Annotated in this window: 269 protein-coding genes, 7 tRNA genes and 13 pseudogenes (1 of these 289 only partly in view); 146 read left to right on the top strand and 143 right to left on the bottom strand. The window is 42.5% G+C overall.

What is annotated here, in order from left to right; translation table 11 throughout:
- Positions 1–324 carry the beginning of a BatD family protein gene (locus C9889_RS09505; RefSeq protein ID WP_129599125.1) on the bottom strand. It extends 1,287 nt beyond the left edge of the window, so 324 of the gene's 1,611 nt are visible here — the first part of the coding sequence; the start codon lies at positions 322–324; its stop codon lies beyond the left edge, outside the window.
- Positions 325–503: 179 nt separating this feature from the next.
- Between C9889_RS09505 and C9889_RS09500 the strand changes: the two genes are divergently transcribed.
- The 8 genes from C9889_RS09500 (at position 504) to C9889_RS09465 (ending at position 10,120) form a co-directional block, all read left to right on the top strand.
- Positions 504–3,251 carry a UPF0182 family membrane protein gene (locus C9889_RS09500; protein WP_129599122.1) on the top strand — a complete coding sequence of 916 codons (2,748 nt, stop codon included), beginning with the start codon at positions 504–506 and terminating at the stop codon, positions 3,249–3,251.
- Positions 3,252–3,439: 188 nt separating this feature from the next.
- Positions 3,440–4,045: an FmdE family protein gene (locus C9889_RS09495; RefSeq protein ID WP_129599121.1), complete on the top strand. Its 606-nt coding sequence runs from the start codon at positions 3,440–3,442 to the stop codon at positions 4,043–4,045.
- Between the two features lie 79 nt (positions 4,046–4,124).
- Positions 4,125–5,066 (top strand): 4Fe-4S binding protein, encoded by a 942-nt coding sequence (locus C9889_RS09490; RefSeq protein ID WP_129599118.1) that lies wholly within the window; start codon positions 4,125–4,127, stop codon positions 5,064–5,066.
- Between the two features lies 1 nt (position 5,067).
- Positions 5,068–6,825: a formylmethanofuran dehydrogenase subunit A gene (locus C9889_RS09485; RefSeq protein ID WP_129599115.1), complete on the top strand. Its 1,758-nt coding sequence runs from the start codon at positions 5,068–5,070 to the stop codon at positions 6,823–6,825.
- Between the two features lie 4 nt (positions 6,826–6,829).
- Positions 6,830–7,639, top strand: coding sequence for a formylmethanofuran dehydrogenase subunit C (locus C9889_RS09480; RefSeq protein ID WP_129599112.1), 810 nt, complete (start codon positions 6,830–6,832; stop codon positions 7,637–7,639).
- A 9-nt stretch (positions 7,640–7,648) separates the two neighbouring features.
- Entirely contained in the window at positions 7,649–8,038 is a 390-nt protein-coding gene (locus tag C9889_RS09475) for a molybdopterin dinucleotide binding domain-containing protein (protein WP_129599110.1), read from the top strand.
- 1 nt (position 8,039) lies between these two features.
- Complete coding sequence (locus C9889_RS09470; protein WP_129599107.1) at positions 8,040–9,347, top strand: formylmethanofuran dehydrogenase subunit B; 1,308 nt, start codon at positions 8,040–8,042, stop codon at positions 9,345–9,347.
- 2 nt (positions 9,348–9,349) lie between these two features.
- On the top strand, positions 9,350–10,120 hold the full coding sequence (locus tag C9889_RS09465; protein WP_129599104.1) for a formate dehydrogenase accessory sulfurtransferase FdhD: 771 nt from the start codon (positions 9,350–9,352) through the stop codon (positions 10,118–10,120).
- A 3-nt stretch (positions 10,121–10,123) separates the two neighbouring features.
- Here the strand turns inward: C9889_RS09465 and C9889_RS09460 are convergent, their stop codons facing one another.
- Positions 10,124–10,897 carry a DUF364 domain-containing protein gene (locus C9889_RS09460; RefSeq protein WP_129599101.1) on the bottom strand — a complete coding sequence of 258 codons (774 nt, stop codon included), beginning with the start codon at positions 10,895–10,897 and terminating at the stop codon, positions 10,124–10,126.
- 9 nt (positions 10,898–10,906) lie between these two features.
- Positions 10,907–11,698 (bottom strand): beta/alpha barrel domain-containing protein, encoded by a 792-nt coding sequence (locus C9889_RS09455; RefSeq protein ID WP_129599098.1) that lies wholly within the window; start codon positions 11,696–11,698, stop codon positions 10,907–10,909.
- A gap of 302 nt (positions 11,699–12,000) precedes the next feature.
- On the opposite strand from C9889_RS09455, the gene C9889_RS09450 reads away from it, so the two are divergent.
- Positions 12,001–12,741 carry a Nif3-like dinuclear metal center hexameric protein gene (locus C9889_RS09450; protein ID WP_129599096.1) on the top strand — a complete coding sequence of 247 codons (741 nt, stop codon included), beginning with the start codon at positions 12,001–12,003 and terminating at the stop codon, positions 12,739–12,741.
- Positions 12,742–12,901: 160 nt separating this feature from the next.
- Here the strand turns inward: C9889_RS09450 and C9889_RS09445 are convergent, their stop codons facing one another.
- From C9889_RS09445 to C9889_RS09425, 5 genes are all read right to left on the bottom strand, one after another.
- The gene (locus C9889_RS09445) at positions 12,902–13,429 is read right to left on the bottom strand and encodes a tRNA (cytidine(56)-2'-O)-methyltransferase (RefSeq protein ID WP_129599093.1); all 528 of its coding nucleotides are present in this window, start codon (positions 13,427–13,429) and stop codon (positions 12,902–12,904) included.
- 42 nt (positions 13,430–13,471) lie between these two features.
- Positions 13,472–14,992, bottom strand: coding sequence for an AMP phosphorylase (locus C9889_RS09440; RefSeq protein WP_129599090.1), 1,521 nt, complete (start codon positions 14,990–14,992; stop codon positions 13,472–13,474).
- Positions 14,993–15,301: 309 nt separating this feature from the next.
- A complete protein-coding gene (locus C9889_RS09435; RefSeq protein WP_129599087.1) occupies positions 15,302–15,877 on the bottom strand; it encodes a FumA C-terminus/TtdB family hydratase beta subunit in 576 nt (191 codons plus the stop codon).
- Positions 15,862–16,716: a fumarate hydratase gene (locus C9889_RS09430; protein ID WP_129599084.1), complete on the bottom strand. Its 855-nt coding sequence runs from the start codon at positions 16,714–16,716 to the stop codon at positions 15,862–15,864. Before C9889_RS09430 ends, C9889_RS09435 begins: the two co-directional genes overlap by 16 nt.
- 97 nt (positions 16,717–16,813) lie before the next feature.
- Positions 16,814–16,899 (bottom strand) — tRNA-Leu (locus C9889_RS09425).
- A gap of 239 nt (positions 16,900–17,138) precedes the next feature.
- On the opposite strand from C9889_RS09425, the gene C9889_RS11505 reads away from it, so the two are divergent.
- The 9 genes and pseudogenes from C9889_RS11505 to C9889_RS09385 all read left to right on the top strand — a co-directional run bounded on the left by C9889_RS11505 (position 17,139) and on the right by C9889_RS09385 (position 21,771).
- Entirely contained in the window at positions 17,139–17,462 is a 324-nt protein-coding gene (locus tag C9889_RS11505) for a molybdopterin-dependent oxidoreductase (RefSeq protein ID WP_394342239.1), read from the top strand.
- The gene (locus tag C9889_RS09420) at positions 17,447–17,683 is read left to right on the top strand and encodes a molybdopterin-dependent oxidoreductase (RefSeq protein WP_394342238.1); all 237 of its coding nucleotides are present in this window, start codon (positions 17,447–17,449) and stop codon (positions 17,681–17,683) included. The genes C9889_RS11505 and C9889_RS09420 overlap by 16 nt, the downstream gene beginning before the upstream one ends.
- A gap of 390 nt (positions 17,684–18,073) precedes the next feature.
- Positions 18,074–18,517 (top strand): ester cyclase, encoded by a 444-nt coding sequence (locus C9889_RS09415; RefSeq protein ID WP_129599081.1) that lies wholly within the window; start codon positions 18,074–18,076, stop codon positions 18,515–18,517.
- A gap of 107 nt (positions 18,518–18,624) precedes the next feature.
- Positions 18,625–20,298 (top strand): site-2 protease family protein, encoded by a 1,674-nt coding sequence (locus tag C9889_RS09410; RefSeq protein WP_129599078.1) that lies wholly within the window; start codon positions 18,625–18,627, stop codon positions 20,296–20,298.
- Between the two features lie 17 nt (positions 20,299–20,315).
- Positions 20,316–20,570 carry a hypothetical protein gene (locus C9889_RS09405; RefSeq protein WP_129599076.1) on the top strand — a complete coding sequence of 85 codons (255 nt, stop codon included), beginning with the start codon at positions 20,316–20,318 and terminating at the stop codon, positions 20,568–20,570.
- Between the two features lie 112 nt (positions 20,571–20,682).
- The gene (locus tag C9889_RS10595) at positions 20,683–20,841 is read left to right on the top strand and encodes a hypothetical protein (protein ID WP_225420066.1); all 159 of its coding nucleotides are present in this window, start codon (positions 20,683–20,685) and stop codon (positions 20,839–20,841) included.
- Positions 20,769–21,382: pseudogene (locus C9889_RS10590) on the top strand (sulfite exporter TauE/SafE family protein). The gene C9889_RS10595 and the pseudogene C9889_RS10590 overlap by 73 nt, the downstream one beginning before the upstream one ends.
- Positions 21,355–21,639, top strand: coding sequence for a sulfite exporter TauE/SafE family protein (locus tag C9889_RS09390; RefSeq protein ID WP_129599072.1), 285 nt, complete (start codon positions 21,355–21,357; stop codon positions 21,637–21,639). The pseudogene C9889_RS10590 and the gene C9889_RS09390 overlap by 28 nt, the downstream one beginning before the upstream one ends.
- Before the next feature lie 34 nt (positions 21,640–21,673).
- Positions 21,674–21,771: transfer RNA gene (locus C9889_RS09385), tRNA-Arg, on the top strand.
- Between the two features lie 33 nt (positions 21,772–21,804).
- Here C9889_RS09385 and pheT read toward each other — a convergent pair.
- Positions 21,805–23,424 (bottom strand): phenylalanine--tRNA ligase subunit beta, encoded by a 1,620-nt coding sequence (pheT, locus tag C9889_RS09380; protein WP_129599069.1) that lies wholly within the window; start codon positions 23,422–23,424, stop codon positions 21,805–21,807.
- A gap of 193 nt (positions 23,425–23,617) precedes the next feature.
- On the opposite strand from pheT, the gene C9889_RS09375 reads away from it, so the two are divergent.
- The 5 genes from C9889_RS09375 to rnhB are packed head-to-tail and all read left to right on the top strand — an operon-like array spanning position 23,618 to position 28,655.
- A complete protein-coding gene (locus tag C9889_RS09375) occupies positions 23,618–23,818 on the top strand; it encodes a hypothetical protein (protein WP_129599067.1) in 201 nt (66 codons plus the stop codon).
- On the top strand, positions 23,796–25,772 hold the full coding sequence (locus tag C9889_RS09370) for a type II/IV secretion system ATPase subunit (protein ID WP_225420065.1): 1,977 nt from the start codon (positions 23,796–23,798) through the stop codon (positions 25,770–25,772). Before C9889_RS09375 ends, C9889_RS09370 begins: the two co-directional genes overlap by 23 nt.
- Before the next feature lie 17 nt (positions 25,773–25,789).
- Complete coding sequence (locus C9889_RS09365) at positions 25,790–27,541, top strand: type II secretion system F family protein (RefSeq protein WP_225420064.1); 1,752 nt, start codon at positions 25,790–25,792, stop codon at positions 27,539–27,541.
- Between the two features lie 11 nt (positions 27,542–27,552).
- Positions 27,553–27,993 (top strand): type II secretion system F family protein, encoded by a 441-nt coding sequence (locus tag C9889_RS10585; RefSeq protein WP_225420063.1) that lies wholly within the window; start codon positions 27,553–27,555, stop codon positions 27,991–27,993.
- Between the two features lie 14 nt (positions 27,994–28,007).
- Complete coding sequence (gene rnhB / locus C9889_RS09360; RefSeq protein ID WP_129599065.1) at positions 28,008–28,655, top strand: ribonuclease HII; 648 nt, start codon at positions 28,008–28,010, stop codon at positions 28,653–28,655.
- On the opposite strand, the gene purQ is transcribed toward rnhB, so the two are convergent.
- The 5 genes from purQ to C9889_RS09335 all read right to left on the bottom strand — a co-directional run bounded on the left by purQ (position 28,656) and on the right by C9889_RS09335 (position 30,956).
- Complete coding sequence (purQ, locus tag C9889_RS09355) at positions 28,656–29,348, bottom strand: phosphoribosylformylglycinamidine synthase I (protein ID WP_129599063.1); 693 nt, start codon at positions 29,346–29,348, stop codon at positions 28,656–28,658.
- Positions 29,345–29,596, bottom strand: a complete 252-nt coding sequence (gene purS / locus C9889_RS09350; protein ID WP_129599061.1) for a phosphoribosylformylglycinamidine synthase subunit PurS — start codon at positions 29,594–29,596, stop codon at positions 29,345–29,347. Before purS ends, purQ begins: the two co-directional genes overlap by 4 nt.
- 67 nt (positions 29,597–29,663) lie before the next feature.
- Positions 29,664–30,251, bottom strand: coding sequence for a CDP-alcohol phosphatidyltransferase family protein (locus C9889_RS09345; protein WP_191985833.1), 588 nt, complete (start codon positions 30,249–30,251; stop codon positions 29,664–29,666).
- A 6-nt stretch (positions 30,252–30,257) separates the two neighbouring features.
- Positions 30,258–30,647 (bottom strand): tetratricopeptide repeat protein, encoded by a 390-nt coding sequence (locus tag C9889_RS09340; protein WP_129599059.1) that lies wholly within the window; start codon positions 30,645–30,647, stop codon positions 30,258–30,260.
- 36 nt (positions 30,648–30,683) lie between these two features.
- On the bottom strand, positions 30,684–30,956 hold the full coding sequence (locus tag C9889_RS09335; RefSeq protein ID WP_072561693.1) for a tetratricopeptide repeat protein: 273 nt from the start codon (positions 30,954–30,956) through the stop codon (positions 30,684–30,686).
- Between the two features lie 411 nt (positions 30,957–31,367).
- On the opposite strand from C9889_RS09335, the gene C9889_RS09330 reads away from it, so the two are divergent.
- Both C9889_RS09330 and C9889_RS10580 read left to right on the top strand, forming a co-directional pair.
- A complete protein-coding gene (locus tag C9889_RS09330; protein WP_225420062.1) occupies positions 31,368–32,240 on the top strand; it encodes a glycosyltransferase family protein in 873 nt (290 codons plus the stop codon).
- Positions 32,230–32,601, top strand: coding sequence for a hypothetical protein (locus C9889_RS10580; protein ID WP_225420061.1), 372 nt, complete (start codon positions 32,230–32,232; stop codon positions 32,599–32,601). Before C9889_RS09330 ends, C9889_RS10580 begins: the two co-directional genes overlap by 11 nt.
- An 11-nt stretch (positions 32,602–32,612) precedes the next feature.
- Here C9889_RS10580 and C9889_RS09325 read toward each other — a convergent pair whose 3' ends face one another.
- The 3 genes from C9889_RS09325 to C9889_RS09315 are packed head-to-tail and all read right to left on the bottom strand — an operon-like array spanning position 32,613 to position 34,848.
- Positions 32,613–33,014 (bottom strand): sensor histidine kinase, encoded by a 402-nt coding sequence (locus tag C9889_RS09325; protein ID WP_164999328.1) that lies wholly within the window; start codon positions 33,012–33,014, stop codon positions 32,613–32,615.
- Positions 32,987–34,051 (bottom strand): PAS domain-containing protein, encoded by a 1,065-nt coding sequence (locus C9889_RS09320; protein ID WP_164999327.1) that lies wholly within the window; start codon positions 34,049–34,051, stop codon positions 32,987–32,989. The genes C9889_RS09325 and C9889_RS09320 overlap by 28 nt, the downstream gene beginning before the upstream one ends.
- A 2-nt stretch (positions 34,052–34,053) precedes the next feature.
- Positions 34,054–34,848 carry a hypothetical protein gene (locus C9889_RS09315; protein WP_129599053.1) on the bottom strand — a complete coding sequence of 265 codons (795 nt, stop codon included), beginning with the start codon at positions 34,846–34,848 and terminating at the stop codon, positions 34,054–34,056.
- Between the two features lie 152 nt (positions 34,849–35,000).
- Between C9889_RS09315 and C9889_RS09310 the strand changes: the two genes are divergently transcribed.
- A complete protein-coding gene (locus tag C9889_RS09310; protein ID WP_129599051.1) occupies positions 35,001–36,146 on the top strand; it encodes a pyridoxal phosphate-dependent aminotransferase in 1,146 nt (381 codons plus the stop codon).
- Here the strand turns inward: C9889_RS09310 and C9889_RS09305 are convergent.
- On the bottom strand, positions 36,136–38,793 hold the full coding sequence (locus C9889_RS09305; protein WP_129599049.1) for a cation-translocating P-type ATPase: 2,658 nt from the start codon (positions 38,791–38,793) through the stop codon (positions 36,136–36,138). The two genes, C9889_RS09310 and C9889_RS09305, sit on opposite strands and share 11 nt — an antisense overlap.
- Positions 38,794–38,969: 176 nt before the next feature.
- On the opposite strand from C9889_RS09305, the gene C9889_RS09300 reads away from it, so the two are divergent.
- On the top strand, positions 38,970–39,464 hold the full coding sequence (locus tag C9889_RS09300; RefSeq protein ID WP_123135954.1) for an inorganic diphosphatase: 495 nt from the start codon (positions 38,970–38,972) through the stop codon (positions 39,462–39,464).
- 52 nt (positions 39,465–39,516) lie between these two features.
- On the opposite strand, the gene C9889_RS09295 is transcribed toward C9889_RS09300, so the two are convergent.
- The 29 genes and pseudogenes from C9889_RS09295 to rpl3p all read right to left on the bottom strand — a co-directional run bounded on the left by C9889_RS09295 (position 39,517) and on the right by rpl3p (position 55,565).
- Positions 39,517–39,599 (bottom strand) — tRNA-Ser (locus C9889_RS09295).
- Between the two features lie 10 nt (positions 39,600–39,609).
- Positions 39,610–40,638 carry an RNA-guided pseudouridylation complex pseudouridine synthase subunit Cbf5 gene (locus C9889_RS09290; protein WP_129599545.1) on the bottom strand — a complete coding sequence of 343 codons (1,029 nt, stop codon included), beginning with the start codon at positions 40,636–40,638 and terminating at the stop codon, positions 39,610–39,612.
- Positions 40,619–41,157 (bottom strand): annotated as a pseudogene (gene cmk, locus C9889_RS09285) ((d)CMP kinase). The gene C9889_RS09290 and the pseudogene cmk overlap by 20 nt, the downstream one beginning before the upstream one ends.
- Positions 41,158–41,796: a DUF106 domain-containing protein gene (locus C9889_RS09280; RefSeq protein WP_129599047.1), complete on the bottom strand. Its 639-nt coding sequence runs from the start codon at positions 41,794–41,796 to the stop codon at positions 41,158–41,160.
- 12 nt (positions 41,797–41,808) lie between these two features.
- Positions 41,809–42,459, bottom strand: a complete 651-nt coding sequence (locus C9889_RS09275; RefSeq protein WP_129599045.1) for an adenylate kinase — start codon at positions 42,457–42,459, stop codon at positions 41,809–41,811.
- 17 nt (positions 42,460–42,476) lie between these two features.
- A complete protein-coding gene (gene secY / locus C9889_RS09270; RefSeq protein ID WP_129599043.1) occupies positions 42,477–43,955 on the bottom strand; it encodes a preprotein translocase subunit SecY in 1,479 nt (492 codons plus the stop codon).
- Positions 43,956–44,042: 87 nt separating this feature from the next.
- Entirely contained in the window at positions 44,043–44,477 is a 435-nt protein-coding gene (locus C9889_RS09265; RefSeq protein WP_129599040.1) for an uL15m family ribosomal protein, read from the bottom strand.
- A 4-nt stretch (positions 44,478–44,481) separates the two neighbouring features.
- The gene (locus C9889_RS09260; protein ID WP_129599038.1) at positions 44,482–44,943 is read right to left on the bottom strand and encodes a 50S ribosomal protein L30; all 462 of its coding nucleotides are present in this window, start codon (positions 44,941–44,943) and stop codon (positions 44,482–44,484) included.
- A gap of 2 nt (positions 44,944–44,945) precedes the next feature.
- Positions 44,946–45,581: a 30S ribosomal protein S5 gene (locus tag C9889_RS09255; protein WP_129599035.1), complete on the bottom strand. Its 636-nt coding sequence runs from the start codon at positions 45,579–45,581 to the stop codon at positions 44,946–44,948.
- 9 nt (positions 45,582–45,590) lie between these two features.
- On the bottom strand, positions 45,591–46,112 hold the full coding sequence (locus tag C9889_RS09250; protein WP_129599033.1) for a 50S ribosomal protein L18: 522 nt from the start codon (positions 46,110–46,112) through the stop codon (positions 45,591–45,593).
- Between the two features lie 46 nt (positions 46,113–46,158).
- Positions 46,159–46,605 (bottom strand): 50S ribosomal protein L19e, encoded by a 447-nt coding sequence (locus C9889_RS09245; protein ID WP_129599030.1) that lies wholly within the window; start codon positions 46,603–46,605, stop codon positions 46,159–46,161.
- A 1-nt stretch (position 46,606) separates the two neighbouring features.
- Positions 46,607–47,032 carry a 50S ribosomal protein L32e gene (locus tag C9889_RS09240; protein ID WP_129599027.1) on the bottom strand — a complete coding sequence of 142 codons (426 nt, stop codon included), beginning with the start codon at positions 47,030–47,032 and terminating at the stop codon, positions 46,607–46,609.
- A gap of 14 nt (positions 47,033–47,046) precedes the next feature.
- On the bottom strand, positions 47,047–47,577 hold the full coding sequence (locus C9889_RS09235) for a 50S ribosomal protein L6 (RefSeq protein WP_129599024.1): 531 nt from the start codon (positions 47,575–47,577) through the stop codon (positions 47,047–47,049).
- 18 nt (positions 47,578–47,595) lie between these two features.
- A complete protein-coding gene (locus C9889_RS09230; RefSeq protein ID WP_013037792.1) occupies positions 47,596–47,988 on the bottom strand; it encodes a 30S ribosomal protein S8 in 393 nt (130 codons plus the stop codon).
- Between the two features lie 11 nt (positions 47,989–47,999).
- Positions 48,000–48,152, bottom strand: coding sequence for a 30S ribosomal protein S14 (locus C9889_RS09225; RefSeq protein WP_129599021.1), 153 nt, complete (start codon positions 48,150–48,152; stop codon positions 48,000–48,002).
- Positions 48,152–48,649, bottom strand: a complete 498-nt coding sequence (locus tag C9889_RS09220; RefSeq protein ID WP_129599543.1) for a 50S ribosomal protein L5 — start codon at positions 48,647–48,649, stop codon at positions 48,152–48,154. The genes C9889_RS09225 and C9889_RS09220 overlap by 1 nt, the downstream gene beginning before the upstream one ends.
- A 4-nt stretch (positions 48,650–48,653) precedes the next feature.
- Positions 48,654–49,364 (bottom strand): 30S ribosomal protein S4e, encoded by a 711-nt coding sequence (locus C9889_RS09215; protein ID WP_129599018.1) that lies wholly within the window; start codon positions 49,362–49,364, stop codon positions 48,654–48,656.
- A gap of 4 nt (positions 49,365–49,368) precedes the next feature.
- Entirely contained in the window at positions 49,369–49,722 is a 354-nt protein-coding gene (gene rplX / locus C9889_RS09210) for a 50S ribosomal protein L24 (RefSeq protein WP_072359990.1), read from the bottom strand.
- Between the two features lie 10 nt (positions 49,723–49,732).
- On the bottom strand, positions 49,733–50,131 hold the full coding sequence (locus tag C9889_RS09205) for a 50S ribosomal protein L14 (protein ID WP_013037797.1): 399 nt from the start codon (positions 50,129–50,131) through the stop codon (positions 49,733–49,735).
- Positions 50,128–50,457 carry a 30S ribosomal protein S17 gene (locus C9889_RS09200; RefSeq protein WP_072359991.1) on the bottom strand — a complete coding sequence of 110 codons (330 nt, stop codon included), beginning with the start codon at positions 50,455–50,457 and terminating at the stop codon, positions 50,128–50,130. The genes C9889_RS09205 and C9889_RS09200 overlap by 4 nt, the downstream gene beginning before the upstream one ends.
- Positions 50,458–50,462: 5 nt before the next feature.
- Complete coding sequence (rnp1, locus tag C9889_RS09195) at positions 50,463–50,771, bottom strand: ribonuclease P protein component 1 (RefSeq protein ID WP_129599015.1); 309 nt, start codon at positions 50,769–50,771, stop codon at positions 50,463–50,465.
- 1 nt (position 50,772) lies between these two features.
- A complete protein-coding gene (rpmC, locus tag C9889_RS09190) occupies positions 50,773–50,976 on the bottom strand; it encodes a 50S ribosomal protein L29 (protein ID WP_072359995.1) in 204 nt (67 codons plus the stop codon).
- Positions 50,976–51,919, bottom strand: a pseudogene (locus tag C9889_RS09185) (30S ribosomal protein S3). Before C9889_RS09185 ends, rpmC begins: the two are co-directional and overlap by 1 nt.
- Before the next feature lies 1 nt (position 51,920).
- Positions 51,921–52,376: a 50S ribosomal protein L22 gene (locus C9889_RS09180; RefSeq protein ID WP_129599012.1), complete on the bottom strand. Its 456-nt coding sequence runs from the start codon at positions 52,374–52,376 to the stop codon at positions 51,921–51,923.
- Between the two features lie 11 nt (positions 52,377–52,387).
- Positions 52,388–52,801, bottom strand: coding sequence for a 30S ribosomal protein S19 (locus tag C9889_RS09175; RefSeq protein ID WP_072360001.1), 414 nt, complete (start codon positions 52,799–52,801; stop codon positions 52,388–52,390).
- Positions 52,802–52,814: 13 nt separating this feature from the next.
- A complete protein-coding gene (locus C9889_RS09170; protein WP_072360003.1) occupies positions 52,815–53,528 on the bottom strand; it encodes a 50S ribosomal protein L2 in 714 nt (237 codons plus the stop codon).
- Between the two features lie 11 nt (positions 53,529–53,539).
- Positions 53,540–53,788 (bottom strand): 50S ribosomal protein L23, encoded by a 249-nt coding sequence (locus tag C9889_RS09165; protein WP_013037805.1) that lies wholly within the window; start codon positions 53,786–53,788, stop codon positions 53,540–53,542.
- Positions 53,785–54,546, bottom strand: a complete 762-nt coding sequence (gene rpl4p, locus C9889_RS09160; RefSeq protein ID WP_129599009.1) for a 50S ribosomal protein L4 — start codon at positions 54,544–54,546, stop codon at positions 53,785–53,787. Before rpl4p ends, C9889_RS09165 begins: the two co-directional genes overlap by 4 nt.
- Positions 54,547–54,551: 5 nt before the next feature.
- Entirely contained in the window at positions 54,552–55,565 is a 1,014-nt protein-coding gene (gene rpl3p / locus C9889_RS09155) for a 50S ribosomal protein L3 (protein ID WP_129599006.1), read from the bottom strand.
- 405 nt (positions 55,566–55,970) lie between these two features.
- On the opposite strand from rpl3p, the gene C9889_RS10575 reads away from it, so the two are divergent.
- The 3 genes from C9889_RS10575 to C9889_RS10565 are packed head-to-tail and all read left to right on the top strand — an operon-like array spanning position 55,971 to position 56,994.
- Positions 55,971–56,159, top strand: coding sequence for a hypothetical protein (locus C9889_RS10575; RefSeq protein ID WP_225420060.1), 189 nt, complete (start codon positions 55,971–55,973; stop codon positions 56,157–56,159).
- The gene (locus C9889_RS10570; protein ID WP_225420059.1) at positions 56,138–56,674 is read left to right on the top strand and encodes a hypothetical protein; all 537 of its coding nucleotides are present in this window, start codon (positions 56,138–56,140) and stop codon (positions 56,672–56,674) included. The genes C9889_RS10575 and C9889_RS10570 overlap by 22 nt, the downstream gene beginning before the upstream one ends.
- Positions 56,675–56,727: 53 nt before the next feature.
- Positions 56,728–56,994 (top strand): hypothetical protein, encoded by a 267-nt coding sequence (locus C9889_RS10565; protein WP_225420058.1) that lies wholly within the window; start codon positions 56,728–56,730, stop codon positions 56,992–56,994.
- On the opposite strand, the gene C9889_RS09145 is transcribed toward C9889_RS10565, so the two are convergent.
- From C9889_RS09145 to C9889_RS09090, 14 genes are all read right to left on the bottom strand, one after another.
- Entirely contained in the window at positions 56,991–57,362 is a 372-nt protein-coding gene (locus tag C9889_RS09145; RefSeq protein WP_129599003.1) for a response regulator transcription factor, read from the bottom strand. The two genes, C9889_RS10565 and C9889_RS09145, sit on opposite strands and share 4 nt — an antisense overlap.
- Before the next feature lie 34 nt (positions 57,363–57,396).
- Positions 57,397–57,930: an Hsp20/alpha crystallin family protein gene (locus tag C9889_RS09140; RefSeq protein ID WP_129599000.1), complete on the bottom strand. Its 534-nt coding sequence runs from the start codon at positions 57,928–57,930 to the stop codon at positions 57,397–57,399.
- A gap of 74 nt (positions 57,931–58,004) precedes the next feature.
- Positions 58,005–58,220 carry a hypothetical protein gene (locus tag C9889_RS09135; RefSeq protein ID WP_129598997.1) on the bottom strand — a complete coding sequence of 72 codons (216 nt, stop codon included), beginning with the start codon at positions 58,218–58,220 and terminating at the stop codon, positions 58,005–58,007.
- Positions 58,221–58,293: 73 nt separating this feature from the next.
- A complete protein-coding gene (locus tag C9889_RS09130) occupies positions 58,294–59,073 on the bottom strand; it encodes a helix-turn-helix transcriptional regulator (RefSeq protein WP_129598995.1) in 780 nt (259 codons plus the stop codon).
- Positions 59,074–59,097: 24 nt separating this feature from the next.
- Positions 59,098–59,985, bottom strand: coding sequence for an HD domain-containing protein (locus C9889_RS09125; RefSeq protein WP_129598992.1), 888 nt, complete (start codon positions 59,983–59,985; stop codon positions 59,098–59,100).
- Positions 59,986–60,024: 39 nt separating this feature from the next.
- Complete coding sequence (locus C9889_RS10560) at positions 60,025–60,315, bottom strand: hypothetical protein (protein WP_225420057.1); 291 nt, start codon at positions 60,313–60,315, stop codon at positions 60,025–60,027.
- Positions 60,281–61,162 (bottom strand): adenosylcobinamide amidohydrolase, encoded by an 882-nt coding sequence (locus C9889_RS09120; protein ID WP_225420056.1) that lies wholly within the window; start codon positions 61,160–61,162, stop codon positions 60,281–60,283. Before C9889_RS09120 ends, C9889_RS10560 begins: the two co-directional genes overlap by 35 nt.
- Before the next feature lie 113 nt (positions 61,163–61,275).
- The gene (gene pyrF / locus C9889_RS09115) at positions 61,276–61,923 is read right to left on the bottom strand and encodes an orotidine-5'-phosphate decarboxylase (RefSeq protein WP_129598989.1); all 648 of its coding nucleotides are present in this window, start codon (positions 61,921–61,923) and stop codon (positions 61,276–61,278) included.
- A gap of 28 nt (positions 61,924–61,951) precedes the next feature.
- Positions 61,952–63,892, bottom strand: coding sequence for an acetate--CoA ligase (gene acs / locus C9889_RS09110; protein ID WP_129598986.1), 1,941 nt, complete (start codon positions 63,890–63,892; stop codon positions 61,952–61,954).
- A 79-nt stretch (positions 63,893–63,971) separates the two neighbouring features.
- Entirely contained in the window at positions 63,972–64,958 is a 987-nt protein-coding gene (locus C9889_RS09105; RefSeq protein WP_129598983.1) for a radical SAM protein, read from the bottom strand.
- 32 nt (positions 64,959–64,990) lie between these two features.
- On the bottom strand, positions 64,991–65,344 hold the full coding sequence (locus C9889_RS09100; RefSeq protein WP_129598980.1) for a DUF5320 domain-containing protein: 354 nt from the start codon (positions 65,342–65,344) through the stop codon (positions 64,991–64,993).
- Positions 65,345–65,394: 50 nt separating this feature from the next.
- Complete coding sequence (locus tag C9889_RS10555) at positions 65,395–65,610, bottom strand: hypothetical protein (protein ID WP_225420055.1); 216 nt, start codon at positions 65,608–65,610, stop codon at positions 65,395–65,397.
- Between the two features lie 7 nt (positions 65,611–65,617).
- On the bottom strand, positions 65,618–65,890 hold the full coding sequence (locus tag C9889_RS10550) for a DUF134 domain-containing protein (protein ID WP_225420054.1): 273 nt from the start codon (positions 65,888–65,890) through the stop codon (positions 65,618–65,620).
- Positions 65,891–66,000: 110 nt separating this feature from the next.
- Positions 66,001–66,444, bottom strand: coding sequence for a hypothetical protein (locus C9889_RS09090; protein WP_129598977.1), 444 nt, complete (start codon positions 66,442–66,444; stop codon positions 66,001–66,003).
- Between the two features lie 288 nt (positions 66,445–66,732).
- Between C9889_RS09090 and C9889_RS09085 the strand changes: the two are divergent.
- Positions 66,733–68,750 (top strand): annotated as a pseudogene (locus tag C9889_RS09085) (sodium-translocating pyrophosphatase).
- Between the two features lie 223 nt (positions 68,751–68,973).
- Here the strand turns inward: C9889_RS09085 and C9889_RS09080 are convergent.
- Positions 68,974–69,435 (bottom strand): DUF523 domain-containing protein, encoded by a 462-nt coding sequence (locus C9889_RS09080; protein ID WP_129598974.1) that lies wholly within the window; start codon positions 69,433–69,435, stop codon positions 68,974–68,976.
- 115 nt (positions 69,436–69,550) lie between these two features.
- Here C9889_RS09080 and C9889_RS09075 point away from each other — a divergent pair, with 115 nt between their 5' ends.
- On the top strand, positions 69,551–70,459 hold the full coding sequence (locus tag C9889_RS09075; RefSeq protein WP_129598972.1) for a DUF7847 domain-containing protein: 909 nt from the start codon (positions 69,551–69,553) through the stop codon (positions 70,457–70,459).
- Here C9889_RS09075 and C9889_RS09070 read toward each other — a convergent pair whose 3' ends face one another.
- Positions 70,460–71,377, bottom strand: coding sequence for a TIGR00269 family protein (locus C9889_RS09070; protein WP_129598969.1), 918 nt, complete (start codon positions 71,375–71,377; stop codon positions 70,460–70,462). It lies immediately after the preceding gene.
- Positions 71,378–71,507: 130 nt separating this feature from the next.
- Here C9889_RS09070 and C9889_RS09065 point away from each other — a divergent pair, with 130 nt between their 5' ends.
- Positions 71,508–72,824, top strand: coding sequence for a tripartite tricarboxylate transporter permease (locus C9889_RS09065; protein ID WP_191985832.1), 1,317 nt, complete (start codon positions 71,508–71,510; stop codon positions 72,822–72,824).
- Here the strand turns inward: C9889_RS09065 and C9889_RS09060 are convergent.
- Positions 72,821–73,588, bottom strand: coding sequence for an ATP-binding protein (locus C9889_RS09060; protein ID WP_129598962.1), 768 nt, complete (start codon positions 73,586–73,588; stop codon positions 72,821–72,823). The two genes, C9889_RS09065 and C9889_RS09060, sit on opposite strands and share 4 nt — an antisense overlap.
- Positions 73,589–73,680: 92 nt before the next feature.
- On the opposite strand from C9889_RS09060, the gene C9889_RS09055 reads away from it, so the two are divergent.
- From C9889_RS09055 to aroC, 3 genes are all read left to right on the top strand, one after another.
- A complete protein-coding gene (locus C9889_RS09055; RefSeq protein ID WP_318531571.1) occupies positions 73,681–74,358 on the top strand; it encodes a cation diffusion facilitator family transporter in 678 nt (225 codons plus the stop codon).
- An 8-nt stretch (positions 74,359–74,366) separates the two neighbouring features.
- Positions 74,367–74,483: a cation transporter dimerization domain-containing protein gene (locus tag C9889_RS11335; protein WP_318531570.1), complete on the top strand. Its 117-nt coding sequence runs from the start codon at positions 74,367–74,369 to the stop codon at positions 74,481–74,483.
- A gap of 115 nt (positions 74,484–74,598) precedes the next feature.
- The gene (gene aroC / locus C9889_RS09050; RefSeq protein ID WP_129598960.1) at positions 74,599–75,699 is read left to right on the top strand and encodes a chorismate synthase; all 1,101 of its coding nucleotides are present in this window, start codon (positions 74,599–74,601) and stop codon (positions 75,697–75,699) included.
- Positions 75,700–75,720: 21 nt separating this feature from the next.
- On the opposite strand, the gene C9889_RS09045 is transcribed toward aroC, so the two are convergent.
- Entirely contained in the window at positions 75,721–76,878 is a 1,158-nt protein-coding gene (locus C9889_RS09045) for an LL-diaminopimelate aminotransferase (protein WP_129598958.1), read from the bottom strand.
- A gap of 106 nt (positions 76,879–76,984) precedes the next feature.
- On the bottom strand, positions 76,985–77,782 hold the full coding sequence (gene budA / locus C9889_RS09040; RefSeq protein WP_164999326.1) for an acetolactate decarboxylase: 798 nt from the start codon (positions 77,780–77,782) through the stop codon (positions 76,985–76,987).
- 295 nt (positions 77,783–78,077) lie between these two features.
- On the opposite strand from budA, the gene C9889_RS09035 reads away from it, so the two are divergent.
- From C9889_RS09035 to gatD, 6 genes are all read left to right on the top strand, one after another.
- Positions 78,078–78,902: a metal ABC transporter solute-binding protein, Zn/Mn family gene (locus tag C9889_RS09035; RefSeq protein WP_129598952.1), complete on the top strand. Its 825-nt coding sequence runs from the start codon at positions 78,078–78,080 to the stop codon at positions 78,900–78,902.
- A 13-nt stretch (positions 78,903–78,915) separates the two neighbouring features.
- Positions 78,916–79,653 carry a metal ABC transporter ATP-binding protein gene (locus C9889_RS09030; protein ID WP_225420053.1) on the top strand — a complete coding sequence of 246 codons (738 nt, stop codon included), beginning with the start codon at positions 78,916–78,918 and terminating at the stop codon, positions 79,651–79,653.
- An 11-nt stretch (positions 79,654–79,664) separates the two neighbouring features.
- Complete coding sequence (locus C9889_RS09025; protein ID WP_129598946.1) at positions 79,665–80,525, top strand: metal ABC transporter permease; 861 nt, start codon at positions 79,665–79,667, stop codon at positions 80,523–80,525.
- 21 nt (positions 80,526–80,546) lie between these two features.
- A complete protein-coding gene (locus C9889_RS09020; RefSeq protein WP_225420052.1) occupies positions 80,547–83,342 on the top strand; it encodes a PAS domain S-box protein in 2,796 nt (931 codons plus the stop codon).
- A 128-nt stretch (positions 83,343–83,470) separates the two neighbouring features.
- Complete coding sequence (gene argH / locus C9889_RS09015; RefSeq protein ID WP_129598940.1) at positions 83,471–84,949, top strand: argininosuccinate lyase; 1,479 nt, start codon at positions 83,471–83,473, stop codon at positions 84,947–84,949.
- A 27-nt stretch (positions 84,950–84,976) separates the two neighbouring features.
- Positions 84,977–86,221, top strand: a complete 1,245-nt coding sequence (gatD, locus tag C9889_RS09010; protein WP_129598936.1) for a Glu-tRNA(Gln) amidotransferase subunit GatD — start codon at positions 84,977–84,979, stop codon at positions 86,219–86,221.
- Positions 86,222–86,421: 200 nt separating this feature from the next.
- On the opposite strand, the gene C9889_RS09005 is transcribed toward gatD, so the two are convergent.
- The 5 genes from C9889_RS09005 to C9889_RS08980 form a co-directional block, all read right to left on the bottom strand.
- Positions 86,422–86,829, bottom strand: coding sequence for a type IV pilin (locus C9889_RS09005; protein ID WP_129598933.1), 408 nt, complete (start codon positions 86,827–86,829; stop codon positions 86,422–86,424).
- Positions 86,830–86,843: 14 nt separating this feature from the next.
- Positions 86,844–87,044, bottom strand: a complete 201-nt coding sequence (locus tag C9889_RS09000; protein WP_123136011.1) for a DUF5371 family protein — start codon at positions 87,042–87,044, stop codon at positions 86,844–86,846.
- A 434-nt stretch (positions 87,045–87,478) separates the two neighbouring features.
- Positions 87,479–88,636: a formate--phosphoribosylaminoimidazolecarboxamide ligase family protein gene (locus C9889_RS08990; protein ID WP_129598930.1), complete on the bottom strand. Its 1,158-nt coding sequence runs from the start codon at positions 88,634–88,636 to the stop codon at positions 87,479–87,481.
- A 67-nt stretch (positions 88,637–88,703) separates the two neighbouring features.
- Positions 88,704–89,318, bottom strand: coding sequence for a stage II sporulation protein M (locus C9889_RS08985; protein WP_129598927.1), 615 nt, complete (start codon positions 89,316–89,318; stop codon positions 88,704–88,706).
- Position 89,319: 1 nt separating this feature from the next.
- On the bottom strand, positions 89,320–90,171 hold the full coding sequence (locus C9889_RS08980; protein ID WP_129598924.1) for a DUF63 family protein: 852 nt from the start codon (positions 90,169–90,171) through the stop codon (positions 89,320–89,322).
- A gap of 151 nt (positions 90,172–90,322) precedes the next feature.
- Here C9889_RS08980 and C9889_RS08975 point away from each other — a divergent pair.
- The 12 genes and pseudogenes from C9889_RS08975 to C9889_RS08920 all read left to right on the top strand — a co-directional run bounded on the left by C9889_RS08975 (position 90,323) and on the right by C9889_RS08920 (position 100,001).
- A pseudogene (locus tag C9889_RS08975) lies at positions 90,323–91,356 on the top strand (NAD(P)-dependent glycerol-1-phosphate dehydrogenase).
- Positions 91,357–91,381: 25 nt separating this feature from the next.
- Complete coding sequence (locus C9889_RS08970) at positions 91,382–91,825, top strand: UPF0179 family protein (protein WP_129598921.1); 444 nt, start codon at positions 91,382–91,384, stop codon at positions 91,823–91,825.
- Between the two features lie 40 nt (positions 91,826–91,865).
- The gene (locus C9889_RS08965; protein ID WP_129598918.1) at positions 91,866–92,492 is read left to right on the top strand and encodes a DUF2150 family protein; all 627 of its coding nucleotides are present in this window, start codon (positions 91,866–91,868) and stop codon (positions 92,490–92,492) included.
- Between the two features lie 174 nt (positions 92,493–92,666).
- Positions 92,667–93,062: a sirohydrochlorin nickelochelatase gene (gene cfbA, locus C9889_RS08960; protein ID WP_129598915.1), complete on the top strand. Its 396-nt coding sequence runs from the start codon at positions 92,667–92,669 to the stop codon at positions 93,060–93,062.
- An 18-nt stretch (positions 93,063–93,080) separates the two neighbouring features.
- Positions 93,081–93,518, top strand: a complete 438-nt coding sequence (locus C9889_RS08955) for a hypothetical protein (RefSeq protein WP_129598912.1) — start codon at positions 93,081–93,083, stop codon at positions 93,516–93,518.
- Between the two features lie 26 nt (positions 93,519–93,544).
- Positions 93,545–94,018 carry a hypothetical protein gene (locus C9889_RS08950; RefSeq protein WP_129598910.1) on the top strand — a complete coding sequence of 158 codons (474 nt, stop codon included), beginning with the start codon at positions 93,545–93,547 and terminating at the stop codon, positions 94,016–94,018.
- Between the two features lie 26 nt (positions 94,019–94,044).
- On the top strand, positions 94,045–94,413 hold the full coding sequence (locus C9889_RS08945) for a hypothetical protein (RefSeq protein WP_129598908.1): 369 nt from the start codon (positions 94,045–94,047) through the stop codon (positions 94,411–94,413).
- Positions 94,414–94,428: 15 nt separating this feature from the next.
- A complete protein-coding gene (gene cfbD, locus C9889_RS08940; RefSeq protein ID WP_129598905.1) occupies positions 94,429–95,538 on the top strand; it encodes a Ni-sirohydrochlorin a,c-diamide reductive cyclase catalytic subunit in 1,110 nt (369 codons plus the stop codon).
- Between the two features lies 1 nt (position 95,539).
- Positions 95,540–96,337, top strand: a complete 798-nt coding sequence (gene cfbC / locus C9889_RS08935) for a Ni-sirohydrochlorin a,c-diamide reductive cyclase ATP-dependent reductase subunit (RefSeq protein WP_129598903.1) — start codon at positions 95,540–95,542, stop codon at positions 96,335–96,337.
- Between the two features lie 8 nt (positions 96,338–96,345).
- A complete protein-coding gene (cfbB, locus tag C9889_RS08930; RefSeq protein WP_129598900.1) occupies positions 96,346–97,791 on the top strand; it encodes a Ni-sirohydrochlorin a,c-diamide synthase in 1,446 nt (481 codons plus the stop codon).
- A gap of 67 nt (positions 97,792–97,858) precedes the next feature.
- Positions 97,859–98,911 (top strand): tRNA-intron lyase, encoded by a 1,053-nt coding sequence (gene endA / locus C9889_RS08925; protein ID WP_164999325.1) that lies wholly within the window; start codon positions 97,859–97,861, stop codon positions 98,909–98,911.
- Positions 98,912–98,987: 76 nt separating this feature from the next.
- Positions 98,988–100,001: an AI-2E family transporter gene (locus C9889_RS08920; RefSeq protein ID WP_129598898.1), complete on the top strand. Its 1,014-nt coding sequence runs from the start codon at positions 98,988–98,990 to the stop codon at positions 99,999–100,001.
- 3 nt (positions 100,002–100,004) lie between these two features.
- Here C9889_RS08920 and C9889_RS08915 read toward each other — a convergent pair whose 3' ends face one another.
- The 5 genes and pseudogenes from C9889_RS08915 to C9889_RS10910 all read right to left on the bottom strand — a co-directional run bounded on the left by C9889_RS08915 (position 100,005) and on the right by C9889_RS10910 (position 103,643).
- The gene (locus C9889_RS08915) at positions 100,005–100,664 is read right to left on the bottom strand and encodes a PHP domain-containing protein (protein WP_129598895.1); all 660 of its coding nucleotides are present in this window, start codon (positions 100,662–100,664) and stop codon (positions 100,005–100,007) included.
- Positions 100,665–100,720: 56 nt separating this feature from the next.
- Positions 100,721–101,977: a GTPase HflX gene (gene hflX, locus C9889_RS08910; RefSeq protein WP_129598893.1), complete on the bottom strand. Its 1,257-nt coding sequence runs from the start codon at positions 101,975–101,977 to the stop codon at positions 100,721–100,723.
- 31 nt (positions 101,978–102,008) lie between these two features.
- On the bottom strand, positions 102,009–102,416 hold the full coding sequence (locus tag C9889_RS08905; protein ID WP_129598890.1) for a DUF2209 domain-containing protein: 408 nt from the start codon (positions 102,414–102,416) through the stop codon (positions 102,009–102,011).
- 117 nt (positions 102,417–102,533) lie between these two features.
- Positions 102,534–103,211 (bottom strand): annotated as a pseudogene (locus C9889_RS10915) (transposase); the annotation flags it as partial.
- A gap of 33 nt (positions 103,212–103,244) precedes the next feature.
- Positions 103,245–103,643 (bottom strand): hypothetical protein, encoded by a 399-nt coding sequence (locus tag C9889_RS10910; protein WP_263854006.1) that lies wholly within the window; start codon positions 103,641–103,643, stop codon positions 103,245–103,247.
- Between the two features lie 302 nt (positions 103,644–103,945).
- On the opposite strand from C9889_RS10910, the gene C9889_RS08895 reads away from it, so the two are divergent.
- From C9889_RS08895 to C9889_RS08875, 5 genes are all read left to right on the top strand, one after another.
- Positions 103,946–104,275 (top strand): hypothetical protein, encoded by a 330-nt coding sequence (locus C9889_RS08895; RefSeq protein ID WP_129598888.1) that lies wholly within the window; start codon positions 103,946–103,948, stop codon positions 104,273–104,275.
- Positions 104,221–105,072 (top strand): PAS domain S-box protein, encoded by an 852-nt coding sequence (locus C9889_RS08890; protein ID WP_164999324.1) that lies wholly within the window; start codon positions 104,221–104,223, stop codon positions 105,070–105,072. Before C9889_RS08895 ends, C9889_RS08890 begins: the two co-directional genes overlap by 55 nt.
- Complete coding sequence (locus C9889_RS08885; RefSeq protein ID WP_263854005.1) at positions 105,003–105,941, top strand: PAS domain-containing protein; 939 nt, start codon at positions 105,003–105,005, stop codon at positions 105,939–105,941. The genes C9889_RS08890 and C9889_RS08885 overlap by 70 nt, the downstream gene beginning before the upstream one ends.
- Positions 105,929–107,452 (top strand): GAF domain-containing sensor histidine kinase, encoded by a 1,524-nt coding sequence (locus tag C9889_RS08880; protein ID WP_164999323.1) that lies wholly within the window; start codon positions 105,929–105,931, stop codon positions 107,450–107,452. Before C9889_RS08885 ends, C9889_RS08880 begins: the two co-directional genes overlap by 13 nt.
- 440 nt (positions 107,453–107,892) lie before the next feature.
- On the top strand, positions 107,893–108,231 hold the full coding sequence (locus tag C9889_RS08875; RefSeq protein ID WP_129598880.1) for a hypothetical protein: 339 nt from the start codon (positions 107,893–107,895) through the stop codon (positions 108,229–108,231).
- A 1,088-nt stretch (positions 108,232–109,319) separates the two neighbouring features.
- Here the strand turns inward: C9889_RS08875 and C9889_RS08870 are convergent.
- Positions 109,320–109,553: a DUF6677 family protein gene (locus C9889_RS08870; RefSeq protein WP_129598878.1), complete on the bottom strand. Its 234-nt coding sequence runs from the start codon at positions 109,551–109,553 to the stop codon at positions 109,320–109,322.
- Positions 109,554–109,885: 332 nt separating this feature from the next.
- Between C9889_RS08870 and C9889_RS08865 the strand changes: the two genes are divergently transcribed.
- Entirely contained in the window at positions 109,886–111,280 is a 1,395-nt protein-coding gene (locus C9889_RS08865; RefSeq protein WP_129598875.1) for an NAD(P)/FAD-dependent oxidoreductase, read from the top strand.
- 10 nt (positions 111,281–111,290) lie between these two features.
- On the opposite strand, the gene C9889_RS08860 is transcribed toward C9889_RS08865, so the two are convergent.
- A complete protein-coding gene (locus C9889_RS08860) occupies positions 111,291–111,665 on the bottom strand; it encodes a winged helix-turn-helix transcriptional regulator (protein WP_129598873.1) in 375 nt (124 codons plus the stop codon).
- Between the two features lie 117 nt (positions 111,666–111,782).
- Here C9889_RS08860 and hcp point away from each other — a divergent pair, with 117 nt between their 5' ends.
- Positions 111,783–113,471 carry a hydroxylamine reductase gene (gene hcp / locus C9889_RS08855; RefSeq protein WP_129598871.1) on the top strand — a complete coding sequence of 563 codons (1,689 nt, stop codon included), beginning with the start codon at positions 111,783–111,785 and terminating at the stop codon, positions 113,469–113,471.
- A gap of 32 nt (positions 113,472–113,503) precedes the next feature.
- Entirely contained in the window at positions 113,504–113,842 is a 339-nt protein-coding gene (locus C9889_RS08850; RefSeq protein WP_129598868.1) for a cupin domain-containing protein, read from the top strand.
- 8 nt (positions 113,843–113,850) lie between these two features.
- Here the strand turns inward: C9889_RS08850 and C9889_RS08845 are convergent, their stop codons facing one another.
- Positions 113,851–114,207, bottom strand: a complete 357-nt coding sequence (locus tag C9889_RS08845; protein ID WP_129598866.1) for a hypothetical protein — start codon at positions 114,205–114,207, stop codon at positions 113,851–113,853.
- Positions 114,208–114,388: 181 nt separating this feature from the next.
- Between C9889_RS08845 and C9889_RS08840 the strand changes: the two genes are divergently transcribed.
- The 7 genes from C9889_RS08840 (at position 114,389) to C9889_RS08810 (ending at position 119,846) form a co-directional block, all read left to right on the top strand.
- Positions 114,389–115,006 (top strand): glycerophosphodiester phosphodiesterase, encoded by a 618-nt coding sequence (locus C9889_RS08840; protein ID WP_129598863.1) that lies wholly within the window; start codon positions 114,389–114,391, stop codon positions 115,004–115,006.
- Positions 115,007–115,181: 175 nt separating this feature from the next.
- Positions 115,182–115,469, top strand: coding sequence for a DUF7287 family protein (locus C9889_RS10545; RefSeq protein WP_225420051.1), 288 nt, complete (start codon positions 115,182–115,184; stop codon positions 115,467–115,469).
- On the top strand, positions 115,462–116,298 hold the full coding sequence (locus C9889_RS08830) for a DUF7288 family protein (RefSeq protein WP_225420050.1): 837 nt from the start codon (positions 115,462–115,464) through the stop codon (positions 116,296–116,298). Before C9889_RS10545 ends, C9889_RS08830 begins: the two co-directional genes overlap by 8 nt.
- 12 nt (positions 116,299–116,310) lie before the next feature.
- Positions 116,311–117,126, top strand: coding sequence for a hypothetical protein (locus tag C9889_RS08825; protein WP_129598860.1), 816 nt, complete (start codon positions 116,311–116,313; stop codon positions 117,124–117,126).
- Between the two features lie 83 nt (positions 117,127–117,209).
- On the top strand, positions 117,210–117,608 hold the full coding sequence (locus C9889_RS08820; RefSeq protein ID WP_129598857.1) for a hypothetical protein: 399 nt from the start codon (positions 117,210–117,212) through the stop codon (positions 117,606–117,608).
- A 14-nt stretch (positions 117,609–117,622) separates the two neighbouring features.
- Complete coding sequence (locus C9889_RS08815) at positions 117,623–118,411, top strand: DUF7289 family protein (protein WP_129598854.1); 789 nt, start codon at positions 117,623–117,625, stop codon at positions 118,409–118,411.
- Between the two features lie 10 nt (positions 118,412–118,421).
- Entirely contained in the window at positions 118,422–119,846 is a 1,425-nt protein-coding gene (locus C9889_RS08810) for a DUF7289 family protein (protein WP_129598850.1), read from the top strand.
- An 11-nt stretch (positions 119,847–119,857) separates the two neighbouring features.
- Here C9889_RS08810 and C9889_RS08805 read toward each other — a convergent pair whose 3' ends face one another.
- The 17 genes and pseudogenes from C9889_RS08805 to C9889_RS11495 all read right to left on the bottom strand — a co-directional run bounded on the left by C9889_RS08805 (position 119,858) and on the right by C9889_RS11495 (position 134,469).
- A complete protein-coding gene (locus C9889_RS08805; RefSeq protein WP_263854004.1) occupies positions 119,858–120,157 on the bottom strand; it encodes a FlaD/FlaE family flagellar protein in 300 nt (99 codons plus the stop codon).
- Between the two features lie 44 nt (positions 120,158–120,201).
- On the bottom strand, positions 120,202–120,558 hold the full coding sequence (locus tag C9889_RS08800) for a hypothetical protein (protein WP_129598844.1): 357 nt from the start codon (positions 120,556–120,558) through the stop codon (positions 120,202–120,204).
- A 255-nt stretch (positions 120,559–120,813) separates the two neighbouring features.
- Entirely contained in the window at positions 120,814–121,644 is an 831-nt protein-coding gene (gene ablB / locus C9889_RS08795; protein WP_129598841.1) for a putative beta-lysine N-acetyltransferase, read from the bottom strand.
- Entirely contained in the window at positions 121,637–122,950 is a 1,314-nt protein-coding gene (kamA, locus tag C9889_RS08790) for a lysine 2,3-aminomutase (protein WP_129598838.1), read from the bottom strand. Before kamA ends, ablB begins: the two co-directional genes overlap by 8 nt.
- A gap of 408 nt (positions 122,951–123,358) precedes the next feature.
- The gene (locus C9889_RS08785; protein WP_129598836.1) at positions 123,359–123,976 is read right to left on the bottom strand and encodes a V-type ATP synthase subunit D; all 618 of its coding nucleotides are present in this window, start codon (positions 123,974–123,976) and stop codon (positions 123,359–123,361) included.
- A 17-nt stretch (positions 123,977–123,993) separates the two neighbouring features.
- Positions 123,994–125,376: an ATP synthase subunit B gene (locus C9889_RS08780; RefSeq protein ID WP_129598833.1), complete on the bottom strand. Its 1,383-nt coding sequence runs from the start codon at positions 125,374–125,376 to the stop codon at positions 123,994–123,996.
- Between the two features lie 2 nt (positions 125,377–125,378).
- Positions 125,379–127,115 carry an ATP synthase subunit A gene (locus tag C9889_RS08775; protein WP_129598830.1) on the bottom strand — a complete coding sequence of 579 codons (1,737 nt, stop codon included), beginning with the start codon at positions 127,113–127,115 and terminating at the stop codon, positions 125,379–125,381.
- Positions 127,106–127,408, bottom strand: coding sequence for a V-type ATP synthase subunit F (locus C9889_RS08770; RefSeq protein WP_129598827.1), 303 nt, complete (start codon positions 127,406–127,408; stop codon positions 127,106–127,108). Before C9889_RS08770 ends, C9889_RS08775 begins: the two co-directional genes overlap by 10 nt.
- The gene (locus C9889_RS08765) at positions 127,408–128,481 is read right to left on the bottom strand and encodes a V-type ATP synthase subunit C (protein WP_129598825.1); all 1,074 of its coding nucleotides are present in this window, start codon (positions 128,479–128,481) and stop codon (positions 127,408–127,410) included. The genes C9889_RS08770 and C9889_RS08765 overlap by 1 nt, the downstream gene beginning before the upstream one ends.
- A 7-nt stretch (positions 128,482–128,488) precedes the next feature.
- The gene (locus tag C9889_RS08760; RefSeq protein ID WP_129598822.1) at positions 128,489–129,040 is read right to left on the bottom strand and encodes a V-type ATP synthase subunit E; all 552 of its coding nucleotides are present in this window, start codon (positions 129,038–129,040) and stop codon (positions 128,489–128,491) included.
- 55 nt (positions 129,041–129,095) lie between these two features.
- Positions 129,096–129,332 carry a V-type ATP synthase subunit K gene (locus tag C9889_RS08755; protein ID WP_072561592.1) on the bottom strand — a complete coding sequence of 79 codons (237 nt, stop codon included), beginning with the start codon at positions 129,330–129,332 and terminating at the stop codon, positions 129,096–129,098.
- A 4-nt stretch (positions 129,333–129,336) separates the two neighbouring features.
- Positions 129,337–131,271: a V-type ATP synthase subunit I gene (locus C9889_RS08750; protein WP_129598819.1), complete on the bottom strand. Its 1,935-nt coding sequence runs from the start codon at positions 131,269–131,271 to the stop codon at positions 129,337–129,339.
- Entirely contained in the window at positions 131,264–131,590 is a 327-nt protein-coding gene (ahaH, locus tag C9889_RS08745; RefSeq protein ID WP_129598816.1) for an ATP synthase archaeal subunit H, read from the bottom strand. The genes C9889_RS08750 and ahaH overlap by 8 nt, the downstream gene beginning before the upstream one ends.
- Positions 131,591–131,855: 265 nt before the next feature.
- Positions 131,856–133,040, bottom strand: coding sequence for a radical SAM protein (locus C9889_RS08740; protein WP_129598813.1), 1,185 nt, complete (start codon positions 133,038–133,040; stop codon positions 131,856–131,858).
- A gap of 12 nt (positions 133,041–133,052) precedes the next feature.
- A pseudogene (locus tag C9889_RS11500) lies at positions 133,053–133,846 on the bottom strand (polyprenyl synthetase family protein).
- Between the two features lie 112 nt (positions 133,847–133,958).
- On the bottom strand, positions 133,959–134,339 hold the full coding sequence (locus C9889_RS08730; protein WP_129598811.1) for a cytochrome c maturation protein CcmE domain-containing protein: 381 nt from the start codon (positions 134,337–134,339) through the stop codon (positions 133,959–133,961).
- A 10-nt stretch (positions 134,340–134,349) separates the two neighbouring features.
- Positions 134,350–134,469 carry a CcmD family protein gene (locus tag C9889_RS11495; protein ID WP_129598808.1) on the bottom strand — a complete coding sequence of 40 codons (120 nt, stop codon included), beginning with the start codon at positions 134,467–134,469 and terminating at the stop codon, positions 134,350–134,352.
- 140 nt (positions 134,470–134,609) lie between these two features.
- On the opposite strand from C9889_RS11495, the gene ahbD reads away from it, so the two are divergent.
- The 10 genes and pseudogenes from ahbD (at position 134,610) to C9889_RS08675 (ending at position 143,743) form a co-directional block, all read left to right on the top strand.
- Positions 134,610–135,671 (top strand): heme b synthase, encoded by a 1,062-nt coding sequence (ahbD, locus tag C9889_RS08720; protein ID WP_129598806.1) that lies wholly within the window; start codon positions 134,610–134,612, stop codon positions 135,669–135,671.
- Positions 135,672–135,914: 243 nt separating this feature from the next.
- Positions 135,915–136,406, top strand: coding sequence for an AsnC family transcriptional regulator (locus C9889_RS08715; RefSeq protein ID WP_263854001.1), 492 nt, complete (start codon positions 135,915–135,917; stop codon positions 136,404–136,406).
- The gene (ahbB, locus tag C9889_RS08710) at positions 136,361–136,831 is read left to right on the top strand and encodes a siroheme decarboxylase subunit beta (RefSeq protein ID WP_129598803.1); all 471 of its coding nucleotides are present in this window, start codon (positions 136,361–136,363) and stop codon (positions 136,829–136,831) included. The genes C9889_RS08715 and ahbB overlap by 46 nt, the downstream gene beginning before the upstream one ends.
- 23 nt (positions 136,832–136,854) lie before the next feature.
- Complete coding sequence (locus C9889_RS08705) at positions 136,855–137,571, top strand: precorrin-2 dehydrogenase/sirohydrochlorin ferrochelatase family protein (RefSeq protein ID WP_129598800.1); 717 nt, start codon at positions 136,855–136,857, stop codon at positions 137,569–137,571.
- Between the two features lie 2 nt (positions 137,572–137,573).
- Positions 137,574–138,845, top strand: a pseudogene (gene hemA, locus C9889_RS08700) (glutamyl-tRNA reductase).
- A 15-nt stretch (positions 138,846–138,860) separates the two neighbouring features.
- Complete coding sequence (hemB, locus tag C9889_RS08695; protein WP_129598797.1) at positions 138,861–139,838, top strand: porphobilinogen synthase; 978 nt, start codon at positions 138,861–138,863, stop codon at positions 139,836–139,838.
- Positions 139,839–139,857: 19 nt separating this feature from the next.
- Positions 139,858–141,120, top strand: coding sequence for a glutamate-1-semialdehyde 2,1-aminomutase (gene hemL, locus C9889_RS08690; protein WP_129598793.1), 1,263 nt, complete (start codon positions 139,858–139,860; stop codon positions 141,118–141,120).
- A 14-nt stretch (positions 141,121–141,134) separates the two neighbouring features.
- Positions 141,135–142,061, top strand: coding sequence for a hydroxymethylbilane synthase (gene hemC, locus C9889_RS08685; protein WP_129598790.1), 927 nt, complete (start codon positions 141,135–141,137; stop codon positions 142,059–142,061).
- 6 nt (positions 142,062–142,067) lie between these two features.
- Entirely contained in the window at positions 142,068–142,967 is a 900-nt protein-coding gene (locus C9889_RS08680; protein WP_129598787.1) for a dihydroorotate dehydrogenase, read from the top strand.
- A complete protein-coding gene (locus tag C9889_RS08675) occupies positions 142,967–143,743 on the top strand; it encodes a dihydroorotate dehydrogenase electron transfer subunit (RefSeq protein ID WP_129598784.1) in 777 nt (258 codons plus the stop codon). Before C9889_RS08680 ends, C9889_RS08675 begins: the two co-directional genes overlap by 1 nt.
- 46 nt (positions 143,744–143,789) lie before the next feature.
- Here the strand turns inward: C9889_RS08675 and C9889_RS08670 are convergent, their stop codons facing one another.
- Positions 143,790–144,074 (bottom strand): hypothetical protein, encoded by a 285-nt coding sequence (locus C9889_RS08670; protein WP_129598781.1) that lies wholly within the window; start codon positions 144,072–144,074, stop codon positions 143,790–143,792.
- A 181-nt stretch (positions 144,075–144,255) separates the two neighbouring features.
- On the opposite strand from C9889_RS08670, the gene C9889_RS08665 reads away from it, so the two are divergent.
- From C9889_RS08665 to C9889_RS08655, 3 genes are read left to right on the top strand one after another with little or no spacing between them, the layout of a single operon-like run.
- Complete coding sequence (locus C9889_RS08665) at positions 144,256–144,981, top strand: fumarylacetoacetate hydrolase family protein (protein ID WP_129598778.1); 726 nt, start codon at positions 144,256–144,258, stop codon at positions 144,979–144,981.
- Positions 144,981–145,280: a hypothetical protein gene (locus C9889_RS08660; RefSeq protein ID WP_072360179.1), complete on the top strand. Its 300-nt coding sequence runs from the start codon at positions 144,981–144,983 to the stop codon at positions 145,278–145,280. The genes C9889_RS08665 and C9889_RS08660 overlap by 1 nt, the downstream gene beginning before the upstream one ends.
- Positions 145,281–145,321: 41 nt before the next feature.
- Positions 145,322–147,034 (top strand): glutamate--tRNA ligase, encoded by a 1,713-nt coding sequence (locus tag C9889_RS08655; protein ID WP_129598775.1) that lies wholly within the window; start codon positions 145,322–145,324, stop codon positions 147,032–147,034.
- A 26-nt stretch (positions 147,035–147,060) separates the two neighbouring features.
- Here the strand turns inward: C9889_RS08655 and C9889_RS08650 are convergent, their stop codons facing one another.
- From C9889_RS08650 to hisS, 9 genes and pseudogenes are all read right to left on the bottom strand, one after another.
- Positions 147,061–147,663, bottom strand: coding sequence for a 30S ribosomal protein S3ae (locus C9889_RS08650; RefSeq protein ID WP_129598772.1), 603 nt, complete (start codon positions 147,661–147,663; stop codon positions 147,061–147,063).
- 130 nt (positions 147,664–147,793) lie between these two features.
- Positions 147,794–148,738, bottom strand: a complete 945-nt coding sequence (locus tag C9889_RS10895; RefSeq protein ID WP_263854000.1) for an aminoacyl--tRNA ligase-related protein — start codon at positions 148,736–148,738, stop codon at positions 147,794–147,796.
- A 19-nt stretch (positions 148,739–148,757) separates the two neighbouring features.
- Positions 148,758–149,302: pseudogene (locus tag C9889_RS10890) on the bottom strand (hypothetical protein).
- A gap of 123 nt (positions 149,303–149,425) precedes the next feature.
- Complete coding sequence (locus C9889_RS08640) at positions 149,426–149,842, bottom strand: uracil-DNA glycosylase (protein WP_263854025.1); 417 nt, start codon at positions 149,840–149,842, stop codon at positions 149,426–149,428.
- A 111-nt stretch (positions 149,843–149,953) separates the two neighbouring features.
- The gene (locus tag C9889_RS08635; RefSeq protein ID WP_129599534.1) at positions 149,954–150,184 is read right to left on the bottom strand and encodes a KEOPS complex subunit Pcc1; all 231 of its coding nucleotides are present in this window, start codon (positions 150,182–150,184) and stop codon (positions 149,954–149,956) included.
- A gap of 90 nt (positions 150,185–150,274) precedes the next feature.
- Entirely contained in the window at positions 150,275–150,799 is a 525-nt protein-coding gene (locus C9889_RS11330) for a DHHA1 domain-containing protein (protein ID WP_318531569.1), read from the bottom strand.
- A gap of 193 nt (positions 150,800–150,992) precedes the next feature.
- Positions 150,993–151,493, bottom strand: coding sequence for a DHH family phosphoesterase (locus C9889_RS11325; RefSeq protein ID WP_318531568.1), 501 nt, complete (start codon positions 151,491–151,493; stop codon positions 150,993–150,995).
- Positions 151,494–151,702: 209 nt separating this feature from the next.
- Complete coding sequence (locus C9889_RS08625) at positions 151,703–152,161, bottom strand: 30S ribosomal protein S15 (RefSeq protein ID WP_129598769.1); 459 nt, start codon at positions 152,159–152,161, stop codon at positions 151,703–151,705.
- Between the two features lie 163 nt (positions 152,162–152,324).
- A complete protein-coding gene (gene hisS, locus C9889_RS08620) occupies positions 152,325–153,566 on the bottom strand; it encodes a histidine--tRNA ligase (protein ID WP_129598765.1) in 1,242 nt (413 codons plus the stop codon).
- A 136-nt stretch (positions 153,567–153,702) separates the two neighbouring features.
- Between hisS and C9889_RS08615 the strand changes: the two genes are divergently transcribed.
- The 7 genes from C9889_RS08615 (at position 153,703) to C9889_RS08585 (ending at position 158,518) form a co-directional block, all read left to right on the top strand.
- On the top strand, positions 153,703–154,032 hold the full coding sequence (locus tag C9889_RS08615) for a pyrimidine dimer DNA glycosylase/endonuclease V (protein ID WP_129598762.1): 330 nt from the start codon (positions 153,703–153,705) through the stop codon (positions 154,030–154,032).
- Positions 154,033–154,153: 121 nt separating this feature from the next.
- Positions 154,154–155,197 carry an amidohydrolase family protein gene (locus tag C9889_RS08610; protein WP_318531567.1) on the top strand — a complete coding sequence of 348 codons (1,044 nt, stop codon included), beginning with the start codon at positions 154,154–154,156 and terminating at the stop codon, positions 155,195–155,197.
- Positions 155,198–155,224: 27 nt separating this feature from the next.
- Complete coding sequence (locus C9889_RS08605) at positions 155,225–155,674, top strand: universal stress protein (protein WP_129598759.1); 450 nt, start codon at positions 155,225–155,227, stop codon at positions 155,672–155,674.
- Positions 155,675–155,709: 35 nt separating this feature from the next.
- On the top strand, positions 155,710–156,528 hold the full coding sequence (locus C9889_RS08600) for a CBS domain-containing protein (protein WP_394342237.1): 819 nt from the start codon (positions 155,710–155,712) through the stop codon (positions 156,526–156,528).
- A 65-nt stretch (positions 156,529–156,593) separates the two neighbouring features.
- Positions 156,594–157,274: a 2,5-diamino-6-(ribosylamino)-4(3H)-pyrimidinone 5'-phosphate reductase gene (locus tag C9889_RS08595; protein ID WP_129598757.1), complete on the top strand. Its 681-nt coding sequence runs from the start codon at positions 156,594–156,596 to the stop codon at positions 157,272–157,274.
- A gap of 80 nt (positions 157,275–157,354) precedes the next feature.
- Positions 157,355–157,858: a thioredoxin family protein gene (locus C9889_RS08590; RefSeq protein ID WP_129598754.1), complete on the top strand. Its 504-nt coding sequence runs from the start codon at positions 157,355–157,357 to the stop codon at positions 157,856–157,858.
- A gap of 18 nt (positions 157,859–157,876) precedes the next feature.
- Positions 157,877–158,518, top strand: coding sequence for a cytochrome c biogenesis CcdA family protein (locus C9889_RS08585; RefSeq protein ID WP_129598751.1), 642 nt, complete (start codon positions 157,877–157,879; stop codon positions 158,516–158,518).
- Here C9889_RS08585 and C9889_RS08580 read toward each other — a convergent pair whose 3' ends face one another.
- From C9889_RS08580 to cbiT, 7 genes are read right to left on the bottom strand one after another with little or no spacing between them, the layout of a single operon-like run.
- Positions 158,519–159,232: a precorrin-8X methylmutase gene (locus C9889_RS08580; RefSeq protein ID WP_129598748.1), complete on the bottom strand. Its 714-nt coding sequence runs from the start codon at positions 159,230–159,232 to the stop codon at positions 158,519–158,521.
- Positions 159,222–160,019: a precorrin-3B C(17)-methyltransferase gene (gene cobJ, locus C9889_RS08575; RefSeq protein WP_129598745.1), complete on the bottom strand. Its 798-nt coding sequence runs from the start codon at positions 160,017–160,019 to the stop codon at positions 159,222–159,224. The genes C9889_RS08580 and cobJ overlap by 11 nt, the downstream gene beginning before the upstream one ends.
- A complete protein-coding gene (locus C9889_RS08570; protein WP_129598742.1) occupies positions 159,988–160,341 on the bottom strand; it encodes a cobalamin biosynthesis protein in 354 nt (117 codons plus the stop codon). The genes cobJ and C9889_RS08570 overlap by 32 nt, the downstream gene beginning before the upstream one ends.
- A complete protein-coding gene (locus tag C9889_RS08565; protein WP_225420049.1) occupies positions 160,338–160,823 on the bottom strand; it encodes a cobalamin biosynthesis protein CbiG in 486 nt (161 codons plus the stop codon). The genes C9889_RS08570 and C9889_RS08565 overlap by 4 nt, the downstream gene beginning before the upstream one ends.
- Before the next feature lie 23 nt (positions 160,824–160,846).
- On the bottom strand, positions 160,847–161,575 hold the full coding sequence (locus C9889_RS08560) for a cobalt-precorrin-4/precorrin-4 C(11)-methyltransferase (protein WP_129598736.1): 729 nt from the start codon (positions 161,573–161,575) through the stop codon (positions 160,847–160,849).
- A 1-nt stretch (position 161,576) separates the two neighbouring features.
- Complete coding sequence (locus tag C9889_RS08555) at positions 161,577–162,194, bottom strand: cobalt-factor II C(20)-methyltransferase (RefSeq protein ID WP_129598733.1); 618 nt, start codon at positions 162,192–162,194, stop codon at positions 161,577–161,579.
- The gene (cbiT, locus tag C9889_RS08550) at positions 162,188–162,763 is read right to left on the bottom strand and encodes a precorrin-6Y C5,15-methyltransferase (decarboxylating) subunit CbiT (protein ID WP_129598730.1); all 576 of its coding nucleotides are present in this window, start codon (positions 162,761–162,763) and stop codon (positions 162,188–162,190) included. Before cbiT ends, C9889_RS08555 begins: the two co-directional genes overlap by 7 nt.
- A gap of 82 nt (positions 162,764–162,845) precedes the next feature.
- On the opposite strand from cbiT, the gene C9889_RS08545 reads away from it, so the two are divergent.
- Entirely contained in the window at positions 162,846–164,318 is a 1,473-nt protein-coding gene (locus C9889_RS08545; RefSeq protein WP_129598727.1) for a cobyric acid synthase, read from the top strand.
- Between the two features lie 147 nt (positions 164,319–164,465).
- Positions 164,466–165,281, top strand: a complete 816-nt coding sequence (locus tag C9889_RS08540) for a helix-turn-helix transcriptional regulator (protein WP_129598724.1) — start codon at positions 164,466–164,468, stop codon at positions 165,279–165,281.
- Positions 165,282–165,286: 5 nt separating this feature from the next.
- Here C9889_RS08540 and C9889_RS08535 read toward each other — a convergent pair whose 3' ends face one another.
- Positions 165,287–165,709: a response regulator gene (locus tag C9889_RS08535; RefSeq protein ID WP_129598721.1), complete on the bottom strand. Its 423-nt coding sequence runs from the start codon at positions 165,707–165,709 to the stop codon at positions 165,287–165,289.
- Positions 165,710–165,902: 193 nt separating this feature from the next.
- Here C9889_RS08535 and C9889_RS08530 point away from each other — a divergent pair, with 193 nt between their 5' ends.
- The gene (locus tag C9889_RS08530) at positions 165,903–166,817 is read left to right on the top strand and encodes a UbiA family prenyltransferase (RefSeq protein WP_129598718.1); all 915 of its coding nucleotides are present in this window, start codon (positions 165,903–165,905) and stop codon (positions 166,815–166,817) included.
- On the opposite strand, the gene C9889_RS08525 is transcribed toward C9889_RS08530, so the two are convergent.
- The 3 genes from C9889_RS08525 to corA all read right to left on the bottom strand — a co-directional run bounded on the left by C9889_RS08525 (position 166,814) and on the right by corA (position 170,272).
- Complete coding sequence (locus C9889_RS08525) at positions 166,814–168,802, bottom strand: ATP-binding protein (protein WP_394342252.1); 1,989 nt, start codon at positions 168,800–168,802, stop codon at positions 166,814–166,816. The two genes, C9889_RS08530 and C9889_RS08525, sit on opposite strands and share 4 nt — an antisense overlap.
- Before the next feature lie 3 nt (positions 168,803–168,805).
- Complete coding sequence (locus C9889_RS10540; protein WP_225420047.1) at positions 168,806–169,123, bottom strand: hypothetical protein; 318 nt, start codon at positions 169,121–169,123, stop codon at positions 168,806–168,808.
- An 81-nt stretch (positions 169,124–169,204) separates the two neighbouring features.
- Entirely contained in the window at positions 169,205–170,272 is a 1,068-nt protein-coding gene (corA, locus tag C9889_RS08520; RefSeq protein ID WP_129598715.1) for a magnesium/cobalt transporter CorA, read from the bottom strand.
- A gap of 131 nt (positions 170,273–170,403) precedes the next feature.
- On the opposite strand from corA, the gene trpD reads away from it, so the two are divergent.
- The 7 genes and pseudogenes from trpD to C9889_RS11310 all read left to right on the top strand — a co-directional run bounded on the left by trpD (position 170,404) and on the right by C9889_RS11310 (position 174,802).
- Entirely contained in the window at positions 170,404–171,465 is a 1,062-nt protein-coding gene (trpD, locus tag C9889_RS08515) for an anthranilate phosphoribosyltransferase (RefSeq protein WP_129598712.1), read from the top strand.
- Positions 171,416–171,922, top strand: coding sequence for a phosphoribosylanthranilate isomerase (locus C9889_RS08510; RefSeq protein ID WP_164999320.1), 507 nt, complete (start codon positions 171,416–171,418; stop codon positions 171,920–171,922). Before trpD ends, C9889_RS08510 begins: the two co-directional genes overlap by 50 nt.
- A 2-nt stretch (positions 171,923–171,924) precedes the next feature.
- On the top strand, positions 171,925–172,077 hold the full coding sequence (gene trpF, locus C9889_RS10885) for a phosphoribosylanthranilate isomerase (RefSeq protein WP_164999319.1): 153 nt from the start codon (positions 171,925–171,927) through the stop codon (positions 172,075–172,077).
- Positions 172,077–172,730: a hypothetical protein gene (locus tag C9889_RS11320; RefSeq protein WP_318531566.1), complete on the top strand. Its 654-nt coding sequence runs from the start codon at positions 172,077–172,079 to the stop codon at positions 172,728–172,730. The genes trpF and C9889_RS11320 overlap by 1 nt, the downstream gene beginning before the upstream one ends.
- Complete coding sequence (locus tag C9889_RS11315; RefSeq protein ID WP_318531565.1) at positions 172,654–173,643, top strand: anthranilate synthase component I family protein; 990 nt, start codon at positions 172,654–172,656, stop codon at positions 173,641–173,643. The genes C9889_RS11320 and C9889_RS11315 overlap by 77 nt, the downstream gene beginning before the upstream one ends.
- Position 173,644: 1 nt before the next feature.
- A complete protein-coding gene (locus tag C9889_RS08495; protein WP_129598704.1) occupies positions 173,645–174,229 on the top strand; it encodes an aminodeoxychorismate/anthranilate synthase component II in 585 nt (194 codons plus the stop codon).
- 34 nt (positions 174,230–174,263) lie between these two features.
- Positions 174,264–174,802, top strand: a pseudogene (locus tag C9889_RS11310) (adenylate kinase family protein).
- Here the strand turns inward: C9889_RS11310 and C9889_RS08485 are convergent.
- The 4 genes and pseudogenes from C9889_RS08485 to mer form a co-directional block, all read right to left on the bottom strand.
- Entirely contained in the window at positions 174,803–175,003 is a 201-nt protein-coding gene (locus C9889_RS08485) for a hypothetical protein (RefSeq protein WP_129598701.1), read from the bottom strand.
- 77 nt (positions 175,004–175,080) lie between these two features.
- Positions 175,081–175,602 carry a nicotinamide-nucleotide adenylyltransferase gene (locus C9889_RS08480; RefSeq protein WP_129599531.1) on the bottom strand — a complete coding sequence of 174 codons (522 nt, stop codon included), beginning with the start codon at positions 175,600–175,602 and terminating at the stop codon, positions 175,081–175,083.
- Positions 175,603–175,606: 4 nt separating this feature from the next.
- Positions 175,607–176,635, bottom strand: a complete 1,029-nt coding sequence (gene fpoF / locus C9889_RS08475; protein WP_129598698.1) for a F420H2 dehydrogenase subunit FpoF — start codon at positions 176,633–176,635, stop codon at positions 175,607–175,609.
- Positions 176,635–177,620 (bottom strand): annotated as a pseudogene (mer, locus tag C9889_RS08470) (5,10-methylenetetrahydromethanopterin reductase). The gene fpoF and the pseudogene mer overlap by 1 nt, the downstream one beginning before the upstream one ends.
- A gap of 232 nt (positions 177,621–177,852) precedes the next feature.
- Between mer and C9889_RS08465 the strand changes: the two are divergent.
- From C9889_RS08465 to C9889_RS08435, 7 genes and pseudogenes are all read left to right on the top strand, one after another.
- Positions 177,853–177,975 (top strand): desulfoferrodoxin FeS4 iron-binding domain-containing protein, encoded by a 123-nt coding sequence (locus C9889_RS08465; RefSeq protein ID WP_129598695.1) that lies wholly within the window; start codon positions 177,853–177,855, stop codon positions 177,973–177,975.
- Between the two features lie 48 nt (positions 177,976–178,023).
- Positions 178,024–178,260 carry a DUF2180 family protein gene (locus tag C9889_RS08460; protein WP_129598692.1) on the top strand — a complete coding sequence of 79 codons (237 nt, stop codon included), beginning with the start codon at positions 178,024–178,026 and terminating at the stop codon, positions 178,258–178,260.
- Positions 178,261–178,270: 10 nt separating this feature from the next.
- The gene (locus C9889_RS08455; RefSeq protein ID WP_129598690.1) at positions 178,271–178,489 is read left to right on the top strand and encodes a DUF2180 family protein; all 219 of its coding nucleotides are present in this window, start codon (positions 178,271–178,273) and stop codon (positions 178,487–178,489) included.
- A 22-nt stretch (positions 178,490–178,511) separates the two neighbouring features.
- A pseudogene (locus C9889_RS08450) lies at positions 178,512–178,861 on the top strand (carboxymuconolactone decarboxylase family protein).
- Positions 178,862–178,928: 67 nt separating this feature from the next.
- Positions 178,929–180,299, top strand: coding sequence for a multiheme c-type cytochrome (locus tag C9889_RS08445; RefSeq protein ID WP_225420044.1), 1,371 nt, complete (start codon positions 178,929–178,931; stop codon positions 180,297–180,299).
- Positions 180,300–180,310: 11 nt separating this feature from the next.
- Positions 180,311–180,502, top strand: a complete 192-nt coding sequence (locus tag C9889_RS08440) for a 4Fe-4S dicluster domain-containing protein (RefSeq protein ID WP_072360265.1) — start codon at positions 180,311–180,313, stop codon at positions 180,500–180,502.
- 15 nt (positions 180,503–180,517) lie between these two features.
- On the top strand, positions 180,518–181,141 hold the full coding sequence (locus tag C9889_RS08435; protein WP_129598684.1) for a flavodoxin family protein: 624 nt from the start codon (positions 180,518–180,520) through the stop codon (positions 181,139–181,141).
- 67 nt (positions 181,142–181,208) lie between these two features.
- Here the strand turns inward: C9889_RS08435 and C9889_RS10525 are convergent, their stop codons facing one another.
- The 3 genes from C9889_RS10525 to C9889_RS10880 are packed head-to-tail and all read right to left on the bottom strand — an operon-like array spanning position 181,209 to position 182,236.
- Complete coding sequence (locus C9889_RS10525) at positions 181,209–181,826, bottom strand: RNA-guided endonuclease InsQ/TnpB family protein (RefSeq protein WP_225420043.1); 618 nt, start codon at positions 181,824–181,826, stop codon at positions 181,209–181,211.
- Positions 181,802–182,140 (bottom strand): RNA-guided endonuclease InsQ/TnpB family protein, encoded by a 339-nt coding sequence (locus tag C9889_RS10520; protein ID WP_225420042.1) that lies wholly within the window; start codon positions 182,138–182,140, stop codon positions 181,802–181,804. The genes C9889_RS10525 and C9889_RS10520 overlap by 25 nt, the downstream gene beginning before the upstream one ends.
- Before the next feature lie 12 nt (positions 182,141–182,152).
- Positions 182,153–182,236: a helix-turn-helix domain-containing protein gene (locus tag C9889_RS10880; protein WP_263854024.1), complete on the bottom strand. Its 84-nt coding sequence runs from the start codon at positions 182,234–182,236 to the stop codon at positions 182,153–182,155.
- Positions 182,237–182,342: 106 nt separating this feature from the next.
- Here C9889_RS10880 and tnpA point away from each other — a divergent pair, with 106 nt between their 5' ends.
- The 3 genes from tnpA to afpA are packed head-to-tail and all read left to right on the top strand — an operon-like array spanning position 182,343 to position 184,070.
- Positions 182,343–182,786 (top strand): IS200/IS605 family transposase, encoded by a 444-nt coding sequence (tnpA, locus tag C9889_RS08425; RefSeq protein ID WP_129598681.1) that lies wholly within the window; start codon positions 182,343–182,345, stop codon positions 182,784–182,786.
- A 16-nt stretch (positions 182,787–182,802) separates the two neighbouring features.
- A complete protein-coding gene (locus tag C9889_RS08420; RefSeq protein ID WP_129598679.1) occupies positions 182,803–183,501 on the top strand; it encodes a ferredoxin--NADP reductase in 699 nt (232 codons plus the stop codon).
- 17 nt (positions 183,502–183,518) lie between these two features.
- Entirely contained in the window at positions 183,519–184,070 is a 552-nt protein-coding gene (afpA, locus tag C9889_RS08415; RefSeq protein ID WP_129598677.1) for an archaeoflavoprotein AfpA, read from the top strand.
- Here the strand turns inward: afpA and C9889_RS08410 are convergent.
- The 3 genes from C9889_RS08410 to artB form a co-directional block, all read right to left on the bottom strand.
- The gene (locus C9889_RS08410) at positions 184,067–184,870 is read right to left on the bottom strand and encodes a hypothetical protein (protein ID WP_129598675.1); all 804 of its coding nucleotides are present in this window, start codon (positions 184,868–184,870) and stop codon (positions 184,067–184,069) included. The two genes, afpA and C9889_RS08410, sit on opposite strands and share 4 nt — an antisense overlap.
- 8 nt (positions 184,871–184,878) lie before the next feature.
- Positions 184,879–185,982 carry an inositol-3-phosphate synthase gene (locus C9889_RS08405; RefSeq protein ID WP_129598673.1) on the bottom strand — a complete coding sequence of 368 codons (1,104 nt, stop codon included), beginning with the start codon at positions 185,980–185,982 and terminating at the stop codon, positions 184,879–184,881.
- A 545-nt stretch (positions 185,983–186,527) separates the two neighbouring features.
- A complete protein-coding gene (gene artB, locus C9889_RS08395) occupies positions 186,528–186,986 on the bottom strand; it encodes an archaeosortase B (RefSeq protein WP_225420041.1) in 459 nt (152 codons plus the stop codon).
- A gap of 139 nt (positions 186,987–187,125) precedes the next feature.
- Between artB and C9889_RS08390 the strand changes: the two genes are divergently transcribed.
- From C9889_RS08390 to C9889_RS08375, 5 genes are read left to right on the top strand one after another with little or no spacing between them, the layout of a single operon-like run.
- Positions 187,126–187,626, top strand: a complete 501-nt coding sequence (locus C9889_RS08390) for a nitroreductase family protein (protein WP_164999318.1) — start codon at positions 187,126–187,128, stop codon at positions 187,624–187,626.
- Positions 187,627–187,676: 50 nt separating this feature from the next.
- Positions 187,677–187,943: a ferritin family protein gene (locus C9889_RS10510; RefSeq protein ID WP_225420040.1), complete on the top strand. Its 267-nt coding sequence runs from the start codon at positions 187,677–187,679 to the stop codon at positions 187,941–187,943.
- On the top strand, positions 187,838–188,164 hold the full coding sequence (locus C9889_RS08385) for a ferritin family protein (RefSeq protein ID WP_225420117.1): 327 nt from the start codon (positions 187,838–187,840) through the stop codon (positions 188,162–188,164). The genes C9889_RS10510 and C9889_RS08385 overlap by 106 nt, the downstream gene beginning before the upstream one ends.
- A 17-nt stretch (positions 188,165–188,181) precedes the next feature.
- Complete coding sequence (locus C9889_RS08380) at positions 188,182–189,384, top strand: FprA family A-type flavoprotein (RefSeq protein WP_129598666.1); 1,203 nt, start codon at positions 188,182–188,184, stop codon at positions 189,382–189,384.
- A 53-nt stretch (positions 189,385–189,437) separates the two neighbouring features.
- Positions 189,438–189,713 (top strand): ferredoxin-thioredoxin reductase catalytic domain-containing protein, encoded by a 276-nt coding sequence (locus C9889_RS08375; RefSeq protein ID WP_129598663.1) that lies wholly within the window; start codon positions 189,438–189,440, stop codon positions 189,711–189,713.
- A 65-nt stretch (positions 189,714–189,778) separates the two neighbouring features.
- On the opposite strand, the gene C9889_RS08370 is transcribed toward C9889_RS08375, so the two are convergent.
- Complete coding sequence (locus C9889_RS08370) at positions 189,779–190,900, bottom strand: transposase (RefSeq protein WP_129599530.1); 1,122 nt, start codon at positions 190,898–190,900, stop codon at positions 189,779–189,781.
- Between the two features lie 480 nt (positions 190,901–191,380).
- On the opposite strand from C9889_RS08370, the gene serA reads away from it, so the two are divergent.
- The 24 genes from serA to C9889_RS08250 all read left to right on the top strand — a co-directional run bounded on the left by serA (position 191,381) and on the right by C9889_RS08250 (position 208,661).
- Positions 191,381–192,952 carry a phosphoglycerate dehydrogenase gene (gene serA, locus C9889_RS08365; RefSeq protein ID WP_129598661.1) on the top strand — a complete coding sequence of 524 codons (1,572 nt, stop codon included), beginning with the start codon at positions 191,381–191,383 and terminating at the stop codon, positions 192,950–192,952.
- Positions 192,953–193,074: 122 nt separating this feature from the next.
- Positions 193,075–193,458, top strand: coding sequence for a hypothetical protein (locus C9889_RS08360; protein WP_225420039.1), 384 nt, complete (start codon positions 193,075–193,077; stop codon positions 193,456–193,458).
- Entirely contained in the window at positions 193,458–193,922 is a 465-nt protein-coding gene (locus C9889_RS08355) for a DUF2240 family protein (RefSeq protein WP_129598656.1), read from the top strand. Before C9889_RS08360 ends, C9889_RS08355 begins: the two co-directional genes overlap by 1 nt.
- Positions 193,923–194,037: 115 nt before the next feature.
- Entirely contained in the window at positions 194,038–194,418 is a 381-nt protein-coding gene (locus C9889_RS08350) for a 50S ribosomal protein L18e (protein WP_129598653.1), read from the top strand.
- Positions 194,419–194,433: 15 nt separating this feature from the next.
- The gene (locus C9889_RS08345; protein WP_129598651.1) at positions 194,434–194,853 is read left to right on the top strand and encodes a 50S ribosomal protein L13; all 420 of its coding nucleotides are present in this window, start codon (positions 194,434–194,436) and stop codon (positions 194,851–194,853) included.
- A gap of 12 nt (positions 194,854–194,865) precedes the next feature.
- Positions 194,866–195,270, top strand: a complete 405-nt coding sequence (locus tag C9889_RS08340) for a 30S ribosomal protein S9 (RefSeq protein WP_129598648.1) — start codon at positions 194,866–194,868, stop codon at positions 195,268–195,270.
- Positions 195,271–195,278: 8 nt separating this feature from the next.
- The gene (locus C9889_RS08335; RefSeq protein ID WP_072360919.1) at positions 195,279–195,467 is read left to right on the top strand and encodes a DNA-directed RNA polymerase subunit N; all 189 of its coding nucleotides are present in this window, start codon (positions 195,279–195,281) and stop codon (positions 195,465–195,467) included.
- Positions 195,468–195,542: transfer RNA gene (locus tag C9889_RS08330), tRNA-Pro, on the top strand. It abuts the gene before it with no gap.
- 168 nt (positions 195,543–195,710) lie between these two features.
- Entirely contained in the window at positions 195,711–195,893 is a 183-nt protein-coding gene (locus tag C9889_RS08325; RefSeq protein ID WP_129598646.1) for a DNA-directed RNA polymerase subunit K, read from the top strand.
- Positions 195,894–195,903: 10 nt separating this feature from the next.
- Positions 195,904–196,632, top strand: a complete 729-nt coding sequence (rpsB, locus tag C9889_RS08320; protein WP_129598643.1) for a 30S ribosomal protein S2 — start codon at positions 195,904–195,906, stop codon at positions 196,630–196,632.
- An 80-nt stretch (positions 196,633–196,712) separates the two neighbouring features.
- Positions 196,713–197,516, top strand: coding sequence for an MEMO1 family protein (locus tag C9889_RS08315; protein WP_129598640.1), 804 nt, complete (start codon positions 196,713–196,715; stop codon positions 197,514–197,516).
- Positions 197,517–197,541: 25 nt separating this feature from the next.
- A complete protein-coding gene (locus C9889_RS08310) occupies positions 197,542–198,459 on the top strand; it encodes a mevalonate kinase (protein ID WP_129598637.1) in 918 nt (305 codons plus the stop codon).
- Positions 198,452–199,231, top strand: a complete 780-nt coding sequence (locus tag C9889_RS08305; RefSeq protein ID WP_129598635.1) for an isopentenyl phosphate kinase — start codon at positions 198,452–198,454, stop codon at positions 199,229–199,231. Before C9889_RS08310 ends, C9889_RS08305 begins: the two co-directional genes overlap by 8 nt.
- 9 nt (positions 199,232–199,240) lie before the next feature.
- Complete coding sequence (gene fni, locus C9889_RS08300) at positions 199,241–200,338, top strand: type 2 isopentenyl-diphosphate Delta-isomerase (RefSeq protein ID WP_129598632.1); 1,098 nt, start codon at positions 199,241–199,243, stop codon at positions 200,336–200,338.
- 61 nt (positions 200,339–200,399) lie between these two features.
- A complete protein-coding gene (locus C9889_RS08295; protein WP_129598630.1) occupies positions 200,400–201,743 on the top strand; it encodes an RNase J family beta-CASP ribonuclease in 1,344 nt (447 codons plus the stop codon).
- Between the two features lie 28 nt (positions 201,744–201,771).
- The gene (locus tag C9889_RS08290) at positions 201,772–202,737 is read left to right on the top strand and encodes a polyprenyl synthetase family protein (protein ID WP_129599527.1); all 966 of its coding nucleotides are present in this window, start codon (positions 201,772–201,774) and stop codon (positions 202,735–202,737) included.
- Between the two features lie 82 nt (positions 202,738–202,819).
- Positions 202,820–204,466, top strand: coding sequence for a type II/IV secretion system ATPase subunit (locus C9889_RS08285; protein ID WP_129598627.1), 1,647 nt, complete (start codon positions 202,820–202,822; stop codon positions 204,464–204,466).
- 48 nt (positions 204,467–204,514) lie between these two features.
- Positions 204,515–205,993 carry a type II secretion system F family protein gene (locus C9889_RS08280; RefSeq protein ID WP_129598624.1) on the top strand — a complete coding sequence of 493 codons (1,479 nt, stop codon included), beginning with the start codon at positions 204,515–204,517 and terminating at the stop codon, positions 205,991–205,993.
- The gene (locus tag C9889_RS10875) at positions 205,975–206,397 is read left to right on the top strand and encodes a type II secretion system F family protein (protein WP_129598621.1); all 423 of its coding nucleotides are present in this window, start codon (positions 205,975–205,977) and stop codon (positions 206,395–206,397) included. Before C9889_RS08280 ends, C9889_RS10875 begins: the two co-directional genes overlap by 19 nt.
- 37 nt (positions 206,398–206,434) lie before the next feature.
- The gene (locus tag C9889_RS08270; RefSeq protein ID WP_129598619.1) at positions 206,435–206,656 is read left to right on the top strand and encodes a hypothetical protein; all 222 of its coding nucleotides are present in this window, start codon (positions 206,435–206,437) and stop codon (positions 206,654–206,656) included.
- 37 nt (positions 206,657–206,693) lie between these two features.
- A complete protein-coding gene (locus C9889_RS08265) occupies positions 206,694–207,353 on the top strand; it encodes a DUF7289 family protein (RefSeq protein ID WP_225420038.1) in 660 nt (219 codons plus the stop codon).
- 14 nt (positions 207,354–207,367) lie between these two features.
- Positions 207,368–208,396 carry an AmmeMemoRadiSam system radical SAM enzyme gene (gene amrS, locus C9889_RS08260; protein ID WP_129598613.1) on the top strand — a complete coding sequence of 343 codons (1,029 nt, stop codon included), beginning with the start codon at positions 207,368–207,370 and terminating at the stop codon, positions 208,394–208,396.
- A gap of 94 nt (positions 208,397–208,490) precedes the next feature.
- A tRNA-Asn gene (locus tag C9889_RS08255) sits at positions 208,491–208,563 on the top strand.
- 20 nt (positions 208,564–208,583) lie between these two features.
- Positions 208,584–208,661, top strand: a tRNA-Ile gene (locus tag C9889_RS08250).
- Between the two features lie 234 nt (positions 208,662–208,895).
- Here the strand turns inward: C9889_RS08250 and C9889_RS10155 are convergent.
- Positions 208,896–209,102 carry a hypothetical protein gene (locus tag C9889_RS10155; RefSeq protein WP_191985831.1) on the bottom strand — a complete coding sequence of 69 codons (207 nt, stop codon included), beginning with the start codon at positions 209,100–209,102 and terminating at the stop codon, positions 208,896–208,898.
- 526 nt (positions 209,103–209,628) lie between these two features.
- Positions 209,629–212,253 carry a PAS domain-containing sensor histidine kinase gene (locus tag C9889_RS08240; RefSeq protein WP_129598611.1) on the bottom strand — a complete coding sequence of 875 codons (2,625 nt, stop codon included), beginning with the start codon at positions 212,251–212,253 and terminating at the stop codon, positions 209,629–209,631.
- A gap of 505 nt (positions 212,254–212,758) precedes the next feature.
- On the opposite strand from C9889_RS08240, the gene C9889_RS08235 reads away from it, so the two are divergent.
- Entirely contained in the window at positions 212,759–213,136 is a 378-nt protein-coding gene (locus C9889_RS08235; protein WP_129598608.1) for a transcriptional regulator, read from the top strand.
- 399 nt (positions 213,137–213,535) lie between these two features.
- Here the strand turns inward: C9889_RS08235 and C9889_RS08230 are convergent, their stop codons facing one another.
- A complete protein-coding gene (locus C9889_RS08230) occupies positions 213,536–213,922 on the bottom strand; it encodes a hypothetical protein (protein WP_129598605.1) in 387 nt (128 codons plus the stop codon).
- On the opposite strand from C9889_RS08230, the gene C9889_RS08225 reads away from it, so the two are divergent.
- Both C9889_RS08225 and C9889_RS08220 read left to right on the top strand, forming a co-directional pair.
- The gene (locus C9889_RS08225; protein WP_225420116.1) at positions 213,884–214,153 is read left to right on the top strand and encodes a S16 family serine protease; all 270 of its coding nucleotides are present in this window, start codon (positions 213,884–213,886) and stop codon (positions 214,151–214,153) included. The genes C9889_RS08230 and C9889_RS08225 overlap by 39 nt on opposite strands.
- 42 nt (positions 214,154–214,195) lie before the next feature.
- A complete protein-coding gene (locus C9889_RS08220; RefSeq protein WP_129598602.1) occupies positions 214,196–214,678 on the top strand; it encodes a ribonuclease HI family protein in 483 nt (160 codons plus the stop codon).
- A gap of 51 nt (positions 214,679–214,729) precedes the next feature.
- On the opposite strand, the pseudogene C9889_RS10870 reads toward C9889_RS08220, so the two are convergent.
- The 5 genes and pseudogenes from C9889_RS10870 to C9889_RS08195 form a co-directional block, all read right to left on the bottom strand.
- Positions 214,730–217,785: pseudogene (locus C9889_RS10870) on the bottom strand (ATP-dependent helicase).
- 491 nt (positions 217,786–218,276) lie between these two features.
- Positions 218,277–218,348: transfer RNA gene (locus tag C9889_RS08210), tRNA-Thr, on the bottom strand.
- A 70-nt stretch (positions 218,349–218,418) separates the two neighbouring features.
- Complete coding sequence (locus C9889_RS08205) at positions 218,419–218,937, bottom strand: chorismate--pyruvate lyase family protein (RefSeq protein WP_129598599.1); 519 nt, start codon at positions 218,935–218,937, stop codon at positions 218,419–218,421.
- 11 nt (positions 218,938–218,948) lie between these two features.
- Complete coding sequence (locus C9889_RS08200) at positions 218,949–219,260, bottom strand: DUF5611 family protein (protein ID WP_129598596.1); 312 nt, start codon at positions 219,258–219,260, stop codon at positions 218,949–218,951.
- Positions 219,261–219,506: 246 nt separating this feature from the next.
- Positions 219,507–220,205, bottom strand: a complete 699-nt coding sequence (locus tag C9889_RS08195) for a radical SAM protein (protein WP_129598593.1) — start codon at positions 220,203–220,205, stop codon at positions 219,507–219,509.
- Between the two features lie 135 nt (positions 220,206–220,340).
- On the opposite strand from C9889_RS08195, the gene C9889_RS08190 reads away from it, so the two are divergent.
- Positions 220,341–220,637, top strand: a complete 297-nt coding sequence (locus C9889_RS08190) for a hypothetical protein (protein WP_129598590.1) — start codon at positions 220,341–220,343, stop codon at positions 220,635–220,637.
- Positions 220,638–220,639: 2 nt separating this feature from the next.
- On the opposite strand, the gene C9889_RS08185 is transcribed toward C9889_RS08190, so the two are convergent.
- The 6 genes from C9889_RS08185 to queC all read right to left on the bottom strand — a co-directional run bounded on the left by C9889_RS08185 (position 220,640) and on the right by queC (position 224,986).
- Positions 220,640–221,617: a methanogenesis marker 2 protein gene (locus tag C9889_RS08185; protein ID WP_129598589.1), complete on the bottom strand. Its 978-nt coding sequence runs from the start codon at positions 221,615–221,617 to the stop codon at positions 220,640–220,642.
- Positions 221,618–221,633: 16 nt separating this feature from the next.
- A complete protein-coding gene (gene nifB, locus C9889_RS08180) occupies positions 221,634–222,599 on the bottom strand; it encodes a nitrogenase cofactor biosynthesis protein NifB (RefSeq protein ID WP_129598587.1) in 966 nt (321 codons plus the stop codon).
- Positions 222,600–222,672: 73 nt separating this feature from the next.
- The gene (queD, locus tag C9889_RS08175; RefSeq protein WP_129598585.1) at positions 222,673–223,023 is read right to left on the bottom strand and encodes a 6-carboxytetrahydropterin synthase QueD; all 351 of its coding nucleotides are present in this window, start codon (positions 223,021–223,023) and stop codon (positions 222,673–222,675) included.
- Positions 223,023–223,742, bottom strand: coding sequence for a 7-carboxy-7-deazaguanine synthase QueE (locus C9889_RS08170; protein ID WP_129598583.1), 720 nt, complete (start codon positions 223,740–223,742; stop codon positions 223,023–223,025). Before C9889_RS08170 ends, queD begins: the two co-directional genes overlap by 1 nt.
- The gene (locus C9889_RS08165; protein WP_129599525.1) at positions 223,743–224,300 is read right to left on the bottom strand and encodes a DUF366 family protein; all 558 of its coding nucleotides are present in this window, start codon (positions 224,298–224,300) and stop codon (positions 223,743–223,745) included.
- A gap of 5 nt (positions 224,301–224,305) precedes the next feature.
- A complete protein-coding gene (queC, locus tag C9889_RS08160; protein WP_129598581.1) occupies positions 224,306–224,986 on the bottom strand; it encodes a 7-cyano-7-deazaguanine synthase QueC in 681 nt (226 codons plus the stop codon).
- 107 nt (positions 224,987–225,093) lie between these two features.
- Here queC and C9889_RS08155 point away from each other — a divergent pair, with 107 nt between their 5' ends.
- A complete protein-coding gene (locus tag C9889_RS08155; RefSeq protein ID WP_225420037.1) occupies positions 225,094–225,585 on the top strand; it encodes a hypothetical protein in 492 nt (163 codons plus the stop codon).
- Positions 225,586–225,613: 28 nt separating this feature from the next.
- Here the strand turns inward: C9889_RS08155 and ala are convergent, their stop codons facing one another.
- Entirely contained in the window at positions 225,614–226,594 is a 981-nt protein-coding gene (gene ala / locus C9889_RS08150) for an alanine dehydrogenase (RefSeq protein WP_129598574.1), read from the bottom strand.
- Between the two features lie 62 nt (positions 226,595–226,656).
- Here ala and C9889_RS08145 point away from each other — a divergent pair, with 62 nt between their 5' ends.
- The 3 genes from C9889_RS08145 to C9889_RS08135 all read left to right on the top strand — a co-directional run bounded on the left by C9889_RS08145 (position 226,657) and on the right by C9889_RS08135 (position 229,332).
- Entirely contained in the window at positions 226,657–227,379 is a 723-nt protein-coding gene (locus C9889_RS08145; protein WP_129598572.1) for a DUF434 domain-containing protein, read from the top strand.
- A gap of 139 nt (positions 227,380–227,518) precedes the next feature.
- Positions 227,519–227,776 (top strand): DUF2769 domain-containing protein, encoded by a 258-nt coding sequence (locus C9889_RS08140; RefSeq protein ID WP_129598570.1) that lies wholly within the window; start codon positions 227,519–227,521, stop codon positions 227,774–227,776.
- Positions 227,777–227,847: 71 nt separating this feature from the next.
- Positions 227,848–229,332 carry a glutamate synthase-related protein gene (locus tag C9889_RS08135; protein ID WP_129598568.1) on the top strand — a complete coding sequence of 495 codons (1,485 nt, stop codon included), beginning with the start codon at positions 227,848–227,850 and terminating at the stop codon, positions 229,330–229,332.
- Positions 229,333–229,635: the final 303 nt, after the last annotated feature.

The following is a 229,635-nucleotide window of genomic DNA, read 5'->3' as shown; positions in this document are numbered from 1 at the left end:
CTCATCAATATTAACCTTAACTTCATTCACATTAACCCGGATATCTTTTCCTTCTTCAGTATCCCTGTATTCAAGATTATCGCCAACAAGCAATGCTCCATGTTTCAAGGTTTGGCCATTTTTTGATATGCTTATATAGACGTGTTCATCCTTTTGAAAATCCTCGGCAGTAATAGTATAACCATTATCCTCCACGGAATCTCCCCAATGAAGGGTTGCGGAATCGATACTTGTGTCCCACTCGACGTCATCAAGTGTGTAAGCAGATGCTGTGGTGGCCATAGCACATATTAACAGGAGGGATAAGAAAAGTCTTGAATACATGGATATACCTCTTTATTGGTGGGGATGTATATAAGACAGATTATATTTACTTTGTGTATTGGTAAATGTACCAACATCCATATAGTTACCCCATTTGTGTGGGAAAAAAGGTTTATTAACATGCAACTTCTTCTCTAAATGAGACTTTTATATGAGTCAGGTTACTCATGGGGTTTATTATGAAAGATATGAAAATTATATTCCTGTTAATTCTGGCATTATTTGTGGGGATAGGTCCCCTGGTAGGAATTTACACGGATTACCTATGGTTTGATATGGTAGGATATACATCCGTATTTACAACAATATTACAATGGAAATTAATTGCAATAATTCCTGGTTTTATAATTGCATTTGTATTCCTTTATATAAATGCAAAATTTGCAAGAGACTCAATTGATAAAATCCTTACAGAAAAGAACATTACATCCGAAAAAGTGGATTCCCAGATAATTCTGGTGTCAATTGTGGCTGTATCATTTATCTTTGGCCTCATATTCAGTGGTAACTGGAAGACTATATTACTTTATTTTAATAGTACATCGTTTGGATTAGAAGACCCCATTCTAATGAATGACATAGGATTTTACGTATTCCAGCTACCATTCCTTCATATGATAAGGGGTGTGTTCCTCGGCCTGACAATCCTTTCTCTGATACTGGTACTGGCTCTTTATTTTTACAGGCTGGAACCTTTATTCAGCTCCGATAGAATTGAAATAGAAGACTCTGAAGAACCTTATTTTTTGAATCAGTCGATTGATTTAAAAGAAATAATGGATAAATTGCCTACAAAAGTTCTTGTCCATATTTCTGCAATACTTGCATTCCTGTTTGCACTAATTGCTTTTGGATTTTTCCTTGAAAGATATGAAATACTATTCTCCCAGCAAGGGCTTGTCGCTGGAGCCGGGTATACCGATGTCAATGTAAGTTTGCCGATTTTCACCATCCTGACTGTATTGTCAGTGCTGACCTCAATTGCTTTATTGGCCAACGTAAAGTTGAAAAACATAAAAATACCTTTTGTGGCTATAGCCCTTATAGCACTATTTATAGTGGCCAGTTCCTTTGTCCCGGGGGTTTATCAGCAATTCAAGGTAGAACCTACTGAAATCCAGCTTGAAGAACCCTATCTGGAATACAATATTGAATATACAAGAGCCGCGTACGGTCTTTCTGATGTTGAAGAAAAGCCATTCGAAGCCAATTTGGATTTGACCTCATCAGAGCTGGAAAACAATTCAGAGATAATTGATAATATAAGGATATGGGACCGGCGTGCTCTGGAGCAGACCTATAAACAGCTTCAGCAGATCCGAACCTATTATACTTTCAACGATGTTGATACAGACCGCTATCATATGGACGACGGCTACAAGCAGTATATGATATCGGCCAGGGAACTGGATACCTCTCGCCTATCCCCTGAAGCCAAGACATGGGTCAATGAAAAATTGGTATATACCCATGGTTACGGGATGGTTATGAATCCGGTCAGTACAAAGACCGAAGATGGCAGACCTGAATTGGTCTTACAGGACATTCCTCCAAGAGGAGAATTTGAAGTTGATAATCCAGGGATATATTACGGGGAAATCAACAGGGACTACAATATAGTAAATACCGGAAAGGATGAATTTGATTATCCAAAACAAGGGCAGAATGTATTTACACAATATGAAGGTAAAAGTGGAATACTACTGGATTCATTTGTAAAGCAGCTGATATTCGCATATACCTTTAGTGAACCGAATTTTGTCCTGAGCCAGTATATCGATGATGAATCCCGCTTGTTGTACCGTCAACAGATCGATGACAGGGCAGAGGAAATAGCACCGTTCCTTGAATATGACAATGACCCGTATCCGGTAATCCATGAAGGCAAGCTCTACTGGATAATGGATGCTTACACGACGGCTAACAAGTATCCTTATTCTGAAACCTATTACGGAGTGCAGTTTAACGGTATTAATTACATCAGTAATTCAGTGAAAGTTGTTGTAGATGCCTATGATGGAACGGTTGATTTCTATATGATAGAGGACGAACCGGTAGTGAATACCTACTCTAAGATATTCCCGGATTTGTTTAAGTCATTTGATGAAATGCCGGAAGGCCTGCAAAAACATATTCGCTATCCCAAGAATTTCTTTAAGGTCCAGATGGATTTATATGAAAATTACCACATGAAATCTGCAGAAGAATTCTACAATAAAGAGGATTCCTGGGAGATACCAAGGGAAGTTTACAGGGGAAGCAGCATTGAAATGGAACCCTATTACATGATTACCAAATTACCCGATAATGGCGGATTGGAATATGTGTTGCTGCAACCATTTACACCCCGTAACAGGGAGAATATGATTGCCTGGATTGCAGCCAGATGCGATAAGCCAAACTATGGACAACTCAAGCATTACGAATTGCCAAAAGGGGAACTTGTCTATGGACCTACCCAAATAGAGTCCAGAATCGATCAGGATCCTGATATTTCTGAGCAACTGACCCTCTGGGGTCAAAGTGGTTCCCGTGTAATCAGGGGAAATCTGCTTGTTATTCCGATCGGTAACTCGATATTGTATTCAGAACCCTTATTCATAAGTGCTGAACAATCTGAAATTCCGGAACTCAGAAGAGTTATTGTTTCTTCAGGACAAAAGGTTGTCATGGGAGAGAATCTGAAGGAATCCCTGCAAATGCTGGTTGAAGGTCGTGTTGACAGGGAAGAAGGAACCGATCAGCCGGAAGTATCCCAGACTTCCCGAGAGCTTGCACAACAGGCATTGGACCATTACAATCAGGCCCAGGAATACCTGAAAGAAGGCAATTGGACCGGTTACGGGGAAGAAATAGATCAGATGGAAGATGTGCTAAACCAGCTTTCACAGAGTCTGGCTGAAGACAATTCCACCACATCAGAATAAAAGGAGGGAGATTAGATCTTCTTTGCAGATAGTTATTGCAGCCTTTATCAAGGCTGCATAACCTCTTTTTTGGTACGTCTGTGGGGTTGATGCACATCGATAATTATATATAATTTTCATCGCTATGTTCTTTAGGCATCCGGAAGCTTATAAGCATCTCACCGGCCTTCTTTATTAGAGGTTTTTATATGGAAACTATGGATGAGATCCAAGAAAAGATAAAAGTGGAAAATCCAGAACTATTTTCACAGGTTGAAAAGGTCGTTCCATTCCACGGTTTTTTGAGCAGTGGTGCTTTAATAGGAATCCACATGCTAAATATTGCAAAAAGGGTACTTGATATTAAGGAAGGGGAAAGGATATACGCCCTAAGTGAAACGTATAATTGTATACCAGACCCTTTTCAGATACTTGAAGGTTCCACTACAGGCAATAAACGTTTGAGAGTTCACGATACAGGAAAAATGGCTGTGACTGTGAACAAACAAGCTCCATCGGGAATTGCTTCTGTTAAAGGAGTAAGGATATATCTCGACCCGGAGAAGACTAAAGATTACCCTAAATTACATGCCTGGTATATGAACACAAAGAAACTTCGCCACGAAGAAGTTGTTCCTGTGCTTCTTGAAGCCGGTGAGAATGTCTACTCCTATGAAATGGTAGATATAGATGTACCGGTAAAAAAGAAAAAGACAATAAAATTATGCCAGAAATGTAATGAAAGTTTTATTCAAAGAAACAATGAAGTTCTTTGTGATGCATGTAACGATAGCCAAACGGAGACTACAATATGAATGAAACAGTGATATCGACAAAGGACAACAAACAGGTGGTATACATTCCTGAGAAGTGTATCGGCTGTGGAACTGTGTCATGGTGTGTCCAAAAGAGACACTGGTCATCGGTTCAGTCGGACCGGTTGCCAGAGGACTCATCGACAAAGAGTTCCTGGAGATCAGACCGAACACATGTATAACATGTGGAATGTGTTCCAAAGTTTGTCCTACAGGCGCTCTTGAAATGAGAGAAGACGGAAAGCCAGTAGAGGAAAAAACCTTCCTCATAAATGCTATTAAACCAACCACTGTCAATGATGATTGTGTACACTGCGGACTTTGTGAACAGGTATGTCCACAGGGTTGCATTGAAGTGGATCAGTGGCTCTCCAACGATAATGAAGCAAAAATCGATGGTACAACAACAATCAACCAGGAATGCTGTGTACACTGTGGATGGTGTGAATCAGTTTGCCCGGTTGATGCCATTGAAGTGGAGAAGCCATTTGAAGGAACCTGGTTCAGGGATGAGGATGTCTGTCAGGCATGCCGTACCTGTGTTGATGTATGCCCCTGCAATGCATTATTCAACCCGGACTGGGAAGCCGGGGAACGTGTTGACAAAGTGACCCAGAGGCCGGATGCATGTATCTACTGTGGAGCATGTGCAGTTTCCTGTCCAGTACAGGCAATTGATGTCAAGAAAACTGCAATTGCAGCTGAAATGGAAAAGAAGAAAGTATTCGAGAAAAAACTCCTCGACAAACCTTCCGTCAAGCCAACACTTACTTCCAAACTTGTCACCGACGAATATGACTGTCTTGGATGCGGAAACTGTGTAATTGTCTGTCCTGTGAATGCTTATGCAAATAAGGAACTTGCTGCAGGGCACCTCAATAACATGGATGAAAAAGCATTGCTGGAAGTCGAGAATGGAGCAGTTAATGTAGTTGATCAGGACGTTTGTGGCTCCTGTGGCGCATGTGCCATGATCTGCCCGACAAACGCTATCTGGCTGGAAAAGAGAGAGGTGGAATAATATGGCAGCTACTATTGCAATAAAAAATGGACATGTTTTTGATCCCCTCAACGAAATCGACGGGGATGTCATGGACATCTATATCAAGGACGGAAAAGTCGTCCCTGAATTATCTGATGCGGAAATGAAAGACGCAAAGGTCGTTGATGCCACCGGTAAAACCGTAATGCCTGGTGGAGTGGATTCCCACACCCATATTGCCGGTGCTAAAGTAAACTCCGGTCGTCTGATGCGGCCAGAGGACAGTTACAAGTGGAATCGTCCAAAGACCTCAATAACCCATGGTGGTACCGGGGAAACAGTACCTTCCGTATATCTTGAAGGGTATGAATATGCACAGATGGGATATACCACAGCTTTTGAAGCTGCAGTCCCGCCCCTGGAAGCACGTCACACCCATGAAGAGATGCATTCCATCCCAATGCTTGACATGGGAGGATACCTTGTTCTTGGTAACAACTGGTTCATGATGCGCTATCTCAAGGAAGGCGACATTGACAAAGCTGCTGCATATGTGGCCTGGATGATGAGGACACACAAGACCTATGGTATAAAATGTGTCAACCCTGCCGGTGTGGAGAACTGGGGATGGGGTAAGAATGTCGAATCCCTGGATGAGACCAACATCCATTTTGAAATTACACCAAGGGAAATCATCGAAGGACTTACCGAAGTTAATGAAATGCTCGGTATTCCTATGCCGGTACACCTGCACGCCAACAACCTGGGTCACCCGGGATGTTATGAAACAACAAAGGAATCCCTTACCATTCCATCAAAAGTCAAACCCAATCAGGATATGGGAGTTGAATGGGCAGAAACCAAGATTGATCCTACAAAGGATAAATCCATCTACCTGACTCACTTGCAATTCAATGCCTTTGGCGGAACATCCTGGAGAGACTTTGAATCCGGTGTGAAGGATATTACAGATTATGTCAACAGTCAGGACCATGTGGTAATTGACAGTGGTAGTGTACCTTTCGGTGAGGCCACATGTATGACCGGAGACGGTCCGTCTATCCATGATGTCGCAGTTCTTACAGGCGGTAAATGGTCTAACTGTGATGTGGAACTTGAATGTGGTTCCGGTGTATGCCCTTTCACATATCTGAAGAGCAACCCCGTACACAGTGTCCAGTGGGCAATGGGACTTGAATCTCTGCTTCTGATCGATGATCCATGGAAGACCATCATGACAACCGATAATCCTAACGGTGGACCATTCACCAAATATCCGAATGTCATGACATGGTTGATGTCAGAGGCTTACAGGAATGAGACATTCAGCGAAGTACACAAGTGGGCAAATGACAGAAGTACACTCGGCGGTGTCAGCCGTGAACTGTCTCTCTATGACATTGCAACCATCACCCGTGCCACTCCTGCAAAGACCAATGGTATGGCACATAGGAAAGGCAGTCTTGCTGTAGGGGCAGATGGTGATGTGACCATCTATGATATCGATCCAACAAAACTGGACGTTACAGCCAACTACAATGACCTGATCACCAAATTCAGGTATGCCGATTATACCATCAAGGGTGGGGAAATCGCAGTCCATAACGGCGAGATAATGTCGATTCCTGAAAGAAGGACCTACTACAGTGACATAAAGGTTGATGCAAACGAGGAAAAGAAGATGCTTGAGGACGTGAAGGATTGGTTCAGGTACTACACCCTTGGTTTCGAGAACTATCCGACACCTGAGAAATACCTCGTCAATCCAACCCCCATCAATGTAAACATGGAGAAGTGATGTCATGACAGAGGTAGTACTTACACCAAACACTGAAATTGATATTAAGATCGAAGCCGATGTAATCAAGCCAGATGAGTTTGCAGGCAAGAGCAAGGAAGAAATTGAGCAGTTGATTGTCTGGCAGGGACCGGACCAACTACCTTTAAAGAACTTCTTTGATGTGAAAGGTCAGGGTGGAAGCTCTGCTGAAGAAACTTTCATTATGATCAAAGGTGATGTAGCCCGTGTGAAAATGATCGGAGCGGAAATGACCGCCGGCAAAATCACTATACAGGGTTCCACCAGCCTGAAAGTCGGAGCGGAAATGAAAGGCGGCGAAATTGTCGTGGAAGGGGATGCAGATTCCTGGGCAGGAACCGAAATGAAAGGTGGTTTGCTCCATATTAAGGGTAACACAATCGATCACCTGGGATGTGCCTACCGCGGCAGCTGGAACGGAATGAGTGGTGGACGCATCGTTGTTGACGGAAATGCCCAGAGCCAGATCGGCGGAGGATTAACAGGCGGTGAGATCATTGTTAATGGTAATGCCGAAAATTTCTGTGGTATACGCCAGTCCGGTGGTCTTATTGTCATCAGAGGAAATGCTATACGTGCAATTGGTGCCGAAATGAGCGGTGGGACCATTGTGGTCGAAGGTCATATTACCAATTTCACTCCCGGTATGCAGTATGAAGACGAGCAATATGATCTCTGTTTCGAAGACATCGAATGTGGCGGAGTATTCAAAAAATTCACAGGTGACTTTGCCATATCCAAAAAACCAAAAGGGGTCCTGTATGCTGGCAAAGAAGCAAACCTGGAGCTCTGAGGTGATATTATGAAAGCATTACTAAATACCGGAAGTACAATTTACGAAGGACAATTCGCCAAAGGTGGCGAAAAATATTCCGAAGGTTATATGAAGGAATGTGCCCTGTGCTGGATCTCCCCCTTGGATTTTGAAGAACTGGGATGTCCTGAAAAGGTGAAAGTAACCAGCATGGATGGTAAGCATACCGTAGCTGTATACACAAGATGCACTGACAGGGTGATGTGCGGTAACATATTCATGCCCCGTGCTATCTGGTCCAACGTGGTAATCGACCCGCACACCTTCTCCACAGGATCACCCCTCTATAAAGGCAGTCCTGTAGATATAGAGCCCACTGACGAGGAGGTTCTCACAGCCGAGGATATCGTATTGAAAGTATATGCAGGAGGTAAGTGAAATGTTCAAGAACATATTCTGTCCCGTCTGTGGTGCTTCATGTGATGATGTACAGGTTGAACTGAAAGATAACAGCATCACTGTCAAGAACGCATGTAAGATGGGGAATGCAAAGTTCCAGGAGGTCGTAAGCGACCACCGTATCAGGAAACCCATGGTAAAAAAGGACGGGGAATTCGTGGAAGTTAGCTGGGAGGAAGCCCTGACAAAGGCCGCAGAAATTCTCACTGCTTCAAGAAAACCCATGCTCTTTATGGGAAGTGAAACCTCCTGTGAAGCACAGGAAGTAGGCCTGCATATCGGTGAATATCTTGGTGGAACAGTAGACTCCAATGCGACAATCTGTCACGGCCCAACTGTAATGGGTATCCAGGAAGCAGGATGTGCCGCTGCTACAGCAGGTACCAAAAAGAACCGCAGTGATGTAAACATCTACTGGGGTACCAACCCGCTGGAATCCATGCCCAGGCATATGTCCAAGTATGGTATTTTCCCCAGAGGTTACTGGACAAAGAGAGGACGTTTCGACAGGAAAGTTATTACTGTGGATCCAAGAAGAACCCCTACAGCCGATGCTTCAGACCTTCATGTCCAGCTCAACCCCAACAGTGATTATGAATTGTTCAATGCTCTTTTGACAATCCTTAACGGGAAAGAGCCTCACCACTCCGTTGAAAAAATTACTGGTGTACCAATCTCCATCATGGAGGAAATGGTGGACATGATCCTCGATGCCAACTTTGCCAGTTTCTCTGTTGGTTTGGGTGTCAGTTCATCATACGGTAAACACCGCAACATCGAAATGGCACTTAACGTGATAAAAGAGCTGAACAACAATCACGGGACGAAAGCCTGTATAGGTGCTCTTCGTGGTCACTGCAATGTTGCAGGATTTAACATGGTTGCATCCTATCTCTACGGTTATCCCTTCGGTCTTGATTTCACACGCGGCTACCCCAGGTACAACCCAGGTGAGACCACCTGTGTGGATATTCTCAGGGAAAAGGACACGGATGCGGCAATGGTTGTAGGTGCCGACCTTATGGCACATACTCCGGCAGACTGTGCATCCTATCTTGCAGAAATTCCAATGGTATGCATAGACATTGCTCCAGGCCCAACACCAACTGCAGCGGATGTAATACTGCCCGGCGTAATTGATGCCATGGAATGTGATGGTACATTCTACAGGCTGGACAATGTGTCCGTTTACTTCAAGCCCTTCACAACCTCTCCTTTTGACTTCACAGAAAGCAATGAGGATACCCTCAAGCAGCTCTTTGCGAAGGTAAAGGAAATGAAGAGCTAAACATGAGTAAAGCAGACTGGCACTTCGATAATAAACCGGATACAGAGATTACGTGGAAAGAGGAGGAGCGGGATACTACCGCTCCTTACATTCCCATCCAGTGTATCGAAGTGAAAGGAGATGCTTCTCCAAAAAAAATCAATGTAGATGTTGTTATTGAGAAAATGTATGAGGTTTTCCTCAATGGCAACTTCATATCTTCTTTTTTGGCAAGCCCCCGACAACTTAAGGAAATGGCTGCCGGCCACCTCCTATGTGAAGGCCACATTGCAAACGTTAACCAGATAACTTCTATTGTAATAGATAAAAATAAGTTGTTCTGCAAAACAAAACCATCATCCTTAGATAAGACCACTCCTAACCCTGAAATGAGGGTTAAAAGCAATACCCTGTTCGATCTTATCGACCATATTTTTGAAAAGGGTAAAATCTGGAGGCGTACTGGCGGGGCACATTCTACTGTGATAGCCACCTCTGAAGGAGAAATCCTCACCTTTTGTGAAGATGTAAGCCGGGCATCAGCAGTTGATAAAGCAATTGGTAAAGCTGCACTGGAGGGTGTGAAACTTGATAACTGCATAATGGCAACTTCTGGCAGGTTATCAGTTACAATGGTAGGAAAAGGCGTTAATGCAAGCATTCCACTGATGGTGAGTAAAGCTGCACCAATGGACCAGGGAATCAGGCTTGCAAGGCAAAATAATATGACACTTGTGGGATTTGCACGCAGGCCCAATCTTTACATCTATTCCAATCCTGAGCGATTGATCTAATATTTACTGTACAAAGGATATCTTTGTGCCACAGTTTTTGTGAATCTGTTTTGTCCCGCCAGCCTGGCTAACTATTCTTAGCATTGTTGGCGTATCATCGATTCTTGTACCCATTACAGCAGTAAATCCCTGCTCAAAGAAAAGGTCCGGGTAAAGGGGCGTAGTAGGACCAAGCAGAATAGAGTTAGATGCCTGGCTTACTGATTCCATCAGAGGATCAAGGGAGTTGTTCAAAAGAGTGGTACCTGTGATTATAGCAACATCTGATGATGCTATTGTTTCTTTCAGCTCTTCCTCAGGTACAATGGTTATCCTTTCATCTTTAATTGGCCTTTTTTCCGCCACATAAAGGGTTGAGGCTTTTTTTAATATACCTGGAATCATGGGGGCAAAATGGCCCACCATTGCTACACTATCATTATTTTTTATAATATCCAATACACTGGTATCTGACGATTCGTAAGAAGAAATCTCATCCCCGGTCTTTTTGATGAAAGCATTGAGTGCACTGGTCGCCACTGTTCTTTTTAGGGAATTGGATGATTTACCCATCTCAAGAACCCGCGGCAAAGGGTTATTATGAATTTTACCTGCGGATGGAAGGGTCTCACAGTGGGTTGATTGAGGAATCTGAGTTGCAGCAACACCGCCGTGGATACCAATTCTGGCACCACTGTAAACCACTCCCAGAGATATTTCATCTACAATGCTTTCAGGAAAAGTATCAGCATTTTCTTTAGCAAGCCTGTCAATCAATCTGGTTAGTATATCATCCATCGGAACACCTTACATTCTTTCAATTCTGGTGGTCAGATCAAGAGGTTGAGCATAATAAGGTGCAGTGGAGACAATAATATCCACATAAGGAGCATATTGTGGAATCTCATCCGATTTAATACCACCCACAGCAATCTCAATTCCTGGATTTATTGTTTTAAGTTTGTTAACAATCATAGCCATCTCTTCGGGAGAATAATGATCAAGTAACAGGACATCGGCAATTTCAGCGTATTTGAGTGCTTCGTCATTATCACGTGGTTCTATTTCTATTTTTTTCACTGCCTTGAGATTCTCAAAAGAATCTGCTACATCCAGATGATTCTGTGTCACAAGAATGGAATCACTCAAAGAATTGCGGTGGTGTGTTCCTCCAGCTACCTTTACTGCCTTTAATTCATATTTTCTGAATCCAGGATGGGTTTTGCGACTTGTGGCAATCATTATATCTGGATTTTCTTTTCTTGCAGCTTCTACGAAATTGTGGGTCCGCGCTGCAATCGCACATACTATTGAAAGGAAAGTCTGGGAGATACGCCAGAGTTTGAACAACGTTCCGAGGTTTCCTTGTGCAGAGAATATTACAGCTCCTCCTTCAAAATATTCACCATTCTCAACTCTGTAGGTCACATCCAGTCCTTTCTTTTTGTAGAATTGTTCCAGATCATCGGCACATGCTCCAATTCCCTCATCCCGTGACAGAATGTTCAGGGTACCTTCACCATTTATCTGAAGCAATTCTGTGGTTTCATCCCCGTAAGGACAGTCCTCCTGCAAGTAATGTTCAAAATACTCTATCATACTAAACCAACCTTTAATTTACGCCAGTATTTCAAATCCTAAGTGTATAAAAATTCCTGGACATTCCTTATTTTGCCAGGCGCATAGAATAACACTTTCCGAATAGACAGAAAGGTTTGGAGACTACCGATAAATGATGCATGTAACGATTTTTAAGAGAAGTAACATCTATTCGGCCAGTGTTTTTTCCGACAGAGACAATCGGCTATTTCCTATGCGTTATGTACATGCTTACATATCAATAAAAAGTTATCGATTTAAAACCCGACAGTTTGATATTGGGACAAATTAATTTCAGAAATATGAACCTTTCAGAAATTGTAAGAAAATTGGAGGTAATTGCACCTCCTGAACTGGCAGAAGAATTTGATGAAGGCAGGATTGGATTGACGATGGACCTGAAAAATGAAGTTAATCGAATAGCTGTGGCTCTGGATCCTACCGAATACACACTTAACCGGGCAGCAGATATCGGAGCAGACCTGCTCATTACACACCATACTTTATTATTCCATTCGATTAATTCAATATCCTGCAACCTGGCAAAACACCTGAAGATCGCGCTGGATAACAATATTTCCCTCTATGCAATGCATACCAACTATGACCGTGCAGAAGGAGGAGTGAATGACATCCTTGCTGAAAAGCTGGGTCTTAAAAATATTGAGAAACTGGACATGGGATGTATAGGAGAAATGGATCCTGTCTCAAGGGATGTTTTCATCAACCATGTGTCCAGATCTCTGGACACCCCTCTACAGTATGTTGGCGAAAAAGAAATGATTGGAAAAGTGATGGTTTTTGGTGGAAGTGGCTTTAAAGGACCTTTCCTTGATATTGCGAATTCAATGGAGGTAGATGCCTATGTATCCTCTGAACTTAAACATGATGTAATACGCAATTTTGCGGATATGCTGCTGGTGGATGCCACCCATTATGCCACCGAAAATCCTGCAATGCAAGCCCTTGCAACCCGTTTGGAAAATGACCTGGGTATCGACACCGAATTTATTGACCACAATCCCCTGATACGCACTTGCTGAGGTGAGAATATAGATTCAGATGAAATATCGGATGAAGAACTGGAAGACATGCTTGCAGAATCATCCAGAAAAAGGGATCGCAAACACAGGGGGTTTGGTGGATACGAGCGCAATAAGATATACAGGGGTGCCGAGGTCAAAGAGAAAAAGGAAGACTGAATCAGGAATTTTCGATTACTTTCTTCCCGCGATCCATTGGTACAACATGAAGTTGTGCATCTTTAAATTCATTCTTCAAGGGCTCATCTTCTGCAATCCTGTCCAGAGTAACGGCTACAGCAGCCACTTCTGAATGAGGCTGGTTACCCACAGCAACATTCCAGTCAGCCAGTTCATAGACCTCAAAAGGGACTTTTTCCGCCCCGACAACGATCATGAGTTTTTCACATCCCTGCATAGACGCAACGGCATCTGGAAGATTGATACCATACATTGAAAGATGGCAAACCTTTCCGCCTTCTGATTTCCATTTTTTAATCTCGGTCTTCCATTTTACATCATTACGGATATAAAATTCTCCTCCCCAGCGTTGGCACATCTGGGTCACGCTCCGGGTAATAGAGGGATCGTTACTTGCAAGGAGTATCCCTTCAGCACCGAAAGCCCTTGCTGTAAGAGCCACGTGGGTTGTGATACGTTTATCTCTTTGAGGCCTGTGTCCCAGACGCAGTATTACAATTCTTTTCATGGGCAAAAATAGGAAAAAGGGTATTAAAGCGTAATGGCCGCTTTACACTTCCTTAAAGGATTGTACTCGTTCAAGTAGCATACCTTCAACCACTATAGGGGAATCTCTTTGGGCATTCTGCAGAGCTGTTTCCAGTTTATTTTTCTTTTCTGCATGAATGGTAAGAACGGGTTCACCTTTTTTGACCGGTTCTCCCTGTTTCTTATGAATCAGCACACCCGCTCCCTTATCATTGGGTGCACCGGCAAGCCGTGCAATCTGCACCACTCTCTTATTCTTGAATTCAAGTACATATCCATTTGCAGGTGCGGTTATCTCAGCTGTATGCTCACCAGCAGTAATATCTTTGTAAGTCACATCGGGATTGCCGCCCTGTACTTCTATTATTTCCCGGAATTTGGCAAGAGCTTTGCCATTTTTAAGGGTTTCCATGGCAAGTTCATTACCCTGGCCACGGGCAGCCACTCCCCCCATCTCAAGCAGCATTCCTGCAAGAACCATACTTTTTTCGATCAGACTGTTAGGTCCTTCGCCTGTTTCCAGCACCTTGAGAGCCTCTCGTACTTCAAGTGCCGGTCCCACAGTTCGACCAATCGGAGAAGCACCATAGGTAAGGGCACAATCCACATTCATTCCGAGGCGCTCACCCAGATTGATAAGATCACGAGCAAGTTTTCTACCTTCCTGCACGTTTACAATCTTGGTTCCGGGACCGGTGGGTATGTCAATAACCACATTCTCAGCACCAACAGCTCCCTTTTTAGCCATTATTGATGCTAAGAGCTGACAGTGTGGATCAATGGAGAGAGGGTATTCTACTTTGATAAGTTTGTCATCTGCAGGAGCTATGTTGGTTGAACCACCCCATACCAGAACACCTCCAACCTTTTCTGTCATTTCCTTTACCTGAGAAGCGGAAAATTCAACCGGTGCCAGAACTTCCATAAGATCGGATGTTCCCCCTGCACCTGTAATTGCACGGGAACTTGTTTTTGGTATTAATAATCCGTTAGCTGCTACAATTGGTACTACCAGAAGAGAAATCTTATTGCCCGGCACTCCTCCGATAGAATGCTTATCCATTATCGGGCCCTTCGCAAATTCAAGTTTTTCTCCTGTATCTATCATCGCCCGGGTAAGCCATTCGGTTTCGTTATCCGTCATATCATTTATATAAGTGGATGTCAGGAAAGCAGCTAGTTCGATCTCACTCAAGTTCTCTTCCACAATATCTTTGACAAGGCCATATATCTCTTCCTGAACAAGTTTTTCCCCATCCATATTTTTGCGGATCAATCGTGCAGATTTGGGTTTCTCTGCAGGTTCGACCTCTACAATTTCAGTCCATTCCCTCTGGAGCTTTTCTTTAACTTCGTGATACAGTCCGATCATTCCGGGAGATATCATATCTTCAGTAAAATCCACAATTGCTGTAACTGTAACATGCCCTGTTACACGAACCCGGTCTCCTTCATAAACACCCAGTTCTTTAGCATCTATGGAGTTAAGTATAATTTTGTATTTTCCGACTTTGATATCGATTGGCTGGACTTTAAGTTCCATTTTTACACCTTATATGAGTTTTGTACTATATTGCATTGATAACTTATTTAAGTTTTCAAGAGGATTTTGTTTAATCAAATTATAATATTCATGTATCTTAATTCAAAGGAAAATCTTAATGGAGTCGTATATCGAAAAAGCTATATAAACTTCTGCAGGAAAACAAATTTTAATATATAATAAATATAATATTTATTGGGTAATAACGTGGCCTCAAATTATACATTTGCACCGTGAGGGACAGGTGTCAGCAGGTTTAAAATACTCCTTATTGCTTGACCATCATAGCATGGGCCACTTTCACCTTCCTTATCTGAGAGCCTTTTCAAGATTTTCGTTTACCTTTTCCCTGATATTCCAGAAAAGGTCTTCTCCCTCAGTATCTATTCCCACAATCAGAGGGCCGAATTCATCCATTTCAAGTACCCATACTGCTTCTGGCATACCCAGATCAAGCCAGTGGACATCACAAACCTTTGTTATGGAATTGACAGCCAGTGCAGCACATCCTCCCGTATAGGCAAGATAGACACATTTTCCTTTCATTGAATCGGCGACATTGTCCATCCCGCCCTTTCCTATCAACATTCTCACATTGTGCTTTTCCAGAAGTTGGGGGGTCATTGCGGACATCCGTGCACTGGTGGTCGGACCGGCAGCCACAGGTACCCATATTCCAGATTGCTTTTCCTGCATAAGGGGACCGCAATGATAGATAGCGGCTCCTTCCAGATCAACGGGCATATTATCCAGAGGAGTTTCCAGGATACGTGTATGAGCCTCATCCCGGCCTGTGAAAACATTGCCTGATATGTAAACTACATCACCAATGCGCAGGGATTCTATGTCCTCGATGGAAAGAGGGGTTTTCAGATGATATTCCATTTGCCATCACCTCCAACAACAGCTGTAGCATGCCTGTTGGCCCAGCACTGGATATTGATAGCCAAGGGCAGGGAAGCGGTGTGGCAGTGAGCGGTCCTGATATGTACCGCCAGAGCCGTCGTATCGCCACCTGTTCCCATGGGACCAACTCCCAGGGAATTGACTTTTTTCAGCAGAGCATGTTCTTTTTCATCCATGTCATTTACCTGCTCCAGCAAAGCGCTCTTGGCAAGCAGGGCGGCTTTGTCAAATGACCCACCAACACCAATGCCAAGGATCACAGGCGGGCAGGGCTTTCCCCCGGCATCCCTGATAGTTTCAAGGACAAGCCGGTCGATTGAATGACCTTCTGTGGGATTAAGCATTTTCAGTATGCTCATATTTTCCGAGCCTGCTCCTTTGGGAACGGCTGTGATCCTCAGTTCTTCTGAGTCATTAAAATAATATTTTATATCCGGCAACCCATCTCCGGTATTGTCTGCACTATTAATGCGTGTCAGAGGATGTACGGCATTGGGCCTAAGAGGTACGGCAGATGTGGCTTTCCTGACCCCCTCAATAAGAGCTTGTTCAATATCTGGAAGGGGTGAGATTTTGCGGCCGATTTCCACAAAAAGGATGATAATTCCGGTATCCTGGCATATGGGCACAGAATGCCTGCGAGCAATCCCTGTATTTTTCAGTATTGCCTTTAAATGAGAGCGTGCGATCTCATTGCTCTCCCTCTGTTCAGCATTTTCCAGACAAGCAACCACATCATCCGGCAATTCAGTTTCTGCCCTTTGTATGGCTGAGATAGTTGCTTCCACAATATCTTCATGTTTAATTCCTGATTCCAAGAAAGATCACCTGTGAATATGAAATAATCAATTGATATCTGTAAATAAGCATGGTAATATATGTAGCAATTGATAAGTTACCTGAAAATAGATTGATTGGTGCGAGAGGGGGGATTCGAACCCACGAACTCCTACGAGAATGGATCTTGAGTCCATCGCCGTTGGCCGCTTGGCTACTCTCGCACACTTTTTATTGCAGATCTGGTTTGACATTTCTCTGCAACCAGAATATGCAACGTCTAAATAACACGATTTTTTATAAATCTATCGCAGGAAATTTGTAATTGAGACAACACCGACAACTTGCTAGCCATTCCAATAGGTGCACTAAAGAGTACATTTTTATTGCAATAAGTTCCAAATTCCATATATAGAGGTGGTTTCATGAAACATCCAATATTCCTTTTTTTTTTATCATTATAGTGCTTACAACAGGCTGCATTTCCAACACACCGCAGGAAACAGAAAGTGGTGTGCAGGACAATGAGACAGAAATACTGGAATATGAAGGTGGTCAACTTACACCTATTGAAGAGCAGCGCAACAATGGCATCAAGGGAACCCAGTATATTGATAGAGATACCTACACACTCAAAATCAGTGGGATGGTAAATGAAACTGAAAATATAAGTTATGAGCAGCTCGCCTCCTACCCGGCCGTTTCCAGGGTTGTACCGCTTGACTGTGTAGAAGGCTGGCGCTTTACAGCACTCTGTGGACCGGTGTACCGGTGGAAACCCTCCTGAAAGAAGCAGGATTCAGTGCAGGGGCGAATACTGTTATTTTCTATTCAAAAAACGGTTATTCTACATCCCTTTCCCTGGATTACCTGATTGATAACAATATTATCGTTGCCTACAAACTTAACAACGTCACTCTCCCCCAGGAAAGAGGTTTTCCCCTGCAACTTGTAGCAGAGGAAAATATGGTTACAAATGGGCCAAATGGATTACCGGGATCGAGGTGACGGACGATGATAATTATGAAGGATTCTGGGAAAGACGTGGCTACAATAATGATGCAGATGTGGATGGCCCAAGGTTTCAATAATCATGAATGAATGAATGAATTTCAGTAATTGGAAGAAGGCAGAGGTGTTGTAAAACAGGTGCAAACCATACAATTCGGGACTTTGTGTTTCTAAGCCCAAGTACCCCCGCCTTACTCTTCCAGAATTTACAATCAATCCTCTGTTGCATTTATACTTCTACAATATAATATACCGAGTATATAGAATAAATATATCACAGAACCACAGGTCAGAACCAATTGTACCTGACATATACTGATACTACCGGATAAGCTGCAATTTTCGTGAAATAAACTTTTTAAATATAAACCCTGTCTATTACTAACGATGGGAAAAAATGAGACTAACGATGAGCAAATCTGTGGCTCTCCTGATAAAAACAAAGAAATCGTACTGAAAGTCGCCAGAGAAGGCTGGAGTCCTGTTATGGTAGATAAGCACTGTACTGACGATTATCTGATGCATTATGGCGGAGAAAAACTGGATCGGGAAAATCTCAAGGAATTCATGGGTGCCATACATCATGCCCTTCCAGACCTTCATTTTGAAATAGAAGATATAATATCTGAAAATGATAAGGTTGTTACACGCTGGAAAGCAGAAGGAACCCATAAAAGAGCATTTCAGGGTGTATTTCCCACAAACCGCAAAGTTAGTTTTTCGGGCATAACCATAAGCAGGGTAAAGGGTGAAAAGATTGCCGAGGACTGGGAAGAAGTAGACCAGCTCAACTTCACTCAACAATTTGGCGTATATCCCGACAATATATGATTTATTGCATAGCAATCAACATTATCCTCTGCCCATTTGATTTTAATATAAAAAGATATTAATTGAACCATCTAATCATCACTGGCATAATCCTTCGGAGAATTCAAGTGGACACTACTAACCTCATATTGGCGATATTTTTAGTATACTGGGCTGCAGTTGCCTATCTTAATAAAAAGGGTGTACTGGAAAAGTACAACATATCCGCATACGGCCCCGTACTCATGATCAGAACTGTCAGGGGGCTGGCTCTTCTGGATAAACTTGCAAAACCCCGCCGTTACTGGAGAGTATTTGCAAATACCGGCATTGTGCTAATGTTCATAGGTATGTTTGCCATGCTTTTTATTGTCATTCTTTCAGATATCGCGCTTATTGCTTCCCTTACAGAAAATGCAATGCCTCAACCCAGTAAATTCAACGAGGCACGCAATGTGTTCCTGATTCCCGGTGTCAACGAATTTATCCCGCTTACCTGGGGCATCATTGCCCTGGTAGTAACACTTGTGGTTCATGAATTTGCCCATGCCATTCTTGCCAGGGTAGAAGATATCAGGGTAAAATCCATGGGAATACTTTTTGCCCTGGTGCCTATTGGAGGATTTGCTGAACCCGATGAGGAGCAACTTTTCGGTGAAGGGAAAGACGAATTTGGAAGTCCTGTAATAAATGAAAAAAAGGCCACCAGAAACCAGCGTGCACGCATCCTGGCCGCCGGAGTGATGTCCAATTTTGCAGTGGCCCTGATTGCTTTTGTCCTCTTTTTCGGACCTGTTTTGGGGGCTGTAGCTCCTATGAGCGACACAATGGTCGTGGATGTTACAGAAGACTCTGTAGCTGATATTGCAGGTATTGAAAAGGGAATGGTAATTACCGGCATCGATGACAGGGAAATACGTTATGCCAATGACGTTGTAGCCTATTTGAACAAAACAGAAACAGGTTCCACGGTCACCTTGAAAGCAGCCAAGGACCGAGAGATAAGAGAGTATGAACTGAAAGTAACCGGCAAGCAGGATACCGGAGATTTTGGGATATATATCAATGATATTGTAGATGGTTCACCTGCAGAAAGAAGTAACCTTGAAAAAGGGATGTTTTTACTATCCATCAATAATGTTACCACCCAAACCCCTGAAGAATTTGTCAATTTCATGAATACCACAACTGCCGGCCAGGAAGTGGAAATAGAGATAAAGACAACTGAGGGAGAAAGTAAAATATACACTCTGACACTGGGGCAACATCCTGATGGCACTTCCGAAAAAGGGTTTTTGGGAGTTTATTATGGCACAGATGGAGTAAAAAATATACCTGTAGGACTTTCGATCGGCGAGTATCCCGCCCATGACTATCTGGATATGCTCAAAGGCCTGCCTTCTATGCTTACAGGCGTAGCTGGCTGGGTCATTCTGTTAGGTTTGCCAATAATAGGATTTGCAGGAGAAGGATTCCCCGGGTTTAGTGGTACTCTTGCCCAGTTCTATGAACCTGTTGGATGGGGCGAACCTCTCGGTGTAGGAGTGTTCTGGATTGCCAACAGCCTTCTTTGGATTGGATGGCTGAACTTCTATGTAGGTCTATTCAACTGCCTTCCGGCTGTCCCACTGGACGGAGGGCATGTATTCAGGGATTACCTCCAGTCGTTCCTCAAACGGTTTACAGGGGATGAAATCAAGTCAACCACTCTTGCAGGAACCATAGCAGGCACATTTACAATCCTAATCATATTGTCCTTTGTCCTGATGATATTCGGACCTTACATAGTTCATGGTTTCTAAACACAGGATGGACGAAAATGAAATTACCGGCCATGTGGAGACGATCACTGTACCATTACCTGGGTATTTCCCTGGGAGTGGTAATCATATATACGATCATCTTCCTTTTGCTGGTAAATTACGAAGGACAAACGCAGTTTTATAATCCTGTAGATGCTCTATATTGGGTAATTTCAACTACCACTACCATACAATTGGGTGGCATAGTCATGGTATTTGGTATTTTGATTACTTTTGTCATCACACCGTGGTTTGAAAATGCCCATAGATGAACTTGAGGACCAGAAAGTCAATTTCATAAGCATTGAAGACGATGAAGAGATACTTCGAAACATTATTTAAAAAAACTACCATGCATATAAGGTAAAGGATAAGTAAGATATAATGGCTGTAGATCCCTTTCTTCTTGCACTCCTTATCCTGGGACTTTCCTCCATTTTTGCATTATTGGGAATTGGAGGAGCAGTAATATATGTACCCCTTTTTTACTGGATTGGTATCGACCTGAGAATAGCAATCCGCTTGCCCTTCTACTCAATGTGACCACAGCCGGTTCAGCTTCATTTACATACCTGAAAAAGAAAATGATAGATTTTCATACTGCAATTCCTTTCCTTATCTTTTCCGTAATCGGAGCACCGATTGGAACACATATTGGCATGAGAGTTTCTGAGGAAACAATTCTCTTTATTTTCAGTGTTGTAATCGTTCTTGTCGGATTAAGCATGCTCATTAATGGCAAAAAACAAGCATACATATCAGAACCAGCAACCCACAGGAGACTGTTTTTGGGGTCACTTGTGGGTATTGGGGTAGGGATATCTGCGGGAATGCTGGGTATCGGGGGCGGAACTTCGTGGTGCCTCTGCTTCTTAGTCTTGGATACGGGATAAGGGAGGCACCTGCCACGTCATCGCTAATTGTAATGATCTCTTCACTGTCCGGCCTGATCTCCCATCTCAACAATATAGAAATTTCTGGTACTACAATGATTCTATTTGCGACTGCCTCACTGGTTGGAAGCCAGTTTGGCTCCCGGATTATGTATACTTCAAAATGGAATNACCTGCCACGTCATCGCTAATTGTAATGATCTCTTCACTGTCCGGCCTGATCTCCCATCTCAACAATATAGAAATTTCTGGTACTACAATGATTCTATTTGCGACTGCCTCACTGGTTGGAAGCCAGTTTGGCTCCCGGATTATGTATACTTCAAAATGGAATCTTGAAACCCTTTCCAGAAAATATTTCAAAAAAATTTTTGGATTGATGCTTATAGTGGTTGCTGTATTGTTGCAATATCGTATCAGTTCTAAATGCCGCTATAGAAAAGTTTAATAGACGTTATCACTATGATAAGGCTGCTTCCTGCGGGCCCGTGGGGTAGCCAGGATATCCTGATGGGCTTCGATGTTACCTAGAAAGGTGCGAAGATACCCATTGACTCGTGTTCGAATCGCGGCGGGCCCGTTCTTTTTTAAATAGTAATTGAATATCAGTTAGTTATTCATCTAGGTTTATTTCAAAACCTACAACCGGTTGTCCAAGCCCGAAATTGAGTATGACTTGCGGATGAATTTCTCCCATCACACCTACTTTTATACCATTTACAAGAATATCTGCTCTCCTGCCTTCAATAAATGCAGGATCTTCTGATGCCTTGACTGAATAGGGAACATTGCGCTCCATCATCATTGAATCAACAATTTCTCTTATTTCCTCGAAATTTGCCAGTGCATGGATAGACGTAGCTGCCAGATGCAGTTTATTTGCACAATTTACTATTGCCTCACCGACCTCAAATATGCGCTGAGGCAGTTCATGATGCTGGTTCATGGAGAGAATTTCCAGCTGGTTGGGCAGGAGGGTCGTGCGTATCATTGTCTGGTCTTCACTGATAGGATGCATTACAGGTGTCACATCTTCTGTATGAGACCTCCTCATATTATCAAAATGCACCTTCTCACTGGTAAGAGTGAATGGCATTACTTCAGAATATCCCAGCCCCACCATTATCTCCCTGATATTATCCTGCATCAGGGAAAGGGGATGTGCCTCTCCGCTTGTGGAAGTAGATGGGAATATTGCCTCAATATTGTCAAAACCTACCGAAATTGCAATGTCTTCAATTATGTCATAATTATGCAGGATATCTGCCCTGTAGGGAGGAATTTCTATCTCCACTTCATTGGTGCCTGCAGGTGATGCTGCATAACGCATTCTTCTCAAATGGCCTGCTACTTCCTCTGATGTGAAGTCCATACCAACAAGGGATTTCACTTCATCCATTGAAATAATACGTTTTTCCGGCGAGAGATCAGGAGTGATTTTTGATTCCTCATCGGGATAATTAATCTTAACAGATTCAATCCTGCCTCCACGATCGGCTAGTGCAGACACAACAATGTTGAGGGCTGTATAAACTTCGCCACTCAGACCTGTTACATCTATGAAAAGATCGGTGGTATTTTTGTCCACCATAGTTAGTGTTCCGTTAATTATAGGCGGGAAGGAAAGCACCTGATCATCAGCATCAAGTATAAGGGGATATTTTGAATAGCCTTTAAGAAGATGGGCAAAACGTGTGCCCTTTGGATGTTTTTCGAGGATGTCTGCCAGGTTCATGGGTTCGGTGAAATCAAGAGGAATAAATTCCACTGATGGGTCAGCACCAATATACTTGAAAGGTGGTTTGAGTCCGGAGAGGTCATGAACCCCGATTGACACTTTCTTACGGTCTCTACCCAATCCCCAATGCAGGGATTCCTGCAGATCCATCAGGGATTTTATTGAGGATTCGGTGAATTTGACTCCGCGGACAATCGCACAAGCAAGCACAGGACGGATATTCTTTATATTGTCATCCAGAGATATTTCAACATCTGAATCGTTAATATCATATTTTACAGGCCCTCTTTCAATATCCATAAAACCCCGCATTGCTCTGGAAACACCTTCGACACTATATAGATCGGGACGGTCGGGGAAGAATTCGATATCAATGGATTTGTCTTCAATACGTTCGATATCTGCTCCGATCATGGGAACCCTATCTATTATTCTATCCCGGTCAGTACCTGTAAGTTTCTCAAGGTCTTCATAATCCAGTGTTATAATGGGCATGGGGATCTTCCGTAAAGTTGGTCTGTATGCTTGGAAAGTAATGGGTATCTAAGATTTAATGTTTTTCATGGATAGGCACAAGGAGAATATTATCCATAACTATAATAATGATTATAATATTATTACTGATATATATGTACGCTGCATTTAGGCCCATAATACCCATAAATAATAATTAATTTCCGGTGACAAAATGAGTGATGAAGATTCCGTAAAAAGGGGATTGGATTATTCAAGCAAGGGAGAACTTTCAAAGAACAATAAAAACTCATCCACTGGCAAGCAAGAAGAATCAGGAGTAATTGAACCAAAACTTTTCAAACCCGGCTCCTTCCATAAAAAAGAAAAATCTTCTCAAAAAGATACCTTGTTTGTTAAAGAAAAAAAAGGATGAAATTATTTTCACACCTTCCAAAGGTGAAAAAACCATACGTAGAGAAAATCCATCTGCAAATGAAAACAATGAAGAACAAAGAAAACTATTCGGCGGAGAATCAAATACTTCCAATTCTAAAGAGGATTTACCAAATATATTTTCTCCCCCTCCAGAAAGCGATAATACTGAAAAAAATATAAGAGAATTGCAGGAAAAAACAACTGAAACCGATGACTCTGAAGTTCTAAATAACAGCGCAATGGTGAAGACTTCCTTATCTCAAGATCCTACTGAAAATGATGAAACGGAAAATTTACTGGAGGATGAACCGGAGGAGGAAAATAAAGAATCAGGCGAAGAGGCTGATTCACAAACTAAAATAAAAAAAAGTTTCAAAAATATTAATTTCGTCCAGAAAATACGTAATCTCCTTGAAAGAGAAATAGAACCAATCGAACAGTATGACCCTGCTATCCATGGTCCCATTACATATTTTGAAGGGATAGCAAATTATGAAGAAATTGAGAGGTATTGGCTTGATGAGCCATTTTGTTTTGTCGTCATTCTTTATAATGAACCCCTCAATGATTATCTGTACCAGATAGTTGAACCAAAATTAGATGAATTTGAAGAAATCTTCCTTACAGAGATTAAAGATCGTTTGCGTGATGTTTTACTCGTGGAAAATATTGACAGGCTGGCGGATAAAGAAAAGATACTGGAAGAAAAAATACTGATCATCCTTAAGGATTATGCTATTAAATTTACCCCCCTTATGTTGGGAAAAATCATTTATTATATAAAAAGGGATTTTGTCAGACTGGGAAAAATAGATCCACTGATGTATGACGATGGAATAGAAGACATATCAGGTAACGGGCATGATAAGCCTGTTTTTCTCTACCACAAAAAGTATACCAATATTTCCACTAATATCTATTTTGATGAAGATGAACTCAATTCTTTTATAATCCAGCTTGCTCAAAAAAGTGGTAAACATATATCTGTAGCCGAGCCAATGATAGATGCCACAATACCTGATGGATCCCGTATCCAGATGACTCTGGGTACAACTGTAACCACTCACGGCAGTACCTTCACCATCCGTAAATTCAGTGAAACTCCTATTACACCAATTGACCTTCTTGAGTGGGGCACCTTTTCTTCGGCAGGAATGGCGTACCTGTGGCTGTGTATTGAAAATAATAAGAGCCTTATATATGCAGGAGGCACGGCTTCAGGTAAGACTTCATCATTGAATGCAGTCTCCCTATTCATTCCTGAGAAGGCAAAAATCATTTCCCTTGAGGATACAAGGGAACTTAAATTGCCGCATATTAATTGGATACCGGGAGTTACCAGGGATTCATTTACAGCAGACGAAAGGGGAGCTGTTGATATGTACGACCTGTTGAAGGCGGCTTTGAGACAGAGACCCGAGTACCTGCTGGTAGGTGAGGTGAGGGGCAAAGAAGCACTGACGTTGTTCCAGGCAATGTCTACAGGCCACACCACATTTTCCACGATGCATGCTGATTCTGTGTCATCGGCAATTCACAGGCTGGAGAATCCTCCTATAAGTGTACCCAGGAATATGATTCAGGCCCTTGACATAATGAGTATTCAGGCACAGACATTTTCAGCAGGCAAACGTGTCAGGAGGAACCTGAAACTTGTGGAGATCACCGATATAGATCCAAATACCCGCAATATTCGAACCAACGACATATTTACGTGGGATTCATCTACTGATTCCTTCAGACATACGGGTAAATCCAAGGTATTGAACGATATAAAGCTACAAAGGGGCTGGAAAGAAGAAGATATAAAGCGAGAACTGCAAACCCGGCAAAATATACTTGAATATATGTTGGACAATGGTATCCGGGATTTCAAAGAGATTGCTGCCATCATTAAAGAGTACCAGGCAACACCTGAAAAGACCCTTGCCAGGTTTGGAATGGATAAATGAAAAATGGTGGGATAAACTTGGATGGAGCACAAACTGGAGAAAATGACGCCACAGTTGAGCCTAATGCAACCGAGGAATCTACCGATCCTGTCAATAAAGCATCCCTCCCGCCTCAAACCAATAAAATATCGTTCAAACAAAAAATAATAAACTCTTCCAAACATCTGAAAACACGTTTCAAGTTAAATGGAACAAGCAATTCAGAGAATGGTTATGGCCTAATACTTTTTGATCTTGCTAAAAAAATTCCTTTTGCCCTTCTGGGAGAGAAAGTTAAGGAAAAGGGGGACAGGTATTCAAACCTCCAACTCCAGCTCAAACAGGCACGAATTCCTGTGTCTTATGAGATGTATGTATCAGCAGGGATATTTTATTCTGTTGTTGCCGGGTTTTTGGGATCTTTGCTGGGACTTTTATTTGCTTATCTTATTTTCACGATCATAGGATTACCCGATCAGCTCACCGGCATCCAGGTCAATTCATCGTTTGCATGGTTGCTGGCCTACAGGGATATTATAATAGGCTTTTTTATTGTAGTTTTCCTGACACTTGTACTGGGAGGTATAACTTATGTTCTTTTCATGTTGTATCCTGCATTCCAGGCTGGCGAGAGGAAAAATAATATAGATCAACAACTCCCCTATGCAGTAACTTTTATGTACGCATTAACAAGAGGGGGGATGAATATCCTGGATGTATTCAAATCCCTTGCAAAAGCGGAAGATACCTATGGGGAAGTGGCTGTCGAAGTCGATACCATTGTGAAGGATATGGAATATTTCGGCCACGACATCAGAACCGCACTGACAAATATATCCAGCACTACCCCTTCAGACAGGTTTCAGGATTTGATATACAATCTTGTTACAATAATAGATAGTGGAGGAGATATTGCAAAATATTTCCAGGATAAATCAGACCAGTATTTGCAGAAAAGTATGGTGGACCAGAAAGGTTTCCTGGAAACACTGGCATTGCTTTCTGAATCATATGTAACCGCATTTGTGGCCGGCCCACTGTTCATAATAATTATGGGAGTTATGATGATAATAATGGGCTCCGGCTCAAAATCAATGGTATATGCAATCATATATGCTGTCCTACCCATCGGTTCCCTCATGTTTGTTGTTATGATCAGCATAATAACACCTGGCGAACTAGGGGAACCAAAGTTACTCAAGACCAATGATACATATGATCATGGAATCCCCGAAGTACCTCTACACCTCCAGCCGGTTTATGACGAAAACGGGGAAGTTATAGAAGAAAATGAAGACAAAGTACAAAAACGCGGATATTTTGAAAGTTTCATCAAATCAAAGAAAGGGCTCCAATATAAGGAATATATAAGGAATCCTTTAAAGCCAATGCTTGAAAAGCCCGAATATACACTGTTTATAACTGGCCCCATTGGTGCATGCATAATAATAATTCCTCTCCTGCTCAATATGAATGATGGTGGATTACCCTCCGGGATAATTGATTTTATTGACGATTATCTTGTATTTGGATTTTTTGCAACAGTTGTACCCCTGACAATATTCTATGAAAAGAAAAACCGGCGCAAGAAGAAACTGGAACAAAATATTCCTGACCTTTTGAAAAAACTGGCCAGTACTAACGAGACGGGGATGACCTTACATGATTCAATAAAGCTCATGTCAAGAAAGGAGACTGATACTCTCAGTAAGGAAATAAAAAAGGTATGGATGGATATTTCCTGGGGAGTAAACATAAATGACAGTCTTATCAGGTTTGCAAACGACTGAGGACTCAGGTTGTGGCAAGGTCATTTACCCTTATTACCAAGGCCAATGAGTCCAGTGGAGATATAGGCCAGGTATTACTTGTAGCATCCCGTGATGCATCATCTGAACAGGATATGAAACGGGAACGTTCAATGAGTATGATGATTTATATAGTAATTATCTACATTGCTTTTCTTGTTTTTGTGGGTGTGATCTATGTAATATCCACCACATTCCTGACAGAAATGGCATCTGCAGGTGCGAAAATGGCTGCTTCGGGAACACAGGGAAGTTTCCTTTCAAGTTTTAACCTGGATGAGTATACAAGATTGTTCAAACATGCCTGTCTGATACAGGGACTGAGTTCCGGCCTGATGGCAGGAGCAATGGGTGAAGGAAAAGTCCTTGCCGGATTGAAACATTCAATCGTAATGATGACAATTGCTTATGTTATCTTTACCTTATTTATCTGAAGATGAGGACAACTATGAAAATTGCAGGAATCGATGAAGCTGGCAAAGGACCGGTAATCGGACCAATGTGTGTTGCCGGCGTTATTATGGATGAATCAAACATAAATGCCCTGAAGAATCTGGGTGTGGCTGACTCAAAAAAACTGTCTCCCAAAAAAAGGGAAAATCTCGCCCGCCAGATACGTAAATATGCAGATGGGATATTTATTCAGGAAATAGAAGCCTGCCAGATAGATGAGCTACGCAACATAATGAGCATGAATGATATCATGATAAGAGGGTTTTCTAGTGTCATCGAAAACCTGAAACCCGATCTGGCATATGTAGATGCTGCGGATGTAAACGCAGAAAGGTTCGGCAAGAGACTTCTTGCTGCATATGAAAAGAAACATGAAGGAGAAAAAAAGCCGGAAATCGTATCCGAGCATCGTGCCGATGATATATACCCGATAGTATCTGCAGCATCCATTATTGCAAAAGTCAGAAGAGACGAGCTTATAGGAAATATCAAAACATCTATCAATGAAGATTTTGGAAGCGGTTATCCATCAGACCCCAAAACCAAAAAATTCCTTCAGGAGTGGATGGATAAAAATGGGAATTTACCCGATTTTGTCAGGCATTCCTGGAAAACCGCTGCAAAACTAAAAGGAAGCAGATGATTATTTCCGGCCAGATTCAATCATCGACTTAAACATCAAAAGACCATCATCAGAACCTATAATTGTCTCCGATGCTCGTTCGGGATGGGGCATCATACCCAGTACATTGCCGGTTTTATTTGTGATGCCTGCAATGTTATTACGTGAACCGTTTGGGTTGACAGCTTCGGTAGGCTTGCCGTTTTCATCTACATATCTGAATACAACCTGATTGTTCTCCTCCAGCTGCTGCAGGGATGCATCATCATGGTAGAATTTGCCATCCTTATGGGCAATCGGGATGCGGATTATCTGACCCTCGTCATACATTGAAGTAAAGGGCGTATTCGTATTTTCCACCCTCAGGTACGACCATTCACATTTGAACTTGGGATAACTGTTTGTTGTAAGGGCTCCATCCAGCAGACCTGATTCAGTAAGTATCTGGAAACCATTACATATTCCCATCACTGGTTTGCCATCGTCAGCCAGTTTTCTCACAGCATCCATAATAGGCGTCCTTGAAGCAATAGCACCTGATCTCAGATAGTCACCATATGAAAAGCCACCCGGGATTACAGCGGCCTCATATTCATCGAGTTTTTCCTCTTTATACCAGACAAGTTCGGCATCAATTCCAAGTACATCCTGCAAGACATGCAGGACATCATTATCACAATTGCTTCCACCGAACTGTATGATGGCAACAGTCATTCTATTTCCCTCAGGTCAATCGAGTAATCATGAATTATAGGATTTGCAATCAATTTCTGGCACATTTGGTCAACAAGGTCACGGGCATTTTCTTCAGATTCTGCTTTAAGTTCAATGACATACCTTTTGGTGCTTTTAACACTCTCTGTATTATAGCCCAGGTGTCCCAGAGCACGCTTGATGGTAGTTCCTTCAGGGTCCAGCATACCGGCTTTTAGATTGATAGTGACTTCTGCCTCATATAGCATAATAATCCTCAGCTATGATTGTAATGTAATCCAACCTAGACATAAATGATTTGTTATATAATCTCTTCTATAGGCGCTGTTTTGCCCCCATTACCCGCTGTATAAAAGTAATATGGGTCAGGATTGCAATAAGTGCAAGTGCCTGCAGAAGGAAACCTGTAAGTGCGCCGATGATCAGAATTATAATTCTTTCTGACCTTTCTGCCACCCCTATATCAAGTTTGGATGCACCTGCCGCTTCAGCACGGGCGCGTGTGTAACTGACAAGATATGAACCGATCATTGCAAACATACACCAAATCCACCCTTCTATAAAAAATCCGCTCCCCTGGATTGTGTTGTTTACAAAACCATAAATCAAGCCTGCAAAAACAATAGCATCTGCATAACGATCACATACCGAATCAAGTACCCCTCCAAAAGCCGATGTTGTACCACTGACACGTGCAACGGCCCCGTCCAAAACATCAAGTACCCCTCCTAGAATTAAAAAAAGGGCACCATATAAAAGATCGCCTTTTGCGAATTCAAAAGCTGCCAGAAAACTTACAAAAAGCCCAAGATATGTGATGGTATCGGGGGAAAGGGGGATTCTGGATGCAAATGGCAATACAGAATGACGTATGGAGTTTTTTAAATTACCAAGTATTTCCATCCCTCTTCATAAATTGGTAGTATGATCGTAGAGATATTGGGACTTCACATATATAAAATTAAACACAAATAATGGGTCCTTAGTAATTGGATGTTTGTTTTTTTGCTGATTAAGCAGGGATATTGCTTTTTTCAGGTAATTTTTTGCTTCTTCACATTCAGGATCAAGATTTAATACATGAGAAAAACATCGTGTTGCTTCATCATATGCCCCTTTTAAGAAATGTGATACACCCCTACAGTTCCACAAAATAGTTTTCTTTTCAGCAGAATCATTTTCCCTGACGTTTATATGTTCATAACAAATAAGGGCTTCATCATATTTCTCCATAGTACACAACATCATGCCTTTATTCAGCCATGCATTATCATAATCTGGATCAATCTTGGTGGACATGTCAAAGCATTCAATCGCTTTTTCTGGCTATTTCAACTAGGAATAGACTATGCCTCTATTGTACCAGATATCAGGATTATTCCCATTAAGTTCAAGAGCATTATCAAAACAACGGATGGCTTCCTGATATTCTGTCAGGTCACTGTGAGCTATACCTTTATTCGTCCATACAAGAGCAATCGCTTCGTTATCCCAGATCAGAGAATCTTTTTCCACTTCGAGAACGCGTGAGTAGCAACGAATCTTGTCTTCAGGATATTCGGCATGAAAACCAAGCTGAAACCATTTTTCTGCCGCCATTCCTTCCATTTATAGTATGCTCCTGACCACGCCATATATAAAGTATAAGTACAAATATAAGGTTATTCGAAGTATAAAATACTTATTATCTATTACATATAATCATCCAAAAAGGACATTACGAAAGTTCAACTTTATAAAATATACAACCACAATCCTTGTAGAACCATACCCAATGCAGTCTATTATCATACCTTTCTGAGATATTGACGTGATATGACTGGCAAATTTATATTCTGCGCCTTTCTTGCAGTAGATTGCAGGTAAATAGAAAACTATAAATTTTTGCTCCATTATATAGAGCAAAAATGAAATTATGAATAGACTTTCAATCACTGATTCGACTTTATAGGGGGAGAGAATCAGGATCATAAAAATATATTCATAGTACAAAACATCATCCATAAACGGGGGTATTAAATGGATTTTCATCAGGAGGATATTACTACAATACATGATTTTTGCATTGATGTCAATAAACTTGAAGATAAAATCAAGCAACTTGAACAAAAACGACCTGCTTGCCTGATCATCCCTATATTATATGAAGAAGTCGAAAACCGTCCCCTCCAGCAAATTGTGGAAGCATTAAACAAATGCGACTGTGTTAAACAGATAATTATTCCGATGGCAGCTGATAATAAAGAACAATATGTAAAAGCTGCACAATTTTTCAGCCAGTTAAAAACCGACCATATGCTCATATGGTGTAATGGCAAAAGAATCCAAAAAATCATTGATGAGATGAAAGAGATTGATCTTGACCTTACAGGGTTCAGGGGTAAAGGCATGGATGTCTGGTTGGGACTGGGTGTTGCCAGCCTGAATTCCTATGCAATTGCTCTGCATGATGCGGATATTGTCAATTACACATCTGCCATTCCGTTAAAGCTTCTTTACCCCATAGTCAGTCGCGATCTGAATTTCTTTTTCAACAAAGGTTATTATGCAAGGGTAAACCTGGACAAAAAAACTATGCATGGACGTGTTTACCGTCTTTTTGTCCAGCCCCTGATGGATACCCTGCACAAAGAACTGCGATGTGACTCAGAGATTCTGGACTATTTCAGGGCTTTCCGCTACACCCTCTCCGGCGAATTTGCAATGACAAGCGATCTTGCACTTAACATAAGAATTCCGTCAGATTGGGGACTTGAAGTCGGATTGCTTGCAGAAGTCTATCGCAATGCCACTTTCAAGAGAGTATGCCAGACAGACCTTGGATTTTATGATCATAAACACAAAAAATTAGGTAAAAGATCGCACGGAAGGGCTCTGCAAGATGACGGGTGATATTTTCACGACATTTCTGCGTATAGTAACCGAATCATCAAGTACTCCTATATCCCATTCACTGTTGCATAGCATACAGGTAAAATATAAGCGAAGAGGACAGGACCTTATAAGAAAATATTATACTGATGCTCTTATCAATGACCTCAACTTTAGTCGGCATGAAGAAGAAACCTATGTGGACATGTTCTCAAAGGTTATCATGAAGGCAGGGGACGAGTATCTTGATACAGCCGATGATGTACTGTTGCCTGACTGGACAAGGGTCCTTTCCGCAATCCCTGATCTCAGGGAACAGATATGTTATGCAGCACGCGAGGATGCCAGGGAATTCAATGGCATTGCCGAAAAAAAGGGTTAAGAATGATCATTTTACGTAATGGGGATTGTAATAGTAAAAGTACTGCCAACCCCGACTTCACTCTTTAAAGTGATATCCCCGCCATGCATTTCTACATATTTTTTCACAAGGGCAAGTCCCAGGCCAGTTCCTCCAAACTTACGAGTTGAAGAAAAATCTGCTTGCGTGAACGGGTCAAAAATTTCCTCATATTTTTCTTCCGGAATACCGATACCCGTATCAGAAACATCTATTTGTACTTTATTATCAACAACTTTGGAAGTGACTTCTACTTCACCCTTTTGCGGTGTGAATTTTATTGCATTGCTCAGCAGATTATACATGATCTCTTTGAACTTCATCCTGTCTATCTGCATTTCAAGATTCTCAGGCTCAAGAGAGTGTTTCATTTCAATGGACTTCTTTTTTGCCATCGACTGTACCAGTACAATAGTATCCTCGATCGTATCTGGAACATTGAGGACTTCAGGATTATAATCCATATTGCCAGATTCCACTTTTGAAATATCAAGGATATTATTAACCAGTTCCAGAAGATGTTGTCCTCCTTTGAGAACATTAAATATGTATTTGGATTGCCTTTCATTAAGGTCACCAAATTTTCATCTGAAAGTACCTGTGAAAAACCGATAATTGAATTAAGAGGGGTGCGGAGTTCGTGGCTCATGTTTGCGAGGAATTCGGATTTGGTCTTGCTTGCTTCTTCAGCCACAAGTTTACTCTCCAAAAGGGCATTTTCTAATTTTTTGCGATCAGTAATATCTCTTACAAATCCTAGGAACCGAGTATCTGAAAGTTTCACTGCATTTACATTCCAGATACGCCTGTTACCATCTTTTTTTACAAAATGGACATCCTCATTGGTATATCCTGTTCTGTTTACTGATTCAAAGGACTTGATTGCTTTTTCCCGATCATCAGGAGATATGAGATCGATAAGGTTTTTTGATAAAAGTTCTTCCCGGGAATAACCCGTAATATCACAGGCTGCTTGATTGACTTCAGCATAATTTCCATTCTCATCAGCAACAAAAACCCCAGTCGGAGCATTGTCAATGTAACTTCTGAATTTGGCTTCACTTTCACGCAATTTGTATTCTTTATCTTTCATTTCAGTAATATCAATAGCTGTGGCAGATAAAAATAGAGGATTATTTTGTTCATCTTCTATAACTATACCAGTCATCAACATTGGAAAAGTTGTGCCATTTCTGTGAGTATGCCAGACTTCAACATTGGTATAGTAGCCATCTTCCAATAATGATTTATTAATACTGCTTACATCTGTCATCTGTTCTTCATTATGAAAAATAGACAAATTTTGCCCGATTAGTTCTTCAGGTTCAAACCCATGAATTTTTGCAAAACAATCGTTTATATACTTGAAATTTCCATCAAAATCAGTAATTACATTTCCATAATTTGCTTTATCAAAAATGGTTTTGAACAACTTTATTTTTTGTTCATGTTTTTTCTGTGCAGTAATATCCTGAATAATACCTGTGACAGTATTTTTTTGTGAGTCATACTCTGCAACAGAATGTATGTCTCTAATGCAACCATCGTTTGGCCGTTGAATCTTGAACTCACGTCGTAATTACTTTCTCCACTCACAAGTTTATTCAGAGCCCCGTCCAGCATCGGTCTGTATTCAGAAAGAGGTATTTTTTGAACTTCTTTGATGGTATATACTTTAGCGATATCAAGTCCATATATTTTGTAAGCCTCTTCAGAAAGGGGTATTTTACCAGTACTGAAGTTGAATTGCCAGCTCCCCATATTACCGATGGATTGTGCCTGTTTTAACTGGTTTTGTGTTTCCTTTGAAGATAATTCTGCTTCTTTCCTCTCGGTGATATTTATATGCTGTAAAAAAACATTCGTAGGATAGGTCTTTGAAAGCAGCGTGACTTTCAGCAAAAACCAGCGTTTTTCATCAGGACTGTGGCATGGATACTCAATTTTATAGATGGATTTATTTCCCTGTATTACATCCCTTATTCCTTTAGATACAACAGGTGCTTCATCCGAATTATCGCCAGTCGCTTCATCGCATATCTGCAGATAATTGGTTCCTTCACTGCATTCTGCAGGATCCAAATTATTTTCCTGAGCGAAGTTTTTCCAGCTTGGATTCGTGTAAACAATCATGCCGTCCAGTGAAAGGATAGCAATGTTGTCTTCCCATAAATCGAATAAATCAGTGCTGACATTGGTTTCAATGTAATTGGTATTATCAGAAAACATTTAATAGGCAAATGTATGTTCTTTCTAATATAAAAATTCCAATGTATCATTTATGCTGGTTGTTTTCATTGTGCACAAATAATATTTACCCTTGTTTTTTATTTTTACCTAAAAGTCAGATTTAAATAACAAATACAGCGCATATCATTACCATGATATCCCAGAAAGTAGCAGACATACCACCTTTTTACGTTATGGAGGTACTGGAGAGGGCCCAGCAGCTCGAAGCAGAGGGTAAAAGTATTATTCATCTGGAGATTGGAGAACCGGATTTCCCCACTGCTCCCCATATATGTGAAGCTGCCCACAATGCCCTGGATGGCTGCAATACAACTTACACACATAGTCAGGGGATTCCCGAACTAAGAGAGGCAATCACTGAAGATTACAACACACGTTTTAACCTTGATATCGACCCTTCACAGGTAGTAGTCACTTCAGGCACCAGCCCGGCCCTTATGTTGAGTTTCATGGCGCTTGTTGATGAAGGGATGAAGGTAGCGATGTCAAATCCTCATTATGCATGTTATCCCAATTTCGTCAAAGCCATTGGAGGCAAAGCAGTCCTGGTTCCTACAAAAGAGGAAGAAGGCTATTGCCTGAATTCTGATAACCTTTCTACAAATATTGATGCTAATACAGCTGCTATTCTTATGAATAGCCCCTCCAACCCCGCAGGTTGCCTGATGCCTGCAAAAGAGATGCAGGCAATTGCTGATATGGCAGGTGACATTCCTATAATATCCGATGAGATTTATCAGGGTCTTGTTTATGGAGATGCCAAGGATCACAGCATACTGGAATACACGGATAATGCAATCGTACTCAATGGTTTTTCCAAGAAGTACTGTATGACCGGCTGGAGACTGGGGTACATGATCATGCCCCCTAACATGGTCCGGTTGATCCAGAAGATGCAGCAGAATTTTTTCATATGTGCCAATAATTTTGTCCAGCACGCCGGTGTGGCAGCCCTTACCGGCCCACAGGATCATGTGAAATCAATGGTTGAGACCTATGACAAACGTCGTGTTTACATGCTGGAAAAACTCAAAAGTATCGGGTTTGGCGTTAAATACACCCCCAATAGTGCCTTCTATATTCTGGCTGATGCAAGTAAGTTTACCGGGAATGCACTTGAATTCAGCAGGCAGATTCTGGAAGAAACCGGAGTGGCCATCACACCTGGAATCGACTTTGGATCCGGTGGAGAAGGCCATGTGAGATTCTCGTATGCCAACAGTTTAGGAAATATAGAAAAAGGAATGGAAAGACTTGATGCTTTCCTTAACGGGTAATTTTGCTTTTCTGACGTTTACGCAGCATCTTTTCGGTTTCGATCACAAAGAACACAGAACTGGCGATTATTACTATAATTACCCAGTCAACCAACCTTAAAGGTGTTGTGTCAAGGACACTATTAATCAACGGGTTATAGGTTATCAACAACTGTAGCAGAATGATCACAACCACCCCGACCAACATTGCCATATTGGAAAATAGCCGGCCAAATACATTTTCATAAATGGATTTTGAACTGAAAAGGTAGAAGATCTCAAAGAATACGATGGTATTCAACGCAATAGTCTGTGCTGTAGCTACTGTGGTTTTCTGGTCATTGATTTCAAAGAAGAACAACAAGAATGTTGCTGTTACCATCAGCAAGGCAACTAGAACGATTCTTTGCTTGATAACCGGCAGTAAAAGAGGCTCATCTGGCGGACGTGGATGTCTTCTCAACAACAGGGATTCTTTCGGTTCAAAGACAATCGGTACACCCAAACCGATTGCTGTTACAGTATTAATCCACAATATATGTAGAGGCAATAGAGGAGGATTGGTAATTCCCAGTAGCACCGCACCCATTACAGCAAGTCCCTCGGCGGCATTGGTGGGCAGTGTCCATAAAATAACTTTTTGGATTTTGTCATAAACGTCCCTGCCTTCCTCCACAGCATTTACAATGGAAGCAAAATTATCATCTGCAAGCACCATGTCAGAGGCTTCCTTGGCAACCTCAGTACCGGATTTGCCCATTGCAACCCCTATATCTGCCCTTTTGAGGGCTGGTGCATCATTTATTCCGTCACCTGTGACGGCCACAACCTCTCCCTGCTCCTGCAGCAATCTGACAATACGGGATTTGTCTTCCGGGGAGGTACGGGCAAAAACAGATACATGTTTTAATTTTTCATGCAGGTGCTCATCCGACATGCTGTCAAGTTCTGAACCTGTAAGTACACCTTCTGTGGATATCCCTAGTTGGTTTGCTATACTGTGACCTGTGAGTCCATGATCCCCCGTAATCATGATCACACGGATACCGGCTGTCTTGCATTTTTTAATAGCTTCCCTGACCTCTTCCCGGGGAGGATCACGCATTCCCTGCAGTCCCAGGAAAACAAGGTCATCAATGTCCTCTTCCTCCACTTCTTTCCTGTCAGATTTCACTTCCCGGTATGCCATGGCAATAACCCGCAGGCCTTCTGATGCCATGTTTGAAGCAGCTTCAAGTATTTCGGTCGGATCAAAAACCTCATTATCCCCATACTTTGCGGAGCACATCCTGATTATTGTTTCAGGCGAACCTTTTACAAAAATTATATTGGTATTTCCATCCTTTTCATGGAGGGTGGCCATAAATCGTTTTTCGGATTCAAAGGGCAGTGAATCAATACGGGGCATATGGAAAGACGATGCTTTCAAAGCGGATACCAACAGTGCCCCTTCTGTGGGATCACCAACCACACCTCCTTTTTCACGCAGATACGCATCGTTACACAGGGAACCTGCTTTAAGAGTCTCCATCAGGGAACCATAATCATAAGGGGAAATTTGCACGCCTTCACTGGCAAAATCCCCTTTGGGAGAATAACCTTCACCTGTAACCTCAAACCAGCCTTCAGAAGTATATATGGTTGTTACGGTCATTTGATTCATTGTCAGGGTGCCTGTCTTATCGGAGCATATGACAGTGGCTGATCCCAGTGTTTCCACAGAAGGCAGGTTTCTTATGATAGCATTTTTTGAGGCCATGGATTTTACCCCAATGGCCAGTGATATGGTGATAAGAGCTGGCAAACCTTCAGGAATGGCCGCAACTGCAAGACTCACTGAAGCCAGGAAGATTTCCAGGTTCTCAAAGCCCTGCAGGCGTCCAATAATAAATGTCAGGACTGAAACAAAAAGGATGACAACAAAAAGTAATTTACCCAAATGATTTATGGTGCGTATCAGGGGAGTGGAAAGACTTTCCGATTCCTTGATAAGTTCTGAGATCTTGCCAATCTCAGTCCGAGGACCGGTTGCCACCACCACACCAGATCCAACACCCTGCGTTACAAGAGTGGCAGCGAATGCCATATTTTTCTGGTCTGCAAGTGGTACGTCCTCACCGAAAATGGCTGTGGTTTTCTTTTCAACAGCCATGGATTCACCGGTAAGAGCTGATTCATCGATACGCAGGTTCTTGGTCTGGAAAAGCCTTACATCGGCAGGCACCCTTGCACCGGCATCAAAGAGCACCACATCCCCTGCTACCAGTTCTCGACTGGGGATGACTTTACGCTGTCCGTTGCGCAGTACAGTAGCTTCTGGACGCATCATCCTGGCAAGGGATTCCAGAGCGTTTTCAGCCTTTTTTTCCTGCACAAAACCAATTATTGCATTGGCCAGGACCACTCCACCAATTACAGCAGTATCCACATATTCCTTTAAGAAGAACGTGACTATTGCAGCAGCGATTAACACATAGATCAATGGGCTTGCAAATTGCCTGGCAAAAAGATACAGTGGACCATGTTTCTTTTTCACCTCTACTTCATTGTACCCATAAGTAGATAATCGAAAAGACGCTTCATCTTCGCTTAAACCTTCCTTATTGCTTTCAAGAAGAGAAAAGGTCTCCTCTGCATTAGCACGGTACCACTTGACCTCCCCACTCATAAAAAAAGAATGGAATTATGGAGTTAAAGATTTTGTGATTGGATTACAGCCATCAGGAATCTCCATCTGAATAACAGGTGTAACATTGAGACCTGTACCAATATGTATATAAATAACTGAAATTATGCACCACGGTGAAATAGAATAGGGCAAATATAATCAAACAGGGTGTCAAGATGGCTGAAAGACAAGTTGAAAGTGTGCTTATTGAAATTCCAAAGGGAAGTCGAAATAAATATGAATATGATAAGGAAAAAGAAATGATAAAGTTTGACAGGATGCTTTTTTCTTCAATGGTTTATCCCTGTGATTATGGTTTCTTTCCCGACACTCTCGCCCTTGACGGGGATCCTTTAGATGCATTGGTATTAACATGGGAACCTACCTTCCCCGGTTGTTTGATAGACGTGCACCCTGTCGCATTGTTTGATATGATGGACGATAAAGGCAGAGATGAAAAGATACTATGTGTTCCGGAAAGTGACCCCCTGTGGATACACATAGAAACGATTGATCAAGTGCCACCCCATCTGTTAAAAGAAATTACCCATTTTTTTGAGACGTATAAAAATTTAGAAAATAAAGATGTGGAGATAATCGGATGGAAAAGTCTGGAAAAAGCAATCAATGTAATAAAAGAAGCTAAAAACAGATACATAAACCAAAGGTAACTTTCTGCAGGTAATTCCTATTAACTCTTACACTTAGTTAAAAATAGAGAGACGCTGAGGGGGAGATTCGAACTCCCGAGGGGTCAAGCCCCACAAGCTTTCCAGGCTTGCGCCGTACCGCTAGACTACCTCAGCAAATATGATTTCATGTACGCTGCACACGTTTTGTATTCCAGCGACTCGGATAAACATCGGCATCCATTATTACTCTTTCGGTGATAGCAGCAATTCCGCTGGATAAATCCAGGATTTCAGATGAATCCATTGATGCTTTTGCAAGAGCAACAACTTCACCCTTCAAACTAAAAACGGCCACATGCCCCTCTTTTTGGACATCCGAATCGAGACCGACGATACCCGGTACTGTAAGTGCGGCTCCATGACAAATCGCACTTACGGCGGAATCACGGATTGTGATGTGCGGCAGGTGTACAAGGGCTTCCTCCATTGGCCTGATAATACGACGCAAGTGCTCTTCATTACCATTTTCCTGCCAGAACACAAAAGCGTCTTTCAGGTCATGCAGAGTGACAAGTGATGATTCATCAAATGGTCCTGTGCCAACCCTCCTGAGTTGTTGCATATGGGCCCCACAGCCAATCACAAGCCCGATGTCATGACAGAGTTTGCGTATATAGGTGCCTGCCTCACATCTAACCCTGAAAAGTACAAGATTGTCTTCAACTTCCAGCACATCCAGGGAATAGATATTGCGTATCCTGACAGCACGCTTGACAGCCGATACTACAGGAGGGGTCTGGTATATAGGGCCGGTAAATTCGTCGCAGACCTTCCGTACACGTTCTTCAGGAATATTTTCATGGAGGCGCATGAGGCAGATATATTCCTTGGCTGAGAGACGAAGTGCGGAGACAGCTTTTGTTGCCTTACCCAGCATAATCGGCAAGACCCCTGTCACCCGAGGATCCAGTGAGCCTGAATGGCCTGCTCTGGGAAGTTCAAGCATATCCCTGACCCAAGCAGTGACCTCATGACTTGTGGGCCCGGCGGGTTTGTCAAGGTTTACCACTCCCATCCTGATGTAAAAAGAGAGAGGACGCTTAAGAGGAGGAAAACCATAAGCCGGATCTGTATGAGCATTTCCCTTGAGAATATATTCCTTTTGTCGGGTTAAATCGCAATCAACATTAATATTATTCGTTAAAAAACCCACCCAGATTATCAATTGCAACCTTTAGTATATCACATATCTGGTATTGGTTCCAGCGGTTTGACTCGATCACCAGATCATAGATTGAAAGGTCATTTATATCTATATCATAAATTTCGCGATATCTCAAAGCTTCGGAAGATTCCCTTTCTATTGTTTCGTTAAGTTTTGCTTCAAAAGAAGAACCTTCACGCCCAACAATACGTTCAACACGGACCCTTCGGGATGCTTTGAGCCATATACACAATGCTTCATCGCCTGCCATATGACCGGCAAGCCTGCCCTCCAGAATAATGTTATCCCGGCTTAAAGCAATATCTTGCTGCCTCTCGTCAATCATCCTGTCTATTGCAGGATCGGATTCGGCAAGTTTCCGAATTCACCCAGACTCATGGAATGTTCTTTGGCAAGATTGCGGAAAACGTCACCTGCTGAAATCATTTCGATGTCATAATGTGAGGCGAGTATCCGGGATACGGTGGTGGTTCCACTGCCCGGGAGACCGCTTATCGTAAGAAGCATTCACACGCCACCGATATCCAGAGCCTTTCGTACAACCTGACTGATAGCCAGAGAAGTGATAAAATACCAGAATATCCAGTACTGTATAGGTCCGATTATAGGAGTTGTTAAAAGAGTCTCACCCATGAACGGGAAGGTAAGTACAGCACTACCATGTTCACTTATGTAGTGATAGGCCCACATGAAAAGGGGCAGGGATATAATACTAATATAGGCCATTGGCTTGAACTGCTGCTTGGACATTTCCATCTGGTCAGACATCATTTCCTTACGCTGCTCATCCAGCTTATTGATCATGTAATTGTTCTGGGACAATTGAGCTTCACGATACTCCTTCTGGAAAGATTTCATACGTTCCTGCGTACTGCGCATAAGTTCCCAGTCAATAGTATATTTCTGGATAAGAGAGGCATAAAGAGCAGTAATGGCAGCCATGATAAAAAGCATAACATGGAAATTACTTTCACCAACCAGCATAATGATTGGATTCATTATAATTCCCACAACCGATCCGATTATTTCCCTGCCTTCCTCGCCAATCAGAACGATTCCAAGCATAAGAGATATACCTACAGCTATGACAAATCTTTCAAGCAGCTGTTTTAATTTTGCATTTTCCAAGGCAACCATCACCGACATTTTTCATTTAATTCAATTCACATATTTATCAAGGACAACGCGAATATCATCAAAGACGCTTTTTATGTCCTTTTCACCATTGATATGCACCACTAACTTCTTGTTAGCATAATAATCTATCAATGGCTGTGTCTTATTCTTATAGGATTCCAAACGCTGGCGAATGACTTCTTCCTTATCATCATCACGCTGGTACAATTGTCCTCCACAGGAATCACATACACCTTCATTTTGTGGAGGATTAAACCCGACATGATAACTTTCGCCACATTTACACATGTAACGACCGGAAAGACGTCCTACAAGTTCTTCATCCGGAACATCAATATTCAGCACAACATCCAGTGGCATTCCGATTTCATCAAGAATACCACCCAGGGCATCAGCCTGTGGTATTGTGCGGGGATAACCATCTAGCAAATAACCTTTCTTGCAATCAGGTTCAGCCAGACGATTCTTAATAATACCAATCAGAACTTCATCAGGCACAAGTTCCCCGCGGTTCATGTAATGCTCCGCCTTTTTGCCCAGTTCGGTTCCTTGCTTTACATTGGCCCTGAGGATATCCCCCGTAGAGATATGGGGGATACCATAATATCTGGAAAGTTCTTTGGCCTGGGTACCTTTTCCGGCACCCGGTGGCCCAAATAACACCACATTCATATTTTTACTTCCTGTTATTACTCCTGTCCGAAGAAAGACCGCATCATAGGATGCATTTCCATCATTTGTTCAGAAGCTATATCCTCATACAATCTATATACAATACTTACAGTCAACAGAAGACCTGTACCACCTGCTCCGCCAATGGTACCAAGCAAACTGGCAACCAGTGTGAGAGCACCGATAAATGCACCACCTATTATAGTAACCCGAGGGATATAGCGGTCCATTACCTTTTCAATACTGCCAATATTTCTCCTGAAACCTGGAATCTGCATACCGGAATTAAACACTTTCCTGGCCGTGGGTTTGGCACCCATTCCTGTAGTCTCTATCCAGAACAATGCAAAGATGATACCACCAGCAATCAACATGAATGCGTCTACAAGTACATGGAGACCAATTTGCCAGAGTTCAGGGGCAGCCACACCATAACCTGTAAAGCTTTCCTGTACTAAAGAAGGAATCCAGTCATGAGGGCTGCTAATAGGTGCCAGATAATACATTACCCCGTTTATAGGGGTGGTACCGGAGTATTCTCCAAAAATTGTAATACCCCTCCCTGCAAGCATAAGACCGATTAACTGTATGTTTGCCTGTAATGCTCTGACAAGAATCATCGGCAAAACTGAAGCATAGATCAGTTTCACAGGGAAACGACCTCTTGCCCCTTTCACAGAACTATGCGCAAGAGGAATTTCAATACGGGTACTTTCTGCATATACAACCAAAAAGAAGATTGCAACTGTAGTGATAAGTGCCAATATTCCACCCTGAATCAGGATAAACATGAAACCATCACCGGAGAAAAGATAATCTGCTCCTACATTCTGAATGATATAAAGCCATTTGGGAATAATACCGGAAGGTAATCCGGATGAATCGGGCACCCAGTTAATTAAACCGGTCACAATCTGCTGCGAAACACCCGCAACAATGAAAAGACCTACACCGGATCCAATACCCCATTTGGAAACGATTTCGTCCATAAAGAGGAGCAATACTCCACCCACACATATCTGGAGGAATATCAGGAATGTAATTACTCCCAGACCCACTCCCAGAGATGCGGCAATACCTGCATCAGGCTGAATGTAACCCCCAACAATCTGAGGCAGCGCAGTAAGTACAATCATAACGAATACCAGAAACTTTTGGGCACCCTGGAAAAAAGCTTGATCCCGGGGATCTGACATATCCAGTTTTATAATATCTGCACCGGTGAGAAGCTGAAGAACAATGGATGCAGTAACAATAGGCCCAATACCAAGAAGCATCAAAGAACCAGAAGCTCCAGCAAAGAAAGCTCTGTATTGTTCAAATAGGTCAATGGATTCCGAGGAAAGCCCAAACAGAGGTACATTTGCAAGAGCAAAGTACAGCATGAGGATCCCCAGAGTCCACAGCAGTTTATTCTTGAAGTGAACATGCCCTTCCGGACTTGACACAGCAGGTAACCTGCTAAAAAACGGTTCTAAACTTTCCTTAAAACTCATCAATTACACCTTTTGCCGGATTCCAATATTGTAATATATAAATGTAAATATATCGGACAGATTAATAAGAGTAATGTCGTTTAGACATTACTCTTCTATAGCAACACACGATCCGCCGGCTTCCTCGATCTTTGATCGAGCAGATCCGGAAAAACTGGATGCTGTAATTTCCATTTTTTTGTTAACCTTTCCTGAGCCCAGAACTTTTTCAATTTCCAGGTCTGCAAGATTGATTTTATAGACACCATCCTCAACATTTGCAAGACCATCTACTACAAGCTGGTCTGCAAGTTCATCAAGTTCACCCACATTTACAATGGATATATCACTTATTGCTTTTAAAGGACGTTTGAATCCATACTTACCGTGGGTGTAACCACCCTGGAGTGCAAGGACAAAGTGGTGATTAACTTCACCACATCTGCCACGTCCACCACGGTTTCCAGCTCCACGTCTGTTTTTGGTAGTACCTCCACCACAGGTCCTGGAACCCCTATACTTCTTTGTTTGATTTTTACCCATGATTTTACCTCATCTTGTTAAGAAGAACATTGATGTTTTCATCATGGTTACCAAGCACCCCACCATTTTGAGTAGGTCTCTTGATACCTGAATGACCTTTCCTTGGAGGATGCAACCTGAATACGGGTTTCAGACCTGGAACTGCGGAAAAACTGGCTTTACCTTCGGAAACGGCTTCTGCAAAAGAAGCAATCGAATCAAAATCTGTATTTTCAGCAATGTATTCATCGGTAAGAGAGATACCACCTTCGATATTACCACGATTGGCAAGAATCTGGGCAAGGGTTTGTGCGTCAATCTTACCATAAGCCACGTAGTCCTTCACTTTCTGGATCATACCACTGTTATTGGGTGTCTCATCGAGTATCACACAGTGATTTATACGATTCAGGCGAAGCATGGTTAATGTATCAGCAATTGTTTTCCTGACATTAACATTTCCACGCATTCTTATAACCGCATACATTTTCAGGCCTCCTTACATTCCATTTTGAGAGGTTCCCTAATTGTACCGGTATGCTTGAGAGCATTGTAAGTTGCTTTGGCAAAATTGAGGGTAGTTCTGGTCTGACCTTCAGTCCTTGTCCAGACATCCTTGATGCCAGCCTTTTCAAGCACTTTCCTTGCAGTGTCCCCTGCAGCAAGACCAAGACCCCTGGGAGCTGGTTTGAGTTCTACATTAACACTGCCTGCTTTGCCATGCACCTCTGAAGGAACAGTGTGTGGAAGTCCACAACCACATTCCCAGGAACCACAGCCACGTTTTACACGGGTAATGTTCATCTTGGCATTGCGAATTGCCTTGCGGATAGCAGGTCCAACCTGTCCGTCTTTGGCCTGACCAAGACCCACATACCCGTCACCATTTCCTACAATAACTGTTGCCCTGAACTTGACACGTCTTCCAGAGTCAGTCATCCTCTGAACCATGTTAATATCAAGTACTTCATCTTCAAGACCGGGTAACAGTATATCCACAATATTGGACTCCCTGATCGGCAAACCTGACTCAATAGCTTCATCCATGGAAGTTATCTGTCCTTCAGCTACCAGACTGCCAAGTCTTGTGAGGGGAACCCAATCTTCTTCATATTGATATGCCATATAACCACCTTAATTGAAATCCGAAAGGATCTTTTCTTTTGTCGCCTCGAAAACCTCTGGCAGATTTGATCCTTCAAGATATTCTGCCACATGTTCTCCACTTATGCGCTCATCTGATGGGAATACAGCAGGATTGTGCGGGATATCCATACCGGAATCCACTACACCTTTAAGAGCTGCATAGACTTTACAACCGGCAGAGGGAGATTGTAATCCAATATCCAGAACACCTGTTTCATAGCCTTCAGCAAGCGCTTTATTTCCAAAAAGCAAGCCTGTAAGATAAGCCGCGGTGGTGTTGCTGGTAGATCCCTCATAACCGTATTTGCCCAATTCGCCTGAAATTGCGGAGACAAGAGTTTCGTCTCCTTCATTATTTGGAATTATCAGCTGTATCCTGACATTCCTAATACTTTTCCTAACAACAAGACGATTTTCTTTTGAAAGGAGCAGTCTCAGACGTTGGTGATAATCAGTACGCCCTTCCCTTCGCCTTCTGAAAGGAACTTTATAACGGGGGCCTGTTGCCATGATTTATCCTCCAACATATAATTTGTAAATTCATTTTAATCAATACTCATTCATCTTTTCCGATATCAAGGTGAGCTTCAAGATGAGCAACACTTCTGTATTCCCCACCTTTGGCTTTCCTGTAAACCTTACAATAGGTGGATCTGTCGAGTGTACCATCATCACGAAGTTCTTTGAGCCTGCGACGAAGTGCACGGATCTTTTTCATCCATTGCTCTTTACGAGGGTTTCTTGCACCTTTCTTACCTTTCCTGGATCCATGGCCCTTTCTGTGACCATATTTCCTCTTGGCATCTCTGGCACGAGCCCTGCCACGACTTACACCTTTTACCGGTGCAGACTTAATATTACCACTTTCAACAAGTTCACGAATATCTTCCCTTGTAATCGCAGCAGCGATATCTTCCAATGCTTCGGGGTCAAGCCAGACACGGTTCAGTCCGCATCCTAATACTTTAGATGCAATCCTGCGCTGGTTGGTGAGGTTTGTCATCTCACTGACCTCCTTTGCGATTGAATATCTTTATACCCATTTCATCCGCTTTGGATTCAATAAGAGCTCTTTTCCTGCCGCCGACTTTACCAGATATACGGATTGCCTGTATGGAGGCATCGATATCATCCACATCAGCTGGATTGTGCACAAGTACCTCTTCAAAGCCGGATGGATGTAATCCCTTTACTGTTTTGGGACTTCCATAACCTACCTGTGCGATAGAACCCTTGGCAACATAATGTCTACGCAGTTTGCCCTGTAAACCTCTGGGACGTCTCCAGTTAGAATCAAGACGCTTGAATTTGTGGGAACCCGCTCTTTTGAAAGTGGGTTTTTTACTTTTCTGCATTTTGCGTGCCTTGAAAAGCCTTTTACATTCGGCATCTTCGAAAAGCCCACATTTTAAATCAGTATTCTCTTCCATTAAGACCACCTATCTCAACTCTTCTCAATAAGATATAATCCGTCCTGGAATACACGGGGATCAAAAGCTTTGATGCGGGTAATCTGTTCCATATTGGAAGCAGTTTGTCCTACATCTTCCCTGTTGATGCCAGTAATCGTCACTTCATCAGAGCTGGTTTTGACTTTGGTTTCACCAATTATCTTGGAAACCCTTGCTCTTTTCTCACCAAGGAAATTATTGATAAGCAATTTATCTCCTTCCACTTTAAGCTGCATTGGAAAGTGAGAGTAAACGACTTTCATCTTATACTCAAAACCATTGACAACACCATCCATAAGATTGCTTATGTGAGAAGCATAGGTTCCGACCATTGCTTTTTGCCTTTTCCTTACGGACTGACAATCCACAGTTACTTCAGATTCATCAACGGTAATAGTGATCCCGGGATACCAGAGACGCTTTGTATTGGTTCCTTTTTCTCCTGAGGCGGTGAACACCTTATTTTCATAAGAAACTGTCACACCTTCAGGGATTGGGATTGCCTTTTTCGTTTCTTTAACCATATCAACTTCCCCTTATCTTCAGTAGACAAACGAAAGGAGCTGACCTCCGACATTTTGCTCACGTGCCTGGTACTGGGAGATTACACCAGCAGGAGTCGTGAGGATTAATGTACCGAAGTTTCTTGCAGGAAGGAATTGCTTTTCCCATTTTTCGAGGTTATCAGCACCTACTGAATGTCTGGGTTTGATAGCACCACATTTGTTTATCCTTCCGGCAAGTTCAACCTTATAGAGACCAGCTTTGCCGTCATCTTCAAATTCAAATTCACCGATATATCCGGACTCTTTCATTACTTTCAGGACGTTGCCAATCAGTTTTGATGCAGGTTTGACGGTACATTCCTGTTTACCTACGGATTCTGCATTCTTAATTACCGACAGAGCATCTGCAAGAGGATCTAATAATACCATAATCAATCACCTCATGTATATTTTTCAAAACCCATTTCATGGGCTACTTCCCTGAAACACTGCCTGCAAAGGTAGATGCCGTATTTACGGATCAATCCCTGCTTACGACCACATCTTCTGCACTCGCTGGCACCACGTCCAAAACTTTTCTTGGTTTGTACCATTATACGACCTCCACCGCATATTTCTCCTTGAAGAATGAAATTGAATCATCCTTTGTTATTTTATGTGAACTGGAGATTTTATGTTTTGAAGCACGCCTTTTCTTGACCCTGTAACCTGGACGGTTAACTATGACATTTATGTCCATTCCAAAGATACCGATATTCGGATCGTATCTCATTCCAGGGAAATCAGTGTGCTCCTCGATTCCGAAAGCCACGTTTCCATCATTATCAAACTGGGAAGCAGAAAGTTTTTTCTCAATAATGTCAATCGACGTTGAAAGAAAATCTTCTGCATTCTTTCCCCTGAGGGTTACTTTACATCCTATTGGTTCATGCTTTTTGATACCAAAGGAAGGCATGGTTCTTCTGGAATAACATCTGACAACTCCCTGTCCGGTAATAGTTGACAATATTCCTTCTGCATCCACAAGATGCTGACCACTCTCTCCTACACCCATATGGACAACTACTTTGTCAACTCTGGGATTTTTCATGGGATTAGTCAATCAGCTCACCACCCATTGTAATTTCAGGTTCGTTTTCGCCAATTACAAAAACATAATCCTCAATTGTTTCAAAATCGGTTTCTCCTGAAATGGAGACCGTATTCCTCTTGGAACTGAGAACGGTGTTTATCTCAGCGATCTTCCCGACCTCTCCGGTGTGGCTACCGCCTACAATAAGGGCAAGATTGCCTTCTTTGTATTCGATGTGCTTGAGGATCTCTTTACCAGGAATGGACATCACTACAGAATCCTTCCTGTTGTAATCGTTTGATCCAAGCACATTGGACCCGTCGTCCAGATTAAGCTGTAACTTGCCACCTTTTATGCAGGTCTTTCCGTCAATCCTGCAAAGTTTCTTTTCCTCAACACCTTCCATTTTCTGGAGGGAAAGCCTTCCCATTCTATCAAGCAAAACCCTGTATGAAGTGTTATCGGAAGGTATGGTAATAATATCCATTATCCCTACGGGGAAACGAACATCTTTCCTTACTACACCGTCAACCAGAACTTTCCCTTCGGAAAGGACTCTTTTTGCCTCTGCCCTGTTATCCACTATGCCCAGCATATCACGCAGCACTACGGCAAGAGGTACGCTCTGGTCTTTGCTGTGAGGGCCTGGCCTGGTAGAGGTTATCCATTTTCTAGATTTCTTGGATATCTGCCAGCTCTTCGGGACAGATATTCTCTTTTGATGTTTGCCCACACTATCACCTGCTCTTTAGTAATCTTGATTCTCTCTGCTTATCTTTCAAATCCAGTGATGTAATCATTACATTTGAAGGATAAAGTGGCCTGGGCACTTCAGTCCCATCTGCCTTGGTGACGTAGACACCCTCCATCACAATCATTCCACTTTTTAGAGAAGCACCTTCTACCAATCCTTTTGTTCCTGCATGGTCACCACGCATTACCTGCACGGTATCGCCTACCGCTACAGTTGCGTTGCGTCCATACTTGGAACGCAGGTCCTTGGAAAGAGGAGCCTTCATGTATTTTTGTTTGACGTGGAGAGGGGCAGTGCCACGTGCCTTTCTCTGTTTTCTTGGCTGTTTTGACACCATATTGATTACCTCACACAATCATTGATGCTGTAGTCCCTATCTTGGGGAAACGTTCTGCGACTTCCCTGGCAATAGGACCCTTAATGTCTGTTCCTTTGGGGAAACCGGTGGGATCTGTAATTACCACTGCGTTATCCTCAAAGCTAACCCGGGTTCCATCCGGCCTGCGGAATTCTTTTTTCTGCCTGACAACTACTGCGTGGAGGATCTGTCTTCTCATTTCAGGAGTTCCTTTCTTGACAGAGACAACACACATATCGCCTAGACCTGCTTTTGGCTGACGGTTTTTCACACCACGGTATTTCTTGACAGAAATAATTTCCACAGTCCTTGCACCGGTATTGTCGACACAGTCGATACGTGCACCGGCATTAAGGCATTTGGGAACACTGGAACGCATTCCTTTCATACCTGTGCCTCCGCCTTAACAACTACATAAGCTTTGGTCTTGCTCAGGGGACGGCATTCTGCTATTGTTACAATGTCCCCTTCCTTTGCATCAATGCAAGGAGGATTATGAGCATGTATCTTTGACTGACGTTTCTCGTACCTCTGGTACTTATTGATGAATTTATCATATTTTCGCTGGATTACAACTGTCCTGTCCATACTGTCACTGACTACCTTTCCAGACAACACCTGTCCCCTTACGGGAAGAGTGCCATGGAAAGGACAATTTACGTCGTCACATTCTTCGGAAGGCTCAGGAACATCCAATCCAATGTTTCGTGCCATGATTATTACCTCATGCGTAATTTCCTGATATTCTTGGTCCTGTTTTCGGGTTGTGAGAGCAAGAGGGTGCCCCCGACCTCTACTGATGTGGCCGGGGAACATCCAGAACCAACTGGAAGATGAAACACAAATGTGGAACCTTTTTTTGGTACTTGTTTTTCGTACATATCTTCTACCTCGATTACCAACATGTTCCGTGTCTCATCAACTACTTTCCCATTAATGCCTGCAAGATATTTATTGGTAGACTCAACCACCTCAACCATCAGTCCTATCAATTCGTGATAGATCAGGTTTTGGGGTGATATATCCAATTTATATCTCCTTCATTTCCCTCTGGATGGTTTTTATTCTCGCAATCGTCCTTCTGAGTTCCTTAATACGACCGGGATTTTCAGGCGCGCCACCTGCAGAGGAAAGGGCACGTTCCTTGATAAGCTCATTCATGAGTTTTTCAAGTTCATCCACTTTTTCATTGGGAGACATATCCCTGATTTCCTTTACACGAAGGATTGCCATCAGTTATCCCCCCTATGGACACGTGCCATGGGATGCCAGTAATCATGTTCTTCATGCTTGTGCTGCCATACACCTTCAACAAGCCTGCGCTGCTCACCTGGGAGTTGTTCATCTTCTGGTTGTGGAACATTTTCTTCGGAGCCTTCGGTTGATTCAACTTCTTCAGATTCTGCTTTAACTTCCGGTTCTGCCTCAGGTACTTCTTCAGCAGCTTTTGCTTCTGTTGCTTCTTCTGTGGATTCAACATCCTCAGCTTCTGCAACTTCACCGGTTGCTTCTGCTTCCACAAGTTCTTCACGCCCGCACTTTCAGCTTCTTCAGGAGCAACTTCTGCAACTGCCTCTTCCACAACCTCTTTCAGGTGGTAGGAATCTGGCAACACAACACCCGGATGGATAATTCTCACTTTACAGCCAATTGTACCGAGTTTTTTAACGGCTACTGCGAACCCTTCGTCCACAATATCATCAACAGGTTTTCCTGCATGTTTGATATAGCCATTTACCATTTTCTCGACCCTTGACCTTGCACCTGTAACCTTCCCGGAGAGGATTATTTCACACCCAAGAGCACCGGAATTCATAATGGCACGCATTGCATTGTGACCTGCTTTCCTGAAATACCAGCCACGTTCAATGGAAGAAGCAAGCCGTGTTGCCATCATCTGGGCATTCAGTTCTGGCCTCTTTACTTCCTGTGCATCAATCTGAGGGTTATCAAGATTATAAAGGCGCCCGACATCTCTTGTGAGCCGGCGGATGACCTTTCCGGCCTTACCTATAACCATACCGGGTTTTTCGGAATAAACAACAATCTGTGTCCCCATAGGGGTTCGATTGATCTCCATGCCGCCATAACCGGCCCGACTCAGCTGGTTTGCGAAATATTCGTCAAGTGAGGCTTTCACATAGCCGTCCTCAACAAATTTCTTCTCTACTGCCATTTTAGCGCACCTCGCTCAGAATAATTTCGATATTTACAGTTTCCGTATTCTTGGGGGTAGCCCTTCCACGAGCCCTGGGACGCATTCCATGGATAACCCTGCCTTTCTTTGTAGAAACATGGTTTATGTACATGTGAGAAGGATCAAGACCCTTGTATTCCGCATTGCTTTCAGCATTCTCTAAAAGTTTGAGAACTTCTGCAGCCACTTTTACAGGATAACGACCTGCTGCCATTGGACCTTTCTTGTGCCCAAGACTGTCATTGTGCCTCCTGAATGGTACAGCCCTTTTGAAATCAATTACCTCTCCAAGATAATTCTTTGCAGATGTAGTACGCATTCCTTTAAGCTCGCGACAGAGTTCACGTGATTTCTTGGGAGAGATATGTAACTCTGAACCCATAGCTCTGGCACTTGTTGCTGGCTCAAGTTCCGTTGAATAATCAATTCTTGCCATTAACAATCACCTTACTTAAGTGGTACGAATTTACTGGAACGGGTTGCACCAACACCAGCGCTTCCGTGGGAAACTCTGCCTCTTGTCTGTGCGAATTCTCCAAACCTGTGACCTACCATCTCAGGCTGTACATCTACACTTACGAATTCTTTACCGTTGTAAACTGCAATTTGCTTACCTACCATTTCAGGGAAAATTATCATTGACCTGTGGTGGGTTCGCACACTATCCTTTCCAGCCCTGAATTTCTCCAGAACTTTTTTATGCCCATCGGGAAGCCCACGGCGAATGGTCCTCCTTTCCCTTGCGGGAAGAAGTTCGGCGAATTGCTCAATACTCAATTCCTTGAGCTCATCCACAGATTTGCCCCGATAGGTATATTCTCCTTTCCTCTTTGGTAACCTTGATGAAGATTTTTTAGCCATATATACACCTCATTTAACGCTTTCCGGTCCTCCGGGCTGCAATCTGTCCTACCTTCCTGCCAGGTGGGGCGTTCCTGCCTACGGTAGTTGGTTTGCCTGGATGTTGCCTGTTACCTCCACCGAATGGGTGGTCAATAACATTCATTGCAATACCGGAAACTCTCGGATACTTGGCTGCCCTGGATCTTAACTTGTGATACTTCTTACCGGCCTTCAGGAATGGTTTCTCGGCACGTCCGCCACCAGCAACAACCCCAATAGAGGCCCTGCATTTTGGATTCAGCCATTTCATTTCACCTGAAGGAAGCTGGACAACTGTCCTATTCCTTTCATGACCCACAAGGGTAGCATAGGCACCGGATGAACGAGCAAAAGCTCCACCATCGTTTGGTTTGGATTCTATGTTGCAGAGTGGTACACCTTCCGGGATCTCAGCCAGCGGGAGGATGTTACCCTGTTTGATCTCTGCAGAGATACCGCATTCAATGCGATCCCCTATACCGATACTTTCCGGAACGAGAATTAAACGTTCTTCGCCACTTTCAAAGGAAACCCTTGCTATAGGGGCGGATCTTGCTGGATCATGGACAATTTCCACCACATCGGCAAAAATTGTGCTGCCTTCTTCAACTGAAGGATGCTTAAGAGCAGCTTTATAACGATGTGAAGGTGCCCTGTATGTAGGTGTTCCACGACCCCTATTCTGTGATATAATTCGTCTTGCCATAAATCAACACCTCACATCAAACCAATACGTGTAGCAATCTCGTGTGCTGCATCTACTTCATCAAATGTGACAAGAGCCTTTTTTTCTCCCTTCATCGTTGTCGTTGTGCAAACGGACTTTACGGGGAAACCGTAGATCTTTATCACATCTTCCTTGATCTGGCTCTTGTTGGCACGGGTATCGACAACAAACTGAAGTTTGTTATCCTCCATATGCGTCATAGCTTTTTCGGTGATGAACGGGAATTTAATAGCGCTCATATGAACATGTCCTCCAGACTGGATATTGCGGATTCTGTCCATACCGTCAGACGTCCTGCCTTTGCACCGGGTGCAAGTAATTCAGTATAAAGTGAATCTACTGTTGTAACATCCACACCTGGCAGATTACGTGCCGAGCGGAATATTGGACTCTCTGAACCGGCAACGATCAGAACACTCTTTTTGTTTTTGTATTTCCTTCCTCTCATCTTACCCTTACCGGCCCTGACGGAACGGCTGTTTTTGGCACGCAGGACATCATCATAAGCACCTGCTGCTTCGAGGAATTTAATAACTTCTACTGTTTTCTCAACATCCTGCAGGGCATCTTCTGCTACAAGAGGCAGGGTAGCGTCACATACATGACCTCGTCCTTTCACGAGTTCTGCATTAATTGTAGCTGCTATTGCAGAGCGAACTGCAAGACGTTTCTCTTTTTTGTTAACCTTCTCTGTCCTGTCAGCTTCAGGTTTTGGTGGATGGGTACGCCTTCCGCCTACTGCCTGGGGAACTCTTGCAACCCTGCTTCCGTTGACAAGCCTTGGGATCTGAGCAACACCTCTCCCGGACCCCCAGGAGACTGCAGATGTTTCCATTCCGGCATACATCTTGGGACCATAGGGCTGGTACCTTTTAGACTGGGAAGAGAGCACGGCCCTTTTGATAAGATCCGGCCTGTAAATCTCTTCGAAAACATCGGGCAAGGTTATTTCACCTTTGGAATTACCTGAAATATCAAGAATATTTGCTGTGACCATTCATCTCACCCCTGCCTGGACTGTGTGTTTATATGCATAAGATGGGGCTCTCCCACAGCGGATGTCTTTGGCCTTGTTGGTTCCCTGAGCCTGATAAGCCTCTTGGAAGGACCGGGGACAGTACCCTTTACAAGGATATAATCTCCGCCGACAAGACCGTAGTTCACAAAGCCTCCTGCAGGATTTACTTCATCAACATCAGAAGACACTTTCAGGATACGCTTATTATACTCGGTACGCTGATGGTAACCGGCCTGGCCCATTTGTGGAACTCTCCAGCTTACATGTGGTGGATTCCATGGCCCAAGAGTACCTACCTGACGCAAACTGCTCTGGCGAGAGTGTTTGTTCTTTGCCAGCTGGATACCCCATCTTTTCACAGGCCCTTCAGTACCGTAGCCTCTTGTGATAGCGGCCACATCGATGATATTGCCTTCCGAGAAGATATCAGAGATTCCAACCTTGCTTCCAAGTATGTACTTTGCATACTCAAACTTGGCTTTTACATCAAAACCGCTAATTGCAGTTTCCATAATATCCGCTTTCTTCTTTGGAATCCCATTTACTGAAGACGGGATTGTATATGTGATCACACGAATCTCGGAAACTTTCCCTTCTTCCACAATGGAAGCCATATTTTCAAGTGATTTTTCCGTATCGTAATCTTTGGGAGTCTTTACCCTGCGTCCAATGGCGCCATCCAGATTTGCTGACCATGCCTCTGAAATTGTTTTTTCTCCATAAGGAGTGTCCTTATAGGCGCGTATTGCTGCAACACCGATCTGCGGTGTTTCGATAACAGTAACAGGTACGGCAATCTCAGCGCCTTCAGTCAAACTGTTTTTGGCATCATCAATCATAATTACATGGGTCATTCCGACCTTGTAACCTGCAAATCCCTGCAATTTTGGCTCACCTTCAGCCTCAGGCCATGACCTGAACCTCGGGATGTGGCTCTTTGCTCTTTTGCGTGGACTGAACGCTAGAGAACCTCGCCTTGGTCTGTGTATTGTTGGCACTTGTATTCTCCTTGAATTTTTTTTATGTTCAATCGCTTACGCAGGTTGAATTAACAAAAAAGTGTGTTGGGCTACCTATCAAGGTTTGAGCTCAACATGGATATTCTACGTTATGCGGATAGGAGCAGCAATACTGCAACATCATCACAAAAAGATTTACACATCTACCATCCACACATACACAACGCGCATGCATGGGGGCTTTCATTGAATTGGCCCACTGATGGTCTATGTTAAATCCTACATTTCCACACTTTTTGCCTACCTGCGAAGTATGTATCATCTACATACTATATTCTCAGCTTGGGCTGTATGATGTCATATTAGGTATATAAATGCTTTGGACCAAAAACAGTGATACAGGAAACAACACCTTTAAAAGCACCAATAAACCATTGGAATGCAATGAAAAACAAAGACAAATTCACCAAACCGATAAGCTCTGACCATGATGGGTTGCGCTTTGCTACTCCCGAAATTGTAGCAAAGTACAGGGCCAGGAGACTTAAATGTGACGTTCTGGCGGATATAAGTTGTGGTATCGGCGGACAGACCATTTTCTTTGCAAAGGAGTGCAAAAAGTCTATGCCATAGAAATCGACCCTGTAAAGATAGAACATGCCAAAAAGAACTGCCAGTTATATGGAGTAGACAATGTCGAATTTATCTGTGGTGACGCCCTTGACCCCGAAATAATACATAAACTTCCTGAACTCGATGTCGTGTTTTCTGATCCTGCAAGGCCCCCAAAAGAGGAGAGGCGTTTAATTTCCAGCATTACACCATCCATAGAAGATATGATTAATGCTTATTCATCCCGGACTAAAGGATTCGCCTTTGAAGTGCCTCCCCAGTTAACTCCAGAAAGGATTCCCTTTGATTGTGAAATGGAATACCTGTCCCTAAATGGTAAAATCAATCGCCTTATATTATACTTAAACCATCTCAAAAAATGTAATAGGTCTGCAATCACACTGCCTTCCGAAGATTCACTTTGTGGCATCGGGACAGGAGAAATCCCCGAATCAGAAATAATGAAAAAATTTGCATATGAACCTGAACCATCTGTTGTGAAGGCAGATCTTCTGCCCGAACTTGCAGAAAAATGAGCAAGGGAGATAATAAGACATATTTGTTCCGAATTGATTCGAAAAGGGCATTAATGACATCTGATGAAAAATTTAAGTCCCCCTTGCTTAAAAATCAGTATGTTGTGCTGGCAGAGACAAAGGTATCTGTTGAAGATATCAATAGTAAACTTAAAGAATTAAATGCCAAAAATGCATTGATAAGAGGAAAAATTGACCCTGACGATTACTGGAATTTCCGTAATCGCATAGAAGACGGATTAAATGGCGATAAAGCAATTCATCTCTATATTACTGACAATTCTGCGATTATCTGCCAGCCACTTGTTGAAAAAGATTAATCCAGAAGGTTACAAACACATTCTACGAGTTCATCGTTGTCAAAGGGTTTGGTAATATAATCATCAGCTTTGAGGATATCCAATCCCATCATTTTGTCAAAATCATGATTCCTGGCAGTCAGAAGAACAACTGGCAAATGTTCATACTTTTCTTTAATGCGGTGGAAAACTTCCCACCCATCCATGCCCGGCATCATGACATCAAGAAGGACAAGATCCGGCAGGGATGATTCAAGCATCAAAAGACATTCTTCCCCGCTGGAAGCACACGATGTAGAAATAGCATTCAATTCCAACAAATTTTGAAGAAGGTTACGTAAATGCGCTTCGTCATCCACTACAAGTACTTTCTTCCCAAAACAATTCACCTGGTGCACCACCAAAACAAATTAATTAGAAGGGTTAATTAATTTTAATATCCACTTTCCCGGCTTCTTCCCTTACAGAAAATATTACCTCAAGAACACCATTATGGAAAGTTGCTTTTGCACTATTAGGATCTACTTTTAGAGGCATTTCGAGAGTTTCGGAATATGTATAATATTTATTGGAAGCATTGATCTCCAGGTACTGGTCTGTTGCACAGACAGAAATATCATCTCTGGACATACCTGAAATTTCTGCGGTAACATACACTTCCCCGTCTATTTCAAGAACGTCTATCAGAGGCTTTTTCTCATCTATGGATATGGGACCATCTAAAGGATCAATTTCTTCTTCAAAATCATTATAATCAGATGGGATATTGCCAAATTCCCTGATTTCAGGATCCTCATTAGCACGCTGTGTAATAGAAAAACCATAAATGAAAGGCTCATCAGAGAATTCTTCTATACCTACTCCGAATCTCTGCATCATCTGTTCGATCATATCAGTAATATCACTGAAAGAATCATCACTACCAGACGGATTGTTTCCTTTCTTTTTATCTGCCATATTGACCCGTTCCATAAATAATAAATACTTGTCACTTAGAGATATTTGGCCATAAAGCCGCACATGAGCAAGGATTATTTACCCTTGCGTTTATCGGCAGAAAGTAAATCAGATTCATAGTATAATTCAGAAGAGTGTCGGGACAAACCATAATCCCTATTGCATTTCACCTCATCATCCATCTTATGGGACAGAGAAGAAAGGTCTTCGTGCAACTTTTTTGTTTTTTCTACCATATTCCTGAATTCTGCAATATCGAGGGTTTTTGGCATCGAATCACCACTCTTCAAGCTTAAAGTCCACCGTTATCATATAAATACTATTTCGTTTCATGTATTAATAATGAACGCAGGACAATAGTAATCATTTCTTCTTTTGTGACTCAAGACAACAGTATTCGAACAGGTCATGCCCCCACTTTATCGCTTCTTCACTGGTACTGATAAGTTTATTGTGATCATATATTCCCTTCTCGTTAAGGAGGGACAACAGGAAAAACCCGTCCGCACAGACTATACTAACTACCGGCAAATCGCCCTCGTGGATATATATATTGGTGTTATCCATTCCAAAAAAAACCTCTGCTTTTTCTCCATAATCTTCAACAATACGTTCATAGACATCATTGGTGAAGATCAGGTTTATCTCCACGCCTTTTCTAGCCAATTCCAAAAAATGCCTGACATAATAAGGATGGAAATAAGAAGTGATGGCTATAACATGGCGACTTACAAGCAAATGGTCTATTAATTCCTGAGGCGGATCAAAGAGAGAATTGACATCCGGTTCAATGACCTTTGAATCGCCCAGATCACCCAGCCTTTCCATAAATTGCATTGGAAGAGCGGAAATATCCCTGGAAAACCAGTATTCAGGATTCTTTTCAAGTGTCCTGGTCAGTTTGAAAACCGGCATTATTTTCTGCACCACAATGCTACCAAAAATAGACAATTCATATTCATCATCTTTCTGTAAAATGATATTATTGTCTTTAAGAAGCTTTATCTGAGGGAGCACACCGGTTGATGTGACATCAAGAGCCTTTTTGATAGCAGCCATATTCCGGGGGCCATCTTTTAGGTAGACAAGCAAGTTTTTCCGTTTTTCCGAGCGACATACAAGCTCGACTATAGATACACCCATATTCGTACCACAAAATAAAAAAAATCAGCCATCAATAAAAAACTGCTCGACACATATTTTCAATTGTTTATACATTGGGCTATCGATAATACTATGGGGTTGGGATTCAAAAGACCTTAGCAATCGGCCATAATACCATTTATGAGATTCTTTACCTACTGTAAAATGATTCCATATTATGTTTCCGTGAATATTTTCTTCATCCATCATATCCCTTATGCTGGCAAGTTTGTCTGCACAGAACAGGAGTTTGACATCCCTTCCAACATCTTCAAGTGCCTTCAGGCAGGCTTCATTGCGCTCCTTCCACATATTTTCATCAACAGATAACAGGGATGGATCATCTGTTTGGTCCAGTTCATCTACTGCCCTTACAAAATTTACAACCGTCTCACCAAACTTATTCTCCACTTCAACCATATCTATTTTAGACTCTTTTTTGATCGAATGCAGCAGACCTGCAATTACAACTATATCAGGAGCACTGTTCTTTAAGAGGATGGATGCAACGTCCATTGGATGAGATATATAGGGCGTCCTGGAACATCGTCTTGCTGTATCCCCGTGTGCATTATAGGCAAACTCGAAAGCTTCAGGAACTGATAGAACGAAATGTCCCGCTCGAGAGGAGGTTTCGTATTTCTCTTCCAGCTCCAGCAAATGAATCCGGAAGTTAGCTTTTCTGAGGTGTTCGTGGATGATGAGTTTTCCATTTTCATGAATCAATACTGACTGATAAGGCTCACTTTTCCATATACGCCTGGAAGGCACATCAGACCACTCAGCCATGTAGAAAAAGCGATCCGGCAATTCAGGAAGTTCGTCTCCTATTTCTGCACTATGAACTATGACACCTGTTGGCTTTTTCTTAGAATCAGTACAATAAGTGGCTATATAATTTCTCAGATTCATGGTAAACACCGTTTTTATATTAATATTATAGTAAAGGAATTAAACATTTCTTTTTACAATCCAGGAAGTAACTCTTACCCAGTTCTCAATTATTGATTCTTTCGGATCCAGCAAATAATCGTAAGGGACATCCATACTCAAATTCAAAACGTTGTCCAGTTGACGCATCTGGGAAAAAGCTACTTTCTTTGCACTGTTTTCAGGGATCAGGCCCCATCTCACTTCATCGACAAGATGGAGAATAGAAGAAATCAATGCAACCATAGCAGGTTTACGTGAAATATTCCTGAGATTGTCATAAAATGGACCTTTTTTTGTTATCTCCCTCAAGGGATGTAGAAACTTTCCAGAAATACTTTTCATCAACCCCAAACCTGTCAAGCCTTACGAGCATATCCCGCTGGGAAACAGCGGATATACCTGATTGCTGATCCAGGGCTTTTAAAAGGACCTGGTTTATACATTTGCATATCAGCTCACCAAGTTTGGAATGAGGACCTGCATCAGTCAATTGCAGAGAGGCAGAATCATTGGATACGATTGCCATCATATCAGTCCCGGTTCCGGTAGCCAATTCTTCAGAAAAACGACTTGGAATCATTAATTGATGCAGAACTGCTGATTTGGCTTCAGTGGCAGTCATCCAGGCCCTGGTAAGAGCATATGACGGTAAATTTGCATCTATTAGAAGAATCATATTTATTGTCCCGCCAAGAGATTGCCATTTATCATTTTCCTGATAATAGGAAGCAGGGTCTCCAGGACTGCATGCATTTACTTCTAGGCCCGCGGTTGCAATTGCTGTTACTTCAAGGCCACGGAAAGAGTGCGTGACAAAAGCAACATTCTCCATACTTGCAGCAGTTAGCAATGCAGCTGCATTTGATGCAGAATAGCCGAGTTGCTCCACTACATGGGTGAGATAACCTTCAACACTTCCTTCCTCCAGCTCATCTTCACTTCCGACATGCCTTCCTATTCGCTGATTGATAAGGACATTGATATCATCACGGATACCACCATTGAGCCAGGAATTGGAAATTATTCTCCTGCCTTTTGGCAGTGTAACTATAACGGAATCTGTGCCTGACCTGAAAACTTTTTCACCGGCAGATGTTTCAAGAAGAGGTTCACAATCCCCATCCCTACAATTTACGGTCAACTCATTTTTGGTCATGCACCTTCTCCTGAATATAAATCAACACCGAACCCGAATGTAAAAAGTAAAAGCCTCAGAACTCATAGGGCTCATCACTATCTCAGAAGAGTATATCATCACTGGCTTTTTCCTTAGATACCAATCCCGGTAACAAGTTCCATGGCTGTTTCTTTGGGGTTTTCTGAATTATAAATACTTCGACCCACAATAATCCAGTTCGCACCTGCTGCAATCACATCAGAGGCTTTACCTCCCTGTGCACCTACACCAGGGGATATAATAGAAAGACCATCACCTATTATAGAACGCAGGTGCTTCACCCTTTCTGGCCGGGTAGCCGGTGCGACAATACCTGTAGCACCGAATTCATAGGCCATTGAAGCAATCTCATCGGCTATCGGCTGGAAATACTTCGCACCACCGGGATGGCTCATTTCAGAGACTACATAAATATCCCCATCATAACATCGGGCCACACCTATACAGGCTTTCAGGCTATCCTCACCTGTAAAACCATGCACGATTACACCGCTGGCGCCTGCCTTGAATACCTGCTCGCAGATAAGTTCATCCGTATATGGAATGTCGGCAACCTTAAAGTCAGCAATGACGGGAGCATAATCGGCAAGTCGGGATAGTACACTTAAACCTTCAGAGAGCACCAGAGGATAGCCCACCTTTATGGCATCCACACATTCAGCAACTTCGCCGGCAATCTCGACGGCGCAATCCATACGCGTAACATCCATTGCAACTATAAGGCCGGTATTCCTTTCCATGAACATTAAACCTCTAGCAGTTTGAATGTTAATCTGATAGATGAACTTTTCTTTTGAGTTCTTCAACCACTTCAGGATTATGCAGAGTGGTCACATCTCCGGGATCAGTATTATTTGTTATTGCGCGCAGGACCCGGCGCATAATCTTTCCACTACGGGTCTTTGGCAGATCCTCTGCAAAAACTATCGCAGCAGGACGGGCTATCGGCCCAATCTCATCTACAACATGACCCTTAAGTTGCTCTTTCAGCTCATCACTAACAGTAACATCGGCTTCAAGCACAACATAGCCAACTATTACTTCCCCCTTAATTTCATCCTCTTTCCCCTCAACAGCAGCTTCTGCTACGTCCGGATGGGATACAAGAGAACTTTCAATTTCCATGGTACCCAGTCTGTGACCGGAGACCTTGATCACATCATCAAGTCTTCCAAGTACCCAGACATAACCATCCCTATCAATACGGGCACCATCCCCTGACATATAGATATCATTGCCCCATTTACTCCAGTAAGTTTCAATGAAGCGTTCCTCATCCCCGTGAATGGTCCGGATCATGCTGGGCCAGGGTTTTTCAATTGCAAGATAGCCACCATGCCCTTCCGGAACCACATTGCCTTCTTCATCGAGAATGGACACCTTGATTCCCGGGAACGAGCGGACAGCACTGCCGGGTTTCATCGGAGTAATGCCTGGCAGGGGTGTGATCATTATCATACCTGTTTCTGTCTGCCACCACGTATCAACTATAGGACAGCGCTTGCCTCCGATATTCTCATAATACCACAACCAGGCCCGGGGGTTGATAGGTTCCCCGACACTACCCAACAAACGAAGGGAAGATAGGTCATGTTTTAGAGGCAGATGTTCGCCCCATTTCATAAATGTCCTGATAGCGGTAGGTGCCGTATAGAATATTGTAACACCATGTTTTTCAATAATGTCCCAGAACCGCCCTTTTTCGGGATAATCGGGAGCTCCTTCGTACAGTAACACTGTTGCGCCGTTGAGAAGGGGACCATATGCAATATAGGAATGACCGGTAATCCATCCCACATCTGCCGTACACCAGTAAATATCATCATCCTTCAGATCAAATACCCAGCTGGCAGTAATGCAGGTACCCACAAGATAACCGCCTGTACTGTGAACCACACCCTTGGGTTTCCCTGTGGTTCCACTGGTATACATGAGGAAAAGCGTATCTTCAGAATCCATATGTTCCGCAGGACACTGGTAATCAACCTGTTTTTCAAGATCATGCCACCACACATCCCGCCCCTCAATGAAATTTACCGGGGTTGCAGTGTGATTTACTACAAGGACATGTTCCACACCCTCTGTTTTTTCCAGTCCCAGATCGGTTTTTTCTTTCTGGCCTATTAATTTGCCTTTATGGTAGTAACCATCACATGTAATGACAAATTTGCTGCCTGCATTTTCAATGCGCTGAGCAAGTGCCTCATGGGAAAAGCCGGCAAATACCACACTGTGAGGGGCACCAATCCTTGCACAGGCAAGCATCGCAATCACAGCTTCGGGGATCATCGGCAGGTATATTGTAACAATATCCCCCTTCTGGACTCCCAATTCTTTCAATGCGTTGGCAAAGCGGCAGGTGGAATAAAATAGTTCATTGTAAGTGTAGGTGCGGGTATTTTCCATCTCCCCTTCCCATATAATGGCTGGTTTATCCCCTTTGGCAGAAAGATGCCTGTCCAGGCAATTATATGATGCATTGACCTTACCATTCAGAAACCAATTGCTGTGAGGAGGATTCCATTCAAGTACCTGATCCCATTTTTCAAACCAGTCAATATATTCCGCAAGACTGCCCCAGAATCCTTCAAGGTCCTCATCTGCTTTCCGGTAGATGTCCGGGTCATTCATATTGGCCCGGGCCTTGAAATCTTCAGATGGTTCAAAAACACGTTCTTCTGCAAGTGATGATTCTATTGTTTCTTTCATAGGTTATGCCATCCCCTAAAATTACACGAATCTATAATGATTATTCATGTATATATTTAGTGGTCGCAGGAAAGAATAATCATAAAACTCTATAATACCAGCTTTTGTCTTCCCGGACCAACTCAATCTTTCCCCCATATTCCATATTCTCAAGAACAGGAATAAGGGTTTCCCTATTAAGACCAAGTGAAGCAATCACCTGCTCGGCAGTACAGGGGCGACGCAGGATTAGGTCATAAACTTCTTCTTCAATATTCTCATGTTTGATAGTGGAGCGCCCCTTCCTGATACCACGCAGTACCAAACGCACCTTCCTCCTGCCAAGCCTGCTGTCAAAATAACTGGCAATTTCCTTCAATCTTATTTCATCGACAGCCTTTAAGGAAGATTCAGCAGGCGGACGGGTAATTGTAAGCACTTCAACTTCATCCGGATTGATATATTCCAGAATGTCAGCAAGACGAGAGATTTCAGAATCCGATGTGTTGTATCCAAATTTATCACTGTCAACAAGCATGACCTCAATGGAAAGCCTGCAAGTGCCCATATGGGAAAGAGATGCAAGGCCTTCTATAATATCATCCAGCAGGATACCGCAAGCAGGCCTGTTTATATTTTCAAAGGTCTTATCGTAACCTGAAACCAGGGTAGCAACAACAAGGTCGGCCTTTGCAAGATTTTGGCGTACATCATCCCTGCCCGTAAGAGAAGAATTGGTTATCACACATATGGGTACAGAAGATATCTGCCGGATACCATCGATCATTTTTCCCAGTGCAGGATTAAGTGTCGGTTCGCATGTCCCCGAGAAGGTAATGTAGTCAATATCTTCGATATTACGATGATAATGTTTTATCCCTTCAACAATTTCAGCAGATGAGACACATCCAACAACATCCTCTACAGATTGAATCTTGTTTGCAACAGAACCCAGCTGACAGTAAATACAATCAAAATTACAGTTTTTCCGACTGGAAGAATTGCTTATGACATCTATCCCCAATGATCTGCCCAACCTTCGTGAAAGGATTGGCCCATAAATTAACCTTGATTTGCGTTTAGTCATCTAAAATCCCATCAAAAATTAAAAAGGGACCATTAATCCTCAGATAATGCTCCTGTTTCTGTAAGTTGTTCTTTCAATTGTTCTATGCGCTGACAAATCCATTCCTTGTCTTTCTCAAGACTTTCAAGTTCTTTTTTTACAGATGCAAATTTTAAAGATGGACTTGTTCTTGATTCATACACGGGTTGTGTGAGAGGTCTTCGAGAATAATTTCCCATACCTCTGCCTCGCGAAAAACCACCAAACCTCTGGAATCTTCCTCTGGCAGAGTTATGAACAAATAAACTATTCTGCCATCCGGCCACTTCATTTCCACTGCAGTAACCTGCACCTCTTCCTGTCATAGGCCCCATTCCCCTGGGACCGGTTCTATCTCCACCTGGCATATTAATACAACCTCCTTTGTCTGTTCCTACATTGTTTTCAGTCTATAAATTCAACCACGCACCATCTGGGAACCGCATTCAGGACATTTGGCCTGACTGCAGGGTACACCCGGCTGGTGTGGTTCAAGATGTCCACATGAAGGACACCTGCAATTCTGCGGAGCTGCAGCTCCTCGGCCCGGGCGATTTCCACCACCTCTACGACCCTGTCCTCTGGCCCCTATCGGACCATTTCCATCTGGACCTGTGCCATCTCCTCCAGGCATATTGAGTTCACCTCCTTCTAAAAAGATACTTTTCCATTGACCAGTGCATCCGCAACTTTTCAAGACCCCTGCGCAGGGTTCTTTGAAATGTAGACTGATGGACTCCCATTTTCTGTGCAGCCTCTCCCTGAGACATATTTTCCAAAATATTCAATCTCATGGATTCCAGTTCATCTACACCGACATCAACAACAGGTATACTTTCATTCGTATCATCGGGACTGAAACGCCGACACCTGTGACGGAAGCCTACCATTCTCTTTTTTCTGGGACGCACCATAATAGTGCATTATAATGCATAACTATATAAATCTAACTGCATGGACCGGGTGGATGCGAAACGCAATTAAAACACGAAATCAAAATTAAACATAATTAATTACTGCGAAGTCATTGTTTTTCATAAAACAGATTTGGGATCGAATCTACACTTCCCATAGCTTTTGAAGGGCCTGCGGGATAAATAACTACAAGAGAACCAACTTGTCTGCCAAGTTTCTTCTCATCATGAAGATAGAAATTTTCACTTTCCCGGGATACATTCTTAAGTAAAAATCTGGAATGACTCCTTCCAAGTTCTAAAACCTTAAATTCTTCGAAATCATAGAAAAAGCCTTCAAATTCAGGTTTAAGATGACGACTACCTAATGCAAAAACATACATATCCCCAAAAAAATCCAGATCGTAGAATAGATCAACTGTGGCATCAGTACCTGAAAATCGAACCTGCATAGTTGAAATATGTATATAATCCCCGCCATCCTCAGCCGCAAGTGCCCCTGATACAGAGCACGAAAGCAGCAAAATTACGAGTATAAGCCCTGAAATCCTCATTGGCATAGGATAATACGCTATGATTAATATGTCTATTCATATCTGTGGTGCATATAAAAGGTAAAACATTAATACTAACAAAAATATGTTAGGGCAAATCGAACATGGCACACATCAATCTAAAAATTTTGAGACGTTAATTTCTTATTAGGTGTGTTCTATTTCAACCTGCCTTTGTGGCACCACTAAAAATTAATAATTATAGGGAAAGGGCAGCTGGAACTTCCATCTGTCTGATAACCCATCATAGCATTATCATAAAAATCAAACAAATTTAGGAGAACAATAATGCAGGATATAATATACCTCGCCCCTCTGGCAGGTATCGTGAGCCTGATATTTGCTGCATTTTTCGCAACCCGTATCCTCAAGGAGGGAACAGGTAACGAAAGAATGCAGGAAATTGCCACCGCGATACAGGAAGGGGCCATGGCATATCTGAACCGTCAATATAAAACAGTGGCTATAGTTGCTGTAATATTGGCTTTTCTGATATATGTATTGCTGGAAGAAAACAGTGGAAAAATTGCTATCGGATTCATAGTAGGAGCTATAAGTTCCGCTGCTGCAGGATATATTGGAATGAATGTATCTGTAAGAGCAAATGTCAGGACAACAAACGCCGCATCCAGGGGACTACATGAAGCCATGCAGGTCGCTGTCCGCGGAGGAGCAGTAACAGGGCTTGCCGTCGTAGGACTGGCCCTTCTGGGTACCAGTATATTCTACATATTATTCGGCAATGTCGATCAAGTAGTAGGATTTGCATTTGGTGCAAGTCTCATCAGTCTGTTCGCCAGAGTTGGTGGCGGTATATACACCAAAGCCGCTGATGTGGGAGCAGATCTCGTAGGAAAAATTGAAGCGGGAATCCCCGAAGATGATCCCCGAAATGCCGGTGTAATTGCTGACAACGTCGGTGATAATGTTGGTGACTGTGCGGGCATGGGCGCAGATCTTTTCGAGACCTATGTAGTAACGGTCCTTGCAGCAATGCTGCTTGGTGCACAGGTACTGGAGTCCTATCCCAATGCAATCATCTATCCACTGATTCTCGTGCCGTGGCAATCTTTGCCTCCATTATCTCCATCTTCTTTGTGCGTGTCGGAAGCGACAACAAGATTATGAAAGCCCTTTACAAGGGAGTTGCTGTATCTGCATTATTGTGTCTTGTTGCCTTCTATTTCGTGACAGACATACTCATTGGAAATATCAACATTTATTATGCATCCCTGGTAGGTGTTGCTATTATGGTGTTGATGGTTGTTTTCACCGAATATTATACTTCAACGAGTTACAGACCTGTTAAGAAAGTAGCAGAGGCTTCTGAGACCGGTGCCGGTACAAATGTAATTTCAGGACTTGCAATGGGCTTTGAGAGTACTGCCCTTCCTGTTGTAATTATCGTAATCGGAATTCTGGCCGCATTCTTCGTTGCAGGTGGAGCTGTAAATCCTGCAATGGGGTTATATGGTATTGCAATTGCCGCAGCAGCAATGCTCTCTACCACAGGAATGATCATTACCCTGGATTCTTACGGACCAATAACAGATAATGCCGGTGGAATAGCCGAGATGGCGGGTCTACCCGCCGAAGTGCGTGAGATAACAGATGCCCTGGATGCTGTAGGTAACACCACCAAAGCCGTAACAAAAGGATACGCTATCGCATCCGCTGCACTGGGTGCACTGGCCCTTTTTGCCGATTACAGGCACAAAGTAAACATTGAAACAGGCGGACTCAGTCTTGACAATCCTATCGTACTTGTCGGATTGTTTATCGGTGCCCTCCTGCCATTCATCTTCAGTGCTGTCACAATGCAGGCAGTCGGAAAAGCTGCTTTTGGCATCATCAATGAAGTCAGGCGCCAGTTCAGGGAGATTCCCGGTATCATGGAAGGTACAACCAAACCCGAGTATGGAAAATGTGTGGATATCGTAACAGCCGCTGCAATCCGCGAAATGGTAATTCCAGGCATTCTTGCAATCGCAACTCCTTTACTTGTAGGCTATATTCTCGGACCACTTGCCCTGGGAGGACTACTTGTAGGAATTATCGTATCAGGACTTCTCCTTGCCCTTACAATGAACAATGGCGGAGGAGCATGGGATAATGCCAAGAAACATATCGAGGATGGATATCACGGCGGAAAAGGTTCCGAAGCTCACAAAGCAGCAGTTGTCGGAGATACTGTCGGAGATCCTTTCAAAGACACCGCAGGACCCGCACTGAACTCCCTTATTAAGGTAGTCAACATGATTGCGATCCTGTTCTCCTCCCTGTTTATCGGGGCAGGAATATTCTGAAGGTCTCTTGACCTTCATTTTCTCTTTTTTTTGATAAAATAAAACAGTATAAGCTATTCTACACTTATTTGTTATAAAGATAATAGAGATTGCCCTATTGAGAATTACTAATGGGGAAAAGCTGACGGGTTTTAAGGGGGTTTAATATTTGGGGAGTGGGGGTTTTAGGAAAAGAAAGACAACCCGTCAGCAACCCTCGTGATGGGTGCATATTATATATAAATTACGGTTTGTGACACTCCTGCATACTATAGCATACCCCACGCCTGACCAGTTCCATTTCGATTTCTTCAAAAAAAACACCCCTGCCAGCAACATGTTCATGTGTGAAGTTTGAGACCCTGCCCGCGGGACCACCCACTGTTGTGAGATCTGCAGCACAGGAGGGACTTTTTCCTACACCCACAAATTCAATGGAAAAACCCCTGCGATAAAATTCCTCTATCATATCTGCAAAAGGGGCGAATAATTGTCTGCAGAATTTCCTGTATGCTGAATGAATTAACTGGTCCCTGGTAATTTCCCGGCGACTTGAACCAAAATATATCAGTTCCGGGCAGGGAAGCTGGATTACATTATTTTTCCCGGGAGAAAACTTTCCGGGTTTTTTAATTCCCCTAAGGCGCGACTCAGGGTTGAGAAGACAGTGGGAAACTACCATGATTTTATCATTTTCGGCATCCATTGAATCACCTGCATGAGAATCTTTATACAATAAGAAGACTTATGGAAATGCAGTTATATCCATAGGGAAACTTCCATATAACTATCACGATATGGTAATCGGGAGATAAGATTTAATGGAAAATATAAATACGGTTTTGAGAAAGGGTTTTCAGACCTGGACACACAATCTCAATATTTGCATCCCATTCTTCTTAAACATATTTGCAGGAATGTTTGCAATGTTTGTTATGTTTATGATTGCAGTCATAATATTTGTTATGCCTGCAATGCAGGACATTACAACAGACCCTGCAAATATCAATCCTGAAACGGCATTTGAGGTTCTCACAGCCGCCTTTTATGAAAATATGGGATTGTTCATACTCCTGTTTATCGTAGCATTCGTTGTATCCACCCTGATAAGTTCCTATTTTTACGGCGGAGCCATAGGAATGGCAAAAAAAGCTCTTCAAGACGGGTCCACCAGCATCAATGAGATGTTCAAATCAGGAAAAAAGAACCTTATCAACCTCTTCCTCACCAGGTTCATAGTAATGCTGATTATCCTCGCAGGAATAATCTTCGTGGTACCTGGAATACTGGCAATTGGAGACCTGAGCATATTGATGCAAAACCCTGAAGAAGCACTCTCGGGAACATTAATCCTTGTTTTTGGGATATTTGTCTGGATATTCTATGCAATCGTAGTCAAATTGATCTTTACTTTTGCAGAATATGCACTGGTTGTTGGTGGACTGGAACCCCTGGAAGCCCTGGAAGAAGGTTTCTCATTTTTCATGAACAATAAACTTGATACAGTTATCCTCTGGCTGGTTCTGATTGGCCTGTCAATACTCACCGGAGTAGCCGGGGAAGTCCTCAGTTCCATCGAAATACTCAGTACATTCTGGTCATTTGCCGATTTTGTCCTGTCCTTTGCAGTAATTCAGCCCCTGACAGTACTGTGGTGGACAAGGATGTATTTAAGCGGTAAAAGCACACAATTTTATGATATTGATGACTATCTGAAATTTCAGCGTTGATCAGGTCTTGCCAAGAAGCCGGCAGGCCTGACAAACATCAGCAGTACAGGCCTGTCCGCAAATTGTGCACTTTTTAATTTCCGCCTGAGGGAATTCTTTTGCAAGTATTCCCACCATTTTATCAAAACCCTTCTGTAGTGAATATTTCGTACCAGGATGCTTTTGCTCAAAATCATCAAGCATCAGTCTTACTTCGTTACGCAAGGCCTCGTGTTTGTAAGGACACAGGCTTATATCTACAGGAATATCATTGACCTTTGCATACAATTCCACTTCATTTTCAGGTATCTTGCGTAAGGGTTTGGCACGCAGGACCAGCCCTTCGAGTTCTCTTGGTGGAGAAAGACGTACCATCCGCTCCACATCACCTCCCAGATGATTCATCATTATAGTCTGGGCTTCATCATCAAGATTATGGCCTGTCACAAGTCGTTTTGCCCCGATATCAAGAGCTATCCTGTTAACCAGAGATTTGCGCAGCACACCGCAATAACTGCACGCACCATGTACCCTTTCCTTTGCTGCCAGTTCATCAAGTGAGATATCGTATTCATCAGCAAAACTATGGATAAGATGCTTTACACCAATCTCAGACGTCAGTTTTTTGGCATAGCCTATTGAGCGTTCCCTGTAAACAGAAATACCTTCATCAACCGTAATTGCAACCAGTTCCAGATCCCTGCGTTTGCCAAAAATCTTGTTCAAAATATACAGGGCCACACAGCTATCCTTACCACCACTCAAGGCAACTGCAATCTTTTCGTTTTTACCTATATTGTAATTCTTGCGAATCGTAAGCTTGACCTTGCGTTCTACATCTTCTGTAAAATGTTTTTTGCACAGGTGCATACCGGAATATGGCTGGTAAATGATAGCTTCATGATTGCATTTCATACACCTGGTTTTTTCTTCGGTCATGTGACCACATTCAATTTGATCTCGTATAAATACTTACGTCAGACATTGAATACAAATAAAAATCGCAAACGAATAATATATTATCATAAACAAAAATATAAATATTGTTATGAATGAATAACGGGCAATCATGACAGTTGAAATATCCCTGATACTGTTGTCAATCCTTGCAGGATTTCTGCTGGGTATTGTTTCCGGCCTTATCCCGGGCATACATACAAACAATTTCGCCCTGATACTGGTAGGATTGAGCCCCATTCTTTTGAATCTGGGAATCGAACCTCTTTATGTAGCAATAATTGTATTATCCAACTCCATATCTCACACTTTCCACGACATAATACCTGCCATTTTTCTGGGCGCACCTAACGATGACATGGCCCTTGCAGTCCTGCCCGGCCACAGGTTGCTCCTGGATGGATATGGGGCTGAAGCTGTCAGACTTTCTGCCCTGGGAAGTGCAGGTTCTGTTGCCTTTGCCCTGATAATGGCATATCCCCTGGTATTTTTCTTCACAAATTCCTATGATACTATACAGGAAAATATGGCCTGGATACTCATAGCCATATCAGCCATACTTATACTGACCGAGAAAGGAGAACATGTAACAGGACAGGGATCACTTGCCTCATTTAGATACAAAGGTTATGCTCTTTGTCTCTTTATACTAAGCGGATTGCTGGGATATTTTGCATTTGAGATGGAATACCTGGCAACACCAATCTTTAAGTTTGGTGAAACTTCCGTCCTGTTACCTCTTTTGAGCGGATTATTCGGTGCCTCCCAACTAGCAATCAGCCTGATGTCAGACTCGCACATCCCTTCTGAAAATATATCCCGCATGCAACTTTCAGTAAAGAGAATATTACGTGGCATAATATCCGGCAGTTTTGCTGGCTCAATTGTTGCGTGGCTGCCCGGGATCTCGGCTTCAATTGCCACAGTGGTTGCAAGATTTACTATTCCAAAAGAAATTGACAGGGACGATATTGAAGATGAACTGGAAGATTCAAAAGAATTTATCGTATCCATATCCGGGGTTAATACGGCAAATTCTATTTTTGGCCTTTTTGCCCTGGCAATGATCGGCAAAACAAGAAGCGGTGCTATGGTAGCAGTCAACCGTTTGCTTGATACTGCAACCATTGATAGTCGCTCAATAATTCTTTTCCTGACAGCAATAGTTGCAGCAGCCCTGCTATCCTACCTATCTACCATAGCCATTGGAAACAATGTCCATCATGTCCTGAAGAAAATAGAATACAGGAAACTATGTTTTGCTGTCATAGCCGGACTTACTATAATGGTAGCCCTTTTCACGGGGATTTTCGGAATACTGCTCTTTTTGACAGCCACTACAATAGGCATGCTCCCCCCTTTCATGAAAGTCAGGAGGAGCCATCTGATGGGAGTGATTTTGCTGCCTGTGATCCTTTACTTCATTTAATCATCATGAAAGGATGTAATCATATCCACCATATTATCCCTGACATTTTTGATAGAATCCAATGCATCCCCACCCAGATCAATGGGCGACATGCCCTGCAGGTCGGCTTCTATAAAGTCCGGGGAAAAAGGAATCTCGCCAAGTACCGGGATTCCGATATCCTCCAGCACAGCGGACATGTCAGCTTCATTGCTCTTGTTAATAACCGCAGCAATATGCCTGATGCCTATCTCGTCAGAAAGTTTATTTATACGTGATGCGGTTTCAATGGAACGTCTGCCCGGCTCCACAACAATCAGCATTAAATCAATGCCTTTTGTGGTTCCCCTGCCCAGATGTTCTATGCCGGCTTCCATATCCATTATGACAGCACTGCTGTCCTTGAGCACCACATGTCGCAGCAGGGCGCGCAAAAATGCTGACGCAGGACACATACAGCCACTTCCGCCACGTTCCACCGTACCCATGACGAGCATTTTCACATTATCCGGGCCCACTGCCCCGAATCTTTCAACTACATCATCCACTTTAGGATTGTATTTGAACATGCCTCCTGTCTGCCCCGCACGCTCCTCGATCATTTCCCTGTATTCGGTCAATGGTTTAGGAGGAGTGGTTATACCCAGTGAGGAAGCCAGGTTCATATCCGGATCCGCATCTATTGCCAGTACATCATATCCATCCCTGGCAAGCAAACGTGCAATCGTACCTGAAATTGTGGTTTTTCCCACACCGCCTTTGCCTGTAATCGCAACTTTGAACATCTTATAGTCACCCTGTTAACGAAATAACGGAAAGTCAATATACTTCTTCATTAAAGTAGTATCTAAATATAACAAACAGGATTTAAATTATTATGATGGATTCCCCTACAGATAAATACCGGTTAATAAGATCGATACTTGTTAAGATACTTGTACTTAACCTGATAGTATCCTTTGCCAAAATTGGGTATGGTGGTTTTACTAACACCTTAAGTATGGAATCCGACGGTTATCATTCCCTTTTTGATGGCATCTCCAACATAATAGGCATTTTCGGAATCCAGATCGCATCAAAACCGCCTGATCGCAGTCATCCCTACGGACACCAAAAATATGAATCTCTGGCTTCGGTTTTTATTGCAGTATTGCTGTTCATAGTAGCGGTGCAAATAATCTCCAAGTCAGTTGATCGTTTTATCTCACCATCTACACCGGAAATCACTTTTTTAAGTTTTGTTGTAATGATACTTACCATTGCGGTCAACCTCTTTGTAACAATATACGAAAAAAGAGAAGGGGATAAACTGAAAAGTGACATCCTGATTGCAGATTCCATGCATACGAGAAGTGACATCTACGTATCCATATCAGTCATCGCAGGCCTGCTTGCTGTAAAAGGTGGATACCCCCTTATCGATCCGATAATAGCTGTCATTATCTCCCTGTTTATAATACGTGCGGCGATCGATATTATAAAAAGCAGCAGCAAAAGCCTATGCGACGAATCAAGACTTGATGAAGATAAAATATGTGACATAGCTTTGAAGTAGACGGCGTCATGGAATGCCACCGGATACGCACAAGAGGGACAAAAGGAGAATATTATATCGACCTGCACATAGAGGTGGATCCAAAAATGCCGGTTGATCAGGCACAGGCATATCCCATCAGGTGAGTGATAAAATCAAGCAGTATATCAAGGGTGTGAAAGATGTGGTTGTACATATGGAACCACATGAAAAGCAGGATTGAAGCAAATTGATAAATAACGGAGTGTGTAACATAATAGCATGGCAGGAAACACGTTTGGCCATTCATTCAGGATAACCACCTGGGGAGAATCCCACGGAAAAGCCCTGGGAGCAGTTGTAGACGGAACTCCTGCGGGATTGACCCTTGATGAAGTAGATATACAGAAGGAACTGGACCGCCGCCGACCGGGCCAGAGTGCTGCTGCAACACCCCGCAAAGAAAAGGACCGTGTAGACATTCTGTCGGGAGTGTTTGAAGGTATCACAACAGGCACCCCAATATCACTGATTGTTTACAATAAGGATGCAAATTCCAGTTCCTATGACAAATTGCGTAATAAACCCAGACCCGGTCATGCGGATTTTACCTATATGGAAAAATACGGCCACAGGGACCACAGGGGAGGAGGACGATCATCGGGCCGTGAGACCATTGGCAGGGTAGCAGCCGGCGCAATTGCAAAAAAATTACTTGGAGCATACGGTATCGAAGTAGTTGCACATGTAATCGAACTCGGAGGAATCCGGGCAGAAAATATTGATCCGGATATCAAAACTGCAATCGAAAAGAATCCTGTACGCTGTGCAGACCCGGCAGCTGCAACAAAAATGCTTGAGATGATAGAGAATATGCGCAACTGCGGGGAAAGCGCCGGAGGAATTGTGGAAATCCTCACCACAGGTGTACCTGCTGGACTGGGTGAGCCGGTATTCAATAAGATCGATGCAGATATTGCGGCTGCAATAATGGGTATCGGTGCAGTCAAGGGAATTGAATTTGGTGCAGGATTCAATGCAGCCCGAATGAAAGGCAGTGAGATGAACGATGCCTTTGAAGTTGACAACGAAACAATAAAACCTCTTACCAACAACGCAGGCGGTGTGCTCGGAGGACTTACCACAGGCATGCCACTGATTTGCCGCTGTGCTGTAAAACCCACACCATCGATCTCATCGCCCCAGCATACGGCAGATGTGGTGACCAAAAAAGAAGAAATTATAGAAATAAAGGGTCGCCATGATCCGACTATCCCGCCGAGAATGGTACCAGTCGCCGAAGCCATGATGGCAATTGTACTGGCCGACCATATGATACAGAGCGGCCGTATAAATCCGGATAGGATACTGCCTGAAAAATGAAAAGAAAAAGAAAGGAAAGGATTATAAATCCAGTTTTTCCATTCTTCCTACGGCTTCTTCTATACGTTCAACAGTCTGGGTAAGAGCAAACCTGATATAACCTTCACCATAGTCGCCAAAACCTACACCCGGAGTCGCGACAATTCCCGCTTCTTCAAGCAAGAGGGAAGAAAAGTCAATTGAACTGTATTTTTCGGGAACGCAGGCCCATACGTAGAAGGTGGCCTTTGGCGGATTCACATCAAGCCCCATCGCGTCAAGACCTTTCAAAAGGGCGTCACGTCTTTGCTTGTATACATTATTCATATCTGTGACACACTGCTGAGAACTGTCCAGTGCAGTAATTCCTGCCTTCTGGACCGCCTCGAATGCACCGGAGTCTATATTGGACTTGACCTTGCCAAAGCCGGTGATAATATCCTTGTTACCCACGGCAAAGGCAATCCTCCAGCCTGTCATATTGTAAGTCTTGGAAAGGGAATAGAATTCAACACCAACGTCCATCGCACCATCAACACTCAGGAAACTGGGAGCCTCATAGCCATCATAAACCATATCGGAATAAGCATTATCATGGACTATCACAACATCATTTTCCCGGGCAAAATCCACAACCTCTTCAAAGAACTTGAGGCTTGCAGTGGCTGAAGTCGGATTGTTGGGGTAATTCATGAACATGAGTTTGGTTTTCTCAAGTACATCCTTTGGAATCGAATCCAGATCCGGAAGGAAATCATTTTCCTCAAGCAGAGGCATAATATGAGGTACACCACCTGCAAATTGAGTGCCTATCTTGTACACCGGGTATGCGGGATCAGGCACAAGGGCTACATCTCCGGGATTGAGGAAAGCAAGGGGGATGTGTGCTACACCTTCCTTGGAGCCAATCATTGTGAGGGCTTCTGTGGCCGGATCGATATCAATTCCCTTTGTCTCCTTACACCAGCGGGCTGCTGCCTCCCTGAAAGCCGGCATGCCAGAATAGGATGGGTACCTGTGGGTTGATGGATCGCGGACTGCCTCGCACATGGAATCGACGATATGCTGATGAGTAGGTTGATCAGGATCACCCACACCAAGGTCTATTACATCCACGCCTTTTTCTTTGACCTTGGCTTTGGCTTCATCTATCGTTGCAAACAAATACGGTGGTAGTGCATTTATTCTGTCTGAGTACATTGCTTCACCTGAATTACAATCAAAAATTTCGATATATCAGTATCAGTAGTCATATTGTAATGAAGCTATTTAAGAATCATGGGTGGTAAAAAAGAAAAAAGGTCACTTATTGCTCAATGGCTTCAAGGACATCTTTATTCCCGGGTGATGCATCAGAGAACGACGATGATTCAGGAATTGACAGGGTGAAATCGTATGTATAATCCAGTTCAACAGTGCCAGAGGTCAGATTACATGCAAGCACATGGCCTCCGATTGTTCGGTTTGCATCTATGAAGTGGAAATGATAACCCGGCACATTGATATTCTCAATATAATAAGGAAGCAAGAACCCCACCATAGTACCATTTATGCTTTCATGATGATACACAGCTTCCTCTTCTGCTACCACATCAAGTAGAGGCCGATAGGGCTTACTCTGGGCAGGTACACTTCGTATACTTATGTTTTCAAATGTTCCCTCTATTTTCAATGCATACATGAGATTGGGGCCGGGAACAGTTTCTTTAATGATGGATTGGAGAGACGCATAATCTGCACCAGACCCAATTATAATGATATCATCTGCTTCAAAAAAAGTCACTGCAGCAAAGGGAGTGGTAGTCGTATCATTTACCTGATAAATATGTCCATCTGATTTTGCCTGGTAAACTTCACCGTCCATAACAATCATTTCACCATTCAGTCGGTCAAATGTACCTAATCCAACATCACCCTGTTCTTTGAGATCGCAAACCTGCATAGTTCCATCATAGGAACCGGCAATTAAAGAGTCAATTGTAGATGTCTGGAAAAGAACATCATTATTGGAAACATAGGTTTCATCCGTTGTTGCGGTGCAGCCTGATAAAGCAAGAAATAGCAGAATGCTCAACAGGGCAATACGCCAGACATTATTAACCATGGTGAAGTGTATAACGATAGATGTATAAATATTCTTTTTGTGTTGGAATTGTATTGTAGTCATTTTCCCAACAGTGGAAGTATAAACGTTGCGGTGCATCCATAACAATTTAGAAATAGATTTTTTGATTAGTACCAAAATGCCGAAGAATTTAAACACTAAAACACATTATGTAATAAGAAATTAGAATTATTTATAAATAAACCATGTTATAGGGGTGAAATGATATGAAAAATATCTTTAGAAAATCCTGTTTTTGGTTATATACCAAAATGTATTTTTGCTTATATTAATAATGGCCATAGTTGCTACTTCAGGTTGTATGGAGGAAAACAGTTCAGACAAGCCGGAGAAAATAACAGTTATTGTAAGCATACTCCCCCAGGCTGAATTTGTGGAAAAGGTCGGTGGAGAACATGTTGAAACAATTGTGATGATTCCCCCAGGTGGAAGTCCTGCAACCTATGAACCAACTTCAAGTCAGCTGAAAGAACTCAGCAAAGCGGAAATATACGTAAAAGTTGGTTCCGGATTACCTTTTGAAAAAGTGTGGCTGGAAAAAATAAAGGACATAAATGAAGATATGTTACTTGTGAATTCTTCCAAGGGAATTGATCTGAGGCCAATGGGAGAAGGAATGGACCCTCATGTATGGAATGATCCCAATAATGCAATTATAATGGTCGATAATATATACAAAGCCCTGACAGAGGTTGATCCGTCAAACGAAGAAACATATACACAAAACCGGGATTCCTACACCGAGGAACTTAAATCACTTGACAGGGAAATCCAGGAAACACTTGAAAACAAGGCAGGGAATAGTTTCATGGTCTATCATCCTGCATGGGGATACTTTGCAGAAAGGTACGACCTTAATATGGTACCCATCGAAACCGAAGGAAAGGAAGCAAGTGCCAGACAGCTCAGCGAGATCATAACTTTTGCAAAGCAGGAAAACATAACTGTTATCTTTGTGCAGGCCCAATTCAGTACACAGAGTGCAGAAGCCGTTGCAGAAGAAATTGACGGCAAAGTTGTAAAAGTGGACCCACTTGCACGCAATTATACAGACAATATGTATAAAGTATCCGAGGCATTCCGTGAAGGACTTAAATAACCACCAATATGCAGTGGAAATTAAAGATGTGTGGTCGTATTACCACGATGTGCCTGCCCTCAAAGAGGTTAACCTTGACTTGCAGGAAAGAACTTTTCTGGGAATCATTGGACCTAACGGCGGGGGAAAAAGTACTTTATTAAAAGTAATTCTGGGCCTGATAGAACCAGACAGAGGCGATGTGCGTATATTCGGTAAAAAACCGAAGGAGGCAAGGAAGATTGTAGGTTATGTTCCCCAGCACAGTGCATCAAGACTGGATTTTCCGATCAATGTATGGGATGTTGTTATGATGGGACGCATTGGAAAGACATCCCTTTTCAGGAAGTACAATCCCAATGACAGGAAAGTGGTGAAGGAATCCCTAGAAAAGGTCAAAATGTATGAATACAGGGATCGTCATATTGCCGAACTTTCTGGCGGGCAGAGACAAAGGGTTTTCATAGCCCGGGCGCTCGCATCGGAGCCAAAATTGTTACTTCTCGATGAACCTGTGGCAGGAATAGATACAACTATGCAAAAGGAGTTCTACGAAATGCTTGAAGAACTCAAATCCCATATAACAATCATTATGGCCACCCACGATATAAGTGCGGTCTCGATATATGTTGATAAAGTGGCTTGCCTGAACCAGAAACTTTACTATCACGGTAGTAAAGAATTGAAACCCGAAGACCTTGAAGAAGCCTATGGGTGTCCCGTAGAAATGATAGCACATGGTGTACCCCACAGGGTATTGAAAGCCCATTAAGGAGATTGAACATGCTGGATATCTTACAATACACATTCATGCAAAATGCTATCGTTGCGGGCTTGATGGCCAGCATAGCATGTGGGATTATCGGGGTATATGTGGTTGTCAGGAAAATCGTTTTTATAAGCGGTGGGATTGCACATGCCTCTTTTGGCGGTATTGGCCTGGGTTATTACCTGGGAATGAATCCACTTTTCAGTGTCCTGCCTTTCAGCCTGCTTTCTGCACTGGTAATAGGCCTTGCCAACAGACGTACCAATATAGCCGAAGATACCGTAATCGGAATACTATGGTCTGTAGGAATGGCACTGGGAGTCTTATTCATAGGCCTTACACCAGGATATGCACCGGATCTTATGACCTACCTTTTTGGTAATATACTGACAGTCCCTATAAATGATATCTATTTGATGCTAGTAATTGATATCCTGATCATTGCAAGTGTCTATCTGCTTTACAAAGAATTCATGGCCATAAGTTTTGATGAAGAATTTGCACAGGTTTCAGGACTGCCGGTTGAAAAGCTGAGTCTGTACATGCTTTGCCTGATAGCCCTTACCATAATAGTCATGATCAGAGTTGTAGGATTGATCCTTGTTATCGCCCTGTTAACAATACCGGCGTCATTGAGCCGTGAATTTACAGATAAACTTGACAGGATGATGATGCTTGCTGTTATATTCGGCACGGTATTTACCTTTATAGGCCTGTTTTTATCCTACTACTTAAACATACCTTCCGGAGCCACTATAATACTAACAATGGCAGCCGGTTATATGCTGCATTCCCATTCAAGGGAAAAAATAAAAAAACCGCATAAGATTAATGATAAAATATTAATTGAATCAGTCAGATATCAAATATTGTAATCTTCTTATGGGGATATGACAATGGGTATTACAATGGAAAATCTTCTAGAAAGAATACTTGACACTATTTGCAAAGGCACATGGGCCGTTGACAAGGACGAAGTTTTCATCTATTTTGACAAGGGAATGGAAGAAATCACCGGTATCAAAAGCAAAGAAGTGGTAGGCAAAAAACTAGAACAATATACGTCTGCCTCCCGCCACAGCGTTGGTGATGAAGCCCATTTCAGGGAAATGTTCCTGAGGGTCAGAGATTCCCTCAAACCCATACCCTACAAAACCATGCCAATCGTTACAAAGGGCGGCAACTTAAGTTTCCAGACAGGCAGATTGATTCCTTTACTCGACCAGAAAGGAAATTATGACGGGATGATCTGTACTGTAGAAAGCGTTAGCGAGCAGAAGATAAGCCAGAAAACCTTACGTAAAAGACTCCGTTCGGACAGGAAACTCGAAGAAATCTATAAAAACAGTCCTGTCGTGGCTTTCCTGTGGACCGCAGAAAAAGACTGGCCCGTGGAATTCGTATCCGGAAACATTTCCCAGTTTGGGTATACGCCCGAAGATTTCACTTCCGGCAAACTTATCTATGGAGACATAATCTACCCCGAGGACCTTGACATGGTACGCAGCGAGGTCAGCGAGCATGAAATTGAAGGCAAGATCTTTTTTTCCAAGGAATACCGCATACTCACCAAATCCGGAGAAATACGCTGGGTGATCGAGCGGTCTTTTATAGGAAGAGATGAAGTTGGAGAACCTTCGTACTACCAGGGCATCATAATTGATATTACAGACCGTAAATTGGCCGAAGAGGCTATGCGAGAATCTGAAAAGAAATACAGATTGATCTTTGAGAATTCTCCCCTGGGAATATTCCATTTCGATGAAAATGGTGTGATAACCCACTGCAATGAGAATATAATGCATATTCTCGAGGTGACCAGAGACCAAATAATCGGTTTCAACATGCTTAAAGATTTAAAAGACAAAAAGATGTATGACGCCGTAAAAGCAGTATTCCAGAGACGCTCCGGCCATTATGAAGGAAAGTATCATTCCACCACAGGCAAAAAGGCAACACCCATAAAAGCAGACTACAGCCCCTACATATCAGAAGATGGCGAGTTGTTGGGAGGGGTCGGGATTGTTGAAGATATCAGTGACCGCATGAAGGCAGAAGAAGCTCTTCACCTGGATGAATCGCGCCTGGAAACCCTTGTAAAACTTAACCAGATGACAGAGGCTTCCCTGGAAGAACTCATCGATTTTGCAAGAGCTGAAGGAGTGCGACTTACAGAAAGCAAGATTGGCTATCTCGCATTTGTGGATGAAGATACAGATACCATTCAATTGAAATCCTGGTCCGATACCCCAATGAATCGTTGTAAAATTAAGGACAAGAAGGTAGAATACAAGATCGAAGATGTGGGACTCTGGGGAGAAAGTATACGACAAAGACGACCATTTATAAATAATGATTACAAAAAACCACATCCCAGGAAGGGCGGATACCCAAAGGAACATGTGGAACTGATTCGCCATATGGATGTACCAATTTTTGAGCGAGGGAAGATTGTAGCCCTTGCCGGGGTGGGGAATAAGATTGAAAATTATGACAGTTCTGATGTAAGACAGCTTACCCTCCTCATGCAGGGAATGTGGAGAATTGTACAGCGCCGCAAAACTGAAAAGGAACTTGAAAAATCAGAAGATAAGTTCCGCACAATTTTTGCCAGTACCAATGATGCAATCTTTGTGCATGACCTTAAAGGCAACATCATGGAAGTTAATAAGGCGGCCTGTGAAACCACGGGTTACAGCAGGGATGAATTGCTCCGCATGAAGACAAAGAACATAAACACTGGCCTTTCTATGGAAGAGATACCCCAAAGGATCAAAGAGGTCAAAGAAAAAGGGCATGCCATCTTTGAGGCAACATACAGACGCAAGGATGACACTACAATTCCTGTAGAAATCAGTGCCCGTATGATAGAATACAATGATAAACCTACAATACTGGTTGTGGCCCGTGATATTACCGAACGTAAAAGGGCCGAAGAAGAACTCAGGAAATATGCACAAGACCTGTCAAAGGCAAATGAGGAATTGAAGTCGCTGGATAAAATGAAAGATGAGTTTCTTTCCAATGTGAGTCATGAATTGAAAACACCCCTCACATCGATCATAGGTTATACAGAACTTCTAAATGACGGCAGCCTCGGAGAACTTGGAGAAGAACAGAAACATGCAGAAGAAACCGTGATGCGTAATACAAAAAGGCTGCAGAGACTCGTGGATTCACTGCTATATCTCAGTCGCACACAGGCAGGCACTGTTCAGTATGATTTTGAAACCTTGAATATATCCGAACTGACAGATCAGATTATAGAGGACCTGCAGATCCAGACAGAAGAGAAAAATCTGGAAATGATTAAGAAAATCGAACCGGACCTTCCTCAAATAAAAGGAGACCGGGACAAACTTACCGATATGTTTACCAATATAATAGATAATTCTATCAAATTCACTCCAAAGGGCGGTTCAATTACTATCTTTGCAAACAAAGAAGATGAATACATACATATCAATATCAAAGATACGGGAATTGGCATACCGAAAGATATGATAGACAATTTATTCCAGAGATTTTATCAGATAGATTCTTCCCAGAAACGTAAATACGGTGGTACCGGACTTGGCCTCTATATCTCCAAAACCATAGTAGAGGCACACGATGGAGAAATCTGGATGGAAAGTGAAGGTAAAGGAAAGGGAACAGAAGTGCATATTAAACTTCCTGTAGCCGAAAAATAAAGAATTACATTAATCAAAACAGCTACTTTTATTTGATAAGACCTTGAATAAAAGGGCAGTCAGAAAGTCCCGCTAAATCACTTTTCGTGAGTGCAGGCCCTTTAAATTTGTTCATTTGAGGAATAATCATGAGTGATATTTTACGAAGAGGACGCCTTGATTCTCTCCCTGACGAAGAAATAATGCGTTATACTTCATCAATGGAAGACGATAAATGGATATTTGATTCTGATGTCCTGGTGGATTTTGCCCACACGGCCATGCTGAAAGAGCAGGGAATCATCCCCGCAGATGATTGTGCCAAAATCCTGGACGGATTGAAACGCATCCGTGAAGAGGGAATTGATTCCCTTGATCATAGTTACGAAGATATACATATATCCCTGGAAGCCAGGCTTATTGATATGGCAGGAGAAGACGTAGGTGGAAGGATGCATTCCGGTCGCTCCCGCAATGATGAAGTGGCCACCTGTATCCGCCTGAGACTGCGCAAAGAAGTACTGGAACTGGCAGAAGAGATGTTGCAGCTTGTTAACACTATGGCAAAAATTGCATCTGAGAACCATGATACCATCATGCCGGGATATACACACCTGCAGCATGCCCAACCTACCACACTGGCCCACCACATCATGGGCCACGCTGAAAGCCTGGGAAGAGATGTGGAAAGGATACTTGGATGTCTTGACAGGATCAACCGCTGTCCCCTCGGAGCTGCGGCTTTTGCTTCCACGGGTTTTCCGATTGACAGGAGCAGGACTGCAGAGTTGCTCGGGTTTGAAGAAGTAATGCAAAATTCCATGGATGCAGTCAGTGGCCGGGATTTCCTGCTGGAAACGGCTTCTGTACTTGCAAACATTATGATCGAGATGAGCAGGATATCAGAGGAACTGGTCCTGTGGTCTTCTACAGAATTCGGTTTTATTGAATTATCCGACCAGTACGCATCCACCTCATCAATAATGCCACAGAAAAAGAATCCTGATACTGCAGAGCTTGTGAGAGGCAAAAGCGGGATTGCTGTGGGAAGCCTGATGTCATTACTAACTGTCTGCAAATCCCTGCCGATGAGTTATAACAGGGATATGCAGGATGCCAGTCCCCATATCTGGAAATCCGTGGAAAACACACGTGCCTCGGTGAGGATCATGGCAGGCATGCTGGATAGTATGAAAGTTAATAAGAATAACATGAAAGTGCAGGCTTCAACCGGATTTACTACAGCCACCGAACTTGCCGACACCCTGGTCAGGGAATGCGGGGTACCTTTCAGGACCGCACACCAGATTGTGGGGGTCCTGGCAAAAGAAGATGTCGAACCAACCCTGGAAGATATAGAAGCGGTGGGGCAAACGGTCCTCGGGGAAAGCCTGACAGAAAAGGGATTGAATGAGGATATGGTAAAACAGGCTCTGGACCCTATGCTCAACATACAGAAGAGAAAGGTCACTGGAGGACCTGCACCAGAAGCCATGAAAGCCTCAATCGACAACTTTGGTATTAAAACGGGAATGTGGACTGAAGAGGTTGAAAGGATCAGGAATCATACCACAGATTCCCACGAAAAGCTGATGCAGATTGTCGAAGATTACATACAGCAAAAATAAGATGATAAATTCGTTGCAGGGATAATTATGGATTACAAGGAAGGAGACAGGATAAGGGTCGAGAAGGGCGGAACTGCCTATGAGGGGGTTGTAATGCCCAGTGTCACCGGCCATATTGTACTGAAGATGGTCAGTGGATACAATGTAGGAATAGAGCCGGATGGTGCACAGATCACATTCCTGGAGCCTAAAAAGGATATACAAAAGCCAGAAAAACAGGGCAAGGTTACCAAAAATAAAGGGCTTAAAAATGTGGTTTTTATTTCCACAGGAGGCACCATTGCCAGTAAGATCGACTACCGTAGCGGTGCTGTGAGCTCACAGTGCTCTGCAGATGATATTGTCCGCACTATCCCTGAACTTGATGATATTGCCAATATAAGAGGACGGGTTGTTGCGAATATCCTGTCCGAGAATATGACGCCACAGATCTGGACAGAACTTGCCCGGGCCGTATATGAAGAAATTGACAACGGAGCAGACGGCATAGTGATTGCCCATGGTACCGATACGATGATGTATTCCGCAGCAGCCCTGGCGTTCATGCTTGACACACCGGTGCCTGTTGTTTTTGTAGGTTCCCAGCGCAGTGCAGACAGGCCAAGCAGTGACAATGTGATGAATGCGATCTGTGCAACAAAGGTTGCTGTCAGTGATATTGCGCAAGTTTGTACGGTCATGCATGAGAGCAGTTCCGATGATCGCTGCGGCATCCATTACGCTACCAGAGTCAGGAAAATGCACACCTCACGCAGGGATGCTTTCCAGTCCATCAATTCCCGCCCGATTGGTTTTGTGGATTATGCCACAGGCGAAATAACCACAGAATCAGAATACACCACACGCGCAGAGACAGAACTGGCTCTGAGGGATAAGATCGAGCCCGAATGTGCTATTGTCAAGTTCACACCCGGCGCAAGACCCGAAATCCTGGGCAATTATATCGATGCAGGATATAAGGGCATTGTGATCGAAGGAACCGGCCTGGGTCATGTGTCCACCGACTGGGTCCCTGAGATCAAGCGTGCAACACAAGCAAACATACCGATAGTGATCGCCTCCCAGTGCCTGCACGGACGTGTCTGTGACCGTGTCTATGATACCGGCACGGACATGCTCAAAGCCGGAGCAATCGAGGCCGAGGACATGTTACCGGAAGTTGCCCTTGTAAAACTTATGTGTGTACTGGGCCAGACATCCGACCTGTCAGAAGTGCGAAAATTGATGCAGGAAAAAAGGGCTAACGAGATTTCGTATTGCAGTCTTGAGTGAAAGGCAGGTTGCCGCCTTCCATAGCGGTCTTATTCTCAGTTCCTGGAACCCGGCGATTGGGTTTCCAGATACATTTATTTTCAATCAAGAGGCCGTTTTGCAGAACATGGCTTCCCCTAATCCATAGCATACGCAAAACAGGGTTGTTTGGAAAAAGAGAAAAAGTGGTGCCGCAGGTGCTGCGGCGGTAGGTGTTAGGTTTAGATGTCTGCAGTGAATTGTGCAATCATCTGGTTGGCTTCAGAATCAATAAGTTTGATACTGTCCCCATCTGTGAGAGTTATGTTCCCACTATCATAAATTTCCTTTTCTTCACCGACTTCAATGGTTGTTTTATTCCAAAGAGCGGTAGATTCACTGCCACCTACTGTCAATTTAGTGTCATTTTGAAGATCGATAGAATCTCCACCCTGATGTACAAGAGTGAAACCAGTCGCATTAACATCTGTTGCTTTGATACTTGCCTGTGGTGCGGATTCTGGACTGCCAAGTCCGAATACGAACGATGCTATAACCGCTGCGAGGATGACAGTAATGGCGACCATCAGAATGACACCGATGACCGGGGATACTGCATCATCTTTTCTTTTTAAATCGAATATCTTCATTTGAACTCTCCTTCTCAGTCTTTCTTATTCTTTTTCTGTACGACCTTCTCTAACTTGCGAGTCCACATTTCATCATCCATGTCGGTATACTCACACTCGAGGTAATGTTGCACTGCGATACTGAGGGCGTCCTTTGTGGAAGATTCATTGCTTTTCTTCTTCAAAGCCTCAAGTTGTTCGTCAGTCAGTACAGTTTGAGCATGTACAATTTTCATTTATTACACTCCCAATATATAAATTGTGAGTACAGGTTCAGGTGCCTTCTCATGATAATAATAATGAGACTATGGCATAAGAGTCTTGCTAGCGAAAAAAAAAGCGAGAGGCGCACAAAAGTATAAATAAAATGATATTGCGGCAAATTAGCCGCATTATCCTGTCAATTGAACTACTCCACGCTTACGCATGGAGATTCCTACGAGTTGTTATGTCATTCATTGGATGTATTTGGGATACATCAAATGTCAATAACCCTGTTTGTCGTAGATAATGAGCAAAATGCTCATAGCCTGTCCAGGTGGCATAATTGGATAGGGTTATATAAATGTTAATATAACTATAAATAACTTATGCAATTATATTATTATAACACGGCTTTCATCCCCTACCTTACGGAAGGGGACTTCTCGCCTGTCAACTAAGTTTCAGATCAGGTTACTATCTTATCCAGCTGTTCTGTTTCGATGGCTCTTCTGACCTCGTAAGCTACCCTGCGTCCAGTGCTCATGGGTTTTCTCCACAGGGTATTGGCATAGGGATGGCCCACGGACATGTGCACATTGGTACCTCCGCCAACCCGGGGTGCCACATCATAGATGTAGAAGTTCAGGTCCTTGTCCACACAGGTCTGCAGGCAGAACGGACCGATAACACCGGGATCATAGTATTCCCTGGAAGCATCCACATACATTTCCGCCAGTTCGAACACCTTCTCCAGCAGGGATTCCCTCAGGGTTGCAGTATTGTGCCCGCAAACCGTATACTCGGGTGTCAACTGGTGCTCTGCCAGGGCCATCTGCTGGGGAGCGGGCAGCCTCACATGGCCGTCCAAACTCGTCTCGAACCTCCAGTCAATGCCCAGCAACTCGATAGGGTTCATTTCCTCTTCCAGAGGGGAATAGAACAGGTCAAAATTGAACACCGGCCCGATAACATAGCGCTCGATCCGTGCCTCCGCAAGCGCCTCCCGGGTGATGACTCCCTGCTTGATCAGGGATTCGGATTTTTCAAGATATTCCTCATAACTTGAAGCCGTAAAGAATCCGCGCTCCAGCTTTTTCACAGCATGGGGCAGTTTGACAATACAGAGTGCATCGATATCCTGTGGATCATCGATCTTCTCCGGGAAAGGCATTCCCGCTTTTTCCAGCAGCCAGTAATAATCCTTTTCCAGTCCCCTTTCCTCGCTGCGCAACATATTCCTGCTACCCACAAGCGGAACTGCAAAATCATTCTCTATCTCATCGATTCCACAGTAGGAAGTAAAAGAGCGGTTGGGGATGAAAAGCACATCATTGTCCACAAGGCTTTTCTGGTTTTTCTCAAGCAGGACCTCATCGAAACTATCATAGTTCACATAATCATCGACCACGCCACGTACAACATTGTCATTCTGATCCCTCTGGGCACGGAAATAATCCGTATAGGTCTTTTCACGTCCCTTCTTGCATATGGCATGAGTGTGGAAACCCTCCTCCACAGCCCCATCAAAAACGTCAAGAGCCGAGTGGGAAGCTACTGTACCTATCCGGATATTGTCTGTATTATAATCATTAACTATATCGATGATCTCTTTCCTGTCAATCATGGGAAAATCCTCGTGAATCTTTCTGCAACATAATAAGAATCTGGAATAAAAGATTTGTTGTAAGCCCTCAGACAAGGGCAATGAACAGGGGTGTAACGAATGTCTCGATCACTGATGCCACCAGCAAGAGAGGGGCTACAAAACGCAGGAAAACAGCCACACCTGCTGTTATTTCCTGTTTTACCGATACTGTCTGGCCCCGCAGCTTGGCAAGAGTGGTCAATCCTATACGTACTCCGATAGCAACCGAGATAAATATCATCGCCAGCTCGATCAAACCATGGGGAATTATCGCCAGTAAAACAAATAAAAGGCCCTCCTCGGCACCGGCCACATGGGCCACTGCACCCAGCACATAACCGTTATAGGCCAGGAACAAAAGCGGAATGACACCTAGACTCACACCCAGCAGGATAACCGCCAGGCTTTTCAGGGCATTGTTCAGGAAAATAAAGAGCATTATCTGCAGGGGAGAAAGTTCCTTGATGATATCCACCAGACTTTGCAACTCCTGCAGGGACACCTCAGCTGAGGCAGGATTCATGGAAGTATAAATGTAACCCGCCACCGCCGAGATGAAAAATACAGCAACGGACAGGACAAAAAGGCCTTTCAGTGAAATAAAGTATCTCTGCAGGTCTTCAGCAACCAGAGAGCCGGGGAAAATATTATTGCGTTTCATTTCAGATACCCAGTGCCATCCTCAGTGTGTTTCTCGTAGCAGGAGACAATCCCAGTACAATAATAACCATCTTTACGAAAGTTCTTAAAGATATTGATTCCTCGCTATCGTTAAACTGGGTATCCAGCACATAGATCACCGGGATGAAGATCGCAAGTTTGAGAGGATACATCACAAGTGCCGTGCCTGTCAGATCGATCAGGTAGGAAGGCACAACATGTTTTTCGTAATATCCCAGCATATCAATACCGATAAACGTGGAAGATGCATCCATCAAATGAACCCAGAGAATTGTGAAATTGAGCCTGTCTGTAATCAGGCCGATTCCCTGCCAGCGTGCCAGGCCGTAAATGGAAAAAGCAACCAATGTCCCTATCACCAGAATCAGGATAAGTGCATCCGGTCTTACAATATCCTCAAAATAGAGCAGGGCGTACAGGTTGGATAAAAACCACAATCCTCCCGCAGCGGCAAATGTCTTTTCCCAGTCGCCTACAACACCAAGGTCATAGAGTTTTTTGGATACTACCAGACAGGCAAGTGTCACAACAAAAACCACAAAGTAGATGTTGGGGGTAATAAAGAGATATTTCAGGGGAGCACTGAATACATTGGCATCCTCAAGCACCCTGAGGGACGAACCTGCCAGGATAAAGGGAATTATGGAATAAATAAAACGTTCATCAACTTCAACTTTCATCCGGTCAAGCAACTTTATAACACCAAAAACACATGCACCAAGTATCAGGGCCCATGTTAGTGTATTAACCGGGTTGTAACCACTATCATAGATAATGGGTTCAATATAATACTTATTTACAAATTGCAAAATCTTATCAGTAAACGTATTCATCTATATATCACAATCCGAAAAATCCCGTTGAGGCTATAATACAGAAGAGTCCGGCGGAAAACACAATTATAGAAGAGATAGATATAATATAAGTGTTTTCACAAATAAGAGCAGGGTAATTCAATTGAACGAACTCAAGAGCAACAAATGGATGCAACTGCCCCGGGACGTTCTGGTCGGCAGCGACATGTTAGGGAAGGTGGCCGATGTATGCAGCGACCTTCAACTCGGCCGCAATGCACTGATCGTAACGGGCCAGAAAACCCGGGATATCGCAGGCATGAAGGTCGCAGAGGAACTTGAAGAGACCGGCAGGAGTGTCCATATCCATGTCTCGGCCAGTGCTTCCATGGAAGAAGTGGAAAATGTCATGGAAATTGCCAGAGAAATGGATACAGATTTCCTGCTGGGAGTTGGCAGCGGCAAATCCATAGATGTAGCCAAACTGGCTGCTACCAGACACAATGTACCTTTCCTGAGCATACCCACAGCAGCTTCCCATGATGGCATCGTCTCGTCCAGGGCTTCCATAACACATAACGGAGAAACAACCTCCATTCAGGCAAGTGCACCCATGGCAGTAATCGCCGACACCGAAGTCATCGCAAAAGCCCCATTCAGGTTACTTGCAGCAGGCTGCGGGGATATTATCTCAAATTGTACGGCAGTACTTGACTGGCAACTGGCACACAGATTGCAGAATGTTACATTCAGTGAATACTCTGCAGCTTTAGCCAGCATGACCGCAAACATTCTCATAGAATCTGCAGACTCCATTAAGCCTGACCTTGAAAGTTCGGTCCGCATCGTTGTCAAAGCCCTTGTATCAAGTGGGGTTGCCATGAGTATCGCCGGTTCATCCCGGCCCGCTTCGGGCTCGGAGCACATGTTCAGCATGCATTAAACCGCATAGCTCCAAATCCTGCACTGCATGGAGAACAATGTGGTATCGGGACGATCCTGATGATGTACCTGCATGGCGGGGACTGGAAGGCAATAAGGGATGCCCTCAGGCTAATTGGTGCCCCCACAACCGCCCATGAATTGGGCATCGAAGATAAATATATATTACAAGCGCTTGTTGAGTCTCATAAAATTAGGCCGGAAAGGTACACAATACTCGGGACCGGGATAACACCTGACGCAGCCGAGGTGGTGGCAAGGACCACCGGAGTAATTTCATGATTATTGGTCATTACAGGTGATGCTTATGGATGAAGAAGATACCATGATTACACTCATCGGAACTCAACTTGCCCGGGAAGGGGAAGAGTTCATATTTGAAGGGGAAGCTCCTGAATGCGAAAAATGCAAACTCAGGAATACATGCATGAATCTGGAAAAGGGACGCAAGTATGTAGTCCGGAAAATAAGGACAAATACCCTGCACGAATGTTTTGTTCATGAACAAGGAGCATACGTAGTTGATGTGGCAAAAGCTCCGATCGTTGCTGCCATTGATTCACGCAACGCTGTCCAGGGTTCCACTATCAGCTATAAGGAACCAAAATGTGACACAGATGACCAGGAATTATACGACCTGTTCCACCCTGCAGGAATAAAAAATGGTGATAAATGTACAGTTGCAGAAGTCATGGGAAATATTGAAAGTGACCAATGCAGCGGATACAAGAAAGTCAAACTTAAGTTTTGAAAAGGAAATCCCGATATAATTTATAATGCGAGGGGCTAGAATGCCAGAAACTAGTGATAAACAGATATTTCATGAATTTTATACGGAAAAGCGATGGAACAACTGGCTTCAAAAAGTTGGAGAAAGCAATTTCAAACTTGAAGAATCCGGGGATACTCCCGAGAAGGATAGCGCTATTTTTGTGAACATGCAGGATGATGTAATCCTGGCATGCCTGAAGGCCATAGCTACCTTCCAGCGTAGAGAAAATTCTGTAGAAGAAACCCTTGATATCCTCTCCAGTATCGAAGAAATCGTTCTGAAAAAGGTAGATTCCATATCCGAAGACACCGATATGATGATCGAATCGCTGCAGAATTCTTTACTGGCAACGTTTGTCTCCTTCGAATGTTACCTGAACGGGGATTATGACCGGGAATCAGAAATATCCGACCTCATAAAAGGTGCAGTCGAAGCCGAACAGGATGAAGATTTCGAGGCCGCCCTGGGATATGTTGCAAGGATAGGTGCCCTTGTACTGGATGGCAAGGAACTTCCGGGTAAAGAAATGGAAGATATGCCCTATGGCATTGTTGCCGAATGGATGGACGGAATTGATTCCATAGAAGCCGCAATGGTAGGTACTGACAGTTACAAGGAAGACGATGGCGAATACGAAGTTGTCTGAAATCCACCCTTTTTGATCCCCTCCACCCTTATTTTTAATAAAAGTTCACCCTGCAAAATCGATCCGAATTATTTTTATGTAATCACTCATTCATAGGGAGTAACACAAACACCCCACTAAAGTAAGACTGGTGTTTTTACTTGTATCTTACACTGACAAAAAGAGGTATTCCACATGAGTGAAAAAATAGGAATTCTAGCAATCGGGCATGGAAGCAGATTACCTTACAACAAAGAAGTAGTGACAAACATCGCCAACACCATCGCAGAAAAACATCCTGAATATGTAATCCGTACAGGTTTCATGGAAAACTGCGGCCCCTCCGTGCAAGAAGCCATGAATGAATTCGAGGGAACCGGCGTCACCAGGATTGCAGCAGTACCGGTATTTCTGGCATCCGGCGTACATATCACCGAAGACATTCCTGAGATTCTCAAACTCGATCCCAAAACAAATGAAGGAAAATTTGAGGTCGATGGCAATGAAGTTCCCGTTGTCTACGGAAAACCCCTCGGTAACCACGAAATGCTTGCAGACCTTGTCTTTGAAAGGGCAAAGGAAGTTATCTAAAATCATTTCTGAGACCACATGACAGCAGGGCAGAGACATTTCATAGTGCTTGACCTGAATCACGGTGGCCTGTTGATAAGCAATAAACTTGCAGGCCACGGATACAGAGTAACCGCAGTGGATGTTTACGGCACGCTTCCCAAGGAAGCATTCTCTGACCTGCCTGCTGAAGTAGAGGTGGTTAGCAAGCCACCTCTGCCGGATAAAAACACTATTATAATCACACCTGTCCATCTGGACCCCAACTATCCTGTTCTTGCAAAAGCCAGATCGCAGGGAAATACCATCTATTCCCATCATTACATCACCGGCCAGATACTGCATGAGAAAGGCATCTTCAGTCAAACAAAAGTAATCGAGATCACCGGGGTTAAAGCCAAGACCAGTACTGCAACCCTTCTGGCCAGGATACTTTCCTTTAAAGAAAAGTCATATTACATACAACCCGGGGCATAGAATACCTATCAGGAAACAAACATATCATGCTCCATAAAGGTCTCAGTATAACTCCCGCCAGTATACTTGAAGTTATTAATATTGTCAAAGAGCAGGAAATTGATCCATCAGTTTATGTGCTGGAAGAATCCCTGGGCACAACTGGCACGGGAGAAATGGGCATACTCACAACCCTCACCCCTGACTACAGGATCGCTTCAGACAGCAAATGGGCAAGTGAAGCCAAATGGCAGATAATGAACCATCCTGTTGTTATAATGAATCATCAGGACACCAGCCTCATAGAAGATAACACAAAAACTGAGATCATAACATTTGCTAGCGGCAATCAAAATGCCGATCTTATCAGCGGATATCCGGAGAAACTATCAGTATCTTATCTGATGGGAAAACCATCGACTGCAAACTCCAACCAGGTTACAATCCTGAAGAATATTCAATTGCTTTTGCCGCCAGCGCATGTGCCGGCCTGTGGGCAGGAGCAAACCCGCACGACATAAAGAGAACCTTTGAAGGATTTAGTGGTTTGGAAGGAAGAATGCGGCGGGTGGAGTTTCAACAAAGGAGACTCATTGATAACTCCAGTTCCGGATTGGATATTGATTCTGCAAGATCGGCCATTGAAATGGGACTGGATAAATCTGCAAAGAACGTGCTGATTATCGGAGAACATGCCGCACAGGTATGCGAAGGCTTTGCTCCGGAAAACGTCCAAATATTGCTTTCAGAATACAAACAGTTCCTTGACCATGTGATTCTGATAGGCAAACGCATGGAAAATTTAAGTTCACAGAATATCATTCACATGAAAAATCTGCAGGAAGGCCTGGAATGTGCCCTTTCGTTAACCGACAGCGGCGACACCATTATATCCTGCGTAAAATGTTTCAGGTAAAAAAGAGGAGAAAAAATGCAGCAGAAGAACCTTTCCATCATGCATCCCCGCCCGAGTTCCATAGTCGCGGCGCTGTACACTTTGAGAGACCTTAATGTAGAAGTCGCAATCCTCCACGGGCCACCGGGTTGTTCTTTCAAGCACGCAAGGTTGCTGGAAGAGGACGGGATCCGGGTTGTGACCACTGCCCTGGATGAAAACGGTTTCGTGTTCGGGGGACATGACCGACTTGTGGATATGTTACAGAAAGTCGAAGAAAGGTTCAGCCCGAAACGCATCGGTGTTGTCGGGACATGTGTGAGCATGATAATCGGCGAGGAACTCCATGAAGCGGTTATGGAAGCAAATCTGGATGCCCCTGTGATCGAAGTAGAGGTCCATGCCGGCTACAATGATAACACAAAAGGAGTATTGTTTGCCCTGGAATCCGCCCTTGATGTTGGAATAATAGACAGGCAGGAATTTGAAAGACAGCAACATCTTCTCAGTGAAGCCACAAATGTCGAAAAAAAATACGGAGCCGCCAGCAAGGAGTACCTTGAACCTTCCCGCGGTGATGTAAAATATACTGTGGCAAAAAGAGTCATAGAAATGCTCAAAGCAGGCAAGAAAGGAATCTGCATCCTCAATGCCAAAAAAGAAACCGCCTACATGTTTGCGGATATAACGGTGGCCCTGCAGGAAGTAGCCAAAAAACTCGGTGTTGAGGACAACATTGTCAATTTCGCAAATCTTGATACCGGACTTGGGTTACCCCGGGTACGCCAGCATGCAGAACATATTCTTGCAGATATGCATGATAACGTAAAAATAGATGAAATTATAGGTGGACTGGATGAATATCCCATTGCAGGCCAGCAGGTCAGGCAACTTATAGAATCAAATTACAGAGATTTCGATTTTGCCGTAATCGCCGGTGTACCCCATGCAATACCGATGGAAGCACTTGAAGGCATGGAACTTATTTCAATCACAAATGGCCCCCGGCAGGTTCATCCCCTGAAAGATATGGGCCACGAGCATGTGCTTGTGGAGATAGACCTCCATCCAAAAACACTGGGCGTGACAAATATCGTGGAATCTGAATTCGGAGCTACCTTGAGACAGCTTGCCCGGGAGGAGTAAAATGAATCCTCAAAAAAGAATCGCAATCTACGGTAAAGGCGGCATCGGGAAATCAAGTACTGCATCCAATGTAGCCGCCGCCTGTGCTGATGAGGGCTATAATGTCATGATCATCGGATGTGACCCCAAGAGCGATTCATCCATAACCCTTCTGGGAGGAAAACGTATCCCCACCATCCTGGATCTGCTCAGGGAAGGTATGGAAATAGAAAAGGAAGACGACGTGGTTTTTGAGGGATACAAGGGAGTGAAATGTGTAGAGGTCGGTGGACCTGAACCGGGTATCGGTTGTGCCGGCAGGGGAATCATTGTTGCAATCCAGAAACTCAAGAAGATATCCGAATCCATGAAAAAAATGGACCTTATCATTTACGATGTGCCCGGGGATATCGTCTGTGGCGGTTTTGTTGCCCCGATCAGGAAAGGACTTGTCAATGAAGCCTATGTCCTTACATCCGGGGAATACATGCCACTGTATGCAGCCAACAACATTTGCAAGGGATTGTCACGTATCAATACGAAACTCAGTGGTGTAATCTGTAACTCACGCAGCGTCAGCCGGGAAGAGGAGATAGTAAGCAAATTTGCAAATGAAATTGGAAGTGAACTGGTGGCCTTTATTCCCAAGGAGCAGATCGTCCAGGACTGTGAAAGGGATGGCTATTCCGTGCTTGAAAAGGCAGGGGATACTGATATAGCCGAAGTGTATCGCAGCCTTGCAAGAAATATAATGGCCAGCGATTGTGCGGTCGACCCCCGGGCTTTGACAGATGAGCGGCTCAGGGAACTTACCCGGTAAGGAATTGTATGCCCGACCAAAATCTTATGGAGATGCCGCGTCTGCTGATATCCGCAGATCGTTCCTCTTCCGGTAAAACGACAATCGTTGCCGGAATGCTGGCAGCCCTTACTGCAAAGGGATACAGGGTACAACCTTTCAAGGTAGGCCTGGACTACATAGATCCGAGTTATCATTCTGAAATCACTGGCAGGAATGCCCGCAATATAGACGGCTACCTCATGGATGAGGAAGGAATCCGTGACGTATTCACCCATGGGTGTGAAACTGGCGGAAAGGCAGATGTTGCCATCATCGAAGGAGTAAGGGGCCTCTATGAAGGTTTTGATAGTTTCACCGACACAGGCAGTACTGCCCAGATAGCAAAAATACTCAACTGTCCGGTTGTGCTTGTAATCAATGCCCGCAGCATCACACGTTCAGCCGCGGCCCTTGTGAAAGGTTACACCTCTTTTGATGAAAGTATAAACATTGCAGGAGTGATCCTGAATAATATCGGAAATTCCCGCCATGCAAAAAAGGCCAGTGAAGCCATTGAACACTACACCGGGATTCCCGTACTTGGAACCATTCGCAGGGATAATGCAATGCAGATATCCATGCGTCATCTGGGACTGATCCCGGCTCTTGAAGGACGCAGGCGTATCAGTGACCTGGACCAGCGAATCGGGACTATCCGGGACAGGGTGGAGGAGGGAGTGGATATTGCAGAGATACTTAAAATTGCAAACTCTGCAGAACCTGTCGAAAAACCTCCAAAAACCATGTTCACATCCCGTGACATAAAAGGAAAGAGGCCTAAAATTGGTGTGGCACTGGATGAGGCTTTCAATTTTTATTATCATGATAACATCGAATTGCTCCAGCTTGCAGGTGCAGACCTGGAATATTTCAGCCCGGTCCATGATAGTAAGTTACCAGATGTTGATGGATTGTATATCGGAGGAGGATATCCCGAACTTTTTGCCTCCCAACTTCAGGACAATGAATCCCTGCGCCGGGAGATTCGGGAAACATCCAGATCAGGAATGCCTATCTATGCAGAATGTGGTGGGCTTATGTACCTGACAGAGAAACTCACTACCGGTGTAAAAGGTAAAGGCACATACCATATGGCAGAAATGCCCGAAGCCACCACCGAAATGGTAGGAGCATTACCCGGCCACACCCTTATGGGACACATCCGTGTGGTTAGTTACAATAATGGCCAAATCGTAAAGGATGCGATCATAGGCAAAAAGGGAAATACATTCAGGGGCCATGAATTCCATCATTCCGAAATAAGGGATATCCCGGAGAAGACGGATTTTGCTATTAAACTTTCCCGGGGAATCGGAATCAAAGGTGAGTGGGACGGGATGACAGTAGAAAATACACTGGGATCCTATGCACACCTGGAAGGTGTCTCCTATCGTGAATTTGCCAGGTCTTTTGTGGATTCTATACTGGATTGAAACCAACTTATAAATAAAAGCAAATCTCATTGTGCCATCGCTATTTACTGTTTACCGGGTGCTCGGCTTGATAGGAAAACTGAAAGAAGACAGGGTTGTTGCCGGCAAAGAGGCAATTGAAGAGATATATGAAACCAGTTATTACGGCAGACCCAAAAAAGGCAATTTAATGCTCACCCTGGTTGAAGCAGCACACCTGCTTTACCGTGAGAAACTCGAAATTGAAAGAGAAGGCGTATCACTTGGATTTGAAGAATATTTCAAGAGTGCATCCCTGTTAAACCCCAATTTTGAACTCAAATATATTGTGTATAAGGACCTTCGAGAGCGTGGATTTTACGTTCAGCCGGGAGTTGCGGATTTCAGGGTATATCCGCGGGGTGGCAAACCCGGAAAATCCTCATCCAGAAGTTATGTGTATGTCCATTCGGAAAGAGTGGCCCTTCCCCTATCCATCCTTCTGAAAAACCTGGAATCAGCCTGCAACGTGCGCAAACAACTCATAATTGCAGTTGTGGACGAAGAAAGCGACATCACCTATTATGAAGTGCAGGAATCAGACCCATCAGGTAATATGGAACAGCTGTTTCCTTCCCTCCAAACTTCTGCAACAATGCTTGAGGATCGTGTCATTGTCTGGGACGGTGAAGCTTCAGGTAAATTGTACGAAAATGGTTTTTATGGAAAACCCCTGGACCAGAAACGTCTGCAATTGTCCCTTGTAGAAGGCGCTTTCCTGCTAAAGAACAACATAATTGAAGTAACCACACGACAAGCTGACAAAAAACTCAATTTTGATGAATTCTGTGAAAGGGCCGCGCATATAGAGCCTCTTTTCCAGAGGAAATACAGGGTATACGAAGACCTCAGGAACCGCAAACTCGTACCTAAAACCGGATTCAAGTTCGGTACTCATTTCAGGGTATACAGCGAAGTGAAGTCCTCATCAAAGATTCCCCATTCCGAATACCTGACCCATTCGATTGGTACACAGCATGAATTTTCCCTGCCGGTTATGTCAAGGGCAATCAGGCTGGCCAACAGTGTGCGTAAAAAAATGCTCTTTGCAATAGAAGCCGATGAAATACGTCATATCGATATTACACGTGTGAAAATGTAAAGGCCCGAAAACACAGGCAATTAAAAAGGCGAGTCTATTTCAAATCCCGGGAACAAACCTCAAACGGAGGTATAAGATGAAAAATGAAAAGGATGCAAAAATAGCAATCGCCCTGCTTTTTATAGCAATACTTGCAATTGCAATTACCTATGCCCTGTACCCTTATATTGAAGCTTTTTTTGCTGCCCTTGTTATTTATGTAATAATGAAACCCGCGCATGATTTACTGACAAAAAGGCTGAAAATCAATAACCGGGTTGCCTCTGTTGTATTGATAGTGCTATCTATTGTAATTATAATAATTCCCTTGTACTACCTGATAATCCTTCTATCCCAGCAGGTAGGCCTGGTGCTGGACATAGTAACAGCAAATATGGATATTGTCTACGGGGATTTACAAAAAATAAATGAACTGGCTCCGGCTCTGGACCTGGAACAGAAAGCATCGGATATCGTCACAACAATTGGGGGATTCGTAAGCCAGCTTGTGCTGGGAACCATTCAAAACCTGGGAAACCAGCTTATCGGCCTGATTATAATGGTTTTCCTGTTGTACTATCTATTTACTACGGATGATGAGACACTTAAAGACATGACTTCCAATATAATCCCTTTCAGTGACAGCAACAAGGACAAATTGATGAGGGAAATGAAGAATATCATCCATTCCACGATAGTAGCCACTTTCTTCATAGCAGCCGTGCAGGGCGGATTACTTGCAGTCACCTTTTATCTGCTTGGAATCCAGGGAGCATTGCTATGGGGATTCATCACACTGATTCTTTCAATAATGCCTGTTGTAGGAGCTCCCCTTGTATGGGTCCCGGCAATCATATTCAAAGTTATTGAAGGAGATTTTTTTGCTGCAGGAGCTATTTTCATAGCAGGAATACTGATCAGCAACATAGATAATTTCCTGCGTCCTTATATTCAGGAAAAGGTAGGCGCAATCCATCCCTTTGTCTCCCTGCTGGGAATTTTCATAGGAATATACCTATTCGGGCTGGTCGGTATCGTAGTTGGGCCACTGGTTCTTTCTTCCTTCCTGCTGATGTTAAGAATGTTCCATGAAGATTACATCAAAACCTGATTTTCAATCACTGTTAACTTTTTTCCTGATGCCCCTGAACATCTGTCCTACCACATATTTCGGAGGTGTCAGTTTACCCCCCGGTTTTACACGACCTGCTTTTATCGCGGAGAGGACGGAATCCACCGATTCATCCTCAACATCGATGCCAGTATAGGACCTGCCAACCATACATGGTTCATGGGCATCACTACCTCCAACTTGAGGCAAGCCCAGCCTTTCGGCAACTATCTTTGCCCTTGTATTGGCATAAGGAGTTAAACAACGGGAATTGAAAACTTCAACTGCATCCACATCCAGACCTTTCAGGTACCCGATCCCATGAGAGGTTTTTTTGTAGGGATGAGGAATAATTACAAGGCCGCCAAGATCGTGTGCATATTCGATGGTGGAAAGGACACTCATTGAAGCAGGCACACTTTCCGATGCACCCAGCACTAGCACATGACCTTCAGTAGAACTTACTTCCTGCCCCGGAATTACCAATATGTCCGAAGCAATTTCTGCTGCACGCCTGGCACAGGCAAAACCACCTTCAACACTGTCATGATCACATATTGCAACCCCATCCAGCCCGTTTTTTTTAGCCCATTCCAGGATGGAATCAAATTGAGAATCACTATCTTTTGAAAAACAGGAGTGCACATGTAGATCGATCAACATACAATAAAGGCTATGCAATCTGAATTTATAAATCTTTGGAGGTGGATTCGGCTGTATTACCGGAAACTTAATCTTTTTTCGAGAGATTTGGCTTTGTGATAGACCTCATTTCTGGCCTCCACATCCATAACAACAGTATTACCATAATTTACACTGTGTACGATTCCTTCCTCAAAAAGCCAGGATACAGCAGACATGCTTCCACCTGACATAGGTAACTCCAGTACAAACCGTTTCCATTCAGGCAGATGGGAATAAATAATGTCCTTGAGCTCATCCAGCCCTTCACCGGTCTTTGCAGAAACCACCACTGGATTGGGAGCCAGGTAGGCAATCGATTTGAGCCGGGAGCTGAGTTCTTCCGGAGAAAGCCGGTCGGCCTTGTTGATAGCGGTGATTATTGTAGCTTTTTCAAGCTGTTCCCAGAATATTTCATGGGATACGGCGAGTTTCTTCCTTATAACATCTACCGGCTCACTGATATCCACCACAAGCAGGATTATATCCGCCCTGAATACATCTTCCAGGGTTGAGCGGAATGCGTCCACCAGAAAGTGGGGAAGATCTTCTATAAATCCCACAGTATCCGTGAGGAGGGTCCATCGGCCGTTAATGCCCAGATATCTTGTTGTAGGAGAAAGGGTGGTAAAAAGCATATTTTCCACCTCCACATTTTCATCGACCAGGGTGCGGAATAATGTGCTTTTTCCCGCATTCGTATAACCTGCAAGGGACAACAGGGAAAAACCTTTGGAATGCCGGTAACCACGCAGGTTTTCACTGTCTCTCTGTCCTGTGCTGAGTTCTTTTTTAATGCGACTTATACGTTTCTTGACATCCTGCTCATAGGAGTCTTCATAGCCTCCCAGACCCATAAACCCGGGACGCTCTTCCATTTTAAGCAGGGATACGATTTTTCTGGCCCTGGGAAGTTCATATTCCAGCCTGGCAAGTTCAACCTGCATGCGGGAACGCCTGGTGGTAGCCCGGGTTGCAAAAATTTCCAGGATCAATTGAAACTTATCTATTACCTCACATTTGCACATCTCGGACAGGTTATATACCTGGGTCACCGAGAGTGGATTGTAGAATATTATTTTTGCAGGTTTTTGTGAAAGGGCCAGCTCTGCAACCTCTTCTGCCTTACCTTTGCCTATCTGGTATTGTCTGTCAGGATAACGGGTCTGGACCACTTCCTGAACTACATTATAATTTCCAGCCCTGGCAAGTTCCCTTAATTCAGCGAGTTTGCGTTGGTTTTCCGACTCACTGCAACGGGGGATTCTCCTCTGTACAAGAATGACATCTTTCATATGGTTTAACTCTGGATTAGGAAAATATAATTTACAGATTATCTTTGATTAGTTCCCATGACCGGGGATCAAGAAGTAAATTGCGACTGCTTAAGGATATATGGTGAGCGATTTCTATACCCATCCTTTCACTCAGGGATTCAGGGTACTTGAAAGATGCGGTAAACATACTGTTTGAAAGCCACTCAGGCTGGTTGAAAAGATCCCCTTCCTCTGCCACTATGGTAATCCCTTCCATTCCTTCAACTGTTCTTTCAATCATCTGCACAACATCCACAACCTCGGGAGGGGTGTCACTCACAAATGGTTTGATATTTACACCATGTATCTGTTTCACATGCCCTCCCGACACCGAAAGGGATACAGCCGCACATACCATCACGTATCTGGAATTATGCCGATGCCGCCCTGATATATCTACAGCAATTATCCTTTCCATTTTAAATTCCCGATTATCTGAAGTATTCCGCCTTTAGTAAGGTTTTTAGTAATAAAATATTTGTCTATTTCAGTAGTTCTCTAATTTTCCCTCCATCTTGTTCCTGCCATTATTGAATTACCTTAAACACTGCACTACTAGCTGAATCCTTAACTTTCTCCTAAGCCATTCTTCAACAAACAGAATAAACCTGGCAAACCTGAACTTGTCTTCATCAATGGTTATTGGCCCTGGTTTTACAATTGTAAAATGCTTTTTCTGGAGATATAGCCACACATTTCTGAGCAGGAATGATATTATTGTAAAGAAATATCTGAAAGTTACATCTTTTGTTGATGTCCTTGGTTTAACAATATTTCTCATCCTGTAAGATGATTCGATAGCAAACCGTCTTCTGTAGACGTTACTAACCTTCCTTGGAGGCCACTTAACTCCATAAACAACAAACCCGAGGTTTTCACATCCGTATTTGCCTCTTTTACCTTTCATATACTTCACATCAATTACAATATCCAGTTGAACTTCTTGTTTTTGGGCATTCTTCATTACATATTCAGCAGACCTTGCTTTTCTCCCGTTAAGCAGCTGCTTAATTGCGTTTCCCCTTTTTACTACTGGTGTAATGTGAGATATCTCCTTGTCCTGTAAGAACTCAAACACATCAACTGAATAGAACTCTCGATCCAGACAAAGTACCTTGATATTGAAATCCAGTTCTTCGATCAGGTCTATGAAATAAGTGAGGTAATCAACCTTTGTTTTATTCCTTTCAACACAGTGATACATATGAATAAAAAGAGTTTGTTGATTTCTTGGCCAGACTACGTATCACGTAGTCTTGATTGAATGAATCAACTTTTCCATAATATGGATCATTTGTAAAATCGATAGCAAACTCATACTTTTCTCTGGTTTCAGAGTACCGACAGAACTGTGGAGAAGAATGCTTTGATTTGTTTGGATAAGTTCTTCAAGACTTAGTTTCCTGAGATGATATCTCAAAGATGTCTCACATGGAATCTTTTGATAGTGTTTTGATGCAGAATGAACGGAACTCTTATCCACTGCCATACACATGGCAGTGTAAAATAGATCTTTAGAGTTAAGTGAACCGTTTATCTTGATGTCGATATTCTCTAGAAGTGGTTTAAGAGCAGCATCAATACACTGTTTTGGTCTTAATTCTACCTTCTCACAGATCCTTGAATTGGATGATAGAAATGACATATGGCGGCGTTCTCGCCGCATATAAAGCTATTGGGGGGTGTTGTTAGGTTCAGATGCTCAAAATTAGCTAAGTACTGTATTTGCAAAATAATGTCAAACAAACGAATTCATTTGCAAATTATGTGTGAATTTACTTCATCAAATTAGAATGGGAGGATTTATGACCTAATTTGATAATTTTAATATACAGGGATTATCTTTTGCAGAATGTTTAAGTATAGGAGATTGTATAGGTTCCATTTAGTGTACAAGATTAAAGTTGTTATTAATTATTCCTGCATATATTTTTTTGGAGAAGCTACATGAATAAAATTACAGTATCGCCTAATATTTTTTACACAACCGATATCCATACTTGGTATCTTCTTGACCCATATACATATGGTTCAATAAATCAAACACATGCAGATTTTCTGGGAAAAAATAAACAAGAAATAGAAAGAAACCATATTGATACGGTTTTGCCTGAACATATAAGTAAATCATATATAGAAACCAATAAAAAAAATTTTTTAGCTCTGGAATTGCTATTCAAACAGAAGAATGGGTTCCTGATGGAGAAGATAACTTCCATCTTTTGTCAATTACAAAAATTCCTCATATTGGAGAAGATGGTGAAGTTGAATATGTGACATGTAATGCTATTGATATAACAGAACAAAAAAATGAGAGGCAACTTCTCACTATACAACACGATATGTCAATGGGATTACATACTTCAAATGGGCTAGAAGCAAATCTGGACCATGTACTGACCAACTTACTCCGTATAGAGTCGATAGATGCAGGAGGCATTTATCTTCTTGAAAAAGAAAGTGGGGCATTGAAATTAGTTGTACATAATGGGCTTTCTGATGAATTTATTAAAAAAACTTCTTATTATGAAGCAGAATCCCCACAAGCTCAGCTTGTTATGAAGGGTAAACCTATATACACTACATATTCTCATCTTCTTCCAGTTGCAGAAAATAACTCTTTTGAAGAACTTAAAGCAATTGCGGTGATACCTATCAAAGTTGGGGGTGAAGTAATTGCTGCAATAAATCTTGGCTCTCATTCCCATGAAAACATGACAATGGCCACAAAAATGGCTGTTGAAACTATTGCTTCCCATTTGGGAGAAATTATTCAAAAAATAAGAACTGAAACAGCATTGTTCCAACAGCAAATAAATCTGGAGAAGATGTTTTCTACAATTGAAGACTTTCTTTTTGTTTTAGGTGAAGATGGTAGCATACTTAAGGTGAATCAAGCTTTCTACGACAAACTTGGATATACTGATAATGAGCTAAAGAATATGACAGTAATTGACCTTCATCCTGAAAATCGTCAGAATGAAGCTATTTCTATTGTAGAAAAATGCTCAAAGGCACAAAGGAATGCTGTCCCATACCTCTGCTTACAAAAAATGGAACACAAATACCTGTAGAAACAAAAGTTACCCGAGGCGTCTGGAATGGAAAAAATGTATTAATGGGTGTTTCTCGAGATATAACAAATCGAAAAGAAGCAGAAGACAAACTTCAGAAAAACAAGGAAAGGTTACAGTTTGTAATCGAGGCAACTGAATTGGGTATGTGGGACTGGAATGTCCAAAGTGGTGAAGTGGTTTTTAATGATAGATGGGCTGAGATCATAGGCTATGATATGGAAGAACTTAAACCGCTTTCAGTTGATACATGGATGAAATTTACTCGTCCACAAGACCTCGCCTTATCCCTTGAAGTACTTGAAAAACATTTCATAGGAGAGACAGAATATTACGATTGCGAAATACGCATGAAACATAAAGATGGACATTGGGTTTGGGTCCACGATAAAGGAAAAGTTGTTAGTTGGAATGGGGAAGGTCTTCCTTTACGTATGACTGGAACACATGAGGACATCACAGAAAGGAAACATATAGAAGAAAAACTTGCCGAATACCGGGAAGACCTTGAAAGGAAAGTAGATAAACGGACAGAAGAACTTACAAAAGCCAATCGTAAACTGCATCTTGAGATTGATAAAAGAAAGAAAAGTGAACAGCGTCTTCTCCAAAATGTTAGGATAAAAGAAGCTACAAGAGTTATGAGTTCAAACCTTGTAGACTTCGATGATTTTGATGAAGCTATCGAAAAATCCTTGTTAATATTAGGTTACTTGACAGGTGCTTGTAGGTCATATCTATTTCTCCTACAAGAAAATGGAGATGTGATGGACAATACCCATGAATGGTGTGCAGAAGGAATAGAGCCACAAAAAGAAATCTACAAGATTTACCTTCTGATATGTTCCCTTGGTGGATGGAAAAATTAGGGAACAATGAAATAATACATATCAAAGATGTAGATGAACTTCCAATAGAAGCATCAGCTGAAAAAGAAATCTTACAGATGCAAGATATCAAGTCTATACTAGTGCTACCTGTATGGAAAGAAGGAGAACTTGCAGGATTCATAGGACTCGATAATACTACTGATACAGGAGAATGGGAAGACAAGGAACTCAATGCTCTTAATATAGCAGCTGACATGATTGGCCGAACCTTACTTAGGGAAGAATACAAAGAACAATTGAATATAAAACTCCAGATACAAACTGTAGTTAATGAAATCCTAGATATTTTTGTAGAAAGAGTAACTTTAGAGGAAGGCTTGAACAGTACTCTAAACAAATTGGGTCAACTTACAAAATCGGACAAATCTTATGCATTTTTCTTTAGAAATGATGGTAAGTTAATGGATAAAACTTACGAATGGAATGCTGAAGGCTTAGAAATACAAAATCAAAATCTGCAAATTTTGAGCATCGATAAATACACCTGGTTTATGGAAAAACTTCAAAATAACGAAATAATATATGTCAAAAATTTGGATGCAATGCCAGAAGAAGCGGTATCTGAAAAAGAATTACTTAATAAATTGAACACAAAATCCATATTAATCCTGCCTTTATGGAAAGGCAATAAACTTACAGGATTTATAGGATTAACTAATTCAAAAGCAATCTTATCATGGAAAAAAGAGGATATAGATATTTTTTCCTTGATATCAAACAAGGTGAGCGGCTTTCTTGAAAGAAAAGAAACAGAAACTGCAATTATCAAAGCCAGATTGATAGAAGAAGCTTCAAATAAAGCAAAATCTGAGTTTATTGGAAACATGAGTCATGAGTTGAGAACACCGCTTAATTCAATAATTGGTTTTTCAGATATTTTGTTAAATAGTAAAGATAACCTTGATGAAAAGCAAAAGCGTTATGCTGAACGTATAAATGATAGTGGGAAAAATCTCTTGACAGAAATAAATAAATTACTTGATTATGCAAGTACAAAATCAGAAACAGACAATTTTAACCCACAATATTATGATTTTAAGGACATGTTTTGTGAAGTCAAAAAAACGTTAACTCCAAAAATTAGAAAAAATAATATTCAAATACAATGCACAACTGGAGATATAACTGAAAATATTTTTGTAGATAAAGAGATGTTCAATCAAATATTGTATCATCTTCTGGATAATGCGATAAAATTTTCTTATCAAAATGGTATTGTTAAAGTCAGTATAGGCCACAAGGAAGATTGTGTAGAACTAAAGGTATCTGATAATGGAGTTGGCATTGCACAAGAAAATATACAATTTTTGTTAGACCCTTTCAAACAACTCGATGATTTTCTTACAAAAAAACATGGTGGTTTGGGTATTGGCCTAACACTGGTAAACCATTATGTACAAATTCATGGGGGCAAGATAGAAGTAGAAAGTGAAGAAAATAAGGGAACTACTGTCATAGTAAAAATACCTACTATGGAAAAAGCAAATTGAATCTATAAAATAATTTTATTTAATATTTGAAATAGATTTGATTTTAAAATAGCGAATGCAAATCATCCATTTCTTAGTTTTTTCATGGAATGAATATCTTTTCACAATAAATTTTTTGAATCTGCTTAACCTTGGGTAGTAATTGTGTAAATTTTCCCATAAATATGGCGTTAGAGACCTTACTTTTCAATTTTAGCTCATATAAAAAAATTATATTTATTCTTTTCCCTATAATTGCCTTGAAAAGAGTTATCTAATAGGTAATAAAGCAATTCAACTAAAAATAAAGCATTTTAAAGGTTTATTTTTACTGGAAATGTATATCTAAGTTTTTGTAAAGTAAAGTATGTTTATATTTTCAACAGAGAATATGGTTATTAGGTTCAGGTAGAATAAACCAGAACCAATAGGTATAGAAAATAATATAGAGAGGTAAAATAATGAAAATAAGAACATTTAGTGTGATTGCTGTGGCAGTCATGTTAGTTAGTCTTTTAACAGTATCTGCCATGGCTGCAGGTCAGGGAATAGGGAACGGAACAAGTGCTTCTTTCATAGACGTAGATGGTGATGGGGTCTGTGACAATTTCATTGATGAAGATGGTGATGGTATCAATGACAATTTCATTGATGAAGACGGTGATGGAGTCTGTGACAATTTCATTGATGAAGACGGTGATGGTATCAATGATAATTCCCTTGGATATGGACAGGGCAATGGACAGGGCAATGGACAGGGCAATGGAGATATGCTAAGGGATGGTTCATGCATACTGTAAAGTACAATAAATAAGTGAAAAGTAAAGTTAAATCGAATAATTAATAGCAATGTCCGGTAACATTGCCGGACTATTTATTTATACAATTCGAGTCTATTGGAAATTATCAGTAATGATTAATTCCATGAATATATTGCAACCAATTAGTAATATTATTAAACTAGTTGACAACTTTGTATAATTGAATCTAAAATTATTCGTTCATGTTTCTTTGTACTTTAAAATGATATTTCTATGATACTTTTCAACTGCGTCGATATTGAAATATTTTAAAAATACTTGCAGTCGTATCTGTTCTACTTCTTTATTGTACGTTTATAATCTGCAAGTTTGACAATATCCACTCCTTTCTGAAGAAATCGTTCCCTCTTCCAACCTAAAAATTTCACTTTTTTGTCAGGAAAACCCATTTGACAGTATTAAATAATTCAAGTCAATTTCTACGATTTCATCCTTTTTTGCCTTAAAATCAGTGTATTTATGGCATCAAAGTTAGCTTAAATGTATCTTTTTTCCTCATTTTGCATGTAATCCAGGAATAGAGGTTTACTATGAACACAGATAGCTTCTCCCAGATAGAATATGTGATATCTACAATCCTGCAATGACAGTTTTTTCCTTTTTCACCATACTTTGCAGCCAATTCGGGTTGGCGGGCATATTGTCTTTCGATAACCTTTTCTGAAAAAGTGTTACAATTGGTATACAAAAATTGGCCCATTGATGTACATTTTTCAGGTATTGTGTTACTGAGTTGCATATTTTATCCCGGAAATTTTATTTCCTAATTCAGTTTAAGCGACAATGTAGTATGGCTATAAATCTATTTTTATAAAAGAATAAGTTGGCCTGTTACTAATTACTTATGGTGAACAAAATTGCCCTGGATGATTACATTGGATTATTTTTGATCCATTCGCCAAATTTATATGTATTGCAAACAATGCATTGAATCAGAGGTGAATAAAGTTCAAAGCAGCTTTTGTATCGTACCACCACCATATCCCCAACTGCTTTTACTATCAACTTTATTCACCCATTAATATAGAAAATTCTAATGGGGTACTCAGTTCCAATATTGTTACAGGTTATTTAACATTGCTTTTTGTGGACGACGTGTAAGCGTCATACATTGAATACAACCAGAACAAAGGATAAAGGACAATTCCAATAAGTATGTAGATCATCAGGAACAGGCATATTCCGATGACTACGAATAAAACACCTTTTTGTTGCTGGCCGATATAGATTTGCCCCAGTCCCGGAAAGATAAAGGAAAGAATAAGTGCTACTATCGGGTTTTTCTGTTTATTTTGCTCCATGAAACTCCTCCTTTTCATAAATTTTTACAATTATTCCGATTTAAGATCTATCTTCAACAATACTCGTCTCCTGAAAGGAAATAATCCACAAGTTGTCATATTTCACTTGTTAAAATTGGACCCCCATTTAAATTGTATACATTGGCTTTATTCTTTCTAAAATTATTATGGAATACTCTATCCAAATAACTTATATTAATTTTGGACCCCGGGTAAGAATCATTAGTCCGGACCATTAGCAGATATTTGGATTTATAGCGAAATACAGCATGAAAATATGGACAACTATTTAATCATAAAAAATCCAGTTTTATGTAGAAAATGGAGGTATTATGGCAGTAAACAATCGATACGATGTAATTATTATCGGAGCCGGGCCTGCCGGGATGTTTGCAGCCAATGAACTTTCCGGTCATGGTTTGAAAATCCTGGTAATTGACAGGGGCAGAGATGTCGAAAAAAGACATTGTCCTATGGAATCCGTTCAACACTGTATGCACTGTACACCCTGCAACATCATGTGTGGAGTTGGCGGAGCGGGGACATTTTCTGACGGGACCCTGAATTTAAGACCGGATATCGGAGGAGACCTGTTAGAATTCACTCATGATCAGGAGAAGGCATGGGAACTTGTGGATTATGTGGATAATATATTCCTGCAGTGTGGTGCCACAAAAAAAATGATCTCGCCAAAGGGAGAAGATGTAGAGCAACTTCAACGCCGGGCTGCGTCTGTGGGAGCAAAATTCATCGATATAAGGCAACGGCATATAGGAACCGATAACGCACCTGCTGTTATTGGAAACTTTAAAAAGAAACTTGATGAAAATGGAGTGGATTTCCTTCTAAACACTGATGTGAAAGATCTCTGGATTGAGAACAATGTCTGCAAGGGTGTTTTCCTGAATAACGGCAGGACAATAGAATCCAGTTATACGCTTCTGGCACCAGGCCGGATCGGGGGAAAATGGGTTAATGAAATCGTTGATAAACATTCAATAGATGCCCATTATGCAGGAGTAGACATCGGGATTCGTGTTGAAGTTCCCGGCATAATAATGGACCCTGTGACCAAAATTAACCGTGATCCGAAATTCCACATCCAGACCCGCAAATATGATGATTTTGTACGCACTTTCTGTACCAATGAACACGGTTTTGTCGTCAGGGAAGAGTACGAAGGATTCATTGCCACTAACGGGCATTCAATGCATGACACGGTTTCTGAGAATACCAATTTCGCATTTTTGGTACACATCGAACTGACAAAACCCATTGAAAATACAATCAAGTATGCCAGGTCGGTGGCAAAACTGGCAACCACCATAGGAGGGGGCAAACCTGTCCTCCAGAGAATGGGAGACCTGAGAAGAGGGCGGCGTTCCACTGAAGCGCGTCTTACAAGAAATCCTGTGGTAAATACCCTAAAAGATGTAACGCCGGGGGATATTTCGATGGCCATGCCGCACAGGATAGTTATGGATATCATAGAGGGACTGGAAACCCTTGACAGGATCATTCCCGGCGTGGCTTGTGACTCCACCCTTCTCTATGCTCCGGAGGTCAAGTTCTATTCCATGAAAATAAAGGTTGACAAGAATATGCAATCAAGTATCAAGAACCTGTTTGCAGCAGGGGACGGCGCAGGTCTTTCAAGGGATATAGTTAACGCTGCTGCAACCGGAATCCTGGCGGCAAGGGGAATATTGGAAATATCTGCCCGATAAAATTACTGTTTTAGTTGTCGGTTGCTTTTGCAACGCCACAATACTTACAATCGGAAACACTGCAAAGCGGATTGTCAAATTTCCATTTGAGACCCCATCCCTTGATCTCCTTGATTATTTCGATAAATTCCTGTCCACTTTCACTTAACGAATAGAAGGATTTTACAGGGATGGCCGAGGAATCAATTTTCTTTTCTACAAGTCCATGTGCCTCAAGTTCCTTCAGGCGGGTAGACAGCATTTTTGGTGTAATATCCCCCAGCATTGCTTTGAGTTCATTGAATTGCTTCTGGTATTTATCTCCTTTATGCAATTCCAGTAGGATACACAGGGTCCAGCGCTTGCCAATTATGTCCATCATCTTGTAAATGGTGCAATCTTTCATAGTATCTAATTAGAAACCTTCTATTATATAAACCAGTATCCTAATAATACTTAGTATCAAGAAGATACTTTGCTAGATATAAATGTCGAAAAATATCTATAAAGTGTGGAGGAAAATATGTTTTGTTACCAATGTGAAGAAACAGCAAAAGGAGAAGCCTGTACAAAGGGTGGAGCATGCGGGAAATCAAATGAAGTTGCAGATCTGCAGGACCAGCTTATTTATATGCTCAAAGGGCTTGCCGCTGTCAACCAGAAAGCAAGAGACACAGTTCCCGAAAATCCGGGACTGAAAACCCGATTAATAAATGCCCTGAAAGGAAACGAGCAAGAGGAAGGAGAACCAGAAGATTATATTGATTCCCATTTCATGGAAGAAGCCCTTTTCTCGACAGTAACCAATGTCAACTTCAGTGCTACTGATTTCGAGAAATGGATTCAGGATGCATATGATAAAAGGGAACAACTTAAATCCGAACTCCAGGCACATGGAGTGGACCTGAGCGATCTTCCACAGGCTGCAACGGTCAACCCGGAGGAACTTGGAAACACGGATTCAGTCAGCATCCTGGCAACTGAAGATGAAGATATCAGATCCCTGAGAGAATTACTGGTATATGGTCTAAAAGGAATGGCTGCTTATGCATACCATGCCCGTGTACTTGGTCACAAAGATAAAGATATTGAAGCTTTTGTTGACAGGGCACTGGTAGCCACTCTTGATGACTCCCTATCAGTAGATGATCTCACAGGCCTGGTGCTGGAATGTGGAAGTTTCGGTGTTAAGACAATGGCAATGCTGGATGAAGCCAACACGGCAGCCTATGGTCATCCGGAACCCACAGAAATTAATATTGGAACCGGGAACAATCCGGGAATCCTTATCAGTGGGCATGATCTGAAGGATATGGACCAGCTCCTGAAGCAGACTGAAGGCACAGGTGTTGATGTATATACCCACGGAGAAATGCTGCCTGCCAATGCCTATCCAGAATTCAAGAAGTACGAACACCTGGTGGGCAACTATGGTGGATCATGGTGGCAACAGAAGACCGAATTTGAAAAATTCAATGGTCCTGTGCTTATGACCACAAACTGTCTTGTACCTCCAAAGGATTCCTATTCAGACCGGGTATTCACAACAGCAATGGTCGGATTTGAAGGACTCAAGCACATCGAAGAGAAAGAAGACGGTACAAAAGATTTCTCAGAAATCATTGAAATGGCAAAACAATCCAGACCACCTGAACAACTGGAAAATGGCGCAATACCTGCCGGATTTGCACACAATGCCGTCCTTTCAGTTGCCGACAAGATAGTGGATGCAGTAAAAGCCGGCCAGATTTCCCGGTTTATTGTAATGGCGGGTTGTGACGGCCGTCACAAAGACAGGCAGTATTATACTGAATTTGCAAAACAACTGCCACAGGATGCGGTAATTCTTACAGCAGGTTGTGCCAAGTACAGGTACAATAAGCTGGATCTGGGAGACATCGGAGGCATACCCAGGGTACTGGATGCAGGCCAGTGTAATGATTCCTATTCACTGGTTGTCATTGCCCAAAAGCTGGCTGAAGCCTTCGAACTGGATGACATAAATGATCTGCCGGTTTCCTACAATATTGCCTGGTATGAGCAAAAGGCAGTCCTTGTATTGCTTGCCCTGCTAAGCCTTGGCGTCAAGAACATTGTACTGGGGCCGAGATTGCCGGCATTTGTTTCCCCGAATGTTTTGAACGTGCTGGTTGAAAATTTCAACATCAGCAAGAACACAACTGTAGAAAATGATCTGGAGAGGCTGCTCTAAAGCCTCCCATCCCCTCTTTAGGAGAATTTAATATGCAAATCAGATACGTAAAAGATGCCGAGCAAAAAAAGAATCCGCATGGTGCAGATGTGCGAAAGATGTATGCATCAGACCATGGTCAGGCAATGCACATAACCCTTGAACCCAAGCAGTCTCTGAAAAAACATATTACTCCGGTGGATGTGTTTTTCTATATACTTGAAGGCAAGGCCAGAGTTGAAATTGGCGATGAAGCCGAGATTGTGGAGAAGGATTCAATTATTGAGAGTCCTGCAAAGATCCCCCATCTAGTGGGTAACGCCGGTGACGGGATTCTACGCTTTTTAGTTGTAAAAATGCAAAAACAGGAAGAATCTACCCAACTCCTGTAATTTATTTTTTAGATGTAATATTCCACTGAAAACCTGTATATTACGTGTAACTTTTCCAGGGAGCGCACTTCTATTGATGGTATGTCACTATCAGGTGCGAAACCCGTTTCTTCAAAATCCATGAAAATGACTTTGCATTTGATGTTTTCATGAAGTTTTTCCATGAAATCTCTTGCTTTTTCCATAATTCTGCGGATTAGTTCCTCAACCTGTTCTTTTGTGAAACTGTCACAGCAGGCTGGCACATATTTAACCTCAGTGCTCAAATGTTCGCGGTCATGCAGTCTCATGGAGAATCCATCAATCTGTGCTCCTTTTATTGCATAATCCCCCATTTCAAAACTCTTGGTGATGGAATTTTTCATTCTTATCCTCCTGACTTTACTATGATGTTTTGCATTAAATTGCTTTTCAAGAGAATACAACCTGAGCAATCCATTTGGCCCCCTCACATGGATGACTATAAATCGACAGGTTATCTATTTATATAATAAAGTTCTCATATATTTTAGAGTCGTAATTATACACAATTCCAGGAGATCATTTATGGATTATGAAAAGATATTTTCAGACACATGGGATGTTTTCAAAGAAAACTTTGTGACATATATCATTGCTACATTGGTTGCTATGATAGGTTCGATTCTTATTGTGACAATTGCCCCGCTGTTCTATGGGCTGGTAGATATGGCTGTCAGGAGTGTAAAGGGAGAGCCTATTGATTACAAAGATGTATTCAGTGGTTTTGATCACTTCGTGAGAAGCTGGGTTTTCGCTATTGTGGCGGCTGTTCTATTGTTAGCTGGCTACATGTTGCTCATAATACCGGGAATCATCCTTTCCATACTGCTGCTGTATGCTTTTCCACTACTTGTCATCAGGGGCTACAGTGGAATTGATGCCATCAAGGAAAGTATTGAGATCGGAAAAAACAATTTCCTGGATACGGCAATCATTTCCATTATCCTCTGGATAATCAGTGGCATTGGCAGCTATGTAGTTTTTGGTTCCCTGATTACCACTCCGATTGTTGTGATCGCATCTGTGGTAGTCACATATCGTAAGATCGAGAATAATGATACCGCATATACCTATGTGGCAGATTTTGAAGAAGTTGATGACACTTCATCTGATGCAAATGAAGGGGTACAGAGGCCCCTTTAATTTTTTCTTTTGTTTTTTGTGTACATAAATCTTACATATTGGTACACACAGAAGTTGCTTTCAATACCATCAACATTCATCGCCATATTTTTATAATTAAGAATAATAAATAAACATACTTGAGGAAATCGATAATATATAGACATATTCTGGCATCTTTTGAATGGACTGAAATATGATGACGTACAGGTTAATAGAAGATAATTCGCTTAAAACAGATACGAAGGGCCAGATTACAATCGATTACCTGGCCGCAATTACAATTTTTATATTTGTAATTTTTTTTGTGTTCAATTATACTTCCGGGTTGTTTACGCCATTCCATTCTGAATCAGATGAAGTAACCCTGCTTGCAGATCGTGTGGCAGTAACCATTACTGAAAAAGAAATGGGTTCAGGAGATATGACCACCACCAACCTCATTAACAGTGAGAATACGGAAACTTTTTTTTTTATTGCTTAATAACAGTTATGACACGACTTTGTCCTCTCTCGGATTAAAAGGGGAATTTAACAGTTATGACCTTAATGTAACTATCGAAAATAGTTCAGCAACAATGTACATGGCTGGAAATACCCTGCCTTCTGTTGGAAATATAGGACAAACAAAAGAACTGTTCTTTTTGAAGATTCAGAAAACAATAATGTGCAAACCGCCACAATATCTGTCAGGGTGTGGTAAATTGGCACTGAAATTTGTTTTTCATAATAATGATTCGGCACAACTTCACACCCTTGAAGCCATAATGGCAGCGATGGTAATGATTGGTGTACTCATATTTGCCGTTCAGGCAACCACAATTACTCCTTTGACATCTTCTACAGCAAATGCGCACATTGAATCACAGCTATATACCCTGGGCCAGGATATGGTAATGGCACTTGACCATTCACAATATGATCAGGACTCTCAACTCAAACAAGAGATTATAGGCTGGAGTGGTGATGAATATGTCTGGAATGCTACTCACTATAAATCCCGGACAAACGGCAGTGATACTATCAGTGGCCCGGTCAAAGAATTACTGCAACAAACTCTGGTAGCAAAAGGGATCGGCCACAATATGGAATTTACATTCAGGCTGGATTCAGAGAATACTCTCACATCACCTTACATATACAACGGTGACCCTTCAGATAATGCGGTGATAGTTTCAAGGAAAGTTGTACTTTCAAATAGCGACCTTACAAATCCTTCTTCCTTTGAGAACAAAACTTCAATTCCAGATATGGACAATACAACGGATTTCTACAATATAGTTGATGTAAAACTCACAATGTGGCGTATGTAAAAACGGGAGTAAATGATGGATAAGTCTAATGATTCAGGACAAATGTTGCTGCTTGCTGCATTTACCATAGGATTTATGGTCGTAGTTTCAACTGTAATGCTAAATAATATTATTTATGCGAGTAACATGGCCTATGAATCCAATAATGATATCAGTTATTTTGAAGTATCCAATATTGCCCGTATGACCGATGAAGCAACCAAGGCAGCCTATTACAATGCCACCACAGGTACTTCTTTCAATCATACAGTCTTCAGTCGCTATCTCGAAAATTATTCCCGTGAAACTACGCTATTATATGCATATAGTGGAGTATCGTTTTCATTTACCAACAGTACTCTCTATGATGCATATTTTACAAAAAACGGTTTATCCTCAGGGCAGGAGAACTGGACGATAATCGATAATGTGAAAGCTACGGATAATTTCACAATGGAATTAACCGATACCAGTAATCTGGGGGACATATCCGAACCTTTCGAGGTGCATGCCTTAAATCAATCCGGTTCATCCATCTGGTTTATGAAAATATACGATGACGGAAGTAATATAAAGGCTAATGTTTCAAATCAAACGTATAACATCGACCCGTCTTTCATAGATATCAAAGGCAATGTAACCTACAAATTTGACAACAGTACAGCAGGGAAAACATACAGCCTTAAATATTTAAACTCAAGCAATATTATTGGACTTTATTCACTATCAGGAGAACTCTCCACCGGTGAATCATTCAGGTGTGAGAGATACAAGATGATCAATGCAACGGTAGATATCGCTACAAGTAAAAACAAAATCAATGTGACATTCCCCGTAACGGTCCCGTGAGTGATTAATGTGCAAAAATATACCATGACAGGAGGGGAGTTTCTACAGCTATCGGTTTTATATTGACATTTGTAATAACGATCATGGTATTTATGGTTGTGATGAATTCTTCCTATGTAATGATGGATCGGAATGAACATTCCGTTATGCGGGAGCAATTCGAAATACATGGCAGTAGCATTGCTCTTCAGCTTACTAAGATTGATACAACAATAAACCTTACCAGAAAATCCGGAGGGGATGTTGAAGAAATACAATCCGATATTGTGTTACCTATGAAAATAGCGGATGAATATTATTATATGCAAATTTCAAACAAAACACAGGAAATAATATTTGAATCAGACGGTATTGCTGAAACCAGAGTCCAGATACCCTATGAATTGACAACAACAGATATAGAATCCGCTACTATAGACAGTGCAACCGGTGAGCATTACTTCTTTTACAACCGTACTACGGATATAATAGAAGTCTACTGAAAAATGGCGATCTCATGCATATTGTTCCCAAAAAAATATTCAAGTCCGAAAGGGCAGTGTCGGAAGTAGTTGATACCATATTGATACTTGGAATAATGTTAATAGCCATATCTATCATAGGAGTTGCAGGTTATCCTGCCCTTCAAAATATTCAGGAGCACGGCCATACGGAAAATATAAAGCAGAGCCATATTGTACTGTGCGAAAATATCAATAAATTAGTTTTCGATATAGCTCCTTCACAATCAATTGAACTAAAAATGTATGGAGGTAATGTCCTGGCCAGCGGCACCAGTACCATCAATGTAACAATGCAGACCTGGAATTCTTCATCAACGCCCGCAGTTTTGGAGAATCAAACATTCAAGAGGCAAATGCGAGAAATTAAACATTCTTATGAAGGAACTGCAGTAGCTTATGAAAATACAGGTGTCTGGGCAAGATATGGAAATGGAGGCACAATTATGGTCAAAAAGCCCGGATTTGTCCTTTCTGACAACAATATGATAATACCTGTTGCTGCAGTAATGGGTTCAAATGGAATTTCGGGAGAGGGATTGATCAGGGTTATTGCAGACAGGGAGGATTCATCGGTATTTTTTTATGAAAATGTTTCATCTGTTGACATTACTGTGAAAAGTGACTATTATGCTGGCTGGGAAACTTACCTGAATGAAACAATGGGTATGCAGGTAATAAACAGAGACGAAACAAATACAACTGTACATTTAAGGAAAGGGGATTTTTCCGAAAATATAGATGTATATATAACATATTCACCTATAAAGGTGAGAGTGGAATAATGGTGGATGTATGCTGCGAATAAAGAACCTATCCGTTTCCTGCAAAGCAGTCTCTTCTGTTATCGGAATCCTTCTCATGTTTGCTCTTACTGTAGTATCTATCAGTGCAATGATGGTCTACAGCGTCCCTGCAATCGATGAACTGAAGGATAATTCAAAATCACAAAAAGTAGAACAGGCTTTTACTATTCTTGACTCCCGTATGAGTAAAGTAGCCCTCGGGGAATCTCCTCTCCAGACTACCTCGTTTTCCCTCATGGGAGGCGAAGTTAGTGTTAACGATGAATCTAATTCCGATAGCAGTAGTATGAAAATCGTTATCCAGAGCACTAAAAATTCTACACCTATAGACGAGTTTAATTGTCCGTTGGGTACCTTTGAATATACCCTCGATGAAAGAAAGATTGCTTATGAAGGGGGTGGCGTATGGTCAAAATACAGGGATAATGGAGGTTCTGTGATGGTTTCACCCCCGGAATTTCATTACAATGGGAAAACACTCACTATTCCCATAATGACGATCAACGGTTCCTCCTCAACATCAGGGAAAGGAGAAGTAAATATTGCCGTAACATCGGACAACAAGCCTTTTGTCTTGTATCCCAACACATCTATATCCACATCAAGAACAAATCCTGTGACCTCCGATAAGATCTATATCTATATTGAAAGTGAATATTATGATGCATGGGCCAATTATGCGGAGTCAATGGTCTATACCAATGTAGAAAAGGATGATCTGAATAAGACCGCAATTATTGAACTGGATGTAGTTCCCCCAATGGGAACAACGATCCTTACCAACCAGATTAAAATAGGGGCTGTTAATTCATCAAAGCCCCATCCCATTTATGATTTCTCTCTGAACTTGGAAGCGGCTGACAATCAAGGATTGAATCCATCCAACTACAAAATAGAAGCAACCTCGGGTACAAAGACTCTGACATACAGCCTTTCCAAAAGTGGTGGTAATGACCAGTTGGAGATTGAGGTTACTTACAAGGATACATCCTTGGGTACTGATTATATAGAGTACTGGGAAGGAGTGGACGTATTCCAGGTCAATGGCAAAAAAAATGAACAGGAATGCACAGTGGATTTCCTAAATGATTCTTTTGTGATGAAATACGCTCCCCCCACCAACAACGGTGCAGATCCGGATTTGTCATGGGACACCCCGGGAGATACAACTGAACTTCCTGACGTTGTCATCGAGGACGGGAACACATCATTTTCACTGAATGACCTTACCCAGCACTATTTGAAATTGATCACCAAAGATGGTGCAGTGGTGTTTAATATTAATAGTCCCGGTAAAAGTGATCCGGTAGATTATGACACTTCTTCAGTAACATTAAATTATGATGTAAAAGCCGGAGGAATCACTTATTTACATGTAACACAAAATGGACTGGAAGTGGATATTGTAAAATAAAGTTGACCTTTTTATAACCCGTAGATCTCTGTGCCATTCCTAACTTTCTTGATATCTTTTTCCACAACAGAAAGTTTATTCCTGTCTATTTCACGTCCTGCTAGTTTTTCCATAAACCAGATGGAGCGTACATGATCATCGGGCGACATTTTCCAGTCGGTTTTTTCGATATAGAAATCAATTCCTTCGGCATACCTCAAAAGATCCAGGCGTACATCCTCACTTATCCATCCAAGTTCTTCGTAATAAGCCAGGATATCCTGTAAATTGTTCCTTCCAACAAGTTCCATGAGATATTCAAGCCATTCCATACAGAGTTTTAGATTGGTGGAATTTTTTACAATATTATTTATTATTACACTATTGCCGCCAGTATAGTAACCAGAAGAGCCTGTTTTTTTGAGTACTTCATCAACAAAGTTTTCAGTTCTTCGATTAACTGTATACTTTCCTTCCGATATTCTTCAACCTTACTTCCTTCTTCCTGGTTCTGGCTGTTCACAAGTGATATGTCTGCCATAAGAAGGGAAAGGGTATCTGTAATTGTATCCATCCTGCGTTCATTTTTTTGGCCGCAAGTCTTGAGTTCATCGAAATCATCCGTAAAACACTGGACAATTTTGTTGGAATATTCCATACTTGATTGAGCAACTTCCCTGTTGTCTTCCATTAATTGCTGAAGGTTGGTATGTGAAGAATTAATTGTTTGCATGTTTTGTTCTATAGCCTGCAGGGAATCACGAATTTCATTTCTTTCTTCCTGCAGAGATTGAACATTTAATTCAATAGTGTCGATCTTGTCCTGAAGGTCGTTTTATTTTGGAGTCGGTAGAATCAAGCTGTGAGGCAAAAGTTTCCTGAACTTGCTTTTTTGTCATTCCCTGGATTGTCTCTGCCTTCCATAAAACATCATCTTCCCCCTTTTGATCAACAATAATTATATGGGGAATGTTTATTTAAGAGTTACTCAGATGCGCTTGTACCATACATTCATATTTTCAAGATTACCGGATATATTGGTGTTTTGAACAAGTTTTCCGGTAAATTCATACCCCAGCCTTGCAAAAACAGTATTCATACCATAGGACGCGGCCCGGGCGATGGTATACAGTGTAAGGATCCCTTTCTTATTCATTTCTTTTTCCATCTTTGAGAGGAGATAAGTGGACAGACCCATTCCCCTGAACTGGGGGAGTGTAGCAAAGTCGGTCATTTCCGCATTCCGGTTTTCAAAATCGATCTCTGAAGAGGAAAGGGCAACTATGTCACCTTCATTTTCAACTGCGAAATATACAACATTATCTTCCATGGTCTCTTTCAGGTAGGCAGGGTCCTGGATAGGGAAAGGGTATGTAGGAAAAAACCTGGCATAGATCTCTGCCATTACAGGCAAATCCGCTTCCGTACACATCCGGACCAGGAAACCTTCGGGTAATTCAGGTTTCATGATGTCTCCTGCCTTACCTCTGGCAGTGGAGATGATCCGGTCATCCTCGTCCTGTGTGTCCTCCTGTCTGTGCTCTGAGAAATATTTACACATGAACAGGGCTTCTTTCTTGCCGGAATAATACTCGGGAACACCGGCCTCCTTTACATATCCCTTTGCATCAAAGGCAGCTCTGGAATCTGCAGGGACTTTTGCAAATATCTTGCTATAGCCGCGTTGTTCTGCCAACTGATCCATTTCAGGTATAATATCCGGCAAATCGCCAGTATCCAGTTTCATAAGGTAAATACGATTGTTGTACGTACCGTGCTGGATCAGGGATTTGCCGATTTTTTCGATTATATCACTCAATGTCCCTTCTCTCCATTCTTTCGGTATCTTCCGGAACAAGACTTACAACTTCATCATAATCGGCAAGCAGTTTTGCAATACCTGTAGATTTATATTCAGCTGCATCATCAAGTTTGAGCTGTAGTTTGCATTTCTCACATTTACGGTCACAGTATATCGGCTCATAGGAATCCGGTTCTTTATATGAGGTGATCACACCCTCATAGTTACGCAAAATAACCCTGTTGGTGGACCAGGATATGAGATAGGAAGGCATGACAGGTATTTTACCTCCTCCGTGGGGAGCATCGATAACATAGGTAGGAACTGCGAAACCACTTGTGTGGCCGATAAGGTGTTCCATTATCTCTATACCCTTGCCCACCGGAGTGCGGAAATGGGACAGGCCTTCCGAAAGGTCGCACTGGTAGAGGTAATAAGGACGTACACGGTTTTGCACAAGTTTCTGTACAAGCCTTTTCATAATCCTGTGGCAGTCATTCACTCCTGAAAGTAACACCGTCTGGTTTCCCAGGGGAATTCCTGCATTCGCAAGTTTGCGCAGGGCTTCTCTGGAAGATGCTGTTACTTCACGTGGATGGTTGAAATGGGTGTTAATCCAGAGAGGATGATGCTTTTTGAGTATTTCTACAAGATTATCCGTTACCCTGTAAGGAAGCACGACAGGCATCCTTGTACCGATACGAATTATCTCAACATGGGGAATTTCCCGCAGTTTTGTCAGAATCCAATCCAGATAAGCGTCAGGCAGCATCAATGGATCCCCGCCTGACAGCAGGACATCTCGCACCTGGGGGGTATTCCTGATGTATTCAAGTCCTTCAGAAACCGCATCTTTGGTGGGTATGGAATCTACATCTCCGACTTTTCTCTTACGTGTGCAATGCCTGCAGTACATCGAACAGGTGTTGCTTATATGGAACAGTACCCTGTCCGGATACCTGTGTGTAATTCCTTCAACAGGACTGTCCTCATCCTCGGAAAGAGGATCTTCAAGATCGTCTTCATCGATGTCCAGCTCCTTTGGTGAAGGGAAGGCTTGCAGGAATATGGGATCATTCCTGAAATCATCGGCATCTATCAGAGATAGGTAGTATGGAGTTACGGATAATGGGAATTTTTCCAGGGTTTGCTTGAGTTCCTCCTTTTCCCCGGGATTGAATTTGATGTCAAGTAAGGTCTCAAATGTATCAATGTCACTTATGGAGTGCTTGAGTTGCCATCTCCAGTCCTTCCAGTTGGCAATAACAGTATCAGAATCGATTTTTTTAGCTATTTCTTTTTGTGCTTGTGTGTGCTGTGTCATAAATGTACCACATTTTTAATTTATATTACTTATTGAATGAATTTGCCTGCAAAAATTGCATAAGAACATACGCACAGCTAAAAAATAATGCAGGCAGAATGAAATTAAATAGGTATATCACCTTTGTTGAGCAAAATATCACAACTAGTAGAACCGCATGTTGTTTATTTATCGGTTCATATATAGTGGAAGAAGATATATATACTTTACTGAATGATTCCAGTCAATTGTATAATCAGATATTCAAGTACTCTGAAACCCTGAAATAAATGATAAGATACCCAAATACCAGCATCATAAGGGATATTAACCATGCCCAGCGCAGAATACGCGCAAGGTTGTTGGGTTGTGTGATTTTAAAAAAAAGCCTGTCGGCCAGTCCTGGCCGATCAGGTTCTGCAGTAGGCATTATGCCTTAATCCTCTTTAAGCGGAAGGTGTTTTCACGTTCCATCTCATCCAGCCGGAAACGGATGAAATCCATTGCTTCCTGCATTTCGGGAATTACCTTGAATTCAAGGGCATTTACACGCCTTTTTGTTTTCTCGATGTCTTCAAGTAACCTTTTCATAGTGGTCTCAATCTCTGCTGCAAGAATAATCTTGTTAACAAGGATCTCATATGAATCGACAGTTTCATCGATGTAGGAGCTTGTCCCAAGAATACCGTATCCCCTTTTGTTGATAGGTTTATGCACACTGGATGCTTCGATCTTAGGGACCACCACACCCATAATGTTGTGGCTTTCAAGACTTATTTCTGGTCCATCTTTGAGAGCAAGAGCAGTGGATTTTATTACCATTCTGCCCTCAACTGCCTCAGCGATCCCTATTTTTTCAGTGGCTTTGTCATAGGCGTCATCCAGTTCGTTCCGTACACCCTTGGCCTTGTTCAAAATCTCAAAGAATTCCAGGATAAGACCATCCCTTTTCATTTTAAGCAACTTGTGGCCGCTCTGGGACAACTTTATCTTTTTCTTCAGTTCAATGAGTTCGGAACGAGTTGGTTTAACATCCTTTGTGCCCATAATGGATCACTCTTTGTTCACTCTGCATTTTGATGCGCAGGGTGATATTTATCGATAAACTTATTGTCTATCCTGGTGAGCTGTGCTTCCGGAAGCTCGGACAGAATTTCCCATGCTATGCCAAGAGTATCTTCGATATTCCTGTCTTCATCTTTTGCCTGTCTTACAAAACGGTCTTCGAAAAGATCGGCAAATTCCAAGATTCTCTGGTCTCTTACGGAAAGGGATTCCTTACCGACAATTGCAACCAGTCCACGAAGGTCACGTCCTTCTGCATACCCGGCATACAACTGGTCGGATACCGCCTTGTGGTCTTCCCTTGTCTTCCCTTCTCCGATACCGGAATTCATAAGACGGGATAGGGATGGTAGCACATTGATTGGTGGGTAGATACCCTTCCTGTGAAGTTCACGGGATACTACAATCTGGCCTTCAGTGATATAACCGGAAAGATCGGGAATCGGATGGGTTATATCGTCACCAGGCATAGTCAGGATGGAGAACTGAGTTACAGATCCCTTGTTACCTTTGATTACACCTGCACGTTCATAGAGGGATGCAAGGTCAGTGTACATGTAACCGGGATATCCACGTCTACCGGGCACTTCTTCACGGGCTGCACCCATCTGACGGAGTGCTTCACAGTAGTTTGTAATATCGGTCAGGATTACAAGTACATGCATATCGTGTTCGTATGCAAGATATTCTGCTGCTGTCAGTGCCATCCTCGGGGTGATGATACGCTCTACTGCAGGGTCATCTGCAAGATTGAGGAAAACTGTCGCTCTTTCAAGAGCACCTGTCTTCTCAAAGTCTTCCATGAATGACTGGGCTTCCTCATTGGTGATACCCATTGCAGCAAATACCACAGCAAATTCTTCTTCAGAACCGGGTACTTTTGCCTGTCTTGCAATCTGCAGAGCAATCTCATTGTGTGGCAAGCCTGATCCAGAGAAGATAGGAAGTTTCTGCCCTCTTACAAGAGTGTTTGTACCGTCAATGGTGGATATTCCTGTCTGGATAAATTCTTCAGGTGGTCTCCTGGAATAAGGGTTCATTGAAGCCCCATTCACATCGACCCTTTTTTCGGGAATTATTCTTGGACCGCCGTCAAGAGGTTCTCCAGATCCGGAAAGGATACGACCAAGAAGGTCTTTTGCAACAGGAAGTTTGATGGTTTCTCCACTGAATACTACACCGGATTCATCATTCAGACCCTGAGTTCCTTCGAAAACCTGTACAACAACCATATCTGCGGAGGTATCAAGGACCTGACCTCTCTTGGTGGTCCCATCAGGGAGATTAATCTGAACAAGTTCCCCATATCCTACAGGCTCTGTTTTTTCAAGGAATATGAGTGGTCCTGCAATATCTACAATGGTTTTGTATTCTTTGGTCATTTTCAGTTGCCTCCAAGCTTTGTGAACTCTTCATCCATCTTTGCCATGATTGTTTCAAGGGCTGCATCAAAGTCTTCTTCATATTTGACCTTGGCAAGTTCATCCTTGGACTCCATTTCCATGATCTTGTTGATGGGGACGCCATGTTCCATTTTATCGATTGCCTTTTCACCAAACCTGGATACAGATTTCAGAAGTTTGTACTGCCTGTCAAAGGGACAGAATGTGTCCACGGGATGGAAAGCGTTCTGCTGCAGGAAGTATTCACGAAGCATCCTGGCAATTTCAAGAGTAAGCTGCTGGTCCTCAGGGAGTGCATCTGAACCTACGAGTTGCACAATTTCCTGAAGTTCGGCTTCTTCCTGAAGAATATCCATTGCATTATCCCTTAGTTCATTCCAATCACTTCCGACATTTTCTGTAAACCAGCCTGCAAGCCTGTCCTTGTAAAGACTGTAACTGCTAAGCCAGTCAATTGCAGGGAAGTGCCTCTTCTGGGACAGTTTTGCATCCAGTGCCCAGAATACCTTTACGATACGCAGGGTATTCTGTGTAACAGGCTCGGAGAAGTCACCACCGGGAGGTGAAACTGCACCGATGACAGTAATGGAACCATCAAGACCTGCCAGGGAATGGACTGCTCCTGCACGTTCATAGAATTCAGAAAGCCTAGCGGACAGATATGCAGGATATCCTTCTTCACCGGGCATTTCTTCAAGCCTGGAAGAAATTTCTCTCATTGCTTCTGCCCATCTGGAAGTTGAATCCGCCATGAGAGATACATCATAACCCATGTCACGGTAATACTCCGCAATGGTAATTCCTGTATAAACAGATGCTTCACGAGCAGCCACAGGCATATTGGACGTGTTTGCGATAAGAACTGTACGTTCCATGAGTGGCCTTCCGGTCTTCGGGTCTTCCAGTTCCGGGAATTCATTCAGTACATCGGCCATTTCATTTCCACGTTCGCCACATCCGATGTAAACCACAATATCAGTGTCACTCCACTTTGCAAGTTGCTGCTGGGTAACCGTTTTTCCTGATCCGAAAGGACCGGGGATCGCTGCTGTACCACCTTTTGCCACAGGGAACATTCCATCAAGGATTCTCTGCCCTGTTACAAGAGGTTTTGTTGGCGAGAGTTTCTTGCCTACTGGCCTGGGATCCCTTACAGGCCATTTCTGCATAAGGGATAGTTCAGAGCCATCAGAGAGTACACAAACAGTTTCATCAACTACGAATTTACCACTTTTGATATCTTCTACAGTTCCTGACTTTCTTGGTGGGACCATTATCTTGTGTTCGAGGTTGGGTGTTTCCTGGACAACACCGATAATATCTCCACCTTTGACACTGTCTCCTTTGGATACTGTAGGAGTGAATTCCCACTTCTTTTCCCTGGTAAGACCGTTTGCTGTCACTCCTCTTTCAATGAAGTCTCCCATTTTTTGCTGGAGAACTTCCAGAGGTCTCTGTATACCATCATAAATACTTTCCAGAAGGCCTGGACCCAGTTCTACTGAAAGAGGCATTCCCGTATTTGCTACAGGTTCTCCCGGTTTTATGCCGGATGTGTCTTCGTATACCTGAACTATAGCTTTTTCACCCTCTATACGGATTACTTCGCCCATCAGTCCTTCATGACCTACTTTTACCACATCATACATCTTCGGCTTGATACCGGCGACTGTAACAACAGGTCCTGCCACTCGATAAATTTCACCATTCATTTCCACAAATCTACACCTACCGCTTGTTTTATTTTATCCCGTAAGTTAGAGCTTTGGCCGGTTCCGCCAAGTGTTACCAATGTTGGTTCGACGGATTCACTTAAAGTGTCTCTCAAGGTTTCCGGTAGTTTATCAAAATCATTACTGTGCATTACAAGGATGCCTACGGAGGAATCGTTGAGAATATCCTGTACCTTTTCCTCCAGGCTGTTATCATCATTGATTTCATACACTTTCTGCACACCGGCTAATCTGAAACCGGTTACGAATTGACCATCACCTACAACTGCCAGATCCATCAAATCACCAATTGATTTCTGATTATCTCGTCATCGAGGTTAACTGCCTTTCCTCTGGTAATTATCCTCAGATTGCTTACTTCGTTCTTTTTACTGATCATATAATCCATGATCGGAACGATGGAAAGAGGGTATTCATGTGAAAAACTGGCAGCCGACTTTATACTGTACTTGGTGAGGCTTGTTTCCAGATCGACAAGAGATTCCATTTCAGGATTTACCAGATCGGACATAGCTTCCCAGTACGGGTATTTTTCAAGTGAATTTATGAAATCTGCAAAAGGCAAAGGAACCATTTTGTTTATTTCCTTCAGACTAAGCCGGAGCCCACCATCCAGAACCAAATCTTCAAGTTCACCATCTTCAACACCTTCTTTCTTCATCCTGAACATTGTTTTAATATTCTTTATGTCAATCTCAGTACGAATAAGTTTGGAGAATAGTTTACTATCACTTGACTTTGGTGACCCAATTGCATTAAACAGCCTCTGATAATATAACTTATCAAGCTGATTTTCTATATCTGGAAGATTTGTCCCGTCATAATTCATAAGAATTGGATAATAATCCGTATTGCTGAGTGCATCTATAACTTGCTCATAAGATTCCTTTTCAGCAATTTCAGACAGGAAATTATACTTAAATTGGCCGGCAGAAACAAGGTTATCCTTTATCTCTTCAAGAGTTGCATTGTAGTACTTGCCTCTGAGAATAGTTTTGATATCCCAGATGTCATAATTTTTCAGATATTCCGTGATGAGATAGTTGAGTTCACCCTCGGAAATATCAATCAATTTAGAGAAGGTGACTGCAAGATTCCTGTTCAATGCATGCTCGATGAGATCTACTCCTTCAAATTTCCGCGCAAGTTCATCTACATCCTGCTTATACTGGGTTTCTCCGATAAAACGGGTAATTTCATCAAGATCCATGTTCATAAGCCGTGAATATGTCTCTTTTGGAAGCAGATTGCTCTTCATTGCACGTACACGCGCAGTTACATAAGCATAATTTGAGCTCCCACTGCTTGCTGCAGCGGAACCTTTTCTCCGGAGTTTCTGGAAAAGCCTCATCTTGATATCACCCGAATAAGATATCTGAGGTCTGTTTCAGGTTCTGCTCATACACGCTGTCAAGAATTCCATCATAGGTATAATCAAGCCTGATACTACCATCCTCATTCTCTATAACAACACCTCCAACACAATCGATGTTGCCAGCATACTCTAAAGAGGACAGTTTTTTCACCAAATCTTCTGATTCCTTATTGGAATAGATACGGCTGCCTTTTGATTCATGATTTTCTATGATGTTCTTGAGAAGTGTTTCCTGCTTATCTGCAGATAACCCTGCAATCTCATTGAATGCCTGATTATAGGCTTTTTCAAGCACTTCTTTACGTGCATTGAGCATTGTCCTTTTGACTTCGAGATTTGCACTGGATAATTCTTGCCGTTTCATACGCTGAATTTCATCTTCCGCTTTGGCAAGACGTTTCCCTTTGATTTCTTTGGCGGATTGCTTTGCATCCTCTATAATACGGGACGCTTCGGCATCTGCCTCTGCATTGATATCAGAGACCTTCGCCTGCGCAACATCCATAATGTCTTTGATTACTGTTTCGAGTCCCATGCTCTCTCACCTTAAAAAGAATTTAAGAGCATTTTTGAATGCTCTCAAACTTCGCTTAGCTTATCAGCAGTGCAACAACAAGTCCGAAAATGACGATGGTCTCAGGAATTACAGTAAGAATAAGGCCTTTACCGAAGAGGGCTTCGTTTTCAGCCATTGCGCCTACTGCAGCGGCACCGATGTCTTTTTCGGCAAGTCCGGATCCAAGTCCGGCAAGTCCTACTGCAAGTCCTGCACCAATTGCTTTAAGTCCTGCTGGGTCCATCATTGTAATTGCTTCTTCTCCTACCATTATATTATTCCTCCGTATATTTTCTTATATATCCAAATGGGCTGTACTCTTTGCCCCCGCCTTCATAGAATTTAGTAAAGAATTCGACATACTGAAGCCTCAAAGCATGTAGTCCGGGGGCGATTATGCTCAAGACTGTATTTAGTGCATGTCCGAATATGAATACCAATATTGCAAATACCGCTGCTATACCTCCCTGTGGCCAGATCATTTCAAAGGCGATGAGGTTCACAGTGGATGCAATATAAATTGATGAAAGGCCCACAGCTATCAAACGTGTGTATGACAGGGAGTTACTCAACAAACTGGGTAACTCAATGGGCCCTTTAATACCTTCACCTTTAATCAGCATTATGAAACCTATCACGAATATTGCGGCACCTACAGCAATTGGTAAGTAACCTACATATCCGAGAATTGCAAGCACAATGCCAATCTCTACCACGATCCAGCTACCCTTTTCAAGCATCGCTGCATTGAAGCCGTGTTTCTTTTTCTCATTGATAAAACCAAGGATATATCCCAGGTTTATGTGAGCAACACCAATGAGAGCAGTAAGCACGATAAGGGTCATTACCAGATGTGTTCTGTGTATTGGGTATGTAATCATTTCCCCACCGATTGGAGACTGGAACAGGTTTATAGTTTCGAATCCGGCAATGAGACCGGGTTCAATTCCATGGGCCCCATGCAGACTTGCAAGAGGGAATCCCAGAAACTCTCCATAAAGGACACCAAATATCAAGGTCGATACCTGACAGTATATCAATATATTCATCAGGGGTTTTATTGCATCGGAATTAACCAATTTCTTAACTCCAAATGCCAATCCCAGAAGAATTAAAGCATAACCAATATCTCCAAGTATCATTCCATAGAACAGTGGGAAAGTGATAAATATCAATGCAGTTGGATCAATTTCTTTGTATTTGGGCCTTGCGTAAAGGTTCATTATTGTTTCGAAAGGCTTTGTGACCCCTGCGTTATTATACTCTACCGGCACTTCCTCTTCTTCCTCTTCTGCAACTTCCTGCTTGGAAACAAATACTCTTCCACCAGTAGAGGATTCAAGTGTCCGGGTCAATTTGTTATACTCATCGGATGGAACCCATCCGTCAATTACAAAAGTATGCTCTGATGTGGCAATCCTCAGGGGTGCTTCGGATTTCTGGGATTCAATGGACAGGATTTCATCACTTGCAAGTATGAAATCAGAATAACGTTCCTTTATGTTGGAGATATTCTTTTCAAGTGAGGAAATTTTCTCATTGATACTATTTCTTTCACTTTCTGCATCAGCGATTATCTCTGAAGGTGTCCCTTCCACATCGGGAACACGAATCTCACGGAACTCGTAATCAGCCAACATCTCCGCCACGATTTCCTCTTTGTCCTTCCTGACAAACAGGGCAATGGTGAGTGTATTTGGATCAAATTCGAGTTCATAATCATTTGTAATTCCAGATAATTCAGAACTAATATCTCCCTTTACAGTACCTGCAAACACAGATAGGTTCTCGTAACCTCTGTAATTTTTAAGGTCTATGGGGATTGAAACAAAGGGTTCGAGTTCTTTTTGGAGGGAATCCAGTTCTTTTAACCTTGTTTCATAACTGTTCTTTTCTTCGGTCTTTTCATCAAGTTCATTTTCCAGGCGAGCCAGTTTTTCATCGAGTTCAGCCCACAGAACTTTTGTATCCTGTATTGGAACTTCTTTTGGCTTAATACCAAGGAAACTAGAAATTGACCTCAGTTGAACAAGTTTTTTGGAAACTTCCCCTGCATTCTCAAAGGGTTTCCCTATCTTAAAAGTAGAATCTTCTTCGTTGTATTCTTCAATATGGAAGATATTGATGTCATGAAGTGTGTCTACTGTTTCATCCAGGACTTCTTTGTGTCCGACGATAACAGCACGTGTCATACTTTTTGGCTTAAGCATAGATCGCCCTCTCGAATTCCTCCACAAGCATTGCAACAGCTTTATCGACATTGGATTCTGCGTTGCTTATCAGCTCTTCTGCATCCTTTTTGCCTTTGCTGACGTTTTCTTCATACTCTTTCTGGAGGTCTTCCTGTGCAGATTTAAGCGCATTATTTGCAGATTTTTCTGCATCTAATTCTGCCTCTTTAATTATTTCTCTGGCTTCTGCACGGGCACTGGCGATTTTGTCCTCCTTCTCCTTCAGGCCTGCTTCCACCTTTTTGGCAGCACTTTGTTCTGCTTCTTTTATCTCGGATAAGATTTTGTCCTTGGCCATGTGAATCCTCATCGCGTCTGTGATTTATTAAGCAGCGTGATTTTATGCCCCTTATAGCAACCTCGCATATAAGTTATTCGGTTTCAGGTGATTGCTATTGAACAATTATAATGTTTAATCATTCGTATAGGGGGTTCAAGTTAACAGCAGGTACCCATAAGCAACTTTACATATAAGCCATTCGGTTATTGCCGGTCCGCAACCTGCCGATTATAATAATTATTCATGAAAAACATGACTACTTTTTAGAAATATAATACAGAATTCACTCATTTCTTACTCTATATGGTAATATTTCATCTTTGGGTATCGTATGGATGTATTTTTGTCTGAATTCAGGGTTTCTCATCATGCAATAATCGGAATTGGAACGATATGCCTGGTGTTTGCCCATATTGTCCCATATTAACGAGAGGCTTTCTTCTTTTATATTTCCAAATGACAGGGGCGTGTAGGCACATGGTATGACCTCACCTGCAGGTGTGGCATGCATCCATCGCCTTCCGGCAAAACAACCAAACATATCCGGACCCATGAAGTACGGGAATGAAGTAACACGTGGCCCGTCTGCCCCACTGTTCATCCGTTTTTGGAAACGTTCCATGGATTTCACATCCTTTGGAGTGATGACTTCATCCTCATGTTCAAGCCAGCGACCCACAGCAACGATCTCATAAATCGACATCTCCTGCATGCCCATATCTGCAGCAAGACCATAAAAATCTTCAAGGTCATCGATATTATCGGGTGACACTACTACAAACATATCTGCCAGCATGTCCGCTTTCAGGGTGTTCTTAATACCTGCAATAGCATCCCTGTATGCCCCATCCCTGCCACGAATACGGTCATGCTCTTTTTCAAAAGGACTGTCGATGCTTATTCTCATGGCATACATACCCGCATTTTTCAACTGCGCAGCTTTGTCAGGCGTAAGGCCAAAACCAGAAGTAAAACAGGTTGCAATGCACCTATCTTTATCCACTGCTCTCACCATGTCGGGAAGATCCTTTCGAAGCATTGTTTCCCCGCCATCGAAAGAAATAAGGTAAGCACCAAGATCAAGGGATTGATCGATAGCAATGTTGATTTGTTCGGTAGTTAGTTCTTCCTCAGTAAGGAAACCCGCAGCTCCGCAGTGAATACAATTATTCGGGCACCTATCGGTAATAGCTATTGAGAATTGGTCAGGCACACGTTTTTTCATGATGGCGGCAATCTGGGAACTGATCATCCTGTTGAATGCATTGCTGGGAATTGGGGGGACCCAGGTTGAAAATATGATCTCTTCATCATCAAATGTAATGGGTTTTTCTTCCTGAAAAATTCGGTTAATACGTTTCAGAATAGGTTTTGCAATGGTGGAAAGGGGACCCTCACTGGTGAGTACAACTTTATCATCTTCCACATTTGCATCAACTTTAATCATGGGTTTTTCATATACTCTCATAAATTCACCTTTTTAGCATTTCCCTGTTCCAACTTCAGGGAAAAGGCCTTTTGTGGCATAATTGGTAATCTCATGTAATCTATTTTGAGATTGGGAAGGCGGGAAATGATCGACTATTTCATGTGCTTCAGAAACTAATTGTTCAACAATTTCCCTGGTTTTTTCTATTGCTTTTGAATCAGCCATATCCTGCCTGTATATATCTACCAGCGAAGGGGACATGTGTATTGATTCCTTGTTATTTACCGTACTGGTGTATTCCAGCATATCATCAACGATTTGATAGGCAGTTCCGAGTTTATTGCCAAAGAGCCTGAATTTAGAAACTGTATCCTCATCTGCTCCTGCAATATAGGCCCCCATCGCTGCCGAGGCAGCAAAAAGTGAAGCAGTCTTCTTTTCAATACAATTGAAATACTCAGCAAGATTGTTGCTGTTCTTTTCCAGCAAATCTACATCCATGCCTCGCCTTCGGCCATTTCCATACCTGCCCTGCCGAATTCCATGCCTACTTCCTTGCCGTATGCAGATATTAGTTCAATGGACTTGGATATCAAGTAATCTCCCGCAAGCATTGCTGCAGGGGTACCATATACTTCATGGGCAGTCTTAGCTCCCCTTCTCAATATACCCCTATCCAGCAAATCATCGTGAATAAGGGATGCAGAGTGGATAAGTTCAATTGAAAGAGCAGCATCAAGGGCATTTCCAATTTCACTGCCACATATACGAGATGGCAAGAGGAGGATCACAGGACGGGTTTTTTTCCCGCCGGATTGACATATGTGGGCAACTACTTTCTTCATATTGGAACCGTTGTCAATTTCTTCCACAAAGTCAATTAGTGCTTTGTTTATACTCCGATATTCGTCCCATTTATCAATATCCATCGATTACCCTCTTTGAGATGGCCATAGGTTATTCGGAGTATTTGGAAGGGCAACCCATGACAATTTTTTCCGCTTTGAGATTGCCCTGTCCATCTATTTTTCCTTCAATACTCAGTTCTTTACCTTCTTCAAGATTGGGCGGCAGGTCACCGGTATATTCAACTTCAATGTACTTTTCAGGTTGCTCTATGTCCTGGAGCATGAAAGTTATATTACCGGGTTTTACATCCAGCGTTCCTTGCTTGATGGCACCCATTGTGTTGATGTCGTTCCCTTCAAAACCATCTGGATTATCCTTAATTTCTGATACCATGTAATAAGTCTGACCGGTATCTATGCCCCATAAGCCCAGGATAGCAAAGGCAAGTATTGTACTAACTGCAAGAATTTGTTTTTGTTTTTTATCCATCAGTTTCCCTTCATTCAGGATTTAACCTTTCAAATTCACGAAGAAGCTGTGAACGTTTTCGAATCAGGAATATTGTATATGAAACTATTGCTATAGTCACAATCAAAAATGCTATGTTCAGTGAGTCCATGTTTTGCACCACAACTCATTTACAATTAATTAGATTACCTATCTCTTATATGTGTCATGTGGTCCTGGCAAATATTCTATATATTCGATCAATGGTACAATCAGTATACCATTATTTAAATAAATTGAAATGGCTGTGATATGACTATGTCAGAAGAACCCAACCCTCCAAGATTAATTGCCTGGGAATTGACATCCAGATGCAACCTTTCATGCGTGCATTGCAGAGGTGCATCCACCGACGAAGAAGCTATTGGTGAACTGGACACATCCGAGGCAAAAACATTCATTGACCAGGTCGCTTCCCTTGGGTCCCCGATATTAATTCTCAGTGGAGGTGAACCACTTGTTCGCCCTGATGTATATGAGCTTGCCAACTATGGCACAAATAAAGGCCTCAGGGTGGTACTTGCTACAAACGGCACCCTCCTTGAAAGAGAAACTGTGAGAAAACTCAAAGAAGCGGGAATAAAGAGGGTCAGCATAAGTCTTGATGGGGCAGATGCTGCAACCCATGATGGATTTCGTGGAGTTGAAGGTGCCTTTGACAAAGCCATGGATGGAATTGATGCCCTAAAGGCAGAAGGCATGGATTTTCAGATTAATACTACAATAACCAAAAGAAATCTTGGAGAGATTCCACGTATCCTTAAAATGGCTACTTCCCTGAAAGCCGAGGCCCTCCATATTTTCCTGCTTGTGCCTACAGGCAGAGGAGAAAACCTTGCAAATGAGGAGATACCTCCGACAGAGTATGAAAGGATACTGCGCTGGTTCTATGAACAGAAAAAGCATACTTCCCTTGAACTCAAAGCTACCTGTGCGCCCCATTATTTCCGGATTATGCGCCAGTGTGCGGAAAAAGAAGGAGTGGAAGTTTCAATCAACACCCATGGTTTTGATGCTGTGAGCAGGGGGTGTCTGGGAGGTACTGCCTTTTGTTTTGTTTCAAGTACCGGGGATGTGCAGCCCTGCGGTTACCTTCCTGCAATAGCTGGAAATATAAGGAACCAAACTTTCGGGGAAATATGGAACAATTCAACTTTGTTCAATGAACTCAGGGATTTCAGTCTACTAAAGGGAAAATGCGGCAAATGTGAATACAAGAATGTGTGCGGCGGGTGCCGTGCCCGGGCATATGCAGCAACCGGAGATTATCTGGAAGAAGAACCTTATTGTATCTACCATCCCCGACAAAAATAAAAACAGATTTTAAGTGGGTGAAATATCCCATTTAATTTTTAATAGTCGATTCGGTACTTTATTGCCTCATGCCACTGTTTTGAGTATATAATATAATTTCCACCTATAATCTATAAATTAGGACTGGAGTGCCATATAAAGTACTATTATTGCAAATATTTCAGGTAGTTTGAAAGAAAACATTATAATCCATGATTACATCTCGTAACCTATTCTATTCTCAAGAATAACTGTGAGTACCCCATGATCCGGCTTGATGAAATGGACAAAAGGATATTGAATGAAATCCAGCTTGAATTTCCCCTTTCCGTTAATCCCTATGCAGTGCTGGCTGAAAGGATAGGAATTCCTGAAGAGGAATTATTAAAAAGACTGGAGAGACTTAATAACGAGGGAGCCTTGCGACGCATTGGTCCTGTAATAAATACCCGCAAGATAGGGGGAACCAGTACCCTCATAGCCCTGAAAGCCCCGGATTCACAAACCCATGAGATTGGAGAAATCATTAATAAACATCCGGAAGTCTCTCACAACTATTTGCGCCCGGCGGAGTATAATATATGGTTCACCATCTCTGCAGCAGACCGAGAACGCCTCGACACTATAATCAATCAGATTGTAGATGAAACAGGATGCCCTATACTTGACCTGCCCACAAAAACGTCTTTTCAAGATAGGAGTGAAATTCGATGTCCGATAAACTTGATCCTCTTTCCCGTAAAATCCTGGAAGTAACACAACACGGCATCGAATATACCCATTCTCCGTTCAAGAAAATAGCAAAGGAAACGGGTCTAAGTGAACAGGAAATTGTAGATCGGCTAAAGGAGATGCAAAATAAGGGAATTATACGTCGTTTTGGGGCATCAATAGGCCATCGTACCATCGGCATAACTGCCAATGCCATGTGCATCTGGAATGTACCGGATGAGCGGGTGGAAGACGTCGGCAAAGTGATGTCTAATTTTAGCGAAGTGACTCATTGTTACGAGCGACCCAGATATCCAGATTGGCCCTACAATCTTTTTACAATGGTCCATTCTTACAGCAAAAAAGACTGTGAGGAAATTGCCGGAAAAATTGCAGATGCAACCGGGATATATGACTATCGTCTTTTGTTCAGTGAGCATGAGTTCAAGAAAACAGGTGTAAGGCTGTAAATGTAATATGAGAGGGTCCAAGAATGTATGATCGCCGATATATGCCGCTTTTTCTTGATTTATCTTCCCGGAAGATAGTGATTTTCGGAGGAGGTAGTGTAGGACAACGCAAAGCCACATTGTTTTCCAATTTTGCTAATGTGACCGTCATCAGCGAAGATTTTACCGAAAAGATCCTTGCCCTTTATGAATCCAATAAAATCGATATTGTGCAGATAAATGTAAGGGAAATATCCTCTGATATGATTCGCAGTTATCTTGAAGGAGCATTTCTGGTCATACCTGCTACCAATGACCAGGAATTGAACCTAAAAATACACCTGATAGCCTCTGACATGGATATATTTGTGAATTCCGTGGATTCTAAAGGGGATGTGATAACCCCTTCGGTGATAAAGCGCGGACCTGTAACGGTAGGTATTTCCACATTGGGACACAGTCCCGCTCTCTCAAAATACACCCGCATAAAGCTTGAGCATACCATCACCCCGGAATACGGGGAAATGGCCTATCTACAGGATGAATTGCGCACCGAAGTGAAAAAGCATATTGCCGACCAGTCACTTCGGAGACAGATCCTGTGGGAAGTACTGGACAGGAGAGAAGTATGGGATGCTTTTGAAGAGTCATATGAAAAAGCGTATAATATAGCATACGATATAATGTTGGAGCACATTGGGAATCGCGCAGACAAAGATTCAAAGGAGCAGCTGGATCATTGCTCGAATAACGGAGGATAACATTGACTGAAATATCTAGCATGGTTATTTCCCATGCAAAGGCAACAGTGGAGGAAATGGAAGATGCCTAGCAGGGTGAAATCGAGGATATACTTTCCCAGCTAAGTTCCCATGAGCTCGTGTACGAATGCGCAGTCCTTAAGACATGCAACCGACTGGAAATGTATGTGGTATCTCCTAAAGGAAGCAGTGTCCTTTTTCATTTTGCAAAAAAAATGGGCGTTTCTTCCCGCATTGTCGAATTTTATGACCATGAAGAATCCTTATATCACCTCTTAAAACTCTCCTGTGGCCTTGAATCCATGATAATAGGAGAAGATCAGATCCTGGGACAGATAAAGGATTTGTTCACTTTTTCCCGGAATGCAGGTACAATGGGCAAAATCCTGGAGACCGCTTTTAGCAAGGCGATCCAGGTGGGTAAAAGAGCCCGTACGGAAACCAACATCAACAGGGGTTCTGTATCCATTGCATCTGCTGCAGTGGATCTTGCCGATGAAATGTTAAAAGGCCTGCAAGGACGTAATATACTTGTAATTGGCACCGGTGAGATGGGCACTCTTGTGACCCGGGCATTATCACACAGGGACATGAATGTTGTGTATCTGGCAAACCGCACATATGAGAAGGCAAAAGTACTTGCAGATGAGCTGGGAGGTCTGGCCGTGGATTTCATGAGTCTTGATCGCTATACACAGCAGGCCGATGTCATAATCAGTGCTACATCTGCCCCCCATTATGTCCTGAAGAAAGCAACTGTGGAAAAATCCCTCAAGAACAGGAACGATAATCTTCTGCTGATAGATATCGCCAGTCCCCGGGACATAGATCCCGAAGTTGAAAGCCTTCCCGGAGTTATCCTGCGTAACATCGATAACCTGAGGGTAATTAATGAGCGCAATCTCCAGATGAGAATGGAAGAGGCAAAGAAAGTTGAAACTATAATTGATGAAGAATACAAAATGCTCATTAACCAGTACAAAAGACAGAAGGCAGATGCTCTTTTGTCCGAACTTTACAGCCAGATATATACTCTGCGAAAGCATGAAATGGATAGGGCTGTGAACAGGTTGGGAGCTTATCACACAATTGGGGATGTGGAATGCGAGGTCCTGGATGATCTGACAAGGGCGATTGCAAACAAAGTCCTGGCAGAACCTACCAAGGTGTTACGTAATGCAGCTGAATACAATGATGAGGCTTTTCTTGATTCGGCCTGTAAGCTTTTTAACATCAAACCCTATGCTAAAAAAGAAAAGGAAAATTGCAAATAAGGACTTGTGATACCAATGTACCCAAATATTCGAATGCGCAGGCTCAGGAACGGAAAGATAGGTAATCTTATACGTGAAACTTCCCTGGGGGTTGATGACCTCATCTATCCGATGTTTGTTGACGAAACTGCTGAATCCATAGTTGAAGTACCTTCCATGGAAGGTGTCCTGAGACTGCCCCTTTCCGAGGTTGTCAATGAGGCCAGGAATATGGCAGACCTGGGTATCAGTTCTTTGATGCTTTTCGGCATTCCTTCGGATAAGGATGAAAAGGGAAGCAGTGCTTGCGGGGATGAGGATATTGTCCAGCAGGCCACGCGTGCTATCAAGGAGGAACTTGGTGACGACATGGTTGTGATTACCGATGTCTGCATGTGTGAATATACATCCCATGGCCATTGCGGGATTATTGATAATGAAACCCATGATGTGATTAATGATGAAACTCTACCCATTTTGGGCGAGATTGCGGCAAGCCATGCCAGGGCGGGTGCAGATATGGTAGCCCCTTCCGGTATGATGGACGGCGTGGTGGGTGCAATCAGGCAATCCCTGGATCAGGAAAATTTCAGTGATGTGCCAATTATGTCCTATGCTGCAAAATACTGTTCCGCATTTTACGGCCCCTTCAGGGATGCTGCGGATTCATGCTATTGTTTCGGGGACCGCTCTACATACCAGATGGACCCTGCAAATTCGGATGAGGCCCTGAGGGAAGTAGAACTGGATATTATGGAAGGTGCCGACATCGTCATGGTAAAACCGGCTCTTCCGTACCTTGATATCATCTACCGGATAAAACAGGAGTTTGGTATGCCAACTGCGGCTTACAATGTCAGCGGGGAATATTCCATGCTCAAGGCAGCCGCCCAGCAAGGCTGGCTGGATGAGAAAAAGGTCATGTACGAATCCCTGATGTCAATAAAAAGGGCTGGAGCCGACATGATAATTACTTACTTTGCCAAGGAAATGGCACAATTACTGCATGAATGAAATTTATTGGTGTGATTACATGGTCAATCTGGAAAAATCAAAAGCAATGTTTGAAAAGGCCAGGGAATATCTCCCTGGTGGTGTTAGCAGTCCGGTACGAGCAATCAAACCCTATCCTTTCTACACCGAGAAAGCTTCCGGATGCCGTATTACAGATGTTGACGGTAATGAATACATCGATTACTGCCTCGGTTACGGCCCCAATATGCTGGGTCATGCAAATCCCGTGGTCAAGAAAGCAATAAGTGATCAACTTGAAAAGGGATGGCTCTATGGAACCCCCACAGAGTCCGAGTTCAAACTGGCCGAAAGGATTGCAGCCGCATATCCAGGCATCGATATGCTTCGTTTTGTATCCACAGGTACCGAGGCCACAATGAGTGCCCTGCGGGCAGCACGTGGTTATACAGGAAAGAACAAATTTGTAAAAATAGAAGGCGGTTTCCACGGTGCTCACGATTCAGTACTTGTCAAAGCTGGCTCAGGTGCTTCCACATTAGGTAAACCCGACTCTCTGGGTGTACCACAGGATTTCACCAAACATACTCTTCAGGCACCCTATAATGATATCGAGACCATGACAGAACTACTTGAATCAAGCGATGATATAGCAGCTGTCATCATGGAGCCGGTAATGGGTAATGTCGGGCCGGTATTGCCGCAGGAAGGTTATCTGGAAGAGATCAGGAAACTTACAAAGGAATATGATACTCTCCTCATATTCGATGAAGTCATAACCGGCTTCAGACTTGCAATGGGCGGTGCACAGGAATATTATGGTGTGACACCTGATCTGACAACGCTGGGCAAAATTATCGGCGGAGGAATGCCCATAGGGGTTTTCGGAGGCAGGAAAGATATCATCGAAATGATAGCACCTTCCGGTTCGGTATACCAGGCAGGGACTTTTAGTGGTCATCCGGCATCTGTTGCTGCAGGACATGCAGTACTTGATGTGCTTGAGAAGGAAAATGCTCATGGGAAACTCAATAGTATGGGTCGAAATGTGCGCAGCAGACTTTCCGAGATGGTCACTGATAAAGGACTGGATTACAGTGTTTCAGGTGTGGGTTCCATGTTCAAGATCTTCTTTGGGGATATGCCAACAAATTATCAGGATGTACTCAAATGTGACAAGGAAGGCTATTTTAATTTCTTCCATAAAATGCTGGACCAGGGAATTTTTATCCCCCCTTCCCAGTTTGAGACGAATTTCCTCTCTATGGCACATACCGAAGATGATCTGGAAGCGACCTTTGAAGCTTATGAGTCCTGCCTTTAATAGGATGTGTTGGTTTGATAATTGGTACAAGGGGAAGTGACCTGGCTCTTGCACAGGCAAAGACCGTTGGGGGCCTCCTGGATAGCCGGGGTTTCCCCACTACACGCAAGATCATAAAGACAAGCGGTGATACCTTCACTGACCGCCCGCTCCATGAGGTAGAGGGTGTTGGTGCCTTTGTGCGGGAACTGGATGACCGGATGCTTTCCGGGGAGATTGATATTGCAGTCCATTCAATGAAGGACCTGCCCACTGAAAGACCCAGAGAACTTTCCATCGCAGCAGTGATCGAACGTGATTCTCCTCATGACGTACTTCTCACGAATGATGGTTCAACCCTTGACGAATTGCTCGAGGGAGCAATTGTGGGGACAACATCCATGCGCAGGCGGGCCCAGTTTTTGCGCTACCGTCCGGATCTGGATGTCCAGGACCTGCGTGGTAATATAAATACCCGTCTTAAAAAACTTGAATCCGGCATGTATGATGCAATTATACTGGCAGAAGCGGGTTTGCAACGCATGGGCTGGGACATCGAATGTCACAGGCTGGACGCCGATGGTTTCTGTCCCTCGGCCAACCAGGGAACCATTGCCGTGGTTACCCTGGCAGGCGGGGAAGCGGAATTACTCTGCTCTCAGATCGATCATACCGAATCCCGCATCGCTACAGAGGTCGAGAGACTGGTGATCAGGGATGTGGAAGGCGGATGTATTGTACCGGTTGGTTCATTTGCAGAATTTGTGGACAATGGCAACAGGATACACATACGTGCCGAGATATTATCCCTTGACGGGAAACGGGACATCCGTCTGGACGAGACGATCCCTGTGGATAATTATCGCGAGCATGCTGAAAAATTGGGTAAGAGACTTGTTGAGATGGGTGGAAAAGAGCTGGTTAAAGAAGCCGTTTCCCAGTTATCTCCCAAAAACAATTGATCATCCATGAAGGTAGCAGGTATAGAACTCAAAAATCCGACAATCCTGGCTTCAGGCATAATGGGAACCACGGGAGCAGCCCTTGCAAGAATGGGCCGCAACGGTGCCGGTGCAGTGGTAACCAAATCAATTGGCCCGGTTCCCAAGAAAGGCCATAATAACCCTTCAATGGTGGAGCTGGAATGTGGATATATTAACGCGATGGGACTTCCCAATCCTTCCTACTTGGGTTTCTGTGAGGAAATTGGAATTGCGAAAAGCAAAACGGATGCACCGTTAATTGCCAGCATATTCGGCGGGAACGCTGCAGAATTTACTGAAGTTGCGAAAAGGTTGCTTTCCTCAAAGCCTGATTGCTTTGAACTTAATGTCAGCTGTCCCCATGCTGAAGGTTATGGTGCATCGGTGGGAACTGATCCTGATCTTGTACATGAAATCACAACTTCGGTAGTTGATGCTGTGGATGTGCCCGTATGGGTGAAACTCACACCCAATGTCACGGATATTACTTCCATTGGCAGGGCAGCAGAATCCGCAGGTGCATCGGCAATCGTTGCTATCAATACTGTGCGAGGCATGGCCATTGATATCCATTCCGGGTATCCGATACTCGGCAACCGTTTTGGAGGACTATCCGGTCCTGCAGTAAAGCCGGTGGCTGTAAAATGTGTTTATGACCTGTATGAAGTGCTTGATGTACCCGTGATCGGTGTGGGAGGTATTACCTGCTGGGAAGACGCAATTGAAATGATGCTGGCTGGCGCAAGTGCTGTTGAGATCGGATCTGCAGTACATGACGATACACAAATTTTTGAAAAAATAAGCAAAGGTATTGATACATACCTGCAAAAGTATGGTTATTCAAAAGCTGAAGATATAGCAGGCCTATCACACGAGATGATCTGATGCGTCCCATTCATTCAAAAATCACCGAAATTGTCGAAGAATCACCCAATGTGCGTACTTTTTTCTTTGACACACAATTCGACGAAGCAATTCCCGGCCAATTCGTAATGGTCTGGGTACATGGAACCGATGAGGTCCCTATGACCCTATCCGGCAAGAATTCCATTACCGTCCAGAAAGTAGGGGATGCAACATCCCGTATGTTCGAACTTGGAATCGGTGACCATATGGGACTCAGGGGTCCTTTTGGCAGAGGTTTCACCATTCCCAGAAATGGTGAAAATGTACTTTTCATTGCAGGAGGTGTAGGTGCCGCACCGATTGCTCCCCTTGCAGATATTGTAAAGATGAGAGGAATTGAAGCCCACGCAATTCTGGGTGCCAGATGCTGTGATGAAATTTTATTCAGGGAACGCTTTGCCTGTGGCAGGGTTGATATTACCACAGATGACGGTTCCGAAGGCAGAAGCGGCTTTGTGACCGACCAGCTGACAGAAACGGATACCTCCAATATTAACAGGATATATGTGTGTGGCCCGGAGATTATGATGTATAAGGTCTTTGAAATTTTGAAAGCACGCAATGTTCACGTAAAGACAGAGTTCAGCCTGCACCGGTATTTCAAATGCGGTATCGGAGTATGCGGAGCCTGCAGTATGGACCCCGAAGGCCTGCGTGTCTGCAGGGACGGCCCTGTATTCAATGGCGGTGAACTTGAAGGATCTGAATTCGGACATTATGAACGTGATTCTTCAGGTCGCAAGTGCCGTTTTTAATTATCAGGCAGCAAGTTTTTGTGCCTTCACCTTTTCATAGAGCAGGTTAAACAGAAAAAGCAATTCCCCTTCCAGGAAAATTATTCCTGAATTGGTCCTGTCTTCTTTTTTTGGCAAAAAGGATGGTTAGTTCAAGATCCCTTTGCGCTGCCTGTTTTACCGACATGTCAAATGTATCCTTTTTATTTGTAAGGCTTTTTTCGACATTTTCTTCATCAAGATAGGTATTTATCCATCGTACCAGTTCGGTCCGATATCTACCCGAAATCGGGATATTATTCACATACCTGAGTACATGGTTTATTTCTTCTGTGCAGTAATGATCGTTCATATCCACTCCCCAATAAAGTATTCTTTCCAAACAGTCAAATAAGTTTTCCTTATTGGTTATACTCTGGCAAACCGGCGCTCATTTGCCGGAATTGATAAGAAAAAGGATTTATATTTATATCATATCTTCATAATTTGTCTGCTGGGACAATGCATCTCTTTATTATTAGCAAGTGGATAACATGATCGGAAAATTCAAACACGGTACTGAGATATTTGAGGGTAATGTGCAGGATGAAAGAGTAATATCCCTCGGGGGAGATGTTTATGATGTTAATTCACTTGATATACTTGCGCCTTCAAGTCCTTCCAAAATTATCTGTGTGGGATTGAATTATATTGATCACGCCAAAGAGCTGGATATGGACATCCCGGATGAACCAATAATTTTCATGAAACCCCCATCTTCTGTAATTGGCCATGGTGCAAAAATAATCTATCCTTCCTGCAGCAATCGTGTTGATTATGAAGCAGAACTTGCTGTTGTCATAGGACAGCAATGCCACGGTATTCATGCTGAAAAGGCACAAAGTGTCATCGAAGGATACACATGTTTTAATGATCTAACAGCCCGTGATCTTCAGCAAAAGGACGGGCAGTGGACCAGGGCAAAGGGTTTTGATACTTTTTCCCCGATTGGCCCATTCATAACTCCTGTGGAAGAATTCAATGCTTCTGCAGCAAACATTAAGTGCAGTGTTAATGGCACGACCAGACAGAATTCATCGATTTCCAGATTGATATTCGATGTTGATTTTCTGATAGAGTTCATATCCTCCGTAATGACCCTTGAAAAGGGAGATGTAATTGCCACTGGTACCCCTCCGGGTGTGGGTGAACTTAATTCCGGTGATTCCGTAGACGTAACCATTGAGGGTATAGGCACATTATCCAATGAGGTATCATAATGCTTTTTGATCAAATTTACAGGGAACTTGAATTAACTGAAAGACATCTTATCGTTCTCAGGAAGGTTATTGAGGAAGGGCCGATCGGTATCCTTAAACTTTCGGATGAAACCGGCATGCCAACCCATAAAGTAAGATATTCATTGCGAGTACTTGAACAGGAACATCTCATCAGGCCTTCATCACACGGAGCAGTTGCCGGTGAGAATACGGAAAAATTCCTTGAAGATTTTGACGGACAAATATCCGACATCATTGCAAAAGCATCTCATATCCAGCAGATAAGAAATTCAATTTAATTGTATTTGCATCAGTTTTTAATTTTATAGAGGTCAGCCAGATGACATTAGAGGATGAAGATATAAAAACGATTGAGAAATTTGCATTGCAAAATGCTGTAAAATACGGACAACCTCCCCAGGTTGGCGCTGTCATGGGTCGCGTAATGGGACAGTGTCCCCACCTGCGTCCCAAGGCCAAAGACGTTACGGCAGAAGTACAGAAAGTTATAAACCAGGTTGCAGAAGGCAACCCGGATGTATGGCAGCAGAGACTTGAGGAAGTCGCACCTGAACTTATTGAAGAACTCAATACGAAGAAGGAACCTGAAAAAGGTCTCAAGCCCCTTGATGTGGCAGAAGGAGAAAAGGTTGTTATGCGTTTTGCGCCAAATCCCAACGGGCCCGCTACCCTGGGTAGTGCAAGAGGTATGGTAATCAATTCCGAATATGTCAAAATGTATGGCGGGGATTTCATAATACGTTTTGACGATACCGATCCCCAGACCAAACGTCCGCTACTTGAAGCCTATGAATGGTATCTTGATGACTGTCAGTGGCTGGGTATCGAACCGGACAGGGTGGTAAAGGCATCAGACAGAATAACCCTTTACTACGAGTATGCACGCAAGCTTATCGAAATGGGACACGCTTATGTATGTTTCTGTGACGGGGCTGATTTCAAGAAGTATAAAGATTCATGTACTCCGTGTCCTGATCGTGACAGGGAACCTGCCGAGAATCTGGAATACTGGCACAAGATGATTGAGGGTGAGTATGAAGAAAAATCTGCTGTATTGCGTATCAAGACAGATATCGACCATAAGGACCCTGCACTGCGGGATTTCGGTGCTTTCAGGATAGTAAAAGCTACACATCCCCGCCCGGAAGTGGGTGATAAATACGTAGTATGGCCCCTTCTTGACTTTGAAGGAGCAATCGAGGACCATGAACTTGGCATGACCCATATCATCAGGGGCAAAGACCTGATGGACAGTGAAAAGCGTCAGAAGTATATCTATGATTACTTGGGCTGGGAATATCCAAAGACCACTCACTGGGGTCGCATTAAAATGCATGAATTCGGTAAATTCAGCACCAGTGCACTCAGGAAATCTATAGAAGAGGGCGAATACACAGGCTGGGATGACCCACGGCTTCCAACAATAAAGGCAATTCGCAGACGTGGCATCAAACCAGAGGCCCTGCGTAAATTTATGGTAGACATGGGTGTTGGGGAAACCGATGTGAGTATAAGCATGGATTCCCTTTATTCTGAAAACCGTAAACTCATTGACTCAAAGTCAAAGCGTTTCTTCTTCGTCCCCGACCCTCAAAAGGTTGAGATTATAGACGGAAAACACACTGTTGCCACCCCACCTCTGCATCCCGTGGAAAATATGGGAAACAGGAGTATAGAAGTGGATAATCTTGTTTATATTAGTGGCGAAGATGCAAAAGAACTATCTTCCGGGTCTCTATTAAGACTCAAGGACCTGTATAACATTGAAATTGTATCGACCCAACCTCTCCAGGCAAAACATATTGGTGATTCAATGGATGAGGTCAGGGAAAAACGCCCACCTATCGTCCAGTGGGTAGCTGAGGACAATCTGGAAGTGGAAGTTCTGTCTCCTGAAGGTAGATTCACAGGATTGGGAGAATTACAAATTGCAAATGAGATAGATAAAGTTGTGCAGTTTGAGCGCTTTGGGTTCTGCAGGATAGATGATGTAAAAGAAAAGAGGGTAGTAGCCTATTTCACTCATAAGTGAAAGGCTACTTTTTTATTTTTCAAATTTCAGGCTGCTGCGGAAGCATTAGCCTTTACAGGAAGAACTTCTGTCTTGCGTATTTCTACCCTTCTGATTGGATAGATGGTTTTTGCATTCCTGTAAATATTGGCTGCAAGTTTACCGGTTACGATTTCCTCGACAATGTGTTCAAAGTCAAGTTCTGCAGCTCTTTCAAGGACGATTTTTGCCATAATTTCCCGGATTGCTCTTATCTGGCTGCTTCTTGCCCTCTTTACAGTAAATGCAATGGGCTTGATGCGAAGCTTCCGTCCGTCCTTGGTTGTTACCTCAAGGTTGTTGTCTATACGGGATGTCTGGCGTTTAACAATGGAACGCAGATAATCTGTAGTGATCTCATGACCAATAAAAATAGTGTTTGCAGTGTCGCCTGTTACGCTGTCGATGGCCAGACGCAGTTTGATGTTCTGTTTTGAGAAATCATTAGTAATGTCCCCTACAGTGGTTTCAATCCTTCTTCCAACCAGTTTATCACTTTCATCAGTAGTGGTGGTACCAATAATGGTCCTGCCAAAGAATCCAGGAGTCTCAATATTATACCAGGTTTTGTTCTTCCATTTATCCAGTTTTCTCTGTACTTTTCTTGCCAATAAATTTCCTCCAGTGTTAGTGTGATATTTCTCTGTCGATGATTAATGTAATTAATAAATTCTATAGTATAGGCTATTAGTGGCCCTCTATACTAGACATGTCCATATATAAACAAATCGGTTATCCAGTTTAGAAGAACCTTATTCCTTCAGGCATTTCTCCAAAACGCTTACGGAATTCTACCGGCCAGTTTTCCGGATCCAAGCCTTTCTGTGCAAGGAAAGCCGAGGTCCACCTTTCCAGCCCAACACCCGAACATCCGGACCAGAGTTCCTCTCCCGACTGACTTTTCACATTAAAACCGGAAGGATATTTATCCCCGTTGACACTCACGTTCTGGAACTCAAGCCATTCGCCGTCCTCTCCCCTGTATGGCAGGGGTGCCTCATAGTCTGTAGTACCGGCACTTTGCTCATCCGATACACCTGCAAGCCCCTCCTGTGCCATGAACCATGGTGTGACCCAGGCTTTTCTCCATTCAATATCCAGGATTTCATTGAAGATATGCATATAGCGTTCGTGGAGCTCTTCTGAGGCTTTGACTACCTGTTCCTTTGTACCCAGCCAGACAATCTCGATACGATGGAATTCATCAACACGTTCCATGCCGTGGATGCCACCACTTTCGTACCTGTGGGATGTCCCGGAGCGGTCAAAGACTTTCAGGGGGAACGAGTCTGTTGGTATGGTTTCGCCCTGTAAATACATCCAGAAGGGAGGACACTGGGCATAGCACAGGCCACCTATAGGATCACCTATCTTTTCCTTGATCAGTTCTATAGGTACTTCTTTTGTAACCTTGTAATGGTCAGCGACCTCTTCCCAGTATTCCGGATCGCGGGTCTTCGGGGGGCATACATAGTAGATTTCGGGATAGACTCCTTTGGCATGCCCGGACTTCTGCCATACATCCCAGGGAACAAGTTTCGGGAAAATCATTTCCTGGTATCCCAGGGGTTCGAGAAGTTCCTCGAGAACTATCTTTTCAAAAGTGCGGAACAATTTCGTGGACTGCGGCCCGTGAATCCACTGCCCTCTGCTGGCTCCTCTTTTGATCCACCCTTTTTCTAGCATTTCCTGGGTAGGATCCTTCTCAAATGGATGTGCCTTTTTTTTCACTCTGCCATAGAAGGTTCCAGTGTTCTGTCTTGCCACCATAGACCTTTTCCCTTATCTTGTCCTCCATAAGGGTAAGTATTCTGTCAGGAACACGGTTTTCAAGTTCTGCCTGTCCGACATCCAGATTGATTGTGATGTATTCTCCGTCATAATCCATTGAACTGACATGTGGTATCTTCAGATCACCGACTGATTTTTCAGAAGCCATTTTAATGACAAACTCATCAACATCAATACCCCGGATGCCCAGATGGTATTCCTTTCCAATTTTGCCGGCAGAGGTTTACGCAGCCTGATAATTGCATCATGGGATCGGACATACCGGCCGGAGACTATCTCAAGGTCTATCCGGTTATCTTTTACATTCCAGCTCTTAATTTTTGCTTCTTCCCCTTCTGGTGCTCCTTTGGCGAGTACCTTTGGGGCTTCTCCCTCAAGAAACTCCTGAATAGCATCTACGGCGGGTGCGGGGTCCCCGCTGGTTTTGAAGGCAGCTTTTAACCTGAATTCCAGATCCATTATATTTCCTCGAAATGATTAAATAATGATTAATAAAGTCCTTACAACGACTCAGTTATTGTTACTAATTATTATAAGTTTTACCTGATGGCACAAACCAGCATGTTGGAAGAAAGAATGGACTTACCATAATGCACTGTTTTTTTCTATAAACTCTTGCTGTTCAGGCTGGCGACTTTTAGTATAGATGAGGGCTGCAGGATGATAAAATTTCACCACATTTTTCCCATCTATTTCCCTGCATTCACCCCATTGAAGTTGCCTGTTTCCCAAAAAAGCTTCCTCAGCAGTATTTCCGAGCAGAATAATCACATCTGGATCAAGCATTTCGATTTGCCTTTCAAAAAAAGCCCGACAGGTGGCAAGTTCTCCTTTACGGGGCCTGCGGTTATCAGGAGGTCTGCATTTGACAGTATTGATCACCGCCCAATCGTTCTGCTGAATATCCATATCTTCTATCATGTCATCCAAAATCTTGCCGGCCCTGCCACAGAAAGGTATTCCGCTTGCATCCTCATTCTTGCCGGGGGCTTCACCTATGAAAAGTACTTTTGGATTTTCCCACCCTTCATTATTACTTTGTGGGTTGCGGATTCATGGAGCTGGCATGCAGTACACGAATTTATTTGCTCCCCTAAATCTTCGAATGAATTAATCATTTTTTGCCCCACTGAAATCCAGGTCTTCGGCAATTTTGGCATTCATAAGGAGATCGTCCGTAACAGATATCAGGGAAGAAAGTTTTTCTGTCTTCAAAGTTATGGAATTTTCATCGCAGAGGGTTTTACTTTCCATATTCTCAAGATTGTCCGGTCTTAATGATTCGATAATTGTTTTGCCCCTTTGACCGGCAGCCAGGTAAAGTGTACTTTTAATTTTCATCTGCATTGTTTCCCAGCTGTTTTGCTATAATGGTATCAAGGGCTTTCAGGAACTCTTCTTCACTTCCCGGAGGAATGGCCGCACCGGATGCTATGTTATGCCCCCTCCGTTACCTCCAACCCCTGAAGCTGCCTCTCTTAAGGCAACTGCAAGATCCAGGCCGCTGTCTACAAGTTTGCGGGTTCCTCTTCCTGAAATTTTAACAACATCATCAACTTTGTTCAGGGCAATGAAGGGCAGATCAGGGTGAATGTACCTGATGACAACACCTGCGATCATGCCGGTGGCTTCCATGTCTTCCCCCTGAATGTACCTGAGATGCTGCCGTTTTTGAATCTGCTTCTCTGCCTTTTTGATTTGCCCCATCAAAACTTGCTGGTATTGTTCCGCAAGTATCCAGCCTTCTTCTGCAGCCTTTTCATCTCTCAGACAGGCAGTAAGGGCAAGGCCTCCACGCTCAAGTTTGCCACAGCAATTGAGAAGAGTTACCATGTCATAGACATTCGGTATGGTCTCGTGGTTGAGAATGCAGACTTCACCGATACTGGCATCAATTGCTTCAGGACTGGCTGTTTTTGTCAGTTTAAGTGCCACGGCAGAAGTAAGTTTTTTCATCTGGTTTTCATCAAGTTCTTCGATCGGGCCGCTGATACCCAGAATATTCAGGAAGTTTGTGATCTTTTCTTTTTCACCTGTTATGTCAAGGTAGGGTTCAGGTGTTTTTCCAGCACTTCTGCCAGGTCACCGTCTCCGATCTTTAATCCTTTCCTTATGGAAACAGAGCCATGTTCAATTCCTTCTTTCAGGATCAGGCCATTCTCCCTGTCAAAAGTTGCTTATCCCCTATGGCACCTGCAATTGCAAGCCCTGCAAGCTCTTTATTTTCGGGATTAAGTTCTGTTGCGACAACATAAGCAGTTGTTGAGGCACACATATAATAAGCACCATCTATGTCTGCAAGATGAGGGTTTACCATTATTTGTGCCGTTGTGTCACCCAAAGGTGCGTGGTGGTCTATTATTATGGTGTTATTTTTGACTTTTTCAATCAATTCAGGCTGGCCGCTTCCCATGTCACAGAAAAGTACGAGATCACCATTATCAGTGCTGTTATTAACTGTTTCCACAACATCTTCATCTAGCCTGCTTACAATGCTTGCATGGAAAACTATGTCTTCTTTCAGCAGGGCATGGCACATTACAGCTGCTGCGGTAATCCCGTCTGCATCATTATGGGATACGAGTCTTACACGTGAATATTCACTGATTTTTTCAGATGCCTTTTTTGCAATGGCCCGCAATTTTTCCAAAAACTTTCACCTGCCAGATCCACATATGCTAATTATATATGTAGTTATTTTGATATTAAAAGATTCATTATGCAGCACACATTTATACTTCTATTGATTTGTGTGAGGATTGCCGTCACAATGCCTTAAGTAAATGACAATTAATAGAAGATATAACAACAGGAAAAAACAGAACTAAATTAAAAAATGGGAATTGTACAAATTCCCGTTTACTTAGTAATAAGCATTTCTGCGGTTTCTGGTTTATATTTCCATTCGGCTGGAAGGACTTTGTTTGCCTTATAATATTTAACCAGTCTGCGAATTTTGGATTCAGTAAGCTGAAGAGGACGTTTGTTATGTACATCTTTGTTATTGGCTGCAACATGTTTTCTCAGGCCAATAGCTTTTACGATAAGATTGTACAGGTCTTCAGGAACACCAGGTGCTACTTCATTCTCTTTCAGGATTGCAGTGAGCTTCTTTCCTGTAGCGAGTTTGACATCAGGAACTCCATAATTATCTCTCAACTTCATTCCGATGACACTGGTGGGGTTGCCTTGCTTCCACAAGTCAAGAACCACCTTTTCAATCTCTTCTGCATCCTGCAAAGACCATGCGAGTACTTCTGTACGAATGGGTTTTGTGGACCCTGCCTGGCCTTTTCTGCGAGTGTGCATTTTTGCCATTATGATTACTCCTTATTATTTTGATTTGAATTTAAAGTGACGATAAAGTTACAGGTATGAACGTTGGGAGATTCCCTGTAGTGGCGAAGTGGTGCTAATTAAAGGCACATGGGTTATATATTTTGTGCCATTACGGCTGTATGCATGGAATCTACAATAGCTGTTACATTCCACTTTTAATAATATGTTCTCTGGCCTCTTCAACGGTCAACTGGTGCTGTTCACCGGATTCCATATCCTTCAGGGTAACCTTGCCAGCCTCCATTTCCCTTTTGCCCACTATCACCACATACCTGGCACCGATGTTATTGGCGTGAGACAGCTGGCCCTTGAAGTTTCGTTTCATTATATCGAGATATACCGGCACCACCCGACGTAATTCGCGCGCAATCCCTATTGCATCCAGCCGGGTGTCATCTGTTGCCACAAGCACAACTTCCTTTTTTTGCTCAGGTTCAAGTTCACATATCTCCATTATACGATCAAACCCGAGTCCAAAGCCAGTTGAAGGAACATCCCCTCCACCGAAAAGCTGTATCAACTGGTAGGAGCCACCTCCACATATCTGGTTCTGGGCACCGAGACCTTCGGCATATATCTCAAAAACCATACCAGTGTAATAGTCAAGACCCCTGGCAATACCAAAGTCCACGGAATATTCCACATTATAAGCATCCAGGATTTGTGTCAGTTCTTCAAAAATTTGGAGTTGTTCAATATCCCCCACAATTTGCCTTGCTTTTTCCATTGCATCATCTCCGGTGATACTTACAAGTTCAAACAGCTCATTGCGAAGCTCTATTGATGCATTTATTTGTTCAAGATAATCATCCAGGCCGGTATCGTCCTTTTTATCCACAAGCCTCATGATTTTTGTCTGTTGCTCCGGTTCGAGTTCTTGAAGTATATGACGAATAATCCCCAGGTGCCCTACACGAAGGTCCCCTTTGATACCTACAGATTCGATCATTTCTTCGGCGAGAGCTATTACTTCGGCATCAGCGTCAGGACGGCTGCTTCCAATAGTCTCAACTCCAAATTGCCAGAATTCCCTGAAACGTCCCTTTTGGGGCCTCTCATAACGGAAGCAATTCTCGAAATAGAAAAGTTTTAGCGGACGGGGGGTTGCCTGCATTTCGTTCACATACATACGCATGACAGGTGCGGTGAGTTCCGGACGCAGGGCAAGCTCCCTGTCACCCTTATCAGAAAAATTGTAAATCTCCCCTGTAACCCCTTCTCCGGATTTGAGGGTGAATAGTTCGAGATTTTCAAAAGTAGGTGTGATTATTTCACTGTATCCCCATCTGGAAACTACGTCTCTCATCCTGTTTTCAACAAAACGTCTCAATCGCGTATTCTCAGGAAGGAAATCTCTTGTTCCTCTTGGTCTGCTGATTTTCATCGTATCTAACCTGATATGAATTAATGATTGTAATTGAAGATTCAGTAAGTTACATCATTGTTAAATATATTTTTTGTTTTGGATGCCTGAATCACAGATTGTTAATTTCAAATAAGAATAAATCAATCTATATTACATGAGAATATGGGATTTGCCACCATCGGACCTTTGCAGACAGCATCTGCTTGGAGAACACAGGGAATTGCACGCCCTCTGGTCCATTATCACTAAAAATAAAAAGGCTTATTCCAATCATCCTGAAACTCTTCGCTGGAAAGGTAAATTGCACGCCCTGTACCTGCGCCATGAAACCCTTGTCAGGGAAATGCAGAAACGGGGATATAATCACCACAGTCCCCTTGACCCTCTCCTTGCGAGAGGAGAATCCAGGCAGGACACTCTTATAACATCCCTCGATGAGCAAAAAAACGCTCTCAGGAAAAAAGGATGTAACTGCAAAATTTAAATAGGAAATATCCAGCGTTAATTTTTTAGTTATTAATACATATGAATACAGGATTATGTCCTCAATGAGCCGCGAACAGGTTATTTATGGAAACATCCTCTAGGGGGATGATCTGTCTTTGGTGAAGGGTTATGTATGTATCCGGGATGGTATCATACATGAAGTGTGTGAGGAGCCGACATCTTCTGAAAATATTATTGCTCCCTGTTTTACCAACTGTCACACCCATATCGGGGACTCGGTTTGTAAAGATCCCAGTATAGGCCCGGCTGAGGATTTTGTGATACAGAGAGACCTGAACAGTCTGGTCAGGCCACCGGATGGCTTAAAACACCGCATCCTTGCAAAAACTTCTGATAAGGAACTTGTAGAATATATGAAATTTTCCATCAGGGATATGCTTGCCACCGGAACCACTGGTTTTGCAGATTTCCGGGAAGGGGGGACCAGAGGCGTGCTGGCACTGAAGGATGCATTAAAAGATATGGATATTGATTCCAGAATATTTGCAAGACCCGACAGCAGGGAGTTCAGTATGCCTGTGCACGAGGGGGTTTCCTTACTCCTTTCCCATGCCGATGGTATAGGTATGAGCGGTGCACATGATGTGGATTTGAATCTACTGGCACAGATTGCAGACACCTGTCACAAATCCAGAAGTCCTTTTTGTATACATGCCGGTGAAAAATCCCGCCACGATATCAAAGATGCACTATCCCTGCAGCCGGATATGCTTGTCCATCTGACACAGGCAGTACAGTCAGACCTCAAAAACGTTGCCGATGCATCTATTCCGGTGGTTGTCTGCCCCAGATCCAATTTCCTTACAGGAGTGGGGATGGCACCTGTTGCTGAAATGTTAAAAGCCGGTATAAATGTGGGCGTAGGTACTGACAATGTTATGCTGAATTCTGTAAATATGTTCTCTGAGATGGAGTTCCTTTCAAAGGTATTTGGACTTGAGGATAGACAAGTATTTAAAATGTGCACACTTAATGGGGCATCAATATTGGAGATGGAGGGAAAAGGCCCTCTGCGGGAAGGGCATAAGGCAAACCTGATGGTATTGGATGGCACGTCAAATAATCTAAAAGGAATACAGGATGTATTAAGTGGTCTTGTTCGTCGGGCAAGGCCAGACGATATTTTATCAATAATCCATTAATCTATTCATTTATTCGAGAGATCAAACATGGCAAGTGAAATCTACAAAAAGATACTGATCGCTACCGATGGTTCCACAGAGAACAAAAAAGCGGTCTCTTACGGAATTGAACTGGCAAAGCTCAGTGGTGCCAGAGTATACATGACGTATGTCGTGGATACCGCATCATTTGATTCCATTCCCATGGATGGCGGATGGGAAATGATGTATGAACTTCTTGAAAAGGAAGGGAAGGAAATAACCGATAAAGTGATATCTGACACCGGAGAAGATATCAAAATAGAGTCAAAGTTGCTTGAAGGCCATCCGGGTCATGAGATAATTGATTTTGCTGAAAACGATGGAATTGACCTTATAGTCATGGGTACCCACGGTAAAAGTGGACTTGACAGATTCCTTCTTGGAAGCGTTGCAGAAAAGGTCACCCGCAACTCACATGTCCCCGTTATGGTAGTAAGGGGAAATGAAGAAGAATAAAAATCAATAAAAGATTTTATTGAGGTTATTTAAAAATGCCAGAAAAAACCCTTATTAAGGACATCATGGTGACTGATGTCGCCGCAGCCACTCTGCCCGGTTCACGAGATGAAGTACTGAGTATCCTGAAAGATAAAAAGGTATCCGGTGTGCCGGTGCTCAAAGATAATCGGGTGGTTGGTATCGTAAGTAGAAGTAATCTCCTGAGCAATCCTGAAGAAGAACAGATTGCTTTACTTATGACACGGGACCCCATAAAGGTAAAACCCGAAGATAACATCAAAAAAGCTGCGCAATACCTGATTGATTATGGTTTCAGAAGGTTGCCGGTTGTGGATGTTGACGGTAGACTTGAAGGCATGATAACAGTTGCCGATATTGTTGCAAGTATGGCCGCTCTGCAACTCGATGATCCAATAAGTAAATATCTGGGCAGAAGAGGTATCGGTCCGGTATGGTGTGAAACACCTTTGCCCTTAGTTGCCAAGAACATGGAACTTGCACATATAAAAGCAGTTCCGGTTCTTAATTCAGAACTTGATTTGGTAGGTATAATATCTGACCGTGATATAATCAGTGCAAGTGTCATAGAAGATTCCCTTGAAATGTCTGATATGTCTGCTGGTTCTGACGATGACGAGTGGACATGGGAATCCATGCGCGATACTCTCAGCATATATTATAGTGTCTCCCGAATAAAAGTTCCGGATGTGCCTGTAAAAGAAGTGATGGTCACCGATCTGATCAAGGCATCCAGTAATATGAGTGTTAGTGAATGTGCTCTTAAGATGAAAAGAAACAGGGTCGATCAGGTTCCTGTGGTGGATGCAACGGTGCATTCATTGGCCTGCTGAGGGACCGTTATCTTATGAAAGCACTGATTGATAGATAACCTTATAATTGAAACTGAAGGGATTTTATGCCCACTCCCTTTACATTTATAAATGCTGCAATGTCCATTGACGGGAAAATATCCACCAGACAGCGGCGTCAGGTAAGGATATCAGGAGACATGGATTTTGAAAGAATGGATGAGTTGCGGGCAAGTTCTGATGCGGTAATGGTAGGTATTGGAACTGTTCTTGCTGATGACCCCAGTCTTACTGTCAAGTCCGATGAAAGGCGATCTAAAAGGCTTGCAAAAGGACTTGATGAAAATCCCGTACGAATCGTGCTAGACAGCAAAGCACGTATACCAACAGATGCTGACATATTCAGGAAGGGTGCTGGCAAAATAATAATTGCAGTTTCTGAAAGTGCAGCTTTTGACAGGGTCGAATCACTGAGAAAAAAGGCTATGGTCATAATGGCTGGCGGAGATCAGGTGGATCTTCCTGAATTGTTATCCATACTTGATGAAATGGGCATACACAGGCTTATGGTTGAAGGTGGTGCAGGCCTCAACTGGGGACTTGTCAAAAACGGGCTTGTGGATGAAATATATTCTTTTATAGGAAATCTCATAATAGGAGGGTCAACTGCTCCTACTCTTATCGACGGTGATGGATTTGATGAAGCCGACATGCCAACATGTTCTCTTATAAGTGCCGAAAAGATGGAGGATGGGGTGCTGTTGAAGTGGAAACTCAAAAATGCCTGATTTTTTTACATCCGGGTTTTGTATAAATTTGGGGATACCATGCATAACACTTATATTTTAATGTACCACTCTCTTAATGGATGATAGCAGGTAACAGAATTATGTATGGATTTGTGCTGATTGTGATGTTACTGGCATTTATGGCTGCTGGCTGCACAACTCCTGAAGTTAACCAGCAACAGGAAACTATTGTACAGGAATCGAACACTAAAGATATCGAGCAACTGAACACCTTATTGGAAGAGGAACCTGTGCTCATCAAGTTCGGTTCACCGACATGTGACCCCTGTAGGGACCAGGATATTATTCTGGATATTATTGCAGATGATTATGAGGGTGAGGCCTCTGTGATCATGGTCAACATTAATGAAGAGCGTGATGCAGCCTCGTTCTTCGGAGTGTATTCAATACCCGACATGAGTGTCATTGCCGGAATCAAGGATGACAGGTATCTGTTCATGGGACCTGATGGCAATGTTTCTTTTGACCGGAGATCCACACGTTATGTGGGATTGACGGAGGGTGATATCCTCAGGCAGGCACTGGACAATGCGATCGCCTACAGACAGAACAATACATCATGATATAAAAGCAGTATACAAATGATTACTGATACCATAACTCCCATTGCGATCTTTGTTGCAGGTATTGTTAGCATTGCTTCTCCCTGCGTCTTTCCCCTGCTGCCCGCCCTGTTTGCTTCATCCACAGGCCGGGGTCGTTTCAGACCCCTTGCCATTGTTATAGGATTGTGCATATCCTTTGTCTCGATGGGAATTGTAACTTCTGCATTTGGTTATGCTCTGCGCGATTACCTGACCTACCTGAATATCTTGGCTGCTGCTGTCATTATTGTTTTTGGTATCATTATGGTCAGCAATGTGGAAATATTCAATATCTTTTCAAAAATCCCTGTACCTGCCAGCGCAAATCGGAGAGTAAGCGGCGGATTGCTCCTGGGCCTGTCTCTTGGGGTTGTGTGGCTTCCCTGTATCGGCCCGATTCTCGGCGCAGTGCTCACCAGGATAGCTGTTGAAGGGAATATATACTACGGAGCAGCGATGCTTTCCATTTATTCCCTGGGCTTTGCGATACCGATGTTATTGGTTGCCTATTCCGCCCATTTTACGGGTAATTATGGCAATGTTGCAAAATATCAGAATTATATAAAAAAAGGAGCTGGATTGGTGCTGATTATCGCAGGTATCTGGATGCTCAGCATCAACCCTTTTGTGACCTTCTGATCAGTCACAGGTTTCTTCATCTCTTTTGATAGCCACAATTTCATTGACACAGGCTACAGCTATAGGCGTCCCGCCCCTTGTGCCTACACAGGTTATTGAAGGAATATCCCGTTTGCGAACCTCTTCCTTGGATTCAGCGGAATTGACAAATCCTACAGGCGTTCCAATCACAAGAGCAGGTTTTATCCCATGGTCAATCATGCGGCATACTGCAAATGCAGCTGAAGGAGCGTTTCCTATGGCTACGATTGCTCCTTCAAGCCTGTCACGACAATTCAAAAATCCGGCTGCTGTTCTTGTAATGCCATATTTGTGAGCGATTTGTGCATCCTTGTCCTCATCAAGGACACAGATTACCGGACAATCATGGCCCTTCTTGGTAACACCGGCTTTTACCATATTGATATCGACAAAAATGGGAGCACCGTTTTTGATAGCTTCTACCCCTGCTTTTATTGGATCATTCTTGAAGCGCATTATTTCGGCAACTTCAGGATCGCCTGTGGATATCATGCACCTCTGCCTGACACGTCCCTGGGGAGAATCATCCCCAACCAGTTTGCTGGCAATACGCCTGCTGGTCATGTAAATGGCTTTTGCTTCTTCTGTCTGGGCACCCATATCCCTGCACATTTCCACGAGTTCAGGTTCTGCTTCCATTGTGATTTCCACAAGGTTGTCAAGTTCCTGACCGTTTTGTTCCTCAGTAGTCATATTTCCTCTGATACCCCCTGGGTGTTATTATCTTTTCCATGCCATTCATGCCCCATATACAGGATTCAGGGGTTGTGATCAATATCATGGTCCTCATATCCACCCAGTCGTCATAATCCAGAACTTTACCAAGGGTGGTTACCTTCATTTCCTGGGAATCTCCGCGCAGTGCATTCTTCACAAGACCCACAGGAGAAGATCCATCCCTTGTTTTTTGTATTATTTCAATGGCTTTTCTGAAGTTGGAATTACGTTGTCTGCTCTTCGGATTGTAGAGAGATATGATAAAATCCGCCTCAGAAGCAGCCCTTAGCCTTTTTTCAATACGTTCCCATGGAGTTAACAGGTCACTGAGGCTTACCACTGCAAAATCATTGACAATGGGTGCACCCAGTACACTTGCTCCTGCTGTGATGGCGGTAACGCCAGGCAGGACCTCTATATTCACATCCAGTTCATGATGTTCGGCAACTTCCAGCACAAGACCGGCCATGCCATATACATTGGCATCACCACCGCTTACCATTGAGACAACATTGTCCGCGGCAAGTTCAACTGCCTTTTTGGCACGGTCAACTTCTTTTCCCATATGACTCCTGATGATTTCCTGATCATTGAGGAGTTCCTTGACCTGATCAAGATATGTGCCATTACCAATTATGTAATCAGAATTCAGGATAGCATCCCTGGATGCAATGGTTAGTTGTTCCACCGAGCCGGGTCCAATTCCGATTACATAGAGTTTTCCTTTTTTGTCAGTCTGCGATTGCAATTGTAATCCTTCCATATACTTTCTTTTTCATTATCAGATTTCGGTTAGTAGAAAGTGCAAGTGCACAGGGTTCTGCCACACCTTTGAGGCCAAATCTTGATGCCCTGGATTTAGAAGGTACATCAATTTCATTAATCCTGGAGGGGGACAGGAAGTGAATTGGTACGCCCATAGTTTCAGCTGCACTTTTAAGTCCCTGTTCATCTTTTTTAAGTTCGGCTGAGGCCAGTGCTTTGATATCTTCCATTCTGAGATTTGTTGTTTCCAGTGCCTTTGAAATGGCTTCAAGAACTTCTTCCTCGTGGATTCCCCTGCGGGCACCGATTCCTATTATCATGTGTCTTCCTGTTTTCTTTTGAGTACGGACACATCACTATCCACGATCACAATTTTTGGTCCCTTTATTTTCAAAACCTCGACATCCCGATCCAGCAGTGCACAATTTACATCCTTTGTGGATTCCTTGTTCACGATATCGCATCCCATATTTTTGGCGATACCCTCGACAGAGTTGCGATTATGGACTTCAGTTGCTGTTGTAATTACGGGTGTCGCACCAATTTCAGCAATCTTTCGGACCAGTTCATTGCCTCCATGATGTCCCCCCATGATAGGGATTGCAAAATTGAGATTCGAATCCACCACCACAACAGCCGGATCGGTCCACTTATCTTTAAGGAGAGGAGCGATATCCCGCACAACTATACCTGTAGCAAAAACAGCAATTATCCGGTCATATTTTTCAAAGGCTTCCTTGAATATGTTTTTGCTATAGATAAGCAGGTCCGCTCCCACATGTTCTGCTATTTGGCGGGCCATATCCATATTGCGATTGAAGGTTATTACAGCGGTGGCTGGTGTACTCCGTATAGGTGTGACCTCCTGTAATTTTTCGGATCCACCACACCTCCGATAAGAATCATGGCAGAGCGCTGGATTCCCGCTTCTTTGACCTTTTGGGCAATTGTTTCCACATTTCCGTAGATTACCTGTTCATCATCCCAGGATGCATGGTAAATTACAGCAACCGGAGTGCCTGAAGGACATTCCAGTTTTTCCATGATCTGCTCAATCTTCTGGGTCCCCAAAAAGATTGCCATCGTTTCACCATGTCTGGAAAGAGCAGGAATTTTATCTTCCCCAAGTGTTTTGCCTGCGGGACGGGTTATTATGAGCGAATCGGAAACACCGTTTAATGTCAGCTGGGTGTTAAGAGCTGAAGCAACTGCAAACACGGAGGATACTCCCGGCACTCTTTCGACTTCAACATCATATTCTTTCAGCTCTTCCATCTGTTCTATGATAGAACCATAAAGGGAGGGATCTCCACTGTGCAGCCGGACAACTTTCTTGCCTTCATTTATTGCATCCACCATCACTTTGGTAGTCTCTTCAAGGGTCATTCCATAGCTGTCTACCTTTTTACCTTTTGAATATTCAAGCACTTCAGGATTTACCAGTGAACCGGCATATACCACAAGATCAGCTTCTTCCAGTTTTTCCTTGCCAAGTACGGTGATCAATTTGGCGTTTCCCGGACCGGCGCCGACAAAAGCAATTTTGTCATCCATGTTATTTCTCTCCCTTTTCGGCGTAGATAATACTGAAATAGTTGCCTTTCTCCGGAATGTTTTCTTTACCTTTAATAATCCTTTCCCGGTCCAGGAACAGTCTTTCTGCAAATATGAAATCCTCATATCCTTCTTCTTTCAGGTTGCGGATGATGCCCTGTGTATGTTTTGCTTTCAGTACAATCTTTGATTTTTTGTCAGAGCCATCAGATACCTCAAAAGATGAATCGATTTCGGAATCGGTACGTGAGGCAAAAGAAGTAATTGAACTAATACCGGGCACTGTTGCAGTTTCAACGTCCGGATAGTATTTATGCATGACTCTCTTTAAATGTGTAAATGTTGAGAAAAAGTTAGGATCGCCGATCAGACCGAATACAACTGTTCCATTTCTTGCTTCATTGGCAATGATGTCAGCATTCTTTTTCCATATTTCATTTAGTACATCATAATCACGCAACATCGGAAATTCCAGTATTTCCGAATCAGTATATGGTTTTACCAGTTCCTCTGCCATTTTGCCAGGCACATATACCTTGTCACTATCTTTAAGTGCATTTACAGCTTTAAGCGTGAGAAGATCCGGGTCACCCGGTCCAAGTCCTACTCCTATCAACATTTTTTATCACCTTGAATGTTACTGTATTTTCCGGATATCATATACACGGGATTTTCTGGTTTAAACATAGTTTCCCCGGTAATTGAATATCCTCTTGATATTGATATATTAGTAATAGTGTCAAAAATTCCAAGTTCTTTCATTTGGTTCATTACAGAAACCACAGTCTCAATCCTTACTGCATTGACGATGATGCTTCCTGCTTTATGTTTTACCAGAGATTTGAGAATAGCATCAATATTCTTTGTACCGCCTACAAAGGCACAATCAATTTTTTCTTCGGGAGGAAGTTGTTCTAGAATTTCCGATGATTCACCGTGTATGAGCTTTACACTATCGAGTCCGAAATTTTCGAAATTCTTTTCTGCAACTTCAATGGCTTCCTGACGTGCATCAATGGCAGTGAATTTTATATTTCTTGCCATCTTTGATGCAGCAATGGAAACTGCACCTGTACCACATCCTATATCATAAAAGGTGCATCCTTCACTCAAGTCAAGTTTAGATAATGATACAGCTATTATTTCGGGTTTCGTAGGCCCGCCGCTTATATGTAGTAGCTCAGACATTGTTCTCCCAAGTAAAGTTTATTGGAATTGATTGGATATTGTACCTATACAATATCACTAGCTACATAAAAGGTTGTTGTAAATGGAAAGAGATGGTATTCCCAAAAGTGTACTTGTTCTGGGTACAGCATCGCACGTAGGCAAGAGTGCGATAGTCACCGGACTTTGCAGGATATTTTCCCGCAACTACAGGGTTGCCCCGTTTAAGGCACAGAACATGAGCTTGAATTCGTGGATCACAACGGATGGCAAGGAAATAGGAATCGCACAGGCAATACAGGCAATGGCTGCAGGTGTTGAACCCACAGCTGAGATGAATCCCGTGCTTTTGAAACCAAAAGGTGACAGGGTTTCACAGGTCATACTTATGGGCAAACCTTATGCCGACAAAAGCGCAGGTGCCTACTACGATTCAATAGAGGAAACTCATGGTGTACTTCGTCAGGCCCTTGAAACACTGGGAAACGATTATGAAGTAATCGTCATGGAAGGTGCAGGCGGAGCAGCTGAAATAAATCTTTATGAAAGAGATATTGTAAACCTGGGTACTGCAAGGATCACCAATGCGCCAATAATACTTGTCGGGGACATCGAAAGAGGCGGAGTCTTTGCAAGTCTTTATGGTACTATCCAGCTTCTGCCTGAAGATGTCAGGCAAAATGTCAGGGGAATGATAATTAATAAATTCAGGGGAGATCCCACCATACTTCAGGCTGGTGTAGAAGAGCTGGAACAGATAACAGGCATTCCTGTACTGGGAGTTATGCCCTATTCAAAACTCGGAATTCCTTCCGAGGATTCGGTATCCATCGGGGACAAGTCATCTCCATCAGGAATGTATGATGTCGATGTGGCTGTGATCCGGCTTCCCAGAATATCCAATTTTACAGATTTTGAACCCCTGGAACGCCTTGTAAATATACACTACGTGGATCTGGATGATAAATTAGGCACTCCTGATGCCGTGATAATTCCCGGTACCAAGAACACCATAAGTGATTTGCAGGATTTGCTTGATAGCGGCATGGCTGAAAAGATAAAATCCCTGTACGGGAAGGTACCGATCCTGGGTATTTGTGGCGGCTACCAGATGCTGGGTAAACAAATAGAAGATGCAGCGATTGAAGGGGAAGCAGATGCTACATATGAAGGACTTGGCCTGCTGGATATCCATACCATATTTGATGCATATAAGAAAAAAACCGTTCAGGTAACCAAGAAAGTAAACAGGGCAAGCCCTCTTTTTGATTCAATAGAAGGTGAAACCATAGGTGGTTATGAAATCCACATGGGAGATACTGGTTCAACTGCCCCTGTATTTGGTGACGATGGTTGTGTGGATGAAAGCGGAATGGTAGTGGGAACCTATCTACATGGTTTGTTTTCCAATGCCAACATAAGGAAAGCCTTTGTATCCTATCTGCTGGAGAAAAGGGGAATCAAGTACAATGAGGAAGACCTCGAAGATGACCCTTACGAAGAATTGGCACAGTTAATGGAAGAATCCCTGGATGTGGAAACAATATATTCTATCCTGGACCTGGATAAAAATTGAATGTAGATATACAAAGGCCGCTTTTGGTTTGCCATATTCTTTTTTTTTGGATTTGTCTATGAAAAGCGGATGCAATATCCAAAATTATCTAATATGAAATTATTAAATAGATTAAATGCCACTTTCTTCAAGAGAGAGTGAGATCGGATGGATATACTCGATATATATGAGGATGTACAAAAGGAAGTGCAGGCTATCTATAGATCAAGATTGCAGGCACAAATGCTTTTGTCGCTCTATGAGGAGAATAACACACTGGCCAGACTGCGTGAAGTGACAGGAAGTACTTCACAGGCCTTGCTGCCAAAGATAAGAATTCTTGAATCCAACAAGTTGATTGAAAGTGTGGAACATGAATACAGGCTAACACCTCTGGGTAAAATTGTAGCCTCTAGAGTTGCAGATTCTGTCATGACCATGGGTACTGTATTGGAACATAAAGAATTCTGGCAGTCCCATTACATGGAGGCTATACCACAACCCCTACTCGAGTCTATAGGTAGTCTTTATGATTCGAAAATCGTCAGTGATACGAATGTGGAAATTTTCAATGTATACCACCACTTTCTGGATATGATCAAAAAAGCAGGTCATATATATGGAGTAACTGCGATTATGAGTTTGGGACATGCTGAGATTCTTGGGAACAGAATACAGGAAGGCATCCCTGTAAAATTAATAGGCACAAAAAGTGTGGTTGAAGAATTAAGACAACAACCCTACATTGAGGAAATTCACCAGCTTCAAAAATTGCCCAATTTTCAGGTATTCATGGTCGATAATGATATAAATCTCGGGTTTACTGTCACTGATAAATGTCTTTCTCTGGGTTTGTACAAGAATGATGGAGTTACATATGATACTACAACAGACCTTTTCAGTTATGATGAAACTGCCATCAAATGGGGTGAAAAATTGTTTGAGTACTATCTGGATGATGCAGTTGAATTGGATTTAATCTAACTGTATTACCTTTGTAGTATGGGTCCATCGATAGGACCTCTACATTCAAATGCTTTTTTTTTAAGCAAAGTCTCCTGCACCTTTGTTTCAAGTTCACAGGGATGGATTGGTTTTTTCAGGTACTCGTCTGCACCGGCCTGCAATCCTTTTTTAATGTCAGAACTATCAAAAAGTGCCGAGTACATAAAAACAGGGATGTTTTTTGTAGAGGAATTTTGCTTAATTTCCCTGCACAACTCATAACCATTCATCTGAGGCATCATCACATCAAGTATAATTAGATCAGGATGTTCTGTTTTTGCGAGCTTAAGTCCCTCTATCGGAGAAGAGGATGATATTGTCTTGAAATTTTCAAGAAAAATTTCCAGTAATTCGATTATATCGGGCTCGTCATCGATTATCAAAATTATGGAATCTTCTTTTAGCATGTTTTCTACACACCTGTCGTTTTTGAAGGGACCTCCGGAAGTTTACATAATGTAAACCTCCCGGATGAACTTTGACCTATAATATACAATATAAGCTGAGAACTATACATATATTATTATGACTAAGATTAATCGGATCGATTAATATTAAGAGCCGCAACTAACGTTTACCCCTATTATAAACATTACATGCATGAGTGAATTTAAATATCCTGCATCCGAGGTGAATCTAGATGGTACAGTTGTCAAAAGAATTCTTGATTTCCTTACCTACAGTTCAGTTTATCTTTCGATAGCCGGAGCTGTAATGGCATACATGGCCTGTCAGTTACAGGGACTTGCCCTATCCTGGCAGACGATGGCTATAATGTTCCTTGTCACATATTCTGTATATAATATTGATCGTAAAGCAGACGAGGATGAAGATTCCATAAACCACTCAGAACGTTATTCCTTTACAAAGAAATATGAAAAATTCTTATTCCTATCTTCAATTCTTGCTTATCTTTTTGCTTTCCTGCTTGCATTTCCCTACGGATTTAAAGCTCTTCTTGTTACTGCTATTCCTCTTGTCAGTGGTTTGCTTTACAGTTTTGCATGGCTTCCTTCAGGTTTTCGTTATCGTAGGCTAAAGGAAATCCCATCTGTAAAAAATCTGGTAATAGCAACGGCATGGGCTTCAACTCCTGCCTTTCTCCCTTCACTGGTATATGGACAGGCAATGGGAGATCTGGTATTTGTAACGTTTATTTACTTTTTCTCTCTGGTATTTGTCAATACTGTAATTTTTGATATGAGAGACATCGAAGGTGACAGTGTTTCAGGAATTGAAACCATACCAGTGCTGCTTGGTGCAGAAAAAACCCGCATATTATTAATCTGCCTGACGCTTCTATCAGGTTATTTCATGATAAACACCAGTATACAACAATTGGGTATTGCATCCTTGTTAGTACTGGCAGCAGGAGTTATTTATGCACTCTGCTATGTTATTTTCTTTGGGAGGATCACAGGAAATAATTCCCTGTGCGACTTAATGGCAGATGGCCAGTTTATAATACTGGGAGGACTGCTGATAGTTGCAACAGGTATGGGTGTAGCTGCTTAAAAGCCATTTTGTTGGGGAAGGGTGAACTTGAAGGTGGACCACCTTCCGGCTTCACTTTCAACCCATAGCTGACCACCGTGCATCTCTACAATATTCTTTACCAGAGCCAATCCCAGGCCTGTTCCCTGATATTGCCGGTTGGAATCAGAATCAAGTTGCTCGAAGGGTTTGAAAAGTTTGTCCTGTTCTTCTGGAGGAATACCAATCCCGCTATCAGATACACTAATAGTGATATCTTCATTCCCGTAATCAATGTCAATCGTGATCTTTCCTTTTTCAGGTGTAAACTTGATTGCATTGCTAAGTAAATTATATAGCACCTGCTTGATCTTCAGCTTGTCCGCATAAACAGGATATTCCAAACTGGTATCTACATCCAAAATTAGCTGTTTCTTTTTGACAAGAGGTTCCATTGTGTTTTTCAATTCGGAAATTATCTCTTCGAGTCCGAATCGTTCAGGTTTTAATTCCATTTTTCCAGCTTCAATTTTGGAAAGGTCCAGTATATCATTGATGATTTCAAGAAGATGTCTACCACTGGTGTTTATATTATGAGCATATTTTTTTTGCTTTTCATTTAGTTTTCCAAAAGCCCCCTCCAGCAGCACATCTGAGAAACCTATAATAGAGTTTAGGGGCGTACGCAATTCATGGCTCATATTAGCCAGAAACTGGCTTTTGGTCTGGTTTGCCGCTTCTGCCATCATTTTTGCTTCTATGATTGCTTTCTCAGCTTCCTTCTTTTCAGTGATGTCAAGAATGATTCCCTGCAGATATTTTATGTTACCTTTTGTATCTCTCTTAATGAGTGTCCTTTCATCAACCCACTTGATTTCCCCGGATTTGGTGACTACACGATACTCCTGTGTGAAATTATTCTGTCTTTCTGCCATCTGTTTATCAAGATTTTTCTGAACCCTGTCGAGGTCTTGTGGATGTACTATGTCACCATACCACAGATGGCCTGAATCAAATTCTTCTGCTGAATATCCCAGCAAATTGATGTTATCGGACACCAGTTCTACCGGCCAGCTGGGTGTAGCTTTCCATTTGAAAACAATAGCCGGACTGCTGTTTATCACTTCTCTCATTTCCTGGATAGAAGCACTTGATTCCTCAAGGGCATCAAGTATGCTGTTTAACCCTTCCGGAATTTTCCGGAAATCAATGTCTACATCTGTATTTGCCCGTGTGTCCAGTTTCCCTTCGATGGCTTTATCCGATATCTTATTGAAATTGCCAACGATTCGTTTTATTGGCTTTGTTATGGAGCGGGCTATTAATAATGCCCCTCCCCCCATGAAACAGATAGCTACAAAGGAAATACCTGCAAGTTGTTTTTGGAGTGCAATTACTCCTGCAAGCATTTCTTTTTTAGGGACAACCAACAGAAAAGAGAATTTGCCCGTATCTACAGGTTCATAGAACATAATTACTTCTTTTCCGGTGATGGGATCAAGGGTTTCGATATGGCCACTTCGCCCATAAAATATGTCTACTTTTAGTTTTTGTATATTTGGTATATCAAATGAGTTCAATGATTTGTGGCCGATCCATTCCTTTTCAGTGGGATGGGACATCAGGATTCCTGTCCTGCTCACCACAGTAGCATAACCTGTATCGAATATTTCTATATCACTGACAATTTCATCAATATAATTCAAAGAAACATCCACACCAGCAATTCCCTGAAAGTTTCCTTCTTTCATTATTGGTGAGACAAAACTGACAATCAATGCTCCTTCGTACAGGTAAGGTTCGGTAACCACGTCTTTTTCCAGCTTTTTGGGCAACTGGTAGTAGGAGAAAGTCTGGTAATCTACAATTGGATCGAGTTTCACCTCGCCCCCAATTGTATTCCAGTAAGGAATGAAGCGACCGGTTTCGTCGTGGCCGGTTGTGTTTATATATTTTCTACCCATCCCGTCGAAGGCATTTGGTTCAAAACAGACATAGGTACCGATTAACTCTGGATTATCCCGCAGTATTTATTCCAGCATAGCATTGGCTTCAGTCCGGTTCCTTGTATCGTATTTTTCCAGGCTGCTAGCAAGGGTACGCGCAATGGTCATACTTGATTGCATATCCGTATTGAACTGACTGGCATAAGTTTCTGCAGTCTTGATCGATTTGTCGTATGCAAGTTCCCTTTCCGGATCCGTCACAGTAGAAGTGATTGCCAGCGTAGTACCAAGTAAAACAATTACAGTTCCGATTGTAATCAGAAGAATCAGCTTGGTTTCAAGATTTATGTTTGCCCACTTTATGCTAAATACCCCATCTGCATGGTAATAAAATTTTTTCAATGAATTTTATTTGATATATATTGATATATGTTCTATTTAGTATTATTTGACGTTCATAGTTATGTGGCTTCTACAAAAGGTTTACAGCCAGGTCTTCTTTTTGAAATAATACAGCATAATCACAGATATAGAGGCCATAAAAATCATAACTGCAGGATAACCCCATTCCCATTTCAATTCGGGCATGTACTCGAAGTTCATTCCATAGATACCTACAATAAAAGTAAGAGGGATAAAGATAGTAGCAATTATTGTCAGTACCTTCATCACTTCATTCATCCGGTTACTAACCGTTGAGAGATAAAGGTCCAGCATGCCGGATAACATTTCCCTGTAAGTTTCCACGGTTTCGATGACCTGTATCGAGTGGTCATAGAGATCACGCAGATATATGCCAGTGCTTTCCCTGATTAAACCGGATTCATCTCGTTGCAGGGATGCAATTATTTCCCTGAGTGGCCAGAGGGACCTGCGTAAAATGATCATTTCCCTTTTAAGCCCATGGATACTTTGCAGGGTTGAAGGAGATGGCTCTTTTATTAGTTCATCTTCCAGCCTCTCAATTTCATCTCCGATGTCTTCCAGAAGCAGGTAATAATTATCCACAATCGAATCTATGAGGGAATAGGTGAGGTAATCCACTCCCCTTTTACGAATGTTGACTGCAGGTCTTTCCATTCTCTGTCTGATCTGCTTGAATAAATCAGTCCCCATTTCCTGAAATGAGAGAATGAAATTATTTCCCAGTATTATGCTTATCTGGTCTGAGTCGACTGTTTTTTCCAGACGTTCGTAAAACAGAGTCCTAATTGTAACATAGATATAATCGTCATAGGATTCGGTTTTGGGCCGCTGCGTGGTATTCAGAATATCTTCCAGCACAAGGGGGTGAACCCCAAATAATTTCCCAAGAATTTCAATTAATTCTGTTTGGTGCAAACCATCTACATTGATCCATATTTTCCTGTCTTCTGCAAATTCCAGATCTTTAATTATGTCGATGCTCTGGCTGACACGTACTTCCAGAGTATCCTCATTGTACTCTATCAATGTCAGTTCAGGTTCTTTCACCTTTTTATCCCCAACATGAATCAGTGTGCCAGGGTCCATTCCTGCCTTTATGGAAAATTCAGAATTATAATCTCTCACTCATTGCTCCTCTGTTTATTATTCATTTTATTGTATTTTTATTTTGGGTGTGCATGATGAGAGGTATATATTTATACTATGGAATACCTGTACATAATTGTACAACTTGATACATTGAGTATGGTGATTACATGCAACGGTGCCTGCACAAAATAGTAAACGGAGAAGACCTGACTGCTACTGAAGCAAAGAAAACTCTGAAATATATCCTACAGGAAGCAACGGATGCCCAGATAGGAGCTTTTCTCGGGGCTTTAAGAGTCAAAGGGGAAAGTGTGGAAGAAATAAGTGGTTTTGTAGAAGGAATGCTTGATGAGGCTGTCATAATAAAACCTGCAATTGCCGGCCCGCTTGTAGATATTGTAGGAACGGGAGGAGATCGTCATAACACAATCAACATTTCCACATCCGCAGCCATTATAGCTGCAGCTGCGGATGTGTCAATCGCAAAACACGGAAACCGTGCCGTAACGTCTCTTTCAGGAAGTGCCGATGTGCTTGAATCTCTCGGTATTGACCTGAACTGTTCTCCGGCAGAAGTGAAAAAATGTATGGAGTCCGTAGGAATCGGTTTTCTCTTTGCGCCATATTTCCATCCTGCCATGAAGAGGGTTGCGCCGATCAGGAAAGAACTTGGATTCCGTTCAATTTTTAATTTGCTGGGCCCTCTCTCTAATCCGACACTTGCTTCCAGACAGGTAGTTGGTGTATACGATAAATCCCTCTGTAAACCCTTTGCGCAAGTCCTCAAAAAACTTGGCAAAGAAAGAGTACTGGTGGTCCATGGTGACGGGATGGATGAAATCTCCACCCTCTCGGAAACCTATGTAGCAGAACTAAAGGACGGAGTAATCACTACCTATGAGATTAAGCCTGAAGACCTTGGTTTTAAAAGGGCATCTGCACCAGATATTGTAGGCGGGACTCCTGAAGAGAATGCAACGGACATACGTTATATCCTGCAGGGTGAAAAGGGACCCAAAAGGGATATAGTGGTGGCTAACGCTGCCGCTGCTATCTATGTTGCAGACAAAGCCCCGTCTCTTAATGAAGCCGCAAGAATTGCTGAAAAGGTAATCGACAATGGCAAAGCTCTTGAAAAGCTCGAAGAACTTGCACATTTTACAAATTCCAGGGGATCAAATGCAACCTGCCATAAGGGTGAAAATCTGCGGAATGAAGTCTGTGGATGATATAGGTATTGCAGTAAAGTGTGGTGCTGATGCAGTAGGTTTTATAACAGAAGTGCCGGTGGATACGCCTCGCAATCTGGATATGGAATTAAGCACTGAACTTATAAAAGCCACTCCTCCTTTTGTCACTACGGTCATGGTAATAATGCCAGAATCGATTGCACATGCCAAGAAACTTGTAAGTAATGCAAGACCGGACATGGTGCAGGTACATTCCACTGCTGACAGAGGATTACTCACTGCACTGCAGCCAATGCATGTCCGGATAATCCAGAAATTTTCAATTTCTGATGAAACAAAGGTCCTTGAAACTATTAAAATCATCAATGAACTTGCAGAATGTAAGCTGATTGATGCAGTAATTCTGGATACTGCCTGTAGAAGCGGCGGAGGTAGTGGCCTGACCCATGACTGGAAGATAAGTGGCGAAGTGGCAAAAACATCCCTGTTCCATTGATTGTGGCAGGAGGCCTAAACCCAAAAAATGTGGGCGAATGTGTGGACATTGTATCCCCCTATGGAGTGGATGTTTCCTCCGGGGTTGAAGTGAAAGGTAAAAAAGATTTGAATCTTGTTTGTGATTTTATAGGAGCTGTGAGGTGTAGTAATTGATGGAATTTGATATTGGAAGAGATGAGTTCATTTCACTTGTAAATAGAGAGGACAGTCCGGCCCTTGTACAGCTGGTAGCCGAGGTGCAAACGTCCCTTTCCCCACTTGACCTCTACACTCTTCTGGAGAATCATTTTGATTACTCCTATATTCTGGAATCTGTAGAAAAAGAGAGCAGACACGCACGTTTTTCTTTTGTAGGCGCAGATCCCCTTGCCTTACTTTCCGTGAAGGGCAGACGTGTTTGCCTGACAATGTCACATGAATCAGCCCTGACAGATTTGATGGAAAAAAGACTGGGAAATGTCTGCGATTCTCTTGAATCCAGATCCTGTCATTTTGAAGGAACCATAAAAACAGGATATGAAGTATTAGACGGCCTCAGGAAAGTATTTGTGGCCGATGATTCACTGCCTCTTCTCAATGCAAATAGATTTGACAGGCAGACTTTCCTGGGTGGGGCAATGGGATATGCTGGATATGACATTATCTATGATTGCTGGTTGAAACAGGAAGTTCCAGCAGGGTCAAAGGAAGCGGACATGCAGTTTATGTTCACTACTAGTACCTTTGTTTTTGACCATCTTGAAAAAAAGGACTTATTACGTAAAAACTCCACTTGCAAGTTCTTCAAATGCAGCACAGGTCTATGATGATGTACTTGAAGAAGCCCGCAGCATGCAGGTAGTACTTAACCGATCATCATTGATAAAGGAAAATGAATCAGCGGGAAGTGCGAAGAATGAGGATATTTCCTGCACAATGGAGCGGGCAGAATATGAAGATGCAGTAAGCAAGGCAAAGGAACATATTCTGGATGGTGATATTTTCCAGGTAGTCCTTTCACGGCGCTATGAGCTACCCTACCAAAATAGCCCTCTTTACCTTTACAGGAAACTACGCTCTATTAACCCGAGTCCTTACATGTACTTGCTTTCGTTTAAGGATATGGCCGTGGTGGGTGCAAGTCCTGAAACCCTGATGACTGTGGATAATGGGCGTGTGATCACCAATCCTATCGCAGGGACATGTCCCAGGGGTGAAAACGAAACTGAAGATTGCAACTATGCCGAAACAATGCTCCAGGACGAAAAAGAAAGGGCAGAACATGTGATGCTTGTTGATCTGTCCCGCAACGATGTACGCATGGTCTGTGAAGGTGGCTCTGTAAAAGTATCCGATTTCATGAAAGTGGTACGTTATTCTCATGTACAGCATATTGAAAGTACAGTGGAAGGTAAATTAAGACCTAAATGCGACCAGTTCGATGCAATCAAGGCACTTCTTCCTGCAGGAACCCTTTCCGGTGCGCCCAAAATACGGGCAATGGAGATCATTAGACAACTTGAAGGAGTCGGCAGGGGTGTCTACGGCGGAGGGATAGGTTACTTTTCCTGGAACGGGGATGCGGACTTTGCAATTGCAATACGTACAGTTGTTATGAGAGAGGGACATGTAATGATACAGGCAGGTGCCGGTATAGTTGCAGATTCAGTGCCTTCGAAGGAATACGAGGAAACCGAGCGCAAAATGGCTGCCATGCTCAAAGCGGTGAGAGGTGAATGATATGAAAGTACTGTTTGTCAATAACCGGGATTCCTTTGTATGGAACCTTGTGGATGCCTTTTCCGTATTGGGTGTTGAAACCGTAGTTGTTCCAAATACAGTGGAAATGGAAGAGGTCAGAAATATAAAACCAGATGCCATTGTCATATCACCCGGCCCGGGCATCCCTGAAAGACCCGAGGATATCGGCAACTGCCTCCAAATTATTAAGGAATACGGTCCAAATACCCCTATACTGGGAGTTTGCCTTGGTCATCAGGCTATAAACCGGGCTTACGGAGGCAGTACCGGCAGATGTACAAATGGCTCAGTCCATGGCAAGGCTTCATCAATAATTCACAGTGATTCGCTTCTTTTTGCGGGATTTGCCAATCCTTTTGAAGGAGGAAGGTACCATTCACTGGAAATTAAAGAACTTGCCCCGGCCCTGGAATCCATTGCCCATACAGAAGATGGATCAATAATGGCGATTAAACATAAAGAATATTCTATCTATGGCATCCAGTTCCATCCTGAATCGGTACTGATGAGTGATGGTTTGAAAATTATTGAAAATTTTTTGGCTCTGGGCATACAGGAGGATTAATCCTTAATAGTAGAGGCAATTGTATTCGGGACATATGTTTATTGCTTTAACCGGCACCCCCGGATGCGGGAAAACATCTGTATCCGGGCTGCTTGAGAATGAATTCGGGTATCGAGTGGTTCATCTGAACGAACTCATAAAATCCGAGAACCTTTTCGTAGAAGAAGATAAGCAACGGGACTGTGTGGTTACTGACCTCAATGTGGTAAAAAAACGGCTCTCAGTCATAGAAGAATCTGAAAATCCTGTAATTATTGACAGCCACATGGCCCATCTGGTTGCAGATATTTCCATCTGCTACGCACGGCCCCAAATGAACTCAAAAGAAGGCTTGGAAAAAGAGGATACAAACCTGCAAAGGTGAATGAGAACATAGAAGCAGAATGTCTCGATGTTATACTTGTAGAATCAGTCGAGAACTGTGAAATGGTATTTGAAGTTGGTACCACAGGTCGGAGTATAAGTGAAGTTGCCGGGGATGTAAGAGAAATAATCGACGGCATATCTTCTGGACATCCACCCCTTGATAAATTCAAACCCGGAGCTTTTGATTGGAGCGGGGAAATTTTTTGATCATTTTTTCTTTTCCGGAGGTATTTCCTTATCAGGTGTTACGCCGTAATATCTGGTCCTTGCTTTTCCCCATATGCAACCTTCCTTACCAAATATCTTGAGTTCAAGATTCTGGATTGCCTTACAGATAGGATTTCCAGCTCTTGCCCCCCTGCATATAATACAATATTTTTCACAAAATACCGGTGCTTTCTCAGTCATTAAATGCCCCCCTGTATATTCCTTACACTATATAGTATTCAACGGACGTACTATAAAAAATTAAGGACAGGAGTTTGTCAGAAAGTTTGATCGCTGCCGGAGACATGTTTTAATCTCCTGACACCATCAATCTCTTCAATAACTTCTGTAACTGATTCAGGGACTAGTTGCTCCCATTTTTCACCAGCAATCATCTTTTCACGGATCTGGGTGCCTGAATACTTGTCCCGATGATACATGGGAGGTTGCTTTGTTTCTATGCCTGCTTCTTCGAAAAGCTCGAGGATTAAAGGATTATTGGAATAGACTATGTCAAAAGGAGGGGTCCGTGCAGTGACATAGGAAACCCAAACTGCGTTTTGCTGGATGTCGTCTATGGGAACTGCATAATGGTTGATGTCCGTATCTGCAAGAGAATGACGAATCATCATTATGCGCTCACCGGCAGTAAAGGGGTTCGGTGTTTCGTGGCTTCTTTGAGCGCTTCCGACACCTATTACGAGTTCATCAATGTCTTTTCCAATCGTTTTTATGACCGAATAATGGCCTTTGTGGAATGGCTGGAAGCGCCCTATATAGAATGCCCTTTTAAGATGCATAGTTTCATCTGATGCCACATTCATCGAAGCTGAACTTCTCACAAACTTCAAGATAATGTTGTGAATTGTTGCTGTGTTTCATGGTTGCCAGTTTCTTGACAAGGTCCATTCCTGGTTTTGGATCTTCCATAATCTCAAGCTCATCTTCAGCCATCTTGAAGTATTTTTCACCTTCGTCTGTACGGATCAGGACACTGTTCCATCCATCCGGTGCACCTACAGAACCTATTGATATATCTGCTGAAACTGATGTGTAATCACAGCAGTGGTGGCAGGGATTCCTGGCATGCGGACCAACTTCTGGGATCTTGACACTGTGACTTTCGCCATCCTTTGTGTATGCCCAGAACTTGCCCTTTGCGAAGTCGAATTTTACAACATCTTCAGGATTGAGTTCCATTATCTCCTTTATAACTTTTTCAGACATTACATCATGATAGAAACTTTCCATACAAAGAAGCCCTATAATAACCACGATCTTGTCATTGACATTTTCGGATATCAGACGTGCACCGTGGGCCTGGCAGGGTACGCCGATTACACCTATTTTATCATATTGTTCGAAGGGATCCCTCAGAGCAGAGAGTACGGAATCATATGTGTATTTGGTACCTTTGGCCCTCTTGATTTCTTCTGGATCGGTGAAGACTTCCAATTGGGTTTCCCAATTGTCATTGCGGGTAATTCCCACAAAGCAGTCTACTTCCCCCAGTTCAAGCAGTTTACTTGCAATTGCAGTTGTTGCACCACCGTCCTGTCCTTCGATATCACTTTTTGCACCAAAGAAACTTCTGACATTTGCGAATTCATCCTCGACGTAACCATCCACTACAGGACAGATGCGCCCACAGGTATAGCAACCTTCACAGACATTTGGGGCAGCACCTTTGGTGTAAAGCTCCAAATTGTCCGGATCTCTTACTTCGGCCCTTTTGTTCATGACGATGGCACCGGCAGGACATGCTGAAACACATGCCCCGCAAGCGGTACAGACGTCATAATCAATGACCTCTAGTATCTTCGGATGAACCATCAGTTTCCTCCGATGATCTCCTTACCGATGAGTTTGATTGCTTTTTCTTTGTTAGGTCCAAGAGGTGAGCCGGCAACAATCTGGGTTACACCAATGTCCTTCAGGTCATTGATCCTTTGCTTACAGTCCTCAGGGGTTCCGCAGATACAGAAAGCATCCATCATTTCATCAGTTACAAGGTCACCCATGAGTGCTCCGAAATCGCCCTTGGAAATTGCAGCGCCTATGTCTTTCTTGGCTGCAGGGTCAATTCCATGACGTTCAAGGACCATGTCAGGGGAACCTGCAACGTGAAGGCAACAACGACTTTTGCAGCATTCTTGGCCTTTGCTGCGTCCTTGTCGATGGAGAAGCATGCATAAGCTGCCACATCAATCTCATCCATACTGCGGCCTGCTTTGTCAGCACCTGCCTTTATCTTATCCATTGCGACTTCAAAGTCCCTTGGGTGGGATGCGTTGATCAGTACCCCATCTGCGACCTGGCCTGCAAGTTCAAGCATTTTTGGACCCTGTGCACCCATGTAGATAGGTACATCGCCGGTCTTGAATGCCATTTTAGCGCCGCCGAATTTGATCATGTCACCGTCCATTTCAACCTTTTCACCGCCCAAGAATCCGCGAAGGGCTTCAATGGATTCTTTGGTTGTGGTCAATGGTTTGTCCCATGGGATTCCCATTGCATCAAAAGTTGCCTTGTCTCCGGGTCCAAGACCGAGAATTGCACGGCCACCGGAAATCTCATTGATTGAACCAATGCTGGATGCAGTAATGGCTGCATTTCTTGTGTATGGGTTTGTAACACCTGTTCCGAGTTTTATGCTGTTGGTGTTCATAGCCAACACTGCAAGGGTGGTATAAACATCACGATTGTTGTAGTGGTCTGTAACCCAAACATTGTCAAATCCCTGTTGTTCAGCAAGCTTTGCATAGTGGGCGATTTTGAGAACTGGGTCTCCTGGTACGAACTCTATTCCAAATGACATTTGAATCCTCCTATTATTCAATATTTTGACGCTATTGAGGATTGCATACATATATTAAAACCTTATTGATTTTGAACGGCATATTCCTGTTTGCCTATATATCAGTAATCTACCAGGCTTATCCCGAAGGGCACTGATATTATACAGGCTGCTATATTTTCCCAGCCACCGATATGCATAAATAATCATCTATCCTTTTTTATTATGCAAATAAATACAAGGAGTTGAATCTATGGGAGTCCAAAAAGTAGGTGAAAAATACATTTGTAATATCTGTGGCAACGAAGTTGAAGTCACTGAAGTTGGCGGCGGAGTACTTATTTGCTGCGGGGAAGAAATGGAACTCGTGGAGTAATCATCCTGTTTATGTATATTTCTGAATCAATAAGGGAGTGAATCAATAATGAAATGTTTTGAATGTGCAAAAGAAAATAAAACTACTGACACAGTCGGTATTTGCATCATATGTGGCAGAGGCGTGTGTATGGACCATCTTGTAAGAGAAAAAATTCCCGTATTGGAAGGTGAATACGAAGTGAGGCTTAAGTGCATGGGAGATGCCTGTGAGTTAAAGGACATACAACCTCTACTCAAAATACTTTGCAAACCATGTCATGAGGCTTTGAAGGAAAATTACTGAGGTGAATACCATGATGAAATGTTATGACTGTGCTGAAGCAGGGACAGAGGTAGAAGCCGCTGCAGTATGTATTGTATGCGGGAAAGGGCTGTGTATGGATCATTCTAAAGAAGTAAAACTACAGGTTTCAGTGGGAAAACCACCCGAGGTCAAACGCCTTCATAAGGGCCTTCCCCACTTTATGTGCAACTACTGTTTTGATAACACGATAGAAGATTCCTTTGATTAATTCCATATAGGAGGTTTAATTGATGGCAGAACATGAGAAAGTAGTACAGGATATAGAGAATAAGATGGGGTTTGCCCCGAATATTCTCCACACACTGAAGGAAATCGATCCCAACTTCGTTAATAAGTACAGGAGATGTCATGACAAATTGTTGTCAGACGGTGCAATACCTGCCAAGTACAAGATATTGATGGCACTGGCAGTCGTTGCCTCCAAACAGTGTGAGGCCTGTACGGTCTCCCAGATGAAGAGCGCTCTGAAAATGGCGCCACAGCAGAGGAAATAATGGAAACAATGGAAGTGATCTCTATCACTTCAGGTGCACCTGCAGTTGCAGCATGCAGGGAAGCACTAAAGTTACTGCAGGAATAAAAGCGGCAAGGAGGCTATAAGCCTCCTTCTGATTAATATTGACGGGGGATTTCAGGAGGGGCGTGTAGTGAAAAATATATCCATATTTATCATTTTGACATTTTTATTTGCCTGTGCTGGGGTTGTAGCAGATGCTTCCCCCATTGAAGCAGATACCTTATCGCATGAAGATTTTACTTCGTATTCTACATGCAACAGATGCCATGCCATCACGACCAGCCAGTGGGAAGGTAGTATGCATTATCATGCTTTTGATGACCCATTTTACCAGGAAGAACTAAAACTTGCAAGTGAAGAGACAAATGGCTCTCTGGATGTTTTCTGTACGCGCTGTCACATACCTGTTAGTGTGACTTCGGGGCAGGTCCCCCCTATAGATAACCCCCATATAAGTGAAGAGGCTGATGAAGGAGTGGGCTGTGATTTTTGCCACAGTGTTAAGGAATCCTCTGAGATAGGCAATGGAGGATATTCGGTGGCTCCTTCTGAGACCAAATATGGCCCATTCGATGATTCTGAGTCTGCGTTCCACGAATCTCAATACAGTGAATTCTATACAAAATCAGAGTATTGTGGAATGTGCCACCAGATCACCCACCCAACATCCGGTGTAGTGCTGGATGACACCTATCAGGCATGGAGCGAAGGACCCTATGCTGAAGAAGAGGTCCAATGCCAGGATTGCCACATGACACCTGGAATTACTGAATTTGAGGCAAATCCCGGGCGTGCTGGATCAGGTGCACCCAAAAGAGACCATATATCAGTGCACAACTTCGCAGGAGCCAATGTTTTTGTTACAGGAATACTGGGCGAGGATGATCATAAAGAAATGGCAATCGAAAGACTTCAGGAAGCGGCTACACTAGAAGTAAACATTCCCGAAAATGCGCAACCAGGCGAAGAAGTTGCCATTGAAGTGTCAATTACGAATTCCGGGGCAGGTCATAATTTGCCTACAGGACTTACTGAAGCCAGGCAAATGTGGACCCAGGTAGATATAAAAGACAGCCAGGGACGCGAAATTTACAGTTCAGGAAATCTGGATGAGGATGGCAATATCGAGAATGGAACTATTTACTGGGCCGTATATTCCGATTCTGACGGCAATCCTACTATGAAATTATGGGAAGTTACAGATGTGATATCTGATAACAGGATTGCGCCTGAATCAACTGCCATTGAAGTTCATAATTTTACTGTACCAGAAGGTGTAGTCGACCCCATTATTGTGGATACGAAATTGCTCTACAGGTCTGCTCCCCAGTCACTTATAGATGAACTATTTGGAGGAGAGTATGAAGTTCCGATTGTAGAGATGGAGTCCGTTAAAGGCGGAATAAACGGTGAGGTAGAGTCAGAAGGAACACCAGGATTTGGAAGTATTGTTGGCTTGATTGCATTATTTACAATTTATTTGTTTAGAAGGAATATGTAAGGAGGAAGAATATGCCACCAGTTGTAGACAAAGATAAATGTATAGGAAGCGGCGAATGTGCCGAGGTATGCCCCACAGAAGTTTTTGATTTGAAAGAAGATTCCAACGGGGATACAAAGTCAGTAGTTTCACGGCCTGATGACTGCATAGAATGTGAGCTGTGTGTGGATGCCTGTCCGGCTGATGCCATTGTACTTGAGTGAAAGGAGTGTGAATTGATGTCCGACAAGGACATTGTGAAAATACTTGGAATATCGGGCAGTCCTCGCAAAAAAGCAACTGCCCGTGCCGTGCAATATGCACTGGATTATGCAAAGGAAAAATACAGTGCTGAAGTGGAGTATTTTTCTGCAAGCGGGAAAGAATTGAAATTCTGTATCCATTGCGATCATTGCATAAGGACCAAACAGGGATGTATACACAAAGATGACATATCAGACCTGTATGAAAAAATGCTCTGGGCGGATGCCTGGATAATAGGGACACCGGTATACCAGGGAAATATCAGTGCACAGACCAAAACCATAATGGACAGGTGCAGGGCGGTTGTAGCGGCAAATCCCAAGGCATTCCAAAATAAAGTGGGTGCTGCACTGGCAGATGGGGGGGACCGTGTGGGAGGCCAGGAGCCTGCCCTCCAGACCATATTGAATTTTTATGTCATCAGTGAAATGTTCCCTGTTGCCGGAGGCTCCTTCGGGTCAAATCTGGGAGGTACGCTGTGGTCCAAGGATAAAGGGGCAGAAGGAATAGATGAAGATGAGGAAGGCCTACGCAGTCTGCGCCGTACAATGAAAAAACTTATTGAAACATCCAAGCAAATGAAAAGACTGGAACAGTGAACTACCACCCTATGAATAGGGTGGCTTCCTGCTTCATTATTGAACCTATTAGTTCAATTCCACAGGCTTAAACTGTAGTCCCTACAGCACGATTAAGAATATTAATTGCAGCATTATGGTCGCGGTCAATAATTAATCCACAATGGGGGCAATTATGTGTCCTCGTTGCTAATGATTTTTTTACGTTTTGACCACAATTGCTGCAGATTTGAGATGTATTACATGGGTTTACTAATTTTACAAACTTACCAGCTTCTTCCGCTTTGTATTGTGTAAACTGAATTAGATTACTCCATGATGCATCATGTATAGATTTTGAAAGTCTTGAATTTTTCACCATATTCTTTATATTCAAATCTTCAAAAACTATACAATCGTAAACATTAATCAATTCTCTACTTAACTTATGGTTAAAATCATTTCTTTGTTTACGTATTTTTTGATGCAATTTGTTTACTTTATCACATTGTTTTTTCCAGTTATTAGAAAACTTCTTTTTTCTACTAAGTTTACGTTGTTGCTTTTTTAATTTTATTTCTGTATTGTAATAATATTTTGGAGAATTGACTTGTGCACCATCACTTAACGTCACAATGGAATTAAGTCCAACATCAATTCCAATGAAGGCAATAGGTTCTACAGGTTTTACATTGTTTTTAATTACAACAGAAATGTTGCATACCATTGTTTTCCGTCTCTACGAATGGTACAAGTTTTAATTTTACCATCAATTTCCCGATGTTGAACTATCTTAATTTCTCCAATTTTCGATAAATTCAATTTCTTTCCAGAAATACTAAAACCAGATTGAGGATAAGTAAAACTGTTATATCTATTTTTACCTTTGAAACGTGGATAGCCTACTTTTGTCTCTCCTTTCTTACATCGTCTAAAGAAATTATCAAAAGATTTTCCTAATCTCCTGATTATATCCTGTTTAACTTGTGAATGTACTATCGTATCAAATTTAAGGTATTGAACCTGATACAACTGTTCCATTGTAGATATTCCCTAATTACATCTTTCGTATGCATTTCTACGGTCTGCAAGAAATTCATTATAGATATATCTACAAACATCAAGAGTTTTATTCAATTTGATTTCTTGTTGTTTTGTAGGATATAACCTAAACTTATATGATTTTGCATTATATGCCTATAGGTAAGGAATATTTAAATACTTTTCGAACCTATAGGTAAATATGTCTTATTCAAGTTCTGCTGTATATGAAATTAATTATCATATTGTATGGTGTACGAAATATCAAAAACAGGTTATGAATGATGAATTAAAGCAATTTCTTGATGACCAGATAAGAACAATTGCCGAATCTAAAGAATGGGAAATACTTGAACTGGAAGTTATGCCTGAACATATCCATCTTTTCATAAATGCACCTCCATTCATAGCACCTACAGATATTGTCAAAATTATGAAAGGCGTTACTACAAAAAGAGTATTTCAAAAATTCCCTGAACTACGAAATAAAGAATTTTGGGGAAAGCATTTGTGGTCTCCAAGTTACTACATAGGAACACACGGTCAAGTATCTGCTGAAACGATCAAGAAATACATAGATGGTAATAACAATAGAGGGTGTAATTCATCACCGTTTGAAAACGGTGGTCTTCTTACTCTATCATGATAAAGGAGAGCATAGATTGCAATTTGATGCAAGGCTGATGGAAACTATTCCCAGAACAGAAGATGTGCTAAGTTTCCTTTTTCCCCGGCCTGATGGTTTTGAGTATCTTGCAGGCCAGTATATTATGGTAGAACTGGAAATCAACGGCAATAAGGTACGCAAGCCCTTTACCATCTCAAGTGCCCCCTCCAATAAGGAATATATAGAATTCACCAAGAAATTGACCGGCCATGAATTTTCCAATGCACTATCTTTACTTCAACCGGGTGACACGATAGGCATTGAAGGCCCCTTCGGTAAAATGACCTATACAGGAGAGTATGACAAAATTGCCCTTATTAGTGGTGGTATTGGCATTACTCCGATGATTAGTATTTCGCGTTATTGTACAGATAAAGGCATGGATACAGATATTGTAATGATATCCAGTAACAAAATCGAGCAGGATATTGCCTTTGAAGATGAACTGGAAATTATGCAAAAACACAATCCTAACCTGAAAGTTGTACATACATTAACCAGGGCTTCCAATGATTGGGCAGGTTGCAGGGAGCGTGTCTGTGAAAGCATGATATTGCGTGAAATTCCGGATTACAGGGATCGTATGTTCTATTTATGTGGGCCCCCGACAATGGTGAAGGCTGTCAGGGAAATACTATATGAAATGGCTATCGATAAAGCAAAAGTCAAATATGAACTATTTACAGGTTATTAATTTACAGGAGTGATAATATGAAAAGAATCGCGTGGGGAATTACAGGCTCAGGTGACCTTATAAAAGAGACGTATGACATAATGGTAGACATTAAGAAAAAAACCGATATTGAGTTTATGGTATTTCTTTCAAGAGAAGGGGAGACTGTAATGAAGTGGTATCGCATGTGGGATAACATACAGAAGGATTTCTCGAACTTCAAAACAGATTCGGGTCCCAACTCACCTTTTATTGCCGGCCCATTGCAGGTTGGTCACTACGATGCTTTAATAATCGCACCAGCCACAGCCAATTCTGTTGCCAAGATAGCACACGGTATTGCCGATACTCTTGTAACAAATGTGGTGGCCCAGACAGCAAAGGGGCAAACACCAATTTATGTCCTGCCTGTTGATCAGGTGCGTGGCGATGTTACCACATATGCACCCAGTGGAAGAAAAATGAAGTTGAAGATGCGGGATATTGATGTTACCAATTCAGAAAAACTGGCTGAAATGGAAAACATGCACATATTGACAAAACCTGATGATATTTATGAACTGTTGAATATAGAACCAAAAGGGGATTAATAATAAACATCCCTTTCTCTTTTTTCAAGTTCATCCGGATTTTTTCCTTCCAGGGTTTGCATATTCCTAAATACGGCATACGCTGCCAGAATACTGTCCAGAGCGTCTCCTTGAGTGTTTGAAATACATATATCTTTTATTTCATCATCAAGCATAATATTGAATTGTTCTAACTTATCCACAATCATTTTCCTATTAGTTTCTCTGTCACTCTTTTTTCCTTTATACGGCATATATAGACCCTTTTCTTTAAGAGTGCAGGCCGGACATATCTCAATTACCCAGGGATTTTCAGGATCAGGGGTTTGCATAGGGAGAATACAGGCAAGGTTATTCCTTACAAGGGGATGAATTATTCTTGAGATACCATGAAAGGTCTGTTTGTACAACCAGAGATTGTATGCAGCAAATGGTGCGCCTTTTTCATTTTCCTTTTTACGTTTGAATTCTTTTCCATCTGTTTTCTGGCGATAGTAATCCCTGAAACTTTCTGCAGACGCATGTTTAAGAGGGAAATTGATTATGAAATCCTTCCAGTTGTTTTCTTCTGTAAGGGAAGATGGGAGTGCAAAAGGAAAATCCATTCCAAAAATAGCATATTTTTCTCTGGCGATCATGCCATAAAGAGCAGTAATACAGCTCTGAGTATCATGGCTTTCAGCAAAAAAGTGAGCAGGACGACAGGTGTGGATTTTGAGGAAGTTATCGTGAACGATGCCTTCACTTACCCATATTTTATTACAGGCTTTTTTAGACCCGCTAAAATCCACACCAAATATTTTCCTTATTTGATAAGGCATCTTGCATTTCAGTTATCCCTATTACCTTCGATGAAATCATTTGTCATGCCGAAGGCTTCGTCATCGTTGTATTGTTTAGGTGGATGTTTCATGAAATAAGATGCAGGGGAATAGAGAATTCCTCCAGTGCCTCTTTCAAGTGCAAGTTTGCAACAGCGGATGGCATCAATAACCACACCTGCAGAATTAGGAGAATCCTCAACTGAGAGACGTAGTTCGATATTCATGGGAACATCGCCGAACAGTTTTCCTTCCATTCTCAGGAAACATACTTTGTTGTCCTTTTGCCAGGGTACATAGTCACTTGGACCGACATGTATATTTTCATCATCCAGCCGGTCTTTGAGTACGGATTGTACAGCCTCGGTCTTGGATGTTTTCTTGGAGGACAACCTGCTGCGATTGAGCATATTAAGGAAATCGGTATTGCCACCGGTGTTTAGCTGGTAGGTTTTTTCCAGTTTGACCCCACGTTTGCTGAAAAGGTCTGCCAGTGTCCTGTGAGTGATAGTGGCTCCAAGCTGGGCCTTTATGTCATCACCAATTATAGGCAGGTTTTTCTCTTCGAACCTTTGAGCCCATTCGGGGTTACTGGCAATGAAAACCGGCATGTTGTTAATGAAACCAATTCCTGCTTCCAGGGCACAGTCTGCATAAAAACGTGCAGCGTTTTCTGAACCTACAGGCATGAAATTCAAGAGCATTTCAGCACCGGAATCTTTCAGAACCTGCACAATATCCTCTTTTGTGGACTCGCTTTCATCACTGGTTATGAATTTGTATTTATCTTCATAATCTGTCATGTGCTCAGAAACACCATCAAGGATGCTGCCCATTGTAACTTTTACGCCTTTTTCAGGAATGTGCGGACAGAATACAGCAGTGCAATTTGGTTCTGCAAAGATGGCTTCTGATATGTCTTTCCCTACTTTTCTTTTATCAATATCAAACGCAGCTACAACCTCAATATCAGAGGGTTCATATCCTCCAATAGTCCAATGCATTAGACCGATAGCATCTGTCTCGGTTTTATCACTGTAGTAATCCAGACCCTGAATGAGAGAGCTAGCGCAGTTGCCAATCCCTGCAATTGCGATCTTTATATTCTCCATAACACTTCCTCGTAAATATGAATGCAATATGTTACCGTAACTATCATATATAATTAATCATCGAGCCATCCTCTTAATGTCGGCATTTGAATAAAAATGTTTCTGAGAATGGTTTGCAGAAAATTATTTTTAGCTCAATTTACCTTTCCTTTCAGCACAGTTTGTTCATAATTCAAAGTTCAAATCCTTGTATACAAATGCAAACCACAACAAAAAGGGAAACGCTGTCCTGCCAATAGCATAAATGTAGAACAGTTCTCCGGCTACAGAGATGAAATTAAATTGCAGTACTATAACCACCAGAGTAAATAAGAGAATCAAAAACGATCCCCCAACGATAAGTTTCAGCCTTCTTTTATTATCTATCGGAGTAGCCATGATAAGTGCAATAAAAGGTACCAGGTTCATAGGCAGATAAAATGTGATAAAATCAAATGCGTTCAATGCATGGCTCGGGGAGGCAAGGTACGCCCGGATTGCCGGAATGCCCAGAATAAACAAAATCGTCAGGTATAACAGGAATTTGCCTAGAAATACCGAAATCCTCATCGTTTCACTACTTTCTCGATCCATATCAGAACAACCAGTACTATAATTATAATCAACGTGACCTGCCAGAAGTAATAATGGACATAGTCAAATATTTCAGGAAACCAGAGCCCTACAAATCCAAGACATACCAACCTCACCATGTTAATACCAAGTATTGCTGGTACACCAAAGGCTATTCCCATAAGTTTTTTCTGATAAGTTGTGGAATATGCCAGCACACAGCCAGAATAGACAAGTACTTCGTAGATGCCGGTACATTCGTCCACGACTTTCATTGCTGTTATTCCATTGGCAAAATGTAATACATTTTCATTAACCGAATTTGTGACTCCCAGAAGGCTCATGCTAAACGAGAAAACTTCTGCGGTCAGGTTCCTCAAAAACCCCAGGTCTTCTTTGAAGAAAAGATACATGCCTGTAAAAAGCCCTATATAATATCCTCTTTTACTCAAAAAAACAATGTTTCTAAACTATTCTCGTCATTTTGTTTTAGTATAATCAATAAAAAGAGTACAAATGGGCCTTTTCAGGAAAAGTTATTTACATTTTAGAACAGAGGTTGTTTGCAGTCATTTTAATGGGGGGTATTTAATGGAAATTCTTGAAGCAATAGAGAAACGCACAAGCATCCGGCAATTCCTTCCCCGCGAGGTCCCTGCTGATACGCTGGATAAAATACTTTATGCAGGCACCCAGGCACCTAACGCCTTTAACAGCGAACCCTGGGAGTTTATTCTTGTCAAAGAGGAGAAGCTAAGGGCACAACTTGCCAGTATGAGAAAAAAGGCACCAGAGCAGCAGAAGGCCATCGAGACCGCACCCGTTATTGTCGTGGTCTGTTATAACAAGAAGTTTGGGGACGAGGCTGTGGGTTCAACATATGCCTGCATCGAAAACATGCTGCTTGCTGCAACTGCCGAAGGACTGGCTGGGGTCACCCTCACATTCCATGGCAAAAAAATAATGGACATGTTCGCCATTCCGGATGGTTTTGATGTGGCAGCCGTAATTCCCATGGGATACCCTGCAGAATCTCCTGAAAAACCTTCTCGTGTGGCAGTCAGGGATAAAACTCACATAAATAAGTATTAATTACTCATATTGTCAAATATACTAGCTACTGATTGTGGGAGTTGTATAAATTGCAAGATATACTCAAATATGTAGATATAGAGCTCGAGAACATTAGTACGGTTGAAGAAGCAGTGGAAATGGCGATTGCCCTGGAGGACCAGGGGCATGATTTCTATCTTGAAAGAGCAAATCTTACCGGCAATCCCGGGGCAAAGAAAACCTATGAGTCCTGGCCGAGGAAGAAAAACACCATGCTCAGTACCTTCACAAATTCCTTGAAGGAAAAGAAGTTGAAATACCTGAATCCAATATCCCTGATTTCCGTGGATCTTTGAACGTGGAATTCACAGAAAACAATCTGGAAGAGATTGGTATTATGCTTGGTACACTGCGCTTTGAAAGGAAGAGTGAATATTTCTATCTTGAACTCGAAAAGAAAGCCACTGAAAAGGAAGAACAGGAATTTTTCAGCAAGATTGCCAAAGTTGAGCGGGGCCATTATGAGCTCATTGATGGTTTGCTGGATGAAGCTACCGGTTTCAGGATGCAGACATAAATTACCAGGTGAATTTTGTGGATACTCCAGAAGAGCCACTTGAAATTGCCAAAGGGGTTTACTGGGTTGGCGTAATCGACTGGAACCTGCGTGATTTCCACGGTTATGAAACACCCCGGGGTGGCACATATAATGCTTACCTCATAGTAGATGAAAAGATCACCCTCATCGACACTGTAAAAGCATCCTTTGCAGACGAGATGATCGAAAGGATCAGCAGGATAGTGGACCCCGCAAAGATCGATTATATAGTAGCCAATCATGTGGAGATGGACCATTCCAGTGCCCTGCCACGTGTCCTGGAAGTAGCTCCGAATGCCAAAATATTTGCCACCGAAAGGGGCAAAACCGGACTCAATGAATATTATGCCGAATCCGGGTGTAGTGGCTGGAACTTTGAGACCGTGAAAACGGGGGACGAATTAAACACCGGCAAAAGGACCCTGATGTTTATTGAAGCGGTCATGCTCCACTGGCCTGACAGCATGCAGACTTATCTCAAAGAGGATCACATTCTCTTTTCCAATGATGCATTTGGCCAGCATATTGCCACCTCCAGGAGGTTCGATGACCAGGTAGAAGACGTCATGGAAGATGCCGCCATATATTTTGCCAATATACTGATGCCCTTTAAATCCCGAATACTCAAACATCTTGAAACTGTCGGGAAACTAGGATTACAGATCGACATGATCGCGCCGTCCCACGGTGTTATCTGGCGCAATGATCCGCAACGGATAATCGATGCCTATGCAAAATGGGCTTCCGGGACAAGTGAGCAAAAGGTGCTTGTGATTTATGATTCAATGTGGGCCAGCACAGAGATGATGGCAAAAGCAATTGCAGAAGGAGTGCGGGCCTCAGGGACCGAGGTTGTCTTGTTCCACCTGCGCAAAAATGACTGGAGCATGCTCATCAAAGAATTAATGGAATGCCGGGTCTTTGCCCTTGGATCCCCCACAATGCACAATGGGATGTTCTTTACAATGGGTGGTTTCCTGACGTACCTGAAAGGTTTGCGCCCCAAAGACAAAAAGGTATCATTCTTCGGATCCTATGGCTGGGGTGGCGGTGCAATCAGGCAGATGGAAGAAGCTCTCAAGAATACCAAAATGGAATTTGTGGAAGACCCTTTTAAAGTGAAATTCAGACCTGAAAAGGAAGATTTAGAGGGTTGCAGGCAACTGGGAATAAAACTGGGTGAAATTGCCCGGTCCTGATTGTGCCCAAATCTTTTTATCCATATTGAACAAACAATGCAAGGAGTGATATAATGAAATTCGAAGATGAACTTGAGATGGAATTATATGAACGGTCCAAGAAAAGTGCTGAAGCTGCCGGATACAAACTTAATTCGGACTATGATATTATCACCACGGCGGTAAAAAATATCGCTAACAATAAGCGTAAGTATGGTGAATGGTACTGCTTCTGCCAGAAAAGAACAGGGGATAAAGAAAAAGATAAGAAGATTATCTGCCCATGTGCACGTCGTGCCCATGATGTTGAGACCCGTGGTGCATGTAAGTGTGGATTGTATATTAAGTAATGATATTAGAAGGAGATTATCAAATTAGGTCATAATTCCTCCCATTCTAATTTGATGATGTTAATTCACACATACTTTGCAAATGAATTTGTTTGTTTGACCTTATTTTGCAAATTCGCAGTTACAAGCAATTGATATGTCACAAACTTCATAATCGAATACATTTCCTTACTTGCATTCTTCATACCCCTGATATCAAATTTCACAGTCCATTTAATATTCTTATGTATTCTCTCACATTCTGCTCTTTTTGAATATTCTTCCTCAAATCCCTCATCCTCTATGTTCTTATTCCGCAAGTGCATCCCTACTTGTTTTTTCCTTCCGTTTTCATAGAGAAAACGAAGTTTATTCTCATACTTCATATGAATCGATCCGCCGATTTTCCACATCTTATTGACCCAGTGATCGATTCGTTTCATTGTTCCTTCATTATGTACTTTAGAATCAGAAGAATATGCAATAACAGGTTTTGCCTTCAATTTATACCATACATCAGCATGATTGTTGAACGAATCATACCCTCCATCCAGTGCATAAGTATCGATGTCCACTCCCATTTTTACCAATACATCAATGTGTTTTTTCAATTCGGGTGAATCATTTGCAGCACCCTTTGTATGTGTCATATAGATTGGAAGTGTACCAATCATCGTGATATGTGCCTTATCCATCTTACATTTGTAATGCGGATTATAATCCGCATATCTATCATATCTGGATGCTTCAAGAGGTGTCGAATCTGTTTTTAGATCCCTAATCTTTGTAATTCTCGATATTTTCTTTCCAATCCTGAACATTATTTCATTAAATCCCTCTTTTCCCAACCTGTATTTTACAAAGTGGTGAAGTGTTGCATGAGAGGGAAGATTAATGGTACCATTCTCATCCTCAAAATACAGAAGCTTGGCTTCCTGATTTGTTAAGGTAGATATCGTTTTTTCAAAAGAGAGGTTTCTGAAGGATTTTACAACGATGAGCTTTATCATTGAAGAAATCTTATACCTGAAGTGCCAGTCCTTATCGGCATAATAGCTACGTTCTACATAGGAAGCAATGTCATCGATATCCAGGAAATACAATAACTGGCATATTGATACGCTGTCTTTGTTCAGATAACTGGCTATTGAATCTTTGGTACAGATTTCGTCCGAAACATTGTGATGATATTTCATGGACTGGCATATTTTCTCATGTATAAATGTAATGCATGAGCTACGCTCATGCAACGTTCAGTGGTAATGAAAAAAGAGTTACACTTTTAAAGCGAAAAGTTAATTTGATGGTCTCAGAAGATTAAAGTATGAAAAGGGTAAATTTGAACTAGTTGGTTGACCTTTTCATCCTCCTTCTTTTTTGATCGCAGCCTTTACAGGCTTTTATATGTATCTTTTTTATTCCTTCAGATATAATCACAGGGCCGTTATCAGGTATATCTGGGACTGATAAAAACAACCTGGACTATTATGCATAATTCTATTTATACTGACAATTGCTATTATGATACATACTTTGCTTCACTACAAATGGCTGTCATGTATGAAAAATAATCCCCCGAGATGGTAAGATATATTTATATGGGTGGTTCAATCTAAAGTCTGTGTTCACCGGAGGCTATCCGTTATATCGGTGTATTATATCATTGTTATCACATGGAGAATATAAAAATGAAAGTACTAGTCAGTGATTCGTTATCAGAGGAAGGAGTGGCAAAACTTGAAGAACATTTTGATGTGGAGGTTTCAACAGGCCTTTCCGAAGATGAGCTTGTTGAGAAAATCGGAGATTTTGACGCCCTTGTAATACGCAGTGGAACACAGGTTACTGCCAGAGTTATCGAAGCCGCGGATAAGCTCAAGATTGTGGGGCGTGCAGGAGTGGGAGTGGACAATATAGACATTCCTGCAGCTACAGAGAAAGGAATCATTGTAGTGAATGCACCGGAGGGCAACATGCTTTCAGCTGCGGAACATACAATTGCAATGATGCTTTCAATGGCACGCAACATTCCGCAGGCAACTGCTTCACTTAAAGCAGGCAAGTGGGAGCGTAAGAAATTTTTAGGTGTTGAAGTAAATGGAAAGACCTTTGGTGTGATAGGTCTGGGCAGGATAGGTGCCGAAGTGGCCAAAAGAGCACAGGGACTTGAAATGAACATCCTTGCCTATGACCCATTTGTAAATGAGGACAGGGCAAAAGAACTGGGTGTGGAACTGGCATCTGTAAAAGATATTGCAAAACGTGCCGATTTCATTACCGTACATACACCACTGACCAAAGAAACCCGCAATATTCTCGATACTGAAGAATTTGACCTGATGAAACCTACTGCAAGGGTCATTAATTGTGCCCGTGGCGGAATTATCAATGAAGATGCACTTGGAGAGGCTCTTAAAAATGATAAGATCGCAGGTGCTGCCATAGATGTCTTTACAAGTGAACCACCTGAAAACTGTTCTTTTGTTGGATTGGACAATGCTGTTGTAACCCCTCATCTTGGTGCATCGACCGAAGAGGCACAGGTCAATGTAGCTGTATCCGTAGCAGAAGAAGTAATCTCTGTATTAAATGGCGGACCAGCACGCAGTACGATCAATATTCCCTCCATAAAACCGGAAATAATGTCCACCATCTATCCCTATCTTGAACTTGCGGAGACCCTGGGAAGTGCAGTATCCCAGCTGATGGACGGCAACTATGAAAAAGTGGAAATCGCCTATAAGGGAGATGTTGCCGGCAAGGATACCCGGCATCTCACACTTGCGGCCCTTAAAGGTGTACTGAAAACCATAATGGGTGCTGCTGTAAATTATGTAAATGCTCCTTCAATTGCTAAATCCCGGGATATTGAAGTCGTGGAAAGTAAATCCGAAAGGGTAGAGGAATATTCATCCAGCATAACCATCAAACTCAGCAAGGATTCAATTTCCAAAAGTATTACCGGTACGGTTGTAGAGGATGACTTGAGAATAATCATGATCGACGGGCAGAGGGTAGATCTTGCGCCTTCAGGTTACATGATCGTTTCTAACCACATTAACAGACCCAATGTAATCGGCCCTTGCTGCATAATACTGGGAGATAATGAGATCAATATTTCCGGCATGCAGGTAGGCCGTGTCCAAATATGTGGGAAGACCATAATGGCATTAAATGTGGATTCCGAAGTATCAGAGGATACCCTGGAACAAATTCGCCATGTTGATGGTATTATAGATGCCAAACTGGTGTCTCTCTAATAAGAAAGAATTGACCCAAGTCCATGATGAAGAAAAGGATTTACCACCGATTCCCACATAGGGAGGTCCAGTTTGAACAAAAGAACCGATATTATGCGGATTTGCCCTATCTTGTGAAAGTGATGGCTAATACGGATGACAGATTCGGCATGTTTGTTACCGAATCCGTTGCAAGAAGAGGTTACCGAATACAGGCAAAACGTGAACTCAAAGTTGAAATTGTCATGAATGGTATTGATTTTTCACCATTGAATTATCGTAATGCTGATTCGGTTGTTAGTACAATTGAACCTGAAGGGATGGTGGATTTCCGCATCTCACTGAAATACAGTTATCTGGATGGCGAATATAGCAGGGTCCCTTTCAAAGGTGATGTCTTCCTGGTAAGGGCAATTCTTGAAGGAGATGTCCTTACTCTTCGCATCAATCATATTGATGGGCCCGGCAGAACCGAATGTGGAAGAATTGCTGATACAATAATTAATGAATTAAGACGTGGCTCCTGATGAATGAATTGAAGTATGTGGCAGCAGCTCCCTTCAAAAGGAATGAAGGCGATACTATGCTTCCACAGGATTTTGAATTTTCTCTCTCCTTTGACCTTAAGTGGATGACGCCCGAACAGGCATCCAGAATACTTGATATGGTTTTAAATTCTCATCTACTTTATATGGAAGATGAACAATTACACCCTGCGTTTGATCCATCGAAAGTTGATATCCCGAGAGGATTCATCCCTTCAAAAGATATCCTGCACCAGGTAACCCTTGTTGATCAGATTCTGGAATACATCGCATCCTGCAGTAATATGGACCTAAAACAGGTAGTATCACTTGTGAATAATCGGCATGAGAATCTTTCAGGTATGGTGGATGTTGAAGTTGCCGCCCTTATTATCGGAAGAGAGCTTGGTTGTGATATGGACAAATTCTATGAAAAGGTCCTGCAAAACGTTTCAATTAACGGTTGACTAATGCACAATCTTTATCTATTAGTAATTTAATTACACCCCACACTCCCTATCTATTCACCATGTTCGAACGCAAATTGTGCGTGAGTGAGAGATATTCTTGCAGAGGGACATTATGAGTAAAAAAACACAAAACAAGATTGAAAGGAAATCAGATCCAAGGGTTCCTTCCCTGATTGATAGCCTTAAGGAACAGGCACGTCAGGAAGATGCTCCGATCTGGAGAGATATAGCCAGAAGATTGGAGAAACCAAGGAAGAACTATGCCGAGATAAACCTTAGTAAACTCAACAGGAACGCAACAGAGGGCGAAATCGTTCTTGTTCCGGGAAAGGTACTTGGTGCCGGCACTTTGAAACGCTCCGTGGCTGTTGCAGCACTTGGTTTCAGTGCATCTGCAAAGGAAAAAATCGCAGAAAATGGCGGCAGATGTGTCACTATTGAAGAGATTATGAACGAAAAACCGGCAGGCTCCGGTATCAGGATCTTGATCTAAGGCAGGTGTTCTATAATGACAGTTATCAATGCAGATGGACTTATTATGGGAAGGCTTGCAAGTAAGGTTGCACATAGACTTCTTGCTGGTGAAACCATATCCATAGTCAATGCTGAGAAAGCTATAATCTCTGGTGCAAAAATAGCTACCTACAAAGATTACGAGCACAAAAGGTCACTTGGAAGCCATGAATTCGGCCCATTTTTCCCAAAAAGGGCAGACAGGATGCTTAAAAGATCTGTCAGGGGAATGCTCCCATACAAAAGAGCACGTGGTAAAGACGCTTTTGCACGCCTCAGGGTTTATATTGGCATACCTGAAGAATTTGGAAATGCTGAATTAGAGGCTGTAGAAGGAACAAATATCGACCGCCTGAGTACTGCAAAATATATTACCATCGGGGAATTGAGCAGAAAAATGGGTTCAAAATTCTAAGGAGAATCATAAATGACCAACAAAGTTTGTAATACTTCAGGGAAGAAGAAAACAGCCATTGCTCGCGCAACTGTTTGTAAGGGCGTTGGCAAAACCCGTGTTAACAAGAAACCTCTGGAAGTTTTGGAGCCGGAGTTTGTAAAACTTAAAGTCATGGAGCCCCTCATGCTTGCTGAAGATGCCGTGTCAGGTATTGATATCGATGTAACAGTAAGTGGAGGCGGAATTATTGGCCAGGCAAATGCAGTGCGTACCGCTATTGCAAGGGGTATTGTAGAGTGGACAAATGACACCGCTCTTCGTGATGCATACATGGCATACGACCGCAGTCTTCTGGTAAACGACTTCAGACAGAAAGAATCCAAGAAATTTGGTGGACCTGGCGCTCGTGCCAAATACCAGAAATCTTACAGGTGAAAGCATAAATGTTACCAGTTCGCTGTTTCACATGTGGCAAGGTAATTGCAAATAGCTGGGAAGATTACAAAAGGCGAGTTGAACAAGGAGAAGCTCCTGCTGCAGTACTTGATGATCTTGGCGTCACCCGTTACTGTTGCAGACGTATGATCCTTGCACACGTTGAACTTGTCGATGTAGTTGCACCATACCAGTAAGGGACCGTAGGGTAGGCTGGACCATCCTTCGGCGTTCGGGACGCCGGTACCTGAGTTCGAATCTCAGCGGTCCCATCCCTTTATACTAAAGGAATTGGTAAGTGTATGAATAGTTAGCAAACCACATTCGGAGGGACTCCGAATATCCCTATATATTTCCGATTAATATTGATAAATGGACTTTTCTAGATCCAGTAAATTCCACGTCATCCATCCTATTGTAACTTCTGCCAGGGTGATTAATTGAGCAATGAGACATTTACAAAGTATGAACGTGCGAGGATCATTGGAGCCAGGTCCCTACAGATTTCAATGGAAGCTCCTGTGCTGATTGATATTGACAGCAATGATTCCTTACAAATCGCTAAATTTGAATTTGAAATGGGTGTCATCCCTATTACAGTAAAGAGAGATATTTCATCATGAGGTGAACTTTATGGAAGAAGATCAGGTTATTGAAGAAACATTAGATGAACAGGTTGAACAAAAGGTGGAGGAGGCTCCTGTAGAAGCAGAGACTCCAAATGTCGAAACTACAAAAGAGGAAACAACAGAAGCAGCTGATCCGGAAGGTCCTGCCCCCGATTCAACTTCCCTTGTTCCGATAGACGAATATCTTGCATCCGGAGTACACATCGGTACCCAGCAGAAGACACAGGATATGATGAAATTTGTATACCGTGTGCGTACAGATGGACTTTATGTCCTGGACATACAGGCTACAGATAGCAGAATAAGACAGGTCTCCCACTTCCTTTCAAAATACGACCCTGCAAAAATACTGGTCGTGTCCGCAAGGCAGTACGGCCAGTTCCCTGCCAAAATGTTCTCCAAAGCAATTGGGGCAAAATCAATGGTAGGACGTTTTATCCCGGGTACCTTAACCAATCCTTCAATTGAAGGATTCTTCGAGCCCGATGCAATAATGGTGACCGATCCTGCAGGGGATGCCCAGGTAATCAAAGAAGCTGTCAACATCGGAATTCCCGTTATAGGACTTTGTGATACCAATAACATGATATCAAATGTTGATCTGGTAATCCCAACAAACAATAAGGGACGTAAAGCACTTTCCCTCATATACTGGCTTCTTGCAAGGGAAATCTCAAAAGAAAAGGACATTCCATTCAATTATACCATGGAAGATTTCGAAGCAGGTCTGTAAGTCTCCCGGTTAATTCCGGGAGTAACTTGCTCCCATCCATATCACTTATATAATTATTCCCTCCTAACCGTAAGAGGGGTATTATTATGAGACAGCCAACAGTAGCAGGCCAGTTCTATCCTCTGGGTATCAAACCCCTTAAGAAAGAGCTGAGCCATTGTTTCAGAGATTTGGAATTGGTCAGCGAAGATGTATATGGTATAGTTGTTCCTCATGCAGGATACATGTTTTCAGGCCCGGTGGCGGCTTATGCCTATTCTAAGTTGCCAAAGGCAGACACCTATGTAATATTCGGTCCCAATCATACGGGCTATGGATCTGCAGTGGCACTATCAACTCAAACCTGGTCTACTCCTCTGGGAGATGTTGAAGCCGATGAGAAAATGGGAGAAATGCTTGCAGGATCAATAATCGATATGGATGAAGTTGCCCATATGTACGAACATTCAATCGAGGTCCAGTTGCCTTTCCTTCAATATCGTTTCGGTGATTCATTCAAAATTCTTCCAATATGCATGGGTTTGCAGGACATAGATACTGCCCGGGAAGTCGGTTTGGAAGTTGCAAAAGCTGCGGAGAAATCCGGGAAGAAAGTGGTGTTTATAGCATCAAGTGACTTCACCCATTACCAGCCACATGAAACCGCAAAAGAGACAGATATGTATCTGATAGACTCACTGTTAAATATGGATGTTGAGGAATTTAACCGCAGACGGGAAGAACGTTTTGCAACTGCGTGTGGATATGGACCCATTGTAGCAATGTATACTGCAGCAGAATATATGGGAGCAAATACTGCAGAACTGCTGAAATATGCTACAAGCGGAGATATGACCGGGGATTATTCAGCCGTTGTTGGATATGCAGCCATAATTGTGAAATGATCCAGTAAAGGGAAAAAGAGTTCATATGATAACCTGTTCAGCACCGGCAAAGGTGTACCTTTTTGGGGAACATGCCGTGGTTTATAATGAGTCGGCTATTTGCTGTGCTGTAAATATTCGTACCAGGGTAAATATTGAATATTCAGAAAATATTGTGATCAATTCATCCCTTGGAACTACAGGTATTGATTATGAAATTCATCCCTATGTATCTGCCGTTGTGGAAAAAATAAGAAAAAAATCGCCATATAGAGGAGTATCAATATCCATTGAATCGGATATCCCTGTGGGTTCGGGGCTTGGCTCCTCTGCGGCGGTGGTTGTGGCCACGATTTGTGCTTTTAACAATCTTTTAAAACTTGGAATGGATAAGGAATCCATAGCATCATTTGGGCATTCAATCGAAAAAGAAATACAGGGAGCTGCAAGTGCTACGGACACCTATGTATCCACAATGGGTGGGACCGTTGCAATACCTGCACGGAGACATCTGAAAAATCCCCTATGTAACCTGGTAATAGGTAACACCAATGTGTTTTCCTCCACAGGACAACTTGTAGCGAAAGTCGCATCTCTTAAAAGTATATATCCGGAAATTATCACCCCCATTCTTTCTACTATAGGAAAAGCGTCTTTGAGAGGAGAAAGCTTTCTGGAAAAGGAGGATTACAGGGCACTTGGGGAACTTATGGATGTAAATCAGGGTTTGCTTGAAGCAATCGGTGTGGGTTGTAATGAACTTTCCAGACTTATCCACTCAAGCAGAGCCGCCGGTGCGTTTGGTGCCAAGATTACCGGAGCAGGAGGCGGTGGATGTATGGTTGCCCTTGCAGATAATGAGAATATTGATGCCATTTCCAGAGAGATCAAAAATGCCGGCGGAATCCCCATCGTAACAGGAGTTACTGATTCAGGTGTAAGGGTGGATTTTGATAATGAATGAGAAAACTAGCGATATTACCGTATTGAAAATCGGCGGTAGTGTTATCACGGACAAGAGCAGTGATGAAGGAGTAGCCAAAGAAAAAGCTATAATAAGAATAGCCCGTGAAATTTCTTTCTTTGAAGGTCGTCTTATTATCGTACATGGTGCCGGCTCATTCGGCCATCCTCAGGCACAACGGTACGCCCTTGCAGACAAATATTCCGCGGAAGGCTCCGCGGTCACCCACCGATCGGTCGCCTCCTTAAATGAATCGTTTGTAAATGCCCTTGCACAAAGGAATGTTAATGCAGTAGGAGTACATCCCATGGGATGTTTTGTAGCAAAGAGGGGGCGCATATCTGAATCATTCCTCCCTGCACTGCAAATAATGCTTGAAAAAGGAATCACACCGGTACTTCATGGCGATGTTGTGATGGACACTGTAAAAGGTTCTTCCGTAATCTCCGGGGATCAGATAGTTCCTTATCTTGCTTCAAAGCTCAATGCATACCGGATAGGTGTGGGAAGTGCAGAAGATGGTGTACTTGATGAACATGGCCATCCCATTCCACTAATTACTCCGGATAATTTTGAAGTTGCCAGTATGCATATAGGAGGATCGGAGAATACCGATGTAACCGGCGGGATGCTGGGCAAGGTAAAAGAGATGCTTGAGATGTCCCGGCAAACCAAAGTACCTTCTTACATCTTCAATGCCAATGCAGGTGGTAATGTAATGAGTTTTCTGAGAGGGGAAATGATAGGTACTGCAATTAAAGACAAGGCTTGAATAATTGGGATTTTTATGAGTACTTCCAGCAGAAAACTAGAACATATGCAACTTTGTGCCCAGCAACAGGTTGAATCCAGAAAAGCCGGACCAGGATTTAAGGACGTGAAACTTGTCCCCCGCGCACTTCCGGAGATGGACATGGATTCAGTGGACATTTCCACGAGTTTTCTGGGAAAAAAAATGGATGCACCTTTCATGATAGCCTCTATTACAGGAGGCCACCCCGATACGACACCTGTAAACGCGGCACTTGCAGAAGCCGCCGAAGAAACCGGTATTGGAATAGGTGTAGGAAGCCAGAGAGCTGCCATAGAAGATACGGTTCAGGAAGAATCATTCAGTGTAGTAAGGGACAAGGCTCCTAATGCTTTTGTTTATGGTAACATTGGAGCGGCCCAGGTCAAGGAATACGGTATAGAAGGTGCAGAAAAACTTGTTGAAATGCTTGATGCTGATGCCCTCGCTGTACACCTGAATTTCCTTCAGGAAGCAATTCAACCTGAAGGTGACAGGGATGCCACCGGCTGTATCAACGCAATCGAAGAAATATGTTCAATCGATGTACCAATTATAGTAAAAGAAACCGGGGCCGGCATTTCCCGGGAAGATGCCCTGCATTTGAAAGAAGCGGGAGTAGCGGCTATAGATGTAGGCGGAGCCGGCGGGACCAGTTGGGCCGGTGTGGAAGTTTATCGTGCCAAACAGAGAGGAGATCGTATCTCCGGGCATCTCGGGGAACTTTTCTGGGATTTCGGAATTCCAACTATCCCCTCCCTGATTGAATGTCGTGTGTCCCTTCCCCTCATAGCTACAGGGGGTGTACGTACCGGACTTGATATTGCCAAATCCCTTGCACTTGGAGCAAACATGGCCAGTGCAGCCCTGCCTTTCGTGGCTCCGGCTCTTAAAGAAGGAGATTCTGTAAAACAACGCCTTGAATTAATGTTTGAGGAACTGAAAGTTGCAATGTTCCTCTGTGGCTGTCCTGATATTGAAAGCCTGCGGACCTCATCGTCCGTTGTGCTGCAGGGTGAGACCCTCGAATACCTGAACCAGCGAGGCTTTGACATACGCGATATTGAATTACGTTCTAAATTACTTTGAGACTATTACTGAATCAAGATCATTAAATTAAGAAATTGAAAATCATTAAAGAGGACTATATATGACAGAACTAGGGATTGTTGCAGTAGGCGGTTACAATGAAATGGGCCGTAACATGACTGCTATAAGAGTTGATGACAAGATCATCATAATTGACATGGGACTACGTCTGGATAGGGTGCAAATCCATGAGGATGTAGAAATTGATAAAATGCATTCTCTTGAGTTAATTGAGATGGGTGCTATCCCTGACGACACAATAATGAAAGAGATAGACGGGAATGTATGTGCAATTGTTTGTACACACGGCCACCTTGATCACATCGGTGCTATTTCAAAACTGGCACACAGATATGCAGCTCCAATAATCGGAACGCCGTACACCTCTGCCCTGATACAACACCAGATTGATTCTGAGCGCAAATTTGGTGTGAAGAACAGGATAATATCCGTAAAGGCCGGCGGCACATATCAGGTTAGTGATGATGTCTCAATCGAAATGATAAGGACACAGCACAGTATCATAGATGCGGTATTTGTGGCAGTCCATACTCCCAGGGGTGCCATTTTGTATGCATGCGATTTTAAACTTGATCGTACACCTACCCTCGGAGAACCTCCGGCATTTGAAAGGTTAAGGGAACTTGGCAAGGAAGGTGTTGTGGCCATGATTGCCGAAAGTACAAATGCGACACGTGCAGGTAAAACCCCTTCCGAAAGAATAGCCCATGATATGGTTCGTGATGTATTGCTTGGAACTGAAGAATCCGATGTGGGCATGATAATAACCACTTTCGCATCCCATATTGCCCGTCTGAATTCCATACTGCAGTTTGCAACAGAAATGAAAAGGACCCCAATCCTGCTTGGACGTTCCATGGACAGGTACGTGAATACTGCCCGTGAACTGGGATACATCGAACTGCCGAAGAAAACAGAAATATACGGTAACCGCAAAGATATTGACAAGGCATTCAGGAAGATAATGGAGAAAGGTAAGGACAAATACCTCCCAATCGTTACAGGCCACCAGGGTGAACCAGGGGCAATTCTTTCCAGGGTTGCCAATGGTGATACTGCCTATAAAATAGAATCCGGAGATAAGGTCATTTTCTCAGCAAACACAATACCTACCCCGATGACACAGGCAAACAGGTATGCTCTTGAGACAAAACTCAAAATGAAAGGAGCACGTCTGTATGACAATGTCCATGTTTCCGGACATGCATACCGTGAAGACCACTGGGAATTAATAAGACTCGTAAAACCTGAACATGTAATTCCTGCACACGGCAACATCGATATGCACAGCGCCTATATAGAAATGGCTGAAGATGCAGGCTATGAGCTAGGTCACACACTTCATCTCTTGAGAAACGGAGAAGAATTATATCTTGAAGATTAAACCTGCAATCATAATTGGTTGGGATAATATGGATTTAATTGATGAATTAAAAAAACGCAGTGATCTGGTCGATGAATCTATACAGGAATTTTTGCCCATTGACCACCCGGAGGAATTGTACCGTGCAACGCGGTACCTTCCGGATGCCGGAGGGAAAAGACTTCGCCCGGCAGTCCTCATGCTTTCCGCTGAAGCAGTGGGTGGCGATTCTGATTCCGTGCTTCCTGCTGCGGTTGCCCTTGAACTGATCCATAATTTCACACTTATACACGATGATATTATGGATCGGGATGATATTCGCCGCGGAATGCCGGCACTTCATGTAAAATGGGGCACTGCAGGAGCAATTCTGGCCGGTGACACCCTTTATTCCCGTGCCTTTGAGATCATTTCAAAAATGGATGCCGATCCACAGAAATTACTCAAGTGTGTGGCCTTATTGTCTCGTACCTGTACCGAAATATGTGAGGGGCAATGGCTGGATGTTGATTTCGAAAAAAGGGATGTTGTGGATGTGGCCGAATATCTGGAAATGATAGAAAACAAAACATCTGTGCTTTATGGTGCTGCTGCCAAAGTGGGTGCTATCCTTGGCGGGGCATCCGATGAAGTTGCTGATGCAATGTATGAATTCGGCCGTCTTACAGGTATAAGTTTTCAGATACATGATGATGTTATCGATCTGGTTACTCCGGAGGAAATTCTAGGTAAATCAAGAGGTAGTGACCTGAAAGAAGGCAAAAAGACCCTTATTGCACTTCATGCCCTGAATAATGGCGTTGAACTGGAATGCTTTGGCAAAGCTGATGCGACACAGGATGAGATCAACAATACAGTCGCAAAACTGGAAGAATCAGGAACCCTTGCCTATGTCAGGGAAATGGCTGATAACTATCTTGAGGATGGGAAAAGCAAACTTGGCTTGCTGGAAGATTCTCCGGCTAAAGAAACATTGATTGAAATTGCCGATTATATGGTCAGTAGGGAATACTGACCATCATTTTGTGAAAATTTATATATATATTATTCTTCCAATAGTAACCTGAGTTATACTTTATTCTTTCAAGGAGAATGGTATGAAAGACTTGGCGCATAGGATAGAGGAGTATAATCAGGCATGCTTATATAATAGATCTTTTCTTGATAAATTACAGTTTTGGAAAGGGAACCCTGAAACACTACCTGCTTATGAGCCTGATCTCCATGGTGATCTGGTAGATTTTGAAATTCCAGAAGGTTATGAGGAAACTGAACGCTATTGGGTCGATGAGCCCTATGTATTCGTAAGCATTCTCAAAAGACTGGGTATATACCGTTATGTGGTTGTAGAACCTTCACTTTCTGTGTATGAGAAAGATATTCTGGAGCGCACCTATAACGATCTGAAAGACGTTCTCACAATCGATGAAACACCGTGTGCCAATGCAGATAGAGATATTATCCTTGTTTCAAAGGCACTTTCCCTTTTCAAACGTTACCATATTCCCCTGGATGTTTCTTCTAAATACAGGATCCTTTACTACCTGAGGCGAAATTTTCTGGGATTTGGAAAAATTAATCCTCTTATGATGGATTCTGATATTGAAGATATTTCATGTGATGGGATAGATATTCCCATATATCTTTATCATCGAAAATATCTAAATATAGAAACAAATATTTCGTATACTGAAGATAAACTTAACTCTTTTGTGATCACTCTCTGTCAGCGATCAGGAAAACACATCTCAGTAAGTGAACCGCTTGTTGATGCTACTCTTAACGACGGATCGAGACTGCAGGCTACCCTGGGTAAGGAAATTACTACCAGGGGCAGTTCTTTTAATGTGCGTAAATTCAGGGGAGACCCGATTACTCCTGTAGATCTTATCAATTTCGGAACCTGTAATCTGGAAATGATGGTATACTTCTGGCTGGCAATTGAAAACGGTTTCAGTGCCATTTTTGCAGGAGGAACGGCTTCGGGTAAAACCACAATGCTTAACGCGATCTCATTGTTCATACCGCCGCTTTCCAAAATAGTGTCTATCGAGGATACCAGGGAAATCATGATGTACCATGACAACTGGATAGCAGGTGTTACCAGGGATTCCATAAGCAGAAGTGGAGCGGGAGAAATTTCAATGTATGACCTTCTCAAATCTGCTCTGCGCCAGAGACCAGAATACCTGATTGTAGGAGAAGTCAGAGGCAAGGAAGCCCTTACACTTTTCCAGGCCCTTTCAACGGGGCATACAACCTATTCCACGATGCATGCGGGTGATGTGCAGACGGTGGTTAACAGACTTGAAAATGAACCTATCAATGTACCGCATGTAATGCTCCAGTCCCTTGACATCCTCTGTATAGAAAGACAGGTGTACCTGGATGATAAAAGAGTACGCAGACTGGACAGTCTTGTCGAATTTACAGGAAGTGATCCTAAAAGCGGAGATATAAGAATCAATGAATTATACCAGTGGGATTCTACCAAGGATGAATTTTTCCACCATGGCCAATCCAATGTATTAAAACTCATCGTACAGAAGAAAGGTTGGTCTCCTCAAAAATTGCGGGAAGAAACGCAGAATCGCCATATGATCCTGGAATATCTTCTGGATCATGATATCAGAGATTACATAAGTATTTCACTACTGGTGAATACCTATGCGACATCTCCTGAAATAGTGCTGGATGCAATTGAAAATGATGCTCTTGTAGACCTGCTGCAGCAGGAAAGGTGATTTTGATGATGCCTTTTCAGGATATTGCATACAGGTTATTCGGCAAACATGCATTCCAAAAAAAAAGATGAGTATCCGAGATTATATCATTCCCTGAAAAGTGCACGTTTTGCTATTCCTGCAGATCAGTATATATCAACAGGATATTTCTATTCCCTGATTTCTTTTTTCATCACAGGTATTATATTTTATTTTATTGCATCGCGCCTTTTCGAGCTTTTTGATATATCCATCATCGATGATATGTACATAATTGCTATTCTATCATCCTTTATTGTGGCCCTGTTATTTTCCACGATTCTGTTTAATATCCAGATGAAACTCCCAACCCTCTGGGCAAGTACTCGCAAGGCTTACCTTGACCAATCATTAACCCATGCTACAGCATACCTGTACGCATTGAGCAAGGGCGGGGGGATGAGCCTTTTTGATATATTTAAATCTTTAAGCCAGCAGAGGCATATTTATGGAATCGCTGCAGATGAATTCGGATACATCATCAGGGACATGGAATACTTTGGCTATGACATGCTCACAGCACTGAAAAATGCAAATGACAATTCCCCCTCTGAAAAATATAAGAATTTGCTGGATAGCATGCTCTCAATTATTTCCAGTGGCGGAGATGTTACTTCATATCTCAAAAATAAAAGTGAACAATATCGTTTTCTTGCAAGCAGGGAACAAAAGACCTTCCTTGAAACACTTGCAATACTTGCGGAAGTTTATATTACAGTATTCGTAGTCGGTCCTGTTTTTCTCATAACGATACTTATCGTATTGGGCTTTATGGGATCGAATTCATTAGACGTACTGTACACTTTAGTTTATATCCTCATACCGATAGGCACAGTTTTATTCATAGTTTTCTTATCCACAATATCGGATAACCTGGAAAGAAAAAGTATTCAGACTTCACAGCAGATTCTCAATGAATTTGATGGTGTCAGGGTTAATGAATATTCAACTATCGATGAAAAGATGTTGAAGAAAATTTCCAGGTACTACAGGATAAATAATATTATTGATAAGGTTACCAATCCTTTTAAGTGGTTGACCAGCAAACCTCATTATTCTTTAATATTGAGTATTCCTGCAGGCCTGATCTGTATATTATATGGCATCCGGGAAAACCTGGCCATATTGTCAGCACTTGATTTTTCAAGCATAAGTTTAAGTTACATCAATGTAGAGACAGCTGCTGCAATCGATGATTACATTGTGTTTGCATTTTTCATCACAAGTGTTCCTTTTATTGTATTTTATGAAGCAAAGAGAAGATGGGTTTCAAAAGTTGAAAGTGAAATGCCTGAGTTCTTGAAAAAACTTGCAAGTATCAATGAAGCAGGAATTCGCCTCTCCAGCGCAATATCCCTGGTGTCACGTTCAAAAATCGGAGTCTTGAATACGGAAATTAAAAGAATGGCTTCCCATCTTTCCTGGGGTGGCAATCTTGAGGAAGTTCTCAAAAGTTTGAATACAGGGTCAGGACTGAATTTAACAGTCGAATTATTACATTTATCATAAGGGCCAGCGAATCGACAAGCGATGTTATCAGTGTACTCAACATAGCTGCATCAGAAGCCGAAATGCAGAATCAGCTTAAAAAGGAACGCTCCGCTGAAATGACAGTATATGTATTCATAGTCTATATCGCATTTCTGGTGTTTCTTTTCATTGTTTATGTGCTTGCTGCATACTTCCTTCCGGAAGTACCCTCTTCTGCAGGAGATGCAGTGGCAGGTATGCCCCTGAATATTCAATTTGACATGGAAGCCTATATATTGCTTTTCTTCCATGCCTCCCTTATACAGGGCGTGTGTTCCGGGCTGGTTGCCGGGAAGATGGGATCAGGTAGTGTTTTATCTGGCGTGAAACATTCACTCTTCCTGGTATTGATATCTTATATCACCTTTACACAATTCATCTAAAACAGGATAAACATTTAATCAGGAGTAATGGAACTATATGAATTCAGTGAAACAGTTTTTCAAATCCGAATCTGCAGTATCAACAGTAGTTTCATTTGTCCTTTTACTGGGCCTTTTCGTGACAGTACTGGCTGTCTTTAATGCTCATTACATACCTGAATGGAAAGCAGATGCTGAAAAAGCCCATATGGATGATGTCTATGATGACATGTCCCAGTTAAAGCCCGGGCGATATGCTTTCCCTTGCCAGTTCCCTTGATGAAAATAGCACTATTTCTTTGAGCGTACCCATCAAGATGGGAGGAGGAGATATTCCCATCGTGGGTCCCACCAAATCAAGTGGCGTACTGTCGGTGAATGATGGTATTTATAAGATAAATATTACAGGAACAAACTCCTCAGGCTCTAACATATCACCTGGCAACTATACATCTGGAAACATTCGTTATTCTTCAAATAATGGTTATTATGTTGACCAAACCTTTACCTATGAAAACGGTGCTGTGATCGTGTCACAAAGGGAAAGATCCCTTATGAAACTGGATCCATCCATTTCAATTGAAAACCAATCTGGATCCCTATTAGTTGATTTAACTTTAATGGAAATTGCCGGGGATAGGGTAGTTATCACCAGCAACGGTATTGAAGAAATAAAACTTACAAGTAATGATTGGATTGAAGAGTTTGAAAATAAGTCCCTTACCAACCTTACAATTTCTATGAATACCAGTTATCCTTCAGCATGGGCGAAATATCTGAATGACTCTGCTGAAGATGCAGATCTTGCTTCCCCCAGCGACTATAATGTTGATGAAGGCGAAGATTATGTAATCTTCAATTTAAATTCATCAGATGACAATATCGATTTTATCTTCAAAAGGCAACAGTGGATGCAAAGGTTGGAACATTCTAAGCTATTGGCAGATAGTTTTTTTATCGTTCAAAGTACCAGTTAAATGGGGGTATAAGTTTGTTAAAAGAAGCTATGTTCTATGAGCAACTTGAAGATAAAAAGGTACGTTGCAATTTATGTAATCACAGGTGTCGTATAGCAGAAGGCAAAACCGGTATTTGCAGGGTACGACAGAATAAGGAAGGGAAACTGTATAGCCTGATCTATAATACGGTTTCAAGTGAAGCCGTTGATCCTATCGAAAAGAAGCCTTTATTCCATTTCTATCCGGGCACTTACTCCTATTCACTTGGAACTATTGGCTGTAATTTCCGCTGTAAATATTGCCAGAACTGGACCATCTCACAGGTTAGCCTGGATGAAGCACAATCGGTGGAAATTACCCCTGAGCAGGCAATCGAGCGGGCTGTTGCAGCAGGTTGCAAGAGTATTGCCTGGACCTATAATGAGCCGACTATATGGTATGAATATACCTATGACAGTGCAAAACTTGCCAAGGAAGCAGGCCTGGCCACGGTTTATGTGACTAACGGCTATATCACACCAGAGGCATTGAAGCATATAGCCCCTTATCTGGATGCTTTCAGGGTGGATATCAAGGCGTTTACAGAAAAGTTCTATCATGAACTTTCTTCTGCCCATTTGCAACCCGTTCTCGATTCAGCCAAACTGGCCCGTGAACTGGGAATGCATGTGGAGGTGGTGTATCTGGTGATTCCCACATTCAATGATTCAAGGGATGAATTGAGGGATGTTTCCCGATGGGTAGTGGAAAACCTGGGTAAAGAAACACCGGTTCATTTCACACGTTTTCATCCAAACTATAAACTCCAGAATGTCCCTCCAACACCTGTTGAGACTCTCAACCTGGCCCATGAAATAGCAACTGAGGAAGGACTGGAATATGTATATCTGGGCAATGTTATGTCCTCTAAATATGAGCATACGTTCTGCCCTTGCTGCGGTAATATGATTATAGGCAGGGGTGTTTTTGATGTGGAAGAAAGTCATCTGACAGAGGATAACAATTGTGAATACTGTGGTGCAGCCATTCCGATCTCTGGTAAATACGGGGGTTACCTGTAAAATCCTCTGATGTAACCCCTTTTTGCCGCCGTCATGCAAAAGTTTAAATCAGATTAATGCATTAGAAGCGCTCGCGACAAGTCGCATGCAACGTGCCGCCATAACTCAGTTGGTAGAGTGTCTGGCTGTTAACCAGGATGTCACAGGTTCGAGCCCTGTTGGCGGCGCTCCTTTCATCATTTTCTATGGGCCTATAGCTTAGTCTGGTTAGAGCGCTCGGCTCATAACCGAGCGATCACCGGTTCGAATCCGGTTAGGCCCACCACAATATTTTACTAATCCCCAAACTCCAATACTTTCATTAGAACATCCTTTTTTTTACCACAGCACATCCCTATTTCAGGAAAATGAAACCCTTTTTGGTGAAATGAAACAGGAAAAGCGGGATTATATAGACATTCAGCAACTTTCGATGGGTATTCCAATGATTAGGGGATTGCTGTTGTCGAGGAAAGAGCCACGATTGTAAGTGTGGGTTCTGCCATCTTCGAAAAAGAAATTATTGAAATTCCCTGTCAGGAAACATGCAATCACTGTAGACATACTCCACACCAGTATTTGACCCCGCAACCCGGATTCCGATCCGATACGTCTCACCCACAGGAACCTTCAAATTCGAAATCTCATAAGAGACTGCTTTATCCACATCAATTTCCGGGATCTGGTCGCTTGCAACCTGGTCGCTTGCAACCTGGTCCCAGACCATGCCCTCCTGCGTGGCTTCGAGACCAGTGTAAATAATGACATCTTCGGCTTTTGCAGAACCGACATTCTCTACCTCGATATCAAGATCAATGTAGGAAAAACGGGAATCATGTTTTCCACTGCCTGCAAAAGAGCGTTGTATTCATCGATAGTCAAATAGTCAACTTGTTCCTGGAGAACAAGGTCTTTCGTTTGGTAGGAAATTAAACCACTCATGACAATCACTGTTTACCTTGTACAGATACGTAAATTCTTAATACAGTATTGTCAACAATACGTTATAAATATGAGTGAAATCGCTATTTTGCGGCTTACTAATGTTTACAATTTATTTAATTATGTAAAGTATACATTTCCGAAAAAAAGCAGAATCGATTCACCTCCAATTAATAAAATAGAAAGAATATATGAAACAAAAAAATGCTTATACAATTATATTTTATATTTACTCGTATGCAAGTGTAGTGTTGTAGTTGAGATTTTGAAACTGAATCTGAACTTGGGTGATATTTTACTGCTCACCTTTTTTACTTTTTTATCGGTATCGTAAATTTAAAAGTGCTGCCTACTCCAACTTCACTCTCAACCCATAACTCTCCGCCATGCATTTCAACAATCTTTTTGGCAATTCCAAGTCCCAAGCCTGCACCTCCATATTTACGGGATGTTGATGCATCCACCTGCATGAAAAGATTGAATATTTCTTCTAACTTATCTTCAGGGATACCTATGCCCGTATCTTTTACCTCTACCTCAATCCATCCTTCACCAGTTTCATTTGCACTCAGTAAAACAGTCCCTTCTTCAGGAGTGAATTTTATGGCGTTGCTTAAAAGATTGTAAATCACCTGTTTTATCTGGCGCTTATCAGCCCGGATTTCCAAATCATATAGTGGCTTTTCAATTTTAAGAGCAATGGATTTGTTATTTGCTTGGGGTGAAATTATAGATTCTGTCTCTGAGAAAATGGTAGACAGATTAACGTCCTCATAAACAGGTTCTATTTTTCCTGATTCTATTTTTGAGATATCAAGAATATCATTGAGAAGATTGAGAAGATGACTACCACTTTTGTTAATATTGGAGACATATTTCTTTTGTGAATCCCGAAGTTCTCCTTTAAGCCCTTCCAGTAACACATCGGAAAAACCTATTACTGAGTTTAGAGGTGTACGCAGCTCATGACTCATGTTTGCCAGAAATTCACTTTTGGTTTTATCTGCATGCTGGGCCTGAACTGCCAGTTCATTGGATTTAAGGACAGCATCTTCAAGTTGTTGATTAATTTCATTCAGTTTTTCTTCTTTTTCTACTTGGTCAGTAATAATTTCAGTATAAACAATTATTCCTCCGATAGAACCTCCTTTGTCATACCATGGAATGCAATGCCAACGTGTCCATTCCATTATGCCATCTGTTCTATAATAGGAGTCACGGTCGGCTCTTACAATTTCACCTTTAAGTACCCTTTGATGTACATCCCGCCATTTTTGTGGCAAATTAGGAATTACCTCAAAATGATGCCTTCCAATAACCTCTTTTTTATTTAATTTGTATTCGTCTAGATAGCGCTGACTTACGTAAATGTAATTCAAGTTTCTGTCATGTACGGCCACGGCACTGTTGGTATGCTCGATAATGTAACGCATCAGATTATGCAAATGGAGAAGTTCCTCTTCTGCTTCTTTGCGTTCAGTAATATCTTTTGCAAATCCAACCACCCTATTTTCAGCTAATTTAACAGCGGAAATTCTCCACCATCTTTTGCCTCCAGATTTTGTAAAATGTGGAATTGCAATATCCGCTATTTTATTCTGTTTTGCTTTTTTGAATTCATTGGTTACATATGAATGAATTTCAAGTGGTAAATTGTCTAAAATGTGCATTCCAATCAATTCATCCTTTGAGTAACCTGTCATTTTGCAGGCAGCCGGGTTTACATCTACATAGAAATCATTTTCATCCGTAATAAGAATTGCATCAGGAGCATTGTTAACGTAATTTTTGAATTTTGATTCACTTTTACGCAATTCATTTTCTTTCTCTTTTATTTCAGTAATATCAATCGCTGTAGTAGCAAAAAACTGAGGAATATGTTGTTCATCTTCTATAACAGTCGCAGTCATCAACATTGGAAAAGTAGTGCCATCTCTGTGAGTATGCCAGAATTCAAAATTATTATACCAACCATTTTCCAATACTTGTTTCATAGTATTTTTTACATCTACCATTTGCTCTTCATCGTGAAAAATAGACAGATTTTCTCCAATTACTTCCTCAGGTTTAAATCCATGAATTTTTGCAAAATAATCATTTATGTAAGTGATATTTCCATCAAGGTCAGCAATTGCACTTCCGTAATTTGCATTGTCAAAAATAGTTTTGAACAACTTTATCTTTTCTTCATATTTTTTCTGTGCAGTAATGTCCTTAATAATACCCGTTACAGTATTTTCCTGTGAATCATATTCTGCAACTGAATGTATATCGGCAATGCGACCATCATTTTGCCGTTTAATCTTGAATTCAACATTGTATGCACCTTCTCCGCTCACAAGCTTATTCAGTGCTTCATCCAGCATCGGTCTGTATTCAGGAAAAGGTATTTTTTGTATTTCTTTAATGCCACATACTTTATCCATCTCAAAGCCATATATTCTGTATGCTTCTTCTGAAGCAGATATTGTCCCAGTATTGAAATCAAATTGCCAACTGCCTGTATTACCTATAGATTGTGCTTTTTTTAACTGGTTTTGATTTTTCTTTAATGCCAATTCAGCTTCTTTAATTTCCGTTATATCTATATGTTGTAGAAAAACATCAGTTGGATATGTGTTTGAGAGTGGTGTAACTTTCAGTAAAAACCAACGTCTTTCATCTGGATTGTGGCATGGATACTCAATTTTAAATATCGGCTTTTTTCCAGATATCACCTCCCTGATTCCTTCTGATGCAATAGAACCCTCATCTGAATTTTGGCCTGTTGATTCATCACAAATTTGCAGGTAATTGATTCCTTCACCACATTCTGCAGAATTCAACCCATTCTCTTGAGCAAACTGTTTCCAGCTTTCATTGGTATAAGTGATAAGTCCGTCTGGAGATAGTATTGCAATGTTATCTTCCCATAAATCAAAAAATCTATAATCCAATTTACCACATAACCCGAAACCTTGTTTGTATGCTGAACAGGTTTCATTTTACCCATCTGATTTGTTTCATGAGTTTCATTATATATAGCGCTTCTGATATACCGAGTTGGGTTTCTTTAGAAATACAGTCTTATTTTACCGATAATCCATGCTGTAGCTCTGCTACACTGAAACTGGCAAAATGAAGTGGGAAACCGCAAGCGGAAAGGTGTGTGGGCAAAATCTCAAACATGAAAGGAAACGTTGAACTGTGATTGATATTATATGCTTTTCAGAATCGATTTTAAGAGGTTTTTGATATGAATAGGTATATTTGCCTGTAATTCTATAAAAATCCCGAATTTGCTAGGTTATTGGGAAGATTTGGGCAAAATAAAAGTATCCCTCCATTTCCAAAAAACTAATTTTTGAGTAGACGAAGTTCAATACTACAGGCCTATTAACATATTATTATAAATATAATTAAAATTACTATTACAATATTGAGTTAGTCCTTGGTGTTATAATGCAAGAAGAGAAGCAATTTACGATGAACGAAAAACAGAAGGAAATTGCAAAGATACTACGAAATTTAAATTATTCAAGACCTATCGCAGGAACGCTTGCATGTCTTTCCTGTGGAGATGAAATTTCGTCCTGCAATATAGAGAATATGGCGGGTTTGAAACAACCTGAGGTCAGTATTGCAATGAATTTCCTGATAAAGAAAAAAGGATGGGTTGATTATAGGGAAGTTAAAGCCAATGGTGGAAAAGGCAGACCTAAGAAATATTACAAGTTGATTGTACCCATGGATTCTATCATTTCAAGCATTGAAGAACAGGTTCTTTTTGAAAATCAGATGATTTACGAAAGTATAAACGGTCTCAAAGAAAAAATCTGATACTTTTTATTCGCATATCTATTTTTATCCATCTTGCAAATCGATGCTCTTACCTTTTCTTGGAAATGGTAGTCACCAGGTCTACAATGATTGGAACCCCCCTTCTTCTGCACATGTATACAGAATGATGTGTAATATACCTTATGAACAACTTAAATACGCAACTGGAAAAAGATTTGCTACAAATAAAGTTAATGAAATCAAAAGAAAAATATGCAACAAACCCTACTGTTGTAAGACTTGTTCGTATTACATGGAATATGGAATCTTATGTAATTTGAAGAACCTAAACGTTATTGCAAATAATTCAATATGTAAATCATTTGAACTAAAATAATGTCGAAAAATTTTGATTTATCATATATCACTAACTATCAACAGAACAAATAGATTCAATTTTTAATTTAATGGACAATAATTGCGATTACATTCTTCCAAATTAAATATTGTTGACTTTCCATATTGACATTTAGCAGATAATCTGTACGGACATTCATGCCTTTCTAACTCTATCTTCCAATGTGTTTGACTTATTGTCTTTACCTTATAGCGACACCTTTTAGGATTACAATTCTCCAAAGTATCATATGCATAATCCGGGAGCATACATAAATTTTTATTTGATTTTTTTCCCAAATGAGTTGTGTTTGTCATATTTGGACACACATAATTGTCTATTTGTATCATCCAAGATGATTTAGCCTTTTGTGTATCTTTTATGTATTTTTTCCAATCTAAAAGGCTTTTATCAGTCTCTGTTCCGGAGCCCTTGACAAACCACTGCATGAACAAACTGCCATAATTGGAGATATGACAATAGGTGGCTCCATTAATGCAGTGGATAATTTGGCAGACCTTCTGCAGGTGTGTCTTGACGGCGGAGCAAAGAAAGTATTGATCCCATCTGCTTCAACTGCACGGTTGGGGAGCGTACCACCTGAAGTGTTGAGCAAGTTCCAGCTCTCTTTTTATGATGACCCGATAGATGCTGTCCAGAAAGCGTTGTTCTTTATGTGATCATTAGCCAATATTTGAGTACATATTTATACACAAGTAGTTATGAAAATCTACAAACAACAAATAGCAAAGCTTCTTTATATGATATCTAAAATATGTGAATGGATGAAACAAATTCAATTTGATGGAGCTGCAATACCAAATCCCGGTAAAAGAGGAACCGGAGCAGTTCTTCTTGACAATGGACAAGTCCTACATGAAATATCCGAAATGCTTGAAGGGACTGGCACTAATAATGAAGCAGAGTACAATGCTCTAATTCAAGGATTAAAAAAGGCACAAGCACTTGGTTGGACTGACATCAATGTACAGGGAGATAGCAAACTTGTAGTAAATCAAGTCAATGGAAAATGGTCTGTAAAAAGTGATAATCTTAAAGGTCCCTGCCAGATTGCTAAAAAACTAGTCGGACAGTTCAATTCAATAAAACTGGAATGGATTCCTCGAGAACAGAATGAAAAGGCGGACTATGCAGCCTCAAAAGCTCTGGGATTTCAAAAAGACCCTCATCATAAGAAATATTGATTCTCACTTTTTTAGATGACAAATGCTTCTGTTAGGAGGGAGTTCCTCCTTTCAACTTTCATTGTACCACTCACAAATCCCCTTATAATCACAGAAATAACAGTTCGGCTCTTCCTTGATCTCAAAATCCTCGGCCTTAATATCTGCCACAATCTCCCTGACACCATCAAGTACAGAATTGATCTGTGCTTCATCTACATCCATTAACCTGAGGTCCCGGACATTCGGATTGACATACATCAGCCCTGCTTTGATGGGATACTTGCCATACCTTTCTCTGACAGCCTGACAGTACAGGGCAAGTTGTACATCTTCTGGCATCTTGTTCTTGCTCAATGGATTTTTACTGGTCTTGTAATCAATAACAATATAATCGCCCGCAGGGGTTTGGTCGATTCGGTCAATTACTCCTCCAAACTGTGCTCCATCAAGTTTGAGATTGAACTTTTCCTCCACAGCAATCGTTTCATTGACATTACTTTCCTCAAACTCAAACCAGTATTCCAGCATCTGCCTGACTCTTTTAAGTTCCTGCTGCTCGTGGGTCTCTGAATCGAAAACAGAGCCATCCCAGGTTTTATCCAGGATACGAGTGGCAAGTTCCATATCGATGGACTCGCCCTGCATCTTGTGCCTGCAAAGCTGTTCAAACACAGAATGCACATCGGTTCCTGTCTGGAAGAATGTCTTTTGAGGAATCGGTATATTCAGTACATTGCTATACTTGAATTTCAGGGGACATTCCATGTATTGCCTGATCTTGGACGCTGAAAAGCGCATATCAGAATCTACAAGAGGTGGTAAATCTTCATTCACCAGTGCCTCCAATTCTCCCATCTCTTTAGGTGTGACCTTCAGAAAATCCTCAATATCAAAAACAGCCAGGTTGCCCTTTTCCTCTATCTCTTTTAACTGAGCCAGCACCACCAGTGACTCGAGTGCCTGCTTCATCTGGCCCTGGCCGGCATACATGTCCAAAAGCCTGAGATATTCATCCTGTTTTCCTTTCAATGGCGATTCCGTGGCAACAGTCTCTGTATCCTGCAATTTGTCAGTTTCAATGTATTCGACCAGGGGATTGGATTCATAATCTAACTGGGTGACAAACTCACTGGGTTTGATACCTCGTTTGTTGCCTGTATATTTTTCAGGAAATGTAAGGTACAGTTTTTCCCTGGACCGGGTCATGGCTACATAGGCCAGCCTGCGCTCTTCCTCCAGATGCAGGATTTTATCCTCCACATCCCTCTGCACACCTTTCTCAAGTTCCCTGGGAACACGGAATTGCTTTTTGGTGAATCTCAGGGGTAGATGGCGGTCAGCCATATCACAGACAAAGACAACCTTTGCTTCTTTCCCCTTTGACTGATGAATGGTCATAACCTTAACAGTATTTTCCTCACTGGATTCCTCATCCCCGATATCCAGATTGAAAACCAGTTCCAGATATTCAACAGCCCTGGCAAATTCAGAACCCCCGTCCACAAGTTCCAGGTCTTGTACCATACTGGTCAGGGAATTGAGGATATGAATATTCCTTCTGGAATTCACGGTATCTGCAAGCAACTGGGCCCTGTACAGGTCGGTTTTCTCGGATAACAGATATTTCACAGTATCAGAGGGCAGGTGATTTTTCCTGTAATCGATAAGTTCATTGAGCCTGACAAGGATGGACTTGACAAGTGCCTTTTGAATTACATGGACATCATCCAGATGGTGTTGCAGCACAGAATAGATTCCGTCCCCTTCCAGTTCCGTTTCCCGGCTGAGCTTTTTTGCCACAGTATTGATCTTCTGGAGGTCATGCTCACTTACTCCTTCCCTTGCAAACACTTTGGCAAAGGCAATTCCATTGTTGAAGGGATCAGCGACAATATGCATGTAGGCCAGGGCTTCCTGTACAATGGGATAATTTTTAAGCTGCAGATTGCCCACATATTCCACAGGGATCATTTTGCCTTTCAATGCATCACTGTACTTTTTCCCATCAGCACGTTTCCTGGTAAGTACAAAGATCTCTTCAGGAGCAATATCCTCTTCTTCAATCAGCCGCTTAATCTCATCTGCAACCCATTGAGCCTCACTGGAATCATCCGGGGATTTTACTACCTTTATTTTCTCCCCATCGCCATTGTGGGAATGCAGAGTCTTAGCTTCCCTCTCCGGGTTTGTTGCAATCAATTGCTGGGATAATTGTACAATCTGTGAGCTGGACCTGTAATTGCGATCCAGGGGTATTTTCTCAAGGGATGCATAGTAATCCTGCAGTTGTTTGATATTGGAAAGATAGGCACCCCTGAATCTGTATATGCACTGGTCATCATCAGCAACACAGGTAAGATTTGTGCCATCGGCAATTAGATTGATAAGATAGAGCTGGGCATAATTTGTATCCTGGAATTCATCTACCAGGACGTAATCATATCTGTTGCGAATCTGATTTCGAACAACGGCATTGTTTTCCAGCAGGCGACATGTCATTGTGATCATGTCATCGTAATCCATGAAATTATGGCCCAGTTTGTACTGCTGGTAATGTGAATAGAACCTGGCAAGGTCGGCAAGTTTGAGCAGTTCATCCCTTTCTTCTTCGTCAACGGTTTCATCCAGCTTTCGCGTGACAAAATCCTGCAATTCCTGCGGACCTACCAGATGGTCATGTAACTGAGACACACCCTCCAGCAGGCTTGTGATGAGATCATAGGGTCTGTTGGGAATCGCAATATTCTCAAAACCAAAGGAGTCGATATTGTTTATTCCCCAGACATGTGAGTGTTCCTGTGAAATCAATCTGGTACCCTGATTAATGCCAACATAGAGGGAGAACTCCTTGAGCAAATCATTGCAGTAGGAATGAAAGGTGGATACCGTAATTGCACTGGATTCTCCAATGCGGTATTCGATTCTCTCCTCCATCTCACCTGCAGCCTTTTCAGAAAATGTCAGGGCAAGTATGCATTCAGGAGAAAATCCTTCATCCACAAGGTTTACGACTTTTCCGTAATGGTCAGGGTTTTGCCAGAACCAGGACCTGCGAGTATTAGAAGTGGTCCGTCTGTATAATCAACTGCCTGTGATTGTGAAGGATTGAGTTCAATATCTCCCAATTTTTAGCACCCCTTTCATATTTTATTTTTCCAGCAAATGATTGATGGTAAGTTGTATAAGTTTTGCTATTTCAGTTTTTTAGGAGAGGTAGGACTTCATTGTATTTTTTAGAGGTGGTTTGATATGAAAAATTGTATTGTCTGTTATTTTGTTTCTATACTGCAAAATAAGAAATCAAACCAATGATAGAAATCAGCATATCCGAATGAATGATAAGTAAAATCCAGTTTTAATGTCTTTGTTTCAGACTTTACCCACACAACTCAAAGCTTACGGTTTTCCACTGCGTTCTTATTGTTGGGTTTGGCAAAACCACACGTTGTCTTACCTCAACGATAGAAAGATGGTGGAAATCTATTTTTCAGACTGATATGATAGGTTGAAAATAAGGAATATTGCCACAATAATAATTCAGCATTCAACAATGCCGCAAAAAAAGTGAATTTAATACAATCAATTCTAAAAGATGGGCTTTGTACTGAAAGTTTAAAGCCTCGGGCGGGATTCGAACCCGCGACCTCGTCCTTACCAAGGACGCACTACACCCCTAAGCCACCGAGGCACGCTTTTCTTGACTGCGACCCCTCAATAGGAGTGATACCATAATAAGTTTTCGGTTTTCCGGATTCGGTTCAGAGCAACCATCGACCATCTGCAGGGAAGCGTTCTTTGATCCACATGAGCATGTCATTGTGGTGCACAATACGATAGGTCCTTGAGAGATATTCCCGACTGCCAAAAAGTGGACCATCGGATTCCATCTGTATGGTATCAAAGTCCCTGCGGGTTTCCATGCCGTAATTACGCAGGATCTTACCAATTGGTATATCGGCACGCATCATGTCCCTGCGAACCTCTTCTGGCATACGGCCTATAGGAGAGAGAGAAACCGCATGAACATAAGGGACACCATCCGCCACCAATCGCACGGTGCGATGATTCACCTCTTCACCAACATCCACATCCAAAAGCCCGGCCATCTCCTCATCGGCTTTTACAAGGTGCTGATCCTCGGTAATTACCTCAACTTCATGACGGGTCATAATCTCCAGCAGGAAGGTGACAGAACCATCGGTACCTGCACAGACACGCAGGCATGTGGGAATCTCAAAAGCCTTGAGATCCTTGAGAAAGTCGCGATTGACAAACACGTATGATCCTATTATTTGGAAACTGCCTTCTTGGCGTTCTTAACTCGTTCCTTGGCAGTGTAACCAGTTGCCTTATCGAGAAAATCGCGGAATCTCTTGTTGGTATCAAGAATAACCTCATCAGAGACACCTTCGGCTTCAGAATTTGTATCAACTACAAGTTTTTTACCGTTCAGCCACACAGAAAGTTCCTTCATAACACCGTATGAAGTAACTAATTTATCTCCTTCTCTGGATATATCGGAAGGGAAATATTCCTCAAGCGCTTCATAGATACGTTCAATATCAGGGGAATGACCACGTTTTAATTTGTATTCCTGCATGTCAATCGATTAATTACATACCGGCAGACATGGATAAATGTTCCGGTTAAGGAATTGACCGGCTTGATACTGTATAAAAAACAAATATATGCGTCTCAATCATTATAGGAATAATCTTTATATACTTTTTACACCATAGCAGATATTGTAATGGGCAAGGCTGAAAAGCAGCTTTCATATCGTACCACCACCATACCACCAATCTGCTTTTTTTACGATACCTTGCTCATTACCTGATTGTAGAAATTACTCCTTGCCAACTATCTTGCGCCCTTTTTCTCCCACAATTATTACACGGGGCACCTTTTCCACAATAAGACTGGCAAGGTTTTCCATATCCTCCCATGCAGGCACAGGCGAAGTGTATCCCGCAAAAGGAAGATCAAAGTCGGGATTGCTTAAGAATTGATAAAGAAGTACCTCAGAAGATCCTTCCATAACAGGCAACATCCTCTTCACGGATTCTTCAGTAACATAACCGGGAATTACACGAACCCAGAGTCGCAGCCACCTGGTTTTAGCAATATCTATCGATGTTTTGAGGTTTGCGACATATTGTTCTACCCTTTTGGAGGAAATGCCTGTAAGTTCCTCAATTGCAGCCGTGTCTTCAAGTGGTGCCTTCAATTCCAGAACAAAACCTTTTACAAAGGGCAGAGACTGCTCCAGTACTTCGGGTTTCATGCCATCCGACTTTAGAATAATCTCCATACCCATTGAATGCAACCGCTCAATCAACGGGATTAAATCCTTCTGGAGAGTGGGTTCGGCCCCTCCGATAAAAACCTTCTTTACAGCCGAATTGCTGACAAAGTCAGCAACTTCATCTATACTGTATTCCTCAAAGGGTTGCCTGATATGAATACAATAGGGACATTTCAAGTTACATCCAAAAAAGTCCAGACGTACCTGTTCTCCCTTTAAACCCATATTAATAAGTCGCATTATATATTCCCACTCAAAACAATAAATATAAAAGTATATCAAACTTTCTAAAATCGAATTACAACTGTAACCATAGACAAATTATAATACCAGAAAAACCAATTTAGCCTCAAGATATACGTTACGGGTGAACTTATGGCAAAAAAACTGACCCTCGAAGACCTAAAACTGAGCAAGGAGAAAATGGAAGATGAGATGGGAGCTGAAATCGAAGGGCTGTATGACCTAGTAATCCCTCCGGGCACTCCTTCCTACCTGGTCTATGATCTTGTTGAAGAATTCGATCTTGAACCCCTTGAGAGAAAGATCGGTGTGAACATTGTTGAATGTGATGAAAGGGAAGTTATAGTACTCAGGGGAGAACTTGAAGCCGTCCAGGCGGCAGAACAATACCTTTATGATGAATTGAAAGCCTACGTGGGATCCGAATGAAATTACTCTTTGATCCCCGTTATTAAATCTTTGCTGAAATCAAAAACGTTTGCTGAATCTTCGCCATCTGTTACTTTCACACAACGACTATCATCAATTTTCCCGATGACTGCAGCAGTGATACCCACTTCTTCGAATGCATCCAGGCATTCATCGACATTTTCCGGTTTTGCAGTCACAACATAACCGGTTGCCGGATAAATCATAAGCCACTGATCCAGGGCAACATCTGTGGGTTTGGGGATTTGTCCCAGGTCTATCTCTGCACCCACCATACTTGTCTCACAAAGCATCCCCAGGGTACCTATGGTTCCCGGATTACTGATGTCCTTGCCGGCGGTGACAAGATGTTTTTCACCGATCTTTTGCATGACCATGAACCGGGAGCGAACGGTTTCAGGGTCCTTGAAAGAAGTCGTATCCCAGCTGTAAGGGGAGTTTTTGCCCACCTTTCCATCCATATCATAGCCGACAATAATTGTGTCACCTACACAGGCGGTATCACTGCGAATGACACAATCCTTCTTTGCAATCCCTATAATGGACACTGCCAGTGAATTGTACGGTGTGTCAGGATGCAGATGGCCACCGACCATGGGCACACCAAATTTTCTCATCCCGTCTTTCATACCCTGCAGCATACCGTCACATACATCCTTATCAGAAGAAGACATCACATTAACCATGGCAAGCGGCCGTGCCCCCATAGCAGATATATCGTTAATATTTACAACGACAGAAGTATAACCCGTCCACCAGGGACTTGCTTCTGTGATCCTGCCCCATACTCCATCAGCTGCAAACAGGATGACGTCATCGCCACCAATATCAATTATTGCAGCGTCATCCCCCATATCAACGACAGTACCCCCATAACTTTCCCTCACGTCATCAAACATACGTGCAATGTCTGCGATAGGTGCTTTGCGGGATACACCCTCAAAATCGTGCAGTTTTTGGGCAAGGGTATGTACATCCAATTGAAAATCTCCACAATTATTCTGACATATCATCTGAAGTTTTCTTTTTGGCGGATTCGGCCTTTTTAAGAGCATCGACTTTAACCATGTTGCGACGTTCCTCACTCATTTGAGAAAGATCTTTGCCCAGAAGACCGTAAGCATCGGACCGACACTGGCGACAGTGGCGCATTTGTTGAACATATGGTTCACAGGAATCCTGTACAGCTTTACGTTCCTGTGGAGTAGGAGCAGTCCAGTCAGCAAAATCAGCCTGACAGATAAGAGGCATAACATTCATGATATACACACCCATGTCATTGAGTTTCTGTGCAATCTCGATAATATGATCCTCATTAATACCCGGAACAAGTACCGTGTTGATCTTGACAACCAGTCCTGCTTCCACAGCCTTGCGGATACCTTCAAGCTGGTTTTCAAGAAGAATGCTGGCTCCTTCGACACCCCGGTAGGTTTTACCGTTATAATTTACATGATCCACAATTTTTGCCCCAATTTCGGGATCAATTGCATTCAAAGTAACAGTTAATGTGGATACACCGGAATCCAGGACATCCTGTATCCTGGCAGGCAGAGCCAGACCATTGGTACTCAGGCAGAGAGTGATATCAGGGAAATGTTGTTTTATAAGTTTGAAAGTCTCAAAGGTTTCATCATTTGCAAGAGGATCACCCGGACCGGCGATACCCACGACTTTAATGAATGGATACTCTTTCAATACCTTTTGTGTTTTTTCAAGGGCCTGTTGTGGAGTTAATACTTCACTTGTAACCCCGGGCCGACTTTCATTTACGCAATCATATTTACGGTCACAGTATTTACATTTAATATTGCATTTAGGAGCCACCGACAGATGTATCCTTCCAAATTTATGTTGTGCATCCTTGTTATAACAGGGATGCTGGGCAATAAGTCTCTTTATCGAGTCCCGTTCTTCTTCCAGGAGACATTCCTCAGGGTCCTTTCCGCTCTCTGTGGCCAAAATATTTCCTCCACTCTAGACAAATCTTATGTTGCTATTGAGTCACATCTAGATATAGGTTTTGGAATCCTGCTCACTCAATTCCACTTAACTGGCACCACTTGCCGTGTCCTTCCCAGACCTTCACGGAGAGAGGGAAATCCAGCTGCTGAGAAAGCCTGTTATAGATGTGCTCACAGAGATTTTCCGAACTTGGATACTCCAGGATCTCATTGAGCATACAATGATCGTATTCTTTCAAAGTAGACCGGACAGTCTGTTTTACGTCATAGAAATCAATGACCATCCCGGATGACTTTTTTTCTCCTTCAAGGACAACTTCCACCTTATAGGTATGCCCATGAACTATACCACAACTTTCATGCCCGGGCAGATAGTGGGCACTGTCAATATATTCCTCTACTCCAAGTTTCATTTTTGTCATTATAGACACCCCCACATTTTGTGAGTCTGCGGGATTATTAGAGTGTTTTTTATTTCGAGTAAATTTTCCTGCAGGGAAAGTATTGTCTGTATATCAGTAGCCCTTGTGTGCTGTGTGACCGGCTGCAGTATCACACAGCTTATGTAATCGGACATCTGCTCTACAACATCCATAACATCAGCCGTATTAGTTGAAGAAGTTACTATGATTTTACAGAAACAATCCCTGTGTTGATTGCTGCGAAGTGTGCGGAAACACCGGCATGTGCGTTCGATGTGTTCAACAAAATTACTCCCTTCAAATTCTTCGGGTAATTTCACATCTCCAGCCACATAATCCACCGAGTCCTTCAAAATTGCTGCTTTTTCCGGCAGGGTCATGTTAGTTTCAAGATAAACGGGGGCAGGCAGATCCAGATCCCTGATGAATTCTGCATGTAAAAGAGGTTCCCCTCCTGTCAGGGATACCGAATGCAGATTATCAAATGCTCTGGTCCTCTCCTCAATGTCTGAAGCGCAAAGCAGAGGTGAGAGTTTCTCAAATTCACCGCTTCCAGGCACCTTTTCAAAAAGACAATGGACCGGCTCATCGAAAGGAGTATCACAGTAAGAACAATCCAGATTACACCCAACAAACCTGACAAAAGCCTGTCGCGCCCCTACATAAGGACCCTCTCCCTGTACCGCACAGAATATCTCGGACACCGGTTTCCTTTCCACTCAAACCACATCCAGAGGCCGGGATTTTCGAATATCTCCTTCGATATCCTCCATCTCTTTAATGTATCTGCCTGTGATAGCTTCCAGCAATTGCCGGGCTTTTGCTACAGCAATACCACATTCTTCCAGGTTGCCGTAAAAATCATGGGATACGTTGATGCCAAAATGTATCTTCTGTGAAACCGCAGAGGTACTTGCAATGGACACTGTCAGTTTTTTCCCATTGACAAAAAGATCATCACCTTCCCTGTCAGTCATGATCCCCATGGAGGAAAGAGTTTCAGCAACAAGAGCTGTGAAAAGCCGCTGCCTGCTGTAGATCAATTTAAGGTAGGTGGAATCGAAATGCTCAATGATGAAATGAAGCATGTCAGCAGATACAATGGATTCGTTTTCCCTTTTGTCCTCAAGGTCTATCATGTGTGCTATTTGCACATCACATTGTCCCCGGAATGCCACCACGGAATCGGCCTGTATCCCGAACATCTGGTAGGCCCAGAGAGAGGATATCTGGCTGCCGTCATAATCATAAGTCTCATCCATTATATGCATTTTAATTCCCATTATATATCCTCCACTGCCGGGTCCTTGATGCCTGCTTCCCGGAAAGCCCGTGCCCGCCTGACACAGCTTTCACAAACTCCACAGGGTTTTTCTTTGCCCTGATAGCAGCTCCAGCTTAAACCTAGAGGAGCCTGCTCCCGTATTGCTTCCTTTACAATGGCCACCTTATCCATTTCAAGCACAGGAGATATCAGCCGTACTCCATTGAGAGTGGAGTAAGAAAAGGCCCGATTGATACAGTCCACAAATTCCGGGGAATTGTCCGGGAAAGTGGCGGCTTCCTCGGCATTGAAACCGGCAATAATATAGCCACAATCCATGGCTTCGGCAAAAGCGGCAGCAATATTTGCCATCAATCCATTCCTGTTAGGAACCCAGACGTTTGCTGCAGATTCAGAAGTCACTTCCCTCTTCCCGAGGTCTGCCTCAGCCATATCCGGAACATATCCCTGACGGTTTACCAGGGAAGTTGTAGTAATATCTTTCATCCAGTCCAATGAAATTACACGGTGTGGAATGCCATAATGAGCACATATCTGCCGGGAGCGTTCAATCTCTGCATCCGCAGCCAGCTGCCCATAATCAAAGGTCAGGCCAAGCTGTACATCGTATTTTGCAGACGCTATCGCAAGGGATGCAACAGAATCCAATCCACTGCTGATCAAACAAACCGCTTTCATTAATATACACCGGTACTCCTCCAGTACTCCCTGAGTATTATTTATAGATATCCCGTCGAAACTGACAAATATAATATCTACAATATATTAATAAAAAGGTGAAATTTATGGCCGGTATTAAAGATAAAGAAACTCTGAAATCCCAGTTACAGAAAATGTACTGGATAGAAACAGAAATGGAACAACTTGTCGTATGGGAGTCACGCATCGAACTCATGGGAGAAGAATTGGAGGCCCTTGAAAGACTTGCAAATGATTCAGACAAACACGGCCTGAAACTCAAGAACTGGATGGAAAAAGCCAGCATCCCACTTCCAGATAAAATACCAAGAGGGCTTCCTCAAAAAATATTTGATTTTGAGGATATGGACAGTCCCGAAATGTTCAAAGCCATCATGAAATATGAAATCCTTGTACGAGATGTTTACAAGAATATCACTGAGACCGACCCCTATATAATTGAGGAACTGTTTCCTGATGAAAATGACCAGAAGAATTTCCTCAAGGATATGGAACATATCTCTAAAGAGGAGGAAGACCACAGGCAGATCTGTGAGGAAAGGGTCGGCGGATTTAAGACCATAAGGGGCAAAAGTTGAGGGTCTACCTTGCCCTTACCAGACATGATCAGAACAATTTTGCCTTCGAGCCCATACCTTTATTTTTTGCTTTTTTATAAACCAGATTGGCGGTCACAATATCCTGTATCGCAAGTCCAGTTGAATCAAAAACCGTGATCTGCGCATCTGATTCACGGACCACATGCAGACCGGCAACTATCTGGCCCAGCTGGGCGAAGATATCTTCCTCTCGGATATATCCCTCAGAAAGGGGAACATTCACTTCCCCGGAATGGGTAGCCTGTGCCATATCATCGACAACAACCCTTGCTTTCTGGAGGATAGAAGGGTCCAGCTCTTCCTTACCCCTGGCGTCAGCCCCGATAGCATTAATGTGGATTCCCTCAGGCAACCATTGTGCTTTGATGATTGGTTTTCTTGAAGGAGTGGTGGTTACAAGAATATCCACATCACAGGCTTTCTGGATACTATCAACTACTGTTATGTCACAGCATGCAACTGATTCCATTCCTTCTTTGAAATCCTCCGCCCTTGACGTATCCAGATCAAACACATATACCTGTTCAAGATAGAAAACGTTCGATATAGCCTCTAACTGTGTCCTGGCCTGGTTACCAGCTCCCACCATCCCCACGACACTGCTGTTTTCACGTGCAAGATAGCGGGCTGCCACGCCTCCTGCGGCCCCGGTGCGTATATCCGTGAGGTATGTACCATCCATCATGGCAAGAGGTGCACCGGAGGATGTGGAATTGAGTATAACCGTCGCCATAACAGTAGGCAAACCTACTTTGCGGTTTTCAGGATGAACATTTACGACCTTGACACCTGCAACATCCTCTTCCTCCAGAAAAGCAGGCATTGTGCGTAGATCACCATTATGTGCAGTAAAATAGAGATAGGATTTAGGTGGCATCTGTACCTTATTCCTGCCATGCTGGGCAAAAGCCATTTCCACTGCCTCCAGAGCTGAAGGCATATCCAGCAGGGATTTCACATCATCCTGATCAAGCCAGAGTATTTCCAAAAAATCACCATTAAAGGGTAGTTGCCGACATGTATAAAACTTATCGGAAGAGATTTTCAGGTATGGAATCTGCCGCCGGTAGTACATCAGTCGAAAGACTCAAAAATAAACTCAGGGAACCTGCAGCCGACATAAGGTACCTTCTCTACCGGGGATACAGGAGAAAAGGTGCAATCCGGTTTGTCAGTAACCATTACCGTCTGGCAGAAGAAGAAAGACACATTCTCACAAGGCTTGTATTTGACCCAGAAACCGCATCCAGACGCAGTAATAGAAGGCTTGCATGCTCCCAACTTAAAGGATGTGATATATTCATAGACGGGTACAATGTACTGATAACCATAGAAAGTGTACTTCAGAACGAGACAGTATGGTTTGCAGATGATGGATTCCTGCGTGACACCCGGGGAATTTTCAAGAACCACACCAATACAGCTACAACCTACCAGGCCGTTGATGAGATGCTGACCACACTCTCGGTACTGGCAGTAAATTCTGCAACAATCCTTCTTGACACGCAGATGAGCAACAGTGGCAAACTTGCACAGTTCATCCGCAAGAGAGCAGCTCAATACCCGTTCAAAACAGCCGTCACGACATCAAAAAATGTGGATTTCGACCTCAAACAGGCAGGCCACCTTGGAATTATAGCAACCGCTGACAGCGTAATCGTGGATGCTGTGGAATGGGCGGCCGACCTAACCGCCTGCTGGATGGACCAGAACGGTATTGTGGGAGAGAGTATAGGTGATGGAGGAAATACATACGTCAATCACAGATATTGATTGGATGAACAAAACCTGTCAGTGAAAGTAATTTATAGAGTCCCATTCTGCATACACATTCAGAGGTAACAGTTCGATACATAAGAGACATGAATCATACATTCTATGAATATAAAATATAATATAGGGAGTGAAATGAATGGCAGAAGAAATGAGTCCTGAGGAAATGGAACAAAAGAAAGAAATGGTAATATCCATGTGCATATGCCCTAGCTGTCCCTCCTGGGTCGAATGCGGGGAAAGGGGCGGATATTGCTTCCCAACAATCGGCAAGAGCGACTGTATTAATGATGAAAGTGGCTGTATCTGCGGAGGATGTCCGGTAACAGAGGAAATGGGACTTACTAACGGCTATTACTGTACCAGGGGCTCCGAGAAGGAACAGCTTGGGAAGTAATCTTTCCATAATTTCTTTTTTTGAACATACAAATTCCGTGCAGTACATCAGGAAAAATATACTGTGATACAATGTCCAAATACCGATGTGAGATCTGTAATGTTTTTGAGTATGACGACGAGAGAGGAAATTCACTTACGGACATCAGGCCGGATACGAAACTGGAGGATTTTCCTGATGACTGGGAATGTCCTATCTGTAAAGCGAATAAGACCCACTTAAAACCCGTAAAAGAGGAGAAGGCTGAGACCCATGTAGAGGAAGTTGTAACCTGTCCCTACTGTGGTACAAAAAGCAGGATGTCAATAACCACCCTCGATAAGGAGCTGGGCGGATATTTGGGGGAGTGGAGAAGGGAATCAGACGAACTGGAAGGCCACATGTCGGATATTCACCAGATATCCGTCACAGGCGAATCCATAATCGAACCCATGAGGACGAAAATAGATGTGGTTTCCTGGGAGGATGTACTTATAAAGGGGGCCCAACTTGCAAAATTTCCATTAAACCATGATGAGGCAGTGAACACCGGTACAACAATCGGTCCAAACGCAAAACAACCCCTTATGATAGATACACCTCTTTACATTACCCATATGTCATACGGAGCACTGTCCCGGGAGGTTAAGATATCCCTGGCAACCGGAAGTGCTGCTGTGGGAACCGCCATGTGCTCGGGAGAAGGCGGAATCCTGCAGGAATCTTTTGAAAAGGCACACAAATACATATTCGAATACGTACCCAACAGGTACAGTGTCACTGATGAGAACCTGCAAAAAGTGGATGCCATCGAGATAAAGATCGGCCAGTCAGTAAAACCCGGCATGGGAGGACAATTGCCGGCCGAGAAAGTAACTCCTGAGATTGCAAAGGTAAGGGGATTTCCCGAAGGAGTGGATGTAATATCCCCGTCCCGGTATGAGGATATAAAGAACAAAGATGAGCTCAAGAACAAGGTTTCCTGGCTCAGGGATGAATCCGGGGGCAAACCAATCGGCATCAAGATAGCAGCAGGCAATATTGAAGCAGATCTTGAGGTTGCAATCCATGCAGAACCTGATTTTATTACAATCGACGGACGGCCCGGAGCAACCGCGGCTGCAAAGAAGTTTGTCAAGCAGGCAACTTCAATACCTACACTGTTTGCCCTGTACAGGGCCAGGAAATTTCTGGATGACAGGAACAAAAAGGATATCTCACTGGTAATCACAGGAGGCCTGAGGGTTTCCTCTGATTTTGCAAAGGCCCTTGCAATGGGAGCCGATGCCATAGCAATAGGCACTGCAGCCCTGATGGCATGTGCATGCCAGCAATACCGTTTGTGTGATACAGGACAGTGTCCGGTGGGGGTCACCACCCAGGATCCGGAACTTCGAAAGAGGTTGAAGATCGAATATTCCGCCAAAAAACTGGAGCATTTCCTGAGAGTTTCAACGGAGGAAATGAAGAATTTTGCCCGGCTGACAGGCAACGATGATGTCCATAAATTAAGCACAGAAGACCTGTGCACCACAAACACGGAAATTTCAGGAAATACTGATATAGAGCATGTCTGAATAGAGACATGTCCCTTTTTTACTAATTTTTCCACTTACTGGACAAAAACATAATTATCCGATCAGGATTACAGTGAACTACCCCTCCCTAATTAACGTGTCAAAGACACGTTAATTTGAGGAAGGGACTTCCTGCGAGTGTTTACTTCATCTCGATATCATTCCGTTAGGAATAATTCCGATCAATAAACCTGTTTGTCGCAGATTATCAACTGTTTGTTGATAGCTCGTCCACAGAGCATTACGTTTGAAATACCTCAATAAAATGTTTACTGAACTATTTGAATCTCTATCCAGAATATT

Origin of the sequence: Methanohalophilus profundi (assembly GCF_004137855.1) — an archaeon.
Lineage (GTDB): Archaea > Halobacteriota > Methanosarcinia > Methanosarcinales > Methanosarcinaceae > Methanohalophilus > Methanohalophilus profundi.
This window is presented reverse-complemented; position numbering and strand designations above follow the sequence as displayed.

Bases quoted from the DNA above. Each gene is read 5' to 3' on its own strand.
- C9889_RS08810 (WP_129598850.1), top strand. From the start codon at position 118,422: ATGCTGCGAATAAAGAACCTATCCGTTTCCTGCAAAGCAGTCTCTTCT.
- hemB (WP_129598797.1), top strand. From the start codon at position 138,861: ATGTACCCAAATATTCGAATGCGCAGGCTCAGGAACGGAAAGATAGGT.
- C9889_RS08865 (WP_129598875.1), top strand. From the start codon at position 109,886: ATGGCAGTAAACAATCGATACGATGTAATTATTATCGGAGCCGGGCCT.
- C9889_RS09045 (WP_129598958.1), bottom strand. From the start codon at position 76,878: ATGTACTCAGACAGAATAAATGCACTACCACCGTATTTGTTTGCAACG.
- C9889_RS10545 (WP_225420051.1), top strand. From the start codon at position 115,182: ATGATGACGTACAGGTTAATAGAAGATAATTCGCTTAAAACAGATACG.
- C9889_RS09480 (WP_129599112.1), top strand. From the start codon at position 6,830: ATGACAGAGGTAGTACTTACACCAAACACTGAAATTGATATTAAGATC.
- cfbB (WP_129598900.1), top strand. From the start codon at position 96,346: ATGCCCGACCAAAATCTTATGGAGATGCCGCGTCTGCTGATATCCGCA.
- C9889_RS09345 (WP_191985833.1), bottom strand. From the start codon at position 30,251: ATGGAAATACTTGGTAATTTAAAAAACTCCATACGTCATTCTGTATTG.
- C9889_RS09225 (WP_129599021.1), bottom strand. From the start codon at position 48,152: ATGGTACAAACCAAGAAAAGTTTTGGACGTGGTGCCAGCGAGTGCAGA.
- C9889_RS08230 (WP_129598605.1), bottom strand. From the start codon at position 213,922: ATGCAGTGGTTTGTCAAGGGCTCCGGAACAGAGACTGATAAAAGCCTT.
- C9889_RS08595 (WP_129598757.1), top strand. From the start codon at position 156,594: ATGCCCACTCCCTTTACATTTATAAATGCTGCAATGTCCATTGACGGG.
- C9889_RS09330 (WP_225420062.1), top strand. From the start codon at position 31,368: ATGGATTTTCATCAGGAGGATATTACTACAATACATGATTTTTGCATT.
- C9889_RS09440 (WP_129599090.1), bottom strand. From the start codon at position 14,992: ATGGAACTTAAAGTCCAGCCAATCGATATCAAAGTCGGAAAATACAAA.
- cbiT (WP_129598730.1), bottom strand. From the start codon at position 162,763: ATGTCTGAGCTACTACATATAAGCGGCGGGCCTACGAAACCCGAAATA.
- C9889_RS08820 (WP_129598857.1), top strand. From the start codon at position 117,210: ATGGTATTTATGGTTGTGATGAATTCTTCCTATGTAATGATGGATCGG.
- C9889_RS09065 (WP_191985832.1), top strand. From the start codon at position 71,508: ATGACAGTTGAAATATCCCTGATACTGTTGTCAATCCTTGCAGGATTT.
- C9889_RS08235 (WP_129598608.1), top strand. From the start codon at position 212,759: ATGCAAGAAGAGAAGCAATTTACGATGAACGAAAAACAGAAGGAAATT.
- C9889_RS08360 (WP_225420039.1), top strand. From the start codon at position 193,075: ATGGCTAATACGGATGACAGATTCGGCATGTTTGTTACCGAATCCGTT.
- C9889_RS09315 (WP_129599053.1), bottom strand. From the start codon at position 34,848: ATGTTTTCTGATAATACCAATTACATTGAAACCAATGTCAGCACTGAT.
- C9889_RS10565 (WP_225420058.1), top strand. From the start codon at position 56,728: ATGACATCTGATGAAAAATTTAAGTCCCCCTTGCTTAAAAATCAGTAT.
- C9889_RS08680 (WP_129598787.1), top strand. From the start codon at position 142,068: ATGAAGGTAGCAGGTATAGAACTCAAAAATCCGACAATCCTGGCTTCA.
- C9889_RS09450 (WP_129599096.1), top strand. From the start codon at position 12,001: ATGAACCTTTCAGAAATTGTAAGAAAATTGGAGGTAATTGCACCTCCT.
- C9889_RS09245 (WP_129599030.1), bottom strand. From the start codon at position 46,605: ATGACAAACCTCACCAACCAGCGCAGGATTGCATCTAAAGTATTAGGA.
- C9889_RS09265 (WP_129599040.1), bottom strand. From the start codon at position 44,477: ATGGGTAAAAATCAAACAAAGAAGTATAGGGGTTCCAGGACCTGTGGT.
- acs (WP_129598986.1), bottom strand. From the start codon at position 63,892: ATGAAAGAAACAATAGAATCATCACTTGCAGAAGAACGTGTTTTTGAA.
- C9889_RS08970 (WP_129598921.1), top strand. From the start codon at position 91,382: ATGGATGAAGAAGATACCATGATTACACTCATCGGAACTCAACTTGCC.
- C9889_RS09105 (WP_129598983.1), bottom strand. From the start codon at position 64,958: ATGACTAAACGCAAATCAAGGTTAATTTATGGGCCAATCCTTTCACGA.
- C9889_RS08290 (WP_129599527.1), top strand. From the start codon at position 201,772: ATGGATTTAATTGATGAATTAAAAAAACGCAGTGATCTGGTCGATGAA.
- C9889_RS08980 (WP_129598924.1), bottom strand. From the start codon at position 90,171: ATGAATACGTTTACTGATAAGATTTTGCAATTTGTAAATAAGTATTAT.
- C9889_RS08915 (WP_129598895.1), bottom strand. From the start codon at position 100,664: ATGTTGATCGATCTACATGTGCACTCCTGTTTTTCAAAAGATAGTGAT.
- C9889_RS09005 (WP_129598933.1), bottom strand. From the start codon at position 86,829: ATGAAGATATTCGATTTAAAAAGAAAAGATGATGCAGTATCCCCGGTC.
- rpsB (WP_129598643.1), top strand. From the start codon at position 195,904: ATGGAAGAAGATCAGGTTATTGAAGAAACATTAGATGAACAGGTTGAA.
- C9889_RS08950 (WP_129598910.1), top strand. From the start codon at position 93,545: ATGCTCCATAAAGGTCTCAGTATAACTCCCGCCAGTATACTTGAAGTT.
- C9889_RS09120 (WP_225420056.1), bottom strand. From the start codon at position 61,162: ATGACCAAAAATGAGTTGACCGTAAATTGTAGGGATGGGGATTGTGAA.
- C9889_RS09025 (WP_129598946.1), top strand. From the start codon at position 79,665: ATGCTGGATATCTTACAATACACATTCATGCAAAATGCTATCGTTGCG.
- C9889_RS08655 (WP_129598775.1), top strand. From the start codon at position 145,322: ATGACATTAGAGGATGAAGATATAAAAACGATTGAGAAATTTGCATTG.
- C9889_RS09415 (WP_129599081.1), top strand. From the start codon at position 18,074: ATGGGAAAAAATGAGACTAACGATGAGCAAATCTGTGGCTCTCCTGAT.
- C9889_RS09020 (WP_225420052.1), top strand. From the start codon at position 80,547: ATGGGTATTACAATGGAAAATCTTCTAGAAAGAATACTTGACACTATT.
- C9889_RS08600 (WP_394342237.1), top strand. From the start codon at position 155,710: ATGCCAGAAAAAACCCTTATTAAGGACATCATGGTGACTGATGTCGCC.
- C9889_RS08280 (WP_129598624.1), top strand. From the start codon at position 204,515: ATGCATTCCAAAAAAAAAGATGAGTATCCGAGATTATATCATTCCCTG.
- cfbD (WP_129598905.1), top strand. From the start codon at position 94,429: ATGCAGCAGAAGAACCTTTCCATCATGCATCCCCGCCCGAGTTCCATA.
- C9889_RS08355 (WP_129598656.1), top strand. From the start codon at position 193,458: ATGAATGAATTGAAGTATGTGGCAGCAGCTCCCTTCAAAAGGAATGAA.
- hcp (WP_129598871.1), top strand. From the start codon at position 111,783: ATGTTTTGTTACCAATGTGAAGAAACAGCAAAAGGAGAAGCCTGTACA.
- C9889_RS09090 (WP_129598977.1), bottom strand. From the start codon at position 66,444: ATGAGGATTTCAGGGCTTATACTCGTAATTTTGCTGCTTTCGTGCTCT.
- C9889_RS10895 (WP_263854000.1), bottom strand. From the start codon at position 148,738: ATGCTAGAAAAAGGGTGGATCAAAAGAGGAGCCAGCAGAGGGCAGTGG.
- C9889_RS11495 (WP_129598808.1), bottom strand. From the start codon at position 134,469: ATGGACTCACTGAACATAGCATTTTTGATTGTGACTATAGCAATAGTT.
- C9889_RS09485 (WP_129599115.1), top strand. From the start codon at position 5,068: ATGGCAGCTACTATTGCAATAAAAAATGGACATGTTTTTGATCCCCTC.
- C9889_RS09125 (WP_129598992.1), bottom strand. From the start codon at position 59,985: ATGAATCTGAGAAATTATATAGCCACTTATTGTACTGATTCTAAGAAA.
- C9889_RS09435 (WP_129599087.1), bottom strand. From the start codon at position 15,877: ATGGAATATCATCTGAAAACCCCTCTTTCCATCGAGGACATAGAATCC.
- afpA (WP_129598677.1), top strand. From the start codon at position 183,519: ATGAAAAGAATCGCGTGGGGAATTACAGGCTCAGGTGACCTTATAAAA.
- C9889_RS08480 (WP_129599531.1), bottom strand. From the start codon at position 175,602: ATGCATCTTAAAAGGGCATTCTATATAGGGCGCTTCCAGCCATTCCAC.
- C9889_RS10520 (WP_225420042.1), bottom strand. From the start codon at position 182,140: ATGGAACAGTTGTATCAGGTTCAATACCTTAAATTTGATACGATAGTA.
- cfbA (WP_129598915.1), top strand. From the start codon at position 92,667: ATGAGTGAAAAAATAGGAATTCTAGCAATCGGGCATGGAAGCAGATTA.
- C9889_RS08920 (WP_129598898.1), top strand. From the start codon at position 98,988: ATGAAAAATGAAAAGGATGCAAAAATAGCAATCGCCCTGCTTTTTATA.
- C9889_RS09490 (WP_129599118.1), top strand. From the start codon at position 4,125: ATGGTGTGTCCAAAAGAGACACTGGTCATCGGTTCAGTCGGACCGGTT.
- C9889_RS08800 (WP_129598844.1), bottom strand. From the start codon at position 120,558: ATGCAAACAATTAATTCTTCACATACCAACCTTCAGCAATTAATGGAA.
- C9889_RS08955 (WP_129598912.1), top strand. From the start codon at position 93,081: ATGACAGCAGGGCAGAGACATTTCATAGTGCTTGACCTGAATCACGGT.
- C9889_RS09300 (WP_123135954.1), top strand. From the start codon at position 38,970: ATGGCTGAAAGACAAGTTGAAAGTGTGCTTATTGAAATTCCAAAGGGA.
- C9889_RS08530 (WP_129598718.1), top strand. From the start codon at position 165,903: ATGAGTGAATTTAAATATCCTGCATCCGAGGTGAATCTAGATGGTACA.
- C9889_RS08875 (WP_129598880.1), top strand. From the start codon at position 107,893: ATGAAAATAAGAACATTTAGTGTGATTGCTGTGGCAGTCATGTTAGTT.
- C9889_RS08615 (WP_129598762.1), top strand. From the start codon at position 153,703: ATGAGAATATGGGATTTGCCACCATCGGACCTTTGCAGACAGCATCTG.
- C9889_RS09240 (WP_129599027.1), bottom strand. From the start codon at position 47,032: ATGGAAGAGAATACTGATTTAAAATGTGGGCTTTTCGAAGATGCCGAA.
- pyrF (WP_129598989.1), bottom strand. From the start codon at position 61,923: ATGGAAAGGAATACCGGCCTTATAGTTGCAATGGATGTTACGCGTATG.
- C9889_RS08760 (WP_129598822.1), bottom strand. From the start codon at position 129,040: ATGGGACTCGAAACAGTAATCAAAGACATTATGGATGTTGCGCAGGCG.
- C9889_RS08780 (WP_129598833.1), bottom strand. From the start codon at position 125,376: ATGACCAAAGAATACAAAACCATTGTAGATATTGCAGGACCACTCATA.
- C9889_RS09275 (WP_129599045.1), bottom strand. From the start codon at position 42,459: ATGAATGTGGTGTTATTTGGGCCACCGGGTGCCGGAAAAGGTACCCAG.
- C9889_RS08785 (WP_129598836.1), bottom strand. From the start codon at position 123,976: ATGGGCACAAAGGATGTTAAACCAACTCGTTCCGAACTCATTGAACTG.
- C9889_RS08605 (WP_129598759.1), top strand. From the start codon at position 155,225: ATGGCAAGTGAAATCTACAAAAAGATACTGATCGCTACCGATGGTTCC.
- C9889_RS08990 (WP_129598930.1), bottom strand. From the start codon at position 88,636: ATGATTGACAGGAAAGAGATCATCGATATAGTTAATGATTATAATACA.
- aroC (WP_129598960.1), top strand. From the start codon at position 74,599: ATGGCAGGAAACACGTTTGGCCATTCATTCAGGATAACCACCTGGGGA.
- C9889_RS10580 (WP_225420061.1), top strand. From the start codon at position 32,230: ATGACGGGTGATATTTTCACGACATTTCTGCGTATAGTAACCGAATCA.
- C9889_RS08435 (WP_129598684.1), top strand. From the start codon at position 180,518: ATGTCCGACAAGGACATTGTGAAAATACTTGGAATATCGGGCAGTCCT.
- C9889_RS09230 (WP_013037792.1), bottom strand. From the start codon at position 47,988: ATGGTATTATTAGATCCTCTTGCAGATGCTCTGTCGGTAATTAAGAAT.
- C9889_RS08965 (WP_129598918.1), top strand. From the start codon at position 91,866: ATGCCAGAAACTAGTGATAAACAGATATTTCATGAATTTTATACGGAA.
- C9889_RS09495 (WP_129599121.1), top strand. From the start codon at position 3,440: ATGGAAACTATGGATGAGATCCAAGAAAAGATAAAAGTGGAAAATCCA.
- C9889_RS10525 (WP_225420043.1), bottom strand. From the start codon at position 181,826: ATGGTATGCAACATTTCTGTTGTAATTAAAAACAATGTAAAACCTGTA.
- C9889_RS09060 (WP_129598962.1), bottom strand. From the start codon at position 73,588: ATGTTCAAAGTTGCGATTACAGGCAAAGGCGGTGTGGGAAAAACCACA.
- ahbB (WP_129598803.1), top strand. From the start codon at position 136,361: ATGTCCGATAAACTTGATCCTCTTTCCCGTAAAATCCTGGAAGTAACA.
- hflX (WP_129598893.1), bottom strand. From the start codon at position 101,977: ATGAAAGATGTCATTCTTGTACAGAGGAGAATCCCCCGTTGCAGTGAG.
- C9889_RS08665 (WP_129598778.1), top strand. From the start codon at position 144,256: ATGATCGGAAAATTCAAACACGGTACTGAGATATTTGAGGGTAATGTG.
- C9889_RS10550 (WP_225420054.1), bottom strand. From the start codon at position 65,890: ATGGTGCGTCCCAGAAAAAAGAGAATGGTAGGCTTCCGTCACAGGTGT.
- C9889_RS08860 (WP_129598873.1), bottom strand. From the start codon at position 111,665: ATGAAAGATTGCACCATTTACAAGATGATGGACATAATTGGCAAGCGC.
- C9889_RS08495 (WP_129598704.1), top strand. From the start codon at position 173,645: ATGAAAGTACTGTTTGTCAATAACCGGGATTCCTTTGTATGGAACCTT.
- C9889_RS09235 (WP_129599024.1), bottom strand. From the start codon at position 47,577: ATGGTTAAAGAAACGAAAAAGGCAATCCCAATCCCTGAAGGTGTGACA.
- rnhB (WP_129599065.1), top strand. From the start codon at position 28,008: ATGAAAATTGCAGGAATCGATGAAGCTGGCAAAGGACCGGTAATCGGA.
- C9889_RS08765 (WP_129598825.1), bottom strand. From the start codon at position 128,481: ATGAGGCTTTTCCAGAAACTCCGGAGAAAAGGTTCCGCTGCAGCAAGC.
- C9889_RS08510 (WP_164999320.1), top strand. From the start codon at position 171,416: ATGCAACCTGCCATAAGGGTGAAAATCTGCGGAATGAAGTCTGTGGAT.
- C9889_RS09100 (WP_129598980.1), bottom strand. From the start codon at position 65,344: ATGCCAGGTGGAGATAGAACCGGTCCCAGGGGAATGGGGCCTATGACA.
- rpmC (WP_072359995.1), bottom strand. From the start codon at position 50,976: ATGGCAATCCTTCGTGTAAAGGAAATCAGGGATATGTCTCCCAATGAA.
- C9889_RS09255 (WP_129599035.1), bottom strand. From the start codon at position 45,581: ATGGCATATCAATATGAAGAAGATTGGGTTCCCCTCACAAGACTTGGC.
- C9889_RS08675 (WP_129598784.1), top strand. From the start codon at position 142,967: ATGCGTCCCATTCATTCAAAAATCACCGAAATTGTCGAAGAATCACCC.
- C9889_RS08880 (WP_164999323.1), top strand. From the start codon at position 105,929: ATGGAAAAATTAGGGAACAATGAAATAATACATATCAAAGATGTAGAT.
- C9889_RS09280 (WP_129599047.1), bottom strand. From the start codon at position 41,796: ATGTCGGTGATGGTTGCCTTGGAAAATGCAAAATTAAAACAGCTGCTT.
- C9889_RS08345 (WP_129598651.1), top strand. From the start codon at position 194,434: ATGACAGTTATCAATGCAGATGGACTTATTATGGGAAGGCTTGCAAGT.
- pheT (WP_129599069.1), bottom strand. From the start codon at position 23,424: ATGCCCATTATAACACTGGATTATGAAGACCTTGAGAAACTTACAGGT.
- C9889_RS08440 (WP_072360265.1), top strand. From the start codon at position 180,311: ATGCCACCAGTTGTAGACAAAGATAAATGTATAGGAAGCGGCGAATGT.
- C9889_RS09470 (WP_129599107.1), top strand. From the start codon at position 8,040: ATGTTCAAGAACATATTCTGTCCCGTCTGTGGTGCTTCATGTGATGAT.
- C9889_RS08340 (WP_129598648.1), top strand. From the start codon at position 194,866: ATGACCAACAAAGTTTGTAATACTTCAGGGAAGAAGAAAACAGCCATT.
- C9889_RS08375 (WP_129598663.1), top strand. From the start codon at position 189,438: ATGAAATTCGAAGATGAACTTGAGATGGAATTATATGAACGGTCCAAG.
- C9889_RS08155 (WP_225420037.1), top strand. From the start codon at position 225,094: ATGGCCGGTATTAAAGATAAAGAAACTCTGAAATCCCAGTTACAGAAA.
- C9889_RS08885 (WP_263854005.1), top strand. From the start codon at position 105,003: ATGCTCAAAGGCACAAAGGAATGCTGTCCCATACCTCTGCTTACAAAA.
- secY (WP_129599043.1), bottom strand. From the start codon at position 43,955: ATGAGTTTTAAGGAAAGTTTAGAACCGTTTTTTAGCAGGTTACCTGCT.
- C9889_RS08310 (WP_129598637.1), top strand. From the start codon at position 197,542: ATGATAACCTGTTCAGCACCGGCAAAGGTGTACCTTTTTGGGGAACAT.
- C9889_RS08305 (WP_129598635.1), top strand. From the start codon at position 198,452: ATGAATGAGAAAACTAGCGATATTACCGTATTGAAAATCGGCGGTAGT.
- C9889_RS09000 (WP_123136011.1), bottom strand. From the start codon at position 87,044: ATGAAAATTGTACATGCTCAAACTGTACTGACTGACGAACAACTTGAG.
- C9889_RS11320 (WP_318531566.1), top strand. From the start codon at position 172,077: ATGGAATTTGATATTGGAAGAGATGAGTTCATTTCACTTGTAAATAGA.
- C9889_RS08285 (WP_129598627.1), top strand. From the start codon at position 202,820: ATGAAAGACTTGGCGCATAGGATAGAGGAGTATAATCAGGCATGCTTA.
- C9889_RS10595 (WP_225420066.1), top strand. From the start codon at position 20,683: ATGGCTGTAGATCCCTTTCTTCTTGCACTCCTTATCCTGGGACTTTCC.
- C9889_RS08895 (WP_129598888.1), top strand. From the start codon at position 103,946: ATGAATAAAATTACAGTATCGCCTAATATTTTTTACACAACCGATATC.
- C9889_RS08560 (WP_129598736.1), bottom strand. From the start codon at position 161,575: ATGGATGACAAAATTGCTTTTGTCGGCGCCGGTCCGGGAAACGCCAAA.
- C9889_RS08825 (WP_129598860.1), top strand. From the start codon at position 116,311: ATGATGGATAAGTCTAATGATTCAGGACAAATGTTGCTGCTTGCTGCA.
- C9889_RS10555 (WP_225420055.1), bottom strand. From the start codon at position 65,610: ATGCCTGGAGGAGATGGCACAGGTCCAGATGGAAATGGTCCGATAGGG.
- argH (WP_129598940.1), top strand. From the start codon at position 83,471: ATGAGTGATATTTTACGAAGAGGACGCCTTGATTCTCTCCCTGACGAA.
- C9889_RS09405 (WP_129599076.1), top strand. From the start codon at position 20,316: ATGAAATTACCGGCCATGTGGAGACGATCACTGTACCATTACCTGGGT.
- C9889_RS08755 (WP_072561592.1), bottom strand. From the start codon at position 129,332: ATGGTAGGAGAAGAAGCAATTACAATGATGGACCCAGCAGGACTTAAA.
- gatD (WP_129598936.1), top strand. From the start codon at position 84,977: ATGGATTACAAGGAAGGAGACAGGATAAGGGTCGAGAAGGGCGGAACT.
- C9889_RS08195 (WP_129598593.1), bottom strand. From the start codon at position 220,205: ATGCGACTTATTAATATGGGTTTAAAGGGAGAACAGGTACGTCTGGAC.
- rplX (WP_072359990.1), bottom strand. From the start codon at position 49,722: ATGGTGTCAAAACAGCCAAGAAAACAGAGAAAGGCACGTGGCACTGCC.
- C9889_RS09465 (WP_129599104.1), top strand. From the start codon at position 9,350: ATGAGTAAAGCAGACTGGCACTTCGATAATAAACCGGATACAGAGATT.
- rpl4p (WP_129599009.1), bottom strand. From the start codon at position 54,546: ATGGTCACAGCAAATATTCTTGATATTTCAGGTAATTCCAAAGGTGAA.
- C9889_RS10575 (WP_225420060.1), top strand. From the start codon at position 55,971: ATGAAAAACAAAGACAAATTCACCAAACCGATAAGCTCTGACCATGAT.
- C9889_RS09500 (WP_129599122.1), top strand. From the start codon at position 504: ATGAAAGATATGAAAATTATATTCCTGTTAATTCTGGCATTATTTGTG.
- serA (WP_129598661.1), top strand. From the start codon at position 191,381: ATGAAAGTACTAGTCAGTGATTCGTTATCAGAGGAAGGAGTGGCAAAA.
- C9889_RS09260 (WP_129599038.1), bottom strand. From the start codon at position 44,943: ATGTATGCGGTTATAAGAATGCGTGGAAATGTTAATGTCAGGAAAACA.
- C9889_RS08135 (WP_129598568.1), top strand. From the start codon at position 227,848: ATGTCCAAATACCGATGTGAGATCTGTAATGTTTTTGAGTATGACGAC.
- C9889_RS08335 (WP_072360919.1), top strand. From the start codon at position 195,279: ATGTTACCAGTTCGCTGTTTCACATGTGGCAAGGTAATTGCAAATAGC.
- hemL (WP_129598793.1), top strand. From the start codon at position 139,858: ATGGTCAATCTGGAAAAATCAAAAGCAATGTTTGAAAAGGCCAGGGAA.
- fpoF (WP_129598698.1), bottom strand. From the start codon at position 176,635: ATGGTTCATCCGAAGATACTAGAGGTCATTGATTATGACGTCTGTACC.
- C9889_RS08625 (WP_129598769.1), bottom strand. From the start codon at position 152,161: ATGGCAAAAATGCACACTCGCAGAAAAGGCCAGGCAGGGTCCACAAAA.
- C9889_RS09140 (WP_129599000.1), bottom strand. From the start codon at position 57,930: ATGGCAGATAAAAAGAAAGGAAACAATCCGTCTGGTAGTGATGATTCT.
- C9889_RS09325 (WP_164999328.1), bottom strand. From the start codon at position 33,014: ATGGCAAAAAAGAAGTCCATTGAAATGAAACACTCTCTTGAGCCTGAG.
- C9889_RS08145 (WP_129598572.1), top strand. From the start codon at position 226,657: ATGGAATCTGCCGCCGGTAGTACATCAGTCGAAAGACTCAAAAATAAA.
- C9889_RS08190 (WP_129598590.1), top strand. From the start codon at position 220,341: ATGGCAAAAAAACTGACCCTCGAAGACCTAAAACTGAGCAAGGAGAAA.
- C9889_RS08295 (WP_129598630.1), top strand. From the start codon at position 200,400: ATGACAGAACTAGGGATTGTTGCAGTAGGCGGTTACAATGAAATGGGC.
- C9889_RS08220 (WP_129598602.1), top strand. From the start codon at position 214,196: ATGAAAATCTACAAACAACAAATAGCAAAGCTTCTTTATATGATATCT.
- C9889_RS10910 (WP_263854006.1), bottom strand. From the start codon at position 103,643: ATGTCATTTCTATCATCCAATTCAAGGATCTGTGAGAAGGTAGAATTA.
- C9889_RS09165 (WP_013037805.1), bottom strand. From the start codon at position 53,788: ATGAGCGCTATTAAATTCCCGTTCATCACCGAAAAAGCTATGACGCAT.
- C9889_RS08140 (WP_129598570.1), top strand. From the start codon at position 227,519: ATGGCAGAAGAAATGAGTCCTGAGGAAATGGAACAAAAGAAAGAAATG.
- C9889_RS09170 (WP_072360003.1), bottom strand. From the start codon at position 53,528: ATGGCAAGACGAATTATATCACAGAATAGGGGTCGTGGAACACCTACA.
- C9889_RS08540 (WP_129598724.1), top strand. From the start codon at position 164,466: ATGGATATACTCGATATATATGAGGATGTACAAAAGGAAGTGCAGGCT.
- budA (WP_164999326.1), bottom strand. From the start codon at position 77,782: ATGGTTAATAATGTCTGGCGTATTGCCCTGTTGAGCATTCTGCTATTT.
- C9889_RS08265 (WP_225420038.1), top strand. From the start codon at position 206,694: ATGGGAGGAGGAGATATTCCCATCGTGGGTCCCACCAAATCAAGTGGC.
- C9889_RS08715 (WP_263854001.1), top strand. From the start codon at position 135,915: ATGATCCGGCTTGATGAAATGGACAAAAGGATATTGAATGAAATCCAG.
- ahbD (WP_129598806.1), top strand. From the start codon at position 134,610: ATGACTATGTCAGAAGAACCCAACCCTCCAAGATTAATTGCCTGGGAA.
- C9889_RS08740 (WP_129598813.1), bottom strand. From the start codon at position 133,040: ATGAGAGTATATGAAAAACCCATGATTAAAGTTGATGCAAATGTGGAA.
- cfbC (WP_129598903.1), top strand. From the start codon at position 95,540: ATGAATCCTCAAAAAAGAATCGCAATCTACGGTAAAGGCGGCATCGGG.
- C9889_RS08770 (WP_129598827.1), bottom strand. From the start codon at position 127,408: ATGGATCTGGCAGTTGTAGGTGATGGTCAATTCGTAACCGGTTTCAGA.
- C9889_RS09250 (WP_129599033.1), bottom strand. From the start codon at position 46,112: ATGGCAACAGGCCCCCGTTATAAAGTTCCTTTCAGAAGGCGAAGGGAA.
- trpD (WP_129598712.1), top strand. From the start codon at position 170,404: ATGCAACGGTGCCTGCACAAAATAGTAAACGGAGAAGACCTGACTGCT.
- C9889_RS09200 (WP_072359991.1), bottom strand. From the start codon at position 50,457: ATGGCACGAAACATTGGATTGGATGTTCCTGAGCCTTCCGAAGAATGT.
- C9889_RS08570 (WP_129598742.1), bottom strand. From the start codon at position 160,341: ATGATAATAGGAATCGGTGCCCGCAGGGGAATCCACGAGGAAGAAGTT.
- C9889_RS08350 (WP_129598653.1), top strand. From the start codon at position 194,038: ATGAGTAAAAAAACACAAAACAAGATTGAAAGGAAATCAGATCCAAGG.
- C9889_RS08565 (WP_225420049.1), bottom strand. From the start codon at position 160,823: ATGGCCCGCCAAATAGCAGAACATGTGGGAGCGGACCTGCTTATCTAT.
- C9889_RS09340 (WP_129599059.1), bottom strand. From the start codon at position 30,647: ATGTCCACCAAGATTGATCCAGATTATGATAATGCATGGCTGAATAAA.
- queD (WP_129598585.1), bottom strand. From the start codon at position 223,023: ATGACAAAAATGAAACTTGGAGTAGAGGAATATATTGACAGTGCCCAC.
- C9889_RS09220 (WP_129599543.1), bottom strand. From the start codon at position 48,649: ATGAAAAATCCCAGAGTTGACAAAGTAGTTGTCCATATGGGTGTAGGA.
- queC (WP_129598581.1), bottom strand. From the start codon at position 224,986: ATGAAAGCGGTTTGTTTGATCAGCAGTGGATTGGATTCTGTTGCATCC.
- C9889_RS08815 (WP_129598854.1), top strand. From the start codon at position 117,623: ATGCATATTGTTCCCAAAAAAATATTCAAGTCCGAAAGGGCAGTGTCG.
- C9889_RS08840 (WP_129598863.1), top strand. From the start codon at position 114,389: ATGGATTATGAAAAGATATTTTCAGACACATGGGATGTTTTCAAAGAA.
- C9889_RS08870 (WP_129598878.1), bottom strand. From the start codon at position 109,553: ATGGAGCAAAATAAACAGAAAAACCCGATAGTAGCACTTATTCTTTCC.
- C9889_RS09035 (WP_129598952.1), top strand. From the start codon at position 78,078: ATGGCCATAGTTGCTACTTCAGGTTGTATGGAGGAAAACAGTTCAGAC.
- C9889_RS09475 (WP_129599110.1), top strand. From the start codon at position 7,649: ATGAAAGCATTACTAAATACCGGAAGTACAATTTACGAAGGACAATTC.
- C9889_RS08545 (WP_129598727.1), top strand. From the start codon at position 162,846: ATGGAAAGAGATGGTATTCCCAAAAGTGTACTTGTTCTGGGTACAGCA.
- C9889_RS08635 (WP_129599534.1), bottom strand. From the start codon at position 150,184: ATGAAAATTAAAAGTACACTTTACCTGGCTGCCGGTCAAAGGGGCAAA.
- C9889_RS08750 (WP_129598819.1), bottom strand. From the start codon at position 131,271: ATGCTTAAGCCAAAAAGTATGACACGTGCTGTTATCGTCGGACACAAA.
- C9889_RS09055 (WP_318531571.1), top strand. From the start codon at position 73,681: ATGATGGATTCCCCTACAGATAAATACCGGTTAATAAGATCGATACTT.
- C9889_RS09070 (WP_129598969.1), bottom strand. From the start codon at position 71,377: ATGACCGAAGAAAAAACCAGGTGTATGAAATGCAATCATGAAGCTATC.
- C9889_RS08460 (WP_129598692.1), top strand. From the start codon at position 178,024: ATGAAATGTTTTGAATGTGCAAAAGAAAATAAAACTACTGACACAGTC.
- C9889_RS09175 (WP_072360001.1), bottom strand. From the start codon at position 52,801: ATGGCTAAAAAATCTTCATCAAGGTTACCAAAGAGGAAAGGAGAATAT.
- C9889_RS08390 (WP_164999318.1), top strand. From the start codon at position 187,126: ATGGAAATTCTTGAAGCAATAGAGAAACGCACAAGCATCCGGCAATTC.
- cobJ (WP_129598745.1), bottom strand. From the start codon at position 160,019: ATGGAAGGATTACAATTGCAATCGCAGACTGACAAAAAAGGAAAACTC.
- C9889_RS08465 (WP_129598695.1), top strand. From the start codon at position 177,853: ATGGGAGTCCAAAAAGTAGGTGAAAAATACATTTGTAATATCTGTGGC.
- ahaH (WP_129598816.1), bottom strand. From the start codon at position 131,590: ATGGCCAAGGACAAAATCTTATCCGAGATAAAAGAAGCAGAACAAAGT.
- C9889_RS09445 (WP_129599093.1), bottom strand. From the start codon at position 13,429: ATGAAAAGAATTGTAATACTGCGTCTGGGACACAGGCCTCAAAGAGAT.
- C9889_RS09075 (WP_129598972.1), top strand. From the start codon at position 69,551: ATGGAAAATATAAATACGGTTTTGAGAAAGGGTTTTCAGACCTGGACA.
- C9889_RS11335 (WP_318531570.1), top strand. From the start codon at position 74,367: ATGGAATGCCACCGGATACGCACAAGAGGGACAAAAGGAGAATATTAT.
- C9889_RS08670 (WP_129598781.1), bottom strand. From the start codon at position 144,074: ATGAACGATCATTACTGCACAGAAGAAATAAACCATGTACTCAGGTAT.
- C9889_RS10155 (WP_191985831.1), bottom strand. From the start codon at position 209,102: ATGGTCTGGGACCAGGTTGCAAGCGACCAGGTTGCAAGCGACCAGATC.
- C9889_RS08705 (WP_129598800.1), top strand. From the start codon at position 136,855: ATGTATGATCGCCGATATATGCCGCTTTTTCTTGATTTATCTTCCCGG.
- purS (WP_129599061.1), bottom strand. From the start codon at position 29,596: ATGCTATATGAGGCAGAAGTCACTATCAATCTAAAAGCCGGTATGCTG.
- C9889_RS09455 (WP_129599098.1), bottom strand. From the start codon at position 11,698: ATGATAGAGTATTTTGAACATTACTTGCAGGAGGACTGTCCTTACGGG.
- tnpA (WP_129598681.1), top strand. From the start codon at position 182,343: ATGTCTTATTCAAGTTCTGCTGTATATGAAATTAATTATCATATTGTA.
- C9889_RS09305 (WP_129599049.1), bottom strand. From the start codon at position 38,793: ATGAGTGGGGAGGTCAAGTGGTACCGTGCTAATGCAGAGGAGACCTTT.
- C9889_RS08485 (WP_129598701.1), bottom strand. From the start codon at position 175,003: ATGACTGAGAAAGCACCGGTATTTTGTGAAAAATATTGTATTATATGC.
- C9889_RS09335 (WP_072561693.1), bottom strand. From the start codon at position 30,956: ATGGAAGGAATGGCGGCAGAAAAATGGTTTCAGCTTGGTTTTCATGCC.
- C9889_RS08660 (WP_072360179.1), top strand. From the start codon at position 144,981: ATGCTTTTTGATCAAATTTACAGGGAACTTGAATTAACTGAAAGACAT.
- C9889_RS09375 (WP_129599067.1), top strand. From the start codon at position 23,618: ATGAGTGATGAAGATTCCGTAAAAAGGGGATTGGATTATTCAAGCAAG.
- C9889_RS09130 (WP_129598995.1), bottom strand. From the start codon at position 59,073: ATGGGTGTATCTATAGTCGAGCTTGTATGTCGCTCGGAAAAACGGAAA.
- C9889_RS08535 (WP_129598721.1), bottom strand. From the start codon at position 165,709: ATGCTAAAAGAAGATTCCATAATTTTGATAATCGATGACGAGCCCGAT.
- C9889_RS11330 (WP_318531569.1), bottom strand. From the start codon at position 150,799: ATGAAAAAACTTACTTCTGCCGTGGCACTTAAACTGACAAAAACAGCC.
- C9889_RS08905 (WP_129598890.1), bottom strand. From the start codon at position 102,416: ATGGAAAGGATAATTGCTGTAGATATATCAGGGCGGCATCGGCATAAT.
- C9889_RS09310 (WP_129599051.1), top strand. From the start codon at position 35,001: ATGATATCCCAGAAAGTAGCAGACATACCACCTTTTTACGTTATGGAG.
- C9889_RS08270 (WP_129598619.1), top strand. From the start codon at position 206,435: ATGAATTCAGTGAAACAGTTTTTCAAATCCGAATCTGCAGTATCAACA.
- C9889_RS08590 (WP_129598754.1), top strand. From the start codon at position 157,355: ATGATAGCAGGTAACAGAATTATGTATGGATTTGTGCTGATTGTGATG.
- C9889_RS08410 (WP_129598675.1), bottom strand. From the start codon at position 184,870: ATGCCTTATCAAATAAGGAAAATATTTGGTGTGGATTTTAGCGGGTCT.
- C9889_RS08200 (WP_129598596.1), bottom strand. From the start codon at position 219,260: ATGCAGGAATACAAATTAAAACGTGGTCATTCCCCTGATATTGAACGT.
- C9889_RS09180 (WP_129599012.1), bottom strand. From the start codon at position 52,376: ATGGCAAGAATTGATTATTCAACGGAACTTGAGCCAGCAACAAGTGCC.
- purQ (WP_129599063.1), bottom strand. From the start codon at position 29,348: ATGACTGTTGCCATCATACAGTTCGGTGGAAGCAATTGTGATAATGAT.
- hisS (WP_129598765.1), bottom strand. From the start codon at position 153,566: ATGAAAATCAGCAGACCAAGAGGAACAAGAGATTTCCTTCCTGAGAAT.
- C9889_RS08805 (WP_263854004.1), bottom strand. From the start codon at position 120,157: ATGGAATGGCTTGAATATCTCATGGAACTTGTTGGAAGGAACAATTTA.
- C9889_RS09460 (WP_129599101.1), bottom strand. From the start codon at position 10,897: ATGGATGATATACTAACCAGATTGATTGACAGGCTTGCTAAAGAAAAT.
- C9889_RS08555 (WP_129598733.1), bottom strand. From the start codon at position 162,194: ATGTTGATAGGAGTAGGACTTGGACCGGGTGACCCGGATCTTCTCACG.
- C9889_RS08405 (WP_129598673.1), bottom strand. From the start codon at position 185,982: ATGGAGAATATAAAGATCGCAATTGCAGGGATTGGCAACTGCGCTAGC.
- kamA (WP_129598838.1), bottom strand. From the start codon at position 122,950: ATGACACAGCACACACAAGCACAAAAAGAAATAGCTAAAAAAATCGAT.
- C9889_RS09205 (WP_013037797.1), bottom strand. From the start codon at position 50,131: ATGAAAGGAATGCGTTCCAGTGTTCCCAAATGCCTTAATGCCGGTGCA.
- C9889_RS08585 (WP_129598751.1), top strand. From the start codon at position 157,877: ATGATTACTGATACCATAACTCCCATTGCGATCTTTGTTGCAGGTATT.
- C9889_RS08985 (WP_129598927.1), bottom strand. From the start codon at position 89,318: ATGAAACGCAATAATATTTTCCCCGGCTCTCTGGTTGCTGAAGACCTG.
- C9889_RS08845 (WP_129598866.1), bottom strand. From the start codon at position 114,207: ATGAAAAATTCCATCACCAAGAGTTTTGAAATGGGGGATTATGCAATA.
- C9889_RS08850 (WP_129598868.1), top strand. From the start codon at position 113,504: ATGCAAATCAGATACGTAAAAGATGCCGAGCAAAAAAAGAATCCGCAT.
- C9889_RS08730 (WP_129598811.1), bottom strand. From the start codon at position 134,339: ATGGATAAAAAACAAAAACAAATTCTTGCAGTTAGTACAATACTTGCC.
- C9889_RS09080 (WP_129598974.1), bottom strand. From the start codon at position 69,435: ATGGATGCCGAAAATGATAAAATCATGGTAGTTTCCCACTGTCTTCTC.
- C9889_RS08580 (WP_129598748.1), bottom strand. From the start codon at position 159,232: ATGACTACTGAGGAACAAAACGGTCAGGAACTTGACAACCTTGTGGAA.
- C9889_RS08455 (WP_129598690.1), top strand. From the start codon at position 178,271: ATGATGAAATGTTATGACTGTGCTGAAGCAGGGACAGAGGTAGAAGCC.